Origin of the sequence: Flavobacterium sp. GSP6, assembly GCF_003984855.1 — a bacterium.
Classification (GTDB): domain Bacteria; phylum Bacteroidota; class Bacteroidia; order Flavobacteriales; family Flavobacteriaceae; genus Flavobacterium.
In genome coordinates this window covers 115,343-346,028 of record NZ_RYDO01000002.1, presented here as the reverse complement: position 1 = coordinate 346,028, position 230,686 = coordinate 115,343, and the positions used below count along the sequence as shown (strand labels likewise).

Sequence of the window (230,686 nt, the reverse complement as noted above, 5' to 3'; positions counted from 1 at the left end):
TATTAAACAATATTTTGGTTATTTTAAAAGTAACTGTTGTTATTGTATTCATAGGTATCGGATGGGGTTTTATTGACGGAGCGAATCATACTCCATTTATCCCTGTAAATGAAGGCGAAGCCCTTTTAAGCTCAGGAAAGATGACATTTTTAAATTTCTTTAGTAGCGATTACTTTGGTCATTACGGTTGGAGTGGTATTCTAAGAGGCGCAGGAGTTGTGTTTTTTGCATTTATAGGATTTGACGCTGTTTCTACAGCTGCACAAGAGGCAAAAGATCCACAGAAAGGTATGCCAATTGGTATATTAGGGTCGCTCATAATTTGTACCGTTTTATATGTTCTATTTGCTTTTGTTTTAACTGGTTTAGAAAACTACCTTAACTTTAAAGGTGACGCAAGCCCTGTCACTACAGCGTTTGCTAAGACAGGTTATACATTCTTAAATTCAGCATTAACAATTGCGATTATTGCAGGATATACCTCTGTAATGTTAGTGATGTTGATGGGGCAAAGTAGGGTTTTCTACAGTATGAGTATTGACGGATTATTACCTAAATTTTTTAGTACATTACATGCAACAAATAGAACACCATACAAAACAAACCTACTTTTCATGGTTTTTGTTAGCATGTTTGCAGGATTTGTTCCTGTGTCAGACTTAGGTCATATGGTAAGTATAGGAACATTATTTGCGTTTGCTCTTGTATGTATTGGAGTTGTTGTAATGAGAAAAACTAATCCCGATGCAGTAAGAGGTTTTAGAGTGCCATTTGTACCAGTATTTCCAATTCTAGGAGTTATCATCTGTCTAATCTTGATGGCTGGATTACCTATTGAAAGTTGGGAAAGACTTGCCATTTGGATGATTATTGGAGTTGCTATCTATTTTGCCTACGGTAAGAAAAAAAGTAAACTAAACAATCCGGATAAATAAATTTACAGCATACAAAAAAGGGATTCTAAAATAGTTTAACTATTTTAGAATCCCTTTTTTTATTTAACTCTTTTTACAAATCAAAAACCGAAGTGCGTTTTGCACGAATTAAATCTTTCAACCGCATCCAAAAAGCCAAAGTTAAATACACGGCAAACCACAAGCCAGCTGTAACAAATGACAAGTAAATAAAAAATAGTCGGACGCTACTGGCACGCATTCCTAAGGTATCTGCTAAGCGGGAGGAAACATGAAAACCGTGTTTCTCAAAAAAGAACTTAAGCTTAATTACTGCTGACATTTTTCAGTTAGTGTATTAAATTCGTCAATCGCATATTTAAAAAACAAATTTACAACATTCTCCAGTAAACAAATCCAAAAATAATTGAATTAATTTTTTTTCAACAATTCCATTCCCACGGCACATTCTAAGCATTTACCTGCGTTGCAATACTCCATTTTTAATTGCAGTAATGATTGGGTATCAAAAGCACTTGCAGCGAGAACCCCAAAAGACTTGAATTTATCTATAATGGCATTTTTCTCCGGAGAAACTTCTTCTAACAGACGAATTAAATCCTCTGAAATTTCTTTTCCCTGACTTTTAGCAAAAGCAAATTGTAGCGGAATTATGGTATTTATGACGATCAAGTCAATGAAAGATTTTGAAAGCGATTTCCTTTTCTTTGGACTTTCTTTATCAAATTGGTAATGATTCAACCAATATTCAGAAGTCGAAACCTGAAACAGGTCGTAACTACTTTTTAATGAATTCAAAACACTTATTTTTGAAAATAAATGTACCTGACTGTGGTATAAATTTGCCAATTGAGAAAGACGTATCGTAGGAAAATTATCCGGGCGATGCTTAAAAAACTGGACTGATGCCTGGCCACCTTGCTCCAATTGGTATTTATGTATCAAGTAAAAATACCTAAACTTTAAATCTTTGAAATAAATATCCTCCTTATCAGAATCCAATAACCCTGCGGTTCCAAAAATTAATGCTTCCAGATTCTCAATTTCAAAACTTTCTTTTCTAAGCACCGAAAAAGGAATGTTTTGTGCCATTTTAAAAAAGAGTTCTCCATTGGTATTTAATCCAAAATTTTTAGCCAAAAGGCAAAACAACACTGCTTCCCAATCGTGATTGGTTTGTTCTAACAAATCAAATATAGATTTTGCTTTTCTTTCCAGACGTTCAAAAAACAGACGTTCCTGCCAATTTTTAAAGACAAATCCATCAATTTTATTAATTTGCTTTTCGCAAAAAATCCATGATTTGGGAGCCATTAAAGATTGGTAATTTTCAAGGGTGGCCTTATCCACATATTTTTTAAGTTCCAAAACCGGAATTTCGCTGTTATTGCTTCTAAACACTTCCGTATCATGCTCCCAAACCACATGTAAAATAACGTTTTCATATCCTGAATCCTGTTCATGATGATGCACATACCAGTCTGACGATTTAAGATGAATTTCGACATTTCCTGCCCATTTTTGATTTGCAATCGTTATTTGTGCATTAAAAAAATCAGGACCGGCCAGTTCAAGATATTGGCCCACAGTAACAATTGTGATTTCCTCTCCATTGAAAGTTTTCAAATTCAAAGTATCAAATTTCTTGAATTTCCACAGGTAATGGAGGAAATCTTCTTTCATATTGAAAATATTAGATTGAAGACTAATGTAGTAAAAAAAGAAATAGCAAATTATCTAAAACAAAAAAAATCAGAAATTTCCCTAAAATACCGAATGCTATTTTAGTAAAATAGGATGTTTTTATTTCAACAAATACAATTTGGCACAAGCCCGAGCATCAGATAACGCTTCGTGATGATTCAAAGCGATATTCATTTCCCGGCAACAATCGCTCAATTTAGTTGGTTTCAATCCTTTGGCTTTGTATATTTTTACGGTACATTCCCAACGAGCGGCAATATTCAAATCCGCATACTCTAAATTATAAAGCGCCATTGATTTTGCCAAAACATTCCGGTCAAAACTTTCATTGTGAGCTACAACCATCCTGTTTTGCAACCGTTTTTTAATTTCAGGATATACCTGAGCAAATGACTTAGCATTCATGGTATCCCGCGGATAAATCCCATGCACTTGAATGGTAAAAGGAGAATATAAATTATTTGGTGGTTTGATTAAACTAACAAACTCATCTGTAATTATTCCATTTTCTACGGTTATAATTCCTACAGAACACGGATGGTATGCGGTTGCTGTTTCAAAGTCTATAGCGGTGAAGGTCAATTTGATTTCAGATTTAGGGTTAACGATATTTGATTTCAGATTTACAAAAATACTGTCAATTATAGAAGTTCAATGTATTTGTTACCTTTTTTTTAGATGTTCTTGCAAACTTTTAGATTCCAAAAATTTTACAGCAACAAAGTAATTAAACCAAAAAACCTTGCAGGTTTTTTGATTCTTGTTGGAGTATAATTAGGAAATAAAATCCAGTTTTAATCTTATTTTATCGACCCAATAATATCATATTTAGTTATAATATGGTGATTTCCATTCTCTAATTCAATCAAAACGGCTTCATTCTCTCTCGTGAATAATCGAGAAACTTCTTCAATAGGAGTTCCGTGTTTCACTATTGGAAAAGGTTTTCCCATTACATCTTTAATCGGTTTATCAGCTACATTTTTGTCGGCTACGTAACTTTGAAACAAATCACTTTCATCAACAGAGCCTACAAATCCGGTGATATCAATGACAGGAATTTGAGATATCTTGTATTTACGCATTCTTTCTATGGCGTGCGAAACTAATTCTTCGGTACGCACCACAATCAATGGTTTGTCGATATGATCTTTGATTACATCCTCCGCCTTAGTGATTTCTTCTTCTAGAAAACCGCGTTCCCGCATCCAGTCGTCATTGAACATTTTACCTACATAACGGCTTCCTGAATCATGAAAAAGAACCACAACTACATCTTCCGGTTTAAAATGTTCTTTGAGTTGCAACAATCCTTTGATCGCCGCACCAGCAGAATTCCCTACAAATATTCCTTCTTCAACTGCAATTTTACGGGTATAAACCGCCGCATCTTTATCCGTTACTTTTGTAAATCCGTCAATCAAAGAAAAGTCTACATTCATGGGCAATATGTCCTCACCAATCCCTTCTGTGATATACGAATAGATTTCATTTTCATCAAAAATTCCTGTTTCATGGTATTTTTTAAATACAGAACCATAGGTATCGATTCCCCAAATTTTAATGTTTGGATTTTTCTCTTTCAAATATTTCCCAACTCCGGAAATAGTTCCTCCAGTTCCTACCCCCGATACAAAATGAGTAATTTTACCACTTGTTTGCTCCCAAATTTCCGGTCCCGTTTGCTCGTAATGCGCGATAGCGTTTGAAGGGTTGTCGTATTGATTCACATACCAGGAATTAGGCGTTTCTTTGGCCAATCGTTTAGAAACCGAATAATACGACCTTGGATCCGTAGGTTCTACATCCGTAGGACACACCACAACTTTAGCGCCTACGGCACGAAGAATATCCATTTTTTCTTTGGACTGTTTGTCTGAAATTACACAAATTAGTTTGTATCCTTTTATAATGGCGACTAATGCCAATCCCATTCCTGTATTCCCGGAAGTTCCTTCAATAATAGTTCCGCCTGGCTGTAAACGGCCATCAGCCTCCGCATCTGCAATCATTTTTACAGCCATTCTGTCTTTTACGGAATTTCCTGGATTGAACGTTTCCACCTTAGCAAGTACTAAGGCCTCTACTTCGGCAGTTACTTTATTGAGTTTCACTAATGGGGTGTTGCCTATGGTACCTAATATATTTTCTGCGTAGCGCATTGTATAATAAATTTAAGATTGTAATTTGTTGTAAATACTGCTACAAAGATAGTATTTTGTTATAAATTAATCTTGTTTACGGAATTTTGCGTTCGTGATAATAGCGACATCCTTTCCTTGCTTGCCGCCAAGCAAGGAAAGATATAGCGGATAGCGCGATAAAACGCCCAAAAAAAATGACTTAAAAAATTGAAATTTTAAAGAGCTATTAATTAAAGAAGTTCCAAATTAAACCAAATCGGATCGTAAAATCACGCGATGGATTATTGGGGGAGGCATAAAAATCATTGCCGGTGAGTGCCGAATTAAAATGTTCCGCTTTCAAATAGATCCTTGTTCTTTGAATTTTTGCATTGATAAAAAAATCAAGGTTAGGATGATTGCCAATTTGTTTGTCTTTTTGCACAAAAAACTCTCCTATGACCGGATTGTATTCATTGGCATAATAACTGGAAAAGTAATTGAGAGAAATCCCTGTTTGCAGAAATAAGGCTTTTTTAAACAAAAAATTCGAGTAGTAAAACGTATTTCGCGTTACAATTTCAGGCACGTTCAAGATGGCATCTTGTTGTTCTGTTTTTTGATATAAAACTGTATTATCTAACGCAAATTTTCCAAGTTTTAATTCTCTGCTGATTTTGATCGATACATAATTTATTGTGCTATTGTATTGTGCCGGCGCAACAATTTGTGTGTTAACTGTTTTTTGCTGCGCAGTTGATGCTTCGGTAAAATACAAATGATCATTCAACACTGAAAACTGCAATTCTGCATCTAGCCAAGGAGAAATGGCATTAGCTTTTATTGTGTTTATTTTTTCATTCTTAAAATCATTAGACCAGTTGTACTGCACGTAACTGCTCTGGTGCAGATTGTAATTGTTATTGGGTAGTTTGTTTATGTTTTGATACTGAAATGCAAATTGAATTTCATCAGTGAGCTCATACTTCAATTTAGCATCTAAATTTGAAAGCGACTGGTTGGTAATGGATCTGGAATAAGAAAAAATACCGTTCCAATTGTTTTTTCGGTATTCATATTGACCTCCGGCACTATTAATGTTCTGGCTCAAGAAACTTGGGACTGTTTTCGCATCAAATATTAGGATCTGATTGTAATAATAATTAGATCTGAAATCGTCAGCAAAAAATTGAAATTTACCCAATGTTGTATTTTCATAAATCAAACCAATTCTATTGTACATCTTGTTGTAACGCGTTTGATCATTGATCCCGCTGTTTGCAAAAGAGTCCCCAAACCGGTCAACTATTGCCCCTCCTACGGCAGATGCTACTGTGGCCTGATTGTATTCAAAGAACTTATTTTCGTAATTAAACTGATGCGCGAGATACGCGTTATTGTCTCCTTTTTTTGTGTTAATTCTAAAATTGTGATCCACAAAAATTCTTTTTCCTTTCAGAAATGATTTGGCGTCATTAAGATACACTTCAAATCTTTGTCTGTTATCGTAGTTTGGATCACCACTTTCAAAATCATTAATAGTCGTAATTCCACCGTTTTCTTCATTTAAAATATCTTGATAGGTATAATGTGCATTAGCAAAATACCGTTTATTTTTAGTGTTGTAACTGGTGGTAAACCTGAAATTTCCTGTACTTGAGAGCTGATTGATGTATTCTCCTTCTGAACGTAGTCCTCTGTAGGCGATCGAAAAATTTAAATTTTTTGAGGTGTTCAGGGTAATAAAGGCATCTACTGACTGCCCCTTTTGTACGGTTGTTTTAAAATATAATTCGGTAACAGGAGTTGCTACAGAGCTGTAACGGATTTGGTTTGCCTCCAAAAAATTAAAATGCTTTGCTTTAAAACCAAATTCCGGAAATACAACTACATCCGTCAAACCGTATTGTAAGGTATTGTATGTTTGTCCATCATTTGCAAAAGGTAAAAGTCCAAAAATGTCTTTTCGCAAATAGTTGTGGCTGTATTCTTTTTGAATATTGAGAGACGTGTCAATGTAAGTGGTATCCCGTTCTAAAGTGATGAACCGATACATATCAACAGTAGCCACTTTTTGTTCTTTTTGTTTATTGACCGTATCTGACGCACTTTGGTATTTACTGGCAGTATCTGTATTAGTAATATTTTTTTGAGAAAACAGCAGCATGGGCACTGCTAAAAAACAAAATAAAAATAATATTCTCATTTGACAGGATCTAATTAGTCGGTTACGTATACAGTTTTAACTCGGCAAAGATAAATGATAAAAACCTATAAATAAAAAAACATCTGACGGAAGTATGTGTTATACAAGAAAATTACTCGCTGTCAATTTACTCTTTCGGGACAGTTTTAAAGGGACCTGCAAGCAACAAATTTTCAGGAAACACTCCTTTTTCGTAGCATTTTGCACTACAAAACGATACATTAAACAACTGTCTAATAATAATAATAATAGCTACTGTCCTCTATAAAACAACACCGTAGTGATGGTCTTGAAAGCAATGTTCAAATCTAGGTAAATGCTGCGGTGCTTGATATAATACAAGTCATACTGCAGCTTGATCAGACTATCATCAATGGTTTCCCCATACGTATAATTGACCTGTGCCCAGCCAGTAAGCCCCGGCTTGATGATGTGTCTGGTTTCATAAAAAGGCATTATTTCTGCAATTTCTTTTACAAAAATAGGACGCTCGGGACGCGGACCTATAACAGCCATATCTCCTTTTAGTATATTGATAACCTGAGGAAACTCATCGATTCTGGTTTTACGCAGAAATTTCCCAAAAAGCGTCACTCGGGAGTCATTCGTAGCGGTAAAAACGGCACCGTTCGATTCGGCATTTTTAACCATTGTCCGGAACTTTAAAATTTTAAATACCGCCCCATCTTTGCCTATCCGTTCTTGTGAATAAAACAACGACCCTTTATTTCCTATTGCATTTCCAAACAAAATAAGCGGACACAAGAACACGCCTACAACAAGTCCAGACAAGGAAACGGTTATTTCAAATATTCGCATAACAATCAAATACAATTTATTCTGATTGCTTCGGCTAAAAGGAAAAAAACGATAAAAATCCCGTGACATGTACTGCACTGGTATGCGCTGGGTTTTACTTTCATATACCTGTGTATATTCCCGTATAATATTCCCAGCCTCTAATAAATGAAGCAATTGTTGGTACAAATCTGCTGTAATACCTCCCGTTTTTTGGGAAGCAATCACAATTTCAGAAACTCCGTTTTCATTCACAAAAGAGAACAAATCCTCTCTTTTGATGTGCTGCACATAATGGTATTCTTCCATTTGTTGTTCACTGGAATCTAGATTAACAAACCCAATTATTTTATAATGCGGATCAATATTTTCAAGTCCTAAAATCAACTCCTGTACCTGCTCCTGATCACAAATCAAGATTGCTTTCTGAAAAAATCGATTAGAGGCCAAAAAGGTTACATACAACATCCTCCAGAAAAACAACGATAAGAATACGACCAGAAAAAACAATAGAATTTGAAGGCGGTTTGAGGGCAGTTCCGGAGAAAAAAACGGCGTCAGTAAATAGACTAAAACAGTTGTTGAAACGGTAATAAGAGTACTTTTTAACACCTGAAACTCGTTGCTAGCCACCTGAAGATTATACATTTCAAAAATAGCTCCAAATACATTTAGGTAAACTGCCAAAACGATTGTCCAGTAATAATTAGTAGCTGAAACTTCAAAATAATCAAAAGCAAATACCTTTCCAGTTGCATATAAAGCCGTCAAAACAAAGAGAACATCAAAAAGTCGAAGAATCATCTTTCGTTCTGATATTTCAAAATGCATTTTGTCAACTGAAAACATGATAGGTATTTATGGTACGGGTGCAAATTTAATTTTTTTGTTCCAAATTAAACTTATAGTAGCACCTCTTTTTTTTAAGAACATCCACTTTTAACAAAGTGATTTTTTTAAGAGCTGCGAATTCCCTAAAAAAACCATGAAAAATATTGAAACGAATACGCACCACTTTCTTTATGGTTCTTCTCTACTCTTCTTTTACAACACTCGTTCTTCTGGGCGATCCCAACTGCACATTGAGTAAGGACAACGAGTATACAAAGGCCGGTGCGGCGGTACGCATGGCGGCATGATTAATGGTTAAAAACCAGAAGGCAACAAAACACAATAAAAACATATTGAACTTGTTTTCCAAGTACAAAACCAAGGGTGTAAAAAACAAAATCAGCAATGCTATTATCCCTAAAGACCCATGCTCGGCCAGCATCCGGGTAATTTCGTCGTGGGACAACACTTTGATCCCCGTTTCATCCTCCCGGACTTCCACCCCTTTCCCAACCCCTACTCCAAAAATAGGGTTCTTCAAAAACGTATTGATCTCATTTAGTGCCACATCCTCCCTGCCGGTAAACTGGCTCTCTTTAGCCCTTCCTGCGGCATCTTGATTGGCATAGCGCTTGTCAATAAGGCCGCCCGTCTGAAAGGAGGTGAAGGTCCAAGTGACAAACATTGCAAACACTAAGAATACGATAATATAATTCAATTTTGCCCTTCCGCCAAAATTAGATTTAAAATACAAGAACGCCAGCAACAAAACAATCATCAAGAATCCGGTAATCATTCCTCCTCGGGAGAAAGTAATGATTCCTCGATAAGTGATATTTAACGCAAGGATCAGGTTGATTATAATTTGGAATTTTGTTTTAGAATCCAATATTACTCTGGAAAAAAAAATAAACATCCCCAGTCCTAAAACCGTAGCCACCTGATTGGGGCCATACCCTCCAGAAGTTTGAAAATTAGATTCGGTTCCCGTTATGACTTCCTGTAAATCTGGTGTATAAAAAATCAGATATGCCACACAACTAATAATAGGAAGACCCATGCTCAGCAAGATTGTATTCATCTGATCCAATCCAATCTTTCGCCGAAAGGTGTACAAAGAAGCCAGTCCCAAACAAACGGGACCAGAAAGATTAAAGGCAATCGCTTTGCGAATATTCGTGTCAAAATTCAATACAAAAGTCGAAATAATAACACCGGGGATTAGTAACAATAGAAAGATCCAATACGGAATGGCTCCTTTAGAAAAACCGCTGTAATACATCCCGATAAGAACAAAGAGTACAACCCCGTATTTGGAAATTTCATAGAGTGGATTTCCACCGGTCATTCGCAAAAAGACTTCGCTCCCTACCACATAAGCCGCAGCAATCAGTGCTTCGTTATTTCTGTTTTGTTTTTTTACGATATAATAAATTCCAAAAATAAAAATAGAATAGCCGTATATTTTTGCTGTAAAAGGCAACAAATACCCCAATGCACCCACCACCACATGGAAAAGAATTAAATAGAGATAGGATCGATCTTCGTTTTTCATTTGTAACTATTTAGAATCGGATAGTTTTTCATAGTTCTTAATTAAAATATCGATCACTTTTTCTTTTGAATAATTATCTACAACTAATTGATGCAAATGTAGTGCAAAACTAATTCTTAAAGATTCCTTAGAAATCATTTTGTCTAATTGAACTTGAAGCTGAAAACTATCTAGTGGAGTAAACAACAAACCGCTAAAATTATCTTGGATAATCATTGGACAATGCCCGGTATTTGTTGATATTACTGATAATTTTGCCAAACCATATTCTAATAATGTTACAGGAAACCCCTCTGCTGTAGAGGCTAAAACACCAATTGTTGCTTGAGATAGTATGTATTTGATGTCAGTCTTAGAACCATAAATAAAAACATAATTTTCTAAATTATTTTTACTTATAAATTCCTTTAAAATAGCTGAATAGTCGTCCTTGTAATCTTTTCCGATTAAATGCAAACTCCAACCCAATTCCATTAAATTCATTTCCGCAAAAGCACGCAATATTGTTATGTGATTTTTAGGTTGTTTTAGATTTGCGATACATACTATTCGCTTCCCTTCTTCACTTTTCAGAATAGTTTCTTTTAAAACGTTGTCATCAAACGTAGCGAAATTTGGTAAAAAATAATTTTTTTTAGTTAATAGATTTTTATTAGCCCAAACTTCTAATTGATGATTTACTACAAATGTGCAAGAGAAAAAACAGGAACAAAAAGATAATATCAAATTATTCCATATTGATTCATTTGCCCTTGCTCCATAATGATCGTGCCAAATTAACTTAATCTTAGGATACGTCAATTTAAGTAATACCGCAGTAAAAAATGATGTCCCGTGTGCATGTGCGATTGTAATTTTATTCTGTTTTACAAATGATTTCAACTTTAAAACTGACCTTAAGTCGAAAGTGTGTTTTTTATTTAAATACAAATAAGAAACATCCGCATCAATTTGATGGAGCAGTGACCCTTCATTTCGGGTGACGATCAAACCTGCAAATTCAATTTTTTTCGCTAGCGCATTGGCATAACTGATCGCCATACGCTCCGCTCCACCTGCCTCGAGTGAATCTATAATTTGAATGATTCTCATGTTGTTGTTATCACTTATGTTACATATTAATCTACGCCCAATAGTAGCAAACCCACTCAAAGAGACGAGTTAAACTCAGCATCAACGTGCCAGTAATTTTTTGATTTCCGCTTCGAAAAAATCCATCGTATAGCCCCTGGACCATTCTGCTCCTCTGGTTTGTTTGTAATCAAAAAGGCTTTGATTACTCAAAACCGATTCGATTTGCAAAATATCTTTTTCAAGATCCATTTCCAGCAAAATCCCTCTGTCCCCATAATCCAGCATAAAAGGCACACATGAAACAGCTGTTGCCAGAGGAACACAACCCCAAAACAGACCCTCGGCAATCACTTTTGGCCACCCTTCACTCTCTGAAGGCAACACTATAAAATGACTGTCCTGATAGGCTTTTTGCAGGGTTTCTTTGGATTGATTTCCTTTCAAAAAAACAATGGACTCGAGCTGATGCGCTACAACATACTCCTCTAAGACTTTACGTTGTACTCCTTCTCCATACAGCCGCAAACGCACTAAATACCCTTTTTGATGCAAATTTTCGATCAATTGAACAGCATACAGCGGATGCTTCCCATGGACTAATGTACCTGCAAAAACAAAATCGACCACACCCTGTAACACTTTTGGAACCACTGCCAATTTATCTTTTTCAGAATAGGTAGCCGTAAAAAAAGGTTTAATATTTCCAGAACTGCCCTTCCACTCGCCATACACTAAAACCTGCATGTTTCGGGTCAAAAAAGTGTTGCTTAAAATCCATCGTTGCAGTTCGTAGGTCCAAGGGTGCTTGGATTCAGGATCCCAATTTCCGGCATATTTAGCTGTTTTTGGAGTATTCGGAAATAAAATTTGAACAAAACAACCCAATAATCCAATATTTCCGGGACACCGTAAATGAATGTGATCAGCAGATTTCATGGCTTTAAATAAAACCCAAAGCAATCCGGGAAGTTTAAATAAAGTAAATAAAATAGCTTGTATCGATAATAAATCAAAACTTGGAACAGGAATAAAGTGTATGTTTTGATGCTGGTAAGAACTGTCAATGGCTGTCGCCTTACCTAAAAAAAAAGGAGCCACAATCACTACTTGTGTTACATGGTTGCCCCAAACATTCATTTCTCTTACGTAGGGAGCGTACGCATAATATAAATTATTCACTTTCGAATGCGGCACGTGGGTAATGATTACGAACTTCATATTTAAAATACTGTTTATATCTTATTTTGGTTTTCTTATCCACAAACTCCACCAACCGACGGTTCTGCCTACTGCCTCTGTAAAAGCTTCTTTTTTACTACTGCTGGTAAAGGTATTGCTAAACCGAATACCTGTCAAAAGTAATGTAATTGTGTGCCATTTTAATTGATGTTCTAATGTTGGCTTAGGATTTTTCGTTCTCCAGACATACCAACCATTTCGCACGACCATTTTACCATATTGATATTGATTGGGTCTTCCTGCGGTATCGTGATAATGATACAATCTTGCAGCAGTGCTCAAGTACAATGCCCCTATTTTAGACACTCGTAAAGAAAAGTCGGCATCCTCATACAATCCATAACCTTCAAAATAAGTAGAAAAATGCAACGTATCAAACACCTTTTTTCTGAAAGAGGAAACACCTCCCATCAACATTTCAACTTCATACGTTTTACCACTCGGAGGCAAAAATCCCACACTACGACCGTGTGAATATAAGGAAGAATAACCCGGTGGACAATCACTGTCTAATCCTAATTTTTTTCTTAACACGAATCGGCTGCCATCTTTTCTTTTCCATCCATCAAAATAAAATTCATCACTTTTGGAGTGATACTTTTCACCAACAAATTCCGTTTTAGTTTCATCAATAATGTACCCGCCAACACCTAAAGCCTGCGGATAAACCTTATACGTTTGTAACAGTTCTTCAAAATAAGTAGCCGTCAAAACAATGTCATCGTCTAAAAAACAGATTATTTCTATATCAACTGCTACTCTTTCAATTCCGTAGTTGCGTTGCTTAGTCAGACCACGATGTTGTGGTGGAACGGCGAAATATTTTAAATGATCAAATCGATTATTCTTTATCATTACCGATGTATCTTGATTAGTTGACCCATCGATGATCATAATTTCATCAGGATACTTTGTTTGCTCTTTCACAGACTCTAATAGCTGTAATAAAGCTTCGGCACGCATGTAGGTACAAATTAGTAATGAAAATTTCATTGTTATTGGTGTCTAATTCCTAAATTCTGCAATTTTTGTGCATAAAAAACCGACTTCTTAAATTGAATATTCTTGTAAGGAAATCGAAATAAACGATACAAAAAAGCAACTTTAGAACCCGTAAATAGATAATAGGTAAAATGTTTATACTTATACTCTCTCAATTGTTTAGGACTGTAATGCTTCATTATCCCATACATAATTGTTGGACTAGGAACCGGTTTTATGTTTTTCACAGGAGCATCCAGTTCCCAGGGCTGTGCTTTCCTTTTTTTTCCAACAATCTTAGCTTGAGTTCCCCAAAAACGATAGCCTCCGCTGGGTGGTTTTAAATGTAAATTAGCAGCAAATGGATTAGCTAAAACAGTTACTCCGATTTTACTTAACGACATTCCAAAATCACTGTCTTCGCCATAACCGCCATCAAAATTGACATCATTACCGACCAACTGATTTACAAACTCCCGTTTGACAGAAGAATTCGCATTGCTAAACATTTGAGTACAGCCCGCAATAAATGGGGGTCGACTCAATTGTTCCAACTTAAGAGCCAAATCCTCTAAATTCTGTTGGTGGTGATCCGCACGGATATCCAGTCCGTTGCAGGCTCCAACCGAATAGGTTTGTAAGAACCGAATGTGGTTTTCGATGAAATCCGCAGGGATCCGAATATCATCATCCCCAAAAACAATATAATCCCCCGTGCATAGAGCAATCCCCTCATTTCTGGCCCTACAACTACCCTTTGTCTGTTGCCAAATCACTTTTAATTCAAAGGGATACTGCTTTTGTTCGTAGGCCGTTTCATCTCTGTCGCTCAAGGGAGTGGCATCTACAACAATAACCTGGGTCGGTTTATAGTTTTGATTAGACAAATCATCTAACAGTTGTAAAGTGTATTCTTGACGGAACATCGTAGGTATAATATAACTTACTGTAGGATTACCTTGAATAGCAAGAAGCACCCGAGAAGGAATTCTAGCCGTTATGTCCCTTTTTTTATAGGCATTCTTGACTCTGAACAAGGTAATCCATTCTGAAATTTTCAAGAAACCTAATCTGTAAATCATAAAAATGGCATGGCTTATTTTATAATTTTTTCTAAAAAAAAGATGACGATCTCTTCTTGAAACTATCACCTTTTCTATAGCCGCATTTGTAAATAAATTTTTTACATATAATGGAACTCCTCCCAAAAAACGGTTGCATCGAAATCCAAAATCTAAAGCCTGCATTTGAATATTTTCAAAATCGGTATCAAAACCTTTTGTGAGGTCCCAAACTGATTTACGAACTGCAAAAGCATTGGGATTGATCCTCCAACTGACACATTGATCTAATCCATCAAAATCATTCAAATACCAAAAGAATACAGCAGTCTGATAGACCAATTCAGGGAAAGCATTTTTATAGCCCTGCTCAAAAGAACTATGCCAAATATCGCCTGCTCCAGTAGACAATAGCTCCAATTGTGAAAAATCAGGAGTACCGGCATACAATAGTACTTCACCTGACGTCGTTGTATATTCTTTTAATTGTATTCTTCCCATTTATCGTTTAAACTTAAATCTACCCGTTGGGTGTAATTAATAAAAATTTCAATTAATCTTAAATAAAAAAATTGAACCACACTTCGACCCGTTAATCTCTGTTAGCATCCTACGTTTTAATAATCCTTTCTATCAGGTCGGAAGTACATATTGAGCGTAGACGAATTGTAGTCGAAGTCATGCTTTTTTAACTTAGCTGTCTGATTCTAACCTAACACAAACTTTTTTATAAAACACTACACTCTGTTGCGCCACTTTCTCCTTACTAAATTTTTCTTTCACTTTCTTTTCTGCCGCTAAACCAAACGCTTTTTGCAAAACAGCATCATCTAACAGTTGAATAATTTTTGTTGCGTATTCCAAATGATTTTTAGGATGTACTAAAAACCCATTGATACCGGCATCAATCACTTCTTGTGCCCAGCCAATATTTGAGGCTACAATAGGTTTTTGCAGCGCCATGGCCTCAATCCAAGACACGGGCAAAGCCTCGGCAAAAGTAGGAAACACGCAAATTGTTACCGTACTAATATGCTTTTTGATGTCCTGATATGGTACAGCCCCTAAATAAGTCACATTGAGCAGCGCAGCTGGAGAAAATATTCCTTGCATCATCTGCCAAGTGGAAGAATTCCCTGATATGATATCGGGAACATCTTTCCCTAACAAAATCAATTTAGCATTTGGATTTTTAGCGACCACTGCATTAAAAATAAACGGCAACTCTAACAATCCTTTTTTACGAATTAAACTCCCAAAATATAGAATCGTGTTCTTGTTTTCTTTGTTTTTATCATCCGGACTAAACGCATCAAGATCAATACCATTCGGAATAATCGTAAATTGCTTGTTTAAACCAAAGACCGCATTCGTAGTATCGGCCGTAAACTGACTTACTGAAAGCAAGCCATCTGCCTTTTTCAATGCTCTTTTTTCATGAAATTTATTAATCCACTTTACAGGCCGCCGATCCAAGTGACAAAAATAAGTATCCGAGCCATGCAACCGAATCACAACCTTACATTTTTTAGGAGAGATAAAAGAGGTGATTCCCGTCCAATCCGGAGCTTCTACCACATCAATTTTTTTATCCTCGTATAAAGTATCAATAATATTCTGCAGTTTTTTCCGGGTCAAATACCACGACAATCCCTTAAATTTGACATTCCTGATCTGCTGAATACAAATACCATTGTCATAAAAAACAGCTTCTTCTTTTTGGGCATACACTAAAACGCGTACCGAACAGCCTTCTGCCAAAAGTCCCATTGCCAGATTTTTAATACTGGTACCTATTCCGCCGGAGCTTCCTGTTTTTGGGTGTGGATATTCCGGGCTTAAAAAAGCTATTTTCCTCACCTCAACCTTCTCCAAAATAAAGGGAGCCACTGCTGAATATTCGTTTCCCATCTTATCTATTAAAAAAATCTTTTATAATTACACTGGTAAACCGTCGTGCTCCAGTATCATTCAGATGCCCGCAGGACGAAAAATACTGATCTCCTTCTACCGTATTTTCATAATTGTAAATTTCAGGATAGCATTGTTGCACTTTTTCAAAATAATTTAATCCTTTAGTATTGGTGCACATCGGGGTCATGACAGCTATCAAATTGATGTTGTTGTCCTTGCAAAGCTGTTTAATTTCTTCATAATATTTGTTCCGTAACGGTTTTAAATTAGTCAGATTGTTTTTCATGTTACCCTTTTTTTTGACTAACGGATAATATCCTAAATGAGCCAAATTTGTAGTAGGCTCTTTCGATACCGTTTTATAGAGTTCTCTAAACCCAATCTTGGAATCAAATGCAACATACCTGTAAAAAGGAATGTAATACAATTCTTTAAAATCGGCCTCTTTTAAAAAATGATTTCTGATTGTTTTAGAATCATGGATAAAGGGAAGAAAACGAGAAGAAACACCCTCATCTCGCTTTTCATTTGATAAATTCAAATCGGCCTCGAGTATCACATTTTTTATAGTATACTTTCGTTCCACCATTAATTTTAACAGTAGGGATGCTTCAAACAAATGTCCTCCGCTCATCCCAAAATTAAATGTTTTCAATCCTTTTTCTTCAAACATTGGAGCCACAAAATGATTGTTGGCTCTGGAAGATCCTAAAATTACCACATCATACTTGCGCGCTGCTGAATTGTAAACATAATCAATTTTCCCTCTATTCGACGACTGTACATAAACTGTTGTGTATAGAAAATCCAATACTACTAACAGTAAAAATAGTAGCACGAGGGTTTTGACTGTAAAAATTAAAAACTGCTTCATTGTTGTTTTGTATTGTATAGTATTATTCTAGTATTCAAATGTATAATATTTGACAGCTCGATATTTTGTAATGTCATAAGTTTAAAACTGAGCTTAGACGGATACTCGATTTGACAATTAAACTACTCTCTTTGTCACGTCGAGCGCAGTCGAGACGCTTTTATGTCTTAATGAATCTCGACTGCGCTCGATTTGACAATTAAACTACTCTCTTTGTCACGTCGAAAGTTTATACTGAGCGGAGTCGAAGTACAGTCGAGACGCTTAGTCAAACTATTCTTCTATATCTTCAACATCCGATTTGTATTTATGATGCGTTGCATTTCTACATTCTGATAAATCTTGTAATTTTTCGAAATTCCCATCAATTAGCGCTTGTTTTTTTATCCTACTCCATTTTTTTATTTTTTTTTCAAATTCGATAGCCTGATTAGGATCTGTAAAATCTTGATAAAAAACTAACAAAACCGGTCTTCTACTGTGCGTGTAGGCTTCCGAATATTTACCCATATTATGTTCCATAACTCTTCTCTCAATATCAGAAGTCACACCTACGTATAGTGAATCGTCAATACAACGAAGAATATACACATAGTAGAATTTCATATACTGTTTTATTTTAAATTAAACGAATCTCGACTATAGCTTGTCCTGAGCGTAGACGAAGGACTCGATTTGACAATTAAACTACTCTTTTTATCACCTCAAACGTTTATACTAAGCAGAAAAAAATTACAATCAATTTCCTTATTTATATCAAAACTGAAAATAAATAAATTCTTTATAATCGGAATACGTTCCTAATGCCACAATTGCTGCAAGGCATAATCCCAACTTTAAATAACTGTAGCGCCCAGAAATAGGTTCCACTTGCGTTCGGCTATTCCATTCCACAACAATAAAAGCAAGTATTAAAATGATGATTTCATAATTGTATCGCTCGTTATCCAAATACTGTGATGCAAAATTTCCATTGGTAAAAATACGCCCAATATATTCAAAAGCATCTCCTATCGATTTTACCCGGAAGAAAATCCATGCCAGGCAAGTTAATGCGAATGTACTGATAATGCTAAAGAAAACTGTGACGGAGGCAAAATCCCAATGCAAGGACACTGTTTCCATATTAGATCGATTCCGCTTCAAGAGCAACAATGGCAAAAAATACAGGGCATTAATAAAACCCCAGGCAATAAAAGTCCAATTGGCACCATGCCAAAAACCACTGATTAAAAAAATAATAAAGGTATTGCGGATTTTCATTCCCATACCTCCACTGCTGCCTCCCAAAGGAATATATACGTAATCCCGAAACCACGACGAAAGAGAAATGTGCCAGCGCCGCCAGAACTCGGCGATATCACGAGAAAAATAGGGGTAGTTAAAATTGCGCAGCAAATCGATTCCAAACAATTTTGACATTCCCAAAGCCATGTCAGAATAACCCGAAAAATCCCCATAAATCTGGAAAGCAAAATAAACGGCCCCAAGAACCAACGACAAAGAATTCATGGATTCATAATTATCAAAAATCGCATTGGCGTATGTAGCGCAGGTATCCGCAATTACCACTTTTTTGACCAATCCCCAGGCAAACTGAAAGATTCCTTCTCTGGCTTTTTGATAGTCAAAACTGCGTTTCACTTTCACTTGTGGTAATAAATGTGTGGCTCTTTCAATGGGTCCCGCCACAAGCAGTGGAAAATAACTGACAAACAACGAGTAATCCACAAAATTATATTCTGCCTTTATTCTTTTTAAATAAATATCAATGACGTATGATAATCCGTGAAACGTATAGAAGGAAATACCCACCGGCAAGATCACGTTGAGCAGTAAAGGACTCGTTTGTAACCCAAACCCATTCAACAACTCCGAGAAAGAATCTGCAAAAAAATTATAGTATTTAAAAATCCCCAGGAAGCCCAGATTCACATTGATACTCAGCCAAAACCAAAATTTTCGACTCCGTACCGTCTTGGCCTTTTCTATCCGAATACCGGTATAATAATCTAAAAACGTCGAGAACACCAACAGGAACAGAAAACGCCAATCCCAACAGGAGTAAAAATAATAGCTGGCTATAATGAGCACTGCATTTTGAGCACTTTTGGTTTTATTACAAACAAACCAATACAACACAAATACAATAGGTAGGAAAACGGCAAAGGATAAGGAATTAAAAAACATACGTACGGGAACGGATTTGACGGTGTAAAATTAAGATTTATTCTCTAATACCAATGCTAAATGGTACTCGACCATTCTTGCCAGTGAAAAACGGTTTTCAATGAGGGTTCTGGTATTCGTTTCAATTCTTTTATGACCCAAATAAACGGCTTCAAGAATATTCTTTAGAGCCATAACATCTTTTGCTTTATAAATAAACCCATTTTCCCCGGAAACAATAACCTCCTCATTACCACCAACATTTGTTGTGATTACAGGAACATTGGCAGCTAAACTCTCTAATATCGATAAACTGAAACACTCCATGTGGGTAGGTTGCAGCATATAATCATATTCCGAAAATAACGCTTTCAGGTTAGAAATGCTGCCCATAAAAGCAAAACAATGGGTTACATCATAGTATTTCATCTTTTCAACCAAAATACTTTTATAAGGCCCATCTCCGTAAAGATCAATTTTAATTTCCTTCTGTATCGATGTAGGAAGCAGTGCGACAGCAGCAATTAAATCCTGAATCCCTTTAGATTCACGTAGGTGAGATGCTGTCAAAAAGATGGGATGCAATGTGTTTCGATTCATTCGTTGTAAAATATTTTCTAGCACAACCCCGTTATAAATAGTCAATGTCTTCTTTTTCAAATGAGAACCAAAATCATGAATAATTTCATTGACGGTATAATCAGAAACCCCTATAAAAACAGCAATATATCTGGAAAATAAAATTCCTTTGATTCTTTTCTCGATTCTCTTTTTTAAAGGATAGCCGGAAAGAGGTCTTGGATTATGATCCACGGCAATTATTTTAGCGCCGCTGAACTGCTTTATTTTATAAAAAAAAGGAGTACATAATTCGACAAAATGGGTAATGATATGCGTGTACGCTGTTGCATTGGTGGTACAAAAACTAAGAAAATGATTTTCTACGGATTGATATCCACTCTCAAAAATCGTTAAAGTAACATATTCGCCATGATCGGACTGATTCGGAAAAAACCAATCCACCTGAATATTATTTTCTGCACATTTCTTGTCAAACGCCCAAAAAAAGTAATCCATTCCGCCTACTCTTTCGGGTAATAGTTCATAATTACAAAGCACTGCTATTTTTTTATTTTCGGTCATTCCATTGTGATAAAGTTGTAGCAATACGCTGACTGGTTCTGTTTAATTTTTTGCTTATTTGTAAGTCAATCATAGCCTTTCTTTCTTTAGTTCGTGCCAAAGGATTGATTAAAGCCTCCTTGATTTGGTCAATTAATTCGGTTGGATTTTTGGCGATGGTCACGGATTGGCTCTCGACTACTTTTTTGAAATGATCATATCCTAAAAAACGTTGGTCATCATACAAACCATTTTCAGGATTTCCAAAAACAGTATTAATTACCGGTTTGTCAAATAACATAAAATCTAAACTCATTGTAGAGCACATGTTAATATTCAAATCAACATATTCCAACAAAGAACGTAAATCCATGATATCCTCCTCACTAGGAATGCGTTGCGACCAGCTTTCAGCATGATTCTCCCGAGTCAAAATCCATTTGGGCGTATTCCAGATAATTTCAGGAAACTCTTTTTGTATCGCAGCAAAACGCTCTGGTTCTTCTGCTGGAGAAGTCCGTACAACAAGTTGACATGGAATTCCTATTTTATTTTCTCGCATGGCATTGGCAATAGTCCGAATCACAACAGGGTCATTCGCTCCGATACTGGCATCAGCACAACTGAAACAAATTATTTTTTGACTCTCCTTTAAATTAAATTTAGCATAAAAATCTTGTTTTTCTGTTTTGTATTTGTCCATCATATAAGGCTCAAATTGAGGTGTTCCCACCACTCTTACCTGTTCCTCTTTTACATTCGGATAAAAATACAACAGCTCCTTTTTCATTAAATCACTCCAAACCAAAAAATAATCAAAAGTCCCTAACATCCTTCCTTTGGAGGCTAAATTATCCCAACTGAAAATAAAACTGCTGACTGGTATTTGAGATTGGATAGCTGCATATAAAAAAGGGGCTAAATACGAGGGTCTTTGATGGGTGAAAAAAATATGAGTCGGTTGGTCTTCTTGCAATAATCGAAGATACTCTTTTGCTATTCTATGTTTAGAAAAAGACAAAAACTGTAATTTTTCTACAAACAGAATACTGGCAGAAGAGTGCACTCTCTGCGTAAAAAAATAAATAATTTTGACTAAAAGAGATCGGGCAGAGATTGTTTTGGGATACCCAGATTTCAGGTTGTCTTTCATACCATAAAAAGACTTGTAGTGTTGTAGATGAGCTAGCTCTTTCCATTTCCTGAAAAACCAGGTCCATTTGCCTTCTACAAAAACATCCAATTCTTTTATAGTACTTGTAGACTGTAAATCCGCAGGATAAGCACTGATAGGCAACCCCGAATAAATGATAATAGTATCAAATTGGAGTCTGGCTTCTGTTAAAAAGTCACTCATTACAAAATTCCGGAATCCAACGCCATCAGTGATTACTATACCTAGTTTTTTCATTGCTTTTAAACTTACAATTTTTGATTATTTTAAAATAATTCTTACATCCAAAAACTATTAAATTTTTTTTGATTTAATTCCCTAATATCGTTTTTTATTATAACTAAAAAAAGAAATTGGAATTACTCCTTAGTTGTGCGAACCATTTCAAACAGACTAATGCACTGCCAAATATGAAAACTAGATTGGATATTACCTTCAATGTAGTGCTCTAATTCTTTCTTTAATTCTTTTATATCAAACCATTTTGAATATTCTGAATTTTCGATTGACGCAAAACATTCGGTTACCCAATTCTTCAAATCATAAGCCAACCATTCCCTTTGTGGCGTTTGCAAAGGTCTTTTAGGTGCAAAAACCAAATCATTCACCAAATATTCTGAGGCGATTTCTCGTAACATAAATTTAGTTATTCCGTTCTTTATTTTAAAATCCAATGGTAATGAAAAAGCAAATTCTACTAATCTATAATCCAAAAAAGGTTCTCTTAATTCCGTGGAAAATAGCATCGAAATTCGATCATTAAATCGTAGCGCTCTTGGGATTTTCGTATAAAACAAATCGCGATATTGCTTATTTAACAATTCATTATCAAAAGGTTTGGGGTAGTTTGGTTTTTCGGATTTTGCCAAAAAAGTATCCGAAAGCATATACCTTTTGAATGGTGAATCCGTAACTCCTTGAATGGTTGTGTCGTTTTCTTGGACGTAATAATCATAGCCCGCCCATTGTTCATCCATCCCTTGACCATCGAGTAATACCAATACGTTATCTTTTCGAGCTTGTTCGAAGATTTTGGCGTAAGCCAAGGTTGGAACTCCACCAAAAGGCTCGTCTTGTTGAAATGCTACTTTTTTCGTAAAATCGGGAACTTCATCTGCTTGAAACAGAATTTTAGTTAACGGGTTACGGGTTTGGGCTACCATTTGTTCTACCCAAGGCAATTCATCATAGTCAGGATTATTCGTGTAAAAAGTATAACCATTGATTTTAGAATTATCCTTTTGAAGATTGACTAAAGCCAATAATACGGAACTATCCAATCCACCACTTATATTAAATCCAACAAGAACATCGGATCTAAAACGCAAATTAATACTATCTTTTAAAAGAGTAACATAATGTTCTTTGGCCTGCTCAAAAGTTAAATTCTTAGGTTGCTTGGCTACTTCTTCTTCAAAAAAGTACCATTTTTTTAGGATCAATTGCTGGTTTTGAAATTCTAAAAAATGGCCGCCGGGCAATTGCAAGATCTCCTCCCAAAAAGTTTCGTCGGGATTTCCATAAGAACCATAAGCAAAATAAGAAGCCCAGACTTTTTCGTTTGGAATTCTTGAAATACCCGCAGCGTGAAGCGCTTTTATTTCTGATGAAAAATAAAACGAGTTCTTTTCTTTACAGAAAAAAAAAGGTTTGACACCAAATCGGTCTCTTGCAGCAAATAATTTTTTGTCTTGATTATCCCAAATAGCAAAAGAAAACATACCGTTCAATTTTTGCAGGCAGTGATGCCCGTAAACAAGAAACGAAGCTAGTAAAACTTCGGTATCGGAGTCCGTTGTGAAAGTATAGTGTCCTTTCAATTCGGCTTTGAGCTCAATATAATTATAGATTTCACCATTAAAAATAAGAACATACCGACCAGAAGGATCCAAAAAAGGTTGATTGGATTCTGGGGATAAATCAATAATCGCCAATCGATTATGTCCTAAAGCAGCAAAATTCTTATCACTATATTTTCCTGTGGAGTCAGGACCTCGATGGTGTTGACTCATCAGCATGGCATCCAACTGATAGGCTTCGAAATTCCCAATTATTCCCGCAATACCGCACATATTATTTTTGATTGTTTTTTATCATTTGCTCCGCCCTATCCCAATCGGTTAACGTATCAATATTTACATAAAATTCAGGAGTAGATTCGATGAATGAAATACTTTTTCCGTACAAAGAATGTTGTTGCAACAGCACTTCTGTTTTCATTATGTAAATACTTCCGTCTCTATGATAGGCATTGGGGAGTTCTTGTCTTCTGCTGATTATTTGACCTTCTCCGGTAGAGATTTTTAAATTCCCTTCGGAATTAAGTTCAAACGTCCAATGCGGATTATATTCATGTGGCACTTTTTGAACAGAAACTAGAGAATCACAATCGCTTGTAATGAATTTTTGAATAGCATCATCTAAGAATTCAACAGTTCTAATAGGACTTGTCACTTGAAGTACACAAACAGCATCAAAGGAGATGTCTTGTTTATCATACCATTCTAAAGCATGAATAATAACATCTATAGTAGGTGTTGCGTCTTGGGCTAATTCCTCTGGTCGTATAAATGGCACTTGAATTCCCAAGCTTTTAGCCACCGTAATTATTTGTTGATCATCACTGGACAAAATCACAGCAGTTAACAGCTTTGAATCCAAAGCAATTTCAGCAGTATATTGCAATAACGGTTTCCCGTTGAGCAATTTAATGTTTTTTCCTGGGACTCCTTTAGAACCTCCTCGTGCTGGGATAATACCTAAAATTCGCATTTTAATACATTATTGTTTTATGAAACTGCAAAGGTAATTTTTGTAATAATTCCGCTATTTGAACACCCGCATTCCCATCTCCATAAATAGCAGACGAGACTGATTTGCCTTTTTTTATAGCATCTAAAATAGCTACTTCTATTCGTTCTTGTGAATGTATAACATCAATACTGTTTCCGCCTCGTTCCCTTTTATTTTGACGAGACCCTATATTAACCACAGGCACCCCTAAAAAAGCACATTCCCGAATACCTGCGCTTGAATTACCAATCAAACACTCGCTGTGTCTCAGCAATTGCAAAAAATCTTTGCCTTCCATATTTTTAAAGAAATGCACATTTGGCAATTGATGCTGCTCTCTAAAAGCACGAATGCCTGTTGAAGTTCCGTCCGCTCCTGCATCCACATTGGGCCAAAACCAAAGGGTTGGTTTATTCAATTTATAAATCGCTTCGAGTGTTACTTCAATATGTTTCCGTGAATCTTGATATTCTGTCGTTACCGGATGTTGCATAACTATTAAATAACCACTCGATAAATCCGGTTTGGCACCTACGCCTCCATATTTCTCATACGGATCAAAAGGAAGTACTTTGCTCTGCAAGACCTCTTCTGCCAAATCGATTGAGGGACACCCTGTATTAAAAACCATCTCAGGATTTTCCCCTAATTTGATGACCCTTTCTTTCGCATTTTCGGATGCCACAAAATGATAATCGGCCAATTTAGTAATGGCGTGACGGACCTTTTCATCAATATTACCGGTAACTTCACCGCCCTGAATGTGCGCTAAAGGAATATTCATATAAGAAGCCGCAATGGCAGTAGCCATCGTTTCAAATCGATCGGCAACTGTTACAACAATATCCGGTTTTAAATTATCAAAAACAGTCGACAATTCCAATATTCCAATTCCGGTAGTCTTTGCAGCGGCAGTCAAATTTTCTCCTTCTAAAACATTAAATACTTTAGCGGCAATGACAAACCCATCTTTTTCAATATAATTGACAGCTGATCCGTAGCGATCCAACAGAGCGGAGGCAGCCACTATCAATTGTAATTCTAAGTCCGGATGTTGCTGAATAGCGGTCAAAACTGTTTTTACACGGCTGTAAGAGGGTCGCGCAGTAACAACTACGGCTATTTTTCGTTTTGGCATTTTAAGTATATTATTCTTCGGTTTAAAAATAAACAAAAAACAGTAAAGGTAAAAAAGTTATGGCTTTAACCTCACATCAGTTCGAGCATTTTAAAGGTAGACAAATATTTATTTTAAAAGTAAAAGATTTGTTTTAAAATAGTATATAGAACCCTTACATAAACAAATCTGTCTCATTCAAAAAATCCCATTGATTCAAATCCCGATTCAAAACCTTCCCTATTATTTCTTGAAATCGCATAGCGTCGATTCCAAACCCTTTTGGTTTTTTAGCTTCTAAGTCATCAAAAGTAACAACATGATGTTTGGGCAATTTTTTATTGACTGCCAATGATTTTTCGAAAATTTGTTTGAGTTCCGAAAAATTAGTATTGTTATTTTTATCAATAGGATGCGACAAAGCGACACTTATGTTTCGAACAGCCAAGACTAAATTCTTTGTTTCCAGAATCGTTAACGAGGCTTTGGCATCCGGACCAAAAAGTTGTCGGTCAAAAACAACATGAAACTCCAGAATACTCGCTCCCAGCGCTGTTGCGGCAATACTCGTTTCTATTTTAGCAGAATGATCTGAAAAACCAACCGGAACATCGTATCTATTTTTTAATTCCTGAATCACATTCAGCCCATATTCCTCCGGCTGTGTAGGATACGCACTAGTACATTGCAATATAGAGAAATTGACTTTTCGGTCTTTTAAAAATTGTACTGTTTGGTCTAACTCAGTATAAGAACTCATCCCGGAAGACAAAATTACTGATTTCCCTGTAAGTGCAATTTTCTCTAAGATCAAGAAATTGTTTACTTCTCCGGAACCGATTTTATAACTGTCAACTCCAATTTCTTCCAGCCAATCCACTGCTAAATTGCTAAAAGGGGAACATATAAAATCAAGCCCTGCACGGTCACAATGTTGCTTGATACCTTTCCATTGTTCCAATGAAAAACCCATTCGTTTCCAATAATCAAAACGGGTACTGTCCTCCAAAGCAAACGGCACTCGGAAAGGTTCATATACACTGCTTTCCGCTTCAGCAATGTGCATTTGAAATTTTACGGCATCAACTCCTGTTTGGGCAATTGCATCAATATAGGAATATAAAATACCCAAACTTCCCTCATGAGCTTGACCTATTTCGGCTATGATATACAATTTTGAAGACATAATTTTAATTTTTAGCTTTCTTTTTTGAATCGATTTAATGATATAAATTTCAAGAAAAAAAGAAGTTTTATTATTGAATGAGGGATTTATTTAAATAATTTATTGCTTTAAACATCCCAATATTTTTTATTCTATTAAGTTTACACCTATAAACTATAGAAAACACTTTAAAAAGTAATCTTTCTTTAAATGTAATATAATTGTACTTTACAAAGAAATTTAGCATTTCTCTCTTTTGTTGATTCACCTTCTCACTTTGTAAAATAATTTTATAAATAATTTTAACAAAACGAGAGAAATTATCTTTTAATTTCTTGTCTTGAGCTATTCTACAGTTATAATTTTTTAACAAATAACTTACACTCTCAAACATCTTATCAATGCTTTCTGTTGTATTGTTTTTCCCCCAATTTGGAATTCTATAGAAATTATCTATTTCTTTAATTCTTTTAAATTTCACATCACTATTAAATAATATTTCAATATGAAAAATAATGTCTTCCAATAAGTGTAAATCATTTCTAAATTTATTATTTTCTACATATTTTTTTTTCCAAATTGGACTCATTGTCTGCCATGGAAATTGATGCTTTAAGAATAATGACAAATAATTCTCTCTGTTTTCAATTATAGGATCTATATTGAAAACATCTTTCTTATTGAATATATTATTATCAAAAAACTGGGTAGAAAACACTAAAAAATCATTATCTGGATATTGTTTAAAATATTTGATTCGATTTTTCAAAGCATTACTTGCTAAAATATCATCTGAATCCAGAAAAATGATAAATTCTCCTTTTGAGATATCTACTCCGTAGTTTCTACAAGAACTAACACCTTTTATTAAATCAATAGGTCTTTTAACATATTTAAAACGATTATTTTTTGTTATATATTTTTCGATTAATTCATCTGTTTTGTCATCCCCACCATCATCAACAACAATGCATTCCCAATTTGAGTATGTTTGATTTAAAACACTGTCAAGTGTTTCCCCAATAACATACTCTCTATTGTAAGTTGGAATTATGACAGAAACAATTGGATTACAATCCATTTAGTGTTAAATAATTAAATTAATATTTTTAAATAAAACCTAAAAAACAAATATTTTATGTCTAAGGCATTAATATTTGAGAGCTAATAAATATTGTATTTTATTTATTATAGTCTCACTTATTGGTTTTCTATATTTTAAAATTTTACGAATATTTAATAAAACTTCAAAAATTACATTAAAAAATATTTTAAAACATTTAATATCGATTAATGCATATTTTATAAAGTTATGCCAATATAGTTTTAAAATTTTAACTACGGGAAATGGATAATAGACTAAATAATAATAAGTAGTGTTTTTTAGTTGCTTTCCAAATCTAAAGTAATTTTGTCCCATAAGTTTTCGTTCTTCTCTATCAACTCGATGATTCACTTTAATTTTATTTGAATACATAATATCAAAACCTTTAGATAAAACTTCTATAGCAACGCACGATTCCTCTCCATAAATATCAATCCAGACCGGAAAACCATTGGTAGCTTTATAAACATCTTTACGGATAGCAAACCCACAGCCTATAAATTCATTGGTTAAATATTCTTCCGTTATCGAGTTAACCTGACTCAAAGCTTCTTGATCAGATCCAAAAACACCTTTTATTTCCTGAAAAGCAACAATGCCAACAGTAGGATATCTTTTAAAAACAGTAAGAGTTCTTGCAATAAAATCGGACTGTAAAGGATGGGCATCATCATCAAAACCCATTAAAAATTGTCCTTTGGCTTTTGGATATAGTTGATGCCTGGCAGCAGAAGCTCCTATGCTTTTTTCAGAAGAAAACCATCCAACCCAACAGAATTTTTCTTTTAATATCTTAGAATTATCAATGCAACCATCAAGAAATACCAAAACTTCATTCTCAGAAAAATCAATTATCTGAGCTAAAATATTTAACGTATATTCCAATTCAGATTTTCTATTTTTAGATACAATTAATATAGATGTTTGCATAAAGTGTTTATCGGATTAGGCATTTTATTAATTTTATTTTACTCATGAACTTCACCTCTTTTATTATTACAAACCAGATTAAAGGATTAAATCTATATACTGATGATCGTTTCCAATAACTTAAAATCCTTCTGGCTAATAAATACCTGAATTTCTTTCTGTCATCAGGCTCCATCTGTAACTCTTTTAAATACAGAGTATTAAATTGAATTATCAAGAATTTAATTTTCTTAATAAAATCTGCTGAAGACAATAATTTATTTCCGTAATAATATTCATACACTTCGTCAACCGAAAGTATAATATTAAAATCAGCCCAATATCTAGAAATGATTTTTGATCGTTCTTTCAAATGCGTTGTTGCTTTATGGAAAGAACGATGGTTACTGTCTTCTAAAACACGATACTTAATTAAAAAATCAGGTAAATTAGCTACTTTACACTTTTTTACTGCCCGACTCCATAAGTCCCAATCTTCACAAGTTTCAATAGTTTCATCATATCTTATATTCTGTTGCTGTAAAACAGCACTTCTAAAAACAATAGATGAATGACCAAAGGAAGCTGTAAAAAGCAAATAAACCTTAATATACTCATTGTTTAAAGGATATTCCCATTCTGTTGCAGGATTTTTAGTAATGTCTTTCAGCCAATACCCTTGTGTTCCACACAGAAGAATTTCTTGATTTCCTTCCAAAAAATTAATTTGTTTTTGAAATCTTTCAGGAAATGCCCAATCATCAGCATCCATTCTAGCTATATATTCGTAATGTGGAAGCAATTCATCCAACCCTTTATTCAATGTTTTAGCAATACCTATATTTTTCACATTTTTTTTATAAAAAACTCTACTATCATTATATCCTAAAACAATTTTCGTGGTATTATCTGTTGAGCAATCGTCATAGATATATAAATCAAAATTTGAAAAAGTTTGATCCAAAATAGAATCAATACTCGATTTGATATAAAGTTCAGTATTATATGTAGGCAATAAAACAGCTAATTTTTTCATCTTTTAAACAATATTATTATTTTCCAAATTATTAATAATTTGTTTTAAATAATTAACCGATAGATAATCCTGTAAATCAACTCTATTTAAGAGAAGCTTATCTGGATCTTCTTTCCATAAATAATATAACTGTTCTATAAGTTCCGAAATTTTAAGACAATCATCTACTTCGGACCAATATTCATAATCAACACCTAATAGTCTTTTAACTTCGCTAAGATAAGGTGACAACGAAAGAATCGTTTTATTAGCTTCAACACAATGTGGAAACTTTGCGGGTAGAAATGGGCTAATTTCTGATTTCGCTTCAATAATTATATTCACGGAAGTATTTTTTTGAATATTATAAACGTCATCAAAAAGAAAACTTTTATTATGAACTATCAGTTCAGGAATGATTTTTTCATAGTTATCAAGCATTGCCGAATAGTTTGAAGAAGGCCCTAGTAAAAGAAGTCTAACCTCATCCCTAGCATCTTTGTTTTTATCAAAAAACAACAGTAACCCTTCAATCAAGCCTTCAGGAGATCGCGGTTTCATTAAATTTCCTGCATGAAGCAGATTGAGTTTTAACGGATCAAAATAGGATGGAAAATCTTGATTTTGAATTTCATATCTAGCATTTTGGTGCGGAATCACAACTCCCGTTTTTAAAAAATTAGGATAAAAACTCCCCATCCACTCCAACAATAATTGACTAGGAAAAGCACTATATTTTGCTTTTTCGGAAACTTTTGCAAAGAATATCTCTTTTTGTTTGTAGCTAGATTCAACCCAGGTATAAGGTCTTGGATAAAAGTGAAACGGATAAGGATCGTGTATGTAAGCCATCCAATTACGATGTAATTCAGGACATTTTAAAACTGCATAATGTGGTCTAAAACTTCCCCCTTTGCTTAATGTAAGTACTAAATCCGGTTCAAAAGTCATTTTTTTTAAACATTTAATGATACTGTTCGTATCATTAAAGAAGGTAAAGGAAAAACCAAATATCTTCTCTAATAATGGCGCAACACTAATATTAAAACTTCTGCTCAAAATCCTTTGCAGTCGACTCAAAAAATACAGAGTACTGTACTTTATCTCTGTAATTGCAATACACTGTATTCCTTCTAATTGAATATTTTTCAAAGTATAATGAAACACGAAAACCTCGAAACCCGCCTCGGCTAAGTTATTAATCAAAGCGACATTGGCTTTTGAACCACTGCTGTCTTCTATGTTGATGGAATCAACAACTATCAGTATTTTCATTTTAATAGTGTTTTTAATAAATATGCTGCTGTTTTTTGGCAGGCATCACCGACTCCGTAAGGATTGATGGAATGCCCAAATCCCGTGAATCCGTCTAAAAAAGAACAAATAGTAGTGCTGATTTTTTGTTGATCGGTACCTACTAAAATAGAAAATCCGGCAGTAACCCCTTCGGGTCTTTCTGAAACATCACGAGTAACCAAAACAGGTTTCCCTAAGGATGGGGCTTCTTCCTGAATACCACCGGAATCTGTGACAATCAAAAAAGATTGTTGCATCAACCACACAAAAACGGGATAGGAAACCGGTGGTATCAAATAAATATTTTTAGTGTTGGACAATTTCTCATATACAACACCTTTCACTTTCGGATTTAAATGGACAGGATAAACTAACACTACATCGTCTCGTTTCGAAACAGATAAAAGCGCATCACACAGGTTCTCAAAACCTGCTCCAAAATTTTCTCTGCGATGCCCTGTGACCAGAACCATTTTTTTATCGGTAGGAAGCAAACGTTTCAATCGTTCAATTTCAGGATTGATATAATCTTCTGCTCCAATTTTTTCAACGGTCCACAATAGCACATCAATAACGGTATTTCCAGTTTCGACGATAGCAGTTGGCAGAATGCCTTCATTCAGTAAATTCTGTGTGGCTGCAGCGGTAGGGGTAAAATGAATCTCGGCTATTCTGCTGGTCAACTGCCGGTTCACTTCCTCCGGAAAGGGCGCCTTTTTATTATCCGTACGTAAACCAGCTTCTATATGTCCTACGGTTATGCCATTATGAAAGGCGGCCAACGCCACCATCGATGAAGTTGTTGTGTCTCCATGGACCAAAACCAAATCTGGTTTTGCATCAGCAAATACGCCATCCATCTTTAACAAAATACTAGCACTTAATCCGTTCAAGCTTTGATTGGGTTGCATCAAATCTAAATCATAATCGGGAGCAATAACAAAAAATTCCAACACTTGATCCAGCATCTCTCGATGTTGTGCCGTGACACAGACTTTTACATCAAAATTATTTTTTTTTAATTCGTGATACAGCGGTGCCATTTTTATCGCTTCCGGACGTGTGCCAAAACAAAGTAGAATTTGCATGGATTATTTTTTTATAATTCTTTTTTTTAATTTGTAAACTGTCAAACGTAACGGTAATAAAACATAAAAAAGTTGCCATTTTAATTTTTTATATTGCGATAGATCTAAAATAATTATAATTTTAGAGAATAAATTATATTCCTTAAAACCCAATGACATTATTATAAAATGACGGATTAAAGAATAAGAAAGTAGTTTTTTCTCTTTTAGATTACCTAGTACTAATAAAATTGCCTTATAGTACGATGTTTTTCTATTTAAATTATTCCTGATAAACTCTCCTGTTATCGAGTCAGTATGTTTCCTCCCATAAAACAAACATTTTTCAATAGAAATCCCTTTAATTCCTTGTGATAAAATTCTTGTATAAAGCTCCCATTCGTCAGCATATGAAATATCCTCATTGAATCGAGAATTTTTAAAACATTTTTTCTTCCACATTACGGCACAAGAATTAAATGGAAGTTCATATTTCAAAACTTTTTCGATATCATTTACATCGATATAGAATGAAACATATTCTTTAGAATAATCAAAACTATAATCAAAATCACCAAAAAAAGACGTTCTAATATATCGACAAAATGAAATCTCATCTTTAGACAACTCAATAACACATAATTCTAAGTTTTGTGGATGAGCAACATCATCGTCATCAAAGAAAATAATATAATCCCCTTTGGCGATATCTAATCCATAATTGCGACATCCTGAAGTCCCTTTTGTATAAGATTTGATACGTGAATAATAATGAAACCTTTCTTCTTGTTGTAATATTGGAGATATAACCTCGAGCGTGTTATCAGTACAACCATCATCAATAATCAAAGCTTCCCAGTCTAGAAAAGTTTGTTTATGTATAGATTGTAACATTTCTAAAATAAAAGGAGCTCTATTATAGGTCGCTATGATAATGGTTACTTTGGGGATACTGCTCATCTTAATAAACGTTTAATCCTTCTTAAAGGACTTAAAATTGCTTTTCCAATCTGAAATTCCAAACGCTTTGTATTTTTAATTTTCTCGATTTCTTCTCTTTCTATCTTAAACAATAACTGTGACACAAAAACATCAAAATCAGAAACATATGACTCTTTATGTTTAATATAAATATATCTTAACAAATCATACTTTATTTTTTTTGATTTTGAACTTGTTGTATTGTCTCTCTTTCTATAATTGTATAAAGGTTCTTGAATCACTTCAACTTCACCTCCAGTTTTTAAAAGTCGAATAAAAAATTCCCAATCTTCATAACCTAATCTCATATTTTCATCATAACAACCACAGGATAACCAATCTTCTTTTTTGAACATTGATGTTCCTAATGCGTCATTTATGTATAAAAAATTAGCAATACTCCCGCCTTTTGGTATAAAAACGTAAGACGATCCATCATCAAAAAACAAATTAGCTTGACAAGTAACTAGTTTAATCTCCTTATTTTTTAAAATAATTTCTATAGCCTTTTCACAAAAAGTGGGTTCAAAATAATCATCGCTGTCTAAAACCAATATATACTCCCCTTTTGCTTCTTTAATTCCAACATTACGCGCCGTACTTTGTCCTTGATTCTCTTGGGTAATTAATTTTGTGATTTTTGGCGCTAACTTTTTTAATACCGCTTTAGTTTCAGCATTAGAACCATCATCTACAACAATTACTTCTTTATTTGGGTAGGTTTGATTTAATGCCGAATTTACCGATTGCAGAATGTATTGTGCATCGTTGTAGCAAGGAATTATAATAGAAACTAGAGTATCAGAATGCATTTATTTAAAAAATTGGTTGAATTTGCGGCCTTTGGTTGAATTACTTAATTTAGAAACATAAAATTTCCTAAACTTGTTTAAAATAGTATTTTTTTCAAAAGTAGTCAAATTCAAAAAAGCTAAGGCAGAATCGCACAAGGATTTGTAATTTTGATTTACTACGTTAGGGAATTGCCCAAAACGATCTTGCATGGCGCCAATTTTATATCCCATTACATAACATCCTGCAGCTGCCGCCTCCAGAGATGTCATTGGACCACCTTCGATTTTTGAAGTAACTAGAAAAACATCAATATATTGATAAAAAGTATGAGTTTGTAGCGGACTAATAAATTCTTTTTTAAAAGTCACGAAATTGAATAGGTTACATTTTACAACCAATAATTCAAGCTCCTGTAGATATAGTAAATCTCCTTTTCCTTGAATGACTAATTTACATTTTTTTTGATTTTTGTTATTTAAAAAATCGAGTAAAAGTATCATGTCTTCGAGATTTTTTTCTCTTGATATTCTTCCCAAATAGCCAAAAACAAGAACATCCTGTTCATAAGTTCTTTGTGACAAACTAAGAAGATTAGTCTCGTTTAAGATTGCAATATCTAAAGCTACTGTATTTTTTAAAAAATTATTTCGTTCCCAAAACATTTTTTGTTCTTCATTAAAAACTATAATATTAGTAAACTTATTGTAAACAATTTGATGAAGCTTTGATAACAAATTAAAATGCCACATGGTAATCTTGGCAATATATTTTTTGTTTTGAAATTGAAATTGAAATACTGAAAAAAAATAAGTACATCCTGGATAAGTTAATATAAAAAAACTAGTGTATTGTAAAGAAATTAAAAACCAATATGCAGATTCTAATATTGGTTTTTCTAAACCAAACTTCTTAAGTATTTTATTAAGAAAAAGGATAGTCTTGAAATCAAAAAAAGTAGGATAATGTACAAAGCTGATATTTCGTTCTTCAATTATTTCTTTAAAAAAACTGGAACTACTTTTTCTAGGAGAAAAAATCGCAACTCTTTTATATTGATTCGAATCATAAAAATGTATTGCCGTTAAAACAGCTTCAATTTCTGTCCCTCCAATATTATCTAAAAACGGGGTACATACAATAATATTCTTACTTTTCTTAATCAATTGATTGTCCTAAAATTATCTTGATAAACTTCTTATTTATCTTCATAAAAAAATTAAAATCTAAAAACAATACACTCTTCAAATACAAATTTAAAAACAGAAACACATTTTGCTTTTTATGTTGGTAGGTATAACTTAAGAACCTCTCAACAATAATTTTTCTTGTATAAACATCAAATAAATAATACTTTATTTTTATTAAATATTCGAAAAATTCAAACCGTGCTAAAAACAAATCATTTTTATGTATCTCAGCTTTACCGGATAAACTTTCAGATGAAATTCTAACAAATACAACAGCGGAATTTGTACTGAAAATATTTTTCACTTTTGTTAAGTCTAAAACTATTTTATCATCACTATAAAAAGCGGATGGATAATTTGTAAATTTATGTTTTAAAAATTCATTTTTGTTAAAAACAAATTCTGACAAAGAGCCTCTTGCTTTACCTTTAATTTTTCTTGAAATGTATTGAATTCCTGTTTCAAATAATAGATTTGTACATAACTTAGACTCTTCACCATTAATCTGATCAATTACCCTAGTAGAATACCTCAGAACATTACAGTTTTCGTGAAATAAATTATAGTTCTCATAAAATTCAAATACAACATTTTTACTCAAATAATCATCGTCCCCCAATATCATAATCCATTCCTCTTTATTAGACAAAGCAATGCAGCGTTCCCATTGAAGAACCAATGATGTTCCTCCAAGATTACGTTCAAATCGATGATAAACAAATTCAAATTTACCTTTGTACTTTTCTAATAAATCACCTGGATTTTCAGTACTGGCATCATCACCAATATAAACTTTGAATCGTTTGTCTGTTTGATCGGCTAAAGACTCAATGGTTGCCTCAAAAAAAGTAATTTTATAATATGGAATGACTATTGCTAGCATTTATTTTAGCATTTGTTTCAAAAATTTAAAATGGTATCCTGTAATAGGCTTTAAAATAATTAATTGTATCCAAAGTAAGAAGGCTTGTTTTTTTAACCTGTAGTAAAGCAAACCTTTTATGAAATTTGTTCCGTTTTTAAACTCAAAATCCTTGCAGACTATTCCTTCTTCAACTTTTAAAGGGAGCAAATTCGAGTATATTTTGTGCATTATTATAGAGGTCAAATACCAATTTTTATCTAACTTTCCCAAAGAAAAATGTTCCACTACTATTGAATTAACAACTATAATACTATAACCCAGCTTGATGTACTCGAATGATATGTTCAAATCATAACAATGAAAACCCTTGGTAGATTCCTGAAAACGAAACTGTTTATCTCTTCGAGCAATCATAAAAAATCCATCTATTGCAACCACTTTTTCTATATTTTTATTCTTAAAACCTTGGTCCCAATCTTCAACATTGCCATTTCTTAAATGTTGTTTTAAATAAAGAAATTTATCCTCTTCTGGACAATCCCACCAAGCCGATGGCATCTTTGTTTTGGATTTAGCACCGGCAACCCCCAGCAACCCAAATTCTTCATTTTGGTCGAATAAATTCTTCACTAGTAGACCCCAATTTTGAGTATGCAATAAGACATCATCATGCATAAAACACAAATAATCATTCCTACTTTTTTCTATCCCTAAATTATAGGCCTCAAAAATAGAATATTTATTGTTTGAATTATCAATGACAATTAATTCATAATCACAACCAATCGTGTTTTTTATATTCTCAGATAAATTAAAAGAAATGTTTTGGGTTCGAGAACAAATAATTATTGAAATCATCGCTTAATACCTAAAATTATTTGATGATAAGGTTTTACAAAAGTCAAATTAACTACCTTAATATCAAAATACTTATAGACATTTTGCAGTAATTTGAAGTCAAAAACATGATGGTGCAAGCATCTATTTTCGTGATTAGCAAAAGACCTTTTTTTAAATTGTTCTTTAGTTCCGGCAGCTAAATCCATATTCAAATCATGTAACTCTAAAATTTCGGTTAGGTGTGTCAAATCGGTTTCATTAATCCCATTATTTAAATCATTTTCAAAATGACCAAAAGTAGAGATAGGACGATTATGATCAAATGTATATCTTTTATCCGGTAAAATAAGTAAAATAGCACCGCCTTTTTTAATAACTCTCACCCATTCTTTAACTGTTTTTAACGTGTTGGCACAATGTTCTAAACAATGGCTTGCAATAAGGAAATCATATTTGTTATCAGGTATTTCTTTAAGGTTACTCGCTTCACAAATGTATTGGTATCCTTTTTTACTTCCTAAATAATTAAAATTTTGGCCTTCAACAATAGTACCTTCCCAAATGGTTTGAGAACTGAAATTACATCCGTCTAAACTATCTATAACCTGATAAATTGGAATTTCTTTTGAAAAAATAGCACTAGGCCCTCCTATTTCTATCCCTATTTTTCCATTAAAATATTTTAAAAAAAGATCCATTCTTTTAATAGTCCTCCCTTTGTATGGAAAAAATTTATCTTTAACAAGACACTTTATACCATAATACCCAGTTGTTACATATGTTTTCAGTAATGTTTGAATTTTTGACATTATAATAGTATACATTGAATTGCAATTATTTTGTTTTGTAGCAAAAAACATTTAGCTGTAAATCCATTCCGAAGTTTAAATTTCTTTCTATAAATGGGTATTTTGCAGTATAAGCTTCTTTAATATGATAACTAAAACCTGCTTTTTGTACAATTTTCAAAATTTTATGCAAATTTTGCTCTCGATCTGGCATGCTGTGGTATTCAATAAAGAGATAATCAATATTTTTCAATTCATCCTCACAGTCTTTTATCACTTCGAATTCCGCTCCTTCTATGTCAATTTTTAAAAAATCAACCTTTCGTCCTTTCAAATATTTTTTTAAACTGGTACAAACTACTTTTTTGTATTTCCCTTTTGAAGTTTCTTCTTCTATTCTTCCTCCTGCACCTCCTTCAACAATAAATGACAAGGTGTCATCGCAATTCCAAACTGCCTTATTGATTAACTCTACATCATTATATCCAAATGATTCAACGTTTTTTTCCAAAAAACCAAAAATATGCTCATCTGCTTCAAAAGCAATTATAGAAGCATTGGGATATAATTGCTTAAAATAAATGATACTCATCCCTAAATTTGCCCCACAATCTATTATACAAGGATTAGGACGACTAGCCTTAAACTTATACATTTCAAGTTGAAACAATTCCTCGTTACACAAATTAAATGATGCGATATCATGGATATGTAATTTTTTTCCTAAAAATTCTTTTTCAGTAGGCACAAATCGCGCTATTGCATTTGTACCCTGTTTTTTTCCAATTAAGAAATAATAAGGTGGTTTAAAATATTTTTTTAAAATTTTAATCATTTATCTAATATTACTAAATGTTTATTACAAAAAATACAATTACAATTTATAAAAATTTTTCATCTAAAAAATAGCATCCCATTTCCCTTTTCCAAATACTTGTCCGTAATTGTATAATCCATGAATGCTCAAACTAGATTTTTCATCTAAAATCTCAAACAGACAAACTTCATTTACTTCATCAATTCTTAATTGTTGAGGGACATGTATAAACGCATTTAAAAAATACTCGCCTCTTACCAAAAATTCTGCTTCAATAGTTAATCGTATTTTTTCAGATTTAATCAGATTGGTTTCATATGAACATACTCTTTGACCATTCTTGCTGACAATTGTACAAAACATTTTGTAACGATTATTATCTTTTATTTTGAATTTTGAATTCAATTTAAAATCAATTACAATATTTTGATCATAATAAAAACGGCTTTCTAAGTTTCCTCCCTCATTATTGATATTTATTTCATCTATTACAATTTCGCTAAAGTCTTTCGAAATATCTCTTTTATAAAAAGATTCAAAATTTGAAGAAACATTATGATATAAATCAACACTCTCCTCAATCCCCCCATCAAACACTACCTTCCCATTCTCTAACACAATTCCCCTTGTACACAAACTCCGCACCGCCGCCATATTATGACTCACAAACAAAACCGTTCTACCTCCTTTTCTGGAAATATCCTGCATCTTGCCAATCGCTTTCTTTTGGAACTCGGCATCTCCCACGGCCAAAACCTCATCTACAATCAAAATTTCAGGCTCCAGAAATGCGGCTACTGCAAAAGCCAGTCGAACATACATTCCGCTGCTATAGCGTTTTACGGGGGTATCAATGTAGCGTTCGCAACCGGAGAAATCAATAATGGCATCAATCTTGGAGGTTATTTCTTTTTTGGTCATCCCTAAAATAGCCCCATTGAGATAAATGTTTTCTCTGCCGGTCATTTCGCCATTAAATCCGGTTCCTACTTCGAGCAAGGAAGCCACACGGCCTCCAAACTTAATGCTTCCTGTTGTAGGCGCTGTAACGCGGGATAATATTTTGAGCAAAGTAGACTTTCCTGCGCCATTCTTGCCAATAATCCCAAGAATCTCACCGCGTTCTACTTCAAAATTAATATCCTGCAATGCCCAGACATAATCACTCGTACCTTTGGTACTGCGGTCATTGGTGTCGCCAATTTTGAGATACGGATTTTCTTTGCCACGCACTTGATGCCACCAGCGGTTCAAATCATGCGCCATAGTACCCGTTCCTACCTGGCCCAGTCGGTATTGCTTGGAGATGTTTTCGGCTTTTAATATAATGTCTTTCATTTTTTGGAATCTTTTTTTTAAATGGGCCTTTTAATGAGCATTAGGTTGTACTATAAACGAACTTCACTACTCACTAATTGCCACAATTAATTACTATAAAGATTCGTCAGTTCGAGTGGAGCAGCAATTTGCGATAGAAAATTGCGGCGAAGTATCGAGAACCCTTGTGTTATGAAGGCTTCTCGATACAATTTAGAATAGTAAAGCATTCGCATTACTCTTCTAAATTACTCGAAGTGACGGTTGAAACAGCTTATTCTTTTCTCTATTTTCTTCTCCTCACTTCGCACACTAAAAACTCATCGTTTCATTTTCAACACACATCCTAAAGATTCCAAAACCAGCACATAATGGGTATTGGTCATTTCCTGAACTGTGGCTTTTTGGTCGGCAAAAGGTCCCGATTCTAATTGTATCGTTTCCCCAATTTGATATGAGGCCACAGTGAGATCAACACAATCCGAAGTGTTGAGCCATTTCTTGATGACTTCAATTTCTTCATCACGCACAATTGCTGGTTTTCCTAACCAATACAAATAGCGGACTGCACCAACGGATTGAAACACCAAATTCCGTTTCGAATCTTCTAATTGTACAAAAACATAGGAATTAAAAAGAGGTACTTCCACTTTTTTCTTGCGGTCAGACCATTGTCGCATTTGGGTTACCAAAGGACAGTAGCATTCCACACCTATCTTTTGTAATTGTTCTGCCACTTTTTTTTCCCATTTGGGTTTTGTATACACTACATACCAATTCATCTTTTATCTTGTATTGCCATAAAATTAATTCTCCCTATCCGAATTCAGAATACACTTTTTGAATTATTTATTTAAAAACGGTTCTCAATACACGACACTTCGAGTGCGAAGCGTAGCGAGACGTTTTGTTCTATTTCATTACTTGAAAACTACTAGCAATCCGCTGAGCACAATCAGCTTTTAAATGTTTAATCGTTTAATCGTTTAACCGCTTAACCCCTCACGAACCTATCGCCTGATACACAAAACCAATCGCTTTTAATTCCGGGCCGTTCAGCAAATTTCTACCATCAAAAATAAAAGCGGGTTTTTGCATCGAATCATATATTTTTTGCCAGTCGTAGTGGATAAATTCATCCCACTCTGTCAGTATCGCAATAGCGTGTGCCTGCTGACAGGCTTCGTACGGGTCCAAAAAGGAACGCACACTGTTCGCATTCGCCTCTGCATTTCTGGTTTCCAAATAATTTAAATCCCCCAAGATCTTCTTGTTAGAAACTTTAGGATCATACACCGCAATTTTTGCGTGTTCATTGATCAAATCATCAGCTACATAAATTGCTGCTGATTCTCTGGTATCATTCGTATCTTTCTTGAATGCCCAACCCAAAAAAGTAATTTTCTTATCGGAAACCGTATTGTAAAGCGTTTGAACTATAGAATTGGAGAAACGTCTTTTTTGATGGTCATTCATGATAATAACTTGCTCCCAATAATCTGCAACGGCATTCAAACCATAGGATTTTGCAATGTACACTAAATTTAAAATGTCCTTTTGAAAGCAAGAACCTCCAAAACCAACGGAGGCTTTTAGAAATTTAGATCCAATCCTGCTGTCCATTCCAATCGCTTTAGCGACTTCATTGACATCGGCTCCCGTTTTCTCACACAGTTCTGACATGGCATTGATGGAAGAAATACGTTGTGCCAAAAAAGCATTGGCGGTAAGCTTAGACAATTCAGAAGACCAAACATTAGTGGTCAATATTTTAGCGGCAGGCACCCAATTCGAATAGACATCGACTAAGGCCTGAATCGCTTTTTTACCTTCCTCCGAAGGATCGCCTCCAATAAGAATCCGATCCGGATGCAACAAATCAGTAACAGCTGTTCCCTCTGCTAAAAACTCAGGATTTGACAGGATTTGAAACTGTACTCCATTCCCGGTATTATCAAGTATACTCTTAATTGCTTCTGCAGTTCGCACCGGTAGTGTCGATTTCTCCACTACTATTTTATTATCTTTGGCTACACGTGCAATTTGTCTGGCACAAAGCTCTATGTATTTTAAATCAGCCGCCATACCTTTTCCCTTACCATACGTTTTAGTGGGGGTATTCACGGAGATAAATATAATCTGGGCTTCGTCTATGGCTTTATCAACATTCGTAGAAAAAAACAAATTCCTTCCCCGAGCCTCGGCAACAATAACGTCCAATCCGGGTTCATATATAGGAATATTGGCCGTGTCGGTATCATTCCAAGCCGCAATGCGCTCTTCGTTCAAATCGACTACTGTAACTTGTATCTCCGGACATTTTTGAGCAATAACCGCCATCGTCGGACCACCAACATACCCAGCTCCAATGCAACAAATTTTTGTGATTTTCATCTATATATTTTTTTATTTTTTTTAATCCCAGTACAGACGCGATTTATCGCATCTCTACATTTCGCAATGCATCAAATCCGCAATGTAGATCCGATTTATCGCGTCTCTACGGTATACGGTATTACGATAAATTATCCCAATACCAGTGCACCGCCTCTTTCAATCCTTCTTGCATACCAAATTTTGGATTGTATCCCAGTAGGGCTTTTGCTTTATCAATACTAGCCAGGGAATGTGGAATATCACCCGCTCTGTTAGGACCATACACTACAGTAACGTTTGCAATTTCAGAATCGTATTTTGTTAAAAAATCTTTCAAATAGCCCACTAAATCATTCAACGTATTCCTATCGCCACACGCCGTGTTATACACCGTATTGATCGCTTCTGGATTTTGAGTTAACATCGCCAACTCATTCATTTGAATAACATTGTCAATATAAGTAAAATCGCGGGAATAATTCCCGTCACCATTTATTTTTGGGCTTTCGTGTTGCATGAATTGCATCACAAATTTCGGGATAACGGCTGCATAAGCGCCATTGGGATCTTGCTTCCGTCCAAAAACATTGAAATAACGCAGTCCTATGGTCTCTAAACCATAGGTTGTGCTAAAAATTTCGGCATACAATTCATTTACATATTTTGTTATTGCATACGGAGAAAGCGGCTTCCCAATAGTATTTTCTACTTTGGGCAACGCTTCTGAATCGCCGTAGGTAGAGGAACTTGCCGCATACACAAATCGCTTCACTTTTTCGTCTCTTGCTGCCACCAGCATGTTCAAAAATCCGGATACATTCACGTCATTCGTGGTCACCGGATCATTGATAGAACGGGGAACAGATCCCAAAGCCGCCTGGTGCAGCACATAATCTGCGCCTTTGACTGCTTTTTGACACTCTTCCGGATTCCGAATATCGCCTTCTATCAAACGAAAATCAGGATGGTTTATGCAGTCTTTTAAATTATGCAGGTGCCCGGTGGCAAAATTATCCAGGCAAACCACCTTATAGCCTTTAGACAAAAAATGGGCACACAGATTAGAGCCTATAAATCCCGCTCCTCCAGTGATTAACACTGTTTTTTTTATATCTTCTTTCATTTGATTTTTCTGTATTAAAAAAAATAAACCACTATAAACTAAAAGTTCATAGTTTTTGTTGGCAGACTTAAAGTCTACACGGTGGTATCCCTTATTTATTTGCCACGAATTTCACAAATTATCACGAATTAATTTGTGAAAATTTGTGAAATTCGTGGTAAAAGTTTTTGAATCTAAAAAGTAAATGCCCTAAAATGCATCGTTTTAACTATATCTGTAATCAATAAATTACTTTCTGGGTCTATTAAGTATTTTCTGAGCCACTCTTTCATACATACTTTTGGGTTTGTCTTCTTCGTAATAGTCATTGGTATAGGTACCGTATCCGTAGCCATACCCATACCCCGTTCCGTATTTAGCTTTATTCTCCAGACCATTCAAAATTATACTGGCATTATTTAATTCCCCTCGTTTTATACGATTATTCAACAAGGTAATCATGTCTTTTTTAGTGAAATTCTGCCTCACAATATAAAGGGTAACATCACAATATTGTGCTAATTCTAGTGCATCTGACACTAACCCTACCGGAGGTGTATCTAATATTATATAATCGTATTTTTTCTTTAATTCTTCAATCAGCTCTCCCATTCCGTCACTCATGATCATCTCCGATGGATTGGGAGGAACCGGTCCGGAGAGAATCACATCCAGAAAAGGAATGTGGGTGTGATTTATAATTTCGTCAACCGTATTTTGCTTGATCAGGTAATTTACAATCCCGGCTTCATTAGATAAATTAAATTCAGTAGCCAGTTTTGGTTTTCTTAAATCAAGGCCAATAACAACTGTTTTTTTCTCGCTCAGGGCAAATACGGTAGCGATATTTATGGAACAAAATGTTTTTCCCTCACCACTAACTGAGGAGGTTATCATCAGTGTTTTGGCACCATCTACATTTTGTTGTTTGTACAAAAACTGGAGCGAGGACCGAATAGCTCTAAAAGATTCCGACAACGATGATTTAGGCCTGTCAAACACTGCTAAATTTGTATTTTCTTTATTGACACCGACTACGCCTATCAAAGGAATTTTTGTCAACTTACTGATGTCCTCCGTATTTTGAATCGAATTATTGACAAAAAAAATGCCAAATACAAAAATCAACGGAACAAGTACTCCCAGAAATAAGGCCAATATATAATTGACGGATGTTTTAGGGCCTATTAATCCGCCGCCAATATCCTTTGCGGGATCTATAAACTGAACATCCGATAGATTCGCTGCTTTGACAATATCCGCTTCACTTCTTTTTTGAAGAAAGGTGCTGTAAATATTATCACTCAAATCATATTTTCTTTTGATTTTAACGAGCTCTTGCTGGTCTTCCGGGAGTTGTTTTATGGTACTTTCGGTTTCATTAATTTTACTGCTCACCATCGCTAAATCATATTGCAGCGAAGCTTTTGCAGTAGCTATATTTTCTAACAGTACATTTTTGACCGCCTCCATTTGATTGTCAAAATCCTTAAATATCTTCTCGCTTTTTACGGCATAGGCCATTTCGGATCTTTGGGTAGACAAGGCGATCAATTTTGAAACATTAACTACAATATTAGGATCTTCTATTCCCGCTACAGATGGCGCTGGAAGTTTTGCATAGTTGGTGCTGTTTTTCAAATAAGTCTTTAACGAATTGTAATAGGACAGTTTACGGGTCACTTCATCTTTGGCTACATCAAATTCCAGAATCTTATCCGAGAATTTAGCACCACCCGCTTCAATATCATAAATGTTTTTATCTTTTCTAAATGTTTTTAGCTCATTCCCGGTTTCTTTGAGCTGGGATTCCATGGCAATCAGTGTACTGTCTATAAAAGCAATCGTATTGGTAGCAAACTGGTTTTTACTATCTAACTGTCTTTTGATCAGCATTTCAACAGTCGAATTCAAATATTCGACCATTCTGGCTTTATTAGTACCCTGCATTCCCAGGGTAATTATAGAACCGCCTTTATCATCTGAGCGCAAACTGATCCCTTTATATCCGGCTACTGTTCCGTCAAAATCATTAAAACGCACAAAATATTCATTTCCTTTGTAAAAACCGGGATTGTCTTTTATTTGTAATTTCCAATTCAAAAAGGGTAATGAAACAGACTCTCCTACTTTGTATCTTTTTACAAAATCACCAATTTCGACTGCTGTATTGCCATAGGAATTATTGGAGTACGTGACAACCGAGACGTTTTGATTCCCAAATGGAATTCTGATTTCATATTCATTTTCGCTTAGAAACGTAATTCCAATTAAATTTCCTGCTAACTGCCCTTTCGATTTATCAATATTTACATAGAATGGAACTGCTCCGTAGGCATCTACCATATTGTATTCGCCCTGAACTAAGTAATCAATATAATACTGCAGTTTATCTACCACTAACTCATTGTGTGATCTGGATTGCAGTGTTGTAGAGATGGATTGAACCTGATCAGAGGTACCGCCCCAATTAAAAACCAAACTGGTATTAGAAGTAAAAAGAGGGTTACTTTCCTCCTTTATGGCAATGAGGGTCTCCATGCCATATATTTTTTCTTTACGGATGTTGACCTGATAGGCAATAGTAAAAGTGATTATTAAACTCAGTAAAAACCACTTCCAATAACTTCCGATTTTCATTAAAAACCCCTTAAAATCAAAACTGACTTGATTTTCAAAAATCGAAAAATCTTTTATATCTAACATTTTCTGAATGCTGTTTTAATTTCTTAATAGTAGAAAGGTCGTTGTGGCCAAAGACAGCAACGTAATAATAGTTCCTAAGGATTCAATTCCTGTTTTCCCGGTTCCCCAGGTTTTTTGCTTGAGCGGTTTGATATAAACATAATCATTAGGTTGTAAGTAATAATAAGGCGATTGCATCACATTGATGTCCGTCAAGTCCAGATCATGCATTTGAACTCCTGTTGGTGTTTTTCGCATGATGGTAACTGCTTTTCGGTCTCCTGTTATAGAGATATCTCCGGCATTTGCTATGGCTTCCATTATATTTACCTGCTCTTGAAATAATGTTTTTGTTCCCGTACTGCCAATTTCCCCGTTGATCGTATATCTAAACCCCGATAATTTTACGGTTACAAAAATATTAGCTTCGGCATTAAAATACTCCGCTAACAATTGTTTTTCGATTCTCACTCTGATTTCATCCAGCGTGTAACCAATAACATTTAATTCTCCTAAGACCGGAACCCTTATGTTTCCATGATCGTCTACTGTAAATCCATCAAAATACAATGCGGATTCTGATTTTCCTACAGAACCGACTTCGCTTATAGGACTAAAAATAGCAACTAATTTAGGATCTATCGCTTTTATAGTAATACTCAACACATCATTTGTTTGCAACCGATAAGGCTTAGATCCTACCACAGCAATAGTAGATTCTTGTGCTGAGGTATCCTTTTTCTGAAGATAAATTAAATCTTTAGTAGGGATGCAGGAAAAAAGCAACACACTTATAACTAACAACAAACAGAGTACCGACTTGCTCATTTACAATATTTTTAAGCGACAAATATAACTTTTCATTTACGATTTAAAAAGCAACATTATTCATTAAACAAATTAATTATTTTTAAAAGTCTTTTCAAAAGGAACTCTTTGCAAAATACTCCTGCCCAGGGTAACTTCATCCGCATATTCCAGCTCATCACCTACTGAAATTCCTCTGGCGATTGTTGATATAATAATCCCGCAATCCCCAATTTGTTTGTAAATATAAAAATTGGTTGTATCTCCCTCCATTGTGGAGCTTAACGCAAATATAATCTCATTGACACTACCGGATTTTACTTTTTCAACTACAGTATTGATGTTCAACTGACTGGGGCCCACGCCGTCAATAGGTGAAATTTTACCGCCCAAAACATGATAAATTCCTCTGAATTGTCCTGTATTCTCGATCGCCATAACATCCCGGATATCCTCCACAATACAAACAATTTGATGATTTCTGTTTTTGTTGGCACAAATTTCACACAACGCACTGTCCGATATATTATGGCAACTCGCACAATACTTTATATCCTCCCGCATTGCCACCAAGGCTTGCGCTAGAAATCCTGTTTGCTCTTTGGGCTGTTTTAATAAATGCAACACCAGTCGCAGTGCAGTTCGCTTACCAATTCCTGGCAACTGAGACATTTCATTGACTGCCCTTTCTATTAATTTTGAAGAAAATTCCATAACTGCAAATGTAGCAATTTGTTTATTTGTTTAATCGGTTATTTCTTGAATCGATTGTATACTTTAGTTATTCGATTTTAGTCCGCCGTTTTTTCTACTATTGGGTGCAATGTCATTAAGGCTGCGCTGTTTCCGCCCTCACTTCGAGTACTTTTGAATAGTAATGCGAAAGCGTTACTGATTAAAATTGTGTCGAGAAGCTATCAAAACGTTAGGATTCTTGATGCCCGGTAGAAATTTTTCCTGTCACAAATTTTTCTCACCTCGAACTGATGAAAAAAACTTAATGCCCTTTTTATCGAGTGCAGTCGATAGGCAACAAGGGTTCTCGGCTACACCCAAACTGACAAATGGAGTCGCTTGCAAAAGCCATTATATAAAAAAGAATCCTTTTTCAACAGAAGTGCTTTGGACGTAAAGCAATACTTTTAGTAGGCGATATTAAAATAAAATCGTTTATAATGTTGCATACAAACCAATTAAGCAGTAGCTATTCGTGATGTGCCAAAGGGAATCCGGATCCAGAAATGACTCATTAAACAAAAAATCGTATTTTGCTGCCTGTAAACTCAAAAAAATGACACCATTCACCATTCTATCGTTAATTGTAATCTACTTCGGGATTTTATTTTTGATTTCCCATTTTGTAAGTAGAAAAGACAGTGGCAATGAGGCTTTTTTCAAAGCCAATAAAAACTCAAAATGGTATTTAGTGGCTTTCGGGATGATTGGGACTGCGCTTTCCGGGGTAACTTTTATTTCGGTGCCGGGAGAAGTGGGTGCGCCAAACGGAGAACAATTCAAGTATTTTCAGTTTGTTCTGGGAAATGCCATTGGCTTTATAGTTATTGCAAAAGTGCTGTTGCCTCTGTACTACCGGATGAATCTGACTTCGATTTACGGCTATATCGAGCAGCGATTGGGGTTGTATTCCTATAAAACTGCCGCAACAATTTTCCTGATCAGCCGAACAATAGGCTCTGCGTTTCGATTGTATCTTGTGGTGATCGTTTTACAACGCTACGTTTTTGACTTTTACAACATTCCCTTTGCCTTTACCGTGCTGATTTCGCTGGCTTTAATTTTTGCATATACCTATCGTGGCGGACTCAAAACCATTATCATTACGGATACCTTACAAACTTTTTTCTTAGTGACCTCTGTTTTTATGACTCTTTTCTTTATTTGCAGAAGCTTGAATTTAAATGCTTTTGAAGCTTTTGAAACCGTAAAAAACAGTAACTATTCGAAAGTATTTTTCTTTGAGGATTTCGTGTCGAGTAAGTTCCATTTTATCAAACAAATTCTGGGAGGGATTTTTGTAACCATTGCCATGGTAGGTCTGGATCAGGATTTAATGCAAAAAAACCTGAGTTGTGCCACCATTGGTGAAGCTCAAAAAAACATGTTCACATTTACCGGAATATTTGTACTTATCAATATATTTTTCCTGAGCGTAGGTGCGCTACTGTATGTTTATGCCGCTAAAAACGGGGTTGAAATCCCCACCGATTTAAACACCGGAAAGCCCAGAACCGATTTGCTTTTCCCGGAAATTGCTTTTAATCACCTGGCTCTGATACCTTCAGTTATATTCTTATTGGGATTGACGGCCGCAACTTTTGCTACGACTGACTCTGCATTAACAGCGCTTACGACTTCGTTTTGTGTGGATTTTTTAGGAATGGACAAAGCGGAGAATCTGAACAAACCTAATGTAGTCCGAGACAGACATCTGGTTCATGTTGCGTTTTCCTTTTTGATGTTTCTGGTCATTATTTTCTTTAATTCCATAAATGACAGTACCGTAGTAGGAATGATTTTCAGGGTGGCCTCCTACACGTATGGACCACTTTTAGGATTGTATTGTTTCGGGCTGTTTGCACAGTCAAAAACGGTCAAAGACAAACTGGTCCCGATAATTTGTTTGTTGTCTCCTGCACTCACATACCTTATCAGCGAACATTCAAAAACATTGTTTTTTGGATACGTCTTTGACAATGAGCTGATCATTGTAAACGGGCTTATTACTTTTCTTGGATTGTGGTTGATTAGCAAAAAAGCGGCTTCAGAAACACGATTTTAGTTTTAGCCCAGATGGCAGCGGCATCCTTTTCTTGTCCCGTTTTAAAAACGGGACAAGAAAAGATATAGCGAACAGCTGGAGGTAGCTCCAAAAAAAATATTAATACTGGTTAGTAGTCAATAATACTAAGGTACAGGCTATTTCTACTTTGATATCATTCAGCTTCAGCAATTGGTACAATTCTGGATTTTCAGTTCCCGGATTAAAAATAACACGTTTAGGTTTAGCCTCGACGATATAATTGTAATAATCGCGCTGACGTGCAGGGTTCAAATAAAGGGTAACGGTATCTATATTTTTTATGGGAATGGCTTTGGTCTGGATTTTCACACCGGCCACTTCACCAGCATTTTGTCCTAAAGCAAGCACCGAATGTCCTTTGTCTACCAACATAGTGATCGCTTTGAAGGCGTATTTCTCTGGTTTAGTAGTTGCTCCCAGAACTAGTGTTTTTTTATTCTTTGTCATTTTCTATAAGTATATGCAGCAAAAGTAATCAAAAAGGTTTGTCCGTTTAGGAATTTTCAAGTTTAGTTATCACTGCAATAAAAACATTTCCCTAACATTAAAAAGTAAAAAAAGAGTATTTTTACACCCTTAAATATAAAATATGGATCTTTTTATTTATCTGTTTGTCGCACTTTTCTCCGTGTTGAACCCTATTGGTACTGTTCCTATTTTTGTAGGACTTACACAACATGACACAAAAAAAGAACGTTCCAGGATTTCATTGTGGACAGCGATAAATGTGTTTATCATCTTAATTGTCTCTTTTTTTATTGGGCAATATATGCTGATTTTTTTTGGCATTAGCATCGATGCGCTTCGAATTGCCGGAGGACTTATCATAGTAAACTCGGGATTTTCATTGCTCTCGGGACAATTTAACAAAAAGAGGGGGATCACCAAAAAAGCAGAAAACGATGCTCAAAAAAGAAATGACATCGCTCTGACTCCACTAGCTATCCCTATGCTAGCCGGACCTGGATCTATTTCGCTGCTGATTGCTTTTTATCAGGAACACAATACAACTAGCGAAATTATCATTTCATCCTTTGCCATTCTTGCTATCGCAGTTGCTATTTTCATCATCTTGAAAAGTGCTCATTATTTAGCAAAAATACTTGGAGAATCCGGAATTGTAGCGATCTCCAGAATCATTGGTTTTATTGTAATTGCTATAGGAATCCAATATATTGTAAGTGCGATTATCAATATTATTAAAGGCAATTTGATCTAAGATTAAATTCAGGCAAAACGCAGTGTATTTGCCTGAATTGTACAATTATTTTCTTGGCAAAAAGATCTCAGCCATCATACATCTGGCACTGCCACCCCCAAATGCTTCAATAGTATCCAGGCTCGAACTCAAAATTTCAGCATGTCGCTCCAGTTGTTCAATTTGTTTTGAAGTCAAACTCTGATGTGCAGCAGCACTCATCACTAAATATCGTTTGTCCTTTGCCCCACGAATTTCAAGCATGTTTCCTGCAAAAGTATTCATTTGGGCTTCCGTAATTAAAATGATTTCTTTCCCGTTTTCTTTTAGGCTATCCAGGACCATTTTACGTTCTTTTTTATCATCAATACACTCCGAACAAATCACAGCAAAAGTATCCCCCAGACACATCATCACATTGGTATGGTAGATCAATTTTCGTTCCGAACCGACGGTTTGAAATGCTTCAAAAATAACTGGAGCATAGTCAAAATCCTCACAGAATTCGATAAACAACTCTTCATCAGCCCTTGGTGACAAAGCGCAATATGCTTTAGCATTAGTTCTATCCAAAAGCAAACTTCCTGTTCCTTCCAAATAGAATCCATCTTCCTCTGCCGATGTATAATCAACAATATTATGAATCACAAATCCTTTGTCTTCCAGAACATCTAAAATATCTTCGCGGCGCTCGTGACGGCGATTTTCAGCAAACATAGGATATAAAGCCACATCTCCATTCTCGTGAAAAGAAATCCAGTTGTTTGGAAAAACACTATCTGGTGTATCTGGATTCAGGGTATCATCAACAACCGTAACATCAACCCCGACTGCTGTTAGTTTTTCGACAAAAGCATCAAATTCTTGTTGTGCTTTAGCGTTTACCGTTGCAGGCAAAAGACCGTCTACTACTTTTTGGTAATAATTATTTACTGCCGTTTGTTCGTTCATTCTAAACGCTACTGGGCGAATCATCAATATCGAATTTGTTGTTTGTTTCATGGGTTTTTGTGTTTTATTTTTGTGGTAGAGACGCACTGCAGTGCGTCTCTATCGTGCGTCTCTACCACAATACGTTTTTAAAATTGAATTAATCTCGAATCAAAGGCAAGGTCGAACAGCGCAATAGCCCTTCTTGTTTTGCAATTTCGGCATAAGGAATTTCTTCTACCAGAAAACCGTTTGCTCTCAACCAATTGTTCAGTCGGGTGAAATTTCTTTCGGAAACCACAACAGTGGTATCGATAGAAAAAATATTAGAATTCATGTGATACATTTCGTCTCTAGTGACGTGAAATAAATTTTCTTTCCCAAAAAGATTAACCAGGAATAAATAATCGGCTTCTTCTCGAAATCCATTTTTGTATATAATCCCTTTATTAATTCCAACAGGCTGAAAACAACAGTCTAAATGCAAGGCATTATCCCTTGCTTCAATTTTAGACTTTACTAGGTCAAATCCCTTTACAATTTTAGTAGGAAACAGGTCTTTGATGTACTGCACACCCTGAAGATTCGTCCGTGCTGTAATATAATCCTGGTAATCACTTCCTTTATATGTACCAACGAAGATATAGTCATTCCACAACATCACATCCCCTCCTTCTATGTGTACTTCTTCTGGGGGGCGCACTACTTTTTGAGGATCAATTTGGTCTATTACGTACTGAATCGCGTCTAATTCCCGCTCGCGATCCGGCAATATATTCGATTTTACAAAAACATCTCCAATTACAAAGCCAATATCTCTGGTAAATATTTGATTGTAATTTTCAATCATTTCAGGACGAAACACCGTTACATCATATTTTTCAAAAACCCGATTGAAGGCTTCCATTTCTCGAACCATATCTGTCTCGATCGGATAAGTCCCTGCCAATATATGCTCTAACGATTTTGGATCATAGGCCTCTTCTCGTTTTGGCGTTGGCCCGTTATGTACTGCAGAACCCAAAACAACTGCCCTTAGTCTTGAAGTTTCATTATTTACATTTAATTCTAACATGTATCTTTAACTTTTAGCAAATATAAAAAAAGCTTCACAAATTTGTGAAGCTTTTTATCTTTTATCTTTTATCAGAGGTCTTGAATTCTCGCAAAGGATGTCCTGTGTAAATTTGTCTTGGTCTTCCGATAGGCTCTTTATTTTCTCGCATTTCTTTCCATTGTGCAATCCAACCCGGCAAACGCCCTATGGCAAACATAACCGTAAACATATCGGTAGGAATTCCTAGCGCTCTGTAAATAATTCCAGAGTAGAAGTCTACATTAGGATATAAATTTCTTGATTTGAAATACTCATCTTCCAAAGCCGCTGCTTCTAACTTTTTAGCAATAGCAAGAATTGGGTCTTCAACTCCTAAAGTTGCTAAAACTTCATTTGCTGCTTTTTTGATGATTTTTGCTCTTGGATCAAAGTTTTTATAGACTCTATGTCCAAAACCCATCAATCTAAAAGGATCATTTTTATCTTTGGCTTTAGCCATATATTTATCTGCATCACCGCCATTTCTATGGATTTCTTCCAGCATTTCAAGAACTGCCTGATTGGCACCTCCGTGCAAAGGACCCCAAAGAGCTGAAACTCCGGCAGATATTGATGCAAACAATCCCGCATGTGAGGAACCCACCATTCTAACGGTAGAAGTGGAACAGTTTTGCTCATGATCGCCATGAAGTATAAACAACTTGTCTAATGCATCTACTACCACAGGGTTTGGCGTATACGGCTCTGTAGGCAATTCAAACATCAAATGCATGAAATTCTCCACATACCCTTTAGTGTTATCATAATAATTCAAAGGATAACCCATACTTTTTCTGTAGGTCCAAGTGGCAATAACCAGGAATTTCCCCATGGTTTTACAAACTGCTTCATACATTTCTTTTTCATTCTCTACATTAACCGATTTAGGGTTGAACGCAGTCAATGCACTCGTCAAAGCAGCTAAAACACCCATTGGATGGGCTGTTTTTGGAAAACCATCAATGATGTTTTTCATTTCTTCATTGACCAGCGTGTATTTTCTGATATCCGTTTCAAATTGCGCCAACTGTTTAGTAGTAGGCAATTCTCCAAAAATTAAAAGATAAGACACTTCAAGAAAATCAGCTTTTTCTGCTAAATCTTCAATAGCGTATCCTCTGTAGCGAAGAATTCCTAATTCTCCGTCCAGAAAAGTAATATCACTCTTACAAGAACCTGAATTTTTATAGCCCGGATCAAGAGTAATTATACCGGATAAATCACGTAATTTGTTAATATCGATGGCAACTTCATTTTCGCTACCTACTACTATAGGCAGTTCAATTTTTTTTCCGTCGATTTCTAATGTTGCTGTTTTTGACATAATATATTTGAAAATAAACTTTTAAAATAATAATTTATCAAATCTAGGGAATTAAACACTAATTAAAAAGAGAATAATACAATGAAAATGTTAAATATTACCAAAAAAAAGCCATTCACACGAAGTGAATGGCTAAAAAAGATAGTATTAGAACTTATTTTATTTTAAAAGCGTTTTTTCCCGGAAAATAAGCGGTATCGCCTAATTCTTCTTCAATTCGCAATAATTGATTGTATTTAGCCATACGGTCTGAACGAGAAGCAGAACCGGTCTTGATTTGTCCACAATTCAATGCTACTGCTAGATCTGCAATAGTATTGTCCTCCGTCTCTCCGGAACGGTGCGACATTACCGAGGTAAAGCCTGCGTTTTTAGCCATATTGACCGCTGCAATAGTTTCAGTCAAAGTACCTATTTGGTTTACTTTAACCAAAATTGAATTTGCAATTCCTTTTTCGATTCCTGTTGACAATCGTTCCACATTAGTAACAAATAAATCATCCCCTACTAATTGTACTTTATTACCAATTTTATCCGTCAGGTATTTCCAACCATCCCAGTCATTTTCATCCATTCCGTCTTCGATAGAGATAATAGGGTAATTAGCTGCTAATTCAGCTAAATAATCAGCTTGCTCCTCTGAAGTTCTAATTTTACCCGTTTCGCCTTCAAATTTCGTATAATCGTATTTTCCGTTTACAAAAAATTCAGAAGCCGCACAGTCTAAAGCCACCATGATTTCGTCTCCAAAAGTATAACCAGCAGCCTCAACTGCTTTTTTGATCGTGTCCAATGCATCCTCTGTACCACCGGCAAGGTTTGGTGCAAAACCACCTTCATCACCTACAGCGGTACTTAAACCTCTATCATGTAATACTTTTTTAAGGCTATGAAAAATCTCAGTCCCCATTTGCATTGCATGCGTAAAAGAAGTTGCTTTAACTGGTATGATCATGAATTCCTGAAACGAAATTGGCGCATCAGAATGTGAACCTCCATTGATGATATTCATCATAGGAACGGGCAATGTATTCGCAGAAACGCCGCCTACATATCGATACAAAGGCAATCCTAATTCATTTGCTGCCGCTTTGGCAACAGCCAAAGACACACCCAAAATTGCATTTGCTCCCAAGTTTGATTTATTAGGCGTGCCATCTAAATCAATCATCATTTGATCAATAACATTTTGTTCAAAAACGGAAACTCCAAGAAGTTCTTCCGAAATAAGGGTATTCACATTTTTCACCGCATTCAAAACTCCTTTACCAAGAAAAGCTTTTCCTCCGTCACGTAACTCCACTGCTTCATGTTTACCGGTAGAAGCTCCAGATGGAACTGCTGCTCTTCCTAAAACACCATTGTCTGTAATTACATCTACTTCAATTGTAGGATTTCCTCTTGAATCAAAAATTTGTCTTGCGTGAATTTTGATAATTATACTCATATTTTCTAATTTTTATTTAGTAATACAAATATATTCTATCTTTTGTAATGACATTATGAAAATAATGAATGTTATTAACGAAAACGTTATAATTATTTTAGAAATAACACTTTTCTACTTTATTAAAATTTTATTTTGCAGTATCAAATTAATTTTACTTTTTTCATTATATATTCGTGAAATTATATTCACTTTTGAAAGTGCTTTTTTTCTTTAAAATTTACAGTCAAGATGCGTATTGCATCGAGACAGCGCAAAATAGGACTAAAATATCATAGATAGTAGTATAAAAATTATTTTTCGCATAAAAAAAGGCCTGACTTTATGATTAAAGTCAAACCCTTCTGTTTTAAAATTTTCACAATTAAATAACTGTCTTTATCCTTTAATATTTTCAATAAACTGATCAAATAAATACGACGAATCATGGGGCCCAGGACTTGCTTCAGGGTGGTATTGAACAGAAAAACAATTTTTGTTTTTCATGCGCATCCCTGCAACAGTTCCATCATTAAGATGAAGATGCGTAATTTCAAGATTTGGATGATTGTCCAATTCCTCTTTATTAACCGCAAAACCATGATTTTGAGAAGTTATTTCCCCTTTTCCAGTGATGATATTTTTTACAGGATGATTTATTCCTCTGTGCCCATTAAACATTTTATAAGTAGAAATTCCATTAGCAAGACCAATTATTTGGTGTCCAAGACAGATTCCAAATAAAGGTTTATCATTGTCAAGAATTTCTTTAGCCACTTGAATCGCACCCGAAAGAGGCTCAGGATCCCCGGGACCATTAGATAAGAAGTATCCATCTGGATTAAATGCAGCTAAATCCTGATACGAAGAATCAAAAGGAAATACTTTGATATAACAATCTCTTTTAGCCAGATTACGAAGGATATTCATTTTAATTCCTAAATCAAGTGCTGCGATTTTATACGTTGCCTTCTCCTCACCAAAAAAATAAGGCTCCGTAGTAGAAACTTTAGATGCTAATTCTAAACCCTTCATATCAGGGACTTTTGACAAAGCCATTTTTAGTTCTTCTACTGAGGTATCATCTGTACAAATTACAGCATTCATAGCACCGTTCTCCCGAATATAACTAACCAGGGCACGCGTATCTACATCAGATATACAGATCAAGTTTTGTTTAATAAAATAATCTTCTAGACTCCCTGAAGCATCGGTACGAGAATAATTAAAACTAAAATTTTTACAAACCAACCCGGCAATTTTAACACTATCTGATTCTATTTCTGAATCGTTTACTCCATAATTTCCAATATGAGCGTTCGTGGCAACCATTAATTGTCCAAAATAAGAAGGGTCAGTGAATATTTCCTGATAACCTGTCATTCCGGTGTTAAAACAAACTTCCCCAAAGGTAGTTCCGCTGATTCCAATAGATTTACCATGGAATATGGTTCCGTCACTCAATAAAAGAATGGCGCTTTGTCTTGTTGTATATTTCATTCGTTGCTATCTAATGTTATTTTTAATAGTCTCATGGAACTCGCAAAGCGGGTTTCATATATAGTTAAATATTGTGCAAATTTAATTGTTTAAAGCAATGGATGCAAGTTTTTGAAATTTATTGTATAATAAAAATTCTACCCTAGAGCCCTGATGACCTTGGAGCGTCTGGAGGCATCTTTTTGATTTTTTTTTAAAAGCAAAAGATACAGTGAACAGCAAGACAATTCACTATTAAATAATACGTTTTTTGTTCCGAAAAAATCAAAAAAAAAGGATAAACTATAAATAGCTTATCCTTAATTTTTATTGAATGATTATTTTCATAATTACTCAGCTGTCTCTGCAGTTGGTTCAGTTTCAGCAGCTGGAGCTTCAGTAGCCTCATCTGCTTTTTTAGCTTTCCCACCACGACGGCTTTTTGCTTTTTTAACTTCTTTTTTACCACCATTGTAAAGTTCATTGAAATCTACTAACTCGATCATTGCCATATCAGCATTATCTCCTAAACGATTCCCAACTTTAATGATACGCGTGTATCCACCTGGACGGTCTCCTACTTTAGCAGCTACGTCTCTGAACAAGTCAGTTACCGCATATTTGCTACGTAAGTAAGCAAAAACGATACGACGATTGTGAGTCGTATCTTGTTTTGATTTTGTTATTAAAGGCTCAACGAATTGTTTAAGCGCTTTTGCTTTAGCAACAGTAGTGTTAATACGTTTGTGCTCTATAAGAGAACAAGCCATATTAGCTAACATAGATTTTCTATGTGCAGTCTGTCTGCTTAAGTGATTGAATTTTTTTCCGTGTCTCATGACGTGTTTTTTTATACTTTCATCTTGATGCTATCCATTTTGGAGATCAAAATATGAAGTAATTTATTCTTTATCTAGTTTGTATTTTGCTAAATCCATACCAAAGTTCAAATTTTTAACTGCAACAAGTTCATCAAGTTCAGTTAAAGATTTTTTACCAAAATTACGGAATTTCATTAGGTCATTTTTGTTGAACGATACTAAATCACCAAGTGTATCAACTTCAGCCGCTTTCAAACAATTTAATGCTCTTACAGAAAGATCCATATCAACAAGCTTAGTTTTAAGCAATTGTCTCATGTGTAATGACTCTTCATCATACGATTCTGTTTGTGCAATTTCGTCAGCCTCGAGTGTAATTCTTTCGTCAGAGAACAACATGAAATGGTGAATCAAAACTTTAGCAGCTTCAGTAAGGGCATCTTTTGGATTGATAGAACCATCAGTTTTAATTTCAAAAACTAATTTTTCATAATCTGTTTTTTGCTCTACACGGAAGTTTTCAATTGCATACTTTACATTTTTTACCGGAGTAAAAATTGAATCTGTAAAAATAGTTCCAATTGCAGCATTCTGTTTTTTGTTCTCTTCAGCAGGAACATATCCTCTACCTTTTTCGATCGTTAAATCGAAATTAAGTTTAATTTTAGGATCTAAATTACAGATAACTAGTTCTGGATTCAAAACTTGGAAACCTGAAATAAATTTTTGAAAATCACCAGCTGTTAATTGATCTTTACCGGAAACAGAAATAGTAACTGATTCATTATCAATATCTTCAATTTGTCGTTTGAAACGTACTTGTTTAAGATTAAGGATAATTTCGGTAACGTCCTCAACAACTCCTGAAATAGTAGAAAACTCATGATCTACACCTTCAATACGAACAGATGTAATAGCATAACCTTCTAATGCTGAAAGCAAAACTCTTCTAAGTGCATTACCAACGGTCAATCCGTAACCCGGTTCTAAAGGTCTAAATTCAAATTTACCTTCAAAATCGGTTGAATCGATCATGATAACTTTATCGGGCTTCTGAAAATTAAATATTGCCATAAATTTCGACTAAGTCAATTATTATTTGTTGTACAACTCTACGATTAATTGTTCTTTAATGTTTTCTGGGATTTGAAGTCTAGCTGGTACAGAAACGAAAGTACCTTCTTTGATATCATTATTCCAAGTAATCCATTCATAAACATGACTTGAATTAGACAAAGAACGTTCGATTGCTTCTAAAGATTTAGATTTTTCACGAACTGCAACTTTATCACCAGGTTTAAGGTGGTAAGAAGCTATATTTACAACGTCACCATTAACAGTGACATGTCTATGAGAAACAAGTTGTCTAGCTCCTCTTCTTGAAGGGGCAATACCCATTCTAAAAACAACGTTATCTAATCGTGCTTCACATAATTGTAAAAGAACTTCACCAGTAACACCTTTAGTTGCTGATGCTTTTTTGAATAAACCTCTGAATTGTTTTTCTAAAATTCCGTAAGAATATTTAGCTTTTTGTTTTTCCATTAACTGGATAGCAAATTCAGATTTTTTCCCTCTTTTTTTAGCCATCCCGTGTTGTCCGGGTGGATAATTTCTTTTTTCGAACGCTTTATCGTCTCCGAAAATTGCTTCGCCGAATTTACGGGCGATTCTTGTACTTGGACCAGTATATCTTGCCATTTTAAATTGTTTAAGATAGAGATTATGAATTCAGGTCTTATCCTTCGATAATCGGTATTCTATCTAGGTTATACTAAAAAAATATTATTAAACTCTACGTCTTTTTGGAGGACGACATCCGTTGTGAGGCATTGGAGTAACATCGATAATCTCAGTCACTTCAATTCCACCGTTATGCAAAGAACGGATCGCAGACTCACGTCCGTTTCCTGGTCCTTTAACATACACCTTAACTTTTTTAAGTCCTGCTTCAAGAGCTACTTTACTACAATCTTCTGCTGCCATTTGGGCTGCGTATGGAGTATTCTTTTTAGAACCTCTAAAACCCATTTTACCAGCTGAAGACCAAGAAATAACTTCACCTTTTTTGTTTGTCAAAGAAATGATGATATTATTGAAGGTAGCAGAAATATGAGCTTCTCCCGTTGATTCAACGATAACTTTACGTTTTTTTGCAGTTGCTTTAGCCATATTACTTATTATTTAGTTGCTTTTTTCTTGTTGGCAACAGTTTTTCTTTTACCTTTTCTTGTTCTGGAGTTATTCTTAGTTCTTTGTCCTCTTAATGGAAGACCAGTTCTGTGACGAATACCTCTGTAACACCCAATATCCATTAGACGTTTGATGTTTAAAGAAACTTCTGAACGCAATTCTCCTTCAATTTTGAAAGTGGACACTGCTTCACGAATCGCTCCGATCTCATCATCATTCCAGTCTTGAACCTTTTTATCTTGGCTTACTTGAGCTTTTTCTAAAATCTCAATAGCTCTACTATTTCCTAATCCGAAGATGTAGGTAAGTGCTATAACACCTCTCTTATTTTTTGGGATATCTACCCCTGCTATTCTTGCCATAATTATCCTTGTCTTTGTTTAAATCTAGGATTCTTTTTGTTTATTACGTACAATCTCCCTTTTCTTCGCACAATTTTGCACTCGGGACTTCTCTTTTTTACTGAAGCTCTAACTTTCATTTTGAATATCCTTTAATATCTATAAGTAATTCTTGCTTTTGACAAATCGTAAGGGCTCATTTCTAGTTTCACTTTATCACCAGGTAATAATTTGATATAATGCATACGCATTTTTCCAGATATATGTGCAATTACTATATGTCCATTCTCTAACTCTACACGAAACATTGCATTTGATAATGCTTCAATGATCGATCCGTCTTGTTCTATTGCTGATTGTTTTGCCATAAAGTTAAGCTACTGCTTTTCTATTTTTACCACTTTTCATTAAACCATCATAATGCTTATTTAGCAAATATGAATTGATTTGCTGCATTGTGTCAATGGCAACACCTACCATAATTATCAATGAAGTACCTCCGAAAAACATTGCCCAGGATTGTTGAACATCCATAACACTTACAATTATCGCCGGGAACACGGCAATCAAAGCAAGAAATAAAGATCCTGGAAAAGTTATTAAAGACATCACCTTATCAAGATAATCAGAAGTTTCAACTCCTGGTCTGATACCCGGTATAAAACCACCGCTTCTCTTTAAATCATCAGACATCTTGTTAGTAGGAACTGTGATTGCAGTATAAAAGAAAGTAAATACAATTATTAACGTTGCAAAAACTAAATTATACCAGAAACCAAACATATTACTAAAAGCGCCAACGATTGACTGCGAAGCATCTGATTTAGACAGCCCTGCCAAAGCAGCTGGAATGAACATAATTGCTTGAGCAAAAATAATTGGCATCACCCCAGAAGCATTAAGCTTTAAAGGGATCCACTGTCTATTTCCACCTAACATGTCTTGTTCAAAATCCCCTGAAGTAGTACGTCTGGCATATTGAACAGGAATTCTCCTAATCGCCATAACCAACAATACACAACAAACAATAACCAATAACCAAATGATAATTTCGATAACTAACAACATCGGACCACCGTTATTATTAGTCACTCTCGTGGTAAATTCTTGGATGAATGCCTGAGGCAATCTTGCCAAAATACCCACCATAATCAACAAAGATATACCATTTCCTATTCCCTTATCTGTAATTTTTTCTCCTAACCACATCGCAAAAATTGTACCTGTGACTAAAATAATTACTGACGAAAATAAGAATTCAAATGAATTGAATCCCAATAAAAATGCATTACTAGGTAACGTTCTATATAAATTGTAGATGTAAGTAGGACCTTGAACCAAGGTGATACCAATAGTCAACCAACGTGTAATTTGATTAATTTTTTTTCTACCGCTTTCTCCATCGCTTTGAAGTTTTTGCAAGTATGGAACCGCAATTCCCATCAACTGAACAACAATTGAAGCAGAAATGTAAGGCATTATTCCTAAGGCAAAAACAGAAGCCTGTGAAAAAGCTCCTCCAGTAAACATATCAAGAATTGAACCAATTCCTTCTTTAGTTTGCCCGGCTAAATTACCCAACTGTGTAGCATCAATACCTGGTAAGGTTACTTGAGCCCCAAAACGATACACTAAAAGCAAACCCAATGTAATTAGGATTCTATTTTTCAGTTCTTCGATTTTCCAAACATTACTAATTGACTCAATAAATTTCTTCATATTAATTGAAAAATTACATTGTTACAGCTTCTCCACCAGCAGCTTCAATAGCAGCTTTTGCAGTAGCAGTAAATTTGTGAGCGGTTACTTTTAATTTTGCTGTCAATTCACCTCTACCTAAAATCTTAACGATTTCATTTTTAGTAGCTAAACGATTAGCAACATAAACTGTCATATCAACAGTATCTTTAATAACACCATTATCAACTAATAGTTGAAGTGTATCAAGATTTACACCTTCGTAATCTTTACGATTGATGTTTGTAAAACCAAACTTAGGTACACGTCTTTGAAGCGGCATTTGTCCCCCTTCAAAACCAATCTTTTTAGAATAACCAGAACGAGATTTGGCTCCTTTGTGACCTCTTGCAGAAGTACCACCTTTTCCAGAACCTTCTCCTCTACCTAACCTTTTATTTTGATTGTGTGTAGCACCTTCAGCAGGTTGTAAGTTACTTAAATTCATAACAGTATTTGTTATTTAGCTTCTTCAACAGAAACTAAGTGTTTAACTTTATTTATCATCCCAAGGATTGTAGGGTTTGAATCATGCTCTACAACTTGTCCCATTTTACGTAGACCTAAAGCTTCCAAACCTCTCTTTTGAGTAAGAGGACAGTTGATTTTGCTTCTAACTTGTTTTACTAATAATTTAGCCATAATTTCCTTGAATTAACCTTTAAAAACTTTTTCTAAAGAAACGCCTCTTTGTTTTGCAACAGTATAAGCACTTCTCATTTGTAATAAAGCATCAAAAGTTGCTTTTACCACGTTGTGAGGATTTGAAGATCCTTGAGATTTAGATAATACATCATGAATTCCTACTGATTCAAGAACTGAACGAACAGCTCCACCAGCAATAACTCCTGTACCATGAGAGGCAGGAATTAAGAATACACGTGCACCACCAAATTTACCTTTTTGTTCGTGAGGAACTGACTGACCATTCAAAGGAATTTTTACTAAATTTTTCTTAGCATCTTCTACTGCTTTCGCAATTGCTTCAGAAACATCTTTAGATTTTCCTAATCCGTGTCCAACCACTCCGTTTTCATCACCTACAACTACAATAGCAGAAAAACCAAAAGCTCTACCACCCTTTGTAACCTTAGTAACACGATTTACACTTACCAAACGATCTTTTAATTCAAGACCACTTGGTTTTACTAACTCTACATTCTTGTATTTACTATTAGACATACTATATTAGAATTTAAGTCCAGCCGCTCTTGCGCCTTCCGCTAATGATTTAATACGTCCGTGATATAAATAACCTCCTCTATCGAAAGTTACTACGTCTATCCCAGCTTTTAAAGCTTTTTCAGCAACTAGTTTTCCAACTGCTGTAGCAACTTCAATGTTCGTACCGTTACCTATTTCTTTTTCTCTTGAAGAAGCCGCCAATATAGTAACTCCGTTTACGTCATCAATAAGTTGCGCGTAAATTTCTTTGTTACTTCTAAATACAGATAGTCTTGGATTAGTAGCAGTACCACTAATTGTTTTTCTAATTCTGAATCTAATTCGTTGTCTTCTTTCAGGTTTTGTTAATGACATAATCTTATTTTTTAAGCTGATTTACCTGCTTTTCTTCTTAATACTTCCCCTACAAACTTAACACCTTTTCCTTTATACGGCTCAGGCTTACGGAAACCTCTGATTTTCGCAGCTACTTGCCCTAAAAGTTGTTTGTCAAATGATGTTAATTTCACGATAGGGTTTTTACCTTTTTCAGATATTGTTTCTAAAGTCACTTCTGGAGCAATTTCTAAAACAATATTGTGAGAATAACCAAGTGCTAAATCTAATTTTTGTCCTTGATTTGAAGCTCTGTAACCAACTCCTACCAATTCTAATGACTTAGTAAAACCATCTGTTACACCGATAATCATGTTATTGATCAAAGATCTATACAAACCGTGTTTTGCTCTTTGGTCTTTGTGATCAGAAGATCTTTCTACTTGAACTAGATCCCCTTCAACTGTAACAGTAACGTCCGAAAACTCCTGAGTTAGTTGACCATTTTTTCCTTTTACTGTAATAATACCATTTGCAACTTCAACAGTTACACCAGCAGGGATTACAACCGGACTTTTACCTATTCTTGACATCTTATTATAGTCTTTAAATTAGTATACGTAACAAATTACTTCACCACCTACATTCAATTGCTTCGCTTTTTTTCCTGTCATCAACCCTTTAGAAGTAGATACAATAGCGATGCCTAATCCATTAAGGATTCTAGGAATGGTAGAAGAACTTGAATATTTACGTAAACCTGGTTTACTAATTCTTTGGATATCTTTAATTACGGACTCTTTAGTATCTTTATCATACTTCAAAGCAATTTTGATTGAACCCTGAACAGCGTTGTCTTCAAATTTGTAACTCAAGATATAACCTTGATCAAATAAGATCTTAGTTATTTCTTTTTTTAGATTAGATGCAGGAATTTCAACGACTTTGTGGTTTGCAGCCACAGCGTTTCTAACTCTCGTCAAATAATCTGCAATAGGATCTGTATACATGTGTATTGATTTGCGGCAACGGTTTTCGACAAAGTATTTGTCGAACCTGAAACCAATTTATAAATTTCTATAATCACAAATTTCAAATTACGAATTACTTTTTAAAAGGTAATTCATAATTTGAAATTCATAATTGAATTTTACCAAGATGCTTTTTTAACACCTGGTATCAATCCGTTATTTGCCATTTCACGAAATGTAACACGTGAAAGACCGAATTGACGCATATACCCTCTTGGTCTACCTGTTAATTTACAACGATTGTGCAAACGAACTGGTGAAGCATTTTTTGGCAACTTTTGCAAACCTACGAAATCTCCAGCTTCTAACAAAGCTTTTCTTTTCTCAGCATACTTAGCAACTGTTTTTTCTCTCTTAACCTCGCGGGCTTTCATTGATTCTTTAGCCATGTCTTAATTCTTTTTAAAAGGTAAACCTAGTTCAGCCAATAATGATTTTGCTTCCTTGTCTGTTTTTGCAGTAGTTACAAAAGAAATATCCATACCTGAAATTTTGTTAACTTTATCAATATCAATTTCCGGGAAAATGATTTGCTCCAAAACTCCAAGGTTATAATTTCCTCTTCCATCAAAACCAGTAGCTTTAATACCACTGAAATCCCTTACACGTGGTAAAGCTGAAGTAATAAGTCTATCTAAAAACTCATACATTCTTTCTCCACGCAAAGTAACTTTTGCTCCAATAGGCATCCCTTTTCTCAATTTGAATGACGCAACGTCTTTCTTTGAAATAGTAGATATTGCTTTCTGTCCAGTAATCTTTGTCAACTCATCAACCGCGTAGTCGATTAGTTTTTTATCAGATACAGCTGCACCAACTCCTTTACTTAAAACGATTTTTTCCAATTTTGGAACTTGCATTACGTTTACGTATCCGAATTCCTCTTTAAGAGCAGCAATTACTCTGCTCTTATATTCTTCTTTTAGTCTAGGTATATACTCCATTACTATAGTACTTGATTAGATTTTTTTGAAAATCTTACTTTCTTATCTCCTTCTACTCTAATACCAACTCTTGTTGTTTCCTTAGTTTTAGGATCAATTAAAGAAATATTAGATATTTGTATAGAAGCTTCCTTCTTTACGATACCACCTTGAGGGCTTTTTGCACTTGGTTTCGTATGTTTCGATACCATGTTAACACCTTCAACAATCGCTTTGTTTTTCTCACGGTAAACACGTAATACTTTACCTTCAGCACCTTTATGGTCTCCAGCAATTACTCTTACTATATCACCTGATTTTATTTTTAGCTTTATCATCTTAAAACGAATTAAAGCACTTCTGGTGCTAATGATACAATTTTCATGAATTGTTTTTCACGAAGTTCTCTTGCTACCGGACCAAAAACACGAGTTCCTCTCATTTCACCAGCAGCATTCAATAACACACATGCGTTGTCATCAAACCTAATGTATGAACCATCGGCTCTTCTTACTTCTTTTTTGGTACGTACAACAACTGCAGTTGAAACAGCTCCTTTTTTAACGCTTCCGTTGGGAGCAGTATCTTTGATAGAAACTACAATCTTGTCACCAACAGAGGCATACCTTCTTTTGGTACCTCCTAAAACACGGATAGTTAAAACTTCCTTTGCTCCAGTATTATCTGCTACTTTTAGTCTTGATTCTTGTTGTACCATAATTATTTAGCTCTTTCTAAGATTTCAACTAACCTCCAACATTTGGTTTTACTTAAAGGACGCGTTTCGCTAATCCTTACCGTATCTCCAATGTTACAGTCGTTCATTTCGTCGTGTGCGTGATACTTTTTAGTTTTCAACACGAACTTACCGTATAATGGGTGTTTTACTTTACGCACTTCTGCAACAACAATAGATTTATCCATTTTGTCCGAAGTTACAACACCAACTCTTTCTTTTCTTAAATTTCTTTTTTCTTCCATCTTTCAGCAGACTACAGTTATTGTCTTTTAGTAAGTTCAGTAGCTAATCTTGCAACTGTTCTTCTTACACTTCTAATTTGAAGTGGGTTCTCAATTGGTGAAATAGCGTGAGCCATTTTTAGATCAGCGTATGTTTTCTTAGTTTGGCTAAGCTTTTCTTGCAACTCTGCTGCAGAAAGATCTTTTATTTCTGATTGTTTCATAATATAATATAGATTATGCTTCGAAATCTCTAGCAACGACGAATTTAGTTTTTACTGGAAGCTTTTGAGCTGCAAGACGTAACGCCTCTTTAGCAACTGACAAAGGAACTCCTCCAACTTCAAACATAATCCTTCCGGGTTTAACAACGGCAGCCCAATACTCAACTGCTCCTTTACCTTTACCCATACGTACCTCAAGAGGCTTCTTAGTAATTGGTTTGTCTGGAAATATTTTGATCCATAACTGCCCTTCTCTTTTCATAAAACGAGTTGCAGCGATACGTGCAGCTTCTATTTGACGAGAAGTTAAGAACATTCCATCTTCATGTACAGATTTAATACCAAACATTCCATTAGAAAGTTCATGTCCTCTTTGAGAATTCCCTTTCATTTTACCTTTTTGTACCTTACGGTATTTTGTTCTTTTAGGCTGTAACATTTTTCTTTAATTTAAAAATTTACTTTCGTTTACGAGCGTCTGGTTTACCACCTTTATTAAAAGGCTTTCTGTCTCCTCTAGGAGAATCGCCACCTTTACCACCAGCACCAGATTGTTTTTTGTCCATTCCGGCAAGTGGAGAAAGATCTCTCTTTCCATAAACTTCACCTTTCATGATCCACACTTTGATCCCCATTCTACCATAAGTAGTATGAGCTTCTGCCAAAGCATAATCAATATCAGCTCTGAAAGTTGATAGAGGAATTCTACCTTCTTTGAAACCTTCTGAACGAGCCATCTCAGCACCATTCAAACGACCAGAAATCAAAACTTTGATACCTTCTGCGTTCATACGCATAGAGGCGGCAATTGCCATTTTGATTGCACGTCTGTAAGAAATTCTGCTTTCGATTTGACGACAGATGCTGGTAGCAACTAGATACGCGTCAAGCTCAGGTCTTTTGATTTCAAAGATGTTGATTTGAACCTCTTTGTCAGTAACTTTCTTAAGTTCTTCTTTCAACTTGTCTACCTCTTGTCCACCTTTCCCGATAATAATACCCGGTCTGGCTGTAGTGATAGTAACGGTTACAAGTTTCAAAGTTCTCTCGATGATTACTTTTGATACACTAGCTTTTGATAAACGAGCATGGATGTACTTTCTGATTTTATAATCTTCGGCAAGTTTATCACCGTAATCATTTCCACCATACCAGTTTGAGTCCCATCCTCTGATGATACCAAGTCTATTTCCAATTGGATTTGTCTTTTGTCCCATCTTTATTAAATTGCTTGTGTGTTATTAATAGATCCAAGCACGATTGTAACGTGATTAGAACGTTTTCTTATTCTGTGTGCACGACCTTGTGGAGCTGGACGAAGTCTTTTCAACATCATTCCACCATCTACTGTAATCGTTTTTACAAATAAACCTGCTTCTTCCATATTAGCGTCAGGGTTTTTTGCTTGCCAGTTGGCAATTACAGACAAAACCAATTTTTCTAATTTTCTTGAAGCTTCTTTAGAACTAAATCTTAAGATGTTCAATGCTCTTTCTACCTTCTGACCTCTTACCAAGTCCGCTACTAAGCGCATTTTTCTAGGTGAAGTGGGGCAGTTATTCAATTTTGCGAAAGCAATAGACTTATTAGCCTCTTTTCTCGCATCTGCTGTTTCTCTTTTACGAACTCCCATTGCTTCTTATTTTTTACCTTTATTTTTTGCTCCAGCATGACCTCTAAAAGATCTAGTTGGTGAAAATTCTCCTAATTTGTGACCTACCATGTTTTCTGTTACGTAAACTGGTACAAATTGACGACCGTTATGAACTGCGATAGTTTGCCCAACAAAGTCTGGAGTAATCATAGAAGCTCTAGACCATGTCTTAACAACTCCTTTGTTTCCACCTGCAATGTTTTCTTGAACTTTCTTGTCTAACTTATAATGAACGAAAGGTCCTTTTTTTAATGAACGTGCCATATCTTATTATTTCTTTCTACGTTCTACGATATACTTGTTACTCGGGTTTTTCTTAGAACGAGTTCTATAACCTTTTGCTGGTATTCCATTTCTTGAACGTGGATGTCCACCAGAAGAACGACCTTCACCACCACCCATTGGGTGATCGACAGGGTTCATCGCTACAGGTCTTGTTCTAGGTCTTCTACCTAACCATCTTGTTCTACCAGCTTTTCCTGATACAACTAATTGATGGTCTGAATTAGAAACCGCTCCAATTGTAGCCGAACAAGTCAACAAGATCAATCTTGTTTCACCAGAAGGCATTTTGATTGTTGCGTATTTTCCATCTCTTGCCATTAATTGAGCAAATGTTCCAGCAGAACGAGCTATTACAGCTCCTTGACCTGGTCTCAATTCGATACAAGAAATAACAGTTCCTAATGGAATTCTACTTAAAGGTAAAGTATTACCAATTTCAGGTTGAGATTCTGGACCAGAAACTAATTTCTGACCAACTTTCAATCCGTTTTGAGCAATAACATACGTTTTCTCTCCATCAGCATACGCTAACAAAGCGATAAATGCAGTACGATTCGGATCATACTCAATTGATTTTACCGTAGCAGGAATTCCTTCTTTAGTACGTTTAAAATCAATGATACGATATCTCTGCTTGTGACCACCACCCGTATAACGCATGGTCATCTTTCCTTGACTATTTCTACCACCAGAGTTTTTTATCGGCGCTATCAAAGAGCGTTCCGGCTTATCAGTTGTAATGGCGTCATAACCATTCACAACTCTAAATCGCTGACCTGGGGTAATAGGTTTTAATTTTCTTACTGACATTTTTCTATCTTAGATATTGTTGTAAAAATCAATTGTTTCTCCTTTTTGTACTTGAACAATTGCTTTTTTAGTTGCATTCGTCTTTCCACTTATTAAACCACTTTTAGTGTATTTAGTAGTTCTATCTGGCCTTACATTCATCGTATTGACACTTAAAACAGTTACTCCATAAGCAGCCTCAACAGCTTTCTTAATTTGCACTTTGTTTGCTTTTTTATCAACAACGAATCCGAAGCGGTTTAAAACTTCACTTTCTTTGGTTACTTTTTCCGTTACTATAGGCTTAATTATGATGCTCATATCCTATTATTTACTTAAATTTTCTTCAATTATCTCCAAAGAACTCTCTAAAAGCACTAAATTATTAGCGTTTAATATAGCGTAAGTGCTTAATTCTAAGCTACTTACTACGCTAGAGCCTTTTAAATTGCGTGACGACAAATATACATTTTTATTTACATCACCCAACACAAACAGGGATTTTTTATTTTCTAACTCTAAAGCTTTCAAAACGTTGATGAAATTTTTAGTGTTTGGTGTTTCAAAATTAAAGTCTTCAAGAACGATAATATTCGATTCTTTAGCTTTAATAGAGAAAGCAGATTTTCTAGCCAAACGTTTCAAGCTTTTATTCAATTTAAATGAATAGCTTCTTGGTCTTGGTCCAAAAACTGTTCCACCACCTTTAAACAATGGATTCTTTGCACTACCCGCACGAGCAGTACCAGTTCCTTTTTGTTTTTTAATCTTACGCGTACTTCCCGCTACTTCAGCTCTTTCTTTAGCTTTGTGCGTTCCCTGTCTTTGATTAGCAAGATATTGCTTAACATCAAGGTATACTGCGTGATTGTTTGGTTCTATACCAAATACTGAATCAGAAAGTTGCACTTTTCTTCCAGTATCTTTTCCGTTGAAATCTAATACTTTTGCTTCCATTACTTCTGAATGATTACATAAGAGTTGTTACATCCAGGAATACATCCTTTAATAACAAGTAGGTTCTTTTCAGCCACTACTTTTAAAACTCTAAGGTTTTGAACTTTTACATTGTCTCCTCCCATACGTCCAGCCATACGCATTCCTTTGAATACTCTGGATGGATAAGAAGACGCTCCTACAGAACCCGGCGCTCTTAAACGGTTGTGTTGACCGTGAGTTGCTTGACCAACACCACCAAAACCGTGACGTTTAACAACCCCTTGAAAACCTTTACCTTTAGATACACCTTGCACATCTACAAATTCTCCTTCAGCAAAAATAGAAACATCAATAAGATCCCCTAATTTTTGTTCTGTTGCGAAATCTTGGAATTCAACGACTTTTTTCTTAGCTACAGTTCCCGCTTTTGCAAAGTGACCTAAAGCCGCTTTTGTGGAATGTTTCTCGTTTTTGTCATCGAAACCAAGTTGCAACGCTTCATACCCGTCAACACCTTTGGTTCTGACTTGGGTAACAACACATGGTCCAGCTTCGATTACTGTACAAGGAATATTCTTCCCGTTTTCGTCGAAAATGCTAGTCATGCCGATTTTTCTACCAATTAACCCAGACATAATTATTAATTATTAATTATTAAATATAAATATAGAACGCAGCTTTTAACCAAATCCTATTTTTTAAGTGGGTGCAAATGTATAACTTATTTACACACAAACCAAAAAAATAATTTTCGATTAAAAACAGCGTCCTTTTCTTACTAGTAAGCTACTTAAACTTTGATCTCTACTTCAACACCGCTAGGCAATTCCAGTTTCATCAAGGCATCAATAGTTTTTGATGAAGAGGAATAAATATCAATCAATCTCTTGTATGACATTACTTCAAATTGCTCTCTTGCTTTTTTGTTAACGTGTGGAGAACGTAATACTGTGAAAAGTTTTTTGTGAGTTGGTAATGGTATTGGACCTGTAACAACTGCTCCTGTACTTTTAACTGTTTTTACAATCTTTTCAGCAGACTTGTCTACTAACATGTGATCGTAAGATTTTAGTTTTATTCTGATTTTTTGACTCATTTTCTTAAAGATTAAGCGTTTCCTTTTGCTTTTTTGATAACTGCTTCCGAAATATTCGAAGGAGTTTCAGCGTAATGTGAAAATTCCATTGTTGATGTTGCACGACCTGAAGATAAAGTTCTTAAAGTAGTAACATAACCAAACATTTCTGATAATGGCACATCGGCTTTAATGGTTTTAGCACCCGCTCTATCACCCATATCATTTACCTGACCTCTACGACGGTTGATATCACCTACGATATCTCCCATGTTTTCTTCAGGTGTAATCACTTCCATTTTCATGATTGGCTCTAATATAACAGCACCAGCTGCTTTAGCTACCTCTCTATACCCCATTCTTGCTGCAAGCTCAAAAGAAAGTGCATCAGAATCCACAGGATGGAAAGACCCATCCAATAAAGTTACTTTCAAACTATCTACTTGATATCCTGCTAAAGGACCAGTTTTCATAGCTTCTCTAAAACCTTTTTCTACAGATGGTATATATTCTTTAGGAACGTTACCACCTTTGACAGCATTAACGAACTGCAATCCAACAGGAGCTTTACCATCAACTTCATCAGCTGGCTCTAATCTAAATACGATATCACCGAATTTACCACGACCACCAGATTGTTTCTTGTACGTTTCTCTGTGTTGAGCAGACTTTGTAAATGCTTCTTTGTATTCAACTTGAGGCTCACCTTGGTTTACTTCAACTTTGAATTCACGTCTCATTCTATCAACTAAGATGTCCAAGTGAAGCTCACCCATACCTGAGATAATAGTTTGCCCAGAAGCTTCATCTGTTCTAACCGTAAATGTAGGATCCTCTTCAGCTAATTTAGCCAAAGCCATACCCATTTTATCTACGTCAGCCTTAGTTTTAGGTTCAATTGCAATACCAATAACCGGTGCTGGAAATTTCATAGACTCAAGAATAATTGGGTGTTTTTCATCACACAACGTATCTCCAGTTTTGATATCTTTAAATCCAACTGCCGCTCCAATATCACCCGCTTCGATATAATCGATTGGGTTTTGTTTGTTTGCATGCATTTGGTAAATACGAGAAATTCTTTCTTTATTTCCTGAACGTGTGTTCAAAACGTAAGAACCCGCATCTAAACGTCCTGAGTAAGCACGGAAGAAAGCTAAACGACCTACGAATGGGTCAGTAGCAATTTTGAAAGCTAAAGCAGCAAATGGCTCTTTAACATCGGGCTTACGCAATATTTTAGTTTGATCTTCTTCTAACAATTCAGCATCATCAGGATGAATTCCTTCAATACCATCTTTATCCATTGGAGATGGCAAATATTTACATACTGCATCTAACATGAATTGAACTCCTTTATTTTTAAAAGAAGAGCCAGCAATCATAGGAATGATAGCCATATCCATTACAGCAGCTCTCAATGCAATATTGATTTCTTCCTCTGTAATAGAGTTTTCATCTTCCATGAATTTTTCAAGTAAAGTCTCATCATAATCAGCTACTGCCTCAATAAGAATCGATCTGTACTCCTTCACTTCTTCAAGCATATCCTCTGGAATAGGCACAATATCATACGTTGCTCCTAAACCTTCTTCATGCCATACTATAGCTTGATTTTTAACTAAATCCACAACACCTCTGAAATCATTTTCTTCACCAATAGGCAAAGTGATTGCAACTGCGTTTGATTTCAACATATCTCTTACTTGTTGACAAACCATCAAAAAGTTAGATCCTTGTCTATCCATTTTATTAACGAATCCAATACGTGGCACCCTGTATTGATCTGCCAATCTCCAGTTCGTTTCTGATTGTGGCTCAACACCATCAACAGCACTAAATAAGAAAACCAAACCATCAAGAACACGCAAAGAACGGTTTACTTCAACTGTAAAGTCAACGTGTCCCGGTGTATCGATAATATTGAAGTGATAAGGAGCTGTTTCAGATAAAACTTTACCTTGTTCAGTTGGAAAATTCCATTCACAAGTTGTAGCTGCAGAAGTAATTGTAATACCTCTTTCTTGCTCTTGTGCCATCCAGTCCATTGTTGCAGCACCATCGTGTACTTCACCAATTTTGTGTGATTTTCCAGTGTAGAATAATATACGCTCTGTTGTTGTTGTTTTACCAGCATCAATGTGAGCAGCAATTCCTATGTTTCTTGTATATTTTAGATCTCTAGCCATTTCTTAAGAATTAAAATCTAAAGTGAGAGAATGCTTTATTAGCTTCTGCCATTTTGTGAGTATCCATTCTTTTCTTAACAGCAGCTCCTTCTTCTTTAGCCGCAGCTAAACATTCTGAAGCTAACCTCTGAGCCATCGATTTTTCGTTTCTTCTTCTAGAATAAAGAATTAACCATTTCATCGCCATAGAAATTTTTCTGTCTGGACGAATTTGCATCGGAATTTGGAATGTAGCTCCACCTACTCTACGACTACGTACTTCTACGTGAGGCATAACATTGGTTAAGGCATCTTTCCAAATTTCTAATGATGGTTTCTCCGCATCTTGTTTTTTAGACTCAATGATGTCAATTGCATCATAAAATACTTTAAACGCTGTCGATTTTTTTCCATCCCACATTAAGTTGTTCACAAAACGTGTTACCAGTTGGTCATTAAACCTAGGATCTGGTAAAAGTGGTCTCTTCTTTGCCGCTCTTTTTCTCATGTCTTTTTTTTAATAAAATGTCATACTAATATAGTCGCGACGAATCGCGGCTTTACAAGAATAACTTTTTAAATTACTTTTTTGCTTCTTTTGGGCGTTTTGCTCCGTACTTAGATCTTCTTTGCGTTCTTCCTGCTACTCCTGACGTATCAAGGGCACCACGAACGATGTGATATCTAACTCCTGGTAAATCTTTTACCCTTCCACCCCTAACTAATACTATCGAGTGCTCTTGTAGATTGTGTCCTTCACCAGGGATGTAGGCATTTACTTCATTACCATTTGTCAAACGTACACGCGCTACTTTACGCATTGCAGAGTTTGGTTTTTTTGGTGTTGTAGTGTAAACACGCGTACAAACCCCTCTTCTTTGAGGACAAGAATCTAAAGCAACCGATTTACTCTTCTTAGTTATCTGAGTTCTTCCTGTTCTTACTAATTGTTGAATTGTTGGCATAATTAATACTAAAAATTTCTTATTATATTAAATTCCCGCTTTTTACGGGGTTGCAAATGTAGAAAATATTTTTTATTCTACAAACGTTAATCCACTAATTTTCAATAAGATTATTTTATCATTCGATTTTAATCGCAAAAAGCAGATATTTACATTCTATTTAATAAAACAAAATTCACTTGAAGCACTTCCTTATTTATATTCTCCTTTTTAATTTGGGCTTACACTGCTCTGCTCAAAGCTTTCGGGTACTCATTACAGGAAAATCAATATTGGAAACAAAGACAATCGACTCTTTAAAATATAACCCAAAACACACAAACACAAAATCAATTGAGATTGAATTAAACAGGCTGTCCGAAGATCTTTCAAGAATTGGATACATTGACAACATTACCGGACCACCAATCCAAATAAATGACTCCAGTTATCGTGCTAAAATACATTTAGGAGAAAAAATAAAAGCGATACATATATATATAGGTAGCAACAAAAAACCAAACCTTCCTATACTTTTAAAAGAAGAAGAAGAAGAAGAAGATACTATTATACTACCTTACCCAGAAATAGATTTTTACTTGCGTAAAAAAATACAAGAATTAGAACAAAATGGGTTTGCATTAGCTAAACTAAAGCTGACAAACATCAAAAGAATAAATGCCGTTTTGTACGCCAATTTAAAAATAGAAACCGACAAGAAAAGAATCTTAAATGCGATAACCATAAATTACGAAGACACAAATTCAACTACAAAATTCCCATCCGGACATTTTGCTCAACTAAACAGAAAATACAAAACAAGCATTTTTAACCAAAAAGTACTCGATCAGATTTACACTGATTTTGAAAATTTTGGATTCATCAGTCAAATAAAATATCCGGAAATTCTATTTACAAAAGATACCACAAAAGTATACGTATATCTTCAAAAAAGAAAATCAAACACATTTGACGGTTTCATTGGATTTTCTAACAATGAAAATCAAAAAATCACATTAAATGGGTATTTAGATGTACAACTCCAAAATATTTTAGGCACCGGCGAACAACTTTCAGTCTATTGGAAAAGCGATGGTAATAACCAAAAAACATTTAAAGCGAGTGTTGAATTGCCCTATTTGCTAAAAACTCCAATAGGCCTAAAAGCACAAATTCAGCTATTCCGACAAGACACGACCTTTCAAAACACTAAAACCGCAATAGACCTGAGCTACTTCATCAATTACAACACTCGGTTTTATTTAGGATACCAAAAAACAGAATCCAGCGCTATCCAAAATTTAAACAATAATCCAATTAGCGATTTCAATAATTCGTTCCTAACGTCAAGTTTTAATTATATCAAATTAAACGCAGCCAATTCTATTTTTTCAATAAAATCAAGTCTCACACTACAATCCGGAATAGGAAGCAGAGTTCTTTATACCCTATCCGAAAATACAACAAAAAGCAACCAGTTTTTTATAAACATTCAAGGTGTACACAACTTTAACCTGAATAAAAAAAATTCCATCTATGTAAATAGTCTAAATTATTATCTACAAAGCAATAATTATGTCACAAACGAATTATATCGTTTTGGGGGATTCAACAGCGTAAGAGGTTTTGCTGAAAATAGCCTGCAAGCCTACCTCATGACTTCACTACTCACGGAGTATCGCTATATTGTATCTCCCAATCTTTACGTTCATTCAATTTTAGATTACAGTATTTACAAAGATAAATCCGCAATAGACCAACAAGACAAAAAAGAAAACTTAATAGGCATTGGAATGGGATTGGGATTACTAACAAAAAATGGATTATTCAAATTAGGACTTGCCAGTGGGAGCACCACAAATCAACCAATAGAAATCAACAATACAATTGTACACATCAGCTATAATGTCACTTTTTAAAACATTAGAAACCGATTACACGACTTTTGTTCTATTAAAAATAGTCAAAATTTAAAAATCAAAAAACATTGCGAATAGCATATTAAAATTAATTTCTAATTTACTTCAAAACTTAAATAAAAGAATTAGAAAACATTTTTTGACATGGCAAACAGTTTTCGTCTCTATTTCTTTGCATCCAGTAAGGCACAATGTCCAGCCCATACTTTTTTTAACAGAACATTTACACTACAGACAAACATAGCAGTAAAAAAAATCTAGATATCCGCAAACAATTATCATCCTATTTAAACAATATTATGTTTTCATGAGATATCTCCTGATTTTTGTTTAAAAAAAACAAAAATATTGACTAATTAATAGTAATTATTGAAAATATTAAATTATTGTTAAATTTTAACGATAAATAATTAGGAATATTAACAAATTATTAAGAGATTTGCTAAACTAATTCAAAATATTTATAAAATGAAACTAAAGTTCAATGGATTCTTTGTACTATTTGTAGTACTTATGGCGCAGCTTACTTTTGCGCAAGAAAGATCTGTTTCAGGTGTTGTTTCTGATAATGCAGGATTGCCAATACCAGGCGTGAGTGTATTAGTGAAAGGAACAAATACTGGAACACAAACTGATTTTGATGGGAAATTTTCTATCAGAGCAACACCAAGCCAAGTCTTGGTATTTAGCTACATTGGGATGAAAACCAAAGAAGTAGCAGCTAGTTCTACAAACCTAAAGGTTAAATTAGCTAGTGAAGCCATGGAGCTTGAAGGTGTTGTTGTAACAGCTTTGGGGATTAAAAGAGAGAAAAAATCTCTAGGTTATGCTACTCAGGAAGTTAAAGGTGACGCTGTAGCCCTAGTAAAAAGTTCAAACTTTGTAAACTCGCTATCTGGTAAAGTTGCAGGTTTAGAAATTAAAACTTCAGGAAACTTAGGTGGGTCCACACAAGTAGTTATCAGAGGAAATAACTCAATACAAGGAAATAATCAAGCATTATTTGTAGTTGATGGTGTTCCAATAGATAACAGCAACTCAAACACAAGGGATCAACAAGCTGGTAGAGGTGGATATGACTACGGTAATGCTGCATCCGATATCAACCCTGATGATATTGAATCTATTAATGTTTTAAAAGGAGCTGCTGCAACTGCACTTTATGGTTCTCGTGCCTCTAATGGTGTTGTAATGATCACTACTAAAAAAGGGAAGAGTCAAAACGGTATTGGAATCACTATTAGTTCGAGTTTAACTTTAGGGAGAGCAGACAAAGAAACTTTGCCTAGATATCAAAATAAATACGGAGCTGGATATGGTCCTTATTATGACTCCGCTGATGGATATTTTGGATTGGCTGACGTTAACGGAGACGGTGTTGATGATTTAACAACTCCTTTTACTGAAGATGCTTCTTATGGAGCAGCATTTAACCCATCGTTATTAATTTACCAATGGAATTCTATTTATCCTCAATTAACTGAAACTTTCGGAAAAGCGACTCCTTGGGTTGCTGGTAAAGCAACTCCAAATTCTGTATGGGGTACTGGAAGTACTGCTGTAAACTCTGTTTCATTAGATGGCGGGGATGATAAAAGTTCTTTTAGATTAGGTTTTACCAACTTATTACAAGAAGGCAACTTACCAAACAGTGGTATTAAAAGAAATACAATCTCTTTCTCAGGAACTCATAATTTAACTGAAAAATTAAAAGCTTCTGCAAGTTTTAATTTTATCAAAACTGATGGAAAAGGGAGAAATGGTACAGGTTATTCTTCTACAAACGTAATGCAACAGTTTAGACAATGGAATCAAATGAACGTTGATTTCGACGAACAAAAAGCTGCTTATTTACTTACAAGAGAGAACATCACTTGGAATCCAAACTCTTCTACTAATTTAAAACCCATTTATTCAGATAATCCATATTGGACATTCTATGAAAATTATCAAACAGATACAAGATCAAGATACTTTGGTAATATAGCATTAGATGATAAATTAACTAATTGGTTGAGCATAATGGGTAGATTCTCTTTTGACACCTACAGTGAATTACAAGAGGAAAGAACAAATGTTGGAAGTGCAGACGTATCTAAATATTCAAGAAACAATAATAATGTATCAGAATACAACTACGATTTAATGTTAAACTTCAATAAAGATTTAACTGAAAAATTAAATTTAGAAGGCAACATAGGTTATAATGTTAGAAACAACATTAGAAACAGTATTTTTGCAACTACTAACGGAGGTTTAAACAAATCGCGTCTTTATTCACTTTCAAACAGTGTTAGTCCAATTCTTGCACCGCAAGAATATGAAGCAAGTAGTATGGTTGACGGTGCTTACATAAGAGCTAGTTTAGGTTATGATAATTTTGCTTACTTAGAAGGAAGTTACAGAAGTGACCGTTCATCAAATTTACCAAAACAAGATAACAGATACGGCTATTACTCCGTTTCTGGAAGTTTAGTTTTCTCTAAATATATTAATGTAGACTGGTTATCCTTTGGTAAATTAAGAGCTAATTACGCTGAAGTAGGTAACGACACGACACCATACAGTGTGTTCAACACATTCGATATTGGAACTCCATTTAACGGAACTGGTATTGCTTCAAATCCTGGTGCTCAAAATAATTTGGACCTTTTACCAGAGAGACAAAAAAGTTATGAATTTGGTTTAGAAATGACTTTCTTTAAAAGACGTCTTGGATTTGATGTGTCTTATTACAATGACTTAAATATCAATCAAATTACAAGTATTCCATTATCAACGGCTACAGGATATAATTCAGCAGTTTTAAATGCTGGAACAATCGAAAACAAAGGACTTGAGGTCCAGATTAATGGAACACCACTAAAAACAAATGATTTCAGATGGGATTTAAATTTGAACTGGTCTCAAAATAAGAGTTTAGTTGTTGAATTATTGAACGGTATTGAAAATTTACAATTAGCTTCATTACAAGGTGGCGTTTCTATTAATGCTACCCCTGGACAACCTTACGGAACCATCAGAGGTAGTGATTTTATTTATGCTGATAATGGCCAACCAATCGTTAACCAGACAGGAAGCGGATCTAGAATTGGTACGTATCAAAGAACAGGTGCAAATAACATAGTTATTGGAGATATCAATGCTGATTGGAAAGCAGGCCTTAACAACAGTTTCACATACAAAAATTTCAATTTAAGCTTCTTAATTGACATGCAAAAAGGTGGAGATGTTTTCTCCCTTGACACATGGTATGGTTATGCGACAGGAATGTATGATTTCTCAGCTGCCAATAATGAATTAGGCAACCCTGTTAGAGATCCAATTGTTGGAACACCAGGAAACTATGGAGCTAATAGTGGTGGATTTATTTTACCAGGTGCGGCTCCTGATGGAACACCAAATGCAGTTAGAGCTAATGGAAGTGTATATACAACAGCTTGGGGCTACGCTAGAGCCCCTAATAAACTTCATGTTTATGATGCGGGTTACGTGAAGTTACGTGAGGCAAGTTTAAGTTATAACTTTAGTACTAAAACATTAAAAAATTCTCCTTTCACTAATATTGTTGTATCGTTAATTGGAAGAAATCTATGGATTATTGATAAAAATACTCCATATTCAGATCCTGAAGCTGGTCTAAGTTCTGGAAATGTTCAAGGATACCAATCGGGAGCTTATCCATCAATAAGAGAAGTCGGAGCAAGTCTTAAACTACAGTTTTAAAAAATTAAATTATGAAAAAAATAATATTAACAACATTAACTATTATTACTTTAATGGTATCATGTCAATCTGACGACCAATATGAAGATAAAAATAGAGATCCAAAGAACCCTACTCAGGTTAGTTCAGATTTTTTATTCAATGCTGCGACCAAGAGTTTGTTCGATCAGATGACCAGCACCAATGTAAATACAAATATCTTTAGGATGTTAGGTCAACATTGGACTGAAACAACGTATGTAGATGAAGCCAATTATGATTTCAATACTCGTAATATCCCACAAAACCACTGGTCTGAAATGTACCGAGATGTTTTATTGGATTTAGCAACTGCAAAAACAAATAATGATGCAGATACTGCAATATCAGAGGCTACCAGAAAAACAAGAAATGCTCAAATTGAGATTTTGGCAATTTATACTTGGGCGCAAATGGTTGAAACTTTTGGAAACATTCCATATACTCAAGCGTTGAATGCAGGTAAATACGTATTACCCAAATATGATGACGCAGCGACAATTTACAGCGATTTGCTTACTCGTTTAACTGCTACAATTCCAAACTTATCTAACACCGGTTTTGGAGCAGCAGATAATATTTACGGAGGAAATACAGCTAAATGGAAAAAATTCGGTAATTCATTGTTATTAAGAATGGGAGTAAGAGTTGCGGATGTTTCGGCAATGACTGCTCAATCAACTGCTGCAATTAAATCGGCTGTTAGTGGTGGAGTATTCACATCAAACGCCGATAATGCTGCTTTAGCTTATTCCAGTGCTACTCCCAATACTAATCCAGTTTGGGTTGATTTAGTACAATCAGGAAGATCGGATTTTGTTATTGCTAATACATTAGTGGATAAAATGAATGATCTTAATGACCCTAGAAGACCTTTTTACTTCGATCAAAATAAAGGGGCAGGTGTTTACGAAGGCGGACCTTATGGTGATAATAATGCTTTTTCATCTTACACTCATGTAAGCGCAAGAGTAATAGACCCAACTAATCCAGCATCGTTAATAGATTATTCAGAAGTTTGCTTTTACTTAGCGGACGCAGCGGAGCGCTCTATATCAGGAACACCTGCTACAGCTGCTGATTTTTACAATAAAGGTATTACTGCATCATTTGACTATTGGGGAGCTCCAAATGCAGCTAATTATTTATTAAGTACTAAAGTAAATTATGCCACAGCACAAGGAACTTGGAGAGTAAAAATTGGTACCCAACTTTGGTTAGCTATGTATAACAGAGGTTACGAAGCATGGACTGCTTGGAGAAGTTATGATTTCCCTGGCTTTAACTTACCAGCAGTATCTGAAGATCCAGTTCCAACGAGATACACCTACCCTATTAATGAACAAAATTTAAATAACGCCAACTATACTGCTGCATCTGCCGCAATTGGAGGTGATAAACAAACAACAAAACTTTTCTGGGATAAATTCTAGTTATCACTTAATTCAATTATTAAAACCACCCCATTTTTTGGGGTGGTTTTTTTTTATATCTTTTGCATGATAGAAAAAGAACATAAAATATTTGAGATTAGAGCGATAATTGAAGCTATATAAGCGGGTGCAACAGTAGACAACGTTTATATTCAAAAGGAAGCAAGAAGCAAACTAATGTAAAACTTAATGAAAGTGATGAAGCGCAGAAACATCAGCTTTTCGTGTGTTCAAGTTGAAAAACTAAACAGATTGACTCCTAACAATCATCAAGATGCGGTGGCAACTATCCCGACAATTTCCTTTTTTGAATTAGAATCTTTGATTGAATCCGTAATAGAGAATGGAAAGAAACCTTTGTTATTAATTTTGGTAAATATCGGATGCCCATAATTTTGGTGCTATCAAAAGAACGGCCGAATGTACAGGAGTAAATGAAATCATCGTTCAAAAAGCAGGTTCAGCACCAATAAAAGATGATAAGGTAAAACATCTGCAGGCGCCGTTTTTAATATTCTTATTTGTACCGTAGGACGCATCAAAGACACTATTTTTTTGTTGCAGGCTACTGGCATAAAGAACGTTGTGGCCATTGAGAAAACAGATCAATATATATGACATTTTACTTAATGAACCCGTAGCGATTATTATAGGATCTGAAGATCGTGGTGTAAATCCTTCGTTTCTTGAAATTGTTGATAAAAAAGCAAAACTTCCAATGGTTTGGAAGCATTAGATCATTAAACATTTCGGTAGCCTGTGGTGCTTTCTTATGTGAAGCGACAAGACAACGATCTTAGAATTTTTATTGTAACACCCTCTTCTAAAATGAGTTATAACTTCGGTAAATTCATTTTTTTTACTTGTAAAAAGTCCAGACCTTTATTAATAAATTAAAAAAACACAACAATTAATTATTCCTTATTTTCTTAGTTATTCTCCAGCAATTTACTGTCATTATGGATGGATTTTATATAATCTCTGGGCGTCAGATTACTATATAACTTAAAACTAGTGGTAAAATATGAAAATGAATTAAATCCTGTTTCATGAACCAAGAACTGTATGTTTCTTTCTCCAAGATGGATCAGCTTAATGGCGTAATCCAATCGAAACTCTCTCATATATTGGCTGATGTTCTTATTTGTCAGTTTTCTGATTCTTTTATCTAAAGTTGATTTACTAATAAAAAGCTGTTTGGACAATTCATCTATATCAACATTCAATTTCAAATTATTCAACAAATGTTCATTTACACTCGTAAGAAAATCTTTTTCAGATAATTTTATAGTAACTTTTGAAAACGGATCTGGCTTGAATTTTTTTTCTATATTATTTTTGAATTCAAGTAAATTATTGACTTTAAAAATTAACTCTCTAACCTTAAAAGGCTTTACTATAAAATCATTGACTCCGTTTTCAAGTAGCTTATACTGAACGCTATCGTCTATATTAGCAGTGATTATTACAAATGGAACTGCGTTTAGTTTACCATTTTTTTTTATATTAAAATACAAATCTTCTCCATTCATATTAGGCATCATCAAGTCACTAATAATAATATCGGGTATGTGTTTGTTTAAGTATAACAGTGCATCAATACCGTCTTTGAACCAGTTCACATTAAAACCACTCAGGCTCAATAACTCCGAGATTGAGTTGCCAAGCGCTACATCATCTTCAATCAATACTATTCCGCTTTTTTGATTTATCATGCACCTAAATTAACTATTTTTATTTTAAATTATTGTTATTATTTTTTAAATCATTAGGACTAGTATTCATATAAATTAAAATTAAAATATCTTTATTTATGATTAAAGAACTACACCTCGCAAATGAAGCAATTACACCTAAAAAATCTAACAAAAGAGACCGATTGAATTACAATTATTTTTTTATCTGATAAAATAATTTTGCGCATACAACAGAAAGGCGTATGCTTTATTAGAAATAAATTAGTCTTAATAAAATTGATTTATTATATTGAAAAAATCAAATAAATAAAACCGTCTTAGATTGATGAAAAATCTCTTAATAAACATTTCTAAAGTCACTAATACTGTATTAAAAAAACACTCCATAAATGACGCCTTAGACTTATACTTAAGCGACATTGCCAAAGAACAACAAATCGACAGCTATACTATTTATAAGAACAAAACAAAAAACGGCATAATAACCTTTCATTCTGTCAATAAAAGACCAGATAATGAAATTAACAATCCTAATCAAAACGACCATAATTACGATAATTTTTCAGAACTTTATGAAATATTATCAAAAAACAAGTCTTTGCATGGTCTTGTCAGAGACAATAAAAATGTGATTTCTAAAAAATATATGGAAACAAAAGGAATAAAATCCTATCTATTTACCCCTATATTTTCGGAAACTACATTCTGGGGCTGGATCAACTACACCATATGCAAAGAGGAAAGAAAATGGCAAGAGGAACAAATTAAAACCTTACACACAGTTGCTAAAAATATTGGAGACAGGCTTTACAAAGATAAAATTAATATAAAATTAAAAAAAACTTTGGAAAGATTTGATTTTTACATGGCCGGTTCAAATCAAGCAATGTGGGAATGGAATATTAAAACTAAGAAAACAACCTACTCTCATAATTGGGAAGGAATGTTAGGATATACTGAAGAAGAAATCACACAAGATAAAGAATTATGGCAAAAAAGCATTCACTCAGAGGACATGATTCAAATTGCAATCGATTTAGAATATTTTGTTACGCAAAAATTAAATCGGTATGAAGGAACTTCAAGAATGATTCATAAAGACGGACATATAATATGGATAAAATATTCCGGAATACTTAAAAAAAATAAAAAAGGAAAGCCGACAAAAGTCATTGGAACACATACTGATATTAGTGAGATTAAAGAAAAAGAAAACCAATTAGAGTTGTCCGAAGCTAAATTTAGATTCATTGCAGAAAACACAACCGATATAATTTGTCAACAAAAAATGGACGGAAGTTATTACTATATTTCAAATTCTTCAAAAGAAATAATAGGATATACACCTGATGAATTAATAAACAAAAAAATATTTGATTACATCCATCCTGACGATTATACAGACATGTTGAATTATTATAAAGCGTTTCTTAATTGCAGTAAAAACAAAACGGTAACGTATCGTTTTAGAAAAAAAGACAATGCCTATATATGGCTGGAAACCACTTTAAAAACAATATTAAATCATGAAAACATAATCATTGGTATACAAACTTCCAGCAGAGATGTCAGCGATAGAATTAAAGCCACCGAAGAAATCAAGATAGCATTTGAAAAAGAGAAAGAACTTAACGAAATGAAATCTAGGTTTATTACAATGGCGTCTCATCAATTTAGAACCCCTTTGACGGTTATTTATTCCAGTGCGGAACTCATTGAGCTTAAATTAGATCATTTTGACAAACACACACACCAATCCTTAGAAAAAATAACGTTACGAATAAAAAATGAAGTAGATCGAATGATCGAGTTAATGAACAACATATTAATTTTTGGAAAATACGAATCGGAAAAAATTCAAAAAACAATAAAAGTTCTAGATTTTAATACATTCATTAACTCCTTATTAAATCTTTATTTTAATAATCAACATCACAAACGCAAAATTCAAGTAAAAATAAAAGGTGAAAAACATTTTTTTATTACTGATGAAATCTTAATGACTCACATTCTAACGAATCTAATTAATAATGCCTTTAAATATTCCAAAGGAAAACCAGACCCTTTACTCCTTATAACCTATTTAGAAAAAGAACTAGAAATAGAGGTGATTGATTTTGGAATTGGAATTCCCGAAAATGATATTCAATATGTATTTACATCCTTTTTTAGAGCTTCAAATACAACGGCAATAACTGGTTCCGGATTAGGATTAGCAGTTGTAAAACAATTTACAGATTTTTTAAACGGTAAAATAGAACTAAAAACTCAAGAAAACATTGGAACTCGAATAAAATTAATTTTCCCTTATGAAAAAAAATAATATCCTTTTAGTTGATGATGACCCAAATATTAGAGAGACCATTGCTGAACTTCTAAGGTATGAAAATTACGAGGTAAAAGTTGCCTCTAATGGCCAAAACGCTTTAGATCTACTAGAATACTGGATTCCTGACTTAATTATATGCGATATAATGATGCCCGTAATGGACGGACATGTATTCCATAAAACAATCTCAGAAAACCAATCTTTGAGCCCCATTCCTTTTATTTTTCTGACAGCAAAAAAAGAAAATAATTTGATGAGAAAATGCCTGTTAGAAGGCGTTGATGATTTTTTATCAAAACCATTTAAAATCAAAGAGTTAATAAAAACAATAGATGTAAAAATAGAACGATTTGAAAAAATAAAGAATGCCAATAATAATTTATATATTGGCAAAAAAAATCATTTTGCACATGAAATAAACACCCCTCTTTCCGGGATTTTAGGTTCAATAGAATTGCTCATGGATGCTACAGAAAACTATAAAAAAAATGAAATCGCTACATTTTATGATTCAATAAGGGTCTCTGGAGAACGATTAAACAGAACAATGCAAAACTTAATACTCTATCAAAATCTTAAAAACAATACAATCGAGTTTGATCACCAGTCAAAAACTGAAATAGCGACGACATTTGTAAATACTACAAGCAAAATTTTTGAGATTTATGATAAAAAAAACAATACAATTAATTTCAAAATAGATGAAGCTACTATAAAAATTAGTCAAAGACACTTAAAATTCATCCTATTTGAATTAATTGATAATGCATTGAAATTTTCTAAAAAGGATCCTACAATTATTGTTTCCGGCCAAAAATATAATGAGGAATACTATGAACTGGTTATTAAAGATTTTGGCATAGGGTTTAGTTCTGCTGAATTAAATAAAATTGGTGCTGCGCAACAATTCAAAAGAGAAGAGAGAGAACAACAGGGATTAGGCATGGGCCTTTATCTAAGCAAAACAATTATAAAAAAAATAAATGGTGTTTTCAGTATTGTTTCAAAAGAGAATGAAGGCACTACCATTAAAATATTCCTTCCATTAGACTCTAATTGCTGATACACATAACAAGCATCCTGCAGTTTCTCAACTAATAAAAGACCATTAGTATCCGCTAAATCTGTTTAAACTACCTAACCTCTTTCGTATTTTTGTTTGATTTAATACTGTATTTTTTTAGGATAAATAAAACAAGACAAAGACATCTTTAGTACTTAAAACTTCGATATTATTAAAAAAAAAAGCGCAATAAGTATCGTTACTTGCAATCTCCAAGGCAGTATGAAAATAAAGCCCTAATTATTAATTCATTAGGTATCTTCATACAAATCAGTTTTTCAATCCTAGTAATATAACTGTGCCAAATACCGTTCTTTTTCGAAGCAAAAAAACTAATAATATTTAACTACTCCTTCCATTTCCATATATAATATCTAGATTAAGCATCCGCAAAAAATTATCATAATATTGAGATCAATAGGTGCTTTTTTATGATAAAAAACACAATTATACTTAATTTATTTTGAATAAAAAAATTGAATAATTAATAGTATTTGTTCAATATATTGAATTATCGTTAATATTTAATATGTTTTAATTAGGAATGTTAAGAATTTATTAAGAATTTTGAAAATCTAATTCAAAAATATTTTAATATGAAATTAATGTTTAATAGCTTTTTGGTGCTGGCAATAGCACTGATTTCGCAAGTTACATTTGCTCAGGAAAGAATGGTTTCCGGGTTGGTTTCCGACGAAAGCGGATTACCAATTCCAGGAGTTAACATTCTGGTTAAAGGAACCACAAACGGAATTCAGACTGATTTTGACGGTAAATTTCAAATCATGGTAGCACCAGAACAAATGCTGGTTTTTTCCTACATTGGAATGATCGGTAAAGAAGTCTTAGCTTCATCAACTAATTTGACAATCAAACTGAAAGATGATGCTGTACAATTAGAAGGTGTTGTAGTTACAGCCCTTGGAATCAAAAGAGAAAAAAAATCACTAGGATATGCAACTCAGGAAGTAGGCGGTGATTTACTGTCTCAAGGTGGTCAAAACAATGCAGTATCAGCTCTTTCTGGAAATGTGGCAGGGGTTCAAGTAGTTGCACCATCAACAATGGGAGGCTCTTCACGAATTATCATGAGAGGTATTGGATCCGTAACCGGAGAAAACAAACCTTTGATTGTGATAGATGGTATTCCTTTAGACAATGGTAATTATAACGACTCCAATACCGAAAGAGGAGCCGGAGGTAGGGATTATGGAGACGCTTCTGCGGATATTAATCCAGACGATATCGAATCCGTTACGGTATTAAAAGGAGGTCCTGCTGCCGCACTTTACGGGAATAGAGCCGGTAACGGTGCCATTTTGTACACTACAAAATCAGCTAAAAAAGGAAAAGGTGTAATCGAATTCAACAGTGGAATCACTCTCGAATCGATCAACATCATGCCAAACCTTCAAAACTCTTATGGTGGTGGTAATTCAACTACTTTTGGAACAGCTAACATAAACGGAACCACATACAACGTTCCTGATTATGGAACAGATGAAAGCTGGGGACCTAAATACGATCCCAATTTAAAATACCTTCCCTGGAATGCTTTTGATCCTGAATTTTCTAATGATTTTCTAAAAGAAAGGTCATGGGTTGCACCTGCTAACGATGTTCGTTCTTTTTTTAGAACTGGTGTAACACGCAACAACTCGATCTCTTTCATGAAAGCAACCGAAGATTCTAATATCAGAGTTGCCTATGCGAACCAAAGTACAGACGGAATCGTTCCAAATAGCAGACTGTCCAAAAACACCTTCTCTTTTAATGCGAGTACTAAAATATCGGATAAATTAAAAGTAGAAGCTATGGCTACCTATACTTTGACCAAAGGTTTTAACAGACCCGAACAAGGATATGGAGACAATAGTTTAGGACAAAAATTCTTTCAATGGGGACAAAGACAATTGGACTACAATGAATTAAAGGATTACAAACTGGCCAATGGCGACCAAAGAACTTGGAACAGAAAAGGTTTTGACGATGCTACACCTAATTATTCTGACAACGCCTATTGGACCATCAATGAAAATACATCCGAAGACAAAAGAAACCGTCTTTTTGGAAACGCTAAATTGACATATAACATCACTGATGAATTATATGTAGTAGGAAATGTGTATGCTGACACTTATACTTTTAGAGTAAGTGAAAGAGTCGCTATAGGCTCACAGGCTCAATCGAGTTATACGGATCAAACCAGAACTTTAAGTGATTTCAATTATGAAGGAAGAGTCCATTTTGACAAAAAAATAGGAAAATTTAGTGTTAATTCGTTTTTAGGTGCAAACAGAAGAAATTATTCCTTCAACTCCATTCGCGGAGAGTCTGTAGGAGGATTAGTATTGCCAGGATTGTATAACTTATCCAACAGTTCTGAACAAGCTCTAGCTACTAATGAGCAACAATTCATGACCACTAATAGTCTTTATGGTTTTGCTTCGGTGGGATATGACAACATGTTATTTCTTGAAGTTACGGATAGAAATGACTGGTTTAGTACCACTAGCAAATCCGTAAACTACGCCTCGGTAACGGGTAGTTTTATTTTTTCTGAACTGACTGATATTGATTGGTTGGATTTTGGTAAACTAAGAGCAGGTTGGGCACAAGCCGGAAACAGCACATCACCTTACCGTCTTCAAAATTATATTGACGTTTATTCTCCTTTTCAAGGTGATCCACGATATAGTACGGCTTTAAGCTCTAATAACGCTGATCTTGTACCTGAATTGAAAACTACTAAAGAAATTGGTCTGGAATTCAGTTTATTCAAAAAAAGAGTAAATTTAGACGTATCCTATTATGACGTAATTACAACTGATTTAATTACACCGATACAATTAGAAACGAGCACAGGATTTAGCTCTAAACTGATTAACGCAGGTAAATTACAAAACAGAGGTATCGAAACTACCTTGAACATTAACCCGATACGAACTGAAGATTTCAACTGGGACATCACTTGGAACTTTGCTAAAAATGACAACAAATTAGTCGAATTATTCGAAGATGTAACGAGTTTACAATTAGCACAAGGGCCTTTTAGAGCACGTTTATTAGCTGTTGTAGGTCAAAAATACGGTCAACTCTACGGAACTGACTTTGTATATGACAACAATGGGAACAAGCTAGTGGGAGCAGATGGAAATTACGTAGCCTCTGAACAAAAATCACTCGGATCTATTATACCGGATTACAACATGGGAATAAGAAATGCTTTCCGGTATAAAAACTTTAGCTTGAGTGCTTTAATTGACATTCAAAAAGGTGGTAGTTATTTCTCTACTACTCACATGTGGGGAACTTATTCTGGAATGCTTGAAAATTCTGCAGCAAACGGAATAAGAGAAAATGGAATTGTTGTAGATGGTGTTTTGGCTGACGGAACACAAAATACACAAAATATTCCTGCAAGAACATGGGCACAAGCACATTACAACACTGTAGATGCTCAAAATGTTTTTGATGCTGATTACATCAAATTAAGAGAAGTATCTTTTGGATACAACTTGCCAATCAAAAAAGAAAGTCCTTTTAGCAGTATTAAACTATCTGTTTATGGAAGAAACTTATTTGCTTGGGGATTGGCCTGGAAAGGAATGGATCCAGAAATGGCTTCATACGGAAGTGGCAATACACAAGGTATCGAAGGAGGTTCATTGCCTTCTACCAGAACCTACGGAATGAACCTGGAATTTAAATTCTAATAAAAAAATCATGAAAAAAAGAATCATATCTGCCTTAGCATTTATTGCTATACTTGTAACCACAAGCTGCACCGCTGATTTAGAAGAAATCAACAATGACCCAAACAGACCGGTATCCGTACCTAGCTATGGAGTATTCAACTTTGCCAATAAAGCCATTATGGACGGAACCAGAGGCCCATTCTCTTCTGCTAGAATGACTTTACCATGGGTTCAATATTCGGCACAGACAAATTACACAGAAGAGGATCGCTTCCAATTCAGACAGGAAACCAATACTGCTTTATACAACTCCTATTATTTAGCTGCCAATAATTATAAGTTAGTCATAGATTTGAATGTAGATCCTGCAACAAGAGCTGAAATGTCATCTTATGGAAATAATGACAATCAAATAGCTGCGGCAAGAATAATGCTGGCGTATACTTTTTCTCAATTAGTAGACACCTATGGTGATGTCCCTTATTACTCTTACGGAAATAGTGATGCCGATTTTCAAGCTTTGCAATTAGAAAAAGGCATTCTGAAACCCAAATATGCCAGTCAGCAAAAAATATATGCTGATATTCTAAAAGAATTACAAGAAGCCTCTGAAATGATTGTAGCTACTGAAGTAGTTTTTACCCGAGGGGATCAACTTTTTCAGGGAAATGCTCAAAAACTAAAAAGATTCTCTAACTCCCTGCGCTTACGAATAGCAAACAGAGTAAAAGGAGTTGTTTCTGGTGCCGAAGGTCACATTACTGATGCAATCGCTTCGGGCGTTATGCTTTCAAATTCAGATAATGTTGGCTTGACTTATCAAAATGATGCCATCAATCCTAGCCCACTCTATATTGCTTTTTTTATAAACAACAGAGATGATTTTACGATTTCTAATACTTTTGTAGACTTATTAAAAGGAACTTTAGGAAACAATAGTGCGGATCCAAGGTTGCAAAAATATGCAGCTCCAATAACTGCATCCTTAGAAGATGTGGGTAACAACTTGTATACAGAAACTGATGATTTAGCCCAATATATCGGAATGCCATATGGAATTCCTAGTGCATCAGCACCATCACAGTTACCTAATACATCGCGATTTAGTTCTAATATTCTTAAAACTAATTATACTGAATACTTTATGGAATATGCGGAAGTTGAATTTTTATTGGCCGAAAATAACAATTGGAACAATACAAATTACACCAATGGCGTAAGAGCTTCCATGGAACGTTGGGGAGTCACAGCAGCTAAAATTAGTACCTACTTAACGAACCTGGCCCCACCATCAAAAGAAAATGTACTGACTCAAAAATACATAGCGCTTTACATGCAGCCTACAGAGGCCTGGTCAGAACACAGACGAACTGGATTCCCTAATACAATCTTGAAACCAGGCGGTACTTATGCCTTGAATAATCCTTTTGAAGGCGCAACAACCTATACCTTTAAAGCTTTAAACAATTTGACAGAAATGCCAAGTCGCCTTAATTATCCCGTGAACTCCCCTCAGTTAAACGGCGAAAATTATCAACAAGCATCCTCTAATATAGGTGGTGATTTACTAACCACTAAATTGATTTGGGACAAAAATTAATTATCCTTTAATTAGTTTTTAAAAAGAAGAATACTAAAAAATTACAATTTTTAAACAGTAGTAAACAAATGTTCGCTACTGTTTTTTTTTGTTTAAAAAGTTCCTTTGACACAGATTAAGCTTCTTATTTGAATTACGCTCCGTACTATCAAATTCGGCTCATGCCGTGCTTATGTCCTCCAATCCACTGCGTAAGTTATAAAAAAAGACAAAGTAAGACTGTCATTTAAAAACTAAACCCTTTGCAAGTTTGAAACGCAGCAAGAGTTCTTAAAAAGAAAAACACTGCCAAAATTTTAGGTTTAAAAAAATTAATAAAATGGATAGTTAACGAGAGAAAATAATTTTAAAAAAAGTTATTTTTTTCTTTCAATGACATAATTTACCATTAAAATAAGTGCCTCTTTAAATTCAGAATTGGGATAGTTATCCAAAATCAAAAGGGCTTCTTGCTGAAATTCGACCATTTTTTGTTCCGCATAAAGCAATCCGTTATTGTTTTTCACAAAAGCAATCACTTCTTTGACGCGTTTTTTATCTTTATTATGGTTTTTTATGGAGTTGATCAACCACGTTTTTTCTTTTGAAGTACACGTATTCAGAACATGAATAAGTGGCAATGTCATCTTTTGTTCTTTGATGTCAATTCCGGTTGGTTTACCAATAGCTTCCTCCGTATAATCAAATAAATCATCTTTTATTTGAAAAGCCATGCCTATGAGTTCTCCAAACTTGCGCATGTTTTCAACCTGAACTTCCTCTTCAATTACTGATCTTGCTCCCAGAGCACAACAGGCAGCAATAAGTGTAGCTGTCTTTTTCCGAATGATTTCATAATAGATATCTTCTGTAATGTCAAGTCTTCGGGCTTTTTCAATTTGGAGTAATTCCCCTTCACTCATTTCACGTACTGCTACGGAAATAATTCGGAGTAAATCGAAATCACCATTGTCTATAGAAAGCAACAATCCTTTGGACAACAAATAATCACCAACAAGTACGGCAATTTTATTTTTCCAAAGCGCATTTAGCGAGAAAAAACCTCTTCTGCGGTTGCTGTCATCTACTACATCATCATGAACTAATGTAGCGGTATGAATAAGTTCAATAACACAAGCGCCGCGATATGTACGCTCGTTTACAACTCCTGCCGAAACCATTTTGGCCGTCAAAAAAACAAACATGGGACGCATTTGTTTTCCTTTTCTATTGACAATATAATACGTGATTCTATTCAACAAAGCCACTTGAGACGTCATCGATTCGTAGAACTTTTTTTCAAAAAGTTCCATTTCATCAAAAATGGGCTGTTTAATTTTAGAGGTCACATTCATTAGAATTCAAAGGTACATTATTAACCTGCCATTATTTTGATATTTCCATAAAAACCGAATCCTTTTACGCTTCCTTGTTTGCTAATTGTCCGCAGGCAGCATCTATATCTTTACCGCGACTTCTTCGCACTTTTACAACAATTCCGGCAGCCTCAAGCGCTTTTATGTACGCCTCTATTGATTCATCAGAGGCTTGTTGAAACTCCCCATCATCAATGGGATTATATTCAATAAGATTCACTTTGCAAGGAACATATTTACAAAACTTTACTAAGGCCTCTATCGAAGCTTTATTGTCATTTATATCTTTCCAAACAACATATTCGTAGGAAATTTTGCTTTTTGTTTTTCGGTACCAATACTCTAATGATTCCCGCAACTCTGCCAATGGAAAGTTTGCGCTAAACGGCATGATTCTGGAACGAATTTCATCGATTGCTGAATGTAGCGAAACCGCCAACTTAAACTTCACCTCATCATCCGCTAATTTCTTAATCATTTTAGGCACTCCTGAAGTAGAAACCATAATGCGTTTAGGCGACATTCCTAACCCTTCTGGAGAAACAATCATTTCAATAGCTTTCAAGACATTGTTATAGTTCATAAGAGGTTCTCCCATTCCCATGAAAACGATATTTGATAACGGATGATTGTAATACAAACGGCTTTCTTTATCAATGGCTATTACCTGATCATAAATTTCCGCTGGCTCCAGATTTCGCATTCTTTTTAATCGCGCTGTAGCGCAAAAATTACAATCCAAACTACACCCCACCTGACTGGAAACACAAGCTGTAGTCCTGGTATTAGTAGGAATCAAGACTGATTCCACCACCAACCCATCATGCAAACGTACAGCATTTTTTACCGTTCCGTCTTCACTGCGTTGCATTGTATCTACTTTGATATGGTTGATCACGAAGTGTGTTTCAAGCATAGCACGCGTTTCTTTAGACACATTAGTCATATCCTCAAAACTATGCGCACCTTTGCTCCACAACCATTCGTAGACCTGATTTCCGCGAAAGGCTTTGTCTCCGTTAGTGATAAAAAATTCGCGTAATTGTTCTTTGGATACCGCTCGTATGTCTTTTTTCTCGATTTGCATGGTGCAAAGTTAATGACAATTTGTTGATTTGTTGATTTGATAATTTGATAACTTTGTCACAAATTGAAAAAACTCAACTAATGCATTTCATTTCCCAAGAATTAGAAGATTATATCGAGCAACATTCCGAAAAAGAGCCTGCTTTATTAGCGGCACTAAATAAAGAAACCTACCAGAAAATTTTATTGCCACGCATGTTAAGTGGTCATTTTCAAGGTCGGGTGTTGAGTATGCTATCAAAATTGATTCGACCTATGAACATTCTGGAAATTGGGACTTATACCGGGTATTCCGCTTTATGTTTGTGCGAAGGCATGCGGGAAAATGGTCAATTGCATACGATTGACATCAAAGAAGAATTAGTTGATTTCCAGCGCAAACATTTTGACAAGTCATCTTGGGGAAAGCAAATTGTACAACATTTAGGTGAAGCAACAGCCATAATCCCAACTTTAGAACTGCAATTTGATTTGGTCTTCATCGATGCTGATAAAGAAAATTATCTGAATTATTTTGAAATGATTGTTCCTAAAATGAATAAAGGCGGCGTTATCCTATCCGATAATGTTTTGTGGAGCGGAAAAGTTCTGGAACCCTTACAAACCAATGATGTGAGTACAAAAGTATTACAAGCCTACAATCAATTATTAAAAAATGACCCCCGTATAGAAACTGTTTTATTGCCTATTCGTGATGGATTGACAGTGAGCAGAGTGCTTTAGTTAGCAATCTTTTTTTGAAACCAAATACCTTAGCCCCGGCAGGAACGACATCTCCCGATGTAGAAAAACAAGATCTTTAATCGTAGTTTTATATCGGAAATACAGTCTAGAGCAGGAAACGACTCCTGCTACTTGATAGGATTAACTGGGAAATATTTTTTCTGTGCTATTGTATATCCTTTAAACATAAGTGTTCCAAAAATAACGCCACATAAATAGCCGGATAAAATATCCAATGGATAATGCAATCCTAAATAGATTCTACTGTAGGCAAAAACTAAAGGCCATAAGAACAGAAAGGCCATATATTTAGTCGTTTTTTTGAGAACAAAGTATAAAAAAACGCAAACAGCCATTGTGTTTGAGGAGTGACCCGAGAAAAAACTAAAGGAATTGCGGACTTGCACAATACGAATAAAGGAATTGATTTCCGGATTATTACAGGGACGCAATCGTTGAAATCCGTTCTTGAATAAGTTCGTTGTCTGATCTGTAATTGTCACTAAAAGAGCTGCAAACAACAATACATATAAGGTTTGCTGTAGGCCTAATTTTTTATAAATGAAATACAACAAAAGCAAAAAAAGCGGAATCCAATTGAATTGACTGGTGATAAACAGCCAAAACCCATCATAAGTGGTCGAACCTAAACCATTCAAATAAACAAATAACTGGGTATCAAGGGATACTATTTTTTCTATCATTATACCTGACGTTTTATGGGACCTGCGGCATCTTCAATAATTTCTTTTGTTGTGTTGATCTGCGAAGTTGTTTCTTCCCGTAAACTCTCAGTAGTTTTATTAATTTCGGTCGATACGCCTTCTGTAATGTTTTTAAATTGCGAGGTATCCCCCATCAAATTGTCCTTTGCCTTATTGATTTCAGTCGTAATATTACCTCGAAAATCGCTCAAAGATTTGGTGTCAAACCCATTCGCCTCTGCTCCTTTTTGAATTTCGCTTTTTATATCGTTAGTTGCATTTTTCAATTGCGCCATTGCTTTACCCATCGTACGTGCCATTTCAGGTACTTTATCTGACCCAAAAAGCATGAGCACTATAAACATAATAAATATTAATTCTCCTCCTCCTATGCCAAACATATTTTTTGTTTTAGTTGCTACAAAGATACCTAATTTTGAAACTTTGCGTTTTAATTTTTTCATAAAAAAAGACTCTTTTTAGAGTCTTTTTTTAGCAGTACCGTTTATTTAATCAAATTTAGACTTCACTTCTTCTTTTGGCCACGTGTTATTGGTTACATCAATATCAGCTGTTTCTAATTTTGGATCTATCTGGATTTTTTTGATTGCTTTTTCAGTTGCATACACTTTCTTAGCCGTATCATTGTTTTTTCTCCAGATTTGCGCAGGATATTTGAAGGTTTCTTTTGTATCATCTTCATAGGTTAGCTCAACAATGATTGGCATTAACATACCGCCTGGCTTGTTGAAATCTACTTCATAGAAATACTTTGGCGATTTAAGTTTAGCTTTTTCATCTGCAGTAAAATTTTGATTTACATACTCCGAAAGTAAATTTACATCTGCAATTGCCAATGCTTTTTTATCTTTAGCGGACAATTCTTCACTTGTTTCTGGGACTAAATAAAGGAAGGGTCCTTTTTCTTGTCCAAAACGACCTCTTCGTACTGTGGCGTCTTTTAAATCTTTCGTGGGAGTCAGTGAAACATAATATTGTTTAACTTCCTTGATGCCTATATCTACAAAATCCGTGGAGTAGAACCAACCTCTGAAAAACCAATCTAAATCTACTGCAGAAGCATCTTCCATAGTTCTAAAAAAATCTTCTGGTGTTGGGTGCTTGAATTTCCATCGGTTTGCATATACTTTAAAAGCATGATCAAACAACTCTCTTCCCATGATAGTTTCTCTAAGGATATTTAAGCCTGTTGCTGGCTTTCCGTAGGCGTTTGCCCCAAATTGAACTATTGTCTCCGAATTAGACATAATAGGCTCCAAGAATTTTTGATCCCCGCTCATGTACGGAACGATCTTACTTGCTGGACCACGACTGGAAGGAAAATTAGTTCCCATTTCTTGCTCTGCCATATACTGCATAAAGGTATTCAATCCTTCATCCATCCAGGACCATTGACGTTCATCAGAATTTACAATCATAGGAAAGAAATTGTGTCCTACTTCATGAATTGTTACACCTATCATTCCATTTTTTATGCGATCACTAGTAACACCTTTTTCATCTGGACGCCCGTAATTCCAACAAATCATTGGATACTCCATTCCTTGATCTTCAGCAGATACTGAAACTGCTTTAGGATAAGGATAGTCAAAAGTATGCGCTGAATAACTTTTCAGCGTGTGTGCTACGGTTCTTGTTGCCGTTTCTCCCCAAAGTGGATTGGATTCTTTTGGATAAACTGAAATTGCCATTACCGTTTTATCATTCAATTTAACGGCCATTGCATCGTATATAAACTTTCTAGAAGTAGCAATACCAAAATCCCTCACGTTTTTAGCGCTAAATTTCCATGTTTTTTTCTTATCTGAAAATCCTTTTTCGCTAGCTTCCGCCTCTGCTTGCGTAACAACAACTACAGGTTTGTCGTACGTTTTTTGTGCTAACTCATATCTTTTTAGTTGCGCCGCCGTAAACACTTCACTCCTATTCATAAGATCACCCGTAGCTTCCATAATATGATCTGCAGGTACCGTGATGTTCACATCAAAATCACCAAAAGGCAACGTAAACTCTCCCGTTCCCCAAAATTGCATATTCTGCCATCCTTCAACATCATTGTATACTGCCATTCTAGGATAAAACTGCGCAATTACATATAATTTATTTCCTGATTTTTCAAATAATTCATACCCGGATCGGCCGCCTTCAGCTCTGTAATTATTGATATTATACCACCAATTGATTGCAAAAGAGAATTTCTCTCCTGGTTTCATCGGTGTCTCTAAATTAATACGCATCATGGTTTGGTTGATCGTAAAAGATAACGGATTTCCTTTCGCGTCTTTTACAAAGTCAATATTAAAACCACGCTCTAATTCTTGTTTTAAAAACTTATTTGTGAAGTTTCCCGCCGGAAAAACCTGTTCCATTCTTTGGCTTTCTGCTAAAGGGGTTTGCGAATTTTTAGCGGATTGATTTTGGTCTAGTTGTACCCACAAATATTCTAAGGTATCAGGTGAATTATTATAATACGTAATAGTTTCAGAGCCTGTTAGCTTAGAATTTTTGTCGTCTAAATCAATATTGATTTTATAATCAGCTTGTTGCTGGTAATAAGCAGGACCCGGAGCTCCTGAAGCCGTACGAAATAGGTTAGGCGTAGCTAACAAATCATACATTTGACTAAACTTATTGGTATCGTACCTTCCAATTTGTTTTGGCGTTACCGAAGTCGATTTTTCTTGCGCAACTAACAACGCAGGAAGAAATAAAAATAAAAATATTTTTTTCATAGTAAATTTATGGTTCTTTAATTGTGTGAAATTAGCATTTTAAATAGCCGTTTCAAAATTTATTCATACTTTAAAACTCCAGTTGATACAGAATCTGTAAACAGCATCGTGTTTTTAATCCCAAAAACCTTAAAATGCATGATGTTTTGCTGCTCGTTATTTACTTCAATAATGACTGTATTATACACTTCAAGAGTCGTTATTTTTGGAATATCTTTTATGCTCAAATAACAAATAAGCACATCGCCTTCCATTTCTTTACTCAAAAGATACATCGTGGTGGGATGTCCATTAATTTTTATGGAAAACTTTTCAGTGAAATACTTTTTCAATAAAACCAAATCCGCAGCGGTTTCTTTCTCAGAACCCAAGTTGATTTTTTTACTGTACTTTTTTCCGATAGCACTATTCAAATCATCTACAAAAATACGCGAGGTGATTTGGAGCATTTTCTTTTCGGGAGCGTAATTCACCTGATACAATGCCACGTAAAACTTGTGCATACTGAACGAAGTTAACGTCAAAAATAGCAGTCCAAAAAAGGAAATTAAAATTATTTTTTTCATTCGAAGATTCTATTTGTTTTTTATCGGAAAATGGTATCGCCATTCTTCAATCTTATTTGTATTCTGGAATCATGGCGATTTCATTTTTCAAAAGTAGTAATTCTTTTAAACTCTTCGTTCTTGGTAATTAAGAAATCAATCAGCAAAAACTCATCTTCTTGTTTCAAAAGGGTTTTTGCTTTTGGATCACCCTCACAATAATCCAGAAAAAGACCTATCTCATCCTTTTTCAACCTCAATGTATTGGTAAAAAAATAAGCATCCATTCCTTTCGAGACTACATCCGAAAAATCTACATTTGGATTTAAACCTGCTTTATCTTCGGAATCTTTCTTAAATAATTTCGAAACCATTTTGAACACTCTGACAAAATCCATTCCGTTTTCTATAGTCCCGTCTGACGGCATTGTTCTATTGATAGGAGATGATTTTTGGTCATCTACAAATTGCATATCTACAATGCGCTGCGAACCCCCTACTATGGGTTTAATTTCGGCTTTGCGTTTCACAATAACTTCATTGAGCAGCGTAGTTTGCGTCTCTAAATTAATTACAAACAATGATTTTTCAAAATCTTTTTCCGCAACAATTATCTTTTTAGACTTGAATAAACTACTTGAAACAAGCAACGTATCTTTCGCTTTCGCCAAAACATCAAAAAAGCCCTGATTACTTATAAAAGTTCTGGTTTTTGAATTTAAATTAAAAACATACCCGTGATCCACTAAAGCAGATTCGTTAATAAACTGACCATGTAAAGACTTCCTACTTTCATTTTGACCAAAAGAAAATTGGCAAAAGAAAATTAAACAAATGATTTTTATTCTTGTTTTCATTGTAATTTTTTTAGTATTATTTTTTTAAAGACTGTTGTCTATTTTCTTTGGCAAGTATAGCTTTATATTCTTCGGCCAAAGCTACCATAAAAAAAGTAGTCTTTTGTTTATTTTTGGAGACTAAAACTTCCAAAAAAATTCATTATCTACTATAAAATATTTAAAATCATTTACGTAATCACTTGCAAACACCAATTGAACCGTAAAATATTCTGGAATGTACAATTCAGAAATTAATTTGATATCGTTTTCTTTTTTCTCTAGAACAACTAATTTCTTAAGCCGTTTCGTTCTTCCAATAATCTTGTTTAGCAGCTTTTCATGGTGCGTTTGTCTAAAAGAAATTTGGTTTAGTAAAATAACATCCCCGATAAACACTATTGATTTTCAAGGGCTATTATTTCGTTATAATTTCCAGCAAGGCTTACAATTAAATACATAACCAATGTTTTATTTTTAGCACGCAAAGCATTTGCAAAAGCTACATTATCTACACAATAATATTGAAATCCTTTGATATAATCCGAGGGTATTTTTAATGTTTGCGTATAGTACTTATCCTCAAAAAGCACCTCAATTCTCGCTAACAACTGTTCTTTCTTCTCAATTATAATTTCTTTTTTCAACATGGCTTTTCGTCCAGAAATAGTATTGAGCAATCCATCAATTCCTCCACCGGAAGTTGCGGTGTATAATTTCCTCTCAGCAGGCGTATATTTCTTTTGACCGTAGGGAATAATCCCTAAACTCTCTGCTGAAATCGAAGATTCACCGACTACAACCTCATTCAGAACAATGCTTTTTGGGATCATTATCACCGAAAAAACCGTTTCTAATACATCTTGTTTATTAATTTTTCGGCGTAATGTTTCCAGATTAACGGCAGTAAAGACTAAAACGTCGCCTTCTTTTGCAGGTATAACAAAAAAGCCATTACCCTGTGACACTGTTGCTTTTCCTGTTGATATATTTACAATATTAATGCGATCCACGGCAACAGAATCCGAAGTGATTTTTCCTCGAATTTCCTTGACCGTTTCTACCTGTCCAAAAGTGGCTTGAACTACGAGAAAGAATAACAACTGTAAGGTATTTTTAATTTTCACTGGCAATTATTTCTTTATATTTTATAGCTAATTCCCCCATCAAAAAAGTGGTCATCATCACATTTTTAGATTTCAAAACAGCCACAAATCGTTCGTTTTCAAGGCTGTAATGTTTAAATCCTTTGACATACTCAACCGGTATTTTAAACTTACTCACAAAATAATCAACGGCAAACAGGTTCTCTAATTGCCTCAAATAGGATTCTTTCTGCTCCACTTCAAGTTCTTTTTTTAGCATTTTTGTTCTTCCTGAAATCCAGTTCAATAACGGATCTGCTGACACGGACCCTCCCATCATGCTACCCACATTAGCACTGGCATTAAGATTGCTGGCAGTATATAATTTGCGTTCTGCAGGGGTGTAAATTTTTTGCTCTCTAGGAATTATCCCCATTGATACTGCATTGATCCCATTTCGAACAATAACTTCCCGTAATTGATTCGCGATGGGCGTTACTTTTGCAAAAAGAATCCCTTGATCAAAATGGACTTGGGTCAAAAGTATTTTGGTATCTTTGAACTGCACTGCTGAAAACAACAACGTATCACCAACGGCAGCCATAATAGAAAAGTTACCATCCTGACCCGTAATAGAAGTCTTCTCTGTTTTTTTATTTATGACATAAACCCCTTCCGGAACAGAAACATCAGCTGTCACTTTTCCGTTCAGTTGTATTCGGCTTCCTTCTTGTGACATCGCCGCTGTTGTTGCAAAAGCCAAAAACAAATACATAATTCTAATCATCGTTCTTAAAGTCCTTACTGACTTATCGTAAAAGTATCTTAATGCACTCCAAATTAATTACTAATGCCCTGGTAAAAAAATGTTAATTAAAAATTTGAAATAAAAAAGCCTGATTTAATACCTTTAGCGCAAATTATGTGTCAAAAAAAATGAAAAACATCCTAATTGCAAGCACATCTACTCTTGCAAACGAGAACTATCTGGACTATTTATTACCAGAATTACAAGTGCATTTTCAAAACTGTAATACAATTCTCTTTATTCCTTACGCCAAACCTGGTGGGATCTCTCATAAAGAGTATACTGCAATGGTACGCTTGGCTTTCGCCAAAATAAATAAAGAAATAATTGGAATTCATGAGTTTGAAAACACCACATTAGCTGTAAAAAAAGCAGAAGGAATTTTCACAGGAGGTGGAAATACATTTGTTTTAGTATCACAATTATACAAAAACAACCTTATGGAAACCCTCACTGATGTGGTAAAAAACGGAACTCCGTATTTTGGAACAAGCGCAGGAAGTAACATTTGCGGATTAACGATGCAAACAACAAATGACATGCCAATAGTTTATCCCCCAAGTTTTCAAACGCTGGGATTGGTTCCTTTCAATTTGAATCCGCATTATTTAGATCCGGATACTACTTCAACACACATGGGCGAAACTCGCGAAACCCGAATTAAAGAATACCATGCATTTAATACTGTTCCGGTTTTAGGATTGAGAGAAGGAAGCTGGCTGGATATAAAAGGAGATTCAATCACCCTGAAAGGCAATCTGACCGCACGATTGTTTCGACAAAATCAAAGTCCTGAAGAACTAGAAAGCGGAACTGATTTGAGTTTTGTAAAGTAATCCTAAAATAAATGACACAAAAAAAAGCCAAAACAATTATGTTTTGGCTTGAAAGAGCGAAAGACGAGGCTCGAACTCGCGACAACCAGCTTGGAAGGCTGGAGCTCTACCAACTGAGCTACTTTCGCATGATAACAGTAAAATAAAATTTCAAACTAAAATTTGAAATTCAGAGCGAAAGACGAGGCTCGAACTCGCGACAACCAGCTTGGAAGGCTGGAGCTCTACCAACTGAGCTACTTTCGCATTAACAACGGTGCAAATATAATTAATAAGTTTGCTTCAATGCAAGTTTTTTTCTTAAAAAGTCTCAAACTTACTCCGACAGTCTTTTTTTAAAAGAGGATTCAAATCATAAAGAATTTAATATGAAAATATTATATCCTTATAGCACTCAAAAAATACTTAAAAAAAATAAAGCAAAATATCAAAAAAAGGGCTGTTTGGAGACTTTTTCAGTACAATATCCTAAATTTAGGGAGGAGAACTCGCTAGAAAACGGTCGTTTTGACGAAGATACTTGAGCAACAACTTGCCGTTTTGAATAGTATGTTGCTATAATCTCTTAAAAATAGCCCTCGTATTCAAGGCTAAAAATGATTTATTTACCAAAATAAGCAATTTCAAATATGGGTAATGACCATTCTAAAACAGTATCAAACAAACTGGTTTAGGCAAAAAACGAATTGTTACCGGAGAAAAACGGCATCTCAAACAGAAACCAAATGTAATTTAGTTCAACGACCCAAAAGAAGTCCTTGGCTTTTACAAAAAAACAGAATATTTTACAAAGGAGTTAATAGTAACGGAATATTTACTGAACGACGGATTCAATTGGAATCTGGAATAAATCAAAGAAACGTTACAGAACGAAAGAACAAAATTTGTCAAAATCAAAAAAAAAGTCGCCTTTCATCTCTTATATTGGACTGCTTGGAGCGAGAACAATAAATTGATTTTTAAAGATGATAGCGATACTTTTGATGCTGCTTTATACGGCAAATTACAAAACTGATTTGGATCCAAATTTTGACACTCTTGAAGAATGATAAATAAAGAAACAGGATTTATCTTTGATAACACTGATAATTGCTTTAGACAAGGTTACAGGAACAGCAGGACAACCCAAACTTCTTCCTAATCTTTGATTATTTTTTATAAATGAATTAGAAACATACTCTGCTGCATGCATCACCACGCCTCTTGCTCTGGCATTATCATTTACTCCTTTTTCCAGACCATCTAATCGAAGTGACATCCCATGTTTACCAGCGTAAATTTCACCTGTCGAATAAAAGCCTAAACTACTCTTAAAGGATTCCGCAGTATTTGAAAAATTAGAAGCAAATTCATCGCCCGTATTTCTACCATGTGCAACCAAAGAATTAAATAAGACCTCACCGGTACCCAGATTAATCACCCAGAGTCTTTTAATATTAGAAGACAAACTAAAATCAATTAAGGTCAAAATTTCCTTCTTGACTAATCCTTTTTCTTTCAACAAATAGTATCCTTTTAGCGCTTCGGAGAAACTTTCTAATTTAGGCAGTGCAAATTTATTGGAATGCAAATTATTATATGCCACTGTAATATTATCGTCTAAACTCGGTTTCACAGCTTCAGCGTAAATCACTGGCGTGTGTGTCTTTGGTTCAGGAAAGTTGTTTTTGATTGGCACAAACGAAACTAGCAGCAAAAAAATAGTAAGAAATATGTTATAAATCATTGATTGTCTTTAAGTTATGGACTAATTGAGGATTGCAAACGTACGTTAAAAATCAAGCCAGAAACCACTTTTTAACAAAGTTTATTCTAACTCTAACGAAAAAAGTGACAAAATATTGAGTAATAAACTTAAAAAAAATACCATTTATATGTTAATTTTACTATTTTTGTTCAATTATCCTTCAGATTTATGTTCAAATTACTACCTATCACTTTATTATATTTCATATTCTCTAGTTTGAATGCACAAAGTCAAAAAAAAACGCTTCAGGCAAAACCCACCACAGAAAACATTATAATTGACGGAAGATTTAATGAGGAAATATGGAAAACCGCCGCAGTAGCTTCGGATTTTATCATGTTTGAGCCTGATAATGGCAAACCAATCAGTGCGGATAAAAAAACAGAGGTGAAAATATTGTATGACAATAATGCCATTTACATCTCAGCACTGCTATATGATGACGAACCTGATAAAATTCAGAAAGAAATTACGAATAGAGATATTTTTGGCGTTTCCGATCATTTTTCCGTCTATATCAACGGATTCAATGATGGCCAGCAAGATTTTCGTTTTTTTGTAAGTGCGGCAGGCGTACAAATGGACTGTATAGCAACGGAAGATTTTGAAGATTTTAGTTGGGATGCCATTTGGGACAGCCAAGTAACGCTCACTGAATTTGGCTGGACTGTAGAAATGAAGATTCCCTACGCCGCTTTACGATTTTCCAAAGCGGACAAACAAATCTGGGGGTTAAACTTTATGCGGGAAATCAAGCGCGACGTACAAAAATATACATGGAATAGGATTGATACTAAAATTGGAGCCGTAATTCCGCAAGCGGGAATCCTGCAGGGAATTGAAAATATAAAGACACCGACACGACTTTTTTTGATTCCGTATTCATCGGCGTATTACCAACAAAGTGCGATAGGCTCCGGCATTACTTTAAAAGCGGGCTTGGATATCAAATACGGCATCAATGATTCCTTTACATTAGATGCTATTTTGGTACCTGACTTTGGTCAGACAAAATTTGATAATGCAATATTATATTTAGAACCATTTGAGCAACAATTAGAAGAAAACCGGCCTTTTTTTACAGAGGGAACCGATCTTTTTAACAAAGGTGGTTTGTTTTATTCCAGACGAATTGGCGGAGGATCCACTACAGAATTACTCCTTGATAATCAAGAAGAAATAACAAATTATCCCAGTACCGTAAACTTACTGAATGCCGTAAAAATATCCGGCCGAACCGAGAAAGGATTGGGAATTGGATTCCTGAATGCCGTTACGGAAAAGACTAAAGCTACTATTTTAAACAACGACACCGGCCAAACTAGAAAAGAAGTAATTGAACCTTTGACTAATTATAATCTGTTTGTAGTAGATCAACGTTTTAACCAAAACTCATCTGTTTCTTTTATAAATGCAAACACCACCAGAAATGGCGATTTCAGAGATGCAAATACCTCTGCATTGTTATTTGATTTGAATACAAAAGCCAATACCTATAGTTTGTATGGCGATTTCAAATACAGTTCCATCAAAACGACTGAAGATTACGACGGATTTAAAACAGAAATAGGTTTTGCCAAAACGAGTGGGAAATATCGGTATGGATTTTCTGGAAAATACGTCTCCGAAAACTATGACATCAATGATTTAGGAATCAATTTTTATTCTAATTACCACAATGCCTATGCAAATGGAAGCTACAGAATTGTAAATCCGACAAAACTATTTAATACCTTCAGAATCAATCAATATGTCAATTTTGAAATGGACAACACCTCCGGTAAGTTACAGACTGGTGCTTTTGGAACAGAAACTAAGGCCACAACATTAAATAACGACGCTTTAGAATTTGTAGTAGAGTTTTCTCCATTGAAAACCTATGATTTTTATGAACCACGAGAATATGGCAAATATGTATTTCTCCCGGAAAAAGTTTTTGCAGCAGTAAATTTCACGTCTAACGACAACAATCCTTTTACATTAGTACTCCAGCCTTCCTTCACAAAATACAATGAAAAGAACCGAAACGTTTATGGGTTGTATATAAGTCCAAAATACCGATTTAACGACAGACTTTCCATTACTTACATATTGGATTATTTTAACAAAACCAATGATCGTGGCTGGGTAGATTCGGATCCTACGGGGATAATTTTTGCAGAACGCAGCAGAGAAACTGCCCAAAATGATTTTACCGGAAAATATGCGATCAACAATAGAATGACTGTAAACCTAACCGCACGCTATTATTGGTCCTATTCAAAAAATCATAAATTCCTTACCTTACAAAACTCCGGTTATTTGACTCCAAACAATACCTACGCACAAAATAAAGACAGGAATTTTAATTCTTGGAACTTCGATTTATCCTATTCCTGGTGGTTTGCTCCAGGAAGTGAAATCTCTGTTTTGTACCGGAATTTTGGTATAGAAAGAACAGATATGGTGGAAAAAGATTTGTCTGCAAATCTTAAAAACATTTTCAACAGTGACCTGACCAATGTGCTTTCTATTAGCATCCGCTATTTTATAGACTACAATGTGATCAAAAATAAATTTTAATTTTTTTGAATCAAACTGTAACATTCCATTGAAAAGAAAGTCTAGTAGAATAAACTATTGTGTGAATTGGTACATTTTCACTTTGAAACTATTTTAGTTTTTCTAATTTTGTTCCAACCATTGAACTATTTCATGAAGAATTCTTTCTTATTTTGTTTTTTAGCACTCTCTTTTATTGGCTACAGCCAAAAAAAAGTATTACACACTAAATTTATTTCGGATAAAATTACTATCGATGGAAACCTAGATGAAGCGACATGGCAATCCGCAGCAATAGCGACTGATTTTATCATGTTTGAACCTGATAACGGCAAAAAAATTCCTGACAATAAAAGAACAGAGGTTCGCATAGTCTACGATAATGATGCCCTATATATTGGCGCAACTATGTATGATGAAAATCCTGATAAAATCCTGAGAGAAATTACCCAAAGAGATAATTTTGGCACTACTGATCTTTTTGGCGTTTTTATAAATGGTTTTAATGATGGGCAACAAGATTTTCAATTTTTTGTCAATGCAGCAGACGGTCAGGCTGATTGCATCACTACAGATACCAATGGCGAAGATTATTCCTGGGATGCCGTATGGAATAGCAAAGCAGTAATTACGAAAAAAGGCTGGATTGTAGAAATGCGAATTCCCTATGCAGCCTTGCGTTTTTCGGGAGAAAAGAAACAAACTTGGGGACTTAATTTCTTTAGGGAAATACGACGAGACCGTCATAAATACACTTGGAATTTCATCGATTCTAAATTAGGCACCTTTACCCAGCAAACCGGAATTCTGGAAGGAATTGAAAATATAAAACCACCTACCCGACTCTTTCTTTTGCCGTATTCTTCCTTTTATGTAAATGCAAACAGCCAAGAAAAAACTATCGGGACACTCAAAGGCGGATTGGATTTGAAGTACGGAATAAATGATGCTTTTACTCTGGACATGATCCTTGTGCCTGATTTTGGACAAACAAAATTTGATGATAAAATTCTAAATCTCGGTCCTTTTGAACAGCAATTCAACGAAAACAGACCTTTTTTTACAGAGGGAACGGATTTGTTCAGCAAAGGCAATCTACTATATTCCAGACGGATTGGGGGAACGCCCTCCTACAAACTAAATAAAAATGAATCGTTTGCGGAAGCCCCAAATATTAGTCTTATTAATGCCTTTAAAATTTCGGGACGAACTAAAGACGGATTAGGAATCGGAATTTTGAACGCTGTTACTAAAAATACCCCAACGACTATTTTCAACAATGAAAGCAGGGCATTAAGAACTGAACTTGAACCTCTGGCTAACTATAGTGTATTGGTTTTAGACCAGCGCTTTCGCAAAAACTCCTCAGTTGCATTTGTAAACACCAATGTAACTCGGAACGGACATTTTCGTGATGGGAATGTTACGGCATTAGTTTGGGATTTGAATACAAAAAAGAACACCTACAACATTTCAGGAGATTTTAAGTACAGTTACATAAATGATACCGAAGAGAAAACAGGGATTAACTCCCAATTGAATTTCTCTGAAACCAGCGGAAAATTTCGTTACGGGCTGGGCGCTGATATCACAACTAAAAATTTCGACAACAATGATTTAGGAATCAATTTCGAGACTAATTATTATAGCATTTATGGCAATTCCAGTTATCGAATATTGAATCCAACGAAGTATTTCAACACTTTTAATGCTCGAATAAATATGTATTCCCAATTTCAAAAAGAAACTGGCAAAGTGCAGTCCAGCAACATCAGCTTTCAGATTAACTCAAATAACAAAAAAAATCATTATTTTGGAATGGGAATTGATGCCAATCCATTAGAAACATTTGATTATTATGAACCCAGATCGGCAGATCGATTTGTAATAAAACCAACCAAAATTGGTGGCTTTGTTTATCTTTCTTCAAATTATAATAATCCATTTGCAATTAATTTTAACCCTTCATTTGCAATTTTTGATGAAACCGGAAGAAACTCTTATGGGTTTTCTTTAGGTCCGAGATACCGATTTAGCGATAAATTATCTTTGAATTACAATTTCAACTTTTTGAGACAAAACAATAACAAAGGGTATGTAGACAGTGTGAATGACGACATGAATGCAACCACACCAAACACAATTGTTTTTGCCAATAGAAATGTAATTACGTATTCTAATACTCTTTCAGGGAAATATTCATTAAACAGTCAGATGACTTTTAATCTCTCAATACGTCAATACTGGTCGTATGCTGAAAACAAAAACGCATTGTCATTGCAACAAAACGGCAGATTGGCTAATTTTATGGCCTACACTAGCAATAAAAATTCCAGTTTTTACTCCTGGAATACGGATTTATCCTATTCCTGGTGGTTTGCCCCCGGTAGCCAAGTGTCCGTTCTCTATCGAAATAATGCAGCTGCATTTGAAAGAAATATTAATAAAGAATTTAGTGAGAATGTCACTAATTTATTGAACAACGAAGCACTAAGTCATGTTTTTTCGATAAGCATTCGCTATTTTATCGATTACAATGAGGTTAAGAACAAATTCTAAAATACGTTTATTTCAAAAAAGTCCCTTTTCTATAGCAAAATAATCATTATTTGCAGGTGATCCCCTTAGAATGAATAATAGTGTTTTTGATTCATTCGAACCTTTTTAGAAATGTTTTATCTTTGTTTAAAATAAATTTCCATGAACAAAAAAGTAATTCTTATGATTCTGGATGGTTGGGGAAAATCTCCTGACCCAAAAGTTTCTGCAATCGACAATGCCAATATCCCTTTTATTAATAGCCTATATAAAAATTACCCCAGTGCTCAACTACGAACTGACGGTTTAAATGTTGGACTTCCTGAAGGCCAAATGGGAAACAGTGAAGTAGGACACATGAATCTTGGCGCAGGTAGAATTGTATATCAGGATTTAGCTAAGATTAACCTTGCTGTTGCAAATGAAACTTTAGCAAAGGAGCCCGTTTTAGTTGATGCTTTTACGTATGCCAGAACACACAATAAAAAAGTACATTTTTTAGGCCTGGTTTCTGATGGTGGTGTACACTCACACACCTCTCATTTGCGCGGTTTGATTGACGCTACACAACAACACGGATTACAAAAAGTTTTCGTTCATGCCTTTACGGACGGTCGCGATGTGGATCCAAAATCCGGTACACATTACATTCAGAATTTACAGGATTATATGGCGAATACTACTGTAAAACTGGCTTCGGTTGTGGGACGCTATTATGCAATGGATCGGGACAAACGCTGGGAAAGAGTAAAACTAGCTTACGATTTATTGGTAAACGGAATTGGAACACCTACCACAAATGCAGTAGCTTCTATCCAAGAAAGCTATGACGTCAATGTAACGGATGAATTTATTCACCCAACAGTTATGGTGGATGAACTAGGCAAACCTGTAGCAACCATAGAAGATGATGATGTGGTTATTTTCTTTAATTTCAGAACGGATAGAGGAAGAGAACTAACCGAAGTATTGACACAAATAGATTGTCATGAGCAAAACATGCACAAACTCAATTTGTATTATGTGACGCTAACCAATTATGATGAAACTTACAAAAACATAAAAGTCGTATATAACAAAGATAATATCACGGAAACCCTTGGGGAAGTTTTAGAAAAAGCCCATAAAAAGCAAATTCGTATTGCCGAAACGGAGAAATATCCACACGTGACTTTCTTCTTTTCTGGCGGGAGAGAACAGCCTTTTCTTGGCGAAAGCCGCATCCTGAAAAACTCTCCAAAGGTAGCCACGTATGATTTACAACCGGAAATGAGTGCCTTTGAATTAACAGAATCTTTAGTTTGTGAACTAGAGAAAGAAGAGGTAGATTTTGTTTGCCTAAATTTTGCCAATGGGGATATGGTAGGACACACCGGAATTATGAGTGCTGCCATACAAGCCTGTGAAGCCGTTGATAAATGCGTAGCAAAAGTAATCACAACTGCATTAGCGCATAATTACACTACCATTGTCATTGCAGATCACGGGAACTGTGAAACGATGATCAATCCTGATGGAAGTCCAAACACCGCACATACAACTAATCCCGTTCCCATTATTTTAGTAGACAACGACTTGAAAACCATTCATGATGGAGTTCTTGGCGACATTGCTCCAACAATCTTGGAATTAATGGGTGTGGAAAAACCTGCTGTTATGACCTGTCATTCCTTACTTTAAGGATACTAAGTAAGTCGAAAGTTTAAAAGTCGTAAAGTCAAAAGAATTAACTTTAAGCAAAACAGCTTTAAATCAGATTGTTACATAATTTTATCCTGATTTTAAAATACGCCATTATACCATGGTTATTACTTACATAAAAATGTCCCAATAAAAAACTACTTGATTCAAGTAGTTTTTTTTTACAAAAAAAAGTTAAATACTTTTATGTTTGATAGCGTTACTATTATATTTGCAAACAAGAAACAATCACTAACAAGAAAGCATGAATTCTACTGTACTTGTGTTCAATAGCAAATAAAAGACGGGTAATAACCCTACGAATCAAACTAAATTCAAACACAATGAAAATATTTTACACAATCACCCTTTTTTTAATGACCCAAATAAGTATTGGGCAAATCGTTGATTCGATTCAAATCAAAAAAGAGTTCACTAATATAGAACAGGCTTTAAAGGAGCCCGAGAAAGTGTTCCGCCTAAATTTGAGTAATCAAACCTTAAAATTGGACAGCCTTAACTGGTCAAAATTCATAAATCTTGAGTACTTAAGTTTGAAAAATGATCATTTAACGGTAATTCCAAAAGAAATAACACTACTAAAAAAACTTAAAGTACTAGAATTAAGCGGAAATGATTTTTCAGTATTGCCAGAAGATTTTTGGAAGTTAAAAAGCTTAGAAGAACTTTTTTTAAACGATGAAACAAATTTAAATTTAGAGGCGAATATAGAAATAATGAGCAAAATGAAATCTTTACGAATATTACATTTAGAAAATGACAATTTAAACAATATGCCATCATCCATCAGTAGTTTAAAAAATTTAGAATTTTTATATTTGAACAACAATCAATTTAAAGAAATTCCAAAAGAAATCAAACAATTAAAACACTTACAATTGCTAGAAATAAAAGATAATAAAATCATGGTTCCAGAGCGGTCTACAGAAAATTTAAATTTTGGTTTTAGAGTAAATCTATAAGACAGGCACAAAAAGATAGAGTAGCAACCATTCACTGACTGGACGTTTTAGCATGGTGGCCGTATTAAAACGAGTAGTTGCTACATTTTTATTTGTTTTTAACAAAAGTAAAGAACTTGGGCAGTACAAAAAACGACTAGATCTATTGCAATTTATTCAGTTCGTCTGAATGATCCTGCTAATTATGGTGCGCTAAGCATCCGCTTTAACCAAATATAGGATCTGAAATTAAAGAAATTATCCCTAGAAATTAGAGAATAAATGTATCTAAATTCAATGCTTACAATATATTTAGTAAAACACTTTTTTATAGCTGGTAATGCTACTATATTTATATAAAATTTCAATAAAATGAATACGGTTCTCTCCAATTTAAAAATACAAATCAACGAAAAAATCTATGTAAAGGATCCTGAGACATCAGCTTTAGGAAAAAAAATCATAGAGCAAAGTATCCTTTTAATCCATGAGATTGGCTTTGATAATTTTACTTTCAAGAAATTAGGAGAGAAAATCAAATCTAATGAAAGTTCCATCTATCGGTATTTTGAGAACAAACATAAATTACTGGTTTATTTATCGTCCTGGCATTGGAGTTGGATGGAATACAAGCTAGTTTTTGCAACCACAAATGTTTTGGATCCCAAAGAAAAACTCAGAAAAGCCATTACAATTGTTACTGAAAAAATAACGAATGACAATAGTGCCTTATACATTAACGAGGCCGTTCTAAATAAAATTATCATTTCAGAATTTACTAAAACGTTACATACCAAAGAAATCGATCAGGAAAACAAGGAAGGTTTTTTCTTGATTTACAAAAGAGTAATCAATAGAATTGTGGCTATTGTAAAAGAAGTAAATCCGGAATACCCCTTTTCAAAATCCCTAATTTCAACAATTGTTGAAGGAAGTTTGCACCAACATTTTTTAATGGATCATTTAAAAACCATCACAGATTGTACTGATTCTGAGAGCACCACTGATTTTTATCAAAATCTTGCAGAAAAAGTTTTAAGTTAAAAAAAAAAAAACACTCCCATTATGACTCCCTTAAAACGATTTTACAATCTACTTGAATTAGATAAAAAAGACGTCTATCAAATATTTTTTTACGCCATTTTTGCCGGACTACTCAGTTTGTCCCTTCCACTGGGAATACAGGCAATTACAAATTTTATCCAATCCGGAAGAGTTAGCGCATCATGGATTGTGCTAATCATTTTAGTCATTTTTGGTGTGGCATTAGTGGGTATTTTATCCATCATGCAATTGCGGATTACGGAAAACTTACAACAAAAAATATTTGTACGTTCCTCTTTTGAGTTTGCTGCACGACTGCCTAAAATAAAATCAAAAGAATTATACTACAGCTATCCGCCGGAGCTAGCCAATCGTTTCTTTGACACAATGATAATTCAAAAAGGGACTTCAAAGTTACTAACTGATTTCTCTGCAGCATTGTTACAAATTGTTTTCGGGATAATATTATTGTCCTTATACCATCCTTACTTTATCATATTTGGTGTTTTACTGCTTGCATTGCTGTATTTTATTTTCAAATTTTCTTTTAAATCCGGACTGGAAACGAGCTTAAAAGAATCTAAATTCAAATACAAGGTAGCGAGTTGGCTACAAGAAATAGCTCGCAATAATTTTAGTTTTAGAAACGAGCTAAATTATGATTTTGCTTTAAAAAAAACCAACATGATTGTAACCGATTACCTGGTGTATCGAGATAAACATTTTAATGTGATCAAAAAACAATTTACGCATTTGATTATTTTCAAAGTCATCATTACCGGAAGTTTACTATCCATCGGTGGATTCTTAGTTTTATCTCAACAAATGAATATTGGCCAATTTGTAGCTGCTGAAATTATTATTTTATTAGTTATCAATTCCGTCGAAAAAATAATTATTGGATTGGAAACTTTTTATGACGTACTCACATCTATTGAAAAAATTGGAGAGGTAACGGACTTAGAATTAGAAAATTCTTCCATTGTTAACAGTGACATCTGTTACAATAAAATCTCAATGGAAATAGAAAACCTTACATTCAAATTTCCAGATTCAGAAAAAGAAATTTTAAACTCTATTTCATTAAAAATAGAACAAGGAGACCGAATTGTAATAAATGGAGAAAATGGCTCTGGAAAAACAACTTTAATTAGGATATTATCCGGCTTATTGCAGCCTACCAGCGGTTCCTTTTATGTAAATGACGATACTTTTCGTAAAATAAACATAAAACAATACCTCTCGCAAATAGGAAGTGTCATTTATGGAGAGAAACCTTTTGAGGGAACCTTGCAAGAAAATATTACTTTTAACGATCCTTCCGTCAGTTCCGAAGATATAAAATGGGCGGTAGACGGAGTACAACTCACCTCTTTTATCAAATTGTTCCCTAAAGGATTAGATACCCGAATTTACCCAGAAGGACGACAATTATCCTCGTCTAACGCGCAAAAAGTACTATTAGCCAGAAGCATCATTCACAAACCCAAAATACTTTTTTACGAAGACCCAACTGACACCATGGATGAAAAAGTAGCTAATGAAATTATAGATTTTATTACATCCGATAAAAATAAATGGACGATTATCGTATCCTCAAAAAACCCGTATTGGGAAACCAAATGCAATCGAAAAATCACGATGAAAAATGGGCATATTCAACTTGATTTAAAAAAATAATTAGTCATGCTAAACATTTCAGACAACAAAATAAAACTGCAACAGCTAGACCAATACGAAGCGGTCAAAAATCTAACAAATAGGCCGCATTATAAAATTTTAAATAAAATTATAGCGGGTGTTTCCATAATTGGTATAATTGCACTTTTCTTGCCATGGACTCAAAATATTTCTGGTACTGGAGCTGTTACCACCTTAAAACCAAGTCAAAGACCACAATCTATCCAAAGTATAATCTCCGGTCGAATTGAAAAATGGTACGTTCAGGAAGGCGATTTTGTCAAGAAAGGCGACACCATACTCTTTATCTCAGAGATCAAAGAAGATTATATGGATCCAAATTTAGTGCAAAATACCAAAAGTCAGATCGATGCCAAAAAACAATCTTTGCAATCTTATGGGTCTAAAGTAAGCACGCTTTTAGAACAAATTCAAGCCATTGAAAGGGAGAAAGTCTTAAAACTAGAACAAGCACAAAACAAAATCAAACAATCGGTTTTAAAAATAGAAAGTGACAGTATGGATCTTGTGGCGGTAAAAACCCAACTAAAAATTGCAACCACACAATACAATCGATCCGTACAATTGAACAAAGAAGGCTTGAAACCGCTAACTGATATTGAAGAAAAAAGATTAAAACTGCAGGAAGTTGAAGCTAAAATCATCACTCAAGAAAACAAGTACTTAATCAGTAAAAACGAGTTGATCAATGCAAAAGTAGAAATAAACCGAATAAGTGCGGAGTATACGGAGAAAGTTTCTAAAGCAAATAGTGAAAAATTCACAGCGCTCAGCAGCCAGTTTGAAACAGATGTTCAAGTCTCTAAACTGGAGAATCTATACGCAAACTACAGCATCCGTAATGGAATGTATTACATCAAAGCATCCCAAAACGGCTATATCAACAGGGCCTTGCAATCCGGCCTTGGGGAAACAGTGAAAGAAGGCACTCCAATAGCCACTATCATGCCCTCAGATTATGATATCGCTGTGGAAACATTTGTAAATCCAATCGATTTGCCATTATTAGCGAAAGGTGAAAAAGTACGCGTTTGGTTTGATGGATGGCCTACTATTGTTTTTTCAGGATGGCCTAATATGTCTTACGGAACTTTTGGAGGTGAAATTGTAGCTATTGAAAATTTCATTAGCGTCAATGGAAAATACCGAGTTTTGATTGCTCCAGATAAAAACGAAGATAAATGGCCTGTTCAATTAAGTATTGGTGCTGGTGCGCAAACAATCGCTTTATTGGACAATGTTCCTGTATGGTTCGAGCTGTGGAGAACCTTAAACGGATTTCCGCCTAATTATTACAAACCTTCGCCTACAATAACAACAGAAAAAAAATAATGAAACAGATATTTTTAGCATTTTTATTCTTCGGGCTTTCTGCGGGTGCTCAAGAAAAAATATCCAACGAACTGACCTTTACTGAATTTCTGGGGTATGTAAAAAAGTACCATCCCTTAGTGAAAAATGCCAATTTAGAGATCAGTAAATCGCAAGCTAATTTGATGATGGCCCGTGGTGGTTTTGACCCAAAAATTGAAGTTGATTTCAGTGAAAAACAATTCAAAGGCAGCGAATATTATTCCATTTTAAACAGCAGTTTCAAAATACCCACATGGTATGGCATCGAGATTAAAGCGGGCTTCGATAATAGTGAAGGTGTGTACTTGAATCCCCAAAACACGCTTCCCAATCAAGGATTAACTTCGCTAGGAGTGACCATTCCGCTTGGGCAAGGTTTGTTTATAAATCAAAGGATGGCTGATGTTCGAAAAGCCAAAATGCAAATGCAACTGAGTCTGGCAGAACGAAAACTGCAGGCCATTGTGGTTTTATATGATGCTTCCCTGGCGTATTTCAATTGGAAGAAAAACTTCAACGAAGTTGCTTTGTACCAGGAATACAACCAGAATGCACAAATTCGTTTCAAAGGAATTCAATCGTTAATCATTCAAGGGGACAAACCCGCCATTGATAGTGTTGAAGCAGGAATTATTGTGAAAAACAGAAAGCTGAGCCTGGAGGATTCGAACCTAAAATTGGCTAAAGCCAAATTAGAACTAGCAACTTTTCTTTGGCTAGAAAACAACATTCCGCTGGAATTATCCGATGCCTTAATTCCTGAAATACAATTAGAATTTACCATTCAGGAAAGTTTAAAAACCAATGACTTATTGAATTCAGATTTCTCCATCACCAATCACCCCAAAATAAATGCATTGCAAAGCAAAATTGATATGCTGAATGTGGAACGAAAACTAAAAGCCAACATGCTTTTGCCTAAAATTGATGTGGGGTACTCTTATATTTCAGAACCCAGTTATATTGACAACTATCAATTTGAGGATTATAAAATTGGATTGGATTTCTATTTTCCTTTATTTCTTAGAAAAGAACGCGGTAGTTTGAAACTGGCAAAATACAAAGTACAGGAATCTGAATTTGTATTGGATTTGGAAAAAGTGCAATTGACTAATAAAATCAATGCCCAAAAACTAGAAATCAAATCACTCTTAAAACAACAGGAGTTAATCAAAGATTTAGTGCAAGACAATCTCATCATGCTAAATTCAGAGGAACGTTTGTTCTCTTTTGGTGAAAGCTCGTTGTTTTTAATCAATATCCGGGAAAATAATTTAGTTACGGCACAACTTTCGAAAATAGCATTAGAAAACCGTTTTTACATCTCTAATTCGGACCTTTTTAAAATCATGGCCAATCCGGATTAAATACTTATAAAATTGTATTTTTGCAACTTGAAAAAATGAAATTATGATTATTATAAAATCCCGTGAAGAAATAGAATTAATGCGCGAAAGTGCGCTGATCGTATCAAAAACATTAGGAATGATTGCTTCTGAAATCAAAGAAGGAGTGACCACATTATACCTGGATAAATTAGCCGAAACCTTCATTCGCGACCATGGAGCTGAACCAAGTTTTCTTGGCTTATATGGTTTTCCAAACTCCCTTTGCATGAGTCCAAACGCACAAGTAGTCCATGGAATTCCAAATAACAAACCATTAGAAAGCGGGGATGTAATCTCGGTAGATTGTGGAGCTTACAAAAATGGATACCATGGCGATCATGCGTACTCTTTTGAAATTGGCGAAGTGGCTCCGGAAACTAAAAAACTATTACAGATAACCAAAGAATCTTTATATGTAGGAATCCGAGAATTTAAAATAGGAAACCGCGTGGAAGATGTGGGCAATGCCATTCAAAAATATACCGAATCATATGGATACGGTGTCGTACGGGAATTAGTGGGTCATGGCGTAGGACAAAAAATGCATGAAGATCCTGAGATGCCTAATTATGGCAAAAAAGGAAGAGGCAAACTTTTTGTAGAAGGGATGGTTGTTGCCATTGAGCCGATGATTAACATGGGTACTAGAAACATCAAGCAACACAAAGACGGCTGGACAATCACGACAGCTGACGGAAAACCAAGTGCCCATTTTGAACACGACGTAGCCATTATCGATGGGAAACCAGAAATTTTATCCACTTTTGCTTATGTTTATAAATCGTTAGGAATTGTAAGTACAGAAGAAAATGAGTTTAGACGAGAGCCTTTAGTATTGTAAAGCATTTCACAAAGATTCACAAAGTAAACTCAAAGATTCACAAAAATTTAAGTCCTAAATTATTTATAAATGACAAACGAAGAATTTATAGAGATCTCTGAAGATTTACAAGCAATTTCTTATAAAGTAATTGGTCTAGCTATTGAAGTTCATCGTCAGCTTGGTCCGGGACTTTTGGAATCAACCTATCAAGAATGTCTTTTTTATGAAATCAAAAAAGCAGGTTTGCAGGTAGAAAAGGAGATAACGCTTCCTATAATATACAAGGAAATAAAACTTAATCAAGGATATAGAATTGACCTACTAGTAGAGAACAAGTTAGTTATTGAATTGAAAACAGTTGAAAATTATACTTCCGTACATTTTGCACAAATACTTACCTATTTAAAGCTTGGAAATTATCCGTTGGGATTACTAATAAATTACAATAGTAAAATTTTAAAAAACAATATAAAACGATTTATAAATACAACTTCAGATTCTTAAAAAAAACTTAGTGAATCTTTGAGTTTACTTTGCGAATCTTTGTGAAACAACAATGAAAAAACTCTTTAAACTTATACTCAATACCATTCCCCGTCCATTACTTATTCGTTTAAGCTATGTTGCTAGGCCAGTTTTGGCATTGGCTTTGAAAGGGAATTCCTTTACAGATCCAATTGACGGAAGAAGCTTTAAAACTTTTTTACCTTACGGTTACGGAACACAAAGAAACAATGTGCTTTCACCAAGTACCCTTTCATTAGAGAGACACCGTTTATTATGGTTGTACTTAAATGAAAAAACTGATTTTTTTACGTCTCCAAAAAAAGTTTTACATTTTGCACCGGAACAAGCTTTTTATAAACTGTTTCGAAACCAGAAAAATCTAGATTACACGACAACCGATTTGTTTTCACCGTTAGCAGATGTGAAAGCAGATATTTGTAATTTACCTTTTGAGGACAATCAATACGATGTTATTCTGTGCAATCATGTTTTAGAACACATTCCGGATGATACCAAAGCAATGCAGGAACTGTATCGGGTTTTGAAACCGGGCGGAATGGCAATTTTACAAATTCCACAGGATTTATCCAGAGCCACCACTTTTGCAGATGATTCTATTACGGATCAAAAAGAACGTGCTAAAATATTTGGTCAATACGATCATGTCCGTATTTATGGCCGCGATTATTTTGATAAATTACGAAGTATCGGCTTCAAAGTAATCGAAGAAGAGTATACTAATAAAATTGCACCTGAATTAGTAGAAAAATATTGTTTGGCCAAAGGGGAAATTATCCCGGTTTGTTTCAAATAATTCAAAGTATAAATTTACACCATAAAAAAACCTGCTAAAGTTACTTTTTAGCAGGTTTTTAGTTTATTAGTGCGTCAGTTTATTTTTTTCATAAGCCGTTTATTTGTAATAAAAATAATCAGTTAGTCTTTAAGACCGGAACGAATTAAAACGATTTTGACAGCTATTACTTTCGAAATAATTAATGTAAAAACTAGATGAACCAAAGACAAAAGGTAATTGCTATATTTACACAATCTTACGTTTTATAAAATGGAAAACCCTTTGCTCAAAATAGCCGCTTTTATGCTTACTGCATTTTATTCCTGCGTTTCTTTGGCACAAATAGAAAAAGAAGTTGCTCCGCCATACCACATTAAAACCATTTCATTTGTTCAAAATGACCAAACTATAATTCCAATTTTAAAACTAGGCGAAGGATTTCAATTGCAATTTGATGATCTTTTTGGCAATGAAGCCAATTATTATTACGAAATAATTCATTGCGATTACAACTGGAATCCAACGGCAATACCTAAAAACGAATATTTAGAGGGTTTTGACAACCAAAGAATTCAGGAGTACACCAACTCTTTTAATACTTTACAAATCTATTCGCATTACAAATTAGCCATTCCAAATCAATTTACGCTCCAATTAAAAATCAGCGGAAATTACATGATAAAGGTTTTAGATGAAAATAAAGACATCCTGTTTTCGAGAAAATTTATTTTATACGAAGATCTGGTCACGGTTCCCATTCAAGTCAAACGAGCACGAACAATCAGCACTATCGAATTGAAACACAATTTAGATTTTGCGATTAAATCCAATTCTATTGTTTTCCAAACTCCGTTGCGGAATGTCAAACTGTTATTACTTCAAAACGGACAACTAAATAGCGGTATAAAAAATATAATTCCGCAGTATACGATAGGAAATGATTTGATCTACAAATACGATACTGAAACGCAGTTTTGGGCGGGAAATGAGTTTTTGTTTTTCGAAAATAAAGACATCAGAGCCGCAAACAACAACATTGGTCGGGTAGACTTTGACACCCCTATTTATGGTTCTTTTTTATACACTAATGCTGCTAGAGCCAATTTTCCGTATTCTTTTACCCAAGATGTTAATGGGGCTTTTGTAGTCAAGAATATAAGCGCTGCTGACAGCGAATTCGAAGCGGATTATGCCTGGGTCTATTTCAGTCTTTCGGCCCCCACTTTCAGAATGAATAAAAATATTTATGTTGCCGGTATGTTCAATAACTACGCATTAATCCCTGAATATAAAATGGACTATAATCCTAAAAAAGGGCTTTATGAAAAGGCTATTTTAATAAAACAAGGGTTTACAAACTTTCAATACCTTGTTGCGGATGACAAAGGAGTTCTTGATCCGGAAAATGCGGTAGACGGCAATTTTTATCAAACAGAAAATGAATATACAATAGTAGTCTATTACAGAGAAAACATAGGTCGTTATGACAGGGCTGTGGGCAAAGGAATGGCAAATTCAATAAACACCATCAATTAAAAAAACTTTCATAAAATTCAACAAAACGATACCCTTTTTTTGTAAATTTGTTAGTATTAAACTCCTACACACCCATTTAATATGGTTTCTCAAATAACAAGAGGTATAAAAATTTCAGTATTGACTAGTTTTGAAGGTACGTACGTTAAGAACTACAAGCTTCATTTTGCATTTAGTTATGAAATTACTATTGAAAACCACAGTAAAGATTCCGTTCAATTGATCTCGCGTCATTGGGAAATTTATGATTCCTTAAATGATATCGAAATTGTTGATGGCGAAGGGGTAATTGGGAAAAAGCCTGTTTTAAAACCTGGCGAATTTCACACCTATAGTTCCGGTTGTCTATTATCATCCCCTTATGGTGCGATGAAAGGGTATTTTAACATGATTAATTTTACCTCAACAAAAAACTTCAAAGTCATTGTACCTACCTTCCGATTGTGTGCTCCCTTTGCTTTAAATTAATTTTTTTCGCTTAAAATATTCCTTTTTCTTATTCCTATTTTATCAATTTTAAAATTATCCTTTGTACTTTTGCAGTACAGTAATTTTTTGATAAAATATCGAGTAATTTATTTTTTAATTTTCTAATCTTAATCTCTTCAAACAGATTATCAAATTACAATATCATGCTAAAAGGATTTTTTCATGCGCCAAAAGCAGTAAACGAACCAGTAAAAGGGTATGCGCCAAATTCACCTGAAAAAGCCGCCGTACAAGCCGCTTATACTAAAATGTGGAATTCTAAAATTGACGTACCATTATATATAGGAAGCGAAGAAATTAGAACAGGGAATACCAAAACAATGTCAGCGCCTCATGACCACAAACATAGTGTAGGAACGTATCATCTTGCCGAAAAATCACATATCGAGAAAGCTATTGCAAATGCATTAGAGTCAAGAACAGCTTGGGCTAACATGGCTTGGGAACAGCGCGCAGCCATTTTCCTTAAAGCCGCTGAATTAATTGCTGGCCCTTACAGAGCCAGAATTAATGCCGCAACCATGATTGCTCAGTCTAAAAATGTTCATCAGGCCGAAATTGATGCGTCATGTGAGCTAATTGACTTTTTGCGTTTCAACGTAGAATTCATGACTCAAATATATGGAGACCAGCCGGCATCCACCTCAGATATGTGGAACCGTCTAGAGTACAGACCTCTTGAAGGATTTGTATATGCGATCACGCCTTTTAACTTTACTGCAATTGCCGCAAATCTTCCAGCAAGCGCCGCAATGATGGGGAACGTTGTAATCTGGAAACCAAGTGATAGTCAAGTTTTTTCTGCGCAAATTATAATCGAAGTGTTCAAAGAAGCTGGTGTTCCTGATGGAGTTATCAATGTAGTTTTTGGAGACCCTTTAATGATTACCGATACCATTCTGGCAAGTCGGGATTTTGCTGGAATTCACTTTACAGGTTCCACTCACGTATTCAAAGATATCTGGGCAAAAATTGGAACAAACATTCACCATTACAAAACGTACCCAAGAATCGTGGGGGAAACAGGCGGAAAAGATTTCATCATAGCGCATTCAAGCGCTAACCCTAAACAAGTTTCTACGGGAATTGTTCGAGGCGCATTTGAATTCCAAGGGCAAAAATGCTCTGCAGCCTCTAGATCTTATGTCCCACAAAGCTTATGGCCCGCTGTAAAAGAGCAAATTATTGCGGATGTAAAATCAATGAAAATGGGATCTCCAGAAGATTTTAGTAATTTTATTACTGCCGTTATTCATGAAGGCTCCTTTGATAAATTGGTCAGTTTTATAGACCAAGCCAAAAAAGATACTGATGCGGAGATTATCGTTGGTGGGAACTATGACAAATCAGTTGGATACTTTATTGAGCCAACGGTAATTGTAACGACTAATCCTCATTATACCACCATGGCAACTGAATTATTTGGACCAGTTATGACTATTTTTGTGTATGAAGATGCAAAATGGGAAGAAACACTAGAATTGGTAGATACAACGTCTGAATACGCATTAACAGGAGCCGTTTTCAGTCAGGACCGTTACGCCATTGAAGTGGCGACAGTGAAATTACAAAATGCTGCCGGTAACTTCTATATTAATGACAAACCAACGGGTGCCGTTGTAGGGCAACAACCTTTTGGCGGAGCAAGAGCTTCAGGAACCAATGACAAAGCAGGTTCTCCATTGAACTTATTGCGCTGGGCTTCTCCAAGAACAATCAAAGAAACTTTCGTTACTCCGGTAGATTACAGATACCCTTTCTTAGGAGAATAGCTATAATGAGGAATTCACCTCACCAAACAATGTATTTCATAAAAAATCCCAAGATTCAAAACAATTGAATCTTGGGATTTTTTTTAGGACTAGACGTTAACACCAAAAAAACGCTGTTATCCAATAAATACTTTTCCAAACTGATTGCCCCTTTGAAAACTATTTATAAACCACCCCAATTACATCCTTTGGATTGTTTTTGTTACTTTATTAAAAAGCGCAATGAAACTTTAGCGATTTTTGACTTCCCTTTTATTTTTCAGACAAATCGAATTCTATCTTTTCAAGAAAACAGACTGGCCTTTATCGAAAATAATTTCAATTAATTGATTCGTCTTTGGAAAGAATTAATTAGCCCAATAAAATAAAAAACAATACTAAAATTATAATTAGTTCAATTTTTTGGCTTTAAAAAGAAACAAAAAACATTTTTTAAGGTTAATTACTATTATATAAAATAAAAAATTAAGATAAGATTAGGATTTTTAACTTAAAATTTAGATTTTTGAAGAATATAACCAAAAATCATAACTATGAAACTAAAGTTTAATGGATTCTTAGTACTACTACTAGTACTTGTGACGCAATTGACCTTTGCACAAGAACGATCTGTTTCAGGGATCGTTTCTGATAATGCAGGAATGCCTATCACGGGAGTCAGTGTATTAGTAAAAGGGACTAAATCAGGGACACAAACTGATTTTGACGGAAAATTTTCAATCAAAGCTACATCAAGCCAAATCTTGATTTTTAGCTATATTGGAATGAAAACTCAGGAAAGAGTAGCAAATTTCGAGAACTTGAAGGTTAAACTTATGGAAGACTCACAAGCTCTAGAAGAAGTCGTAATTACATCTCAAGGTATAAAAAGAGAGAAACAAGCAATTGGTTACGCAGTTAGCCAAGTTAAAGCAAAAGATCTAGAACAAAGGTCAGAAGGTGATATAGCTAGGGTTTTAAGCGGAAAGGCTTCAGGAGTGCAAATCATTAATGGTAGTGGTATTTCTGGTTCCGCAACAAACATCAACATTAGAGGTAACTACTCTGTTAGTGGATCGTCTCAACCATTATTCATCGTTGATGGAGTTCCTTTTAGCTCAGACACGAATGCTAATGGTTCATTCATTAATGGTAACTCTGGTTCAAGTAGATTCTTGGATTTAGATCCGAACAACATTGAAAACGTAAGTATCCTAAAAGGATTTGCAGCTGCAACACTTTACGGAACTGAAGGTAGAAATGGTGTAATTTTAATTACTACAAAAAGTGGAAGTTTAAAAAAAGGACCTAAAAAAACAGAGATTTCTGTAAGTCAATCCCTTTTTGCTAACGAAATAGCATCTTTACCAGATTACCAAAATAAATTTGGTAACGGATTTGACCAAGCTTTTGGTAACTTCTACAGTAACTGGGGTCCTGGATTTTATCCAAATGGTATTGGTGGTTACACAAATCCAAATTCTGGAATTGCTGCTGATGGCACAATCAAACACCCATACGACAGAGCAAACTTAAATTCTGCTTTTCCAGAATATATTGGTAAAAGAGTACCTTATTCTGCAAAACCAAACAACGTTAAAGATTTTTTTAGAACAGGTATAGTTGCTAGTACTTCTGTTAATATTGCTGGAGCTTCAGCTGACGGAAAAACTAGTTTCAACTTTAACTTTGGTCATTTAGAAGATGAAGGATTTACACCTGGTAACAAATTAGGTAGAAATTCAATCTCTATTGGTGGTAAGTCTGCTTTAAGTAATAAATTTACAATTAGCGGAACTTTAAACTATTCAAATACTAATTTTAAAAGCCCACCAGTTGCTTTAAGTACAGGCTCAGGAGCTTCAGGAACAGGTTTATCTGTGTTTTCAGATGTGTTTTACACACCTCGTAACGTAGACCTGATGGGATTACCTTTCCAAGATCCTATTACAGGAGGAAGTGTTTATTACAGAAATGATGGTGGAATTGTAAATCCAAATTGGACAGTAAACAATGCTTTCACATCACAATTAACAAATAGAGTTTTTGGTAATTCAGCTTTGAAATACGACATTAACGACAATTTGAACATAACGTATAGAGTAGGTATTGATAATTATACTGAAAGAAACGTTTCAGGAACTAATAAAGGTTCTGGAGGAGCATCTACCTCTGGACCGGTTTTAGGAGACTACAGAACATTTGATAACCTTAATACAATATGGGATCATAACATATTAGTAACCGGGCAGTACTCGCTTACTGATAATTTAGGACTGAATTTCAGTGTAGGGGCAACTTCCAGATCTACTAAATATGACCGTCAGGGAGTTAATAGTGTAGAGCAATTAGGATTTGGAGTATTTAGACACTTCAACTTCAAAACACAAACGCCAATTCAGTACTCAGAAAGCCGAAATATTGCAGGTATCTATGGTCAAGTTGAACTTGATTATAATAAATGGGCTTATTTGACACTTTCTGAAAGAAAGGACTGGGTATCTAATACAAATATTAATACTTTGGATTACCCAAGTGCGAGTTTAGCGCTTATTCCAACAAAAATATTCTCTGAAATAGCATCAGATAAGGGTTTAAATTATTTGAAATTAAGAATGGGTTATGGTACCTCTGCTGGATTTGCAACAGGATATCCAGTTTCAAACAACGTAACATTAGCTCCAAGAGGAAACATAAACGATGCAGGAACTACATTTCCTATTGTATCAGCTTCAAATAACTTAGGAAATCCTAATTTGAGACCCGAACTATTGACTGAGATTGAACTTGGTTTTGATTCCAAATTTCTGAGTAATAGAGTAAGTTTAGATTTTTCTTATTTCAAAAGAAAAACAAAAGATTTAATTACCGACAGACCATTACCTCCAAGTTCTGGATTTGGATCAACAAAAACAAATATCGGTCAAATTGACGGAGAAGGTTTTGAAGTTGATTTAGGTGTAAGCGTTATAAATCACGCAAACGATGGATTTAACTGGGATGTTAGTGCTAACGTAACTAAATCTAAATCTATCGTTACTTCTTTAGGCCCTGACACAGAACAAATTGTTTATGATGGATATTCTAACTTAGGTAACGCTGCAATTCCTGGGCAACAATTTGGGATAATTGTAGGTAGTAGAATTCAAAGAGATGCTAATGGAAATAAAGTTGTAGAAAGTACTGGTTTGTATAAAATCGAACAAGGTATCTTTAACATTGGTAATCCAAACCCTGATTATATATTAAACGTTTCTAATAGTTTTTCATACAAAAATTTTAATTTTGGATTTTTAATTAATTATACAGCAGGTGGAGATATGTTTTCACAAACAATCGCAACTTTGTTAGGTAGAGGTCTTACAACTGATACAGTAGATAGATTAAATACATATATTCTTCCTGGTGTAAAAGCTGATGGATCTGTAAATGATATTCAAATCAACAATTCAGATAATTATTTCAGTAATATTATAGCTGGTGCTGACGAAATGAAAATTTATGACGCAACTGTAATTAGACTTTCTGAAATATCTTTTGGATATAACATACCACGTAAATTATTAGATAAAACTCCATTTGGAGCTCTATCTATATCTGTATCAGGTAACAACTTGTATTACAATGCTATAAATACTCCTAAAGGAATCAATTTCGACCCTAACGTAGCTGGTCTTGGAGTAGGTAATGGTAAAGGATTTGACCACTTGAATGGCCCAACGGCTAAAAGATATGGTTTTAGTATTAAAGCAAGTTTCTAAATTTAAAAATAACAATTATGAACAATACGAAAAAAATAGCAAGTGTAATAATTTTGTTCTTAGGGGCATTATTATACTCTTCTTGCGAGACAATAGACATGGATATGAAAGAGGATCCAAATGCATTATCTGTTGACAAGGCAGATGTGGATTTCTATTTAAATGGTGTTCAACGTTCTTTTGCACTTAACATGCAAGCTTATGGTAGAACAAGTATGGAAGTAACAAGGATGACTAATATGTTTGGTAGAAGTTATGAAAATGCTTATAGCCCTGCTACATTAGACTCAAAATGGGCAGTTTCTTATCAAACAGTTTTAAAGAACATCCAATTAATGAATGTTAAAGCTGCAGAAAAAGGATTGAAACGCCATATTGGTATGGGACAGGTATTAGAAGCATACACTATTGTTAACTTAGTTGACTTTTTTGGTGATGTCCCCTATACTGAAGCTTTATTAGGAGCTACTAATCTAAATGCAAAGGCAGATACTGGAGCATCAATTTACAATGCTGCTTTAGTTTTACTAGATAAAGCAATTGTAAATTTTTCAGAAACTAGTCCAACAACAACAACTTTCAATGATTTTTATTACAATAAAGATTGGACTAAGTGGATTAAGTTAGCTAATTCTATTAAGATGAAAATCTACATTCAAAGAAGATTAGTTGACCCTTCAGCTATCGCTAGTTTTAATACTATTGTAGCAACAGGAAACTTTATGCAAACTGCTTCAGATGATTTCCAATTTGACTGGAATTCAAATGTTAACAACCCTGATGGAAGAAGTCCTTTATACAGAGACAACTATTTAACTACAGGTACTTCTGAATACCAATCAAACTGGTTTATGGATTTAATGCTAAGTGACAAGTCTATAGCTGACCCTAGAATGAAATTCTACTTCTACAGACAGTTAAACGGACAATCACCAATTGACCCTACTACATTAAAATGTTCTATTGAACCAGCTCCAGCTCACTACGTAGCCGGAGGTTATACTTACTGTACTGTAGCTAATGGATACTGGGGCAGAGATCATGGAGACAATTTTGGTATTCCACCAGATGCTGACAAGAAAACTGCTTATGGAGTTTATCCTGCAGGAGGTCGTTTTGATGATAACACATTTAAAACTGTAAATAACTTAAGTGGAGCTAAAGGAGATGGAATTACACCAATATTACTAAGTTCTACTATGGATTTCTACAGAGCTGAAGCTGCGTTATACGGAGGTATAGGAAGTGCAAAAGCATTTATTTTATCTGGAGTTCAAAAATCATTCACTAAAGTGAGAGCTTTTATATCTAGAGATGCTGGTGCTATAGTATCAACTGTACCTGCTACAACAAGAGATGTAACTTATATGAACGAAGTTGGAAATAAATTTGATGCTGCTACTTTAACAGGTCAAAGAGAAATTCTTGCGAAAGAATTGTTCATCTCGGTTTTCGGAAACGGAACAGATGCATACAACTTTTATAGAAGAACTGGATTCCCTCAAAGAATTCAACCAAATCTAGAACCAAATCCTGGGCAATTTATAAGATCATTTTTATATCCAGCAAATGAATCTTCTTCTAATTCAAATATGAAGCAAAAAACTAGCGTTTCAGCAAGAGTATTCTGGGATAACAATGCTACAACTGGATTTCCAATTGGTAACTAATAAATATTAAACATGAAAAAATATATAAAAAACTTAACGTATTGCTTACTTGCAATGGGCATGGTACTATTACAATCTTGTAGTGGTGATGAAAGTACTGCAGACAATGTACTTGCCAACACTACAAGAGGCGCAATTTTAAGAACTTTAAAAGTAAACCAATCTACTTTTAATTTCTTTGATACAACTTCTAAATGGTCAGTAAATATTGAAGAACAAGATAGTAAAAATGGAGATCTTCTATCAGAAGTTAGATTGTATGTAAAACACACTAAAAATGGAGTAACAAGTGCCGAAAAATTAGTAAAATCATATTCCGCAACAGCCTTTCCAAAAGGATCTAATAATTTACCTACAGGTGAAGTAAGTGCTACACTTGCTGAGACTCTGGCTAAATTAGGGCTTACAACCGGAGGTTACACTACATCCGATAAATTTACAATGAGATTAGAATTAGTGTTAACGGATGGTAGAACATTTACTAATACTAACTCTTCTAGTACAGTTGTAGGTGGAGTTTACTTCTCATCAGGATTTGTATATTCAGTTCAATTCTTTTGTCCATTAGCTAGTGCAGCTGCTTTCAATGGTAACTACAAAGTAACCGCTGATGCTTGGGCTGACTACGCAGTTGGAGATATAGTGCCTGTTCAATACGTATCCACTGATGGATTGTATACATTTAGAATTAGAAATACAAACAATCCATACTTAAACAATCCTTCGACATCCTATATGATAGTAACAATCAACCCTTCAAATGCAGTGGCAACTGTTACTGCTAATGAGCAGTTCGACTACACAGGCTGGATGAAGGTAACAGTGACTGGATCAGGATCTGTAGGTTCTTGTACTGGGGACATTAACTTAAGATTAAACTTCAGTGGATCGTCACAAAATCAAACTTTTACCTTAGTTAAAATTTAGATTAAATAAATTTCCATATATCTAAAACCACCATCATTACGATGGTGGTTTTTTTTTATATATTTGCACCATGGAAAAAGAACATCAAATATTTGGGATTAGAGCTATAATCGAAGCCATACAAGCAGGCGCAACAGTAGACAAAGTCTACATTCAGAAGGAAGCGAGCAGCGAACTGATGAAAGACTTAATGAAAGTGATGAAGCGCGGTAATATTAACTTTTCTTATGTTCCGGTTGAAAAACTAAATAGACTAACGCCCAATAACCATCAAGGTGCAGTGGCAACCATATCCCCTATCTCCTTTTTTGATTTAGAAACGTTGATTGAATCTGTAATTGAAAACGGGAAAAAACCATTGTTCTTAATATTAGATCAAATCTCTGATGCGCGTAATTTTGGCGCTATCATCAGAACTGCTGAATGCACCGGCGTAAACGGTATTATTGTCCAAAAAGCAGGCTCAGCTCCTGTGAATGGTGATACGGTAAAAACCTCTGCAGGAGCTGTATTCAATATTCCAATTTGCAAAGTAGAACACATCAAAGATGCTATTTTCTTATTGCAAGCAAGCGGTATCAAAACAGTTGCTGCAACTGAAAAAACAGATCAAAACATCTATGATATCTCTTTGAACGAGCCTGTTGCTATAATTATGGGATCTGAGGATCGTGGTGTAAACCCATCTGTATTGAAGATTGTTGACGAAAAAGCTAAACTTCCCATGTTTGGAACTATTGGTTCTTTAAATGTATCCGTAGCTTGTGGTGCTTTTTTATACGAAGCGGTAAGACAGAGAAGTTAATTTCCAAACCCTTCCCAAAGAATAGGGAACCAAAACAAATTCACTAAAAATGAATCAAGACTCCCGTTTTGATTCATTTTTTTTATGCGCTACAACAGTGTAACAAATCGGGAGACTACACCAATAAAAAGAAGCAAATTCCTCAGGCTCGTCTCTCGGAAGATTTACAAAATTACCGTTGGCATCAAAACGCTGCATGAATTTATCTGCCACGGGATCATAATCCGGATGTTCCCAATCATACTTAAGGACTTTTTTATATTCTGGAGTTTTGTATACTAACGTAAGAAGGAATCCAGAGAGCAACCCTCCCAGGTGACCTTCCCAAGAAATAGACTTATTACCTGGAATCTCAGGACTTGGAAAAACATACCAAACTAAACCTCCATAAACAACAATCACGGCAAGAGACAAGGCTATTAATCGATTGTACTTTGTTTGAATTCCCTTAAAAAAAATAAAACTAAACAACACATAAATCAAACCACTGGCTCCAATATGGTAATTCTCCCGACCAATAATCCACGTGATAAATCCAGACAATAGAATTCCATACCCAACAACCGCCAACGATTGTTTCGCATAGAAAAATTGTAAAGCGACCAATAATACCAATACAGGTATCGAGTTGTTGTACAAATGCTCTATATCACTATGAATAAAAGGACTGAACAAGATTCCTTGCAGACCTGAAAATGTTCGAGGGTAAATACCGTTTTGGACAAAGTCAAAATCAAATCGAATTTCGAGCCAATAGACAAACCACAATACTACCACAAAAAAAAGAGGCAGTCCAATAACTAAATTCGTGAATTTAAAATGTTTGTCCATGAATCCTACTTGTTTATACTATTATCTTAATTCAAAAACTTCTCCAAAAGCAATTTAATGCAATTTTGTCATAGTACAACCCAAGAGTAAAATTAAACACAAGAATTCCTAGCCCAGATGGAAACGGCATCCCACGCTTTTTTGCGTGGATATAGTGTACAGCTGGAAATAGCTCCGAAAAATAAATTTGACAATCATAAATGGGCTTAGATTAAAAAAAATATTAATTTTGCACAATGGAAGCACCACTTGCAGAGCGCATACGACCACAAAAATTAGAAGAGTACATTAGTCAATCCCATTTGGTCGGACCAAATGGTTCCTTGACACAACAAATTACAAAAGGAATTATCCCTTCCTTAATTTTTTGGGGACCACCGGGCACTGGTAAAACTACTTTAGCGCAAATTATTGCACAGGAATCAAAACGACCCTTTTATATTTTGAGTGCCATCAATTCCGGTGTGAAAGACATTCGCGAGGTGATTGAAAAAGCAAAGCAAAGTGGGGGTTTGTTTACGGCTAAAAACCCTATATTATTCATTGATGAGATTCATCGTTTTAGCAAATCCCAACAAGATTCGTTATTGGCTGCGGTAGAAAAAGGGTGGATCACCCTAATTGGTGCCACAACAGAAAACCCTAGTTTTGAAGTTATTCCAGCACTACTGTCCCGATGTCAGGTGTATGTTTTGAACGCTTTTAGCAAAAAAGACTTAGAAACACTTCTGGAACGCGCCATAAAAACAGACGCTTATTTGCAGACCAAAAACATTAAACTAAGAGAAACAGAAGCCTTATTGCGCCTTTCCGGTGGCGATGGACGTAAGCTGTTGAATATTTTTGAACTTGTTGTACATGCATCCGAAGAAGACGATGTTATAATCACTAACGAACGTGTTTTTGCTTTAGTACAACAAAATACCGTTTTGTATGACAAAACTGGCGAACAACATTATGACATTGTTTCAGCTTTTATAAAATCCATTCGGGGAAGTGATCCAAATGGTGCTGTGTATTGGCTTGCCCGCATGATTGAAGGCGGTGAAGATGTTAAATTTATCGCTCGTCGAATGCTTATCCTGAGTAGTGAAGATATAGGAAATGCCAATCCAACTGCTTTTATTATGGCCAATAATACCTTTCAGGCGGTTGCCACAATTGGATATCCGGAAAGCAGGATTATATTAAGCCAATGTGCCGTTTATTTAGCCACTTCCCCTAAAAGTAACGCTTCGTATCTGGCCATTGGAACTGCGCAACAACTTGTAAAACAAACTGGCGATTTACCGGTACCAATTCACTTGCGCAACGCGCCCACTAAATTAATGAAAGAATTAGGGTATGGCGAAGAATATAAATATGCACACGATTACACAAATAATTTTGCAGAACAAGAATTCCTTCCTAATGAACTGTCCAACAATCCCATTTATATTCCCGGAAATAACTCCCGAGAAAACATCACAAGAGAATTCTTAAAAAACCGCTGGAAAAATAAATATGGCTATTAAAACACAAAAAGGGATACACCGCAGTACATCCCTTTTAGAAAAATAATTAATTTATAATTGCACTAAAACTTTACCGCTATTTTTTCAGAATATAATTTGTTGTTTTCATAATACTCAAAAAACCATTGGTTGTTCTTAGCAATTAAAACACCTTTAATATCTCCTTTGAAAGCGATAAAAGATTCGGCACTAGAGGTTTTAAAAACTTTCATAACAACTTTTGGAGAACTATCAATCAACTGGAAACCGGTTGTCGTAGGCTGAGCATAAAGCAAATCCATTTCTTTTTCATCAGATACTGAGTCGCTGACTACTTTTTGAGCCAACACCACCGGAGCGGCCAAGGGCTTGGTAACTTCTGGCTCCATAGTTGTATTTATAGTACCGTTATATTTATATTGCAACTCATTAACGGATTCAAAAGCTTTGTTAAGCGCTTCGCCATACGCAGTTTCATATTGTTTCTCCTTGCTTTTCCCCACTGCAGATTGGAAAATTATTTTCCCGTAACAATCCTTAAGTGTCACAAATAACTTAGTCATCAAAAAAGCATTTTCTTTAACAACATCCATATACAACAAACTGCAACGGTCACTGTAGTCACTTGGAATGGCTTCTTTGCTGTAAAAAGCTTCAAAACCGGCTTTGTTTAGATTGAATTTAGACATTGTTGTCAGTCGATACTGATTCTCTGTTTTGAGGAAATCGTACTTAACGGGAATAATCACAGCTTTATAATCGTTTACCGATTGAGAATAGGAATAACTAACAACTAATATCAGCAGGAATACTAATGATTTTTTCATCTTTATAAATATTTTTTAAGTTCTAATAAATGGTTAATTTGTATGATGTGCTGTTCTACCTGAACTTTACTTTCATTAAAAAAAATAGCTTGCAGTCCCGCATCCAGTGCTCCTTGAACATCCGCTTCTAAACTATCACCAATCATGATACTTTTTTCTTTTTTGGCTTTGGCCAAATCTAAAGCGTAATCAAAGATAATGGGATTTGGTTTTTTTACCCCAGCCATTTCTGAATTAGTTATGGTCTGAAAATAGCTTCCAATTTTTGAATTGTTCAATTTTTTAAATTGCACTTCCGCAAAACCATTGGTTATAATATGCAAATTGTATTTAGGTTTTAAATACTCCAAAAGTTCCACTGTCCCATCAAAAAGATGATTGTTATCCGGCAAAAACCGAATATAATCCTCCGCTATAGTCTCTATTTCTTCATCTGAAATAGTATAACTCAACGCATCAAACGAGTGTTTCAATCGATTGTACCGCAATTCCTGATGGGTAATCTTATCGTATTGATAAAGTGCCCAACACGCTTGGTTAATTGGAACATATTTTTCAATAAACTCCTTGGTTGCTATCGTTGGATGATTTCTGTTAAAAATAGTCTCAAAAGTGAGCTCTGAATTTTTATCAAAATCCCAAAGGGTATGATCTAAATCAAAAAAAACGTCCTTTATATGTGTTTGTTTCATTTTGTAATTTTAAAATATCCCTTCATCTGCAAAGCTGAAATAACTGGTTTCAGTTATAATAAGATGATCTAATACTTTTATTTCTAAACTATCACCTGCCAATTTCAATTTTCTTGTAATTTGTTTGTCAGCATCACTAGGAATCAAGGTTCCGGAAGGATGATTGTGACACAAGATCAATGCTGTAGCTCCGATTTCGAGTGCCGTTTTGAAAACGATTCGCACATCGACCAATGTTCCGGTGATTCCGCCTTTACTCAATTGGGATTTCGACAGTACCTTATTGGAGTTATTCATATAAATAATCCAAAATTCTTCGTGTGGTAATTCCCCAATAATAGGCTGCATGATTTCGAAAATGATTTTGCTGGAAGTAATTTTTGTCAATTCCACAACCTCTTCGCCTCTTCTGCGTCTTCCTAATTCTAAAGCAGCAATAATAGAAATGGCCTTTGCCTCTCCTATTCCTTTAAATTGCATGAGCTGAGACAGTGATAATTTTCCTAAGGCATTCAAATTAGTATCTACGCTTGCCAAAATCCGTTTACTCAAATCCACCGCTGACTCATTCCTGCTGCCGGAACCTATCAAAATAGCTATCAGTTCCGCATCACTCAAAACACTTTTACCTTTCAGCATTAGTTTTTCACGTGGTTTATCGTCTTCGGACCAATTGGTAATAGGAAAAAAGGAATTTTCAGCCATTCGCTTGTTGTTTAAATTTGTTTGCGCATGCAAATACTATTTTCTAAACCCACATAAGGCTCATAATTATCAACAATAACATATCCTACTTTTTGATACAAAGCAATGGCTTCCTTTTGCTTGTATAATGTTTCCAAAACAGAAAATGATGATCCAGAATACTGCGCCCAAAGTTCCAATTCTCGTAAAATAGTTTGAGCCAATCCCATTCCTCGCACCTCAGGAGAAACAAACATACGTTTTATTTCAATTGTATTTTTATCATATTTTTTAAAACAACCGCAAGCAACAGCTTCGTTTTTTAGATATACAACAATAACATTTGGGTTTAATTCCAAAATATTATTACCCCAATAGTCGGTTTTTAATTCGGGATAACGCTCCCATAAACTTTTATCTAAAGCGCTAATAAGAGCCATAAAATCAGGATTTTCGCTTGTAGTCTTAGCAATTCTTATAGAATCTTTCATAGCATTATTTACTTTACCAATTCCTTTACTTCATCAAAATTCAATCCGCCGTAATTACCGGAACTCATCAACAACAAAGCCGAATTTTCAAGGTTTAAATTAAACAAATAATCCGCGAAATCTTTTGGATTGGTATAAATAATTAAATCTTTTCTGTTAAAAGCAGTAGCAATTTGCTCGTGTGTTACTTCCTCCAATTGTTTGATTTTTACGGCATCGGGCGAATAGAAAACTACTGCTGTATCAGCATATTCAAGTGCGCCTTCGTATTCTTTTAAGAATTCTGCATTCAAGCTACTATAAGTGTGAAGTTCTAAACAACCCACTAAAGTACGATTTGGATATTGTTCTTTTACCGCTTTGGTAGTTGCCGCCACTTTACTTGGGGAATGTGCAAAATCTTTATAGGCCACTTTTGTTTTACTCTCCGCAATTTTTTCTAATCGTTTTGATGCACCTTTGAAACTGGCAATGGCTTCATAAAAATCAGCTTCATCAACACCCATATTCTGGCAAATCCATTTGGCACCAGCCAAATTATTAAGATTATGTGCTCCAAAAACTTCAATTGGCATGTCGCCTTCCGGAGTTTCCAGCAGTGTCACACCCTCATTAACAGTATATTTTGGGGTATGATAGGCTAATTTTCGGATTGGATTTGTAGCCGCTTCTGCAACACGTTTTACTTCAGCATCATCTTCATTGTATACTAGAATACCACCATTGGTAATTTTGCCAATAAAAATTCCGAACTGCTCCACGTAATTTTCGTAAGTTGGAAAAACATTAATATGATCCCAAGCAATCCCTGAAATTAGAGCAATATTAGGCTGATACAAATGGAACTTTGGTCTTCTGTCTATCGGCGAGGACAAATATTCATCTCCTTCTAAAACGATAAAGTCATTCTCTTCCGTAAGATGCACCATTGTATCAAATCCTTCCAGTTGAGCGCCAACCATGTAATCTACAGCAATGTCATGGTAATGCATCACATGCAAAATCATCGAAGTTATAGTTGTTTTTCCATGAGAACCACCAATAACCACACGTGTTTTATTTTTAGATTGTTCGTATAAAAACTCCGGATACGAATATATTTTGAGTCCTAATTCCTGGGCTTTCAATAATTCAGGATTATCTGCTTTGGCATGCATCCCAAGAATTACAGCTTCAATAGCTGATGTTATTTTTTCAGGAAACCAGCCTAATGCTGGCGGTAAAATCCCTTTTTTGTCTAATCTAGATTTTGACGGTTCAAAAATGGCGTCGTCACTTCCCGTAACTTGATATCCTTTGTTGTGTAATGCTAAAGCCAGATTGTGCATGGCGCTACCTCCGACAGCTATAAAATGTGTACGCATTAATTGTTTTAATTTAGAGTTTTACAGTCCAAGTGAATTAAAAACTACTTTGAACCTTTTTGTTATTATAGGATTCTAAAAGAGATTTTGCCTTTTCAGTTTCATTCATTTTATCATTATATAAGCTAACCAGCTTTTGGTAACTTATTTTTGAACCACCAGCCAGAATTGCTTTTTTATACTGCTGTTCCGCACCTTTATATCGTTCGAAATATTCCTCAATATGACCTCTTGACAAATATCCATCAACAGGCGACAACCGCAATAATTCATTAGAATATTTTACTGCCTTAGTTTCACTCCCACCAATAATACCTGGCAATTGAATATACAATTCTATTAAAGCCCAACGCGCCTCTATATGTTTTGGATTCAGATTGATGGCTTTTTCAAAGGAGGCTTTAACTTCAGCAATCATCCCAAGCGCTTTAAATTTACTGCTCTCTTTAGCTCTCATTCCCATCGCACCACCATATTTATAATAATAATTGGCTTCTGATGGTTTTACTGTTTTTAGCTTTTTATAATAGGTAATTGCTTTTTCCCATGAATTATAATAACCGGCAATATCGCCCAAATACTCTATCGTCTTCAAATCTGAAGGATTCGTTTTTAGTATTGATTCAAATATTGTTTGTGCCTGCTCATACTTTTCCTCTTTGAAGAGTTTTTGCGCTTTTTCAAAATTGGATTGTGACCAAATCATAATAGGAAACAATAAAAAAACTAGTATACTATGTTTCATGCTTCAAAAATAAGGAAAATTTAAAGTATTAAACAGCTTTTTTAATCTTAAAAAAGTTAACAAATCAATATGTGTAGCGTGTAATAATAATATATACGAAACATTATCATAACACAGAGTAATTAATTTCGTCAAAACAAATTATGAAAAGAAAGAGAAAAATTCCTTTAGTCGTATTGAGCGATGTACACTTAGGAACATATGGTTGTCAGGCCAATGAATTACTACAATATTTAAAATCGATTCAGCCAAAAATGTTGGTTTTAAATGGAGACATTATTGATATGTGGAGTTTTAGCAAAAGATATTTTCCTGCCTCACACATGAATGTATTGCGACAAATCATAAAAATGTCGAATCAAGGAACTCGAGTTATTTATATTACGGGAAATCATGATGAAGCTTTAAGGAAATATTCCGATTTTATTTTAGGGAATTTTGAATTGGCAGATAAATTGATCCTGGACTTAGATGGAAAAAAAACCTGGATTTTTCACGGGGATGTTTTCGATTCTTCTACGAAAGGTTATGCTAAAATTTTAGCTAAACTTGGCGGAAAAGGCTATGATTTATTGATTTTGATAAATAGTTTTATCAATTGGGTTTTAGTGCTTTTGGGAAAAGAAAAAAGAAGCTATTCTAAAATGATTAAGGACAGTGTAAAAAAAGCCGTCTCTTTTGTGTCAAATTTTGAAACTACAGCCGCCGAAATTGCTATTCAAAAAAAATACAGTTATGTAGTTTGCGGACACATTCACAAACCCCAAATGAGGGAAGTACAAAATGAACATGGAAAGGTTATGTATTTAAACAGCGGTGATTGGGTCGAAAACCTTACCGCATTGGAATACAAAAAAGAAAAATGGAGTATTTACCAGTATAAAAAAACGGACTATATAGACCATGAGAACAAAGAAGATGCAATTATAAATGACATTGTAACCAAAATTTTATCTTAATAACCCTGAGGAAAAATCATCTTATCCTAATAAATCCATATTTAAAAGAAATCAGTTATAATCCAATCTAAATAACAAACATGAAAATATTTTATGCTATTCAAGCCACTGGCAACGGTCATATCAGTAGAGCCATGCAACTTTATCCTTATTTACAAAAATTTGGACCTGTAGACTTCTTCATGAGTGGAAATAATGCTAGCCTAAAAATTGATTTACCAGTAAAATACAAAAGCGACGGTTGCAGCTTACACTACAGTAAATGTGGTGGCTTGAACTACTGGAATATTGCAAAAAACATTAGGCCAATACAGATGTTCAAAGATGCAAGCTCTCTACCTTTAAAAAATTATGATGTTGTAATAAATGATTTTGATTCAATTACTTCTCTTGCTTGTAAATTACAGAAAGTACATTCGGTACAATTTGGACATCAAGCTAGTTTTGCGTCAAAATTGACACCAAGACCAGAAAAAAAAAGCCTTATGGGAGAAATAATTCTAAAACATTATGCTCCTTCTCCACAGTATATTGGACTGCATTTTGAGAAATACGATTCTTTCATTCTCCCTCCAATTATTAAAGATGAAATCATACAAGCCGAACCAAAAGACTTAAAACACATAACGGTTTATTTACCGTCTTTCCAAAAAGATTGTTTAGAAAAAGCGTTTAATAAACGCTCCGAAATTAATTTTCACTGGTTTTTGAATGATGTAAAACTCAAACATACCATTGGCAACATCACGTATTATCCTGTAAATCAAAAACAGTTCAATCAAAGCTTAATCAACTGTCATGGTGTCATAACCGGTGGTGGATTTGAAACACCCGCAGAAGCATTGTATCTTAGAAAAAAAATACTCAGCATTCCTATACGAAATCATTATGAGCAGGAGTGTAATGCTGCAGCACTAAAAAAAATGGGGGTTCCAGTAGTTTATGAAGTAGGTGATAATTTTGATTTAATCATAGAAAACTGGCTTAATAAGGATACTCCTACGCCTAATATACTAGCTAATACAGTCCCTGACACATTACAGTTCTTATTTGACACCTACAACAGTAACTAATTCTTAAATTATGGCAACAAAAAAGGTGTTCTAAAAGAACACCTTTTTTGTGAAATTTATGAAAATTAGTCGTTCAACATTTTCCACAACTTGTCTTTTAATTCTGTCAAACCTTGTTGAGCCACAGAAGAAATAAACATATAAGGAACATCTTTGAAAGCAACGTCTAACTCTACTTTTAGCTCTGCCTTTAACTCATCATCAAGCATATCGCATTTAGAAATCACCAGCAAACGCTCTTTGTCAAGCATTTCGGGATTGTATTTTGTCAATTCATTTACCAAAATATCATATTCCGCTTTGATATCCGGAGTATCCACTGGAACTAAGAACAATAAAGTTGAATTCCGTTCAATATGGCGCAAGAAATAATGTCCAAGACCTTTTCCTTCGGCTGCTCCTTCAATAATTCCGGGAATATCTGCAATTACAAAAGATTGAAAATCTCTGTAGGCTACAATACCAAGATTTGGTTTCAAGGTAGTAAACGGATAATCGGCAATTTTTGGTTTTGCAGAAGTCAAAACTGACAATAATGTTGATTTTCCTGCATTAGGAAAACCTACCAAACCTACATCAGCCAGCACTTTTAATTCTAAAATAACATCCATCTCTGCTCCAGGCAATCCCGGTTGAGAATATCTGGGGGTTTGATTTGTCGAGCTTCTAAAATGCCAGTTACCTAAACCACCTTTCCCACCGCGAGAAAGAATTTGTTTTTCACCCTCATCAGTAATTTCAAATAATATTTCTCCCGTTTCTTTATCCTTTACAACAGTACCCAGCGGCACTTCGATAAATTTATCGTCACCATCTGCACCGGTACTCCTGTCTCCACTTCCATCTCCACCATTACCGGCTTTGATATGTCTGGCAAACTTTAGGTGAAACAATGTCCAAAGTGCTTTATTTCCTACCAAATATACATGGCCACCACGACCACCATCACCACCGTCAGGGCCTCCTTTTTCAATAAATTTTTCTCTGTGCAAGTGCGTAGATCCTTTTCCTCCTTTTCCGGATGAAACATATATTTTAACATAATCTACAAAATTCCCTTCAGTCATTTTTTTTTGTTTAAAAGTTTATAGTTTAAAGATTAAAGATTAGCGGCACACTAACTTTACACATTAAACTTTAAACCAAATTTTAACCCTTTAAGGCTTTCACCATCACTTTATCAATCTTGACGCCATCCATATCGATAACTTCTAACTCAAATTTTTGCCAGATTAATTTCTCTCCTTGTTTGGGTATATGAGATAGTTCCGTCATTATTAATCCACTCACCGTAGTAACTTCATAATCATTGATTAGTTCATCTAACTCAAAGTACGTCAAGAAATCGTGCAACGAATAATGTCCGTCAACCAGCCATGTTCCATCTTCTCTTTCAATTAACTGAAAATCATCTTTATAAAAATCCGAAGCATCACCAACCAGCGCTTCCAGAATATCATTCAGTGTAATAACACCCTGAAAAACACCATATTCATCAGATACAAATGCGTAATGTATTCCGGTTTTTTTAAAATTCTCTAACGCTACATACGCCGTGGTTTGCTCCATCATAAAGGGAGCTTCGGTCATAATATCAGCCAAATTGAAATTTTGGTTCTCAAAATGGGCAAAAATATTTTTTAGGTTAACAACCCCTACAATATCATCATAATTCTCACCGTAAACAGGATAAATAGAATGCAACTCTTTAAGCATAAACTCTCTAACCTGTTCTTTATCTGCATGAAAAGGTAGAAAAACTACTGATTTTCTATGTGTCATCAAAGAATTTATTTTCCGATCACCAATATGAAAAACGCGTTCCACAATATCTTGCTCTATTTCCTGAACTTCGCCTCCTTCAGTTCCTTCTTTGATAATCGCTCTAATTTCTTCTTCTGTAACTTTGCCGTCAGCTGTTGGTTTTATTTGTAAAATACTCAACAAAAATTCCGTTGAATGCGTCAACATCCAAATGAATGGAGCCATAATTACCGAAATAATTTTCATGGGTAATGCCACTGTTTTTGCAATGCTTTCCGGATGATTTAAACCAATTCTTTTTGGCAGTAATTCTCCTAAAACCATAGAAAAAAAAGTTAAAACCACTACAACAATCCCAACAGAAACAGAATGGGCATACGGTTTGAGTATCTCAAAATTATTGATGTAAGTTTCGACGTCAAATGTGATTTTATCCCCACTATAAATACCGGTTAGAATCCCTATCAAGGTAATTCCTATTTGTACGGTTGATAAAAATTTGTTTGGAGAATTGGCTAATTCCAATGCAATTTGAGCATTTTTATTCCCTTTTTTTGCAGAAGTTTCTAATCTATTTTTACGTGCCGAAATCAATGCGATTTCTGACATGGAAAAAATTCCATTAAGCAGTATTAGAAAAAATATTATTAGTATTTCCAATTTCTTAGTTGATTCGTTTGTGTATTAAAATGTGATTCCTCCATTTTTTGTTTTGAAATCGGTTGTTTGTAACCTCAATTTTATGGCCCAGATAACAGTGAAAATCCCGCAAAAAAAACCTTTTTCTTGTCAAAAAAGAGCGACCTAAGGAAGCTCCTTTTTAGGACTTAGAAAAAAAAATTTCGAGGACTTACAACGTACCACTGGAACTGCTCCTATAAATGATCAATAACGTTACTTACTCTTTGGGTAATTTCTGCAATGGTACCAATTCCGTTTACTGCGTGAAATTTCCCTTGTCCCTGATAATAATCCATTAATGGCACTGTTTTTTCGTTGTATTCCTGGTAGCGATTTCTGATCTTTTCTTCGTCTTGATCGTCAATTCTGCCACTTGTTTTTCCTCTTTCTAACAATCGTTGTACCAGGATTTCGTCATCAGCTTCGAGTGCAATTGTTGCGGCAACAGTCGAACTAATTGAAACAAGAAATGCATCTAAATCTTTGGCTTGTGATAGTGTTCTTGGATATCCGTCAAATAAAATTCCGTTTGTGTCTGGATGTTTATTTACCTCATCAATCAACATTTTTGTCGTCAATTCATCCGGTACTAAATCCCCTGCATCCATATAAACTCTTGCTTGTTTGCCTAATTCTGTGTCGTTTTTTAAATTAAAACGAAATACGTCGCCCGTGGAAATATGCGTTAATTTGTACTTGTCTTTCAAAAATTCTGCTTGAGTTCCTTTTCCTGCTCCTGGTTTTCCAAATAAAACAATGTTAGTCATAATGTGTTGGTAATTATTCTTTTAGTTTATATACTTCGGATAAATTTCTTCCTAAACCATCATAATCCAAACCAAAACCTACAATAAATTTATTTGGGATTCGAATCCCAATATAATCTATTTTGATATCTTTTGTGTATGCCTCTGGTTTGAAGAAAAGTGTCGCTATTTTGAAATGCTTTACATTTTGTTTTTTGAATAATTCTTTGAGTTCCACTAAAGTATTTCCGGTATCTACAATATCCTCTAGTATGATAACGCTACGTCCAGTCAAATCCTGATTTAATCCGATTAATTGTTTTACCTCATTTGTGGTAGAAGTTCCTTCATAAGAAGCCATTTTTATAAAAGATACTTCACATGGTTTTTTATACTGTTTCATAAAATCAGAAACGACCATAAAAGCTCCGTTTAATACACCTACAAAAACTGGTATTTCATCAGCGAAATCATCTTCTATTTGCGCCACCATTTTAGCAATGGCAAAATCAATTTCTTTAGCAGAAATAAACGGAACAAATTGTTTGTCGTGAAGTTGTATCATTATTTTCGTTTTTAAAATAATGTGCAAAGATACAGAATTCGGATTTGTGAATTGATAAATGAGAATTAATTTGTAATTTTAAGTAAATTTCACATAAAAGGACCTCAAAATGTATTGAAAGCAACAAAAGTTATAATAAAAATTCCGAAGAAAATAAAATTGTGTTTTCGGATTCCATCATTATAAAGTATCTTTGCTCAAACATACAATTACACCATGAATTATTTTTCTTCTGATTTCAAATTAGGAATTCTCGGTGGCGGACAACTGGGCAAAATGCTATTGTTTGACACCCGAAAGTTCGACATACAAACCTATGTTTTGGATCCAAGTGATGAAGCACCTTGCAAAATAGCTTGTGACCAATTCTTCAAAGGGGATTTAATGGATTTTGAAACCGTATATAACTTTGGTAAAAAAGTAAGTGTTTTGACTTTTGAAATCGAATTAGTCAATCTGGAAGCTTTGGTAAAACTAGAAGAAGAAGGGTTAAAGGTATTTCCTTCGCCAAAAACGTTGAAACTCATTCAAAACAAAGGAATTCAGAAAGATTTTTACATTCAACATGCCATCCCAACCGCAAATTACAAACGATTTCACAATTTAAAAAGTCTCGTTGTTGATATTCTGGATTCGAAAACAAAACTACCGTTTGTATGGAAATGTACGGAATTTGGTTATGATGGAAATGGCGTAAAAGTGATTCGACACATTTCGGATTTGGATAATTTAGCCAATGTAGAATGCATTGCCGAAGAAATGATTCCGTTCAAAAAAGAATTAGCTGTCATCGTTTGTCGCAATCCTTCCGGTGAAATAAAAACGTATCCTGTGGTAGAAATGGAATTTCATCCCCAAGCCAACCAAGTAGAATATGTGATTTGCCCAGCTCGAATTGATGATACAGTAGCCGAAAAAGCAAGAGCTATCGCATTGAATGTTTCTAAAAAATTCAATCATGTGGGATTATTAGCCGTAGAAATGTTTCAAACCGAAGACGATCAAATCCTTGTGAACGAAGTGGCTCCACGCCCGCACAATTCAGGTCATTACTCGATTGAAGCCAGTTATACCTCGCAATTTGAAAATCATTTGCGTGCCATTCTAGATTTGCCTTTAGGGAATACAGACAGTAAAGTAGCCGGAATCATGGTAAATCTAGTGGGCGAAGAAGGTTTTTCAGGAGATGTAGTCTACGAAAACATCGAAAAAATACTGGGATGGAATGGTGTTACGCCACATATTTACGGAAAAAAACAAACACGTCCCTTTAGAAAAATGGGACACGTAACCATCGTAAATGAAGACATCAACGAAGCCCGAAGAATTGCTGAGGATGTAAAGAATACGATTAGAGTGATAAGTTAATTAAAAGATTGAAAAAATTAAAGATTGAAAAATTAAAAAAATTAATTAAATTGAATTTCTCAAAAATCTTTAAATGCTTAAATCTTTAAATCTTTAAATAAGAAACAATGAAAGTAGCCGTAATAATGGGAAGCATCTCAGATATGCCGATCATGCAAGAAGCCATAGATATCCTAAAAGCATTTGAAATCGAAATTGAAGTCGATATCGTTTCGGCACACCGAACGCCTGAAAAATTATTTGATTTTAGCATGAACGCACATACTCGCGGTATTTCTGTGGTTATTGCCGGTGCTGGTGGCGCGGCACATTTACCCGGAATGGTCGCTTCAATGTCGCCACTTCCCGTAATTGGCGTTCCTATAAAATCCAGTAATTCAATCGATGGCTGGGACAGCGTTTTATCCATTCTGCAAATGCCAGGTGGCGTTCCCGTAGCAACCGTAGCCTTAAATGGCGCCAAGAACGCAGGTATTCTTGCCGCTCAAATCATAGGAAGTCACAACAAAAGTGTCCTAGAGAAAGTAATTAAGTACAAAACCGGATTGAAAGAAGCCGTCAATATCGCTTCCCAAAGCCTCCAAAAATAAAAAAAGCTCCATTACGGAGCTTTTTTTATGAATTCAAATAGTGAAATAATTTATTCTGCATCAACAACAATTTCAAGAACTCCTTCAAATTCTGATGCAATAATGTCCTCTCTGCTTAACCAGTATTCAGAAGTTGTAATCGTATAATTCACATTATCCGTGGTCTTAACATCCCATAAAATATCTTCCGCTTCCGAAAAAGGGACGTTTTCAGTCATTGGCAGATCGAACAATCTTTTGATCAAATTACTGCCCGATAAACCGTTGTTTAATAATTTCAGAATATTTTCTTTAGTCAATTCGCTTTCATTTTCACCTTCGACCGGGACCAAACTGCATTCAACAATCGTCGCTTTTGCATTAGGAAAAGTACCGTTGTAAGCTTTGAAAAGCAATTGATTGATATGAAACAATGTTGAATGCAATCCAATTTCAGGATATTCTTCACATACTTTATCTAAAAGCATATCGTTTGAAATTTGCTGAATTTGACCTTCATTCAAATCTTCTGATAATTTGTATTCCAATAGTATTGCAGCGGCATCTTTTGGTTCGAAATCACTTATTGCCATAAACAATAATTCCCTTAAACTGGCAGCATCCCCATCAGCAGCATCCGGATAATCAAACTTTCCCAAGAGTTTTATATAATCCTCATTTGTCCAATATTCTTCAACCTCATCAACAGTATTCGCTCTATTTATTGTAATTTGATAATTCATCTTTTCTTTTAGTTTATTATATTTTTTTCGGTTCATTTTTTACAAAACCAATCATTTTTTACAATTTAAGGCTTTATTACTGCCAAATGAAATAAATAACATTTAAATAACACTTTTGAATCCGCTATTTTGGCCCAAATCAATTCCTTGGACAAACACATTTTTTTTATTAAATCCGTACCTTTGATTTCTTTAAACATCAAATTATTTTTATTACAAAATACAAATGAGCATCCTAACACACCCTTTCAATACAAAGTACAATACTGCACCTTTTTCGAAAATTAAAAATGAAGATTTCCTTCCTGCTTTTCAAAAAGGAATCGAATTGGCAAAAGCCGAAATCGATGCGATTGTACAAAATCCGATAAAACCCACTTTCGAAAACACGATTGAAGCATTAGCGTTCAGCGGCGATGTTTTGGACCGAATCTCAAGCATCTTTTTCAACTTGAATTCAGCCGAAACCAATGACGAAATTCAAAAAATCGCTCAGGAAGTTTCGCCTCTGCTCTCTGAGTTTGGCAACGATGTGCGTCTTAATCCGGATTTATTCGCACGAGTAAAAACAGTGTATGAGCAACGAGAAAAACTGAATCTCAATCCGGAGCAAACCACGCTTTTAGACAAAAAATACAAAAGCTTTTCCAGAAATGGAGCGAATTTACCGGAAGATAAAAAGAATCAATTGCGAGAAATTGATAAAGAATTATCAAAATTGAGCTTGCAGTTTGGCGAAAATGTTTTGACCGAAACACAGGCCTATCAACTGCATATTACTAACAAAACAGATTTAGCCGGTTTGCCAGAGGGAACTATCGAAGCCGCTCGTTCATTGGCTAAAAGCCAAGAAAAAGAAGGATGGATTTTCACATTGGACTATCCTAGTTATGTTCCGTTTGTGACCTATGCTGACAATCGGGAATTACGCATGGAAATGGCAATCGCTTTTGGTGCCAAAGGTTTTCAAAATAACGAATTTGACAATCAGGAAATTGTACTAAAAATTGCCAAATTGCGTTTTGACAGAGCGCAAGTTTTAGGTTATGCTACGCACGCTCATTTTGTACTTGAAGAAAGAATGGCCGAAAGTCCGGAGAAAGTAAAAACCTTCTCGAATGATTTATTAGAAAAAGCCAAACCGGCAGCTTTGAAAGAATTTGCACAATTGACCGCTTTTGCAAAAGAGCTTCACGGAATCGAGCAACTTCAAAAATGGGATGGTGCGTATTATTCGGAGAAATTGAAGCAGCAATTATTCAATTTGGATGATGAAATTTTAAAACCGTATTTTCAATTAGAAAAAGTTTTGAACGGTGCTTTTGCAGTAGCGCAAAAATTATACGGAATTACTTTTGAAGAAGTTTACGAAGTAGATAAATACCATGAAGAAGTAACAACATACGCAGTAAAAGATGAAGACGATCAATTAGTTGCGGTGTTTTATGCTGATTTCTTTCCAAGAAAAGGCAAACGAAACGGAGCTTGGATGACTTCTTTTAAATCGCAATATGTTAAAAAAGAAATTAACGAAAGACCTCATATTTCTATTGTTTGTAATTTCACGAAACCTACCGAAACAAAACCATCCTTATTAACTTTTAACGAGGTAACAACTTTATTTCATGAATTTGGTCACGCGTTGCACGGAATGTTAGCCAACACGACATATCCAAGTTTGTCCGGTACTTCAGTATATTGGGATTTTGTGGAATTACCAAGTCAGATTCTGGAAAACTGGTGTTACGAACCGGAGGCCTTGGCGTTGTTTGCCTATCATTATGAAACCGGCGAAATGATTCCGATGGAATTAGTCCATAAAATTAAGGAAAGTGCCAGTTTCCAGGAAGGAATGGCAACGATGCGCCAATTGAGTTTTGGGTTATTAGATATGGGCTGGCATGCACAAGATCCATCTAACATCAAAGACATCAAATCTTTTGAAACCGAACAATTTGCAGCCACACAATTGTATCCTGAAGTAAAAGAAAATGCGATGAGCACTTCTTTTTCACACATATTTCAAGGCGGGTATTCCTCGGGTTATTACAGTTATAAATGGGCCGAAGTGCTGGATGCTGATGCTTTTGAATATTTCCAAGAAAAAGGTATTTTTAATAAAGAAGTGGCCACCAAATTCAAAGAAAACATACTTTCAAAAGGCGGAACAGAACACCCTATGATTTTGTACAAACGCTTCAGAGGACAGGAACCAAAACCGGAAGCTTTGTTACGAAGAGCAGGATTGGTTTAGAAAAAACTTATTGAAAACCTGAAGTAACAGGCTTCGGGTTTTTTCAATAGTATTTCACATACCTACAAAAAATTAAAACCAACAAAAAAATGAGTTTCTTATAAGCCGAGTGGAATAATTTAGCCCTGAATTAATTATATGGTCAATCCGGAAATTCTAGAGAAATATGTCCCAAAAGGAACAGAAATCGATTGATGGAACGGCAAATGTTATGTTAGTTTTATTGGTTTCTTGTTCGAAAACGTGCGCGTTTTAGGAATGAAGATCCCGTTTCTTTCTGATTTTGAAGAGGTCAATCTTCGTTTTTACGTTAAGCGTTTTGAAAATGGTGTATGGAAAAGAGGTGCCGTTTTTATCAGCAAAATTGTCCCAAAACATACTATTACACTTGTTGCAAATACGTTTTACAATGAGCATTATAGAACGCTACCGATGAAACACGTTTTGAAAGTCAATGGAAACTCCCGAGAATTTATATACCAATGGAAAGTAAAAAACAAATGGAATACGATTCAGGTAACAACCCAAAAAAAACCCATTGCAATTGCACCGGATTCCGAAGCTGAGTTCATTACGGAGCATTATTTTGGGTATACCAAAATCAACGAAAATGCAACTTTTGAATACCAAGTCACGCATCCCCGATGGCAACAATTTGAAGTAACGAAAAACGAGTCAGTAATTGATTTCGAAGGCGTTTACGAAAAAGAATTACTTACGGATTAATTAACTACAACGAAACGGTTACCTGGCGCGGTAAATATTTTGGTTTCTAAAAACCCCTTATTCCTTTTATCCTCGAAAGAAACAAAGTATTAAAAGCTTTGTCTGAAAATAAACAGTAAAAACCAACACACTACGTACACAAAGACCAAACTACTTCAAAAATTCTCGAAAATTATCTTTAATCAACACTAGAAAAATATCCTATTCACCAAATTAATACTATTATTAGTGAACGTACTCACCAATTAAGTGCTTTTTAAAATAATAAAAGTAACAACCACCAAACTATCGGAATGCTTTCAACACAAAAAGAAGTATAATATTTTGATCGTTTTTCATTGGCAAAAATCAAAAATAATGAAATCATCAGTACTAAAATGAAGTTTACAATCAATTGATCTTTATCTAAATTACTTTTAAAAAACTCCAATAAATAAAATGGAATCAAAAGTAACAGTCCCAATATTTTGGTACGGTTTGCTCCTATTTGTTGGGGTACGGTTTTAAGATGCGGATCGTCATGTGCCATATCAATGATTTCAAAAACAAGCACCAATACAAAAATCAAGATAAAGCGTTGCATGCATTTTAGATAGAAATCTATGGTTATTGGGATGCCCGCATCTAAAATTGGGAGTCCTAGCGTGACACCCACCCAGCACAATGCTACGATATAAATTTTGACACCAGCCCAATTTCTTGCGTTTTTTTTATTTGGAAAAAAAGGAAGCGTATACAACAAGGTAATACTCAAAAAAACAATAGCGGTAATTTGCGTCACTCGTTCCAGCATAAAGAAATAATAGCCTACAAATAGAAGGGAGCAAAAACTAAACAAAGCAATCCCTTTTAGTTCCTTGCGCATTTTTATCTTTTTGGATCGAGCCAAAGCATCGTATTTCACAAAATTATACCCCACAATAGTTCCAAAAAAAACAAAATTAGCAACTGGTTCACCTACTGGAATGTGGAACATATAGTGCGTCATTCGGACCAAAGCATAACACGATAAACCCACGTGAATACTACTATTAATATAAAAATCGAATATTTGTTTAAAAAACCTCATTAGACAAAATTAATCAAAGTGTTAATAAGAACGGCTTTTAGTTGAAAAATTCACAGAAAATCCGATTAAAAAAGGCAATTAATAGCATATTAATATTTAATTTTACAGCCTTTTAAAACAAGAAACACACAACCTATTTTATATACAATGAAAACAGACGCTTTTGCATTAAGACACATTGGCCCTAGAGAAAATGATTTAGAACACATGTTAAAGACAATTGGGGCAGCAACGCTGGAACAATTGATTCAGGAAACGATTCCAAGTGACATTCGTTTAAAATCTGATTTAGATTTAGAACCTGCAATGACCGAATATGAGTTTGCAAATCACATTCAGAAATTAGGGAATAAAAATAAAGTTTTTCAATCCTACATTGGTTTAGGATACAATGCCGCAATTATTCCTGCAGTGATACAAAGAAATGTATTTGAAAATCCAGGATGGTATACTGCCTATACGCCGTATCAAGCCGAAATTGCGCAAGGCCGTTTAGAAGCCATTTTGAATTTCCAAACGATGGTTATCGAATTAACCGGAATGGAAATTGCGAATGCCTCTTTATTAGATGAAGGAACTGCAGCCGCAGAAGCAATGGCACTGCTTTTTGACGTTCGCTCTCGGGATCAAAAGAAAAACAACACCAATAAATTCTTCGTTTCTGAAGAAATATTACCCCAAACTTTATCCGTTTTACAAACACGTTCCACGCCAATTGGTGTCGAATTAGTACTAGGAAACCATGAAACATTCGATTTTTCATCGGACTATTTTGGAGCAATCCTTCAATATCCGGGAAAATTTGGGCAAGTACATGATTATACTGCCTTTATCGCTAAAGCAGCTGCAAACGAAATAAAAGTAGCTGTTGCCGCTGATATTTTGAGTTTGGCTAAACTGACACCTCCCGGAGAAATAGGCGCTGCTGTTGTTCTTGGAACAACACAACGTTTTGGAATCCCGCTAGGATACGGTGGTCCGCACGCAGCTTATTTTGCAACAAAAGACGAATATAAAAGAAGTATGCCAGGAAGAATCATCGGCGTGACAGTTGATACGGATGGAAACCGCGCCTTGCGTATGGCGTTGCAAACCCGTGAGCAACACATCAAACGGGATAAAGCGACTTCTAACATTTGTACCGCTCAAGTATTATTATCCGTTATGGCCGGAATGTATACCGTGTATCACGGACCAAAAGGATTGCAATATATTGCAAATAAAGTACATGCTTCAGCAGCGACATTGGCTAATGCATTAGAAAAATCTGGTTTCCAGCAAATGAACACTGCTTTCTTTGACACCATTGTCATCAAGGCTGACGCTAAAAAAGTAAAAACAATTGCAGAAGAAAACGAAATTAATTTCTATTACATTGATGATAATACGATTTCAATTTCCTTAAACGAGACGACAAGCATTGCTGATTTGAATAAAATTATTGCTGTTTTCGCTTCTGCAAATGGGACTCCGCTTACACTGATTGAAACGTTATCAAAAACCAATCATTTTCCTGAAAACGTAAACAGAACATCAACGTTTTTACAACACGATGTTTTCAATAAACATCACTCAGAAACAGCTTTGATGCGTTACATCAAAATGTTAGAACGAAAAGATTTAGCGTTGAATCACTCGATGATTTCATTAGGGTCTTGTACCATGAAACTGAATGCCGCTTCAGAGATGTTGCCGTTAAGCATGCCACAATGGAACAATATTCACCCGTTTGCACCACTTGATCAAGCGCAAGGATATCAGGAGATGTTGGCTAAATTAGAAAACCAATTAAACGTCATTACTGGTTTTGCAGGAACAACATTACAACCTAATTCAGGTGCTCAAGGCGAATATGCCGGATTAATGGTGATTCGTGCGTACCACCAGTCAAGAGGAGATCACCACAGAAACATTGCTTTAATTCCATCATCCGCGCACGGAACAAATCCTGCATCAGCAGCGATGGCAGGAATGAAAGTAGTGGTAACTAAAACATTGGAAAACGGAAATATTGACGTAGAAGATTTACGCGAAAAGGCAGTTTTACACAAAGACAATCTTGCCTGTCTGATGGTAACCTATCCATCGACTCATGGAGTTTTTGAAAGTGCCATTAGAGAAATCACACAGTTAATACACAATAACGGAGGCCAAGTATACATGGATGGTGCGAATATGAATGCGCAAGTTGGATTGACAAATCCTGCAACTATTGGCGCTGATGTATGTCACTTGAACCTACATAAAACATTCGCGATTCCTCACGGCGGCGGCGGACCAGGAGTAGGACCTATATGCGTTGCACCACAATTAGTGCCGTTTTTACCTACTAATCCTGTAATTCCAACTGGTGGAGAAAACGCGATAACAGCAATTTCTGCCGCACCTTGGGGTTCCGCATTAGTGTGCTTGATCTCTTACGGCTATATCTGTATGCTAGGAGCCGAAGGGTTGAAACAATCTACTCAATATGCCATTTTAAACGCCAACTATATTAAAGAGAAACTAAACGGTCATTATGATACGTTGTATTCTGGAGAAATGGGTCGTGCCGCACACGAGATGATTTTAGAATGCCGCCCTTTCAAACAAAAAGGAATTGAAGTTACTGATATTGCAAAACGCTTGATGGATTACGGTTTCCATGCACCTACAGTTTCTTTCCCAGTGGCAGGAACATTAATGATTGAACCTACAGAAAGTGAAAACATGGAAGAGTTAGATCGTTTTTGTGATGCCATGATTGCAATCCGTAAAGAAATTGAAAACGCAACATTAGAAGACAAAAACAATGTTTTGAAAAATTCGCCCCACACATTAGCCATGCTAACTACTGATATCTGGAATTTTCCTTACACTCGGGAACAAGCCGCTTTCCCATTAGATTATATTGCCGAGAATAAATTCTGGCCAACCGTACGAAGAGCAGATGATGCCTATGGAGACCGAAACTTAGTTTGTTCCTGCGCACCAATTGAAGCCTATATGGAAAGTTAAACCACCACAAAATGTCTCGAGAAATCGAGACATTTTTTTTGCGCAAAAAAATTATCTGACCAGAAGCAATCTTTTGATAAAAAAATGAAAAAGAGTTTTTTTAACTTAAAAGAAGTAAGAAATAAAAATCGCATCAAAACATTCCTTTTACAATAAAAAATTCAATATTTTAGCCAATAAATTATTATTTCACAATTATATGCATGCATAGTAAATATTGTGACTGTACTAATTTTTTAATGATTAATTTAGCATAAATTTTGGAAAATTAACGCAATGAAAATAAAAATAGCTGGAATAGGAAGTTATATTCCTGAGAAAAAAATAAGCAATACAGATTTTGGCGAACATGTTTTTTTAAACGAGGATGGAACCGCTTTTGGTTATCCAAACGAAGTAGTCATTAATAAATTTAAGGGCATTACCGGAATTGAACACCGGCGCTATGCAGAGGATCATTTAAACTCCTCCGATCTCGCTTTTTTTGCCGCTCAAAAAGCAATAAAAAATGCTGGAATTGATCCTGAAACAATAGATTACATCATCTTTGCTCATAACTTTGGCGATGTAAAATACGGCACAAGCCAGTCCGATATGCTTCCAAGTTTAGCCACACGTGTCAAACACAAGCTACAAATAAAAAACCCAAAATGTGTTGCATACGACATCCTTTTTGGCTGTCCCGGATGGATCGAAGGCGTACTTCAAGCCAATGCTTATATCAAATCCGGCATGGCAAAACGTTGCTTGGTTATAGGTTCAGAAACGCTTTCCAGAGTAGTCGATGCGCATGACAGGGATTCCATGATCTACTCAGATGGTGCTGGCGCTTCTATCATTGAAGCTTCAGATGATGACACCGGTTTGTTAGCGTATGAAAGTGCCACCTATGCAAATGACGAAGCCAACTATTTATTCTTTGGAAAATCCTACAATCCTGATTTAGATCCGGACATTCGCTACATAAAAATGTACGGACGTAAAATCTATGAATTTGCATTAAATCATGTCCCTGCAGCCATGAAAAGTTGTTTAGACAAAAGCGGACTAGGTATTGATGATGTCAAAAAAATTCTTATCCATCAGGCTAACGAAAAAATGGACGAAGCAATCATACAGCGTTTTTACAAATTATACGACAGAACAGTTCCTAAAGACATCATGCCCATGAGTATCCATGAACTGGGAAACAGCAGTGTTGCTACCGTTCCAACTCTTTTTGACCTGCTCATCCGAGGCAAAATAGAAAATCAGGAAATACACAAAGGAGATGTTATGATTTTTGCCTCGGTTGGAGCAGGAATGAACATCAACGCCTTTATTTACCGATATTAATTCTTTTTAGGAAATTGTAATCAGGAGCTAATCCGGCTGTCCATTACAATTCCTCACTACAAAACTTGTTTTTCTAAGGTGCAATAAAGCTTCTTTTAGTCGCTTTTTGCACCTTGAAAAACTACATTTTGAAGCTCCGGGATTTTCATTACCATCCGGGCTAAAAAACAATCTTCAAAAACACATTTATTACTATATTTGTGCCTTCGTTCCCGAGCGGACAAATCAAAAAAACATGTACGAAAAAACGTTTCCCAATAAAAGATTCAAACATACTTTAGAATTTCTAAAAAAACATGTCTCCTCCTCAGAGACCATCTTAGACTTAGGCGTTGAAAACCCTTTCTCTAAAATCATGAAATCCGAAGGATTTACAGTTACAAACACAACCGGAGAAGACTTAGACAAAGACCAATCCGTATTTTTAAGAGAACAAAAAGAGGTTGTAACCGCTTTCGAAATTTTTGAACATTTACTAAATCCTTTCACTATTTTAAACGAAATAAAATCGGATAAACTTTTTATTTCTATACCATTGCGACTGTGGTTTTCTCCAGCTTACCGCAGTAAAACAGACCCCTGGGATAGGCATTACCATGAATTTGAAGACTGGCAACTCGATTGGCTATTAGAAAAAACAGGCTGGAAAATAATAGACCGGCAAAAATGGACCAATCCCGTTAAAAAATTTGGAATTCGTCCCTTATTAAGAAAGTTTACCAACCGATATTATATTGTTTACGCTGAAAAAATCAAATAGATTTAAGATTGTAGATTAACGATTTCTGATTTCTGATTTCTGATTAACGACTTGCAACAAATCGTTAATCTGAAATTTAAAATCTAAAATCTAAAAATTTTTAAATGAATTATTACATTGTTATTCCGGCCCATAACGAGGAAGCATTTATTGCTTTAACGCTAAATTCTTTGATTTCGCAAACCATTTTGCCCAAAAAAGTAGTCGTAGTCAATGACAATTCTACTGATAAAACGGCCGAAATAGTTATGGCTTTCGCCAAAGAAAATCCGTTTATCACATTGGTCACAAAAACCTCCCAAGCAATTCATTTGCCGGGAAGTAAAGTTATTCAGGCTTTTCACAAAGGTTATGAAACATTAGATGAAAATTATGACGTAATCGTGAAACTGGATGCCGATTTAATTCTGCCCAACAACTATTTTGAAACTATTTTAAACATTTTCGAAAAAGATACAACAATAGGAATGGCAGGCGGATTTGCTTATATCGAAAAAAATGGCACATGGATTCTGGAAAATCTTACTGACAAAGACCATATTCGTGGCGCATTCAAAGCCTATAGAAAAGCATGCTTCGAGCAAATAGGTAATTTAAAACCGGCAATGGGTTGGGACACCGTAGATGAATTACTATGTAAATTTTACGGATGGAAAGTCATTACGGACACTTCATTACTGGTAAAACACCTAAAACCAACTGGCGCTAATTACAATAAAACTGCACGTTACAAACAAGGCGAAGCATTTTATACTTTAGGCTACGGCTTTTTAATCACTTCCATCGCTTCGGCAAAGCTGGCAATAATGAAGAAAAAACCGCTACTATTTGTAGATTACATCAGCGGTTATTGGAAAGCTAAAGCAGCTAAAACTCCATTATTAGTTACAGAAGAACAAGCAAAATTCATTAGAAAATATCGTTTAAAAAAAATGAAGGAAAAGCTTTTTTAGCTTCCAAAATCAAAAACTGCTAAATTGAAAGATATAACTCCTTACAATTTTTGTAATTTAGCCCATATTCGCAAAACTTATGATGCTCATTCGATATATAACACAGATAGGAAGATACTTCCTAATGCTGAGAGAAATTTTTAATAAACAGACCAAATGGTCTGTGATGAGAAATTTAATTTTCAAGGAAATTGATGATCTAATCATTGACTCTCTTGGTATTGTTGCCTTTATCTCTTTTTTTGTTGGAGGTGTAGTTGCTATACAAACTGCTTTAAATCTAACTAACCCATTAATTCCAAAATATCTTATCGGTTTTGCGACACGACAATCCGTAATATTAGAATTCGCACCCACTTTTATCTCCGTGATTATGGCCGGAAAAATGGGTTCGTTTATTACCTCCAGTATAGGAACCATGAGGGTTACCGAACAAATTGATGCCTTAGAGGTGATGGGTGTAAACTCCTTAAATTACTTGGTTTTTCCTAAAATAATCGCCTTATTATTATACCCATTCTTAATAGGAATTGCTATGTTTCTGGGAGTTTTGGGAGGCTGGATGGCAGGCGTTTATGGTGGTTTTATCTCTAGTACTGAGTTTATAAATGGCACACAGATGGATTTCATCCCGTACCACATTGTTTATGCATTCATAAAGACACTGATATTTGCCATGTTACTGGCCACAATCCCCTCTTTTCATGGCTATTATATGAAGGGCGGTGCGCTTGAAGTAGGTAAAGCCAGTACCGTTTCTTTTGTTTGGACATCAGTTTCCATAATACTATTCAATTATATACTAACACAGTTGTTACTAGGATCATGATAGAAGTACAAAACATAGAAAAATCATTTGGTGGAAATAAAATTCTTAAAGGTATTTCTACGGTTTTTGAAACCGGAAAAACCAATTTAATTATTGGACAAAGTGGATCCGGAAAAACAGTTTTGCTCAAAAGTCTTTTAGGCATTCATACTCCAGAATCTGGAACAATTTCATTTGATGGTCGAATTTACTCGGAATTAACGTCTGACGAAAAACGAGAACTTCGCACTGAAATTGGAATGGTTTTTCAAGGAAGTGCTTTATTTGATTCCATGACTGTAGCTGAAAATGTTGGCTTCCCATTAAAAATGTTCACTAGAGACAATAAAGCAAAAATTCAGCAGCGCGTAGATTTTGTATTAAAAAGAGTCGATCTTACTGACGCCCATAAAAAACTCCCTTCGCAAATTTCAGGAGGAATGCAAAAACGCGTTGCTATTGCCCGCGCCATTGTAAACAACCCCAAATACTTATTTTGTGATGAACCTAACTCTGGTTTAGACCCAAATACAGCTATTTTGATTGATAATCTTATCAAAGAAATCACTGAAGAATACAACATGACAACGGTTATCAATACACATGATATGAACTCCGTAATGGAAATTGGGGAGAAAATTCTATTCCTGAAAGATGGTTTAAAAGCCTGGGAAGGAAACAAAGAAGAAATTTTCAGAACCGATAATGAGGCTGTTGTCGCCTTTGTTTATTCTTCAAATTTATTCAAAAAAGTACGTGAAGCGTATTTGAAAGCGTAAAAAGCTAGCTTGACCTCAACAACTCCACCTCAGCATTAGGATTGAATAAATAGGTTTTTCCAGAACTCATTTCCAGACACTCAAAGCGCTTAGTTCTTACGGCAATTTTCTTGAATATCTTTCCGTTTTGGATTCGAAAAACACTACCGTATGGGATTTCGAATACATAGTTTTTGTCATTTTGCTGGTCAAATTGTTTCAGGGCTAATGCCAAAGTAGCATCAGTATCGCTGCTGGCTGTAGGATTTTTGAAATGTCGAGCTAACAAAGGCAACAAATGATTCGGAAAAATTTCTGGTCGAATATAAGGAATCATCAACCGTTGAAAAGAATATTTCCATTCGTCCCCATGCGGCTTAATATTTCTGCCGAACTTTTCAAACGCAACCAAATGCGATATTTCATGAATCAACGTAATCAAAAACTTGTATTTATTGAGATTTGAATTTACCGTGATTTCATGCTTCCCGTTTAAGCCTTTTCGATAATCACCATGACGTGTCTGACGCTCGTTGACAATCTTAAGATGCACTTGATTAGCAACAATAAGTTCAAAAACGGGTTTTACCGCATGCTCTGGAATAAATCTGGCTAAGGTTTCGCTCAAAATAGACGTGAGTTATAAATTAAGGATTCGTAGAAGAAACTTGCAACACTTTACCATTGAAATATTTATTTCCAGTTAAAGTAAAATCATAAATATAATTAGCCATTTCACCCGCTGATATTGGCGCTTGATATCCCGGAAAAGCTTCTGCCAACATTTCTGTTTGCACGGAACCCAAAGCCAAAACATTGAAAGAAATCCCGCGTTCTTTATATTCTTCAGCTAATAACTCTGATAACGTAATCACGGCTCCTTTACTTGAACTATACGCTGCTAATCCAGCAAACTTTAAACTTCCCTGAATCCCACCCATAGAACTTATGGTTACTACATGGCTTCCTTTTTGCAGATAAGGCAGGCAAATTCGAGTCAAATTAGCCACTCCAAAAACATTGACCTTATAGATGTTTTCGAAATCTTCCTGAGTCGTTTCTGAGAAAGGTTTCAACAATAAACTTCCGGCGTTATGAATGACTGCATCTATTTGTTTCCAAGACTTAGAAAGGAAATCACTTACTTTCACTAATTCAGATTCATTGGACAAATCAACTGAAAGACAGATAATATTCTCGTTGCCCAATAAAGCTTGAGGAATCTTTCTGGATATGGCTAGTACTTGGTGTCCCGCATTGGCAAATTGCAATGCCAATTCAAATCCTATTCCTCTACTCGTTCCTGTGATGATAATATTTTTCATGTAGCAAAAATAAACAAAAACGACAAAAAAGTAAGGCTTTAGGCAAAGGATTGTTGTTACAATAAAAATTAAAAATTTCAGGAATTTTACTTATTTTTGACAAACCAAATTAACATCAGATTTCAAGAAAAATGACCGAAAGCATACAATTCGAAACTGCAAAAATGAGTGACATTGATGGAGTATTGGTATTACAAGAATTGTATCTTGTAGTAAATTTATCCGAAGAAGAAAAAATTTCTGGATTTGTTACTACGCCATTTTCAATACTACAACTAACCGAAGTTATTCAAAAATCAGAATTATTTATTGCCAAGAAAAACAACAAAATCATTGCTTACATTTTTGCAGGAAGTTGGGAGTTTTTCCAACAATGGCCCATTTTCAATTACATGAGCTCCTTGTTTCCTGAATTACACTTTTTAGATTTTAAAATCACCACAACAAATAGTTTTCAATACGGACCCATTTGCATTCACAAGGAATACCGTGGCAGGGGATTGATCAAACCATTGTTTGAATTCATGAGAATACACATGGCACAAAAATATGCGTTGGGTTTGACATTTATCAATAAAATAAATATCCCGTCTATGAAAGCGCATACCGAAAAACTGAAATGGACCATTATTGGGGATTTTCAGTTCAATAATAATGACTATTCTATATTAGCGTATAATATGAATCAGCCGGTTTCTAAAACTATTTAAGCAATACGATTTCTTGTGTTGGCGTATTTGCCATTTGCGTTACAGCGGGTAATAATTCTTGAATAAAAGAAGTCATGTGAGGAATATCCATCGCTTTGAAATCATCCGAAACATGATGATAAAAGTCAAAATTTTCAAAATCGAATGTACTCACTGATTGGCAAGGCACCTTAAAAACATCATAAAAAGAGAAGTTATCGGATCTGTAAAATAATTTATATTCGGCTTCTTTTGGAAGAAAACCTATCGTATTTTTTCCAGTATATTCATTGATTTTTCCTGCCATATTGGATTTATCAAAACCAGTAATATAAGCTAGATACGCTCTTTTCATTGGCACACCAATCATTTCAATATTGAATTGAGAATACAATTTAAAATCTTGCGCTTTCAGTTTTTTGGCTAAATGCTTAGAACCTAATAACCCTTTTTCTTCTCCTGCAAAAAATACAAAAAGAATACTTCGCTTATTGTTTTTGGTTATGCTAAAATATTTTGCCATTTCAGCAACTGCAGTTGTTCCTGAAGCGTCATCATTGGCACCATTGTTTATAAAATCTCCCTTCACTCCTTTTTTATCCAAGCCAATATGATCGTAATGTGCGCTTAGCATTATAAATTCATTTTTAAGAACCGGATCGTTCCCTTCAACAAAACCGACGATATTAAAAGCGGTTCCCTTAAAAGTGGATAATGTATCGCGATACGATTTGAAATAAGGTTTTACATTGTTGTCTTTAAAAAACTGCTCTAAATAATCCGCCGCTTTTACCATTCCTTCTTTTCCGGTTTCCCTTCCTTCCAGTTCATCCGAAGCTAAATATTTTAATGTTTTAGCAACGTCATTTTCTGATATTTTATAGTCAATATCAACTGGTTTTTTTTGCGTCTTACTAGCTGTTTGGGCAATAATAACTTGAGTTGACAGACAACCTAAGAAAATTAAAAAAAGAGATAGGAATGCTTTTTTCATGATATTGAGATTTCTATTTTATAAAAGGGTTTTATTTAGATAATATTTCTTGTAGACTTTACCCATTTGAACAAGAGCCAAAACCACAAAAAATGACGGAATTACTACTGGCATTACATATTGATAAAAACTGGTTGTGTTTTTAGATAAGGTATTTAATATCAAAACTAAACTTAACATCCCAAAAAATGTGCCTACCAAAGTTCCTGCAATATAATACAGTTTGAGCTTATTTACAATGGAAATATAATCCCCATTTATCAAATAGAGATTCCAGCCGGTCCAAAACGGCACTTGAAGAAAATTGATACAATTCAACAATACACCAATAAGGAAAGGAGAACACATAGCATAACTCTCTAAAATCCCTTGTTCTTCCATTATTTGACTGGAATTAGCATAAAAAGAATACCCTAAAATCAACAGAAAGAGAACGGCAAAAAAATCAATAATTTTCATTAATTTTTTATTGTTTACTAATTGCTTTGCGAAAATTAAAGTGAGATAAATTACAACCATCTCTACGAAAATCACTCCTAATAAAAAGAAAACCAAGCTATTCATTCCTAGCTTTGAATAGATTTCGAAACCAATAACATTCAAATAACCCAAGGGTATCGAGCCGATAAAACTCACTAAAAAACCAACAAAAATGTTCTTTAATGCCTTCATTATTTTAGAAATTTACAATTTTATAGCTTTGTTTCAGATGCATTCTGTATTCTTTCATCCCCTCTTTATGCCCTAAATATGGAGTGCCATTTTTATGGTTTGCCACACTTATTTCGTACATGTAGGTAATGTGACGCGCAAGTTCTTTCCAGGCAAAAAACAAAGAATTTTTTGGATCATAAATGTGGGTGGGCTCACTTGCAGCTCCATTCAGCTCCACAACTGAAAAGTTCAATCCTTGTTCTAATTCTTCAATAGTATTGTACATCACATCCATTCTCCCAAAGTAGAAACCAGGAATTTGCAAACACATTTCGTTAATAGTCTGTGTCAATTTTGGTGTGACCCAATGGCTTCCATCAATGAATTTTGCGCCTCGTGCATGATTCCCATACGGCACCAGATTCAATTTTTCTCCTTTTGGAAGAATCTCGAGTAGTTTTTTTCCGTATTCTTGTTTCAAAACCTTTAATTGCAGTTCGTATCGCGGATTTTCTTTGATTAATTCTTCTACGGTAGAGAATCCGGTTCCGGTAATAATCAGAAATTCTTTAGAAACAATTCCAGTAATTCTACCGGTTTTTTCATGAGGATAACGCACATAAAAAATCCCGACTTCATTGTCAAACGGAATTAAATCCTGCACTACATAATCAAAATTTGCTTTTTCAGCATATTCTTTTAAATCTTGAACATTGTTAATTTTTTTGACTCCGGAGCCTCGCAGTCCAATATCTGGTTTTGCAATCAAAGGATATTTTATTTTTGATACTTGAATCGTCTTTAAAATTTCTTCAAGAGTAGTTCCTTCTTTTATTAATTCCGTTTTTGGGTAATAGTGTTGTGGAATCAAATTGTAGATTTGTTTTTTGGACTCCATCATAAAACCGCCATTTTTTATGGTTGGATTAGACGCATTAAAGAAAAAAATAGATTTTGCCTTGATGGAATAATAGGACCAAAGAAAATAAATTGGAATATACACAATCTGGAAAGGCCAGTATTCCCAATGCGTAACTTTATAAAAAAATAGTTTGATTCGCCTGTTCGTCATAACTCGGGTCAATGTGTACGTATTAAACGGTGATAAATGAGGTCGAAAAATCCTGTTGCGCAATCAAATCGTAATGCAATATAGCAACTTTATTTTTTTCAATAACTGCTTGTGTAATGCTCAACGTTTTCATTTCGTCATTTCTATTGATAACCAAACCATTTTCATCATTTCCTTCTTCGGTGTAGCGATGAAAATCGTGCATTTTTGATTCGGAAATTTCAGGATTCTCCTTCATAAAAGTGTGAAACCACTGCAAACGCTGTTCACGCATGGCTAATGGATATAACGTTGATGAAGACCAAATATGGTTTTTACGTATGTCTAAAGATATTGTTTCTTTCTTTTTTCCGTTCCAGCGCAATTGAAAAAGAGCATTGTTTTGAAATAAAACTAATGTAAAAGGTTCAATGTTTTCCAAATCAATTTCGCTCCAGAAATCCTTTGGAGATAAGCTACTGATCATCTCTAAAACAATCAAGCCACGGCTTTTTCGATATGGGAGCTGTACTTCATGCTTTTCATCCGCACCGTTTAAAAGCACCAAAATTACTCCGTCAGCATTAGCCACAAACCACGTTCCTCCTGCTTTTGGATCCTTTGGGAAAATAATATTTTTCCCGTTTACGGTATAACTTTTTGGAGGTATTGCACTGGGTCTTACTGTTTTTTCATCCCGATTGGAGGTAATGATAATTGTATCATTCGTTGCTACAAAACTTACTGTGCACATTGATTTCTGTATTCGATGGTAGATCGGGCAACTCCAAAATTAGGGTCAATAATTACTGTTTCACATTGTAAAATAGCTACTTTTATAAGTGCTTGATGGTGAATGCAATGTTCTAGATTATACAGTAATTCTCTGAAATAATTACTCTCAATTCGGATTTCCTCTCCATCAATAATTTGCAACAACTCGATATTTTTATTTTTCTTGTTTAAATTTTGTTGAATCAAGACGATGTTTTCAATAGCAAAAGTCGTATCCGTTTGAATACGGGCATTTCGTTCTCTTTTGTCATAATTCACAATGCCTGAATCATATTGATTTTCTAAGCACTGAAACATTTCAAGAATATGTCTGGTATGCTCCCCAATAGTTGCATTACTTAATTCCGCACAAGAATTTGAATATTCTTTTTGCGACAATTGATTCAGCAAATCAATCAGCTCGTTTAAACTATTATTAATAGAAGGTAGTAGCATATTTACGTTTTAATTCAACAAATTCATCACTTTAGTTCTGTCATTAATAATTAAAGTAGCGCAACAAAGAAAGGCAATTAGAGCCAAAATAAAAAGTGTCCCACCATCATTTTTAACTTCAAGCCTAAGCACAAACAGATGGGCAAAAACCGCACCAACCATAATTCCGCAACCCAATACAGCGTCAAACAAGAAAGTTCTTGGTATTAAGATCAAAATTACCACAATCAACTCGGCAATTCCAGTGCCAATTCGTCCATAAGCTTCTACTCCATAGTAGAAAAAACAGAAACCGATTCTTCACTCCCCGTAAATTTGAAGTACAGCGTTTGGACTAAAATTACTGCTGTCGTAAATCTCAGCAATCAGAAAAACAGAGATAAGTAATAACCATGGTATAATGTCGTATTTTAAAATCAGGATAAAATTATGTAACAATCTGATTTAAAGTTGTTTTACTTAAAGTTAATTCTTTTGACTTTACGACTTTTAAACTTTCGACTTACTTAGTTTCATGATTTCTATTTTTTTAATTCACTATTTTATTCCAATTTACATCGGCCTTCATCATCAATCCAGATTCATTCTGGTTCCAGCTTTTCAATGTATTATTAAAAAAAGCATTGTAAAACAAATACAACTTCCCATTCTTTATTTTGAAAGTCTCCGGATTTATAGACACTTTTTCATTAGAATCTCCCATCGCAAAAGCACACCAACCTCCGTACTGCGGTTCAAATTTTGAAGGATTCTTTAAGAAATAGTCTTTATTTACTGGCATCGAAAAATAATAAACCACGCCTTCATGCAATGCTGTTATTTCTTTTTTGCCTTTCACTGCTTTTCCTTGTTTGAAATAAGCCACAGGATCATATCCTTGAATAGCCACATTTTTTTCAAGATTAAAATGATCCATTCGTTTGCTGTCGTTTTGTGCAAAGCCAGAAAAAGCAAACAAAACGGTTAGAACAAACAGTACCTTTTTCATGATTATTTACTTAACGATTTTGCAACGGCTATCAACAAATCATTTGAAATTCTGTTTTTGAAATTTGGAGTGATGTACTCAAATTCAATTTCCGCATTTACATTTAAAATAAACACCGCCGGAACAGGCAAAAAAGAACTATTTACTCCTTCAGAATCTTTATTGAGAATGGCTTTATAATTTTCTGGTGCTTGAAAAGCAATCCCAACCGCCTTCGACAATTCACCTGCACTGTCTGACAATAACAAATAATTTAACTTTTCTTTATCATCTGTACCTTTCAAGCTTTTTGGAGCATCGGGACTTATTGCGATAATTTGATATCCTAAATCCAACAATTCTTTTTCGGCTTCGGCCAAAGCGGCTAAATGAGCATTACAATACGGGCACCAACCACCACGGTAAAAAACTAAAACCGTTCTTTTCTTACTGATTAATTCCGTTACATTAACATCCTTATTTTCTACAGATTTCAAAGTAAAAGTAGGAATTTTTTCTCCAATAAGCAATGGAGCGATTTCTGTGGCTAATTTTGGTAAATTATTTTGAGCGTAAGCGGATAATCCAATTGTAAATAAGGCCAGACAAATTATTTTTTTCATAGTGTTACATTTTTAAGTTGTAAAACTACTGTACTATTTCGAACTGATTTGTCGGCTATGTTACAGTTCCACTAAATTAATTATAATGCACTGATGTCCGTTATAATAATTTCTCTCCTGCTGTAAACAATAGTACCATTCGTTTCCATTTCATTCAGTAATTGTGTAGTTGTCTGCCTCGAAGTGCATATAATTTGGGCAATATCATTTTGGGTCAGGTAATTTTCAATAACTACTTTATCACCTATTTTTTTTCCTTCTTTCTCAGCCCAATCTTTCAGGAACTGAAACAATCTGGTTCTGGCGTCTTTAGAAATCAAATTAGAATAACTGTTCTTAATGCGTTTCATCTTTAATCCTACAAACTTGGTATAAGACAACGCCAGACTTGGATTTTGCAATAATAAATTTTCAAAATCCGACATTAGAAAACTACAGATAGCCACATCATCCGAAAGTACTTTAGCATATTCATTAGAGTGGCTGTCGGCTTCCAAAGCCAGTTCCCCAAATAAATCTCCTTTTTGAATAATATCTTTAATTGTTTCATTGCCGTCTTCATCAACTGCCACAATTTTTATATTCCCTTTTTTTAGAAGAAAAATTCTTGGCAAATCCGAAGAAGAAAAATAAATAATTTCGCCTTTCTGTGCTTTTTTAAAACCGGTGATGATACACAATTCCCTGATTTGTCCAAAACTCAACGTCCGGAATAATTTATGATCGCGCAAATACCAATATTTTAAATCTTCGTACATAAAAAAAAATTTCCGTAAATGTATTGAAAAAATGATTTGAAAAATAAAACCCTTTCAAATCATAACTTGAAAGGGTTTGTAAAATAGTATGCAATATAATTATGAAACTAATGTTCTTGAAATTACAATTCGTTGTATTTCAGAAGTTCCTTCGTAAATTTGAGTAATTTTAGCATCCCGCATCATTCGCTCCACATGATATTCAGCTACATATCCATTTCCGCCGTGAATTTGAATAGCTTCAATTGTAGTATCCATTGCCGTTTGAGAAGCAAATAACTTAGCCATAGCACCCGATTGCGTAATATCTTTCCCTTCGTCTTTTTCAGAAGCTGCTTTTAGAACTAGCATTTTTGCCGCCATAATTTGAGTAGCCATATCCGCTAATTTGAAAGCGATCGCTTGATGTTTGAAAATTTCCTTTCCAAAAGATTTTCTCACTTGAGAATATTTCAATGCTAATTCGTACGCTCCGGTTGCAATCCCTAATGCTTGGGAAGCAATCCCTATTCGTCCTCCGTTTAAAACTGCCATAGCAAAATTAAACCCAAAACCATCTTCTCCAATTCGGTTTTCTTTCGGAACTTTCACATCAGAGAACATCAAAGAATGCGTATCTGAACCACGAATTCCCATTTTCTTTTCTTTAGGTCCAATATCAAAACCCGCCCAACCTTTCTCTACGATAAAAGCATTGATTCCTTTATGTCCTTTTTCAATATCTGTTTGAGCAATTACAATATAGGTTGACGCTGAAGAACCATTGGTTATCCAGTTTTTAGTCCCATTCAACAAATAATGATCCCCTTTATCAAGAGCTGTTGTTTTTTGAGATGTGGCATCTGAACCCGCTTCTGGTTCTGACAAACAAAATGCTCCAATTACTTCCCCTTTTGCAAGCGGAACCAAATATTTCATTTTTTGTTCTTCATTGCAATATTTTTCAAGACCAGCACAAACTAATGAATTATTCACAGACATAATTACTGCCGCAGAAGCGTCAACTTTTGAAATTTCGGTCATAGCCAAAACATACGAAATACTATCTAAACCGGATCCACCATATTTAGGATCCACCATCATTCCCATGAAACCCAAATCAGCCATCATTTTCACCTGTTCAGTAGGAAACTTTGAATGTTCGTCTCTTTCTATAACTCCGGCTAACAGTTCTGCATTTGCAAAATCGCGTGCCGCTTGCTGAATCATTAAATGCTCTTCGGTTAGATTAAAATCCATATTTTTATTGTAAATTAAATGTTCTTAAATTTGTCGTCAAAAGTAATTATTAAATATTAGATTTCAAACGATTTCGTAAATTTAGCCAATGTTTAAAGAAAAGTATACAATTATAGGAGTCATGTCCGGAACTTCACTGGATGGTGTAGATTTGGCATATATTGTCTTTACTGTCAAAAATAATGAATGGGACTTTCAAATCCTGGAATCCGAGACGGTTCCGTATAGCATTGATTGGTTAAACAAATTGAAAATAGCTGTCGGTTTTTCTGAAACTGCTCTCGAAAAATTAAACCAAGATTACACGCAACTTCTGGCTGCTATCATTTCTGATTTCATCGAAAAACATGAAATAAAAAATCTCGATGCCGTTTGTTCCCACGGCCATACTATTTTGCACCAACCCCAAAACGGATTCACACTTCAAATTGGAAATTTGCCGGAAATTGCCCCTTTAATTAGCCAAACGGTTGTTTGTGATTTCAGAATTCAGGATGTGCAATTGGGAGGTCAAGGTGCCCCTTTGGTTCCTATTGGCGACCGCATTTTATTTTCTGAATACGAGTATTGCATGAATTTAGGCGGTTTTTCGAATGTGTCGTTTGAACAAAACAACAAAAGAATTGCCTTTGATATTTCACCGGTAAACACTGTTTTGAATTTTTATGCCAATCAACTGGGATTAGATTATGATGACAAAGGCCGTATTTCGAAAACAGGAATTTGCAACAAAGATTTAGTACAGGAATTAAATGCGTTGGATTTTTACCAAAAGAAACATCCTAAATCGTTGGGTTTTGAATTTGTAAAAGAAACCGTTTTACCTCTTATAGAAAGCTATTCCATTCCCATAAAAGACAAATTACACACGTTCACGGAACACGTGGCGGTGCAAATTGCGGTGGCTTTACCCAATAAAAAAGGAAGCCTTTTCATAACTGGCGGTGGCGCTTACAATGATTTTCTGATGGAGCGCATTCAATGTCATTTACCGGAAATGAAAATTATTATTCCATCAACTAAAATTCTGGAATTTAAAGAAGCGTTGATTTTTGCATTACTCGGCGTTTTAAAATTACGAGGCGAAATAAATGTATTGAGCAGCGTTACAGGTGCAAAATCAGATCACAGTTCGGGAATTATTTATTCTCCAAAATAAAACTAAAAATACAGATTTCACATTATTCTATTTTTTATATTTGCCAAAATTAAATATATCGCAACAAATGAAAGATTTATTAAAGAAATTCGAAAATAAAGAACCTGAAATAGTTTTCCATTGGAAAGATGCTGAAACTGAAGCTGAAGGATGGACAGTCATCAATTCGCTACGTGGTGGCGCTGCCGGTGGCGGTACTCGTATGAGAAAAGGGCTGGATATGAATGAAGTGTTATCTCTGGCAAAAACCATGGAAGTGAAATTTTCGGTTTCCGGGCCAGCTATTGGCGGCGCTAAATCTGGAATTAATTTTGACCCGAATGATCCAAGAAAAAAAGGCGTTTTACAACGCTGGTATAAAGCCGTTTCTCCATTATTGAAAAGCTATTACGGAACCGGTGGCGATTTGAATGTGGATGAAATTCATGAAGTAATTCCCATGACGGAAGAATGTGGCGTTTGGCATCCTCAAGAAGGCGTTTTCAACGGTCACTTCAAACCGACAGAAGCAGATAAAATCAACAGAATTGGACAATTGCGTCAGGGTGTGGTGAAAGTGATTGAAAATCCAAAATTCTCACCAGATGTTTCCAGAAAATATACTATTGCTGATATGATTACAGGTTATGGCGTTGCCGAAGCCGTTCGTAATTATTACACGATTTATGGTGGCGATGTAAAAGGAAAGAAAGCTATCGTACAAGGTTTTGGAAATGTCGGTTCAGCTGCCGCATTTTACTTAGCCGAAATGGGTGCTAAAGTAATTGGTATTATCGACAGAGATGGTGGATTAATAAAGGAAGAAGGATTCACTTTTGAAGAAATTAGAGCTTTATTTTTGGCCAAAGACGGAAACAAACTGGTGGCCGAAAACATGATTCCTTTTGAAGAAATCAATCAAAAAATATGGACAATCGGTGCTGAAATATTCACTCCATGTGCCGCCTCGCGATTAGTCACTCAATCTCAAATTGACAGCTTAATTGCAAATGGGCTTGAAGTAATTTCATGTGGTGCAAATGTTCCCTTTGCTGACACAGCAATATTTTTCGGTCCAATTATGGAAGATGTAGATCATAAAGTGAGTTTGATTCCTGATTTTATTTCTAATTGTGGTATGGCTCGTGTTTTTGCTTATTTCATGGAAAAGAAAGTACAAATGACGGATGAAGCTATTTTTCAAGACACTTCAGAAATTATTAAAAAAGCGATTGAAAAAGCGCATAATTTGAATCCAAGTAGAACAAATATTAGCGCCACTGCTTTTGAAATAGCATTGAAGCAGCTTACTTAAAATACAATCGTATTCTTTAACCCGTTGGGTGTAATTCAATTTGTTTAATTTTTTAACCACATAGAAACATAGATTTTTACTTTATGGAAGGCGTTTCACTTTTTAGTAAAAACCATGGCTAGGTGAACTCAAGAATTGGGCTATATGACTCTTTTTTTCTATGTTTCTATGTGGTTCGATTTTTTTAAAATTAATTTGAATTTTTATTAATATTACCCAACTCATTATTCTTTAATCTCGGAACTGATATTAAGAAGATTTTATAATATATTTAATCCCTTTTCTTATTTTTAGTTTTAAGCGAAGCAATCCTAATTTATATTCCGGCAGTAGCTTTTTACTCTTAACAATTTTTAGTACTTTTCAACGTTTTTTAGTAATACACTTTTTTAAATTTAAAACACAAATGAGTTTCACCATTTTATCAGATCAAAAGAAATCGTTAGCACTATCCATTCTTTTGTATGCGACAATGTTGTTAATTTTATTTTTTATCCGTTTCTGGCCTCCTGCAAACATGGATGAACTTGCTGGTGGCGGTGGTGGCGGTGGCGTTACAGTAAATTTTGGCGACAGCGATTTAGGTTCGGGTGCGAATTATAAAAGCGAAGTTTTGGAGGTAAAAAACCAAACCAGACAAACGCCTGCTAAATCAACTCCAGAGGAAGCTATTTTATCTCAGGAAAACAGTACTGAAGAAAGTGTTGTGATTCCGACAAAAGAAAAAACTAAAAAACCAACAGTAGTTATAAAAGAAGCAGCAAAACCAGTAGTTGTAAAACCTAAAGTTTCTAACAATACCAATAATGCTTTATCCAGTTTCATGAAAGGCTCCAATAAAGGCGGAGATGGCGATGACAAAGTAGCCGGAAACAAAGGAAAAGCAAACGGAAGCCTGAGTTCAAACGGTTATTATGGAACGGGTGGTTCTGGAGGAGGAACAGGCGGCGGAAACGGTACTGGAAGCGGAATAGGAACTGGCAGTGGCTATGGTTCCGGAAGCGGGGGTGGAACCGGAAGTGGCTCTGGCGGCGGAGTGGGATATTCGTTAGGAAACAGAAAAGCTGTTTCTAAACCCGCACCAAAATACACGTGTAATGAACAAGGCAAAGTTGTAGTTGAAGTATCTGTAGACAGATCCGGACGGACAGTAAATGCCGTTGCTGGTGTTAGAGGAACCACGAATACCGCAAAATGTTTATTAGACCAAGCCCGAATTGCAGCAATGAGCACGAGATGGGATGCCAGCAGCGATGCCCCGGAAAAACAAGTCGGTAAAATTGTTTACAATTTCAATTTGAATTAGAGCAATTAGGAAGCGTATCTTTTTATCATTGCGAGGAATAAAGTAATGACAACTGCGTAACATCAGATACAACTTTGCGTAAGGGATAGTAGCAAGTACCGAAGTACTGCGGATAGCCCGACCGTAATAGAAAAAGGGGGCTAATCAACACTATGCTGATTAGCCCCTTTTTCTATTACGGTCACGCCCAAATAAACCTGTAAATAAAATGACAGTATTACTTTGGACTGGTAGCAATCACAAACTTCAAATTGTTTTTGACTCCTATTTGCAGTACATCAACTAAGTCTTGTACTTGCAAATTGAACGGAATGCGAACAATAACCGTTTGATCCTTCTCTAAATTCATCTTAGACATCAAGGTTGTTTCGAGTTCTTCAAAGGAAACCGCTTGCTTGTCTATGTAGAATTTTTTATCCTCAGTGACAGATAAACTAATGTATTGCTTATTTGTTTTCTCGTTCGCCTGAGCTTTTGGCAAGGTCATCTTGATCACATTAGGATTTGCCAACGTTGATATAATCAAGAAAAACAACAACAGGAAAAACATAATATCACTTAATGACGATGTGGCTACCTCTGCATGAAATCTTCTTTTTCGTTTTATAGACATGTTACGATCTTTGAATAATATTTACAAACTCCAGGATTTGTTTTTGAATTTTTAAAGCAAAATTATCAATCTTGCCGTTTAATATATGATATCCGCTGTAGGCAATGATACCAACGATTAAGCCCGCACCACTACTGATCATTTTTTCATACAATCCCCCGGAAATATTACCGATACTAATATTTTCAGTAACTGAAATACTATAAAATATTTTAATTACTCCAGAAATAGTTCCAACAAACCCTAACGTAGGTGCGATTCCGGCTATAAGGCCTAAGTGACCTAACTGCTTTTCCATTTCTCCTATTTCGATATCTGCAGCACGATCCATATTAGATTCAATTTCAATAATTGGTCGCCCAATAACCAGAATTCCTTCTTTTATGATATTTCCTGAAGCCGTATTATTTCGTTCTGCAATAGATCGAGCTAAATCAAGATTCCCTGAATTAAGATTATCACGTACATCGCGCATCAAAAGAGTATCAATTTTTGATGCTTTATTGATATACAAATAGCGTTCTATAATAAGATAAAAAGTGTAAAATAATAGAATCCCGATTGGGATAAGCCACACGCCCCCTTTTAAAAGGAATCCTAAAGTGGATATTTCGGCATTTGGAGCAATTTTTTCAATTACTACGTTTGAAGCAGCGTTGGTAATCGTGTCGGCCTGTAATTGTATAAAACTAAACATATAATATTATTGTATTTTAATCATTAATTCTAAAAATTATTTCAATTTTGCACTAAAGATACTTTTCGATGTACTATTAAACTAAAAAAAACGAAAAATATTTCAAACAATTACTATTTTATTACAAAAATGAACTACCAGGAAACCACCAATTGGATGTTTAACCAGCTCCCGATGTACCAACTTCAGGGCGCTTCGGCGTACAAGAAAGATTTAACCAATGCGCATTTACTCACAGCACATCTTGACAATCCTCAAGAAAAAATAAAATGCATTCATGTTGCGGGAACTAATGGAAAAGGCTCTACTTCGCACATGTTGGCATCCATACTTCAAGAAGCTGGGTATAAAGTTGGCTTGTACACTTCCCCACATTTAAAGGATTTTAGGGAACGTATAAAAATTAGTGGAAAGGATATTTCCGAGGAATTTGTTACTAATTTCATCCATGAACACAAACATTTTTTTGAATCCAATGACATGAGTTTTTTTGAAATGACCGTTGGTTTAGCCTTCGATTATTTTGCCAAAGAAAAAGTAGACATCGCTGTTATAGAAGTGGGAATGGGCGGACGATTAGACGCTACCAATATTATCACTCCATTAGTTTCGGTGATTACCAATATAGGATTGGACCACACGCAATTTTTGGGCAACACACTTGGAGCTATTGCATTTGAAAAAGCGGGAATTATCAAACCCAACCTTCCCGTGATAATAGGAGAATACACTCCTGAAACCCGATCTGTTTTTTTGGCTAAAGCCAAAGAATGCAATTCGGAAATCTATTTTGCTGCTGATTTAATTTCAGAAACCTATCCCTCTGATTTAATTGGCGATTATCAAAGGCACAATAAAAAAACAGTATTAGAAACCATCACCGTTTTAAACAATCAGAACGAATTTAAAATCACTTCTGAAAATGTAAAATCCGGCTTATTGAATGTGGTGAAAAATACCGGACTGCAGGGAAGATGGCAACAATTAAGAGAATTCCCCAAAGTTATTTGCGATACTGCACATAACAAAAATGGACTGGAAATTGTGTTGAATCAAATCCAAAAACAAACTTTTGAAGCATTACATATTGTTTTGGGAGTTGTAAATGACAAAGATTTGAACGAAATCCTGCCTTTATTTCCTAAAAAAGCAATTTATTATTTCTGCAAACCCAATATTCCTCGTGGGCTGGATGTTCTAATTCTAAAACAAAAATCGGCTAGCTTTGACCTAAAAGGGGAAATATACAATTCTGTTTCAGAAGCTTATCATGCCGCACTGAAAAATTCCGGAGCAACTGATTTTATATACATTGGTGGAAGCACCTTTGTAGTAGCAGAAATTTTATAATTTTTTTGGTTTTTACTTGCAAATCTAGAAAAGTGGCGTATATTTGCACACGCAATAACGGAAACGAAAGTAACCAAATTGTTTAGGGCGATTAGCTCAGCTGGTTCAGAGCACCTCGTTTACACCGAGGGGGTCGGGGGTTCGAACCCCTCATCGCCCACAAAAACTCCATTATTTCTAATGGAGTTTTTTTATGTTTAATACTTAACGGAACACTTCGTTTATGATCAATATTAAAATTGTTGCGGATCAAATATCTTCTTTCTTTAGACTCCGTCCTCTGGGCGCATTACCCTCTTGAAGCACGATATCAGAATGTAAGAACTCTGCAGCTGTAGCTGAATCGTGCACTTTGATCCCACTGCGTTCTAACATTTCCGCTTCAAACTTCGTTAACACACTTTCCCTTATTCCAACTTTTCTCCATTGAGATAAAGGACCACATCCCTTTGAGATTCCGCGAGCCAGCGAAAGTGCATCTAGCAAGGCTTGATTTGCCCCTTGTCCTTTGAAGGGGCTCATCGGGTGAGCCGCATCACCAATCAAAGTCACTGCCCCCCATTTCTCCATCATTTCTGACTGGAGCAATTCTCGATCATACACAGGATATCCAGAAATCTGTGCTTTCAGGGTCGCCGCTAAAATCTGAGGAATGGGATCGTGCCACTGCGTTCTACGACACGCTTCTTCCTTGAGTGCTTGAGGTCCTTGAGCGCTTAATGTCTTAGCCTCTTGTTCTGGCATTGGGAAGCTAAGTTGCCACATCACTGAGTCTGACGTATAAGGCATGATGTAGATCCGCTCATTGCCATTGGCGGTTTGAAATACAGTTGCAGAGTCTAGTAAATGGCTTGTACGATCTTCGAGAGCACTTAAAGGACAAATTCCCAATATCACAATACAACCTAGGTATCGTAATGGAGTAATATCCTCCCCAATCAGTAGCGTCCGTACCGAACTACGAATGCCATCGGCTCCAACCACAAGATCTGCTTTGTAGTTCTTTATTTTCCCGTCTATTTGAAAGCTTAAATCAACACCATCCTTACATGCCACAAACGCTACCAACTGATGCCCCCATTGTACTGCATCCTGTCCGCCGAGTTGCTCTAGTAAGGCTAAACGCATCGATTGTCGTGCAATATGTACATTGGAACGCTTGGGAGATGTTTTCGTATCTGACTGTATCCATTTTCTGACTCCCCATTCCCCAATCACTTTTCCTTCTGCAGTATGAACCAGATGTCTTGTTGAAATCACTCCTTCTTTTAAAGAAAAAATACCTAATCCCTCGATCGCTTTACTCCCTTGTTGCAAAGTAAGTCCGTAGCCCTGAGAGCGAGCATCGAAGTTGCTGTCGCGTTCAAATAGCGTAAAAGGAATCCCGCGGTGCAAACAAGCCACCGCTAGAGCTACTCCTCCTATACCACCACCGATAATAGCAACGTGTGGGAAGTTTTTTTTATCCGCAACCGGGTGACTATCCGAATGAACCAAACCGGATCCGTAACAGTTCAAACAGGAGTATAAGTGACCCTTGGGATACACTGGAGCCACTCCTTCGTCTTTTGTTTTTTCAAATAGATCAAATGCTAGTTGATAGCGGAGTCGCGCTTTCTTGCTGATCCCACGACTTTTTTTGCCACGTCCCTGACATTCCGGACAAATAGTCCAGCATGCTACTTCACCTTCCTCTTTTTTCACTTCTTTTTTATTTCACTTGATGTTGACTCTTCGCTACACGAACACGAAGCTAATACTATTGCTGTTGGGCTTTTAAATACAGTCCAGATCCTGACTTTCATATAATTTAACATGAGAAATTTATATTTTTAGTTCTTACCGCTTGTGGCAGTTTTGCAACTTTAATACAAAAAGATAGCAATACAAAACTACTTTTTCCAAATTAAACCAGAAAGGATTCCTCAGAGTCATTTTATTCAAATCCTAGATGAAATGATTCGCAAACAGTTCCGCAAGAACCCCAAAAATCAAAACCTTCAAGATCAAATGATTTTGAAGGTTTTTGATTTTTGGCATGAAGCGGGTGTGATTTTTTCACCTCCTAATCTTCTGTTCCCATTTCCAGGCACTTGCCATAGCTTGTTCCAGCGTGGATTGTGCTTTCCATCCCAAAATAGTATTGGCTTTATCTGTATTGGCGTAAGCTGAGGTAATGTCTCCTTCTCTGCGACCTACAATTTTATAAGGCAATTTTTTACCACTTACTTTTTCAAAAGTATGAATAACCTCTAATACTGAGCTGCCGGTTCCGGTTCCCAGATTAAAGGTTTCTACTTTAGCCGTATTTTTTTTGTTCAATAAGCGCTGTAGAGCAATTACGTGGGCTTTCGCCAAATCAACTACGTGAATGTAATCGCGTACTGCCGTTCCATCTGGAGTAGGGTAATCATCACCATAAACCGAAAGTTCTTTTCGCAATCCAAAACCGGTTTGCGTAATAAACGGCACTAAATTCTGAGGAACTCCAATAGGCAATTCTCCAATTTCAGTAGAAGGATGCGCCCCAATTGGATTAAAATAGCGTAATAATATAGCATTGATATTAGTAACTTTGGCAGTATCAGTAATGATTTCTTCTCCTATTTGTTTCGTGTTCCCATAAGGAGACATGGCGGTTTGAATAGATGCATTTTCCGTAATTGGCATGGTTTCGGCCTGACCATAAACCGTACAAGAAGAACTAAAAATGAAATTTGCTTCCGGTTTTAGCTGTAATTCCTGCAAAACATATACCAGTGTATTGATGTTATTTTCATAATACAACAACGGATTCTCAACACTTTCGCCCACTGCTTTTGAAGCTGCAAAATGAATGACCCCTGAAATATCAGGGTGCCTTTTAAAAAAATTCTGCACTTTTTCTTTTTCGCGCAAATCTAATTTTTCAAAAGCCGGAACTTTTCCCGTAATATTCTGAATTCCGTCCAAAACACTCAAGGAAGTATTCGATAAATTATCTACAACGACAACTTCAAACCCTTCGTTTTGCAATTCCACTACGGTGTGAGACCCTATGAACCCTAACCCACCTGTGACTACTATTTTCATGATTTCTAATTTTGTACAGACGCAATAAACTGCATCTAATCGTTTATAAAAAAGATGCGATGAATCGCGTCTCTACAACAATATTATTTTAAATATTGTAAAACCGAATCCGTGATGAATTTAATTTGCTCGTCATCTAATTCGGTATGCATTGGCAACGAAAGCACTTCCCTGACTAGCTGATTGGTTACCGGAAAATCTTCTTCATTGTAACGGGAATCAGCGTAGGCTTTTTGTAAATGCAACGGAATTGGGTAATAAATAGCACAAGGAATTCCTTTTTCCAATAAGTGCTGCATCAAGCCATTTCTGTCAGCATCAATGATTCGTAACGTGTACTGATGAAAAACGTGACAGTCACAAATTGAACAAATAGTTGGTGCAACGATATTTTTATGCCCTTCAAAAGCCGCAGAATATTTCCTGGCTGCATCTTGTCTGGCTCTTCCATACTCATCTAACAAAGGCAACTTTGCGTTCAAAACGGCCGCCTGAATACTGTCTAATCGGGAATTTACGCCTACTACATCATGGTGGTATCGCTCATACATTCCGTGATTTACAATTCCGCGAAGTTTGTGCGCCAAAGCATCATCATTGGTAAAAACAGCTCCGCCGTCTCCGTAACACCCAAGGTTTTTTGAAGGAAAAAACGAAGTTGCTCCTACGTGGCCAATCGTTCCCGCTTTCTTTTTAGTGCCATCCGAAAATTTACAATTGGCACCAATCGCTTGCGCATTATCTTCGATAACGTATAAGTTATATTCTTTTGCAATCGCCATAATCGCTTCCATATTGGCGGCACGACCAAACAAATGTACCGGTACAATCGCTTTTGTTTTTGGCGTAATCGCTTTTTTGATTCCTTCGATAGAAATATTCATATTATATAGATCCACATCGACTAAAACCGGTATCAATTGCAACAAAGCAATTACTTCCACTGTGGCTGCAAAGGTAAAATCGGCAGTGATTACCTCATCGCCAGGTTTTAAATCCAGTCCCATCATGGCAATTTGCAACGCATCAGTTCCATTTGCACACGGAATTACGTGTTTTACATCCAGATATTCTTCTAATGATTTTTGAAATTGATGAACTTGAGGTCCATTAATATAAGTATTAGTATCTAAAACTTCCTGAATAGAAATGTTAACGGTATCTTTTATTTTTTCATATTGACTCTTTAAGTCAACCATTTGGATTTTTTTCATTACAATTTTTGTTTAATGTTCGAAAGAATACCATTTCTTAATACAGTAAATACTTTCTTAAAACGAAGAACAAAAATAGCTATTTATGAGTTGAAACCAATACAACCTACATTAAAAAAAGATATTATTCAAATGAACTAAAAATGACATTCCTAACAACCAAAATTTAAATATTGCTGTGGAAGAAATTAAAATAAAGAAACCGTATTTTAGCCCAAAAATTTTAATCATGCTTTTTCTCTATACTTTAGTGGTTCAATTTGCTGGTTTTTTATTAAAAATCACAGCACTTTTCAGTCCAAAAATGAAACTTTTCATGGATGGCAGGAAAGTAGTTTTCCCTATTTTGGAACAAAAAATAAAACGTACTGACAAAACAATTTGGTTTCATGCCGCTTCTTTGGGTGAATACGAGCAAGGTTTACCCGTGCTCGAAAAGATAAAAAAGCAGTTTCCTTTGCACAAAATCGTGCTTACTTTTTTCTCTCCTTCGGGTTATGAAGTCCGTAAAAACAATACAGTTGCTGATGTTACAGTTTATTTGCCTTTGGATACCAAGAAAAATGCACAACAATTTTTGAATCTCGTTCATCCGGATTTAGTGTTTTTCATCAAATACGAATATTGGCCCAATTATTTATTTGAACTCAAAAAATCAAATACTAAAACCTACCTGATTTCTGGAATTCTTAGAAAAAATCAACTGTTTTTCAAGTGGTACGGCGGCTTTTACAGAGAAGCGCTGGATGCCTTTACCTACTTTTTTGTTCAAAATGAAACTTCCAAAAAATTACTGCAGCAGTTAGGCAAAACAGACGTTGCTGTTTCTGGCGACACCCGATTTGATCGAGTGGCTACAATTTTAGAAAAAGACAATTCGTTGGATTTTATCTCTGATTTTAAAAACAACACACTCACTATTGTCGTGGGAAGTTCGTGGCCAAAAGATGAAGATTTAATAGTGAATTTTATAAATTCGAATACTTTCAATGTCAAATTTATTATTGCGCCACATAATATAAAGGAGGAACAAATTCAGAATTTAAAAAACAGCATTACCAAAAAAACTGTTTTATTCTCTGAAATGGAGACTGTAGGGACAAGTCGCGACTTGTCCCTACAGGATTTCGATGTTTTTATCATTGACATCATTGGTCTTTTGACAAAAATATACAGTTATGCGGATATTGCCTATGTGGGTGGCGGTTTTGGGAATCCCGGCGTTCATAATGTCTTAGAACCGGCAACTTTTGGTGTTCCAATCCTTATTGGCCCCAACTATTCGCATTTTGCAGAAGCAATTGCTTTGGTCAATATGGAAGCCTGTGTTGCCGTCAACAACCAAAAAGAATTGGACGAAGCCCTTGAAAACCTGATTCATAATGATGATATCCGACAGGAGAAAGGTCATATATCCAGCACTTTTGTACAAATGAATAAAGGCGCCACCACCATTATTTTAAACCATATTTTGAATGATTGAATTTAAACCTCTGGTTGCTACTGATATTGAAACCATTGTCTCGCTGATGCAGGAATTTTATGCCATAGATAATTATCCCATTTCTGTTGATGTGTCCAAAACTTTATTTCAAGAATTTATTTCCAATGAAAATTTAGGAAAAGCATGGCTCATTATATCCGTCAACGAAATTGTGGGCTATCTTATTCTAACCTTTGTTTTTAGTTTTGAACACCAAGGAAGAATTGCTTTTTTAGACGAATTGTATGTCACCGAAAAAGCACGTGGAAAAGGGATTGGTAACGAAGCCATTGCATTTATTACAACTGAAAGTCGTAAACTATCGTTACAGTTGCTTTATCTGGAAGTGGAACCGCACAATGAAAAAGCACAAAAAATGTATCTCGCCAGCGGTTTTGAATCGCACAACAGACAATTAATGAAGTACAAAATCATATAAAATTACACTCTAAATTTAATACTATGAAATTTTTAAAATTATTCTTAGTCCTATTTGTCATTCAGATGCAAGCCCAGCAAGGCGGCATGTGGATTCCTTCGTTGCTAAAAGGAATGAATGAAACTGAAATGAAAAATCTTGGCATGAAAATGTCCGTCAAAGACATTTATGATGTGAATCAATCCAGCATCAAGGATGCTGTACCTCATTTTAACGGTGGCTGTACCGCTGAAGTTATTTCTCCAAAAGGACTAATCCTGACCAATCATCATTGTGGATTTTCTCAAATTCAATCGCATTCTACCGTTGACCATGATTATCTGACAGATGGTTTTTGGGCATACAAAATGGAAGATGAATTACCAAATGAAGGTTTGACAGTTACTTTTATGGTAAAAATTGAGGATGTAACCACATCGATTCTGGAAGGCACTGCTTCCCTTAGTAGTGAAGCCGAAAAACAAAAGAAAATTCAAGAGAACATTACGGCATTGTCTAATTTGTTGCCAAAGGAAAATTGGCAGGAAAATAAAATTCGTACGTTTTACGAAGGCAATCAATACATGCTTTTTGTCACGGAAACCTTTACGGATGTGCGCTTGGTTGGCGCTCCACCTACTGCCATCGGAAAATTTGGTTCTGACACTGACAACTGGGTTTGGCCACGTCACACTGGCGATTTTTCTTTGTTTAGAATTTATGCCGATAAAAACAATCGTCCGGCTGCATATTCAAAAGACAACGTGCCTTACACCCCCAAACACTTCTTGCCTATTTCACTGGATGGCGTAGCCGAGGATGATTTTACATTGGTTTTTGGATACCCGGGCAAAACAAACGAATATTTACCCGCTGTTGCAATTGAGCAAATTATAACCGAACTGAATCCTGCAAAAATCGAAATCAGAGACAAAGCCCTGAAAATAGCTGATAGTTTTATGCGAAAAGACAACGCCATCAAAATTCAGTACGCCTCAAAATATGCAAGTACTGCTAATTATTGGAAAAAATGGATTGGCGAGACACAAGGATTAAAAAAATCAAATGCAGTTACTGTAAAAAGAGAATCTGAGAAAACGTTTCAACAAAAAATAACAAAAGCAGGCAAAGAAAAAGAATATGAAACAGTATTGGCTGATTTTGACAAAAACTACACAGAAATAGCTCCTTATGCGCTAGCAAGAGACTATTTTACGGAAGTAGTTCTGCGCAATACGGAATTGCTCAGTACTGGATACAAGTTATACCAATTAGAACAAGTGTATAAAGCCAAAGGAGAACAATCTTTTACAGACCGAAAAAATAATTTAATACCCGGATTGGCTAATTTTTATAAAAACTTCAATTCAACTGTAGATGAAAAAGTTTTTGAACAATTGATCGAATTGTATGCGACAAAATCTCCAAAACAATTTTTACCGCAAAGTTTGGTCAACGTTAATGCAGGGAATTTGGCCTCGGAAATATATACTAAATCCAAACTTCAAAATTATGCCGGCCTAATAGAATTGCTGTCAGGTGACGCCGGAACTGTTTTAACAAATTTAAATAACGACCCCGGATTCCTGTTAGTTAAAGAAATAGCCGATAAATACGGTAAAGAAGTAGCTCCAAAATATGACGAAATCAACGTGAAGATTACAGCACTGCAACGTACTTACATGAAAGCGCTGTTAGAATTAAACACGGATAGCAGGATTTTTCCAGATGCCAACAGTACTTTGAGAATAACCTATGGAAAAGTAAAAGGATATGAGCCTAAAGATGCTACTGTATACACTCCAATAACCTATTTAGATGGTGTTATGGAAAAATACATTCCGGGAGATTATGAATTTGATGTTCCTGAAAAACTAGTGAACCTCTACAACACAAAAGATTATGGCCCGTACAGCGAAAATGGTAAAATGCCAGTTTGCTTTATTGGCACCAATCATACTACCGGGGGCAATTCAGGAAGCCCTGCGATTGATGCTTCCGGAAACTTAGTAGGACTTAATTTTGACCGGGTCTGGGAAGGAACAATGAGCGACCTCTATTACGACCCCAGTATCTGCAGAAATATCATGGTGGACATCCGCTATGTTTTGTTCATTATCGATAAATACGCAGGTGCAAAAAATTTAATCACCGAATTAAAATTAGTTCACCCCAAGAAAACCAACTCCTTGAAAAAGAAAAACTTAAAATAAAAATAGCAAAAAAAACGAGAGTATAGCACCAATATTAAACGTTTCTTAAATATTTACTTTGACTGGCACACTATTTGCTTTTTATCCTAGCGTGCATAAAAAATAATATTTTTTAAAAAAAAAATAAAAAAATATTTTACATATTAAAAAATTTATATCTTTGCCAAGAATTAATAATTAACCTTTTATATTAAATTAAGATGAAAAAAGTATTTTTAAGTTTAGCTGCTGTTGCTGTTTTGACTGTTGTATCATGTAAAAAAGCTGACGCTCCTGCTGAAGACGCTGCTGCTGTTGTTGATTCTGCTGCTATGGTAGTTGATTCTGCTGCTGTTGTTGTTGACTCTGCTGCTGTTGTTGTTGATTCTGCTGCAACTGCTACTGAAGCTGCAAAAAAATAATTAGAACTCAAATTCTAAAAATTTTAAAGCCATCCGCTATGCGAGATGGCTTTTTTAATTTGCAAAACCTCCTCTTTCGAGAAACAGATTTTCAAAAGCAAAAAAGAGAGTCTCAGCAACTAGCCGAGATTCTCTTTTTTTATGTCTTTATTTAAAGATTCATTCGATAAAAACAAAATCATTTGCTGAAAAGTCTAGTATTTCCGAAATTGAGCCATACCGAATAATTTCGTCAATTCCTTTTTGCAAACGCAACGATGTGGTATATTTTCTACTTGTTGCGAAATGATTACCACTTACTATCAATTTGAAATAGAACTTCCCACCGGAAGACTTAAATTTTAAAAAGTCAGCAGTTTCAATTGCTGCTTTAAATTTTTCAATATCTTCTTCACACTCAAATTTCAGTTCATAACTCAAACTTGTAAAAACTATTTTCCCCTTTCTGGAAGTAAAAACAAATTTATATTCGTCATTATATCGTTTACTTATTACGAAAGCTCCCATAGTTTATTAAAATAACAAAAATTCAAATTATGAATCACGAAAAAGCAAGGAGTTGATATTGGCTCCAACAGATTTAGTTTTATTAAAAACCATAAAACAAAAAAAACCGCTTCAGTTGAAGCGGTTTAGTACTCAGAGCGGGACTTGAACCCGCACGAACATTGCTGTTCACTGGATTTTAAGTCCAGCGTGTCTACCAATTTCACCATCCGAGCATTATGTGGTGTCGAGCGAAAAACGGGGCTCGAACCCGCGACCTCGACCTTGGCAAGGTCGCGCTCTACCAACTGAGCTATTTTCGCATTTTCAATTCTTAGAAAGAACCGCGATACTTGTTCTGTATTGCGGATGCAAATTTAAGACATTTATTGAATTACACAAGCCTTTTTTATGAAAAATTCACAGATTAAAGTTAACGTTCTGATAACCTAAACTTTAAAACAAATAAAATCATTTTCTAGTCAGCATTCTTTTAATTTCATTGAGTTTCATCAGCGCTTCCATAGGCGTAATGGTATTGATATCGAGATTTAGGATCTCTTCTTTAATTTCTTCCAATAAAGGATCATCCAGATTAAAGAAACTCATTTGCATTTGCTCCGCCTGTTCGCCTTTCAGGCTCGAGCCATCTTTTGCTGCCTTAATCCCGTTCAGCGCATCGCTGGAATGATTCTTTTCTAATTTTTTTAAAAGCTTCTGTGCTTTCAAAATAACGATTTGAGGCATTCCGGCCATTTTTGCCACATGTATTCCAAAACTATGGGCACTTCCTCCTTTTACCAATTTTCGAATAAAAAGCACGGTATCTTTCAATTCTTTGACAGCAACATTATAATTCTGAATTCTTGGCAGTGATTCACTCATTTCATTCAACTCGTGATAATGCGTTGCAAATAATGTTTTGGGTTTTGAAGGATGTTCGTGTAAGAACTCCGCAATTGCCCATGCGATTGAAATACCGTCATACGTACTCGTTCCTCTCCCAATTTCGTCCAAAAGGACTAAACTCCTATCCGAAATGTTATTCAAAATGGAAGCTGTTTCATTCATTTCGACCATAAAAGTAGATTCTCCCATCGAAATATTATCACTTGCTCCTACTCTAGTGAATATCTTATCGACAATTCCCATTCTCACGCTGTCTGCAGGGACAAAACTCCCCATTTGACATAAGAGTACAATCAAAGCGGTTTGACGTAAAATGGCTGACTTTCCAGACATATTTGGACCCGTAATCATAATCAGTTGCTGCGTTTCTCTATCCAAGAAAACATCATTAGCAATATAAGGCATGCCAAGTGGTAATTGTTTTTCGATAACAGGATGTCTTCCGTTTTTGATTTCCAGTTCGAATGTTTCGTCCAGTTCCGGACAAATATATTTATTTTCGATGGCCAATTGGGTAAAAGAACACAAACAATCCAGTTGCGCTACTAAATTAGCATTCATTTGAACGGGTTTTATATACGTGGCAATCCAACTCACCAATTGTTCAAATAACTCTACTTCTATCTTATGGATTTTCTCTTCGGCACCGAGTATTTTAGTTTCGTATTCTTTTAATTCTTCCGTAATATAACGCTCTGCATTAACCAAAGTTTGTTTCCGAATCCATTCCGCAGGAACTTTATCCTTATGCAGGTTTCGTACTTCAATATAATAACCAAAAACGTTGTTAAAAGATATTTTCAACGAGGAAATTCCTGTCAACTGCGATTCTCGTTTTTCGATTCCGTCCAAAAATTCCTTTCCGGAAGTTGATATTGCCCGCAAATCATCTAACTCTGCATTGACCCCTTTGGCAATCGCATTCCCTTTGGCAATAGCCACAGGAGCATCTTGATTGAGAATCGTTTTTATCTTTTCACGCAACAATTCACAGTTGTGCAAACTATCACCAATTACTTTTACAGCTTCCTGCGGGCTTTCCAGCGCCAAGGTTTTTATTGGAATAATCGCATCTAATGATTCTTTTAGATACACAACCTCGCGAGGCGAGACTTTTCCGGCGGCAATTTTCGAAATCAAACGTTCCAAATCAGAAATTTGCTTGATTTGATTTTGGATGTTTTTCAGGACGTCCTGATTATCTTTTAGATACGAAACTACTTCATGTCTACTTTTTATTTTAGCACTGTCTTTCAATGGCAATGCCAACCAACGTTTCAACAAACGTCCCCCCATTGGTGAAAGCGTTTTATCAATAACATCTAGCAATGTCACCGCATTGGGATTGTAACTATGGTATAATTCCAGATTGCGAATCGTAAAACGATCCATCCAGACATAAGCATCTTCGGCAATGCGTTGAATCGAGGTGATATGCTGCACCCGATTGTGCTGCGTCTCGGATAAATAATATAAAATCGCTCCTGAAGCAATAATTCCTTCTTTCAGGTCTTCGATTCCAAATCCTTTCAAAGACACCGTTTGAAAATGCTTGGTTAAGGTCTCGAATGCATAGTCTTCTTTGTAAATCCAATCCTCCAGATAAAAACTATGATAGTCGTCTCCGAAAATCTCTCGAAAATCATTTTTATTATTTTTTGGAATCAGAACCTCGCTGGGATTAAAATTCTGTAAGAGTTTGTCAATATATTCCGCATTGCCTTGTGCCGTCAAAAATTCACCGGTAGACACATCCAGAAATGAAATCCCTATGGATTTATTGGCAAAAAAAACAGCTGCTAAAAAATTATTCGTTTTAGACTGTAAAACCTCATCATTCATGGAAACACCGGGAGTTACAAGTTCAGTCACGCCGCGTTTCACGATGGTTTTAGTCAGTTTTGGATCTTCGAGCTGATCACATATCGCTACACGAAGTCCTGCTTTTACTAATTTTGGCAAATAGGTATTCAAGGAATGGTGCGGAAAACCGGCAAGAGCCGTCTCGGTTTCAGAGCCCGCTCCACGCTTGGTCAATACAATTCCTAATATTTTAGAGGCACGAACAGCATCCTCCCCAAATGTCTCATAAAAATCCCCAACACGAAACAACAAGCACGCATCCGGATACTTCCTTTTGATCTCGTTGTACTGTTTCATTAACGGAGTTTCTTTAACTTCTTTATCTTTAGATGCCAATTGTATTTGTGTTTAAAAATGAAAAAATATCAGCGAATTTATAGATTTTAAAGCAAATAAATAACCTCCTTAAAAAATTAACCTTTTTTTTAAGAAATATTTAAGGCCTAATTTATTTATTTTTTTTAGATTTGTGACTCTATTAAATTGAAACACACATGAAAAAAATAATTGCCTTCGCTTTACTAGTGGTTTTAGGAGTAACGACTTCTAATGCACAAGAAACATCAAAAAAGATAAAAGCGACTAGCGCCACACTTGCCAAAGTAAATGGAGCAGGAATGGTTTTTGTAACTGAAACCATTGATTATGGTACTATAGCACACAACGCTGAGGGCCGCCGTGAATTTGTATTCACTAACAACGGTAACAAACCCTTAATCATAACTAATGCTCAAGGTTCTTGTGGTTGCACCGTGCCAACGTATCCAAAAGAGCCAATCGCCCCGGGTGCAAAAGGAGTTATTGGAGTAAAATATGATACTTCAAGAGCAGGTCAGGCATTTACAAAAACCGTTACGTTGACAACAAATGCTACTGTTCCTAATAAAACATTGACGATAAAAGGAAACGTTTTAGCAGCACAACCTGCAAAAAGCTAAAATTTTAACGAATACATAAAAAAGCTTCCATTCATTTCGGAAGCTTTTTTTTTGAATACTTTACACACATGAGAAAACTCGAAAATAGTGAACTGGATCGAAAATCCGTTGAGGGTTTTAAACAATCTGAAAAAACACCCCTTATTTTGGTATTAGATGACATTCGAAGCCTGCATAATATTGGCTCTGTTTTTAGAACTGCCGATGCCTTTTTAGTCGAGAAAATATTTTTATGTGGCATCACCGCCACACCGCCACACAAGGAAATTCATAAAACAGCCCTTGGTGCTACTGAAACAGTAACTTGGCAACATCAGGATAATGTTCTTGAAGTTATCGAAAAATTAAAAACAGAAGGCGTTATCACGCTAGCTATAGAACAAGTACAAAGTGCCGTTTTTCTTCAAAATTTTAAAGTTAAAAAAGGAGTGAAATATGCTTTGGTTTTTGGGAACGAAGTCTACGGAGTTTCACAGGAAGCGGTTGCATTATGCGATGGCTCCATCGAAATCCCACAATTAGGCACCAAACATTCTTTGAATATTTCCGTAAGTGCCGGCATTGTGGTTTGGGATTTATTTCAAAAAATGAATTGGCCAAAATAGAAAATTAGTACTTTTATAGAATGAAAACAACTGTTTTTTTTAAAATAATTCTAGCACTTTCACTTTTCATAACAAAGACAGCTTATGCAATTGATCCCCCTGTAATTAAAGCAACAGGAAATCAAATTTATTGTCCAGGAACCTCATTAAATATTGTAAAAACAATAAATATTAGTTTTGACCCCGATGAACCAACTACTGATGCTGTTACAATTCAAATTTCTTCTGGGTATACTGCTGGAGATTTATTAACGCTAACAGGTTCTCACCCATCTGTTTCATACAATTGGATTGTATCAGAAGGAATGCTGAAATTGTCAAGCACAACTGGAGGCAAAATTCCTTATGCTGATTTTGAAGCTGCAATCAAAGATATTAAATTCTACAATAACAATACTTCTCCATCAGGAAATAGGACTTTTTCAATCAGCTTAGGAACAGGACAACTTAGTTACTTGCCCAGCAATGGTCATTATTATGAATATGTTGCTTCTTCTGGCATTAATTGGACAAGAGCCCGAAATGAAGCCGCAGTCAAAAGATATTATGGCCTACAAGGTTATTTAGCCACTTTAACAGTCGCTGATGAAGCACAATTAGCCGGAGCTCAAGCACCAGGAACAGGATGGATTGGCGGAAGTGATGCCGAAACTGAAGGAACATGGAAATGGGTTACTGGACCAGAAGCAGGAACTACTTTCTGGATGGGAAAAAATAACGGAACAACAACAGCTCCTTTTTATTATGCCAATTGGAACTCACCTAACGAACCAAATGACTCCAGAAATAATGAAGATTACGCTCACATAACTTCTTCGGCAGTAGGAAACCCAGGGACTTGGAACGATCTTCCGGAACAAGGAGATCCACCAGGGAACTACTACCCTAATGGTTACATAGTTGAATACGGCGGTATGCCCGAAGATCCTGTACTTCAAATTTCAACAAGTACTACAATTACAATCGCAAAAATTACAACGACAACACCAAGCCCTATTTGTGCTTCAGCGACATGTACACTTCAAGCAAGTTCTACAACTGGAACAATAAACTGGTATGATGCTGAAACAAATGGAGTTTCTCTTGGGACTGGTAATAGTTTTACAACTCCTCCACTTTATACCACCACAACCTATTATATTGATAACGGCTGTACTCCGAGAACTCCAATTATAGTAACTGTAAATCCATTGCCGATTGCAAATCCGGTAATAATTCCTAGACAATGTGATGACAATCAAGATGGAATAATCACTTTTAATACTGCTGTTCTTGAGACAACTTTATTAGGAAATCAAACAAACATAACCGTCACTTATTTTGACCAAAATAATAATCCGCTAAAAGATTCAAACGGAAATTTGGTAACTAGTCCCTTTCCTGCTAGTTTCACAACAACATCACAAACCATAAAAGCTGTTTTGACAAACAATTATTCTTTACACTGTTCTAAAGAAACAACTATTAAATTTATCGCAGACGATTTACCCGAAGCTTTTGCCGTTCCTGCATCCTTAACCACAACTTGTGATGACGAACCAAATCCATTAAATCAAGATGGTAAATTTGCTTTTGACACTGCTACATTTGAAGCTTTCATTCTAAAAGGACAAACCGGAATGATGGTTAACTATTTTGATAAAAATGGATATCCATTATCAAGTCCACTCCCAAATCCATTTGTAACTGCAACTCAAAATATTTTAGTAACAGTAACAAATACAGCAAACACAAACTGCACCGCAACTACAACTTTGAATTTTGTTGTTAATCCTTTGCCAATTGTCAACGATGTTACAATTATTCAATGCGATACTGACTTGATTTCTGACGGAAAGACTCTTTTTAATTTGACAGTAAATAACAAACTAATTTCCGCAAATTATACCAATGAACTTTTTACTTATTATACTTCACAATCAGGAGCTAGTAGTGGTTTTTCAACCGATTTAATTTCAAATGATTTGGCTTTCGAAAACACAACAGCATCGACAATGAATGTTTGGGCGAGAGTTGCCAATAAAATTAGCGGTTGTTATAGCGTTGCCAAATTAACATTAAAAGTCCCAGCTACCAATCTTCTTTCTTCCTATAAAATCACAGTTCCTCCTGTTTGTGATGATTTTTTAGACGTTATTAACAATAATAGAGACGGAATTGCAACTTTTGATTTCTCTTGGACAAAAGCCACTATACAAACTCAATTACCAACAAACCAAGCTTATACTATAAACTATTTTAGAAACCAAGCTGATGCCTTAGCCGAACTCAATGTGATTGCGGATATTTCAAATTACAGAAATATTGGTTATCGCGATTCTCAAGATATCTGGGTCCGGGTTGAAAGTAGTTTAGATAACGCTTGCGTTGGTTTAGGGCCTTATATTACTCTAAAAGTCGAGGCTTTACCTATTGCTAATTCTGTTGCAATTCCAAGACAATGTGATGATAACAACGATGGAATATTTTTATTCAACACTTCCTCACTTGAATCTGATTTATTAAAAGGCCAAAACAACGTAACGGTTACTTATTTCGATCAAACCAATAATCCTTTGAAAGATGCCAACGGTGATTTGATCATGAGTCCATTTCCGGTAAATTTTCTTTCCACTTCGCAATCCATTAAAGCTGTGATAACTAATAACACGCCGCAACAATGTTTTGAGAAAACTATAATAAATTTTGTCGTAGATGTTTCTCCAAAAGCATTTTCTATTTCTCCATCTTTGATAACAGCTTGCGATGACGAAGCGAACCCAATAAATCAAGATGGGAAGTTTGCCTTTGACTCCTCAACATTCGAATCCACCATTTTAGGCGGACAAACAGGAATGATTATCAAATATTATGACCAAAATAATGTCCTTTTACCAAGTCCATTGCCTAATCCTTTTATAACAGGGACTCAAAATATTACAGCAACAGTAATAAATCCACTAAACACTTCTTGTACTACCACCACAACTTTAAATTTTGTTGTTAATCCAATACCGAAAATTAACTTGAATGCCAATGGTAGTGAAAATGAATTGGTTTGTTCTAATCTTCCCAGTTTTTTTGTAACTCTGGATGCTGGGATTCAGGATGGGTCTCCCACAAGCAATTACACCTACATTTGGTCAAAAGACGAAACTATCTTGATTGGTGAAATAGCCCCAATTCTTTCAGTAAACGCCGAAGGAAATTATGCTGCCCAAGTAACAAATAGGTCAGGTTGCAGTAGAATTCGAGCCATAAAAGTTACCGCTTCTGATTTGGCACATATCAAAAGTATTGATATTGTAGATTTAACCGATATAAATACAGTAACCATAGAAGTAACAGGCAAAGGAAGTTATGAATACAGCATTGATGAACCCAATGGATTTTGGCAAGACTCCAACTTCTTTACCAATGTTCCAGCTGGAGTTCATATTGTTTATATTAATGACAAGAATGGATGCGGTCCTGTTTTTCAAGAAATTGTAATTGTAGGTGTGCCGAATTTTTTTACACCAAACGGTGATAGCTATAATGATTATTGGAATATAAAAGGAGTGAATGAAACTTTTAATTCAAAATCCATCATCTACATTTATGACAGATACGGAAAACTTATAAAACAATGGATTCCTTCAGTAAATTTGGGTTGGGATGGCACCTTTAACGGAATCCCTTTACCTGCAGATGATTATTGGTTCACCTTAAAACTGGAAGATGGCAGAGAAAAAAAAGGTCACTTTTCGCTAAAAAGATAATTTTCAAATTTTAAACCTTAATTTTCTTTTGGATTTCTTCTAAAATATACAAATAATCTGCTTGATTTTTTACGAAATCCCGATCAGAAACATCAATAATCAGCACATTCAAATCGGTTTGGGATTTAATGTAATCCAGATAACCACTGTTGATTTTATCCAAATATTCAGCCGGGATTTTTTGTTCGTAGCTTCTGCCACGTTTCTTAATATTTTGTAGCAGTCTTTCGGAATTTTGATACAAATAAATATACAAGTCCGGTTTTGGCATTTCTCTGTAAATGATATCAAAAAGATTGCGATACAGGCGGTATTCGTCCTCGGCCAATGTTATTTTGGCAAAAATCAACGATTTAAAGATATGATAATCGGCAACCAGAAAGTCTTTAAACAAATCAAATTGTGCTAAATCATCTGATAATTGCTGGTATCTATCTGCAAGAAATGACATTTCAAGTGGAAACGCATACCGGTTTTGGTCTTTGTAAAATTTAGGTAAGAAAGGATTATCTGCAAAACGTTCCAATACTGTTTTTGCATTAAAATCCTCAGAAATTTTAGTAGCCAAAGTTGTTTTTCCTGCTCCGATATTCCCTTCAAAAGCAACATAATTAAATTGCTCCAACGGAACATTCTGCAAAGGATTCACTAAATTCTGAACTACTGTACAAACACTTTCATCTGGAGACAAAGCCAATAATTCCGAAATATTTTTTTGAAGAATGGGATGCTTCCAATCTAAATTTAAGTCCTGCACGGGTAACAACACAAAATTCCTGTTCTGCATTAAGGGATGTGGAATTTGGAGTTTTTCAGTAGTAATAACTTCCGAGTCGAAAGCAATCATATCTACATCAATTGTTCGTGATTGATACCCCTGCGCCTTTGTTCGCAAACGTCCCAATCGTTTTTCCACTTTTAAAATCTGTGTTAGCACTTTATGAGCCGAATTAAAAGTATGCAAAACCAATGCACAATTATAAAAAGCATCACTTTCAAAACCCCAAGCAGGAGTTTCATATAATTTAGAAACTTTGATTACCGTCCCTATTTCCTTATGTATTACTTGTAAACAATGTTCGATATTTTCCAATCGATTCCCCTGATTACTTCCTATCGATAAAATGACCTGATGCTGTGATTTCATAATTAGATGCAAATTAACTAAAGAATTTTAGAATTAGCAATATATTTGTATCCGGTGTTGCTAATCAAACTTGGAATTTTCCCCCACGGCTTGTAACATTTCAATGTTTTGTACGACTTATAAAAAAAATATAATTATGAAATTTTTAGGAAATGTATTAGCGACTATTATAGGTATTTTTGTTTTCTTCATGTTATTCTTTTTTGGAATAATCCTTGTTGGAGCCATTTTTGGCGGTGAATCTGAAGGCGTTACGATAAAAGACAATACTGTTATTGAACTGAATTTAGAAGACATACAGAATGATTATGCCGGAAAATACAAAGATCCGTGGATGACTATTTTTTCAGAAAACAAAAAAGTAGGTTTATCTGATATTATCAATGCCGTTGAAGCGGCTGAAACGGATGATGATATCAAAGGAATTTCTATATTGAACAATGTTTCATCGCTAGGAATGGCTCAGAGTAAGGCCTTGAGAGATGCTTTGGAACACTTTAAAAAATCAGGAAAATTCGTCATGGCTTACGCCAACTCCTATTCGCAAAAAGAATATTACTTAAATTCTGTGGCTAGTCCCATTTATATAAATCCTGTGGGAGATATGGATTTCAAAGGACTTTCTGCTGAACTTATGTTTTTTAAAGACTTTCAGGAAAAATCAGGTCTAAAAATGGAAGTAATCCGCCATGGAAAATACAAAAGTGCTGTGGAGCCGTTTTTAGAAAATAAAATGAGTGATGCCAATAGAGAACAAACGACAGCTTTACTGAATTCTGTTTGGAACTCCATCACCACTGACATTGCTAAAAGCAGAAACATCTCTGTGGCTAAATTAAATGAAATTGCCAACGGACTTCTTGCAAGAACTCCGGAAATGGCAAAAAACCAAAAATTAGTAGATATCATTGCTTATGAAGATGTGTACCATAATGCCATACGAAAAGTGCTTAATGTAACTACAGATAAGGAATACAACAAAGTATCTGTAATTGATTATGCACAGAAAATCGCTACCACTTCCCAAAGTTCTGACAGCACGGATGAAATTGCCATTATTTATGCCCAAGGAGAAATTATGGGCGGAGAAGGAGATGTCAATGTGATTGGTGAAGGTTCAATGCGTCGCTCGTTACAAGAAGCTCGAAAAAACAAAAATGTAAAGGCAATTGTACTTCGCATTGACAGTCCGGGCGGAAGTGCTTTGACCTCAGATTTGATCTGGAGAGAGATTGAACTGACTAAAAAAGTAAAACCCGTAGTCGTTTCTATGGGTAATTATGCGGCTTCAGGCGGGTATTATATTGCGTGTAATGCCAACACTATATTTGCTGAAGCAAACACAATCACTGGTTCCATTGGTGTTTTTGGAATATTGCCAAACTTTACGCCATTAGCCACTAAAATAGGAATATATACGGAACAGGTTAAAACACATGAAAATTCCGCCAATTACAGTCCTTTTGTTCCCATTGATGAAAACTTCAAAGCAGTTACGCTGGAAGGTGTGGAACACATTTACAAAACTTTTGTAACCCATGTGGCTGAAGGACGCAAGATGACATTTGCACAAGTAGATGCTATTGCGCAAGGTAGAGTTTGGACAGGTTCAGAAGCCTTGAAAATTGGACTCGTAGATAAAATTGGAGGATTAGATGATGCTATTGCGAAAGCGGCTTCCTTGGGGAAAACAAAAAATTACAGCACTCAAAATTATCCGGAATACGAGAAAAACTTTGATGATCTTTTAGCAAATCTTCCTTTTGCAAAATCGAAAGCAGATTTTATAAAAGAAGAAATAGGGGAAGAAAATTATCGTATTATGCAGGAAATTAAAAAAATACAAATGCAAAAAGGCGTTCAAGCCTTAATGCCGTTTGAAATTAACATGCATTAAAGAAAAAGATAAAGCTGCTATTAAATCCGTTTTTGCATTTGCTTAAACGGATTTTTTCATACAATATAGTTAAAGTATTGTTTATAAAAACACCATAAAAGTTACACTGTCCTAAAAATACTATTTTTGTAAAGGAATACAAGGCACCATTTTTGCCAAAGATATAAATCTAAAGACATTCAAATCATGCTAAAGAAAGTTTTAAAAATCATCGGAATACTCGTTATCCTGCTCGTCTTGACTTTATTTGCAGCTCCTTTTCTGTTTAAAGACCAAATAAAAGCCAAAATTTCTCAAGTCATCAATGAAAAGGTAGATGCCAAAGTCACTTTTGCAGAAGCGGATTTAAGCTTATTCAAAAATTTTCCTAATGCAAATGTAACACTGGAAAAACTAGTCATCATAAACAAAGCTCCTTTTGAAGGCGACACATTGCTATCACTGGGCGAATTGAATTTAAAAATGTCTATTAAGGAACTTTTTAAAGCCAAAAATGAAGCGATAGTTATTGACGGAATCACTTCGAAAAACGGATTAATAAATATCATTTTCAATAAAGACGGACTAGGGAATTATGACATTGCATTGAAAGAGAAAAAAACGGCAGCCGATGGAACAAGCAGTCCGTTATCCTTAAAAATCCAAGAGTATAAAATCGAAAATTTCAAGTTTCGTTATTTTGACGAAAGTTCAAAAATAAAAATGATTGTCGACAGTTTGAACCACGAAGGAACTGGAGATTTTGCAGCCCAAAAATTAGATTTGGTAACCAAATCTACTGCAAAAATATCGCTGGATATGGAACAAGTCAATTACATGAAAAATGTTGCCTTGACTCTGGACGCAGTTTTGGGAATCGATTTAGAAAAAAGTAAATACACCTTCAAAGAAAATAAAGCGTTAATCAACCAATTGCCGCTGGAATTTGATGGATTTATTCAAATGGTGGAAACCGGTCAACAGTATGATTTGAAATTTAAAACACCTACTTCCTCCTTCAAAAATTTCTTGGGAATAATTCCTGCAGCCTATGCCTCACGCTTAGACAACGTAAAAACAACCGGTGATTTTACGGTGGCAGGTTTTGCAAAAGGTTTGTATTCTGACACAACAGTGCCAAAATTTAATATAGAAATCGCTTCCCATAATGCTTCCTTTAAATACCCTGACTTACCAAAAACGGTTCAAAACATCATTATTGACACAAAAATCACCAATGAAACCGGAATTTTAAATGACACGTATGTCAATATTGACCAACTTTCTTTCAAGATAGATCAAGATGTTTTTAATGCCAAAGCCAACATCAAAAACATTACTCAAAACGCACTAGTTGATGCCATGTTAAAAGGAACTATCAATTTGTCCAATCTTTCTAAAGCGTATCCTATAAAACTCGATAAGCCATTATCCGGGATTTTAAAGGCTGATGTGACTACAAAATTTGATATGCAATCAGTAGAGAAAAGTCAATATGAAAACATTAAAAATGCGGGAACCATGAGTGTGTCGGGTTTTAATTATGCGGATGAAAACGGCAAAACCATTAACATCAGCAATGCCTTGATCCAATTTAATCCTAGTCAAGTCAATTTGAAAGAACTGAATGCGACTACCGGAAAAAGCGACATTAGTGTAACAGGGGTATTAGAAAACTTTTACGGATTTATATTTAGAAATCAAGAATTGAAAGGAAACTTTTATATGAATTCTAAACAATTGGCCATTGACGATTTTATGACAACTGGTGAAACGACTAAAACGGCAACTAAAAAAGCAGATGCCATGAAGATTCCTGCTTTCTTAAATTGTACGCTTACCGCAAAAGCGACTACGGTGCTATATGATAATCTGACTCTGAAAGATGTTTCGGGAAAACTGATTGTGAAAGATGAAAAAGTGACTTTAGAAAATATAAAAACATCTATTTTTGGGGGAACTATTGCGGTGAATGGAGCTGTTTCCACAAAAGGAAAAACACCGGTTTTTAATATGGATTTAAAATTAAATCAAGTCGATATTGCGCAATCCTTCAACCAACTGGATCTGTTGAAAAAAATTGCTCCAATTTCCGGAATCATCAACGGGAAATTAAATTCAAGCATCAAATTGAACGGGAATCTTGATGCAACAGCACTGACTCCTGACTTGAAAACCCTTACTGGAGATTTACTAGGACAACTGCTTTCCACGACTGTAAACTCAACTAATTCGACTTTGCTGACCGCTTTAGGTGCTAACTTGAAATTCATTGACGTCAGTAAAATCAATTTAAATGATTTGAAAGCGGCAGTTACGTTCAAAGATGGAAAAGTAAATGTAAAACCTTTTGATATCAAGTACAAAGACATCAAGGCAACCATTGGAGGAACGCACGGTTTTGACCAAAGCATGAATTATAATTTAAAATTTGATGTTCCCGCTAAATATTTAGGTTCAGAGGCCAATGCTTTAATAGCAAAATTATCTGCTGCAGATGCGGCAAAATTAGAAAGCTTTCCGATAAATGCTGTATTGGTGGGTAATTTTACAAATCCAAAAATCACAACGGACATCAACAGTGCGGTAGCTAAATTGACCACTCAACTCGTAAACCAACAAAAAGACAGACTGGTAAAACAAGGAACGTCCGCTTTGACGGATTACATCAATAAAAACAAAAAGCCAGGAGACACGACAAAAACGGCCACTCCTAAAATTCCGGTAACTAAGGAAGAAGTAAAATCTAAGGCCGCAGCATTATTAAACGGATTTTTTAATAAGAAAAGTAAAGCAGTAGATACGACAAAAGTAAACTAAAGTAACTTTACAAAATATAATAAAGAGGATTTTAGGTGATGAAATTCCTCTTTTCTTGGCTAGCAATATTGGGTTTGTGATTTGTCTGCATGGTGTTTTCGTGTAGCTGTACGTGCGTAAAGGATGGTAGCGGCATCCTTTTATGAAGCGCAGCGGAGTAAAAGATACAGCGGACAGCCTGACCTTTTTTTAAAATTTTTATTTTAAAAAAAGGATACGCCCAAAATTATATTACTTAAACCGCAATTGTAACCATATACCCTTCGGAACCACGGACATTAAAAACGGTTCCGTCTTCAAAAAGTAAATATTGCCCTTTTATTCCGGTAAGCTTCCCCTGAAACTGTGGTGTTTTATCTAAGCTCAAACTGTTTACCTTGTTTGGATACTGCAAAACGGGGAAGTGCATCTCATACAAATCGTTTTTTTGCGAATAAAAATATTCCTGAACTTCGGTTGGAATAAGATTCTCAACCTTCAATCGTTCTGCGATTAAGTCAATTTGCTCCACATTGTTAGTCAGCATTTTTCTCCAATTGGTTTTATCGGCATAATGTTTTTTCAATGCTACCTCGGTAATTCCTGCTAAGTATCTATTAGGGACTTCTACAATAGAAATGGCTTGGGTTGCGCCCTGATCAATCCATCGGGTTGGCACTTGCGACTTGCGGGTAACACCTACTTTGACTTCGCTGGACAAAGCCAGATACACAATATGCGGTTGCAATTGTACTTTTTCTTCATACGCTAAATCCCGATCCTGAATTCCAAGATGGGCGGTGCTCAACTCCGGTTTCATAATCCAATCGCCAACAGCTGCACTGGAATAGAAACAATCATAACAAAATCCCTGACGGAATATTTTTTTCTTCTTGCCACAATTCAAACATTGATATCCCACAAAATTGATTTCCAGTTCTTTATTCAACAACTGATTCACGTTTAAAAAACTATTCTCAAAAACCAAGTAATATTGAATTGGATTTCCAAATTCAGTTTGCATTTTTGTAAGTACACCTTCGTATGTCATTGTGATTAAAGTTTCCCGTTTAACACATCTAGTTAAACAAATTTTGTTATTTTTGGTAAAGTTATAACTCATAATTCATAATTCATAATTTAAAAATGCCACTAACCATAATCAATTCGTTTGCCTCTTGGGTTCTCAAACAAAGAATCCATCAGATCGAACTTTTCCTGAAATATCCAAACGAGGTTCAGGAAGAATTGCTCATGAATTTAATTCAGTCATCTAAAAATACTGTTTTAGGCAAACAATATGATTATGCTTCGATTCATTCCTATGCCACTTTTGCCGATAGAATTCCGATCTCTACTTACGAAGAATTACAACCATTGATTGAAAGAACCCGTAAATGTGAGCAGAATGTTTTTTGGGAAACTCCCATAAAATGGTTTGCCAAATCCAGTGGAACCACAAATGCCAAAAGCAAATTCATACCCGTAAGCAACGAGGCCCTGGAAGGATGTCATTATAAAGGCACTAAGGATTTGTTGTGCTTGTATTTGAATAATAATGAAGATTCAGAACTGTTTCTTGGAAAAAGCCTGCGTCTTGGCGGAAGCTCTCAAATCTATGAAGACAACAATACGTTCTTTGGAGATTTATCCGCCATATTAATCGAAAACATGCCTATTTGGGCTGAATATAGCAGTACCCCAAGCAACAAAATTTCCTTGATGAGCGAATGGGAAACTAAAATTGCTGCCATTATAAACGAAACTAAAAACGAAAATGTAACCAGTTTTGCCGGAGTTCCTTCCTGGATGCTGGTTTTAATGAATAAAATGCTCGAAGAAACCGGAAAAGGAAATCTATTCGAAATTTGGCCAAATTTGGAAGTTTACTTTCACGGCGGCGTCAATTTTGAACCATACCGGGAACAGTACCAAAAAATACTCCCAAAAAAAGAATTTAAATATTACGAAATATACAATGCTTCCGAAGGTTTTTTTGCCATTCAGGATTTAAATAATTCCAGTGATTTATTATTGATGTTGGATTACGGAATTTTCTATGAATTCATCCCAATGGATACTTTTGGGACTCCGGATCAAAAAACGATTCGATTGGCAGATGTGGAATTGTTCAAGAATTATGCTTTGGTCATTACCACCAATTCTGGTTTGTGGCGCTATTTGATTGGTGATACTGTTCGTTTCACCTCATTGAATCCATACCGAATTCGGGTGACGGGAAGAACCAAGCATCACATTAATGTTTTTGGTGAAGAATTGATGGTTGAAAATACCGATCAGGCTATAGCCAAGGCGTGTAAACTAACCCAAACGGAAGTAGTCGATTACACCGTTGCTCCTATATTTATGGAAGGCAAAGAAAAAGGTGCCCATGAATGGATGATTGAATTTAAAAACCCTCCAGCTGATGTATCACAATTCCAGAAAGCATTAGACGAATCCATACAATCTTTAAACTCCGATTACGAAGCCAAACGCTATAACAATATGACTTTGAATCCGCTTGTGATCAATGTAGCACGAAAAAATTTATTTTACGACTGGCTAAAAGATCGTGACAAACTAGGCGGGCAACATAAAATTCCGAGATTATCAAACCAAAGGGATTATTTGGAACAACTGAAAAGTATGCAGTTTCAAAGCGTATAAAAATGATGAGATGAAAAAAATTCTTTATATCCTGTTGACAGGAATTTTCTTGAGTTCCTGCGGACCACATAGAATGCGTTGTGGCGCCAGAGGAATTTGTAAATCTCCCGAAAAACAAACAACAGAAAAACCTGAAAAAGTGTTTGCCGTTAAAGCATAAAAAAAGCTATCCAAAAATCACTTTATAGATAGCCTTTTTTTATAATTACTGCAGTATTTTACTCCTCCATCATATCAATATGCCTGTCGTGATAGCCTAACAGGTACAAAACACCGTCGAGACCCAAGCTGGAAATAGAACTTTCTGCTTTTTCTTTTACCGTAGGTTTAGCATGAAAAGCAATTCCTAAACCTGCCAAATTCAACATAGGCAAATCATTGGCACCATCACCAACTGCAATAGTTTGGTTGATATGAATGCCTTCCTTATCAGCAATCGCCTGAAGGTATTCCGCTTTCTTTTTACCATCCACAATTTCACCTAAATAGTTACCTGTCAATTTTCCGTCTTTAATTTCCAATTCATTCGCATGAACATAATCAATACCTAATTCTTTTTGCAGGTACTTCCCAAAAAACGTAAAACCTCCGGACAATATAGCGGTTTTATAACCGTAATATTTCAAGGCCTTCATCAAGCGATGTGCTCCTTTAGTAATAGGCAGATTCTCAGCAACTGTTTGCAGTACCTCTTCACTCAAGCCTTCAAGCAAGGCCATGCGTTGCTTGAAGCTTTCGCTAAAATCGATTTCACCATTCATGGCTGCTTCTGTGATTGCTCTAACTTGCTCTCCCACACCCGCTAACTCTGCCAGTTCATCAATTACTTCGGTTTGAATTAGCGTCGAATCCATATCAAAACACACCAAACGGCGGTTTCTTCGGTACATATTATCTTCTTGAAAAGAAATATCCACATCTAACGTTCTGGAAATTTCCATAAAACTGGCGGTCATAAACGTTTTGTCGACAATCGTTCCTGTAACCGACAATTGTATGCACGAACGAGGGAATTCTTCTTTATCAATAATAGATACCCTGCCGGTTAATCTTTTAATTGCATCAATATTCAAATTTTGGTTGGATAGTATTTTGGTTACTGCCGCCAATTGTACAGCCGTTAAGGTTTCTCCTAAAACATTGATGGTGTAGCGTTGTTTGCGCTGCGCTTTGACCCAAATTTCGTAATCTGCAATGGATATAGGAATAAACTTGACTTTGACACCCAATTCGTATGCTTTAAATAACAAGTCTTTTAAAACTGGACCAGAAGAAGAACCCGCTTTTATTTCAAATAAAATACCTAAAGAAAGCGTATCATGAATATCCGCTTGTCCAATATCTAAAATAATAGCATCATAAGTAGCCAAGATGGATGTTAAACCAGCAGTGACTCCCGGTTTATCTTGTCCAGAAACTTTTAATAAAATTACCTCTATCTCGTCTTTTTGCATCTTATATATAATTGATTTAGAATGTACAAAAATCGACAATCTGACGTTGATAAAAAATAATAATGTTCCTTTTTTTGAACAATAACAAATAGTGTAATTTCCCCATAAAAAAACCTGTTCAAATGAATGAACAGGTTTATATTTTTAAGAAAAATGCATTTTTTACGATGCAATCTCCAAACGCTTCAATAAATTTTTATTCAACGTTTCTTTAGCATAAGTTACGTCAATTTCTAATACTTTATCATCAGAACTAGGCAATTCATACATCGCATCGGTCAAGATAGCTTCACATAACGAACGCAATCCACGAGCGCCTAATTTATATTCTAATGCTTTATCAACAATAAAATCCAGTGCTTCATTGGTAATCGTGAATTCAACATCATCCATCAAAAACAACTTCTCGTATTGTTTGATTAACGCATTTTTAGGTTGTGTCAAAATTGCACGCAAGGTTTCTCTATCTAAAGGATCCATGTGTGTCAAAACTGGCAAACGACCAATAATCTCTGGAATCAAACCAAAATCTTTGATATCCTTTGGAATAATGTATTGCAACAAATTGTCTTTGTCAATATTGTCCACATTTTTTGAAGTAGAATAACCCACCGCTTGACGGTTCAATCGTTTCGAAATTATTCTTTCGATTCCATCAAAAGCACCACCGGCAATAAACAAAATGTTTTGTGTATTTACCTCCACAAATTTTTGGTCCGGGTGCTTACGTCCTCCTTTTGGTGGTACATTCACAACCGTTCCTTCCAACAATTTCAATAATGCTTGTTGCACCCCTTCACCGGAAACATCTCGCGTAATAGAAGGATTGTCACTTTTACGTGCAATTTTATCTATTTCGTCAATGAATACAATGCCGCGTTCTGCTTTGGCCACATCATAATCAGCAGCTTGCAAAAGACGTGTCAAGATACTTTCAACATCTTCCCCAACATAACCTGCTTCAGTAAGAACTGTCGCATCAACAATCGCTAAAGGCACATCCAACATTTTTGCAATGGTTTTAGCCACCAATGTTTTTCCTGTTCCTGTTTGTCCCACCATGATGATGTTACTTTTTTCAATCTCAACCTCATCGTCTAATTGCTGTTGCATCAAACGTTTGTAGTGATTGTAAACCGCAACCGACATCACCTTTTTAGTTTGATCTTGTCCAATCACATATTGATCCAAGAACGCTCTGATTTCTTTTGGTTTCTTTAAAATCAAATCTCCAACCAGCTTTGAACTTCCACTAGATTTTATTTCTTCAAGAACAATCCCGTGCGCTTGTTCAATACATTTATCACAGATATGTGCATTGATCCCAGCAATCAATAATTGGGTTTCTGGCTTCTTTCTTCCACAAAACGAACACTCTAATACTACTTTTGCCATTCTTTTAAGTCTAAAGTCAAAAGTCGTAAAGTCGAAAGTTCCTAGCATTGCTTTAGACTTTCGACCTTAGACTTTCGACTATATTTTTATCCTCTTATTAAAACTTCATCAATCATTCCGTATGCTTTTGCTTCTTCGGCGATCATCCAATAATCACGTTCGCTATCCGTATGAACCTTATCGAAAGTTTGTCCGGAGTGGTGAGAGATAATTTTATACAACTCATCTTTAAGTTTCAACATTTCACGTAAGTTGATTTCCATATCCGTTGCTACTCCTTGCGCTCCACCTGATGGTTGGTGAATCATTACTCTTGAATGTGGCAATGCCGAACGTTTTCCTGCTGCACCGGCGCATAAAAGCACTGCTCCCATGGAAGCTGCCATTCCGGTACATATGGTTGCTACATCTGGTTTAATGTATTGCATCGTGTCATAAATTCCTAATCCTGCGTAAACGCTTCCTCCTGGAGAGTTCAAATAAATTTGAATATCTTTAGAAGCATCGGCACTTTCAAGGAATAACAATTGTGCTTGAACGATGTTTGCAATTTGGTCGTCTATTCCTGTTCCAAGGAATATAATTCTGTCCATCATCAATCTGGAGAAAACGTCTAATTGTGAAATATTCAACTGACGTTCTTCAATGATATAGGGAGTCATGTTTTTAGGAGTCATTGCGCCTACAATTTTATCGTAATACATAGAGTTTACGCCGTGGTCCTTTGTAGCAAATTTTTTAAATTCTTTACCGTAGTTCATATTTTTTTGTTCTAAGTTTTACGTTATATCTTGTCTATTTCTTTTAATGCAAAGGTCATACCTATTTACAAATGATGTCAATATGTCTTATTTGTAGCCCAGATGGGAGTAAAAAGCTTTTTGAATTCCGTTTTTAAGTTTTTTTATTCTTGCAAAGCGACTGAAAGAAGCTCTTGCAGGAATTTAAAAAACTAAAACGGAAGAAAAAACTTGTAACGTACAGCTGGATTGGCTCCCGCAACTAATTGAAACAAAAGAGCGTCAAAAAATATTTTTTCTGACGCTCAAATATAACTATTTTTTATTGTTTTATATTTGTAATAGAATCTTAAAATTTGAAACAACTAACGAAATTGTTTCCGTCTTTTCAACTTTTGACTTTATGACATTTGACTTTACGACTAAAATTTATTCTCCGTAAGACGCTGCAATAAATTCGTCATACGTTACTTCTTTAGTGGTAGGATTTGCTTTTTCTTTGAATAATTCCAATAATTTATCAGCAACAACTTGGTCCGAAAGTCTTTTCACTTCGTCTTGGTTTGACAAAACTCTTGCTACAATTCCTTGAACTTCTTCGTCAGTAGGATTTGTTTGTCCGAATTGTGCCATTTGCTGACGGATGTTTTTTGTAGTGAATGTTTTCAAGTCTTCAAAAGTGATTTTGATGTCAGATTGAGCCATAGCTCTACCTTCGATCAATTGAAAACGCAATCCTTTTTCAGAACGTGCATATTCAACTTCAGCCTCCTCAGGAGATAATTTTTTCTCCCCTACAGTTTGCAACCATTTTTTAAGGAATTCAGAAGGTAAATCAAATTTGGTGCTTTCGATCAAAAACTCCGTAACATCCCCTAATAATTTTTGATCCGCTTGTTGTGCAAATTGAGTTTCGGCATCTTCTTTGATTTTCGCTTTCAATTCTTCAAGTGAAGAAACAGTTCCAGCACCAAACAATTTGTCGAACAATTCTTGGTTCAATTCTGCTAATTCAGCCGTGTTGATCGCTTCGATTGTGAAGTTCACTTCAACCTCTAATCCGTGAACGTCATCATGACTTACTTTCATCACGTCCATCAATTGGTGGTCGTCTTCAAATAAACCTTTAGTATTTACAGTCACAACATCTCCTGCTTTTTTACCGATGAATAAATCAAAAGTCGCTTTGTCTTTAAAAAGATCAGCAGCAATAGTGGTCGCGTTATTAATTCCTTTTTCTTCGTTAGTGAATGTTCCAGTTACATCTGAATCTGCAGCAACAACTTCTTGAGGAATTGCAGTTCCAAATTGTTTTTGGATTCTTTCCAACTGGCCTTCAATCATTTTATCATCCGCTGAAACCACATATTTAACGATGTCATTTTTAGCTTCAAGATCCAATTCGAAATTAGGAACCAATCCTATTTCATATTCAAAAACCAATTCTTCAGCACTCCAGTCAAAGTCTTCGTTTACTTTAGCAAGTGGCGTTCCAAGAAGGTTTAATCTTTCTGATTGTACGAAACGCTCCAAAGCTAAATCTACCACTTTCTGAACTTCTTCTTGTTTGATTGCTTTACCGTATTGTTTTTCAACAAGATCTTTAGGCACAGCTCCTTTTCTAAATCCTTTAACCGTTGCCAAAGGCATTTTTTCGTTTATTCTTTTTGCAACTTGTCCTTTGTAATCCATGTGAACAACAGTCATTACAATTGTTTCCGTCACAGCGTCTATTGCTACTCTTTTGATATCCATCTTCTTCTTTAATTTACATAATAAAATTGGACTGCAAAATTATAAAATTTTTGCAACCCAAACAAGTTTTTAGTCCCGAACCTTCGGGATTGAATTTTAGGCAGTTATTTGACAAAATCACAGGTTGGAAAAGGAAACTAATTTGGGCGTGTCCCTCCAGATTGCTTCGTCGTCCCTCCTCGCAACTACGGGTCAGGCTGTACGTTCCCGCTTTTTATCGCCTGCCAAAAAAAGGCAGCCCATAAAAGAGCTCCACTGCCATCCTTCACGCGGGTCGTAGGATTCAAAATTATGACGTGGGTTTGATAGTTTGTAAGAAAAAATTTTAATATATTTGAAAACAGATAAAACGAAATAAAATAGCGTAAAGCCAACCCAAATTGAATGTATAAGCGCTACTTTGTATCGGGTATATACAAGTTGGGCAATATTTACTCACAGAAAATCAGATTAACCATTTAAATTAATACAAGAAGAATCAACTAATATCTAAAAATGAAAATAAATAAAAGGAATCTATCAATCTTAATTATTACAAATATATTATTTAGTTGTTCGACACCGTCAGCTTCAATGAAAAGTGAAATGAATACTTTCTCCAAAGAAGGTATGATTACAGGAAGTTTTTCTCTTGAAAACAGAAAAACTATTTCACCAGTTTATAAAATAAACTATGTGCAAATAGAAAGCGAAACATCAACTAATATGTTTGCAGATAAATTGAATGAAAAAAAAACAAACTTTCTTTACAATCCTGGTCAAATTACTTTTGGAAGTACAAATGGCGATTTTACAGAAGATGATAAAAATGTTTACCTTTTCAACATTGTTAAAACTGCAGGAAAATATAGAATCTATGAAATCGAAGCTTTTTTAAATACTGGTTATATGCAATCAACAAAAAAAATACCTGTTGATATTAAATTTGAGATTATGGCAGGAAAAATAAAATATTTAGGAGAAATAAACTATAACGTAAAAGAGAATATCATTAAAATAATAGACAATATTGAAAGAGATCGACTAAAATTTCAGGAAATAAATCCTAATATTAAATTTTAAAACATCGCCCAACAGCTAGGGTTCGTTGCGTGCGCAGCACAAACAATGAATTATAATCACCGAATACCAACAAAAATAAATTCAATGAGGTAAACCCGGGTTGAACGGAACCGATTCCACGTCCGTCAACCTATGCACTTATCGTAAAGATTTTAGAGAGAATTACAAGAGGCAAGCGAGCCTCTTTTTTTTTGGAGTGTTTTCTGCTTGGTTTTTTTCGTGTGTTCCTTCACTTGTGAACATAAGTTCCCTTACCCGTAATTTAGTTTTTACAAGGAATGGTGTTTTGGCTACCGCCAAGATACCAAGCCGGTGGACCACGCTGGTCAAAGACTGCTATTCGGTGTAAATTCCCTGTTTTACAACACGGACACTTAGGCATAAAGGGCTTCTTTTCTACTTTTTCTAAAACTTTTACCTTAAGTTTTTCCTGTAAAAGTTTCAGCTTTTGTCGCTTCCAAGTGCTGCTCAAAAAACCGTAATGCCGGATCTTAACACCCGAGCCCAAAGGGCGAACTGACGAAGTAAAACGTTTGGGCAAAATATGCAACGCAAAACGCCTGATAAATTCATGATGCGTGAGTGTCATTTGTTTTTTCACACCCGCTACTCGGTAATCCTTATAAGTAAAAGTCACGTTTTCATTGTCAATGTTCTTGATTCGATGGTTGCTAATGGCGATTTTATGGGTGTATCTCCCCAAATATTCCACCACTGACTTTGGACTTCCAAAAGGCGTCTTAGCAAATACAACCCAAGGCTTGCGCCACAATTCTTTCCGGATTTGTTCGTATTCTGTGCAAATGGATTTATATTTTGGGATACTAAGAGCAATATTTAACCCTTTTTACGGACTGTTTTATTTTAATAATCATAAAGCGAGTTTTGCCAGAACGAGTTTTAATTGTAGTTTAAATAACATATATTTACTCACTGTTTAACCAAATACAGTTCGTTTAGAGGGTTTTAGACGAACTGACGTTAGTGGCAATCTGGCAGAATCACACACAAATTTTTAAAAATAAAATTAAATATGAAAAAACATTTTCTAACAATTTTGACATTATTAACTTTTTCAGTTCATGCGCAAAAAGCGAAGTATTACGCAAATCCAAAAGTTATTCTGAACGAAAAGGAATATTTAGCAAATAGAAATACGGTTTTAGAGCAAATGAAATCGTTTGCTAAAGACATGAAGGTTTTTGAAGAAATAGACCTAAAATATCAAAATAAAGATTCTATTGTTTATAATTATATGTGGCATTTTACGCAAGACGTTAAAGCAACAGAGAAAGAAATAAATATAAAAAAGGCATTAATAGGTAAAGTTTATCCATTTAAAAATGAAATAACAATTGATGGAAAATCAATAACTTTAAATTCCTTAAAAGGTAAACCTACATTAATTAATTTATGGTTTACGAATTGCGCACCGTGTATTGAAGAAATACCTGTGCTGAATAAAATAATGAACGACAATAAAGACAGGTTTAATTTTGTAGCAATAACCTTCGATAACAAGGAAAAAGTTAGCAAATTATTACTCAAAAGAAAATTTAATTTTACACATATTGTAAACTCACTAAAACTCACTAAAAAATTGGGCTTTGAAGGTTACCCTGTTAATATATTTTTAGACGAAAATGGAATTATTAAAGAAATTACAGGAAATGCACCAGTGATAGAAAATGAAAAAGGAGAGCAAACTATGTCTGAAGGAAAGGAGTTTATTGCAATTTTAGAAAAGTATATAGAAAAGAAATAAAGCCAGCCCCCGCTCGTGCCCGCAAACAAAAGCACGAAAAACAAAAGGACAATTTTCATAAGTGACACGAGCGGGGATTTTCACTGCCATCCTTCACGCAGGCTATGGCACACGACAATATGCGGTTGTTTTGATAGTTTGTAAGAAAAATTTTTAATGTATTTGAAAAACATATAGGCACTGGTACTTGTCAGACAAAGCGACCCAATTTAGGTTAGATTGAGATGAATTTATTAGTGCTATATACTAATTTAAGGACAGTCGAAACAAAAATCACTCAGAAAACAAATAAAAAACTGAAGATTTTACCCAAAATTTTAAAATTAGAATAAAAACCTGAAATGAATAACTTAAATTTTAATACGGAAAGATTGAATTTGCGAACAATCGCGGAAAGTGACATTGATAACATTCACAAATTACATAGTTTGGCTGAAACTGATGAATTTAATACATTAGGAATTCCAAATAATATTAACGAAACCAAAATTATTGTCGAAAATTGGATTTTTAACAATAATTTGGAGAATAACAAGCATTTCTCTTTTGCGGTCGAATTAAATGGAGAAAAAGAATTTATCGGATTAATTGGAATAAATTTAGGAAAAGAAAAGTATAGAAATGCTGAAGTTTGGTTTAAATTTGATTCCAATTATTGGAATAAAGGTTATGCTACAGAAAGTTTAAAAAAGATAATAGCTTTTGGTTTTGAAACATTAAAACTTCACAGAATTGAGGCAGGTTGCGCGATCGGAAATATTGGCTCAATAAGTGTTTTAGAAAAAGTTGGAATGTCAAGGGAAGCGCATACAAGAAAATTGCTACCTCTAAAATCAGGTTGGTCTGATAATTATGGATATGCCATTTTATGTACTGATTAAAAATAAAAATCCCCGCTAGCGCAAGCGCAATGTCATTAAGTTAAGATTTTATACCAGCACCAGATGGCTCTGAAATACACTCAGTTTTCTCTTTAACAGATAGCGCGGTTTTGCAAACCGTGCCCATTCCAATTGGTAATTATAACACTTAGTCGGTAGGGAGCCGAAGAAGTAACGCTAACAAAACCATAAAAAAAACTGACATTAAAACGTAAAAAAGCTATTCCGTTTTAAGGATATAGCTTTTCTGACTTGTTTTATCTACATGCGCCGGTGGGCACGGTTTACAAAACCGCGCTAACCTTAGTGACGACATATCTGATTTTGTATTTGGAAGATTTGGCAAATCCGAATAATGGGCTTAATTTAGTCCCAAACGAACAACAGAGAAATATCAATGAAAATGACATATACAATAATCGGACTTGTTTTAGCAGGCGGACTTGTTTTTTACTTGACAAGTTTTAGAAATAAATCTACTACTACAAATCAACATACAAAAAGCGAAACCGCAACAACGGAAAAAGTTCATCAGACAGAAGAAAATACTTTTGAAGAACTTAGAAATATGGCGTTTACAGTGACGCCTGAACAACTTGCCCTTTCATTGCCGACTGACAAAACTATCGTTTACGGAGTTGTTATGGATTGGGAAATGGGTGGCGCAACAGCCACAACAGCTGCTTATCAAACAGGTGACGCAAGTTTGTATTTAAGTTCGGGCGGTGGCGTTATTGGTGGCGGACAGCATCAGAACGTAAATAGCGCATCAAAACAATTTATTAGTTTAGCACAAACCTTTCTTGACAAAACAGTTAAAGCCGAAAAAACATCTTTACCGACAACAAACGAAATAAAATTTTACTTTTTGACTAACAAAGGTGTTTATGTTGGACAAGAACAAATGAAAAACTTTGAAAACAATTCTTCTCTTTGGTTAAAACTATTTGAAGAAGGGAATAATGTATTGTCGGAATTAAGAAAAACAAGCGAAAAGTAATCAACAATCAGCTGAGAAACGCCAGCTTGTAACAGCTACAACGGATTTGGGCAATTGGCTTAATGGAAAGTTGGTTTTGTATTTGGGATGAACCAGATGGCTCGGAAATACACTCAGTTTTCCCCTTAACAAATAGCGCGGTTTTGCAAACCGTGCCCATTCCAATTGGTAATTATAACACTTAGTCGGTAGGTAGCCGAAGAAATAAAGCTAACAAAACCCAAAAAAAAACTGACGTTAAAATGTAAAAGCTATGCCGCTTTAAGGATATCGCTTTTCTGACTTGTTTTATCTGCATGCGCCGGTGGACACGGTTTACAAAACCGCGCTAACCTTAGTGACGACATATCTGATAGACCTGGGAATTTTAAAAGCCAAATTACTAGTTGGACAAAAGAATGACCTCAACGCTACATCGTGTTTATTCAAAAATAAATCTGTCGTTTAATCCTAATAAAAAATCCTTCTTTTTCACTTCAAAAGGTTTTCATAGCAATTACAAACACCGTTATTTAAGAAAAAGTAATGGTGTTTTTTTATTGCTACAATTTTGTATTTTGCAACAGCATTTAATTCTAAAATAAAAACATGAATACTAATCATATCGATATTATTATAATAGGAGCGGGTTTATCCGGTATAGGCGCTGCGTGTCATTTGTCACGTAAAAATCCAGACAAAAACTATGTTGTTTTAGAGGCAAGAGCGGAACTTGGAGGTACCTGGAGTTTGTTTCAATACCCTGGAATCCGTTCCGATTCGGATATGTATACTTTTGGGTATTCCTTCAAAACATGGGAGGATCAAAAGTCTTTCGCCGACGGACCTTCTATATTAAAATACCTCAATGAAGCCGCAGACGAATATAAAGTACGCGATCATATCATCTACAATCAACGCGCTCTTTCTTATAACTTCGATACAGAAAAAAAATCATGGACGGTCACTACCGTAAATACTGCCACGGAAGAAGAAACAGTTTATAGGTGCCAGTTTATCTTTAGCTGTAGCGGCTATTATAATTATAACAAAGGGTACACTCCTGAATTTAAGGACCAATCCCGTTTTGAAGGTAAAATTGTCCATCCTCAAAAATGGCCTGAAAAATTAGATGTTGCCAATAAAAAAGTGGTTATAATTGGCAGCGGAGCCACTGCTGTGACCATCCTTCCGGAGCTTGCCGCCGAAGGGGCACAAGTTATTATGCTGCAACGATCGCCAACCTATATTGCTGCTTTACCCAATAAAGACAAAATTGCTGCTCGCCTCAAAAGGCTGTTTCCAAAAAAAGTAGCTTATAGACTGATTCGTTATAAAAATATTTTCTACGCTATTGTCTTTTTTAATCTGTGCAAGTTCTTTCCAGAGGCAATGAAAAAATTCATTATAAAAGGGGCTGAAAAAGCTTTGGGTAACTTTCCCGTGGACCCTCATTTTATACCTAACTACAATCCTTGGGAACAACGTTTTTGCATTGCGCCAAACGGAGATTTTTTTAGAGCCATTAGAAAAGGGAACGCAGCGGTAGTTACGGATCATATCGATTGTTTTTTAACAAATGGGATTTTACTAAAATCGGGGAAGACACTGGCCGCCGACATTATAATCACCGCAACTGGACTTGATTTAGTGGCGTTTGGAGGCGTAAAAATTCAACTGGATTCGCAACCTTTTGATGTTTCTAAATCTTTTGTCTATAAAGGCCTCATGTTAAGCGACCTGCCCAATTTCTTTATTTTTGTTGGCTATACCAATGCTTCGTGGACGTTGAAAAGTGACCTTACCAGCGAATATATATCTCGGGTCTTAAATTATTTGGACAAACACCATTATAAAGCGGTGCAGGCAAAAGTAGTCGAGACAAATTTAAAACCGGTTCCACTACTCAACCTGAATAGCGGCTACATTAACAGAGCAGCGAATACGCTTCCTAGTCAGGGAAACAAAGCACCTTGGCGTATTTACCAAAATTATGTGCTGGATTATAAAATGCTTCGCTTGGATGCCGTTAAAGACAAACGACTTACGTTTTTCAAATAAAGGAGGTTCAAGAGTACAGTAAAGAATTGGGTACTAATAATCCGGAAGTAAATGGTATTTTAGCTCCAAGATCCTAACAAAACATAGGAACGTTCAACAACATATCAATAATGCAAATTAAATAGATTGTCAAAGTATTTAAAGCACGTTTGGAGCAATCTAAACGCCCTGTTCTTTGGCTAAAAGAAAAATCATGCTATTATTACTGCATTGATGATTGAAAGGTAAAACGGAATGAACGTGGAAGATCATATGATTAACGGAAACCAAAATCACACGGAACAAAAACATAAAAAAGATTGATTTGATTGCTTGTACATACGTTGTAACACACAAGACATGAACAAAAATAGTATTAGCGGGTTGCTCTGCAGCGTCTCCCGACTATTAATACTATTTCAGTAAGCAATAAATTTGAGTAAGAAATCTGGAAACTTAGTCAACGGATTACCTCATATTCACGAAAAGAAAAGGCCATTTAAATAGAAATCAAAATGGTAATAGCATCACCAACAGTAACAAGACCAGTTCCAGAACCGATCAAGTTTTGCCCAAACAACACATTATTTCCCGATGTCCTGTATTTTGCCAAAGTCCGCAAAGGATCTTTTCCTGATGTCACTCCTTTTTCTTGGTCTACAGTTGTCATTACGCATCTCCCGCAAGGTTTCACTCCAAAAAAAGTCAGCTCACCTATTGTGAATTCTTTCCAAGAATCCTCTTCATAAGCATCACCACCTGTAACAACAAAATTAGGTCGAAACCGATTCATCGGCAGTGCTTTTTTTAAACGGAAATTCAAATCATCCAATGACGATTGACTAATCAACAAAAAAGGATAGCCATCCGAAAAAGAATTAATATCAGCTTGCGTAACGGCATATTTAGCCTCTACTTTTCGGTGACTTTCCTCAGGCATGTATACCAAACGAGCCGAAAATCCCAATATTCGAGAAAACCAATCTGAAACAACCGAATCTACTTCATACGCCTGAATGGAGTCCTCCCAGACCATCACATCAATTTTAGTTTCGGCTTCCGAAAAAGATTGCTGCAGCGGAAGTTGTATTGTTTCTAATTGCACGCGATGTGTAATCTTCAGGAAATCCCCTATAATTTCAGGTAGAAAAAGAGCTAATTCCGGATGTTCCCTTTGCGACAGAAACATTCCGTTTTCATCAATCAACAACCAACGGCGGTCGTGTTCCAAACCACGATCGGTCACTTGAGCTTTTTGCAATTTAATTCCACCTAATGATTTTACAGGATAAATCCAGATTTCTGAAAGTTGTACCATAGCACTCTATTTTTCCCAAAATTACAAAAACAAAGTATTCCGTTTTTAATAATTCAAACTCAATCCAAAACCCATTCCCATATCGCTGTCATAATGCGTGGTAATTCCAAAATTTCTCTTGACTATATACCGCAATCCCGCCATGTATTCTTTGTCCGTATTCCACATTAAATTCATGCGCAATCTTTTAGAAACCGGAATATCCATGCGTTCAAATTGCAACCTGAAATTCCCGTCGGTATACACTTCGGCTTGTGCTTTAATCAGCATTGGCATGGTATATTCGACTCCGGCACTAAAAACGGCGCGATTGTCTTTGGTATTGGTTTGCCCAAAAAGATTCTCTTCCATTGCTCCCATTTCCATTTTTCGATACCGCCAGTCAAAACCAATAAATGGCATTAGCCACTGCATTTTCCCTAAATATCGTCCAATATGCGTTTCCGTTTCATACCCGTGATGATCGGTATAACCCAAACGCCATTCGGTACCAATACTCCAACGCGTGTTTTGAATCATCAGCATTCCATCGTTCCCATTGGTGGCAAAATCATTTTCAGCCATCACATGGAAGGCTCTGTCATCGGCAAATAATTTGCGTTGCGCTAATTTTGGATTTGGAATCAAAGGATTGGGCTCTTGATTTTCATAACTAAAAACGCGACCCATTCCCGCCATCATGTGATAGAGAATGTGACAATGAAAAAACCAATCGCCTTTGACATTCGCATTAAACTCAATCGTATCGGTTTCCATCGGCATAATATCGATGATATTTTTCATGGGAGCGAACTCTTTCTGACCATTCAGGACTCTAAAATCATGTCCGTGTAAATGCATCGGGTGGCGCATCATGGAACCATTGAAGAGTACAATTCGAACATTCTCTCCTTTTTTAATTAAAATTTTATCGGCTTCAGAAACCACTTTATTGTCCAGACTCCACACGTAGCGATTCATATTTCCTGATAATTCAAACCGCAGTTCTTTTGTCCCCCCAGCCCCCGAAGGGGGAGTTGGAAGCGTTGTTTTAGTAGGTGATTTCAGCATGGCATAATTTAAGGTAGTAATATCAGATAATGCATTACTATTATAATCTTCCTCCGTCATTTTCATACCATCCATCTTCGGAGCGGTTGCCTCCATTTTCATTTTTCCCATATCATGAGACGAATGATCCATCTCCACTTCTTGTTGTGTTCCTTCTTTAGAATCTATAGGCCCCGTGATTTCAGGATACATTACTACATTCATATCCATTTGGTTCAGTGACATTTTCATTCCCATATCATCTAAATCGCCATTCATTTTCATCATGCCGTTCATCATTTTCATTCCTTCAAAATATTTTAATTTTGGCAAAGGCGACATCAGTTGCTTGATTCCATCTCCTAAATACAACGAAGCTGATTTAGTTCTATCCTCCGAAGTAACTAAAAATTCATACGCCGTTTTATCTGCTGGAATCGTTACAACAACATCATACGTTTCAGAAACAGCTACGATTAATCGGTCGACTTCAACTGGTTCCACATCGTTTCCATCACTGGCCACCACGGTAATTTTTCCACCGGCATACGTCAGCCAAAAATAAGTAGAAGCGCCACCATTGGCAATCCGCAACCTCACTTTATCTCCCGCTTTGAACTTCCTCACCCCAGACCCCTCTTCAAAGGAAAGGGGAGAAGAAACGCCATCTATTTTACTTTCATTTTTGCCGTTGATCAAAAACTTATTGTAATACACATCGCTAACATCCATCGCATTCATTCGTTTCCATTCGTTGGTAATTTTTGTCTTAAAATGTCCTGCTTTTATGGCTTCGGCATAGCTCTGGGTAGTTCCTTTTTGAATTGCAAACCAATCGGTTGCATTGTGCAGCATCCGATGGACATTTTTTGGATTTAAATCCGTCCATTCACTCAAAATGATTGGAACGGTTGGTAAATCATCAATTCCTGCTCTAAAAGTTGGATCCTCATTTCGTTTGTTCATAACAAAGGAACCGTACATCCCAATTTGTTCCTGCAACCCCGTATGACTGTGGTACCAATGTGTTCCGTGTTGAATAATTGGAAACGTATATTTATGGGTGGTATGCGGTTTTATTGGCATTTGAGTCAAATAAGGCACGCCGTCTTCTTTATTGGGTAAAAACAATCCGTGCCAATGCAGTGAAGTATCTTCATTTAATTCATTGTGTACATAAATTTCGGCAATATCGCCTTCGGTAAACGTGAGTGTCGGCATGGGAATCTGTCCGTTTACGGCAATCGCTCTTTTGGGTGTATCGCCAAAAGTGACAATCGTATCCCGAACATATAAATCATACCGAACTACTTTTTGCGCTTCAGCATTCCAAGCAAAAAGCAAGAGTATAATTATTATGGAGTATTTTTTCATAATTAAAATTTTAAATTACGCAATCGCAACGCATTTGCAATTACTGAAACAGAGCTGAAACTCATGGCCAAAGCCGCAATCATTGGCGAAAGCAACACGCCAAAAAACGGATACAAAACACCCGCTGCAATTGGAATTCCAAGCACATTGTAGAAAAAGGCAAAGAATAAATTTTGCTTAATATTTCGCATCACCGCATGACTTAAGTTTTTGGCTTTGACTATTCCTTGCAAATCGCCTTTCACTAACGTTATTTTGGCACTTTCGATAGCCACATCTGTTCCTGTTCCCATAGCAATTCCTATGTCGGCTTGTGCCAAAGCCGGCGCATCGTTGATTCCATCACCTGCCATGGCTACAATTTTCCCTTCGGCTTGCAATCGTTTAATTTCTTTGAGCTTGTCTTCAGGCAAACAACCCGCTTTATACGAACTCAAATGCAACTCCTGAGCCACTGCTTTTGCCGTATTTTCATTATCACCGGTAAGCATGATTACCTCAACTCCCTGACGCATCAGTTCTTTTATAGCTGTGACGCTTGTGGCTTTGATGGCATCTGTAATCGAGACAAATCCCACCGCAATTCCGTCAATTGAAATATAAGAAACCGTTTTTCCGAGTTTCTGTTCGGCGATAATTTTATTTTCTAATTCTTCAGAAATCGTGGCATTTACCTGCTCCATCAATTTTTTATTTCCGAGTGCCACTTTTTTATCGACTACGGTTCCAATAACTCCTTTGCCGGAAATCGCTTCAAAATCCTTGACTTCGATTAATGAAACTGCTTTCGCTTTCGCAAAATTGACTACGGCTTGCGCCAAAGGATGTTCGCTATACTGATTTAAAGAAGCAATACTTTGCAACAAAGAATCTTCTTCATTATTTAAAGAGAATACTTTTTCAACAGAAGGCTTTCCTTCCGTAATGGTTCCTGTTTTATCGGTAATCAGCACATTTACTTTATTCATATTCTCTAACGCTTCGGCATTTTTTATCAAAACTCCAGATTGCGCTCCTTTACCAACACCAACCATTACGGACATGGGCGTGGCCAATCCCAAGGCACACGGACAAGCAATAATTAATACTGCAATCGCATTGATAAATCCATACACCATTGCGGGTTCAGGACCAAATTGTGCCCAAACAAAAAAAGTGATTATGGAAACCCCAACTACAATTGGTACAAAATATTTAGCGATTCTGTCCGCTAGTTTCTGGATTGGTGCTTTAGACCTACTGGCAGTGTTGACCATTTGTATAATTTGCGAAAGCACCGTTTCCGAACCTACCTTTTCAGCAATCATCACAAAGGATTTATTGCCGTTAATGGTTCCGGAGCTAATACTATCGCCTGTTTTTTTATCTACAGGAATGGGTTCACCTGTTATCATCGATTCATCAACAGTACTTTCTCCATCGGTAATTTTTCCATCCACCGGAATTTTATCTCCCGGTTTTACCCGCAATAAATCTCCTTTTTTGATATCATGAATCGAAATCACTTTATCCCCTTCATTGCTAACCAAAACAGCTTCGGTTGGCGCTAACTTCAATAATTCTTTTATCGCTCCACTGGTTTTACTGTGCGCTCTAGCTTCGAGTAATTGCCCCAATAAAACCAAAGTTAATATCACCGTTGTAGCCTCAAAATAAAGATGAACCGCTCCGTTATCCGTTTTAAATTCATCCGGGAAAATAGCGGGAAAAAACAATCCAACCAAACTAAACAGAAAAGCGACTCCAGAACCAATTCCAATCAACGTAAACATATTGAGATTCCAAGTAACTATAGATTTCCATGCACGCTCAAAAAACATCCAACACGCATAAAAAACGACAGGAAGTGAAAATAATAATTGTACCCAATTCCACTTTTCTAAATCCATAATTTTCATTATTGGATTATTCGGAATCATATCTGACATGGCAATAATAAAAATGGGAACTGTAAAAACTACCGCTATTTTCATTTTGCGGACTAAGTCATTGTACACTTTGTTTTCTTCAGAAGCGGTGGGTTCCATTGGTACTAAATCCATTCCGCAAATGGGACAGGAACCGGGACCGTCTTTGATTACTTCGGGATGCATCGGACACGTGTACCTTGTTTTTGCAACACTCAATTCGGGAACTTTTTCCAGATTCATTCCGCACACAGGGCAACTTCCCGGTTTATCATAGACTTTTTCCCCCTCACAATGCATCGGACAATAGTATTTGCCTTGCGCAGTAGCGGGTAAAATTACGGTTGATTTCTCTTGTGGTTTATTCGAACTGCAACATGACTTCTCAATTGGTTTTTCAGTAATTCCATGAGAATCAACACTAGTATTCATTTCTATGGTGTAGTTTCCAGCGCCAGTTAAAACCTCTTGTAATTGAACTGTGGAAATGTGTTGATCCATTGTTATAGTCGCTATTGGCGGATTCAAAGTAACTGTCGCTTGAATTCCATCAATAACATTCAATGTTTTTTCTACTTTGGAACGGCAACCGTCGCAAGACATTCCAGTGACTGTATAAGTATGTTTCATAATGTTGAATTTAAAAAAAATCGGTTCTATAAAAGTATAGAACCGATTTAAAAAAACTTTAATGTTGATGATTCTCTTCTTTTGTATCACTTGCTTTTGGAGTCATCTGCATCCCACATTTTGGATATTTTACAGATTTATCACTCATTTCTTTCGGGTGCATTGAACAAGAATACATTGCTTTATGGGTTTCCTTTTGGGAAGATTTCACCACTTCTTGAGCTGATGCTATGGAATTCACTGCTAAGAATACGCTTGGTACGATAATTAATGTTTTCATTTTTTCTATTATTAAAATATTTAGCTAAACATTCATTGCTACTAAACAAAGGTACATAACCTTCTATTTTAACTTGTTGTAGAATTTTGGAAATGATTTGTAAGTTTTACAACCTATCAATTTGCAATCTGTTATTTTCTACTAATTCGACTTCTCCTAACTTCACCGAAACAGGAAAAATTCCAAGTTTTTCGAGCTCGGATTTCACAACCATTATACAGCGACCACAAACCATATTTTTGACATAGAATTTCATCGCTATTGAACGGTTCCTATTCTCCTGCCACAATTTAGCATCTCCGCACCAAAATAGGGATTAATCACGTCTTGGGTTTCACTGATCCAATACCCGTTTTTTCCTGCTCCATACATGGGACAGTAATCCTGATATACGGTTTGTTTGGTTCCAAAGGCTTTTATCAAATCAAAAACATCTTTGCTCAATAACGAAAAATACGTTCTTTGATGCTCCATTTTACCGGCATTATCCCCAATATGTTTGACATTTACTTTGGCATCCGCCACAAAAGCATTGTATTTATTTTTTAATTTGGTGTCTAATGAAGTTGCGCTGGAACTATTCAATATAGTATGCAAATCTTTTGCCGCGATGGCTGCTCCTTTTGAATCGTCTTTGGTTAATGCATTTTTAATTTTGAGATAATTAGATACAATAGCATCGGTTGGAAAAGTCATTTTATCAGCACTCTCCGTTTTGAGCACCGCACCGGATTTTGCCCTGTTTTCAACAGGAGTTAGCTCTTTTTCAGTAGGGATTGTTTGCACCACTTTCTCGGTTAATTCCATCCCGCATTCTGAACATTCTCCACCGGATGCACCAGTAACTTCCGGATGCATCGGACAGGCATATAATTCCGTAGCTTTTTCTGTTTTTTCAGAACTTGTAGCTGCTGCTTCTTTGTTTTTCTGGTCACAAGAAACCGTCATAAATACCGTTATTAAGGACAAAAGCATTATTTTTTTCATTGTGTTTTTTTTATAATTACAAATTTACTTTTATTTAAAATCAATTATTCATTGTTATAAATCTAAGCTTTATCTATTTATTTTATGATATTAAAAAAATTATATTCTAAATTTAAATAAATTCCATTGGGTGCTGTACGCATCATAGAACTCATAATTTCCCTCCGGTAAGCCAAATCCAAACGGGCTTGACTATTGAAAATAAATTGTATTGCCGGAACCACATCAAGATACGATTTTCCATTTTCATTGATCGTTTGCCCAACAAATTCAACCATCAGGTTAATATTTGTTTGTTTAAAACTGGTGTATTTTTTGGGATACATCAGTTTGCCAAAAGACAAGGTATAATTCGTGGCGTTATTGCCTAATTCACTTGGAAAAGGATAATTTGGTTTATTATCAAATGCCTTTTCAAAACTTACCGACGAACTAATTGCTACTTTTTTTATCAGTTTCGTGGCTACTAATCCGGTCTCAAAACCCGTATTGTGCCCCATTATTTCAATTTGATCCTGATGAATATCTGCGTTATTAAAACTATACCTTCCAAAAGCAGCCAAACGAAAATGACTGTTTAAATCATCTGTCGAGAAAAACCGGTATTTAGCATAAAAACCGCCTCCTTCTGTAACCAATTGACTGTTTCTATTACTGACAAATGCGGTAGCCCTAACCATCAAATTTTTATTCAAACCATAGGTTACTTCCGGCATCAAATGATAGTTGTACTCTTCACTAAATTGCTCCTCAAAAAGGGATTGTGACAGTCTTACACTCAATGAATTTGCAGGGATATTACTGGCTGGGTCCGTAACAACAAATAATTCCTGGGCTTGCATTTGAGCCGATATCAGGAATAGGACAGCAAAGCGTAAATAACTCATATTAAATTGTTTTAAGGTGAAAATTATTTTCATTTTCGACCAGATAACTAGGGTATTTCGACAATGTTTTAAATGTTTTTTTATACTCTTTTTGAGTAACAAAACCTTTATCAACCACTTTTAACTTTGTTTCCCCGTTCATTGTCTTTGCTTTCACATCAACAAATATAAAGGTGTGTTCACCCTTTTTCAATGCTAGGTTGTCTTCTATTTTCAAATTATCGAAAGCCATTGTCAACACCATGGAGCCCACAAAAAAACCAGCTTTTTCGACACTCGTTTTTAAAGTTTTTGGACTTATTGAATTATTTTCCTTCAAATAAACGGTAAACGTATTCGTATTTAGATCTGTACTGACGCTGTCTACTTCAGTCATGGCCTTTAGCTGTTTGTTAATTGCATTCGAACACATGGAACACGTTAAACCCGTTGCAATTATGTCTGCTTTTGAAATTTGAGAATAGGACTTCATGCTTGCCATCAAAACCAAACAAGCAATACCAATGAATTTTATATTTATATTTTTCATCTTATTTTATTTTTTTATTTGCATTAAAATTTGTTCTTCTGTTGGATTTACAGCAACCAGTTTCCCTGTTGCATCAAAAAGATAGGCACTAGGCAACTGCTCTACGCCAAAGACTATAGCCGATGGCGCATCAAACCCTTTGGGATCAATCAACTGCTCATATTCTAATTTGTCTTTTTGAATGGCACTTATCCATTTCGCTTGATCCGTATCCAGGGATATCCCTATAATTTCGAAATTTTCTGTTTTATACTGATTGTAAAAAGGCACCAGCTTTTTATTGGCCATTCTACACGGTGCGCACCAAGAAGCCCAAAAGTCAATTAAGACGGTTTTCCCTTTTACAGAAGCCAAACTTACAGTGGCCTCTTTATTATTTTTAAGTTCAAAATCAGGTAAATTATCTCCAATTTTCATCTGGGCATTAGCCGTTGAAAAACTGATTATTACACTTACTACCAGAATTATTTTTTTCATTTTATTTTCCTTTAAATAATTATTGAAGCGTCTCTACCGTTTTTCCACAAGTCATCATTTGCGAACCGTAATACGGATTCTTAACGGCATTTTCTTTGCTCAACCAGTTGGCTCCTTTACCGCCATTTGCCATAGGACAAAACTGAAGATAAACCGGAGTCTCGTATTTAGCCACTTTTATCAATTCATACATCGATTTTGATAAATCCATGAAATGATCTCTCTGATGAGAAATATCTTTTGTATCACCAATATGCTCTGAATGTTCTTTTAAGTCATTCAAAACTTTCATCCAAACAATATGTTCTTCCGATTTTAGTGTTTCCATCTTCACGGAATTGATTGCCGTTAATAAATCCTTCGCTTTCAAGGAAGTACTGTTTCCGTCTGTTTTCACTAAAGCATCTTTTAAAAGAAAATAGCTATCAAAAACAGCTTTTAATGTAGTATCTACTTGTTGTTTTGGAACTGCATTATCTGAGTGATTGGCGTGGCCTGCATGATTTTCTGTAGTGACGATTTCCATTTTCGTTGCTGGAGAAACGGCTACTTTTGCTTCTCTTTCATATTGGCAACAGCCATGTAGTTTGTCATAAACAGCATCTGGAGCAAGAAACTTATCACTGTCATACCCTGCTAAAGCAATGCGTTTCAGGATTTCGTCTTGACTTGTTTTAGTCGAGTCATACGTGAGTGTTGCCATTTTGGTGTCTTTATTCCACTCGACTTTCGCTGCTTTTTTCAGGTTACCTGTAGTTTCTATGGTGCTTTTACACATCTCACAGTTGCCATATATTTTTACCGTTTCTGTTGTAGCATTTTTAATTTGCGCATGGCTGATTGTGATTGAAAGCAACAGAGTAGTTGCCATCAATATTTTTTTTATTGAATTCATTTTGATATTATTTTGAAGTGAATTAGTCACAAAACATTGAAAACAACAGCTTATTTTGCTCTGTTTTTTGAATTGTAATTGACTACGTTTATTGGTTTTTAAAGCATATACTGCTTTGAACAAGACAGTTTTTTGGCTGTCAAAAAAGAAATTTAGCTTATTTTAGGTGGAAGCCAAATAGAACGGAAATGGGATGAGATAAAGATTTCCGAGTAATAATAATTTTGTTTTTCAGTAGAAAAACTAAAAATTTGCTTGTTTAATTCCGTGTTAAATATGGATGTTAAACCCAAATGAATTGCTGTACTGCCACAAGAAATACTCTTGCAAGCACCGTTACAACCATCATGCAACCCTTTATTTGATTTTTTTTCTTTATTACAACAGTCTTTTTGCTCCGTTTTTGAAGAGAATTCTTTTTTGCAACACGATTTCTCTGCTTTTATTCCACACGCAATAGCTACGCTTGGAGTCATAAAGAACCCAAGCGTAACTAGTAACAATATGTAAAAATTTTTAGACATAGTATCGTTTAAATAAAGTACAAAGATATTGATTGATTCTTAATTTCAAATGCATTACGTCATAAATACGTGTTAAAAATAGCCTATTATTTTCCCTCGCCTAGAATTCCATTCATTATAGACTGCGATACGGATAATATAATACTAAAAAACAAGGCAGTCCAAAACGTATCTACGCGAAAACCGTCCACAATTTTTGTACACAACAAAATCATCAGTGCATTAATAACCAATAAAAACAAACCTAAAGTTAGTATCGTTACCGGCAAAGTTAGTATCACTAATATTGGCTTGATAAATATATTAAGTAATCCAAGAACAATTGCCACAATCAAAGCCGTGGCGAATCCATCTACACGCACACCCGGCATAAAGTTCGCAATAAGCAATACTAAACCAGAGGTAATAAGAATTTTGATGAGTAAATTCATAAGTTTATCTTTTTAAATTTTAATAAATGTAGTGAAAATTAGAAACCATCTCCTTTATTTTAAAAAAGAAGTGACTTTTTGATAGAACTCAGCTGGATTTTCGGCATGAAGCCAATGCCCTACATTAGGAATCGTTTCAATATTTGAATCCGGGAAATGCTGTTTTATAATTTCAAAATCGCTGTCTAAAATATAATTTGATTTTCCGCCTCGAATGAACAAGGCTGGTTTCTCGAAAACGGAATTCTTAGGCAACGGAATTCCTATTTCATCCATTTTTGTATTGAAAACTGCCAAATTAAATCGAAAGGCAAGTTGCCCGGGCTCTTGCCAAAACAAATTCTTCATCAAGAATTGTCTGGTTCCAAAATCAGGAACAAACTTCTCCATGATTTCTTCGACATCACTTCGACTTGGTTTTTTTGAAAAATCAACCGCATTCAATCCCGCCAAAATATCCTGATGATGCTGCGGATAAAATTTTGGTCCTATGTCCGCAACAATTAACTTATTAACTAATTCAGGATGCAATGTTGCCAGAAGCATGGCTATTTTCCCGCCCATCGAGTGTCCTAAAATATTGATATTTTCTAATTTATGAGCTTGACAGTACTCGTAAACATCCTGCGCCATAATTTCGTAGGTAAAATTCTCTGAGTGCAGGCTTCGTCCGTGGTTGCGTAAATCGAGAATATGAACCTGAAAATCAGTTGCGAATTGCGTTCCGAGTGTTTTCCAGTTATCAGACATCCCCAGAAATCCGTGAAGAATTAAAAGTGGCTGTCCTGATCCTTCTATTTTTGAAAAAAGCATATAATTTTAGATTTTAACGTTATGATTTAAATTAAAAACCATTAAGAAAGTAAAGTTATTAAGCTTAAAACTTAATCCATCATAATTTCTTAATGGTTAAAAAAAACTATTTTAATTTTTGCAAATACATATTCACCACATTGTCTAATCCCAGATAAATAGCTTCGGAAATCAGCGCATGACCAATAGAAACTTCGAGTAATCCCGGGATATTTTGTTTAAAAAATTGAATATTATCCAAACTCAAATCATGACCTGCATTGATCCCTAATCCAAGCGCATTGGCTAGGATGGCAGCGTGTGTGTATGGCACAATTCCGTTTTGATTTCCTAAACTGTATTGGTGTGCGAATGCTTCGGTATACAATTCAATTCTTTCGGTTCCAATTTTTTTTGCTCCTTCAATCATTTCGAGAACAGGATCTACAAAAATGGACGTTCTAATTCCGTTCCGTTGAAACTCCTGAACAATTTCAGTCAAATAAGAAGCGTGCTTTATGGTATCCCAACCAGCATTAGATGTTATGGCATCTACAGCATCCGGAACTAGAGTTACCTGAGTCGGTTTTATTTCCAGAACAAGGTCGATAAAGGTTTTTTCTGGATTTCCTTCTATATTATATTCCGTATAAACAGTCGTTTTTAAATCCCGTGCATCCTGATAGCGAATGTGGCGCTCATCCGGACGGGGATGTATGGTAATTCCTTGCGCTCCGAACTTTTGAATGTCGGCAGCTACTTTTAATAAATCAGGAACATTTCCTCCACGAGCATTACGTAAAGTAGCTATTTTATTGATATTTACACTTAATTTTGTCATTGGAACCCTTTTTGATTAAACCAGTACTATTTCTTGAAGCAAAAATACAAAGTAAAACTTAGGAGTTTTTGCTTATTTTTGATTATTTTGCATGAAATATTTTTGCCTTATTTATGATCGGAATTACAGACTATATAACCAATGATTTTAAAGCGATTAACAACCAAGATACTATTGCGGTTGTTCAAGAATTCTTCAATGACGTCCACTTTTCACATTTCCCAATAATCGAAGAAGGGGTGTATCTGGGCAGTATTGCCCGCGAAGATCTAGAAACTTTTGACAGCACTAAAAAAGTATCTGATTTTCGCTATTCACTGGAAGGGTTTTTCACAAGAACTAATACAATATGGCTTGATGTGCTGGAAGTTTTTGCAAAAAATCAGACTAATTTAGTTCCGGTTTTAGACGAAAACAACACCTACGTGGGTTATTATCAAATAGAAGACATCATGAAGTTTTTTCATGAAACTCCTTTTTTAAAGGAACCCGGCGGCGTTATCGTTGTCAAGAAAGCCGCTTTAGATTATTCTATGAGTCAAATTACCCAAATAGTCGAAAGCAACAATGGTAAACTTTTAGGTGTATTCGTCTCCGAATTAGATGTTGAGAGTGTTGAAGTTACCTTAAAAATAACGTTAGGTGCTATCAATGAAATAATACAGACTTTCAGAAGATATGATTATGAAATTATATCCGAGCATCAAGAAGACAATTACATCAATAATTTGAAGGAACGCTCTGATTATTTAGACAAGTACCTTAATATATAGTGCTCGTTTAACCGATTATTTGTTTAATCGATTAAATACTAAAACAAACATATCAACATTAAACGATTACACAAAAAGATGAAAGTAGCGATCTACGGCCAATATTATCAAAACAGTACCGAACCTATTATAAACGACATCTTTGTTTTTTTTAACAAAAATAATGTAGAGATGATTATTGAGTCTCATTTTTTGCTGATGCTCAACGAAAGGAAAATTGTAGAAAAAAAATACAAAACCTTCACATCCCACACTGAACTTGATTCTAGTTTTGATATGCTCATCAGCATTGGAGGAGACGGAACTATTTTAAGAGCGGCCACTTTAGTGCGGGATTCCGGAGTTCCTATTTTAGGAATAAATGCGGGAAGACTAGGTTTCCTTGCAACCGTCCAAAAAGAGAATATCGCAACATTCATGCAATTTGTCATTGACAAAAAATACACCATCTCAAAAAGAACATTACTGAGCGTAACCTGCACGCCACCAAATGAATCCATCCAAAAAATGGATTTTGCCATGAATGAAATTACGGTCAGTAGAAAAGACACTACATCGATGATTACGATAGACACGTACTTGAATAACGAATTTTTAAATTCATATTGGGCCGATGGGTTAATTATATCAACACCAACAGGATCTACGGGGTATTCTTTGAGTTGCGGCGGTCCAATCTTGACACCTGATGTAAAAAGCATCGTCATCACCCCAATTGCTCCCCACAACCTAACGGCCAGGCCTCTTGTTGTTCCGGATGAAACAGAAATTAGACTAAAAGTTTCCGGAAGAGAGGAAAATTATTTAGTGTCCTTAGACTCCAGAGTTACCTCGGTAAAGAACGAATCCATACTAACCTTAAAAAAAAACCCCTTTCAAATCAATATGGTAGAAATACCCGAAGAAACTTTTTTGAAAACCCTTCGAAGCAAATTACTTTGGGGACAAGATAAGCGGAACTAAATCATTTTAATAAATAATATACGATTCTATGTTTTTTTTTCGTTTGAATAAATAAAATACTCACTTTGCGCAATTTACTTGTCAATTAATCAAAAAAACACACATTTAACTGAATGGGTATTGAATCGTATTGATTATTATTATATTTGCACGCAATTTTTGATTGAATGAACAAGATTTTCTATTTATTGTTTTGCTTACTCCCATTTACGAACACCCAGGCTCAGATCCACGAAATTGGTGTTTTTGCAGGTGGAAGTAACTTTGTAGGCGATGTTGGTCCTACGACTTACCTTGCGCCAAACGAACCTGCTTTTGGGGTTTTATACAAATGGAATAAAAGTCCAAGACATGCTTACCGATTTTCATACATGCAGTCAAACATAAATTCAGATGATTCAGATTCAAAAGAAGCAGCAAGAAACCAAAGAGGATATCGTTTTGAAAACAATCTAAAAGAAGTCTCTTTAGGACTTGAATTCAACTTTTTTGATTTTAATCTTCACGACTCTCGAACTAAAATTACACCTTATGTGTTTTCAGGAATCAGTTATTTCCTGAGCAGGTACAAATTGACAGACACGCAAGCAGGTACAACAGCAGAAGGCAGATCAGAAAGAAGAAAATCAATAGCGATCCCGATGATTTTAGGAATCAAGTCAACGCTATCTCCCAGTTTAATATTGGGATTAGAAACCGGAGCACGGTATACGCTGACCGATGATATAGAAGGAAGTTATAATGGGAATTTTGGAAATATAAATAATAATGATTGGTATGTCTTCACAGGCGTTACGCTAACGTATACCTTTGGAAACAAACCCTGTTATTGTGCAGAATAAAAAAATGAATTTACTAGACACTATAGATGCAACGAACCTACCAAACCATTTGGCTATCATAATGGATGGTAATGGCCGTTGGGCAAAACAAAAAGGACTCTTACGAGCTTTAGGTCATGAAAGCGGAACAAAATCAGTAAAAAAAATAATTGAAGCCAGTGCTAAACTAGGGATTGATTTTCTAACACTCTATGCTTTTTCTACCGAAAACTGGAACAGGCCCAAACTGGAAGTAGAAACCTTAATGAAGGTACTCATCAACTCCTTAAAAAAGGAATTAAAAACCTTACAGGAAAACAATATAAAACTGAATGCTATTGGTAATTTAGAAAAATTACCAAAATCTGCACAAAAAGAGCTCCTCGACGTTATTAGTAAGACAAAAGACAACACGCAAATGACACTAACCCTAGCGTTAAGCTACGGTTCCAGGGAGGAAATTGTCACTGCTGTAAAAAACATTTGCAGTAAAGTTAAAAATAATATAATTTCAATAGACACTATTGACGATTCCATTATTAATGAGCATCTTTACACGCAAAATTTACCTGATGTAGATTTATTAATACGAACTAGTGGAGAGCATAGAATAAGTAACTTTTTGTTATGGCAAATTGCCTATGCAGAATTATATTTTACTGATGTATTATGGCCAGACTTTAAAGAACAAGATTTATATGAGGCTATCATTAGTTATCAAAAAAGAGAACGTAGATTTGGAAAAACAAGTGAACAAATTAAATAATTATTTAGTGTTAAATAAAAGCATCAGAATAGCCCTCACCGTTTTAATTTTAGGAAGTTTTACACAAGTTAAAGCACAAGAAAGAGTTCCTTTTGATCAAGGAAAAAAATACATCTTAGGAGATGTAACAGTTGTTGGCGATATCACTTTCAACACTCAAACTGTAGTTACTTTTGCTGGTCTGCAAAAAGGACAATCGATAACTATTCCTGGTGAACAAATAAGCAGCGCCATAAAAAAACTAGGAAAACTGGGCTTGTTCGATGAAATTTCATTTTATATCAATAGAATAGAAAATGACAGCATCTATCTTGATTTGAATATCGTGGAATTACCTAAATTGAGTGGTGTAAAATTTGTAGGTGTAAAAAAATCAAAAACGGAAGCTTTAATTAAAGACAACAGCCTTAACAAAGGGAAAGTAGTCAATGAAAATTTAATTACCACTACAAAAAACTACATCGAGAACAAGTATAAAAAAGATGGGTATTACAACACCAAAGTAAACATAAATACTGCCAAAGACACAGCTACGGTAAACCAAGTCAACATGGTTGTCAATGTAGACAAAGGAAATAAAGTAAAAATACAAAAAATTGATTTTGTAGGAAACACAAAAATATCCGATAAAGTATTGCGTAAAGCAATGAAGGATACCAAACAAAAAAACTTCCTGCGTGTTTTAAAAGGCTCTAAATTTATAAAAGAAAAATACAAATCGGATTTAGAAAACGTAATCGCTTCTTACAAAGAGAAAGGCTATAGAGATGCCAGAATACTTTCGGATTCTGTTACCTATGACAAAGACAAAAAAGCCTTAATGATTAAAATAAATGTCGAGGAAGGAAATAAATACTTTTTTGGAAACATTAAATTTTTAGGAAATACCGTTTATCCGGATCAATATCTAAACAGAATTTTAGGTGTCAAAAAAGGGGAAACCTACAACGGAGTACTTCTGGAGAAAAGAATTGCAGACAAATCAAAACCTGACGGAGAGGACATCACGAATTTATACCAAAACAGCGGTTATTTATTTTCTAATATCAATGCTGTAGAGGTAAGAACCGCAAATGATACCATTGACTTTGAAATCAGAGTTACTGAAGGACCAATTGCATACTTCAATAAAATTACAGTAGTAGGAAATGACAAGACCAATGACCGTGTAATTTACCGGGAATTAAGAACCAAACCAGGAGAGAAATATAGCAAAGAAGAGTTAGTACGAACCATTAGAGAGATTGGCCAATTAGGATTTTTTGATCCGGAAGCCATCGATCCAAAATTCAAGAATGTAGATTCAGGAGCAGGAACTGTAGACATTGAATACAATCTGGTGGAGAAAGGATCCAGCCAAATCGAACTTCAAGGTGGTTACGGTGGTGGTGGTTTCATTGGAACATTAGGACTTTCTTTTAATAACTTTTCAGCCAGAAACTTACTCAATAAAGAAGCCTACAAACCGCTTCCTATGGGAGATGGTCAAAAAGTATCGTTACGTTTACAGGCCAGCACCTTTTTTCAAACGTATAGCGTCTCGTTTTCCGAGCCTTGGTTTGGAGGTAAAAAACCCGTATCTTTTAGTACCTCATTGTCATACAGCAAACAATTTTTGAATAATTTTATAACACAAAGAGCCGATAAAAGTAAGAGTTTTAATATCATTACATTGTCCGTTGGCTTGTCAAAAAGATTAACGGTGCCGGATGACAACACGTATTTATCTCAATCCGTAAGTTACCAACATTATGATTTAAATAATTACAACACTGGATTATTTACTTTTGGAAACGGGTCTTCCAGAAATTTAGCGTATACTATAGGACTAACGCATACTAATAAAGGATTCAATCCTATATTTCCAACGTACGGTTCTGAATTTAGTTTAACCGCTAAATTTACACCACCCTATTCATTGTTGAATGGAATAGATTATGCCACACTAGGCGATAAAGAAGAATACAAATTAAAAAACACTGTAGACCGACAAAATGTGCCTGATGGAAATGGGAATATTGTTCAAATTGGAGATTATATTGACACCAACGGAAACAAAGTGACCGATTTTAACCTGGCGGCAACAAACATTAGTAAAGTAGATCAAGAGCGATTTAAATGGTTGGAATATTATAAAATAAAGTTTAAAGCGGACTGGTATACTAAGATTTACGGAAAATTAGTCCTTAGAACGTTGACTGAATTTGGATTTCTTGGAGCATACAATCAAGACAGAGGTTCAGTTCCGTTTGAACGATTTTATCTTGGGGGTGACGGACTGGCTAACTTTTCTATGGATGGTAGAGAAACCATTCAGTTAAGAGGGTATCCTAATAATTCATTGACACCCGTAAATAGCACAGGAGATCAAATTGGAGCTACGGTTTTTAACAAATTTTCAATGGAGTTACGCTATCCAATAACATTAAAATCATCCGCATCAATTTATGCTTTGGCATTCATGGAAGCAGGTTCGTCATTTAGTGATTTCAAGAG

General features: G+C 35.3%; 209 protein-coding genes, 5 tRNA genes and 2 pseudogenes (2 of these 216 cut by a window edge). 71 read left to right on the top strand and 145 right to left on the bottom strand.

Annotated features, from left to right (window positions below; translation table 11 throughout):
- A protein-coding gene (locus EKM03_RS03485; protein WP_126554471.1) for an amino acid permease crosses the window boundary here: on the top strand, window positions 1-935 show its 3' portion. 544 nt of this gene lie to the left of the window's left edge; the window shows 935 of its 1,479 coding nt (coding positions 545-1,479); its start codon lies off the left edge, out of view; it ends in the stop codon at window positions 933-935.
- A 73-nt stretch (window positions 936-1,008) separates the two neighbouring features.
- On the opposite strand, the gene EKM03_RS03480 is transcribed toward EKM03_RS03485, so the two are convergent.
- From EKM03_RS03480 to recR, 40 genes are all read right to left on the bottom strand, one after another.
- Window positions 1,009-1,236, bottom strand: a complete 228-nt coding sequence (locus EKM03_RS03480; protein WP_126451893.1) for a PspC domain-containing protein — start codon at window positions 1,234-1,236, stop codon at window positions 1,009-1,011.
- A gap of 89 nt (window positions 1,237-1,325) precedes the next feature.
- Window positions 1,326-2,597 (bottom strand): DUF2851 family protein, encoded by a 1,272-nt coding sequence (locus tag EKM03_RS03475; protein ID WP_126739884.1) that lies wholly within the window; start codon window positions 2,595-2,597, stop codon window positions 1,326-1,328.
- A gap of 120 nt (window positions 2,598-2,717) precedes the next feature.
- Entirely contained in the window at window positions 2,718-3,200 is a 483-nt protein-coding gene (locus tag EKM03_RS03470) for a 3'-5' exonuclease (protein ID WP_126739883.1), read from the bottom strand.
- A gap of 218 nt (window positions 3,201-3,418) precedes the next feature.
- Window positions 3,419-4,780: a pyridoxal-phosphate dependent enzyme gene (locus EKM03_RS03465; RefSeq protein ID WP_126739882.1), complete on the bottom strand. Its 1,362-nt coding sequence runs from the start codon at window positions 4,778-4,780 to the stop codon at window positions 3,419-3,421.
- Between the two features lie 208 nt (window positions 4,781-4,988).
- Window positions 4,989-6,947, bottom strand: coding sequence for a putative porin (locus tag EKM03_RS03460; RefSeq protein ID WP_126739881.1), 1,959 nt, complete (start codon window positions 6,945-6,947; stop codon window positions 4,989-4,991).
- Between the two features lie 252 nt (window positions 6,948-7,199).
- Window positions 7,200-8,594, bottom strand: coding sequence for an exopolysaccharide biosynthesis polyprenyl glycosylphosphotransferase (locus EKM03_RS03455; protein ID WP_126561653.1), 1,395 nt, complete (start codon window positions 8,592-8,594; stop codon window positions 7,200-7,202).
- 184 nt (window positions 8,595-8,778) lie between these two features.
- Window positions 8,779-10,131 (bottom strand): O-antigen ligase, encoded by a 1,353-nt coding sequence (locus tag EKM03_RS03450; RefSeq protein WP_126463112.1) that lies wholly within the window; start codon window positions 10,129-10,131, stop codon window positions 8,779-8,781.
- A gap of 6 nt (window positions 10,132-10,137) precedes the next feature.
- Window positions 10,138-11,223: a glycosyltransferase gene (locus EKM03_RS03445; protein ID WP_126554477.1), complete on the bottom strand. Its 1,086-nt coding sequence runs from the start codon at window positions 11,221-11,223 to the stop codon at window positions 10,138-10,140.
- Window positions 11,224-11,304: 81 nt separating this feature from the next.
- Window positions 11,305-12,423, bottom strand: coding sequence for a glycosyltransferase (locus EKM03_RS03440; protein ID WP_126563324.1), 1,119 nt, complete (start codon window positions 12,421-12,423; stop codon window positions 11,305-11,307).
- A gap of 21 nt (window positions 12,424-12,444) precedes the next feature.
- Entirely contained in the window at window positions 12,445-13,437 is a 993-nt protein-coding gene (locus EKM03_RS03435; RefSeq protein WP_126568614.1) for a glycosyltransferase family 2 protein, read from the bottom strand.
- 2 nt (window positions 13,438-13,439) lie between these two features.
- Window positions 13,440-14,987, bottom strand: coding sequence for a glycosyltransferase family 2 protein (locus tag EKM03_RS03430; protein ID WP_199741549.1), 1,548 nt, complete (start codon window positions 14,985-14,987; stop codon window positions 13,440-13,442).
- 192 nt (window positions 14,988-15,179) lie between these two features.
- Window positions 15,180-16,397 carry a glycosyltransferase family 4 protein gene (locus tag EKM03_RS03425; RefSeq protein WP_126739880.1) on the bottom strand — a complete coding sequence of 406 codons (1,218 nt, stop codon included), beginning with the start codon at window positions 16,395-16,397 and terminating at the stop codon, window positions 15,180-15,182.
- 1 nt (window position 16,398) lies between these two features.
- Entirely contained in the window at window positions 16,399-17,238 is an 840-nt protein-coding gene (locus tag EKM03_RS03420; RefSeq protein WP_370272945.1) for a hypothetical protein, read from the bottom strand.
- A gap of 309 nt (window positions 17,239-17,547) precedes the next feature.
- Window positions 17,548-17,880, bottom strand: coding sequence for a GIY-YIG nuclease family protein (locus EKM03_RS03415; RefSeq protein ID WP_126463101.1), 333 nt, complete (start codon window positions 17,878-17,880; stop codon window positions 17,548-17,550).
- A gap of 150 nt (window positions 17,881-18,030) precedes the next feature.
- Window positions 18,031-19,464: an MBOAT family protein gene (locus EKM03_RS03410; protein WP_126739879.1), complete on the bottom strand. Its 1,434-nt coding sequence runs from the start codon at window positions 19,462-19,464 to the stop codon at window positions 18,031-18,033.
- A 30-nt stretch (window positions 19,465-19,494) separates the two neighbouring features.
- Entirely contained in the window at window positions 19,495-20,586 is a 1,092-nt protein-coding gene (locus EKM03_RS03405; protein ID WP_233584052.1) for a glycosyltransferase family 4 protein, read from the bottom strand.
- Window positions 20,573-21,976 carry a hypothetical protein gene (locus EKM03_RS03400; RefSeq protein WP_126739878.1) on the bottom strand — a complete coding sequence of 468 codons (1,404 nt, stop codon included), beginning with the start codon at window positions 21,974-21,976 and terminating at the stop codon, window positions 20,573-20,575. The genes EKM03_RS03405 and EKM03_RS03400 overlap by 14 nt, the downstream gene beginning before the upstream one ends.
- A 122-nt stretch (window positions 21,977-22,098) precedes the next feature.
- Window positions 22,099-23,811, bottom strand: coding sequence for an asparagine synthase (glutamine-hydrolyzing) (gene asnB / locus EKM03_RS03395; protein WP_126739877.1), 1,713 nt, complete (start codon window positions 23,809-23,811; stop codon window positions 22,099-22,101).
- A gap of 1 nt (window position 23,812) precedes the next feature.
- Window positions 23,813-24,511, bottom strand: a complete 699-nt coding sequence (locus tag EKM03_RS03390; RefSeq protein ID WP_126739876.1) for a cytidylyltransferase domain-containing protein — start codon at window positions 24,509-24,511, stop codon at window positions 23,813-23,815.
- 1 nt (window position 24,512) lies between these two features.
- Window positions 24,513-25,670 (bottom strand): UDP-N-acetylglucosamine 2-epimerase, encoded by a 1,158-nt coding sequence (gene neuC / locus EKM03_RS03385; RefSeq protein ID WP_126739875.1) that lies wholly within the window; start codon window positions 25,668-25,670, stop codon window positions 24,513-24,515.
- Window positions 25,671-25,824: 154 nt separating this feature from the next.
- Window positions 25,825-26,835, bottom strand: a complete 1,011-nt coding sequence (locus EKM03_RS03380) for an N-acetylneuraminate synthase family protein (protein WP_126739874.1) — start codon at window positions 26,833-26,835, stop codon at window positions 25,825-25,827.
- A gap of 70 nt (window positions 26,836-26,905) precedes the next feature.
- Window positions 26,906-27,895 (bottom strand): glycosyltransferase family 2 protein, encoded by a 990-nt coding sequence (locus EKM03_RS03375; protein WP_126516598.1) that lies wholly within the window; start codon window positions 27,893-27,895, stop codon window positions 26,906-26,908.
- Between the two features lie 69 nt (window positions 27,896-27,964).
- A complete protein-coding gene (locus EKM03_RS03370) occupies window positions 27,965-28,849 on the bottom strand; it encodes a glycosyltransferase family 2 protein (protein WP_126739873.1) in 885 nt (294 codons plus the stop codon).
- Window positions 28,850-28,856: 7 nt separating this feature from the next.
- The gene (locus tag EKM03_RS03365) at window positions 28,857-29,864 is read right to left on the bottom strand and encodes a glycosyltransferase family 2 protein (protein ID WP_126739872.1); all 1,008 of its coding nucleotides are present in this window, start codon (window positions 29,862-29,864) and stop codon (window positions 28,857-28,859) included.
- Window positions 29,865-29,867: 3 nt separating this feature from the next.
- Window positions 29,868-31,118, bottom strand: coding sequence for a UDP-glycosyltransferase (locus EKM03_RS03360; RefSeq protein WP_126739871.1), 1,251 nt, complete (start codon window positions 31,116-31,118; stop codon window positions 29,868-29,870).
- The gene (gene wecB, locus EKM03_RS03355; RefSeq protein ID WP_126739870.1) at window positions 31,115-32,227 is read right to left on the bottom strand and encodes a non-hydrolyzing UDP-N-acetylglucosamine 2-epimerase; all 1,113 of its coding nucleotides are present in this window, start codon (window positions 32,225-32,227) and stop codon (window positions 31,115-31,117) included. Before wecB ends, EKM03_RS03360 begins: the two co-directional genes overlap by 4 nt.
- Before the next feature lie 3 nt (window positions 32,228-32,230).
- Window positions 32,231-33,166, bottom strand: a complete 936-nt coding sequence (locus EKM03_RS03350; RefSeq protein WP_126739869.1) for a glycosyltransferase family 2 protein — start codon at window positions 33,164-33,166, stop codon at window positions 32,231-32,233.
- Window positions 33,163-33,999 carry a glycosyltransferase family A protein gene (locus EKM03_RS03345; protein WP_126739868.1) on the bottom strand — a complete coding sequence of 279 codons (837 nt, stop codon included), beginning with the start codon at window positions 33,997-33,999 and terminating at the stop codon, window positions 33,163-33,165. The genes EKM03_RS03350 and EKM03_RS03345 overlap by 4 nt, the downstream gene beginning before the upstream one ends.
- The gene (locus EKM03_RS03340) at window positions 34,000-35,145 is read right to left on the bottom strand and encodes a glycosyltransferase (protein ID WP_126516605.1); all 1,146 of its coding nucleotides are present in this window, start codon (window positions 35,143-35,145) and stop codon (window positions 34,000-34,002) included.
- Window positions 35,138-36,052, bottom strand: coding sequence for a glycosyltransferase family 2 protein (locus EKM03_RS03335; protein WP_126554507.1), 915 nt, complete (start codon window positions 36,050-36,052; stop codon window positions 35,138-35,140). The genes EKM03_RS03340 and EKM03_RS03335 overlap by 8 nt, the downstream gene beginning before the upstream one ends.
- Window positions 36,053-36,892 carry a glycosyltransferase gene (locus EKM03_RS03330; RefSeq protein WP_126516607.1) on the bottom strand — a complete coding sequence of 280 codons (840 nt, stop codon included), beginning with the start codon at window positions 36,890-36,892 and terminating at the stop codon, window positions 36,053-36,055.
- Window positions 36,889-37,683, bottom strand: a complete 795-nt coding sequence (locus EKM03_RS03325) for a methyltransferase domain-containing protein (RefSeq protein WP_158616364.1) — start codon at window positions 37,681-37,683, stop codon at window positions 36,889-36,891. The genes EKM03_RS03330 and EKM03_RS03325 overlap by 4 nt, the downstream gene beginning before the upstream one ends.
- Before the next feature lie 25 nt (window positions 37,684-37,708).
- Window positions 37,709-38,497, bottom strand: coding sequence for an FkbM family methyltransferase (locus EKM03_RS03320; RefSeq protein WP_126739866.1), 789 nt, complete (start codon window positions 38,495-38,497; stop codon window positions 37,709-37,711).
- 63 nt (window positions 38,498-38,560) lie between these two features.
- Window positions 38,561-39,817, bottom strand: coding sequence for an ABC transporter ATP-binding protein (locus tag EKM03_RS03315; RefSeq protein WP_126563335.1), 1,257 nt, complete (start codon window positions 39,815-39,817; stop codon window positions 38,561-38,563).
- Between the two features lie 299 nt (window positions 39,818-40,116).
- Entirely contained in the window at window positions 40,117-40,578 is a 462-nt protein-coding gene (locus tag EKM03_RS03310; RefSeq protein WP_126458948.1) for a UpxY family transcription antiterminator, read from the bottom strand.
- 220 nt (window positions 40,579-40,798) lie between these two features.
- The gene (locus EKM03_RS03305) at window positions 40,799-42,190 is read right to left on the bottom strand and encodes a nucleotide sugar dehydrogenase (RefSeq protein WP_126458943.1); all 1,392 of its coding nucleotides are present in this window, start codon (window positions 42,188-42,190) and stop codon (window positions 40,799-40,801) included.
- Window positions 42,191-42,311: 121 nt separating this feature from the next.
- Window positions 42,312-43,295 carry an SDR family oxidoreductase gene (locus EKM03_RS03300; protein WP_126458940.1) on the bottom strand — a complete coding sequence of 328 codons (984 nt, stop codon included), beginning with the start codon at window positions 43,293-43,295 and terminating at the stop codon, window positions 42,312-42,314.
- A gap of 228 nt (window positions 43,296-43,523) precedes the next feature.
- Window positions 43,524-45,980 (bottom strand): polysaccharide biosynthesis tyrosine autokinase, encoded by a 2,457-nt coding sequence (locus EKM03_RS03295; protein ID WP_126739865.1) that lies wholly within the window; start codon window positions 45,978-45,980, stop codon window positions 43,524-43,526.
- A gap of 15 nt (window positions 45,981-45,995) precedes the next feature.
- Window positions 45,996-46,787: a polysaccharide biosynthesis/export family protein gene (locus EKM03_RS03290; RefSeq protein WP_126563337.1), complete on the bottom strand. Its 792-nt coding sequence runs from the start codon at window positions 46,785-46,787 to the stop codon at window positions 45,996-45,998.
- 72 nt (window positions 46,788-46,859) lie between these two features.
- The gene (gene recR / locus EKM03_RS03285) at window positions 46,860-47,480 is read right to left on the bottom strand and encodes a recombination mediator RecR (RefSeq protein ID WP_126451855.1); all 621 of its coding nucleotides are present in this window, start codon (window positions 47,478-47,480) and stop codon (window positions 46,860-46,862) included.
- Window positions 47,481-48,057: 577 nt separating this feature from the next.
- On the opposite strand from recR, the gene EKM03_RS03280 reads away from it, so the two are divergent.
- Window positions 48,058-49,566, top strand: coding sequence for a sodium:solute symporter (locus tag EKM03_RS03280; protein ID WP_126739864.1), 1,509 nt, complete (start codon window positions 48,058-48,060; stop codon window positions 49,564-49,566).
- Between the two features lie 99 nt (window positions 49,567-49,665).
- On the opposite strand, the gene EKM03_RS03275 is transcribed toward EKM03_RS03280, so the two are convergent.
- Window positions 49,666-50,034, bottom strand: a complete 369-nt coding sequence (locus EKM03_RS03275) for a CoA-binding protein (protein ID WP_126458928.1) — start codon at window positions 50,032-50,034, stop codon at window positions 49,666-49,668.
- A 142-nt stretch (window positions 50,035-50,176) separates the two neighbouring features.
- Here EKM03_RS03275 and EKM03_RS03270 point away from each other — a divergent pair, with 142 nt between their 5' ends.
- Window positions 50,177-50,806 (top strand): MarC family NAAT transporter, encoded by a 630-nt coding sequence (locus tag EKM03_RS03270; RefSeq protein ID WP_126451852.1) that lies wholly within the window; start codon window positions 50,177-50,179, stop codon window positions 50,804-50,806.
- A gap of 45 nt (window positions 50,807-50,851) precedes the next feature.
- On the opposite strand, the gene ctlX is transcribed toward EKM03_RS03270, so the two are convergent.
- The 37 genes from ctlX to rpsL form a co-directional block, all read right to left on the bottom strand.
- Window positions 50,852-51,787, bottom strand: a complete 936-nt coding sequence (gene ctlX / locus EKM03_RS03265) for a citrulline utilization hydrolase CtlX (RefSeq protein ID WP_126739863.1) — start codon at window positions 51,785-51,787, stop codon at window positions 50,852-50,854.
- Window positions 51,788-51,875: 88 nt separating this feature from the next.
- Window positions 51,876-52,790 (bottom strand): dimethylarginine dimethylaminohydrolase family protein, encoded by a 915-nt coding sequence (locus EKM03_RS03260; protein ID WP_126563339.1) that lies wholly within the window; start codon window positions 52,788-52,790, stop codon window positions 51,876-51,878.
- 61 nt (window positions 52,791-52,851) lie between these two features.
- Window positions 52,852-54,135: a citrate synthase gene (locus tag EKM03_RS03255; RefSeq protein ID WP_126458918.1), complete on the bottom strand. Its 1,284-nt coding sequence runs from the start codon at window positions 54,133-54,135 to the stop codon at window positions 52,852-52,854.
- Window positions 54,136-54,289: 154 nt separating this feature from the next.
- Window positions 54,290-55,582 (bottom strand): phosphopyruvate hydratase, encoded by a 1,293-nt coding sequence (gene eno / locus EKM03_RS03250; RefSeq protein WP_126458915.1) that lies wholly within the window; start codon window positions 55,580-55,582, stop codon window positions 54,290-54,292.
- A 378-nt stretch (window positions 55,583-55,960) separates the two neighbouring features.
- Window positions 55,961-57,061, bottom strand: a complete 1,101-nt coding sequence (gene carA, locus EKM03_RS03245) for a glutamine-hydrolyzing carbamoyl-phosphate synthase small subunit (protein WP_126739862.1) — start codon at window positions 57,059-57,061, stop codon at window positions 55,961-55,963.
- Window positions 57,062-57,390: 329 nt separating this feature from the next.
- A complete protein-coding gene (gene rplQ, locus EKM03_RS03240) occupies window positions 57,391-57,879 on the bottom strand; it encodes a 50S ribosomal protein L17 (RefSeq protein ID WP_126739861.1) in 489 nt (162 codons plus the stop codon).
- 63 nt (window positions 57,880-57,942) lie between these two features.
- On the bottom strand, window positions 57,943-58,935 hold the full coding sequence (locus tag EKM03_RS03235) for a DNA-directed RNA polymerase subunit alpha (RefSeq protein WP_126451845.1): 993 nt from the start codon (window positions 58,933-58,935) through the stop codon (window positions 57,943-57,945).
- A gap of 21 nt (window positions 58,936-58,956) precedes the next feature.
- Window positions 58,957-59,562, bottom strand: a complete 606-nt coding sequence (gene rpsD, locus EKM03_RS03230) for a 30S ribosomal protein S4 (protein WP_073210389.1) — start codon at window positions 59,560-59,562, stop codon at window positions 58,957-58,959.
- Between the two features lie 87 nt (window positions 59,563-59,649).
- Window positions 59,650-60,033, bottom strand: coding sequence for a 30S ribosomal protein S11 (gene rpsK, locus EKM03_RS03225; RefSeq protein WP_024981527.1), 384 nt, complete (start codon window positions 60,031-60,033; stop codon window positions 59,650-59,652).
- 8 nt (window positions 60,034-60,041) lie between these two features.
- Entirely contained in the window at window positions 60,042-60,416 is a 375-nt protein-coding gene (gene rpsM / locus EKM03_RS03220; protein ID WP_091173715.1) for a 30S ribosomal protein S13, read from the bottom strand.
- Window positions 60,417-60,418: 2 nt separating this feature from the next.
- Window positions 60,419-60,535 (bottom strand): type B 50S ribosomal protein L36, encoded by a 117-nt coding sequence (gene ykgO / locus EKM03_RS03215; protein WP_008992256.1) that lies wholly within the window; start codon window positions 60,533-60,535, stop codon window positions 60,419-60,421.
- A gap of 12 nt (window positions 60,536-60,547) precedes the next feature.
- Window positions 60,548-60,763, bottom strand: coding sequence for a translation initiation factor IF-1 (infA, locus tag EKM03_RS03210; protein ID WP_007136545.1), 216 nt, complete (start codon window positions 60,761-60,763; stop codon window positions 60,548-60,550).
- A 4-nt stretch (window positions 60,764-60,767) separates the two neighbouring features.
- Entirely contained in the window at window positions 60,768-62,114 is a 1,347-nt protein-coding gene (gene secY / locus EKM03_RS03205; protein ID WP_126451844.1) for a preprotein translocase subunit SecY, read from the bottom strand.
- A 13-nt stretch (window positions 62,115-62,127) separates the two neighbouring features.
- The gene (gene rplO / locus EKM03_RS03200) at window positions 62,128-62,580 is read right to left on the bottom strand and encodes a 50S ribosomal protein L15 (RefSeq protein WP_126451843.1); all 453 of its coding nucleotides are present in this window, start codon (window positions 62,578-62,580) and stop codon (window positions 62,128-62,130) included.
- Between the two features lie 11 nt (window positions 62,581-62,591).
- A complete protein-coding gene (gene rpmD, locus EKM03_RS03195; protein WP_027310825.1) occupies window positions 62,592-62,774 on the bottom strand; it encodes a 50S ribosomal protein L30 in 183 nt (60 codons plus the stop codon).
- 12 nt (window positions 62,775-62,786) lie between these two features.
- Window positions 62,787-63,314, bottom strand: coding sequence for a 30S ribosomal protein S5 (gene rpsE / locus EKM03_RS03190; protein WP_035668102.1), 528 nt, complete (start codon window positions 63,312-63,314; stop codon window positions 62,787-62,789).
- Between the two features lie 6 nt (window positions 63,315-63,320).
- Window positions 63,321-63,671, bottom strand: a complete 351-nt coding sequence (gene rplR, locus EKM03_RS03185) for a 50S ribosomal protein L18 (protein ID WP_113636694.1) — start codon at window positions 63,669-63,671, stop codon at window positions 63,321-63,323.
- Between the two features lie 11 nt (window positions 63,672-63,682).
- Window positions 63,683-64,225 (bottom strand): 50S ribosomal protein L6, encoded by a 543-nt coding sequence (rplF, locus tag EKM03_RS03180; RefSeq protein WP_126451841.1) that lies wholly within the window; start codon window positions 64,223-64,225, stop codon window positions 63,683-63,685.
- Between the two features lie 18 nt (window positions 64,226-64,243).
- Window positions 64,244-64,642 carry a 30S ribosomal protein S8 gene (gene rpsH, locus EKM03_RS03175; protein ID WP_066081018.1) on the bottom strand — a complete coding sequence of 133 codons (399 nt, stop codon included), beginning with the start codon at window positions 64,640-64,642 and terminating at the stop codon, window positions 64,244-64,246.
- A gap of 140 nt (window positions 64,643-64,782) precedes the next feature.
- Window positions 64,783-65,052 (bottom strand): 30S ribosomal protein S14, encoded by a 270-nt coding sequence (gene rpsN / locus EKM03_RS03170; protein ID WP_007136553.1) that lies wholly within the window; start codon window positions 65,050-65,052, stop codon window positions 64,783-64,785.
- Window positions 65,053-65,055: 3 nt separating this feature from the next.
- Window positions 65,056-65,607 (bottom strand): 50S ribosomal protein L5, encoded by a 552-nt coding sequence (rplE, locus tag EKM03_RS03165; protein WP_126451840.1) that lies wholly within the window; start codon window positions 65,605-65,607, stop codon window positions 65,056-65,058.
- 2 nt (window positions 65,608-65,609) lie between these two features.
- A complete protein-coding gene (gene rplX, locus EKM03_RS03160; protein ID WP_035668111.1) occupies window positions 65,610-65,924 on the bottom strand; it encodes a 50S ribosomal protein L24 in 315 nt (104 codons plus the stop codon).
- Between the two features lie 11 nt (window positions 65,925-65,935).
- Complete coding sequence (gene rplN / locus EKM03_RS03155; RefSeq protein ID WP_026717863.1) at window positions 65,936-66,304, bottom strand: 50S ribosomal protein L14; 369 nt, start codon at window positions 66,302-66,304, stop codon at window positions 65,936-65,938.
- Window positions 66,305-66,306: 2 nt separating this feature from the next.
- A complete protein-coding gene (gene rpsQ, locus EKM03_RS03150; protein WP_066081027.1) occupies window positions 66,307-66,567 on the bottom strand; it encodes a 30S ribosomal protein S17 in 261 nt (86 codons plus the stop codon).
- Between the two features lie 17 nt (window positions 66,568-66,584).
- Complete coding sequence (gene rpmC, locus EKM03_RS03145) at window positions 66,585-66,770, bottom strand: 50S ribosomal protein L29 (protein ID WP_091203666.1); 186 nt, start codon at window positions 66,768-66,770, stop codon at window positions 66,585-66,587.
- Window positions 66,771-66,783: 13 nt separating this feature from the next.
- Window positions 66,784-67,209, bottom strand: coding sequence for a 50S ribosomal protein L16 (rplP, locus tag EKM03_RS03140; protein ID WP_007803637.1), 426 nt, complete (start codon window positions 67,207-67,209; stop codon window positions 66,784-66,786).
- A gap of 19 nt (window positions 67,210-67,228) precedes the next feature.
- Window positions 67,229-67,987, bottom strand: a complete 759-nt coding sequence (rpsC, locus tag EKM03_RS03135; RefSeq protein ID WP_126451838.1) for a 30S ribosomal protein S3 — start codon at window positions 67,985-67,987, stop codon at window positions 67,229-67,231.
- Between the two features lie 5 nt (window positions 67,988-67,992).
- Window positions 67,993-68,403 carry a 50S ribosomal protein L22 gene (gene rplV, locus EKM03_RS03130; protein WP_007136561.1) on the bottom strand — a complete coding sequence of 137 codons (411 nt, stop codon included), beginning with the start codon at window positions 68,401-68,403 and terminating at the stop codon, window positions 67,993-67,995.
- Window positions 68,404-68,409: 6 nt separating this feature from the next.
- Entirely contained in the window at window positions 68,410-68,688 is a 279-nt protein-coding gene (gene rpsS / locus EKM03_RS03125; RefSeq protein WP_007136562.1) for a 30S ribosomal protein S19, read from the bottom strand.
- A gap of 6 nt (window positions 68,689-68,694) precedes the next feature.
- Window positions 68,695-69,519 carry a 50S ribosomal protein L2 gene (gene rplB, locus EKM03_RS03120; protein WP_059114053.1) on the bottom strand — a complete coding sequence of 275 codons (825 nt, stop codon included), beginning with the start codon at window positions 69,517-69,519 and terminating at the stop codon, window positions 68,695-68,697.
- Between the two features lie 9 nt (window positions 69,520-69,528).
- Window positions 69,529-69,819, bottom strand: coding sequence for a 50S ribosomal protein L23 (gene rplW, locus EKM03_RS03115; protein ID WP_126451837.1), 291 nt, complete (start codon window positions 69,817-69,819; stop codon window positions 69,529-69,531).
- A 6-nt stretch (window positions 69,820-69,825) separates the two neighbouring features.
- The gene (gene rplD, locus EKM03_RS03110) at window positions 69,826-70,455 is read right to left on the bottom strand and encodes a 50S ribosomal protein L4 (RefSeq protein WP_091173690.1); all 630 of its coding nucleotides are present in this window, start codon (window positions 70,453-70,455) and stop codon (window positions 69,826-69,828) included.
- Window positions 70,455-71,072, bottom strand: coding sequence for a 50S ribosomal protein L3 (rplC, locus tag EKM03_RS03105; RefSeq protein WP_126451836.1), 618 nt, complete (start codon window positions 71,070-71,072; stop codon window positions 70,455-70,457). Before rplC ends, rplD begins: the two co-directional genes overlap by 1 nt.
- A 155-nt stretch (window positions 71,073-71,227) precedes the next feature.
- The gene (gene rpsJ / locus EKM03_RS03100; protein ID WP_011963470.1) at window positions 71,228-71,533 is read right to left on the bottom strand and encodes a 30S ribosomal protein S10; all 306 of its coding nucleotides are present in this window, start codon (window positions 71,531-71,533) and stop codon (window positions 71,228-71,230) included.
- Window positions 71,534-71,544: 11 nt separating this feature from the next.
- Entirely contained in the window at window positions 71,545-73,701 is a 2,157-nt protein-coding gene (gene fusA / locus EKM03_RS03095; protein WP_126451835.1) for an elongation factor G, read from the bottom strand.
- Between the two features lie 10 nt (window positions 73,702-73,711).
- On the bottom strand, window positions 73,712-74,188 hold the full coding sequence (gene rpsG, locus EKM03_RS03090) for a 30S ribosomal protein S7 (RefSeq protein ID WP_035668130.1): 477 nt from the start codon (window positions 74,186-74,188) through the stop codon (window positions 73,712-73,714).
- 73 nt (window positions 74,189-74,261) lie between these two features.
- Complete coding sequence (gene rpsL / locus EKM03_RS03085; RefSeq protein ID WP_007136570.1) at window positions 74,262-74,645, bottom strand: 30S ribosomal protein S12; 384 nt, start codon at window positions 74,643-74,645, stop codon at window positions 74,262-74,264.
- 272 nt (window positions 74,646-74,917) lie between these two features.
- Between rpsL and EKM03_RS03080 the strand changes: the two genes are divergently transcribed.
- From EKM03_RS03080 to rlmB (EKM03_RS03065), 4 genes and pseudogenes are all read left to right on the top strand, one after another.
- Window positions 74,918-76,543 carry a hypothetical protein gene (locus EKM03_RS03080; protein ID WP_233584051.1) on the top strand — a complete coding sequence of 542 codons (1,626 nt, stop codon included), beginning with the start codon at window positions 74,918-74,920 and terminating at the stop codon, window positions 76,541-76,543.
- 468 nt (window positions 76,544-77,011) lie between these two features.
- Window positions 77,012-80,269 carry a SusC/RagA family TonB-linked outer membrane protein gene (locus EKM03_RS03075; protein ID WP_126739859.1) on the top strand — a complete coding sequence of 1,086 codons (3,258 nt, stop codon included), beginning with the start codon at window positions 77,012-77,014 and terminating at the stop codon, window positions 80,267-80,269.
- Window positions 80,270-80,280: 11 nt separating this feature from the next.
- A complete protein-coding gene (locus EKM03_RS03070; RefSeq protein WP_126458899.1) occupies window positions 80,281-81,720 on the top strand; it encodes a SusD/RagB family nutrient-binding outer membrane lipoprotein in 1,440 nt (479 codons plus the stop codon).
- Between the two features lie 69 nt (window positions 81,721-81,789).
- Window positions 81,790-82,520, top strand: a pseudogene (rlmB, locus tag EKM03_RS03065) (23S rRNA (guanosine(2251)-2'-O)-methyltransferase RlmB).
- Between the two features lie 129 nt (window positions 82,521-82,649).
- Here the strand turns inward: rlmB (EKM03_RS03065) and EKM03_RS03060 are convergent.
- Complete coding sequence (locus EKM03_RS03060; protein WP_126458896.1) at window positions 82,650-83,435, bottom strand: response regulator; 786 nt, start codon at window positions 83,433-83,435, stop codon at window positions 82,650-82,652.
- 307 nt (window positions 83,436-83,742) lie between these two features.
- Here EKM03_RS03060 and EKM03_RS03055 point away from each other — a divergent pair, with 307 nt between their 5' ends.
- The 4 genes from EKM03_RS03055 to EKM03_RS03040 all read left to right on the top strand — a co-directional run bounded on the left by EKM03_RS03055 (window position 83,743) and on the right by EKM03_RS03040 (window position 92,107).
- Complete coding sequence (locus EKM03_RS03055; RefSeq protein WP_126739858.1) at window positions 83,743-85,740, top strand: PAS domain-containing sensor histidine kinase; 1,998 nt, start codon at window positions 83,743-83,745, stop codon at window positions 85,738-85,740.
- Complete coding sequence (locus tag EKM03_RS03050; protein WP_126554533.1) at window positions 85,727-86,809, top strand: response regulator; 1,083 nt, start codon at window positions 85,727-85,729, stop codon at window positions 86,807-86,809. Before EKM03_RS03055 ends, EKM03_RS03050 begins: the two co-directional genes overlap by 14 nt.
- A gap of 596 nt (window positions 86,810-87,405) precedes the next feature.
- Window positions 87,406-90,525: a SusC/RagA family TonB-linked outer membrane protein gene (locus tag EKM03_RS03045; RefSeq protein ID WP_126458887.1), complete on the top strand. Its 3,120-nt coding sequence runs from the start codon at window positions 87,406-87,408 to the stop codon at window positions 90,523-90,525.
- Between the two features lie 10 nt (window positions 90,526-90,535).
- The gene (locus EKM03_RS03040; protein ID WP_126458884.1) at window positions 90,536-92,107 is read left to right on the top strand and encodes a SusD/RagB family nutrient-binding outer membrane lipoprotein; all 1,572 of its coding nucleotides are present in this window, start codon (window positions 90,536-90,538) and stop codon (window positions 92,105-92,107) included.
- 356 nt (window positions 92,108-92,463) lie between these two features.
- Here EKM03_RS03040 and EKM03_RS03035 read toward each other — a convergent pair whose 3' ends face one another.
- Window positions 92,464-93,441: a polyprenyl synthetase family protein gene (locus tag EKM03_RS03035; protein ID WP_126458881.1), complete on the bottom strand. Its 978-nt coding sequence runs from the start codon at window positions 93,439-93,441 to the stop codon at window positions 92,464-92,466.
- Between the two features lie 64 nt (window positions 93,442-93,505).
- Window positions 93,506-94,549, bottom strand: coding sequence for a 23S rRNA (adenine(2503)-C(2))-methyltransferase RlmN (gene rlmN / locus EKM03_RS03030; RefSeq protein WP_126554535.1), 1,044 nt, complete (start codon window positions 94,547-94,549; stop codon window positions 93,506-93,508).
- An 80-nt stretch (window positions 94,550-94,629) separates the two neighbouring features.
- On the opposite strand from rlmN, the gene EKM03_RS03025 reads away from it, so the two are divergent.
- Complete coding sequence (locus EKM03_RS03025) at window positions 94,630-95,271, top strand: O-methyltransferase (protein WP_126458875.1); 642 nt, start codon at window positions 94,630-94,632, stop codon at window positions 95,269-95,271.
- 128 nt (window positions 95,272-95,399) lie between these two features.
- On the opposite strand, the gene EKM03_RS03020 is transcribed toward EKM03_RS03025, so the two are convergent.
- The 7 genes from EKM03_RS03020 to EKM03_RS02990 form a co-directional block, all read right to left on the bottom strand.
- Window positions 95,400-95,975, bottom strand: coding sequence for a phosphatase PAP2 family protein (locus EKM03_RS03020; RefSeq protein ID WP_126554537.1), 576 nt, complete (start codon window positions 95,973-95,975; stop codon window positions 95,400-95,402).
- Window positions 95,975-96,376 (bottom strand): twin-arginine translocase TatA/TatE family subunit, encoded by a 402-nt coding sequence (locus tag EKM03_RS03015; protein WP_126451902.1) that lies wholly within the window; start codon window positions 96,374-96,376, stop codon window positions 95,975-95,977. The genes EKM03_RS03020 and EKM03_RS03015 overlap by 1 nt, the downstream gene beginning before the upstream one ends.
- 108 nt (window positions 96,377-96,484) lie before the next feature.
- Window positions 96,485-98,728 carry a M1 family metallopeptidase gene (locus EKM03_RS03010; protein WP_126739857.1) on the bottom strand — a complete coding sequence of 748 codons (2,244 nt, stop codon included), beginning with the start codon at window positions 98,726-98,728 and terminating at the stop codon, window positions 96,485-96,487.
- Between the two features lie 59 nt (window positions 98,729-98,787).
- Entirely contained in the window at window positions 98,788-99,294 is a 507-nt protein-coding gene (locus EKM03_RS03005) for a DUF6702 family protein (protein WP_126739856.1), read from the bottom strand.
- 80 nt (window positions 99,295-99,374) lie between these two features.
- Window positions 99,375-100,130, bottom strand: coding sequence for a hypothetical protein (locus EKM03_RS03000; protein ID WP_126739855.1), 756 nt, complete (start codon window positions 100,128-100,130; stop codon window positions 99,375-99,377).
- A 377-nt stretch (window positions 100,131-100,507) separates the two neighbouring features.
- Window positions 100,508-101,236 carry a carboxypeptidase-like regulatory domain-containing protein gene (locus EKM03_RS02995; RefSeq protein ID WP_233584050.1) on the bottom strand — a complete coding sequence of 243 codons (729 nt, stop codon included), beginning with the start codon at window positions 101,234-101,236 and terminating at the stop codon, window positions 100,508-100,510.
- Window positions 101,226-101,981, bottom strand: a complete 756-nt coding sequence (locus tag EKM03_RS02990) for a hypothetical protein (protein WP_126515866.1) — start codon at window positions 101,979-101,981, stop codon at window positions 101,226-101,228. The genes EKM03_RS02995 and EKM03_RS02990 overlap by 11 nt, the downstream gene beginning before the upstream one ends.
- Before the next feature lie 149 nt (window positions 101,982-102,130).
- Here EKM03_RS02990 and pepE point away from each other — a divergent pair, with 149 nt between their 5' ends.
- Window positions 102,131-102,838 carry a dipeptidase PepE gene (gene pepE / locus EKM03_RS02985; RefSeq protein ID WP_126458855.1) on the top strand — a complete coding sequence of 236 codons (708 nt, stop codon included), beginning with the start codon at window positions 102,131-102,133 and terminating at the stop codon, window positions 102,836-102,838.
- A 55-nt stretch (window positions 102,839-102,893) separates the two neighbouring features.
- Here pepE and EKM03_RS02980 read toward each other — a convergent pair.
- The 3 genes from EKM03_RS02980 to EKM03_RS02970 form a co-directional block, all read right to left on the bottom strand.
- A tRNA-Gly gene (locus EKM03_RS02980) sits at window positions 102,894-102,966 on the bottom strand.
- A gap of 45 nt (window positions 102,967-103,011) precedes the next feature.
- Window positions 103,012-103,084, bottom strand: a tRNA-Gly gene (locus tag EKM03_RS02975).
- Between the two features lie 757 nt (window positions 103,085-103,841).
- The gene (locus EKM03_RS02970; protein WP_126739853.1) at window positions 103,842-104,564 is read right to left on the bottom strand and encodes a murein L,D-transpeptidase catalytic domain family protein; all 723 of its coding nucleotides are present in this window, start codon (window positions 104,562-104,564) and stop codon (window positions 103,842-103,844) included.
- 189 nt (window positions 104,565-104,753) lie between these two features.
- On the opposite strand from EKM03_RS02970, the gene EKM03_RS02965 reads away from it, so the two are divergent.
- The 18 genes from EKM03_RS02965 to rlmB (EKM03_RS02880) all read left to right on the top strand — a co-directional run bounded on the left by EKM03_RS02965 (window position 104,754) and on the right by rlmB (EKM03_RS02880) (window position 130,857).
- A complete protein-coding gene (locus EKM03_RS02965) occupies window positions 104,754-107,147 on the top strand; it encodes a DUF5916 domain-containing protein (RefSeq protein ID WP_126739852.1) in 2,394 nt (797 codons plus the stop codon).
- A 132-nt stretch (window positions 107,148-107,279) separates the two neighbouring features.
- Window positions 107,280-109,685 carry a DUF5916 domain-containing protein gene (locus tag EKM03_RS02960; RefSeq protein WP_126739851.1) on the top strand — a complete coding sequence of 802 codons (2,406 nt, stop codon included), beginning with the start codon at window positions 107,280-107,282 and terminating at the stop codon, window positions 109,683-109,685.
- Window positions 109,686-109,826: 141 nt separating this feature from the next.
- Window positions 109,827-111,344: a 2,3-bisphosphoglycerate-independent phosphoglycerate mutase gene (gene gpmI, locus EKM03_RS02955; RefSeq protein ID WP_126739850.1), complete on the top strand. Its 1,518-nt coding sequence runs from the start codon at window positions 109,827-109,829 to the stop codon at window positions 111,342-111,344.
- A 344-nt stretch (window positions 111,345-111,688) separates the two neighbouring features.
- Window positions 111,689-112,327 carry a leucine-rich repeat domain-containing protein gene (locus tag EKM03_RS02950; RefSeq protein ID WP_126458839.1) on the top strand — a complete coding sequence of 213 codons (639 nt, stop codon included), beginning with the start codon at window positions 111,689-111,691 and terminating at the stop codon, window positions 112,325-112,327.
- 351 nt (window positions 112,328-112,678) lie between these two features.
- Complete coding sequence (locus tag EKM03_RS02945) at window positions 112,679-113,350, top strand: TetR/AcrR family transcriptional regulator (protein WP_126458836.1); 672 nt, start codon at window positions 112,679-112,681, stop codon at window positions 113,348-113,350.
- A gap of 21 nt (window positions 113,351-113,371) precedes the next feature.
- Window positions 113,372-115,030: a peptidase domain-containing ABC transporter gene (locus tag EKM03_RS02940; protein ID WP_126458833.1), complete on the top strand. Its 1,659-nt coding sequence runs from the start codon at window positions 113,372-113,374 to the stop codon at window positions 115,028-115,030.
- Window positions 115,031-115,036: 6 nt separating this feature from the next.
- Window positions 115,037-116,383, top strand: coding sequence for an HlyD family secretion protein (locus EKM03_RS02935; RefSeq protein WP_126458830.1), 1,347 nt, complete (start codon window positions 115,037-115,039; stop codon window positions 116,381-116,383).
- Window positions 116,383-117,771, top strand: a complete 1,389-nt coding sequence (locus EKM03_RS02930; RefSeq protein WP_126739849.1) for a TolC family protein — start codon at window positions 116,383-116,385, stop codon at window positions 117,769-117,771. Before EKM03_RS02935 ends, EKM03_RS02930 begins: the two co-directional genes overlap by 1 nt.
- Before the next feature lie 43 nt (window positions 117,772-117,814).
- The gene (gene map / locus EKM03_RS02925) at window positions 117,815-118,633 is read left to right on the top strand and encodes a type I methionyl aminopeptidase (protein WP_126563352.1); all 819 of its coding nucleotides are present in this window, start codon (window positions 117,815-117,817) and stop codon (window positions 118,631-118,633) included.
- A gap of 69 nt (window positions 118,634-118,702) precedes the next feature.
- Window positions 118,703-119,119 (top strand): GxxExxY protein, encoded by a 417-nt coding sequence (locus tag EKM03_RS02920; RefSeq protein WP_126554561.1) that lies wholly within the window; start codon window positions 118,703-118,705, stop codon window positions 119,117-119,119.
- Between the two features lie 52 nt (window positions 119,120-119,171).
- Entirely contained in the window at window positions 119,172-119,936 is a 765-nt protein-coding gene (locus EKM03_RS02915; protein WP_126563353.1) for a class I SAM-dependent methyltransferase, read from the top strand.
- 252 nt (window positions 119,937-120,188) lie between these two features.
- Window positions 120,189-121,454 (top strand): DUF5103 domain-containing protein, encoded by a 1,266-nt coding sequence (locus EKM03_RS02910; protein ID WP_370272934.1) that lies wholly within the window; start codon window positions 120,189-120,191, stop codon window positions 121,452-121,454.
- A gap of 81 nt (window positions 121,455-121,535) precedes the next feature.
- Window positions 121,536-121,922 carry a Co2+/Mg2+ efflux protein ApaG gene (gene apaG / locus EKM03_RS02905; RefSeq protein ID WP_126451805.1) on the top strand — a complete coding sequence of 129 codons (387 nt, stop codon included), beginning with the start codon at window positions 121,536-121,538 and terminating at the stop codon, window positions 121,920-121,922.
- A gap of 164 nt (window positions 121,923-122,086) precedes the next feature.
- A complete protein-coding gene (pruA, locus tag EKM03_RS02900; RefSeq protein WP_126458822.1) occupies window positions 122,087-123,715 on the top strand; it encodes an L-glutamate gamma-semialdehyde dehydrogenase in 1,629 nt (542 codons plus the stop codon).
- 533 nt (window positions 123,716-124,248) lie between these two features.
- Window positions 124,249-127,455, top strand: coding sequence for a SusC/RagA family TonB-linked outer membrane protein (locus tag EKM03_RS02895; protein ID WP_126562912.1), 3,207 nt, complete (start codon window positions 124,249-124,251; stop codon window positions 127,453-127,455).
- Window positions 127,456-127,472: 17 nt separating this feature from the next.
- Window positions 127,473-129,125: a SusD/RagB family nutrient-binding outer membrane lipoprotein gene (locus tag EKM03_RS02890; RefSeq protein ID WP_126458816.1), complete on the top strand. Its 1,653-nt coding sequence runs from the start codon at window positions 127,473-127,475 to the stop codon at window positions 129,123-129,125.
- A gap of 60 nt (window positions 129,126-129,185) precedes the next feature.
- Window positions 129,186-130,052 carry a hypothetical protein gene (locus EKM03_RS02885; protein WP_126739848.1) on the top strand — a complete coding sequence of 289 codons (867 nt, stop codon included), beginning with the start codon at window positions 129,186-129,188 and terminating at the stop codon, window positions 130,050-130,052.
- A 70-nt stretch (window positions 130,053-130,122) separates the two neighbouring features.
- Window positions 130,123-130,857: a 23S rRNA (guanosine(2251)-2'-O)-methyltransferase RlmB gene (gene rlmB, locus EKM03_RS02880; RefSeq protein ID WP_126458809.1), complete on the top strand. Its 735-nt coding sequence runs from the start codon at window positions 130,123-130,125 to the stop codon at window positions 130,855-130,857.
- 54 nt (window positions 130,858-130,911) lie between these two features.
- On the opposite strand, the gene EKM03_RS02875 is transcribed toward rlmB (EKM03_RS02880), so the two are convergent.
- Window positions 130,912-131,688, bottom strand: a complete 777-nt coding sequence (locus tag EKM03_RS02875; RefSeq protein WP_126739847.1) for a rhomboid family intramembrane serine protease — start codon at window positions 131,686-131,688, stop codon at window positions 130,912-130,914.
- Between the two features lie 236 nt (window positions 131,689-131,924).
- Here EKM03_RS02875 and EKM03_RS02870 point away from each other — a divergent pair, with 236 nt between their 5' ends.
- Window positions 131,925-133,202 carry a replication-associated recombination protein A gene (locus EKM03_RS02870; RefSeq protein ID WP_126451798.1) on the top strand — a complete coding sequence of 426 codons (1,278 nt, stop codon included), beginning with the start codon at window positions 131,925-131,927 and terminating at the stop codon, window positions 133,200-133,202.
- A 62-nt stretch (window positions 133,203-133,264) separates the two neighbouring features.
- Here EKM03_RS02870 and EKM03_RS02865 read toward each other — a convergent pair whose 3' ends face one another.
- From EKM03_RS02865 to EKM03_RS02840, 6 genes are read right to left on the bottom strand one after another with little or no spacing between them, the layout of a single operon-like run.
- Window positions 133,265-134,008, bottom strand: a complete 744-nt coding sequence (locus EKM03_RS02865) for a hypothetical protein (protein ID WP_126739846.1) — start codon at window positions 134,006-134,008, stop codon at window positions 133,265-133,267.
- A 2-nt stretch (window positions 134,009-134,010) separates the two neighbouring features.
- Window positions 134,011-134,700, bottom strand: coding sequence for a YjjG family noncanonical pyrimidine nucleotidase (locus EKM03_RS02860; RefSeq protein ID WP_126451796.1), 690 nt, complete (start codon window positions 134,698-134,700; stop codon window positions 134,011-134,013).
- Window positions 134,701-134,709: 9 nt separating this feature from the next.
- Complete coding sequence (gene radC / locus EKM03_RS02855; protein WP_126451795.1) at window positions 134,710-135,405, bottom strand: DNA repair protein RadC; 696 nt, start codon at window positions 135,403-135,405, stop codon at window positions 134,710-134,712.
- 11 nt (window positions 135,406-135,416) lie between these two features.
- Window positions 135,417-135,875, bottom strand: coding sequence for a GNAT family N-acetyltransferase (locus EKM03_RS02850; protein ID WP_126739845.1), 459 nt, complete (start codon window positions 135,873-135,875; stop codon window positions 135,417-135,419).
- 8 nt (window positions 135,876-135,883) lie between these two features.
- Entirely contained in the window at window positions 135,884-137,239 is a 1,356-nt protein-coding gene (murC, locus tag EKM03_RS02845) for a UDP-N-acetylmuramate--L-alanine ligase (protein ID WP_126739844.1), read from the bottom strand.
- 37 nt (window positions 137,240-137,276) lie between these two features.
- The gene (locus tag EKM03_RS02840) at window positions 137,277-137,984 is read right to left on the bottom strand and encodes a lipopolysaccharide assembly protein LapB (RefSeq protein WP_126576596.1); all 708 of its coding nucleotides are present in this window, start codon (window positions 137,982-137,984) and stop codon (window positions 137,277-137,279) included.
- A gap of 143 nt (window positions 137,985-138,127) precedes the next feature.
- Here EKM03_RS02840 and EKM03_RS02835 point away from each other — a divergent pair, with 143 nt between their 5' ends.
- Both EKM03_RS02835 and EKM03_RS02830 read left to right on the top strand, forming a co-directional pair.
- Window positions 138,128-138,943 (top strand): UDP-2,3-diacylglucosamine diphosphatase, encoded by an 816-nt coding sequence (locus EKM03_RS02835; protein WP_126458781.1) that lies wholly within the window; start codon window positions 138,128-138,130, stop codon window positions 138,941-138,943.
- Window positions 138,944-139,023: 80 nt separating this feature from the next.
- Window positions 139,024-140,016 (top strand): glycosyltransferase family protein, encoded by a 993-nt coding sequence (locus EKM03_RS02830; protein ID WP_126739843.1) that lies wholly within the window; start codon window positions 139,024-139,026, stop codon window positions 140,014-140,016.
- 65 nt (window positions 140,017-140,081) lie between these two features.
- Here the strand turns inward: EKM03_RS02830 and obgE are convergent, their stop codons facing one another.
- The 4 genes from obgE to hpt all read right to left on the bottom strand — a co-directional run bounded on the left by obgE (window position 140,082) and on the right by hpt (window position 143,772).
- Window positions 140,082-141,083, bottom strand: a complete 1,002-nt coding sequence (obgE, locus tag EKM03_RS02825) for a GTPase ObgE (protein ID WP_126451789.1) — start codon at window positions 141,081-141,083, stop codon at window positions 140,082-140,084.
- Between the two features lie 82 nt (window positions 141,084-141,165).
- The gene (locus EKM03_RS02820) at window positions 141,166-142,440 is read right to left on the bottom strand and encodes a hemolysin family protein (protein ID WP_126554578.1); all 1,275 of its coding nucleotides are present in this window, start codon (window positions 142,438-142,440) and stop codon (window positions 141,166-141,168) included.
- Between the two features lie 215 nt (window positions 142,441-142,655).
- On the bottom strand, window positions 142,656-143,228 hold the full coding sequence (locus EKM03_RS02815) for an adenylate kinase (RefSeq protein WP_126458770.1): 573 nt from the start codon (window positions 143,226-143,228) through the stop codon (window positions 142,656-142,658).
- 13 nt (window positions 143,229-143,241) lie between these two features.
- Window positions 143,242-143,772, bottom strand: a complete 531-nt coding sequence (hpt, locus tag EKM03_RS02810; protein ID WP_126458767.1) for a hypoxanthine phosphoribosyltransferase — start codon at window positions 143,770-143,772, stop codon at window positions 143,242-143,244.
- Between the two features lie 216 nt (window positions 143,773-143,988).
- Here hpt and EKM03_RS02805 point away from each other — a divergent pair, with 216 nt between their 5' ends.
- Together EKM03_RS02805 and purE are read left to right on the top strand one after the other, a co-directional pair.
- Window positions 143,989-145,140, top strand: coding sequence for a 5-(carboxyamino)imidazole ribonucleotide synthase (locus tag EKM03_RS02805; protein ID WP_126739842.1), 1,152 nt, complete (start codon window positions 143,989-143,991; stop codon window positions 145,138-145,140).
- A gap of 107 nt (window positions 145,141-145,247) precedes the next feature.
- The gene (gene purE, locus EKM03_RS02800; RefSeq protein ID WP_126458759.1) at window positions 145,248-145,730 is read left to right on the top strand and encodes a 5-(carboxyamino)imidazole ribonucleotide mutase; all 483 of its coding nucleotides are present in this window, start codon (window positions 145,248-145,250) and stop codon (window positions 145,728-145,730) included.
- 50 nt (window positions 145,731-145,780) lie between these two features.
- Here the strand turns inward: purE and EKM03_RS02795 are convergent, their stop codons facing one another.
- The gene (locus EKM03_RS02795) at window positions 145,781-146,488 is read right to left on the bottom strand and encodes a hypothetical protein (protein ID WP_231507387.1); all 708 of its coding nucleotides are present in this window, start codon (window positions 146,486-146,488) and stop codon (window positions 145,781-145,783) included.
- 190 nt (window positions 146,489-146,678) lie between these two features.
- On the opposite strand from EKM03_RS02795, the gene EKM03_RS02790 reads away from it, so the two are divergent.
- The gene (locus tag EKM03_RS02790; RefSeq protein ID WP_126739841.1) at window positions 146,679-148,706 is read left to right on the top strand and encodes a M3 family metallopeptidase; all 2,028 of its coding nucleotides are present in this window, start codon (window positions 146,679-146,681) and stop codon (window positions 148,704-148,706) included.
- 243 nt (window positions 148,707-148,949) lie between these two features.
- Window positions 148,950-149,432: a DUF2071 domain-containing protein gene (locus EKM03_RS02785; RefSeq protein WP_304984496.1), complete on the top strand. Its 483-nt coding sequence runs from the start codon at window positions 148,950-148,952 to the stop codon at window positions 149,430-149,432.
- Window positions 149,433-149,688: 256 nt separating this feature from the next.
- Here the strand turns inward: EKM03_RS02785 and EKM03_RS02780 are convergent, their stop codons facing one another.
- Entirely contained in the window at window positions 149,689-150,408 is a 720-nt protein-coding gene (locus EKM03_RS02780) for a hypothetical protein (RefSeq protein WP_370272930.1), read from the bottom strand.
- Between the two features lie 240 nt (window positions 150,409-150,648).
- On the opposite strand from EKM03_RS02780, the gene gcvP reads away from it, so the two are divergent.
- The 6 genes from gcvP to EKM03_RS02750 all read left to right on the top strand — a co-directional run bounded on the left by gcvP (window position 150,649) and on the right by EKM03_RS02750 (window position 158,133).
- On the top strand, window positions 150,649-153,498 hold the full coding sequence (gcvP, locus tag EKM03_RS02775; protein ID WP_126739839.1) for an aminomethyl-transferring glycine dehydrogenase: 2,850 nt from the start codon (window positions 150,649-150,651) through the stop codon (window positions 153,496-153,498).
- 276 nt (window positions 153,499-153,774) lie between these two features.
- The gene (locus EKM03_RS02770; RefSeq protein WP_126451777.1) at window positions 153,775-154,833 is read left to right on the top strand and encodes a 3-oxoacyl-ACP synthase III family protein; all 1,059 of its coding nucleotides are present in this window, start codon (window positions 153,775-153,777) and stop codon (window positions 154,831-154,833) included.
- A 235-nt stretch (window positions 154,834-155,068) separates the two neighbouring features.
- The gene (locus EKM03_RS02765) at window positions 155,069-155,593 is read left to right on the top strand and encodes a methyltransferase (RefSeq protein WP_126739838.1); all 525 of its coding nucleotides are present in this window, start codon (window positions 155,069-155,071) and stop codon (window positions 155,591-155,593) included.
- 104 nt (window positions 155,594-155,697) lie between these two features.
- Entirely contained in the window at window positions 155,698-156,546 is an 849-nt protein-coding gene (locus EKM03_RS02760; RefSeq protein WP_126563364.1) for a glycosyltransferase family 2 protein, read from the top strand.
- 79 nt (window positions 156,547-156,625) lie between these two features.
- Window positions 156,626-157,375: an ABC transporter permease gene (locus EKM03_RS02755; protein WP_126451774.1), complete on the top strand. Its 750-nt coding sequence runs from the start codon at window positions 156,626-156,628 to the stop codon at window positions 157,373-157,375.
- Complete coding sequence (locus EKM03_RS02750; RefSeq protein ID WP_126458733.1) at window positions 157,372-158,133, top strand: ABC transporter ATP-binding protein; 762 nt, start codon at window positions 157,372-157,374, stop codon at window positions 158,131-158,133. Before EKM03_RS02755 ends, EKM03_RS02750 begins: the two co-directional genes overlap by 4 nt.
- Before the next feature lie 4 nt (window positions 158,134-158,137).
- Here EKM03_RS02750 and EKM03_RS02745 read toward each other — a convergent pair whose 3' ends face one another.
- Together EKM03_RS02745 and EKM03_RS02740 are read right to left on the bottom strand one after the other, a co-directional pair.
- Complete coding sequence (locus EKM03_RS02745; RefSeq protein ID WP_126458730.1) at window positions 158,138-158,740, bottom strand: SprT-like domain-containing protein; 603 nt, start codon at window positions 158,738-158,740, stop codon at window positions 158,138-158,140.
- A gap of 19 nt (window positions 158,741-158,759) precedes the next feature.
- Window positions 158,760-159,437, bottom strand: a complete 678-nt coding sequence (locus EKM03_RS02740) for an SDR family oxidoreductase (protein WP_126451771.1) — start codon at window positions 159,435-159,437, stop codon at window positions 158,760-158,762.
- 131 nt (window positions 159,438-159,568) lie between these two features.
- On the opposite strand from EKM03_RS02740, the gene EKM03_RS02735 reads away from it, so the two are divergent.
- Entirely contained in the window at window positions 159,569-160,147 is a 579-nt protein-coding gene (locus tag EKM03_RS02735) for a GNAT family acetyltransferase (RefSeq protein WP_126563366.1), read from the top strand.
- On the opposite strand, the gene EKM03_RS02730 is transcribed toward EKM03_RS02735, so the two are convergent.
- The 10 genes from EKM03_RS02730 to EKM03_RS02685 form a co-directional block, all read right to left on the bottom strand.
- Window positions 160,140-161,120 (bottom strand): M28 family peptidase, encoded by a 981-nt coding sequence (locus tag EKM03_RS02730; protein ID WP_126563367.1) that lies wholly within the window; start codon window positions 161,118-161,120, stop codon window positions 160,140-160,142. The genes EKM03_RS02735 and EKM03_RS02730 overlap by 8 nt on opposite strands.
- 18 nt (window positions 161,121-161,138) lie before the next feature.
- Window positions 161,139-161,792, bottom strand: a complete 654-nt coding sequence (locus tag EKM03_RS02725) for a hypothetical protein (protein ID WP_126563368.1) — start codon at window positions 161,790-161,792, stop codon at window positions 161,139-161,141.
- 4 nt (window positions 161,793-161,796) lie between these two features.
- Window positions 161,797-162,846: an ATP-grasp domain-containing protein gene (locus tag EKM03_RS02720; protein WP_126458720.1), complete on the bottom strand. Its 1,050-nt coding sequence runs from the start codon at window positions 162,844-162,846 to the stop codon at window positions 161,797-161,799.
- A 22-nt stretch (window positions 162,847-162,868) separates the two neighbouring features.
- Complete coding sequence (locus tag EKM03_RS02715; RefSeq protein WP_126576582.1) at window positions 162,869-163,579, bottom strand: NRDE family protein; 711 nt, start codon at window positions 163,577-163,579, stop codon at window positions 162,869-162,871.
- On the bottom strand, window positions 163,567-164,055 hold the full coding sequence (locus EKM03_RS02710) for a DinB family protein (protein WP_126739837.1): 489 nt from the start codon (window positions 164,053-164,055) through the stop codon (window positions 163,567-163,569). Before EKM03_RS02710 ends, EKM03_RS02715 begins: the two co-directional genes overlap by 13 nt.
- A 9-nt stretch (window positions 164,056-164,064) precedes the next feature.
- Window positions 164,065-164,271 (bottom strand): hypothetical protein, encoded by a 207-nt coding sequence (locus tag EKM03_RS15170; protein ID WP_231507385.1) that lies wholly within the window; start codon window positions 164,269-164,271, stop codon window positions 164,065-164,067.
- A 313-nt stretch (window positions 164,272-164,584) separates the two neighbouring features.
- Window positions 164,585-165,043 (bottom strand): YHS domain-containing (seleno)protein, encoded by a 459-nt coding sequence (locus EKM03_RS02700; RefSeq protein ID WP_126576581.1) that lies wholly within the window; start codon window positions 165,041-165,043, stop codon window positions 164,585-164,587.
- A 2-nt stretch (window positions 165,044-165,045) separates the two neighbouring features.
- Entirely contained in the window at window positions 165,046-165,645 is a 600-nt protein-coding gene (locus EKM03_RS02695) for a peroxiredoxin-like family protein (RefSeq protein ID WP_126458708.1), read from the bottom strand.
- A gap of 80 nt (window positions 165,646-165,725) precedes the next feature.
- Window positions 165,726-166,403, bottom strand: coding sequence for a Crp/Fnr family transcriptional regulator (locus tag EKM03_RS02690; protein ID WP_126458705.1), 678 nt, complete (start codon window positions 166,401-166,403; stop codon window positions 165,726-165,728).
- Between the two features lie 99 nt (window positions 166,404-166,502).
- Window positions 166,503-167,642, bottom strand: a complete 1,140-nt coding sequence (locus tag EKM03_RS02685; protein WP_126458702.1) for an acyl-CoA dehydrogenase family protein — start codon at window positions 167,640-167,642, stop codon at window positions 166,503-166,505.
- Window positions 167,643-167,730: 88 nt separating this feature from the next.
- On the opposite strand from EKM03_RS02685, the gene EKM03_RS02680 reads away from it, so the two are divergent.
- From EKM03_RS02680 to EKM03_RS02670, 3 genes are all read left to right on the top strand, one after another.
- Complete coding sequence (locus tag EKM03_RS02680) at window positions 167,731-168,801, top strand: anhydro-N-acetylmuramic acid kinase (protein ID WP_126739836.1); 1,071 nt, start codon at window positions 167,731-167,733, stop codon at window positions 168,799-168,801.
- 67 nt (window positions 168,802-168,868) lie between these two features.
- Window positions 168,869-170,095 (top strand): Glu/Leu/Phe/Val dehydrogenase dimerization domain-containing protein, encoded by a 1,227-nt coding sequence (locus tag EKM03_RS02675; RefSeq protein ID WP_126451759.1) that lies wholly within the window; start codon window positions 168,869-168,871, stop codon window positions 170,093-170,095.
- A 406-nt stretch (window positions 170,096-170,501) separates the two neighbouring features.
- Window positions 170,502-171,401, top strand: coding sequence for an energy transducer TonB (locus tag EKM03_RS02670; protein ID WP_126458693.1), 900 nt, complete (start codon window positions 170,502-170,504; stop codon window positions 171,399-171,401).
- Window positions 171,402-171,618: 217 nt separating this feature from the next.
- Here the strand turns inward: EKM03_RS02670 and EKM03_RS02665 are convergent, their stop codons facing one another.
- Together EKM03_RS02665 and EKM03_RS02660 are read right to left on the bottom strand one after the other, a co-directional pair.
- Window positions 171,619-172,014, bottom strand: coding sequence for a biopolymer transporter ExbD (locus EKM03_RS02665; RefSeq protein ID WP_126458690.1), 396 nt, complete (start codon window positions 172,012-172,014; stop codon window positions 171,619-171,621).
- A 1-nt stretch (window position 172,015) separates the two neighbouring features.
- Entirely contained in the window at window positions 172,016-172,711 is a 696-nt protein-coding gene (locus EKM03_RS02660) for a MotA/TolQ/ExbB proton channel family protein (RefSeq protein ID WP_126576579.1), read from the bottom strand.
- 129 nt (window positions 172,712-172,840) lie between these two features.
- Here EKM03_RS02660 and EKM03_RS02655 point away from each other — a divergent pair, with 129 nt between their 5' ends.
- Window positions 172,841-174,061 carry a folylpolyglutamate synthase/dihydrofolate synthase family protein gene (locus EKM03_RS02655; RefSeq protein ID WP_126739835.1) on the top strand — a complete coding sequence of 407 codons (1,221 nt, stop codon included), beginning with the start codon at window positions 172,841-172,843 and terminating at the stop codon, window positions 174,059-174,061.
- Between the two features lie 85 nt (window positions 174,062-174,146).
- Window positions 174,147-174,221: transfer RNA gene (locus EKM03_RS02650), tRNA-Val, on the top strand.
- A gap of 89 nt (window positions 174,222-174,310) precedes the next feature.
- On the opposite strand, the gene EKM03_RS02645 is transcribed toward EKM03_RS02650, so the two are convergent.
- The 4 genes from EKM03_RS02645 to EKM03_RS02635 form a co-directional block, all read right to left on the bottom strand.
- Window positions 174,311-175,765: an NAD(P)/FAD-dependent oxidoreductase gene (locus EKM03_RS02645; protein ID WP_126568068.1), complete on the bottom strand. Its 1,455-nt coding sequence runs from the start codon at window positions 175,763-175,765 to the stop codon at window positions 174,311-174,313.
- A gap of 232 nt (window positions 175,766-175,997) precedes the next feature.
- Complete coding sequence (locus EKM03_RS15365; RefSeq protein ID WP_255416324.1) at window positions 175,998-176,123, bottom strand: hypothetical protein; 126 nt, start codon at window positions 176,121-176,123, stop codon at window positions 175,998-176,000.
- Entirely contained in the window at window positions 176,120-177,133 is a 1,014-nt protein-coding gene (gene galE, locus EKM03_RS02640; protein ID WP_126458678.1) for a UDP-glucose 4-epimerase GalE, read from the bottom strand. Before galE ends, EKM03_RS15365 begins: the two co-directional genes overlap by 4 nt.
- Window positions 177,134-177,216: 83 nt before the next feature.
- Window positions 177,217-178,347, bottom strand: coding sequence for a DegT/DnrJ/EryC1/StrS aminotransferase family protein (locus tag EKM03_RS02635; protein WP_126451752.1), 1,131 nt, complete (start codon window positions 178,345-178,347; stop codon window positions 177,217-177,219).
- 229 nt (window positions 178,348-178,576) lie between these two features.
- On the opposite strand from EKM03_RS02635, the gene EKM03_RS02630 reads away from it, so the two are divergent.
- The 4 genes from EKM03_RS02630 (at window position 178,577) to EKM03_RS02615 (ending at window position 182,862) form a co-directional block, all read left to right on the top strand.
- Window positions 178,577-179,830 (top strand): 3-deoxy-D-manno-octulosonic acid transferase, encoded by a 1,254-nt coding sequence (locus EKM03_RS02630; protein ID WP_126576576.1) that lies wholly within the window; start codon window positions 178,577-178,579, stop codon window positions 179,828-179,830.
- Window positions 179,823-180,269 (top strand): GNAT family N-acetyltransferase, encoded by a 447-nt coding sequence (locus EKM03_RS02625; protein ID WP_126458669.1) that lies wholly within the window; start codon window positions 179,823-179,825, stop codon window positions 180,267-180,269. Before EKM03_RS02630 ends, EKM03_RS02625 begins: the two co-directional genes overlap by 8 nt.
- A gap of 23 nt (window positions 180,270-180,292) precedes the next feature.
- Window positions 180,293-182,461, top strand: coding sequence for a S46 family peptidase (locus EKM03_RS02620; protein ID WP_126568064.1), 2,169 nt, complete (start codon window positions 180,293-180,295; stop codon window positions 182,459-182,461).
- A gap of 200 nt (window positions 182,462-182,661) precedes the next feature.
- Complete coding sequence (locus EKM03_RS02615; protein ID WP_126576575.1) at window positions 182,662-182,862, top strand: hypothetical protein; 201 nt, start codon at window positions 182,662-182,664, stop codon at window positions 182,860-182,862.
- Between the two features lie 159 nt (window positions 182,863-183,021).
- Here EKM03_RS02615 and EKM03_RS02610 read toward each other — a convergent pair whose 3' ends face one another.
- The 4 genes from EKM03_RS02610 to mutS all read right to left on the bottom strand — a co-directional run bounded on the left by EKM03_RS02610 (window position 183,022) and on the right by mutS (window position 186,456).
- Window positions 183,022-183,369, bottom strand: a complete 348-nt coding sequence (locus EKM03_RS02610) for a DUF1508 domain-containing protein (protein ID WP_126568062.1) — start codon at window positions 183,367-183,369, stop codon at window positions 183,022-183,024.
- A gap of 129 nt (window positions 183,370-183,498) precedes the next feature.
- Window positions 183,499-183,584, bottom strand: a tRNA-Leu gene (locus EKM03_RS02605).
- A 14-nt stretch (window positions 183,585-183,598) separates the two neighbouring features.
- Window positions 183,599-183,671, bottom strand: a tRNA-Gly gene (locus EKM03_RS02600).
- Window positions 183,672-183,819: 148 nt separating this feature from the next.
- The gene (gene mutS / locus EKM03_RS02595; RefSeq protein WP_199741548.1) at window positions 183,820-186,456 is read right to left on the bottom strand and encodes a DNA mismatch repair protein MutS; all 2,637 of its coding nucleotides are present in this window, start codon (window positions 186,454-186,456) and stop codon (window positions 183,820-183,822) included.
- A 158-nt stretch (window positions 186,457-186,614) separates the two neighbouring features.
- Between mutS and EKM03_RS02590 the strand changes: the two genes are divergently transcribed.
- The 3 genes from EKM03_RS02590 (at window position 186,615) to EKM03_RS02580 (ending at window position 191,403) form a co-directional block, all read left to right on the top strand.
- Window positions 186,615-187,058 carry a DUF1573 domain-containing protein gene (locus tag EKM03_RS02590; protein ID WP_126458656.1) on the top strand — a complete coding sequence of 148 codons (444 nt, stop codon included), beginning with the start codon at window positions 186,615-186,617 and terminating at the stop codon, window positions 187,056-187,058.
- A 68-nt stretch (window positions 187,059-187,126) separates the two neighbouring features.
- Window positions 187,127-187,663, top strand: coding sequence for an RNA methyltransferase (locus tag EKM03_RS02585; protein WP_126451746.1), 537 nt, complete (start codon window positions 187,127-187,129; stop codon window positions 187,661-187,663).
- Window positions 187,664-187,683: 20 nt separating this feature from the next.
- Window positions 187,684-191,403, top strand: coding sequence for a T9SS type B sorting domain-containing protein (locus tag EKM03_RS02580; protein WP_126739834.1), 3,720 nt, complete (start codon window positions 187,684-187,686; stop codon window positions 191,401-191,403).
- Between the two features lie 10 nt (window positions 191,404-191,413).
- Here EKM03_RS02580 and folK read toward each other — a convergent pair whose 3' ends face one another.
- Entirely contained in the window at window positions 191,414-192,550 is a 1,137-nt protein-coding gene (gene folK / locus EKM03_RS02575) for a 2-amino-4-hydroxy-6-hydroxymethyldihydropteridine diphosphokinase (protein ID WP_126458650.1), read from the bottom strand.
- Window positions 192,551-192,686: 136 nt separating this feature from the next.
- Between folK and sppA the strand changes: the two genes are divergently transcribed.
- Both sppA and EKM03_RS02565 read left to right on the top strand, forming a co-directional pair.
- Window positions 192,687-194,447, top strand: coding sequence for a signal peptide peptidase SppA (gene sppA / locus EKM03_RS02570; protein ID WP_126562758.1), 1,761 nt, complete (start codon window positions 192,687-192,689; stop codon window positions 194,445-194,447).
- 186 nt (window positions 194,448-194,633) lie between these two features.
- On the top strand, window positions 194,634-197,246 hold the full coding sequence (locus EKM03_RS02565) for an AsmA-like C-terminal region-containing protein (RefSeq protein WP_126739833.1): 2,613 nt from the start codon (window positions 194,634-194,636) through the stop codon (window positions 197,244-197,246).
- Between the two features lie 235 nt (window positions 197,247-197,481).
- Here the strand turns inward: EKM03_RS02565 and EKM03_RS02560 are convergent, their stop codons facing one another.
- Window positions 197,482-198,276 (bottom strand): DUF2797 domain-containing protein, encoded by a 795-nt coding sequence (locus EKM03_RS02560; protein ID WP_126562754.1) that lies wholly within the window; start codon window positions 198,274-198,276, stop codon window positions 197,482-197,484.
- A 95-nt stretch (window positions 198,277-198,371) separates the two neighbouring features.
- Here EKM03_RS02560 and EKM03_RS02555 point away from each other — a divergent pair, with 95 nt between their 5' ends.
- Together EKM03_RS02555 and EKM03_RS14945 are read left to right on the top strand one after the other, a co-directional pair.
- Window positions 198,372-199,895: a GH3 auxin-responsive promoter family protein gene (locus tag EKM03_RS02555; protein ID WP_126739832.1), complete on the top strand. Its 1,524-nt coding sequence runs from the start codon at window positions 198,372-198,374 to the stop codon at window positions 199,893-199,895.
- A 10-nt stretch (window positions 199,896-199,905) separates the two neighbouring features.
- Window positions 199,906-200,055, top strand: coding sequence for a hypothetical protein (locus EKM03_RS14945; protein WP_158614910.1), 150 nt, complete (start codon window positions 199,906-199,908; stop codon window positions 200,053-200,055).
- Between the two features lie 58 nt (window positions 200,056-200,113).
- Here EKM03_RS14945 and serB read toward each other — a convergent pair whose 3' ends face one another.
- The 4 genes from serB to EKM03_RS02535 all read right to left on the bottom strand — a co-directional run bounded on the left by serB (window position 200,114) and on the right by EKM03_RS02535 (window position 205,239).
- Window positions 200,114-201,349 (bottom strand): phosphoserine phosphatase SerB, encoded by a 1,236-nt coding sequence (serB, locus tag EKM03_RS02550; RefSeq protein WP_126562749.1) that lies wholly within the window; start codon window positions 201,347-201,349, stop codon window positions 200,114-200,116.
- A gap of 162 nt (window positions 201,350-201,511) precedes the next feature.
- Complete coding sequence (gene clpX, locus EKM03_RS02545) at window positions 201,512-202,744, bottom strand: ATP-dependent Clp protease ATP-binding subunit ClpX (RefSeq protein ID WP_126515929.1); 1,233 nt, start codon at window positions 202,742-202,744, stop codon at window positions 201,512-201,514.
- 86 nt (window positions 202,745-202,830) lie between these two features.
- The gene (gene clpP / locus EKM03_RS02540) at window positions 202,831-203,505 is read right to left on the bottom strand and encodes an ATP-dependent Clp endopeptidase proteolytic subunit ClpP (RefSeq protein ID WP_073351820.1); all 675 of its coding nucleotides are present in this window, start codon (window positions 203,503-203,505) and stop codon (window positions 202,831-202,833) included.
- Window positions 203,506-203,913: 408 nt separating this feature from the next.
- On the bottom strand, window positions 203,914-205,239 hold the full coding sequence (locus EKM03_RS02535) for a trigger factor (RefSeq protein ID WP_126562747.1): 1,326 nt from the start codon (window positions 205,237-205,239) through the stop codon (window positions 203,914-203,916).
- A 495-nt stretch (window positions 205,240-205,734) separates the two neighbouring features.
- Here EKM03_RS02535 and EKM03_RS02530 point away from each other — a divergent pair, with 495 nt between their 5' ends.
- Window positions 205,735-206,301 carry a hypothetical protein gene (locus tag EKM03_RS02530; RefSeq protein ID WP_126568051.1) on the top strand — a complete coding sequence of 189 codons (567 nt, stop codon included), beginning with the start codon at window positions 205,735-205,737 and terminating at the stop codon, window positions 206,299-206,301.
- A gap of 262 nt (window positions 206,302-206,563) precedes the next feature.
- Here EKM03_RS02530 and EKM03_RS02525 read toward each other — a convergent pair.
- Window positions 206,564-207,097: pseudogene (locus EKM03_RS02525) on the bottom strand (transposase); the annotation flags it as partial.
- A gap of 237 nt (window positions 207,098-207,334) precedes the next feature.
- Between EKM03_RS02525 and EKM03_RS02520 the strand changes: the two are divergent.
- The 4 genes from EKM03_RS02520 (at window position 207,335) to EKM03_RS02505 (ending at window position 211,987) form a co-directional block, all read left to right on the top strand.
- On the top strand, window positions 207,335-208,066 hold the full coding sequence (locus EKM03_RS02520) for a TlpA disulfide reductase family protein (RefSeq protein WP_126576564.1): 732 nt from the start codon (window positions 207,335-207,337) through the stop codon (window positions 208,064-208,066).
- A gap of 341 nt (window positions 208,067-208,407) precedes the next feature.
- The gene (locus EKM03_RS02515) at window positions 208,408-208,947 is read left to right on the top strand and encodes a GNAT family N-acetyltransferase (protein WP_126458604.1); all 540 of its coding nucleotides are present in this window, start codon (window positions 208,408-208,410) and stop codon (window positions 208,945-208,947) included.
- Window positions 208,948-209,350: 403 nt separating this feature from the next.
- Entirely contained in the window at window positions 209,351-209,947 is a 597-nt protein-coding gene (locus tag EKM03_RS02510; protein ID WP_126739831.1) for a hypothetical protein, read from the top strand.
- Between the two features lie 588 nt (window positions 209,948-210,535).
- Window positions 210,536-211,987 carry an NAD(P)/FAD-dependent oxidoreductase gene (locus tag EKM03_RS02505; RefSeq protein WP_126739830.1) on the top strand — a complete coding sequence of 484 codons (1,452 nt, stop codon included), beginning with the start codon at window positions 210,536-210,538 and terminating at the stop codon, window positions 211,985-211,987.
- 478 nt (window positions 211,988-212,465) lie between these two features.
- Here the strand turns inward: EKM03_RS02505 and EKM03_RS02500 are convergent, their stop codons facing one another.
- From EKM03_RS02500 to EKM03_RS02435, 12 genes are all read right to left on the bottom strand, one after another.
- Entirely contained in the window at window positions 212,466-213,284 is an 819-nt protein-coding gene (locus EKM03_RS02500) for an MOSC domain-containing protein (RefSeq protein WP_126739829.1), read from the bottom strand.
- Window positions 213,285-213,329: 45 nt separating this feature from the next.
- Entirely contained in the window at window positions 213,330-215,687 is a 2,358-nt protein-coding gene (locus EKM03_RS02495) for a multicopper oxidase domain-containing protein (protein WP_126739828.1), read from the bottom strand.
- Window positions 215,688-215,689: 2 nt separating this feature from the next.
- On the bottom strand, window positions 215,690-218,224 hold the full coding sequence (locus tag EKM03_RS02490) for a heavy metal translocating P-type ATPase (protein WP_126568043.1): 2,535 nt from the start codon (window positions 218,222-218,224) through the stop codon (window positions 215,690-215,692).
- A gap of 58 nt (window positions 218,225-218,282) precedes the next feature.
- Window positions 218,283-218,504 carry a hypothetical protein gene (locus EKM03_RS02485; RefSeq protein ID WP_126568041.1) on the bottom strand — a complete coding sequence of 74 codons (222 nt, stop codon included), beginning with the start codon at window positions 218,502-218,504 and terminating at the stop codon, window positions 218,283-218,285.
- Between the two features lie 258 nt (window positions 218,505-218,762).
- Window positions 218,763-219,491 (bottom strand): DUF3347 domain-containing protein, encoded by a 729-nt coding sequence (locus EKM03_RS02475; RefSeq protein WP_126563391.1) that lies wholly within the window; start codon window positions 219,489-219,491, stop codon window positions 218,763-218,765.
- Window positions 219,492-219,568: 77 nt separating this feature from the next.
- Complete coding sequence (locus tag EKM03_RS02470) at window positions 219,569-220,411, bottom strand: hypothetical protein (protein ID WP_233579257.1); 843 nt, start codon at window positions 220,409-220,411, stop codon at window positions 219,569-219,571.
- A complete protein-coding gene (locus EKM03_RS02465) occupies window positions 220,380-220,907 on the bottom strand; it encodes a heavy-metal-associated domain-containing protein (protein WP_126563392.1) in 528 nt (175 codons plus the stop codon). Before EKM03_RS02465 ends, EKM03_RS02470 begins: the two co-directional genes overlap by 32 nt.
- Window positions 220,908-220,913: 6 nt before the next feature.
- Window positions 220,914-221,384, bottom strand: a complete 471-nt coding sequence (locus EKM03_RS02460; protein WP_126458574.1) for a TlpA disulfide reductase family protein — start codon at window positions 221,382-221,384, stop codon at window positions 220,914-220,916.
- 19 nt (window positions 221,385-221,403) lie between these two features.
- The gene (locus EKM03_RS02455) at window positions 221,404-222,279 is read right to left on the bottom strand and encodes a DUF3347 domain-containing protein (RefSeq protein WP_126739827.1); all 876 of its coding nucleotides are present in this window, start codon (window positions 222,277-222,279) and stop codon (window positions 221,404-221,406) included.
- Window positions 222,280-222,889: 610 nt separating this feature from the next.
- Complete coding sequence (locus EKM03_RS02445) at window positions 222,890-223,234, bottom strand: phage holin family protein (RefSeq protein ID WP_126458568.1); 345 nt, start codon at window positions 223,232-223,234, stop codon at window positions 222,890-222,892.
- 54 nt (window positions 223,235-223,288) lie between these two features.
- Complete coding sequence (locus tag EKM03_RS02440) at window positions 223,289-224,047, bottom strand: alpha/beta fold hydrolase (protein WP_126562594.1); 759 nt, start codon at window positions 224,045-224,047, stop codon at window positions 223,289-223,291.
- Window positions 224,048-224,153: 106 nt separating this feature from the next.
- Window positions 224,154-224,867 carry a pyridoxine 5'-phosphate synthase gene (locus EKM03_RS02435; protein ID WP_126458562.1) on the bottom strand — a complete coding sequence of 238 codons (714 nt, stop codon included), beginning with the start codon at window positions 224,865-224,867 and terminating at the stop codon, window positions 224,154-224,156.
- Window positions 224,868-224,980: 113 nt separating this feature from the next.
- On the opposite strand from EKM03_RS02435, the gene EKM03_RS02430 reads away from it, so the two are divergent.
- The 5 genes from EKM03_RS02430 to EKM03_RS02410 form a co-directional block, all read left to right on the top strand.
- A complete protein-coding gene (locus EKM03_RS02430; RefSeq protein WP_126454125.1) occupies window positions 224,981-225,640 on the top strand; it encodes a CBS domain-containing protein in 660 nt (219 codons plus the stop codon).
- 78 nt (window positions 225,641-225,718) lie between these two features.
- A complete protein-coding gene (locus tag EKM03_RS02425) occupies window positions 225,719-226,603 on the top strand; it encodes an NAD kinase (protein ID WP_126739826.1) in 885 nt (294 codons plus the stop codon).
- A 167-nt stretch (window positions 226,604-226,770) separates the two neighbouring features.
- Complete coding sequence (locus EKM03_RS02420; RefSeq protein WP_126554807.1) at window positions 226,771-227,445, top strand: DUF6089 family protein; 675 nt, start codon at window positions 226,771-226,773, stop codon at window positions 227,443-227,445.
- Window positions 227,446-227,449: 4 nt separating this feature from the next.
- Entirely contained in the window at window positions 227,450-228,190 is a 741-nt protein-coding gene (locus tag EKM03_RS02415; RefSeq protein WP_126458549.1) for an isoprenyl transferase, read from the top strand.
- A protein-coding gene (locus EKM03_RS02410) for an outer membrane protein assembly factor (protein ID WP_126739825.1) crosses the window boundary here: on the top strand, window positions 228,123-230,686 show its 5' portion. It continues 166 nt past the right edge of the window; the window shows 2,564 of its 2,730 coding nt (coding positions 1-2,564); the start codon lies at window positions 228,123-228,125; the stop codon falls past the right edge of the window. The genes EKM03_RS02415 and EKM03_RS02410 overlap by 68 nt, the downstream gene beginning before the upstream one ends.

Excerpts from the sequence above, each read along its gene's own strand:
- EKM03_RS03480 (WP_126451893.1), bottom strand. The coding sequence starts at position 1,236 with ATGTCAGCAGTAATTAAGCTTAAGTTCTTTTTTGAGAAACACGGTTTT.
- EKM03_RS03475 (WP_126739884.1), bottom strand. The coding sequence starts at position 2,597 with ATGAAAGAAGATTTCCTCCATTACCTGTGGAAATTCAAGAAATTTGAT.
- EKM03_RS03465 (WP_126739882.1), bottom strand. The coding sequence starts at position 4,780 with ATGCGCTACGCAGAAAATATATTAGGTACCATAGGCAACACCCCATTA.
- EKM03_RS03460 (WP_126739881.1), bottom strand. The coding sequence starts at position 6,947 with ATGAGAATATTATTTTTATTTTGTTTTTTAGCAGTGCCCATGCTGCTG.
- EKM03_RS03455 (WP_126561653.1), bottom strand. The coding sequence starts at position 8,594 with ATGTTTTCAGTTGACAAAATGCATTTTGAAATATCAGAACGAAAGATG.
- EKM03_RS03450 (WP_126463112.1), bottom strand. The coding sequence starts at position 10,131 with ATGAAAAACGAAGATCGATCCTATCTCTATTTAATTCTTTTCCATGTG.
- EKM03_RS03445 (WP_126554477.1), bottom strand. The coding sequence starts at position 11,223 with ATGAGAATCATTCAAATTATAGATTCACTCGAGGCAGGTGGAGCGGAG.
- EKM03_RS03440 (WP_126563324.1), bottom strand. The coding sequence starts at position 12,423 with ATGAAGTTCGTAATCATTACCCACGTGCCGCATTCGAAAGTGAATAAT.
- EKM03_RS03435 (WP_126568614.1), bottom strand. The coding sequence starts at position 13,437 with ATGAAATTTTCATTACTAATTTGTACCTACATGCGTGCCGAAGCTTTA.
- EKM03_RS03430 (WP_199741549.1), bottom strand. The coding sequence starts at position 14,987 with ATGGGAAGAATACAATTAAAAGAATATACAACGACGTCAGGTGAAGTA.
- EKM03_RS03425 (WP_126739880.1), bottom strand. The coding sequence starts at position 16,397 with ATGGGAAACGAATATTCAGCAGTGGCTCCCTTTATTTTGGAGAAGGTT.
- EKM03_RS03415 (WP_126463101.1), bottom strand. The coding sequence starts at position 17,880 with ATGAAATTCTACTATGTGTATATTCTTCGTTGTATTGACGATTCACTA.
- EKM03_RS03410 (WP_126739879.1), bottom strand. The coding sequence starts at position 19,464 with ATGTTTTTTAATTCCTTATCCTTTGCCGTTTTCCTACCTATTGTATTT.
- EKM03_RS03405 (WP_233584052.1), bottom strand. The coding sequence starts at position 20,586 with ATGACCGAAAATAAAAAAATAGCAGTGCTTTGTAATTATGAACTATTA.
- EKM03_RS03400 (WP_126739878.1), bottom strand. The coding sequence starts at position 21,976 with ATGAAAAAACTAGGTATAGTAATCACTGATGGCGTTGGATTCCGGAAT.
- asnB (WP_126739877.1), bottom strand. The coding sequence starts at position 23,811 with ATGTGCGGTATTGCGGGAATAATTGGGAATTTCGAAGCCTATCAGTTG.
- EKM03_RS03390 (WP_126739876.1), bottom strand. The coding sequence starts at position 24,511 with ATGCGAATTTTAGGTATTATCCCAGCACGAGGAGGTTCTAAAGGAGTC.
- neuC (WP_126739875.1), bottom strand. The coding sequence starts at position 25,670 with ATGCCAAAACGAAAAATAGCCGTAGTTGTTACTGCGCGACCCTCTTAC.
- EKM03_RS03380 (WP_126739874.1), bottom strand. The coding sequence starts at position 26,835 with ATGTCTTCAAAATTGTATATCATAGCCGAAATAGGTCAAGCTCATGAG.
- EKM03_RS03375 (WP_126516598.1), bottom strand. The coding sequence starts at position 27,895 with ATGGATTGTAATCCAATTGTTTCTGTCATAATTCCAACTTACAATAGA.
- EKM03_RS03370 (WP_126739873.1), bottom strand. The coding sequence starts at position 28,849 with ATGCAAACATCTATATTAATTGTATCTAAAAATAGAAAATCTGAATTG.
- EKM03_RS03365 (WP_126739872.1), bottom strand. The coding sequence starts at position 29,864 with ATGAAAAAATTAGCTGTTTTATTGCCTACATATAATACTGAACTTTAT.
- EKM03_RS03360 (WP_126739871.1), bottom strand. The coding sequence starts at position 31,118 with ATGAAAATACTGATAGTTGTTGATTCCATCAACATAGAAGACAGCAGT.
- wecB (WP_126739870.1), bottom strand. The coding sequence starts at position 32,227 with ATGCAAATTCTACTTTGTTTTGGCACACGTCCGGAAGCGATAAAAATG.
- EKM03_RS03350 (WP_126739869.1), bottom strand. The coding sequence starts at position 33,166 with ATGAGCAGTATCCCCAAAGTAACCATTATCATAGCGACCTATAATAGA.
- EKM03_RS03345 (WP_126739868.1), bottom strand. The coding sequence starts at position 33,999 with ATGCATTCTGATACTCTAGTTTCTATTATAATTCCTTGCTACAACGAT.
- EKM03_RS03335 (WP_126554507.1), bottom strand. The coding sequence starts at position 36,052 with ATGCTAGCAATAGTCATTCCATATTATAAAATTACTTTTTTTGAGGCA.
- EKM03_RS03330 (WP_126516607.1), bottom strand. The coding sequence starts at position 36,892 with ATGATTTCAATAATTATTTGTTCTCGAACCCAAAACATTTCTTTTAAT.
- EKM03_RS03325 (WP_158616364.1), bottom strand. The coding sequence starts at position 37,683 with ATGTCAAAAATTCAAACATTACTGAAAACATATGTAACAACTGGGTAT.
- EKM03_RS03320 (WP_126739866.1), bottom strand. The coding sequence starts at position 38,497 with ATGATTAAAATTTTAAAAAAATATTTTAAACCACCTTATTATTTCTTA.
- EKM03_RS03315 (WP_126563335.1), bottom strand. The coding sequence starts at position 39,817 with ATGAAAGACATTATATTAAAAGCCGAAAACATCTCCAAGCAATACCGA.
- EKM03_RS03310 (WP_126458948.1), bottom strand. The coding sequence starts at position 40,578 with ATGAATTGGTATGTAGTGTATACAAAACCCAAATGGGAAAAAAAAGTG.
- EKM03_RS03305 (WP_126458943.1), bottom strand. The coding sequence starts at position 42,190 with ATGAAAATCACAAAAATTTGTTGCATTGGAGCTGGGTATGTTGGTGGT.
- EKM03_RS03300 (WP_126458940.1), bottom strand. The coding sequence starts at position 43,295 with ATGAAAGAAGATATAAAAAAAACAGTGTTAATCACTGGAGGAGCGGGA.
- EKM03_RS03295 (WP_126739865.1), bottom strand. The coding sequence starts at position 45,980 with ATGTTAGATATAAAAGATTTTTCGATTTTTGAAAATCAAGTCAGTTTT.
- EKM03_RS03290 (WP_126563337.1), bottom strand. The coding sequence starts at position 46,787 with ATGAGCAAGTCGGTACTCTGTTTGTTGTTAGTTATAAGTGTGTTGCTT.
- recR (WP_126451855.1), bottom strand. The coding sequence starts at position 47,480 with ATGGAATTTTCTTCAAAATTAATAGAAAGGGCAGTCAATGAAATGTCT.
- EKM03_RS03280 (WP_126739864.1), top strand. The coding sequence starts at position 48,058 with ATGACACCATTCACCATTCTATCGTTAATTGTAATCTACTTCGGGATT.
- EKM03_RS03275 (WP_126458928.1), bottom strand. The coding sequence starts at position 50,034 with ATGACAAAGAATAAAAAAACACTAGTTCTGGGAGCAACTACTAAACCA.
- EKM03_RS03270 (WP_126451852.1), top strand. The coding sequence starts at position 50,177 with ATGGATCTTTTTATTTATCTGTTTGTCGCACTTTTCTCCGTGTTGAAC.
- ctlX (WP_126739863.1), bottom strand. The coding sequence starts at position 51,787 with ATGAAACAAACAACAAATTCGATATTGATGATTCGCCCAGTAGCGTTT.
- EKM03_RS03260 (WP_126563339.1), bottom strand. The coding sequence starts at position 52,790 with ATGTTAGAATTAAATGTAAATAATGAAACTTCAAGACTAAGGGCAGTT.
- EKM03_RS03255 (WP_126458918.1), bottom strand. The coding sequence starts at position 54,135 with ATGTCAAAAACAGCAACATTAGAAATCGACGGAAAAAAAATTGAACTG.
- eno (WP_126458915.1), bottom strand. The coding sequence starts at position 55,582 with ATGAGTATAATTATCAAAATTCACGCAAGACAAATTTTTGATTCAAGA.
- carA (WP_126739862.1), bottom strand. The coding sequence starts at position 57,061 with ATGAAATATACAACAAGACAAAGCGCCATTCTTTTATTGAGTGACGGA.
- rplQ (WP_126739861.1), bottom strand. The coding sequence starts at position 57,879 with ATGAGACACGGAAAAAAATTCAATCACTTAAGCAGACAGACTGCACAT.
- EKM03_RS03235 (WP_126451845.1), bottom strand. The coding sequence starts at position 58,935 with ATGGCAATATTTAATTTTCAGAAGCCCGATAAAGTTATCATGATCGAT.
- rpsD (WP_073210389.1), bottom strand. The coding sequence starts at position 59,562 with ATGGCAAGATATACTGGTCCAAGTACAAGAATCGCCCGTAAATTCGGC.
- rpsK (WP_024981527.1), bottom strand. The coding sequence starts at position 60,033 with ATGGCTAAAGCAACTGCAAAAAAACGTAAAGTTATCGTTGAATCAACG.
- rpsM (WP_091173715.1), bottom strand. The coding sequence starts at position 60,416 with ATGGCAAGAATAGCAGGGGTAGATATCCCAAAAAATAAGAGAGGTGTT.
- ykgO (WP_008992256.1), bottom strand. The coding sequence starts at position 60,535 with ATGAAAGTTAGAGCTTCAGTAAAAAAGAGAAGTCCCGAGTGCAAAATT.
- infA (WP_007136545.1), bottom strand. The coding sequence starts at position 60,763 with ATGGCAAAACAATCAGCAATAGAACAAGACGGATCGATCATTGAAGCA.
- secY (WP_126451844.1), bottom strand. The coding sequence starts at position 62,114 with ATGAAGAAATTTATTGAGTCAATTAGTAATGTTTGGAAAATCGAAGAA.
- rplO (WP_126451843.1), bottom strand. The coding sequence starts at position 62,580 with ATGAATTTAAGTAACTTACAACCTGCTGAAGGTGCTACACACAATCAA.
- rpmD (WP_027310825.1), bottom strand. The coding sequence starts at position 62,774 with ATGGCTAAATTATTAGTAAAACAAGTTAGAAGCAAAATCAACTGTCCT.
- rpsE (WP_035668102.1), bottom strand. The coding sequence starts at position 63,314 with ATGTCTAATAGTAAATACAAGAATGTAGAGTTAGTAAAACCAAGTGGT.
- rplR (WP_113636694.1), bottom strand. The coding sequence starts at position 63,671 with ATGTCATTAACAAAACCTGAAAGAAGACAACGAATTAGATTCAGAATT.
- rplF (WP_126451841.1), bottom strand. The coding sequence starts at position 64,225 with ATGTCAAGAATAGGTAAAAGTCCGGTTGTAATCCCTGCTGGTGTAACT.
- rpsH (WP_066081018.1), bottom strand. The coding sequence starts at position 64,642 with ATGTATACAGATCCTATTGCAGATTATTTGACGAGAGTTAGAAACGCT.
- rpsN (WP_007136553.1), bottom strand. The coding sequence starts at position 65,052 with ATGGCTAAAGAATCAATGAAAGCCCGCGAGGTTAAGAGAGAAAAAACA.
- rplE (WP_126451840.1), bottom strand. The coding sequence starts at position 65,607 with ATGGAGTATATACCTAGACTAAAAGAAGAATATAAGAGCAGAGTAATT.
- rplX (WP_035668111.1), bottom strand. The coding sequence starts at position 65,924 with ATGATAAAGCTAAAAATAAAATCAGGTGATATAGTAAGAGTAATTGCT.
- rplN (WP_026717863.1), bottom strand. The coding sequence starts at position 66,304 with ATGGTACAACAAGAATCAAGACTAAAAGTAGCAGATAATACTGGAGCA.
- rpsQ (WP_066081027.1), bottom strand. The coding sequence starts at position 66,567 with ATGGAAGAAAAAAGAAATTTAAGAAAAGAAAGAGTTGGTGTTGTAACT.
- rpmC (WP_091203666.1), bottom strand. The coding sequence starts at position 66,770 with ATGAAACAATCAGAAATAAAAGATCTTTCTGCAGCAGAGTTGCAAGAA.
- rplP (WP_007803637.1), bottom strand. The coding sequence starts at position 67,209 with ATGTTACAGCCTAAAAGAACAAAATACCGTAAGGTACAAAAAGGTAAA.
- rpsC (WP_126451838.1), bottom strand. The coding sequence starts at position 67,987 with ATGGGACAAAAGACAAATCCAATTGGAAATAGACTTGGTATCATCAGA.
- rplV (WP_007136561.1), bottom strand. The coding sequence starts at position 68,403 with ATGGGAGTTCGTAAAAGAGAAACAGCAGATGCGAGAAAAGAGGCTAAT.
- rpsS (WP_007136562.1), bottom strand. The coding sequence starts at position 68,688 with ATGGCACGTTCATTAAAAAAAGGACCTTTCGTTCATTATAAGTTAGAC.
- rplB (WP_059114053.1), bottom strand. The coding sequence starts at position 69,519 with ATGTCAGTAAGAAAATTAAAACCTATTACCCCAGGTCAGCGATTTAGA.
- rplW (WP_126451837.1), bottom strand. The coding sequence starts at position 69,819 with ATGAGCATCATAATTAAGCCTATAGTAACGGAAAAAGTAACCAAAGAA.
- rplD (WP_091173690.1), bottom strand. The coding sequence starts at position 70,455 with ATGGAAGCAAAAGTATTAGATTTCAACGGAAAAGATACTGGAAGAAAA.
- rplC (WP_126451836.1), bottom strand. The coding sequence starts at position 71,072 with ATGTCTGGGTTAATTGGTAGAAAAATCGGCATGACTAGCATTTTCGAC.
- rpsJ (WP_011963470.1), bottom strand. The coding sequence starts at position 71,533 with ATGAGTCAAAAAATCAGAATAAAACTAAAATCTTACGATCACATGTTA.
- fusA (WP_126451835.1), bottom strand. The coding sequence starts at position 73,701 with ATGGCTAGAGATCTAAAATATACAAGAAACATAGGAATTGCTGCTCAC.
- rpsG (WP_035668130.1), bottom strand. The coding sequence starts at position 74,188 with ATGAGAAAAAGAGCGGCAAAGAAGAGACCACTTTTACCAGATCCTAGG.
- rpsL (WP_007136570.1), bottom strand. The coding sequence starts at position 74,645 with ATGCCAACAATTCAACAATTAGTAAGAACAGGAAGAACTCAGATAACT.
- EKM03_RS03075 (WP_126739859.1), top strand. The coding sequence starts at position 77,012 with ATGAAACTAAAGTTCAATGGATTCTTTGTACTATTTGTAGTACTTATG.
- EKM03_RS03070 (WP_126458899.1), top strand. The coding sequence starts at position 80,281 with ATGAAAAAAATAATATTAACAACATTAACTATTATTACTTTAATGGTA.
- EKM03_RS03060 (WP_126458896.1), bottom strand. The coding sequence starts at position 83,435 with ATGATAAATCAAAAAAGCGGAATAGTATTGATTGAAGATGATGTAGCG.
- EKM03_RS03055 (WP_126739858.1), top strand. The coding sequence starts at position 83,743 with ATGAAAAATCTCTTAATAAACATTTCTAAAGTCACTAATACTGTATTA.
- EKM03_RS03050 (WP_126554533.1), top strand. The coding sequence starts at position 85,727 with ATGAAAAAAAATAATATCCTTTTAGTTGATGATGACCCAAATATTAGA.
- EKM03_RS03045 (WP_126458887.1), top strand. The coding sequence starts at position 87,406 with ATGAAATTAATGTTTAATAGCTTTTTGGTGCTGGCAATAGCACTGATT.
- EKM03_RS03040 (WP_126458884.1), top strand. The coding sequence starts at position 90,536 with ATGAAAAAAAGAATCATATCTGCCTTAGCATTTATTGCTATACTTGTA.
- EKM03_RS03035 (WP_126458881.1), bottom strand. The coding sequence starts at position 93,441 with ATGAATGTGACCTCTAAAATTAAACAGCCCATTTTTGATGAAATGGAA.
- rlmN (WP_126554535.1), bottom strand. The coding sequence starts at position 94,549 with ATGCAAATCGAGAAAAAAGACATACGAGCGGTATCCAAAGAACAATTA.
- EKM03_RS03025 (WP_126458875.1), top strand. The coding sequence starts at position 94,630 with ATGCATTTCATTTCCCAAGAATTAGAAGATTATATCGAGCAACATTCC.
- EKM03_RS03020 (WP_126554537.1), bottom strand. The coding sequence starts at position 95,975 with ATGATAGAAAAAATAGTATCCCTTGATACCCAGTTATTTGTTTATTTG.
- EKM03_RS03015 (WP_126451902.1), bottom strand. The coding sequence starts at position 96,376 with ATGTTTGGCATAGGAGGAGGAGAATTAATATTTATTATGTTTATAGTG.
- EKM03_RS03010 (WP_126739857.1), bottom strand. The coding sequence starts at position 98,728 with ATGAAAAAAATATTTTTATTTTTATTTCTTCCTGCGTTGTTAGTTGCG.
- EKM03_RS03005 (WP_126739856.1), bottom strand. The coding sequence starts at position 99,294 with ATGAAAAAAATAATTTTAATTTCCTTTTTTGGACTGCTATTTTTGACG.
- EKM03_RS03000 (WP_126739855.1), bottom strand. The coding sequence starts at position 100,130 with ATGAAAACAAGAATAAAAATCATTTGTTTAATTTTCTTTTGCCAATTT.
- EKM03_RS02990 (WP_126515866.1), bottom strand. The coding sequence starts at position 101,981 with ATGATTAGAATTATGTATTTGTTTTTGGCTTTTGCAACAACAGCGGCG.
- pepE (WP_126458855.1), top strand. The coding sequence starts at position 102,131 with ATGAAAAACATCCTAATTGCAAGCACATCTACTCTTGCAAACGAGAAC.
- EKM03_RS02970 (WP_126739853.1), bottom strand. The coding sequence starts at position 104,564 with ATGATTTATAACATATTTCTTACTATTTTTTTGCTGCTAGTTTCGTTT.
- EKM03_RS02965 (WP_126739852.1), top strand. The coding sequence starts at position 104,754 with ATGTTCAAATTACTACCTATCACTTTATTATATTTCATATTCTCTAGT.
- EKM03_RS02960 (WP_126739851.1), top strand. The coding sequence starts at position 107,280 with ATGAAGAATTCTTTCTTATTTTGTTTTTTAGCACTCTCTTTTATTGGC.
- gpmI (WP_126739850.1), top strand. The coding sequence starts at position 109,827 with ATGAACAAAAAAGTAATTCTTATGATTCTGGATGGTTGGGGAAAATCT.
- EKM03_RS02950 (WP_126458839.1), top strand. The coding sequence starts at position 111,689 with ATGAAAATATTTTACACAATCACCCTTTTTTTAATGACCCAAATAAGT.
- EKM03_RS02945 (WP_126458836.1), top strand. The coding sequence starts at position 112,679 with ATGAATACGGTTCTCTCCAATTTAAAAATACAAATCAACGAAAAAATC.
- EKM03_RS02940 (WP_126458833.1), top strand. The coding sequence starts at position 113,372 with ATGACTCCCTTAAAACGATTTTACAATCTACTTGAATTAGATAAAAAA.
- EKM03_RS02935 (WP_126458830.1), top strand. The coding sequence starts at position 115,037 with ATGCTAAACATTTCAGACAACAAAATAAAACTGCAACAGCTAGACCAA.
- EKM03_RS02930 (WP_126739849.1), top strand. The coding sequence starts at position 116,383 with ATGAAACAGATATTTTTAGCATTTTTATTCTTCGGGCTTTCTGCGGGT.
- map (WP_126563352.1), top strand. The coding sequence starts at position 117,815 with ATGATTATTATAAAATCCCGTGAAGAAATAGAATTAATGCGCGAAAGT.
- EKM03_RS02920 (WP_126554561.1), top strand. The coding sequence starts at position 118,703 with ATGACAAACGAAGAATTTATAGAGATCTCTGAAGATTTACAAGCAATT.
- EKM03_RS02915 (WP_126563353.1), top strand. The coding sequence starts at position 119,172 with ATGAAAAAACTCTTTAAACTTATACTCAATACCATTCCCCGTCCATTA.
- EKM03_RS02910 (WP_370272934.1), top strand. The coding sequence starts at position 120,189 with ATGGAAAACCCTTTGCTCAAAATAGCCGCTTTTATGCTTACTGCATTT.
- apaG (WP_126451805.1), top strand. The coding sequence starts at position 121,536 with ATGGTTTCTCAAATAACAAGAGGTATAAAAATTTCAGTATTGACTAGT.
- pruA (WP_126458822.1), top strand. The coding sequence starts at position 122,087 with ATGCTAAAAGGATTTTTTCATGCGCCAAAAGCAGTAAACGAACCAGTA.
- EKM03_RS02895 (WP_126562912.1), top strand. The coding sequence starts at position 124,249 with ATGAAACTAAAGTTTAATGGATTCTTAGTACTACTACTAGTACTTGTG.
- EKM03_RS02890 (WP_126458816.1), top strand. The coding sequence starts at position 127,473 with ATGAACAATACGAAAAAAATAGCAAGTGTAATAATTTTGTTCTTAGGG.
- EKM03_RS02885 (WP_126739848.1), top strand. The coding sequence starts at position 129,186 with ATGGTACTATTACAATCTTGTAGTGGTGATGAAAGTACTGCAGACAAT.
- rlmB (WP_126458809.1), top strand. The coding sequence starts at position 130,123 with ATGGAAAAAGAACATCAAATATTTGGGATTAGAGCTATAATCGAAGCC.
- EKM03_RS02875 (WP_126739847.1), bottom strand. The coding sequence starts at position 131,688 with ATGGACAAACATTTTAAATTCACGAATTTAGTTATTGGACTGCCTCTT.
- EKM03_RS02870 (WP_126451798.1), top strand. The coding sequence starts at position 131,925 with ATGGAAGCACCACTTGCAGAGCGCATACGACCACAAAAATTAGAAGAG.
- EKM03_RS02865 (WP_126739846.1), bottom strand. The coding sequence starts at position 134,008 with ATGAAAAAATCATTAGTATTCCTGCTGATATTAGTTGTTAGTTATTCC.
- EKM03_RS02860 (WP_126451796.1), bottom strand. The coding sequence starts at position 134,700 with ATGAAACAAACACATATAAAGGACGTTTTTTTTGATTTAGATCATACC.
- radC (WP_126451795.1), bottom strand. The coding sequence starts at position 135,405 with ATGGCTGAAAATTCCTTTTTTCCTATTACCAATTGGTCCGAAGACGAT.
- EKM03_RS02850 (WP_126739845.1), bottom strand. The coding sequence starts at position 135,875 with ATGAAAGATTCTATAAGAATTGCTAAGACTACAAGCGAAAATCCTGAT.
- murC (WP_126739844.1), bottom strand. The coding sequence starts at position 137,239 with ATGCGTACACATTTTATAGCTGTCGGAGGTAGCGCCATGCACAATCTG.
- EKM03_RS02840 (WP_126576596.1), bottom strand. The coding sequence starts at position 137,984 with ATGAAACATAGTATACTAGTTTTTTTATTGTTTCCTATTATGATTTGG.
- EKM03_RS02835 (WP_126458781.1), top strand. The coding sequence starts at position 138,128 with ATGAAAAGAAAGAGAAAAATTCCTTTAGTCGTATTGAGCGATGTACAC.
- EKM03_RS02830 (WP_126739843.1), top strand. The coding sequence starts at position 139,024 with ATGAAAATATTTTATGCTATTCAAGCCACTGGCAACGGTCATATCAGT.
- obgE (WP_126451789.1), bottom strand. The coding sequence starts at position 141,083 with ATGACTGAAGGGAATTTTGTAGATTATGTTAAAATATATGTTTCATCC.
- EKM03_RS02815 (WP_126458770.1), bottom strand. The coding sequence starts at position 143,228 with ATGACTAACATTGTTTTATTTGGAAAACCAGGAGCAGGAAAAGGAACT.
- hpt (WP_126458767.1), bottom strand. The coding sequence starts at position 143,772 with ATGATACAACTTCACGACAAACAATTTGTTCCGTTTATTTCTGCTAAA.
- EKM03_RS02805 (WP_126739842.1), top strand. The coding sequence starts at position 143,989 with ATGAATTATTTTTCTTCTGATTTCAAATTAGGAATTCTCGGTGGCGGA.
- purE (WP_126458759.1), top strand. The coding sequence starts at position 145,248 with ATGAAAGTAGCCGTAATAATGGGAAGCATCTCAGATATGCCGATCATG.
- EKM03_RS02795 (WP_231507387.1), bottom strand. The coding sequence starts at position 146,488 with ATGAACCGAAAAAAATATAATAAACTAAAAGAAAAGATGAATTATCAA.
- EKM03_RS02790 (WP_126739841.1), top strand. The coding sequence starts at position 146,679 with ATGAGCATCCTAACACACCCTTTCAATACAAAGTACAATACTGCACCT.
- EKM03_RS02780 (WP_370272930.1), bottom strand. The coding sequence starts at position 150,408 with ATGTTCCACATTCCAGTAGGTGAACCAGTTGCTAATTTTGTTTTTTTT.
- gcvP (WP_126739839.1), top strand. The coding sequence starts at position 150,649 with ATGAAAACAGACGCTTTTGCATTAAGACACATTGGCCCTAGAGAAAAT.
- EKM03_RS02770 (WP_126451777.1), top strand. The coding sequence starts at position 153,775 with ATGAAAATAAAAATAGCTGGAATAGGAAGTTATATTCCTGAGAAAAAA.
- EKM03_RS02765 (WP_126739838.1), top strand. The coding sequence starts at position 155,069 with ATGTACGAAAAAACGTTTCCCAATAAAAGATTCAAACATACTTTAGAA.
- EKM03_RS02760 (WP_126563364.1), top strand. The coding sequence starts at position 155,698 with ATGAATTATTACATTGTTATTCCGGCCCATAACGAGGAAGCATTTATT.
- EKM03_RS02755 (WP_126451774.1), top strand. The coding sequence starts at position 156,626 with ATGATGCTCATTCGATATATAACACAGATAGGAAGATACTTCCTAATG.
- EKM03_RS02750 (WP_126458733.1), top strand. The coding sequence starts at position 157,372 with ATGATAGAAGTACAAAACATAGAAAAATCATTTGGTGGAAATAAAATT.
- EKM03_RS02740 (WP_126451771.1), bottom strand. The coding sequence starts at position 159,437 with ATGAAAAATATTATCATCACAGGAACGAGTAGAGGAATAGGATTTGAA.
- EKM03_RS02735 (WP_126563366.1), top strand. The coding sequence starts at position 159,569 with ATGACCGAAAGCATACAATTCGAAACTGCAAAAATGAGTGACATTGAT.
- EKM03_RS02730 (WP_126563367.1), bottom strand. The coding sequence starts at position 161,120 with ATGAAAAAAGCATTCCTATCTCTTTTTTTAATTTTCTTAGGTTGTCTG.
- EKM03_RS02725 (WP_126563368.1), bottom strand. The coding sequence starts at position 161,792 with ATGAAGGCATTAAAGAACATTTTTGTTGGTTTTTTAGTGAGTTTTATC.
- EKM03_RS02720 (WP_126458720.1), bottom strand. The coding sequence starts at position 162,846 with ATGACGAACAGGCGAATCAAACTATTTTTTTATAAAGTTACGCATTGG.
- EKM03_RS02715 (WP_126576582.1), bottom strand. The coding sequence starts at position 163,579 with ATGTGCACAGTAAGTTTTGTAGCAACGAATGATACAATTATCATTACC.
- EKM03_RS02710 (WP_126739837.1), bottom strand. The coding sequence starts at position 164,055 with ATGCTACTACCTTCTATTAATAATAGTTTAAACGAGCTGATTGATTTG.
- EKM03_RS02700 (WP_126576581.1), bottom strand. The coding sequence starts at position 165,043 with ATGAAAAAGGTACTGTTTGTTCTAACCGTTTTGTTTGCTTTTTCTGGC.
- EKM03_RS02695 (WP_126458708.1), bottom strand. The coding sequence starts at position 165,645 with ATGAAAAAAATAATTTGTCTGGCCTTATTTACAATTGGATTATCCGCT.
- EKM03_RS02690 (WP_126458705.1), bottom strand. The coding sequence starts at position 166,403 with ATGTACGAAGATTTAAAATATTGGTATTTGCGCGATCATAAATTATTC.
- EKM03_RS02685 (WP_126458702.1), bottom strand. The coding sequence starts at position 167,642 with ATGGATTTTAATCTAACCGAAGAGCATTTAATGATTCAGCAAGCGGCA.
- EKM03_RS02680 (WP_126739836.1), top strand. The coding sequence starts at position 167,731 with ATGTTTAAAGAAAAGTATACAATTATAGGAGTCATGTCCGGAACTTCA.
- EKM03_RS02675 (WP_126451759.1), top strand. The coding sequence starts at position 168,869 with ATGAAAGATTTATTAAAGAAATTCGAAAATAAAGAACCTGAAATAGTT.
- EKM03_RS02670 (WP_126458693.1), top strand. The coding sequence starts at position 170,502 with ATGAGTTTCACCATTTTATCAGATCAAAAGAAATCGTTAGCACTATCC.
- EKM03_RS02665 (WP_126458690.1), bottom strand. The coding sequence starts at position 172,014 with ATGTCTATAAAACGAAAAAGAAGATTTCATGCAGAGGTAGCCACATCG.
- EKM03_RS02660 (WP_126576579.1), bottom strand. The coding sequence starts at position 172,711 with ATGTTTAGTTTTATACAATTACAGGCCGACACGATTACCAACGCTGCT.
- EKM03_RS02655 (WP_126739835.1), top strand. The coding sequence starts at position 172,841 with ATGAACTACCAGGAAACCACCAATTGGATGTTTAACCAGCTCCCGATG.
- galE (WP_126458678.1), bottom strand. The coding sequence starts at position 177,133 with ATGAAAATAGTAGTCACAGGTGGGTTAGGGTTCATAGGGTCTCACACC.
- EKM03_RS02635 (WP_126451752.1), bottom strand. The coding sequence starts at position 178,347 with ATGAAAAAAATCCAAATGGTTGACTTAAAGAGTCAATATGAAAAAATA.
- EKM03_RS02630 (WP_126576576.1), top strand. The coding sequence starts at position 178,577 with ATGCTTTTTCTCTATACTTTAGTGGTTCAATTTGCTGGTTTTTTATTA.
- EKM03_RS02625 (WP_126458669.1), top strand. The coding sequence starts at position 179,823 with ATGATTGAATTTAAACCTCTGGTTGCTACTGATATTGAAACCATTGTC.
- EKM03_RS02620 (WP_126568064.1), top strand. The coding sequence starts at position 180,293 with ATGAAATTTTTAAAATTATTCTTAGTCCTATTTGTCATTCAGATGCAA.
- EKM03_RS02615 (WP_126576575.1), top strand. The coding sequence starts at position 182,662 with ATGAAAAAAGTATTTTTAAGTTTAGCTGCTGTTGCTGTTTTGACTGTT.
- EKM03_RS02610 (WP_126568062.1), bottom strand. The coding sequence starts at position 183,369 with ATGGGAGCTTTCGTAATAAGTAAACGATATAATGACGAATATAAATTT.
- EKM03_RS02590 (WP_126458656.1), top strand. The coding sequence starts at position 186,615 with ATGAAAAAAATAATTGCCTTCGCTTTACTAGTGGTTTTAGGAGTAACG.
- EKM03_RS02585 (WP_126451746.1), top strand. The coding sequence starts at position 187,127 with ATGAGAAAACTCGAAAATAGTGAACTGGATCGAAAATCCGTTGAGGGT.
- EKM03_RS02580 (WP_126739834.1), top strand. The coding sequence starts at position 187,684 with ATGAAAACAACTGTTTTTTTTAAAATAATTCTAGCACTTTCACTTTTC.
- folK (WP_126458650.1), bottom strand. The coding sequence starts at position 192,550 with ATGAAATCACAGCATCAGGTCATTTTATCGATAGGAAGTAATCAGGGG.
- sppA (WP_126562758.1), top strand. The coding sequence starts at position 192,687 with ATGAAATTTTTAGGAAATGTATTAGCGACTATTATAGGTATTTTTGTT.
- EKM03_RS02565 (WP_126739833.1), top strand. The coding sequence starts at position 194,634 with ATGCTAAAGAAAGTTTTAAAAATCATCGGAATACTCGTTATCCTGCTC.
- EKM03_RS02560 (WP_126562754.1), bottom strand. The coding sequence starts at position 198,276 with ATGACATACGAAGGTGTACTTACAAAAATGCAAACTGAATTTGGAAAT.
- EKM03_RS02555 (WP_126739832.1), top strand. The coding sequence starts at position 198,372 with ATGCCACTAACCATAATCAATTCGTTTGCCTCTTGGGTTCTCAAACAA.
- EKM03_RS14945 (WP_158614910.1), top strand. The coding sequence starts at position 199,906 with ATGAAAAAAATTCTTTATATCCTGTTGACAGGAATTTTCTTGAGTTCC.
- serB (WP_126562749.1), bottom strand. The coding sequence starts at position 201,349 with ATGCAAAAAGACGAGATAGAGGTAATTTTATTAAAAGTTTCTGGACAA.
- clpX (WP_126515929.1), bottom strand. The coding sequence starts at position 202,744 with ATGGCAAAAGTAGTATTAGAGTGTTCGTTTTGTGGAAGAAAGAAGCCA.
- clpP (WP_073351820.1), bottom strand. The coding sequence starts at position 203,505 with ATGAACTACGGTAAAGAATTTAAAAAATTTGCTACAAAGGACCACGGC.
- EKM03_RS02535 (WP_126562747.1), bottom strand. The coding sequence starts at position 205,239 with ATGGATATCAAAAGAGTAGCAATAGACGCTGTGACGGAAACAATTGTA.
- EKM03_RS02530 (WP_126568051.1), top strand. The coding sequence starts at position 205,735 with ATGAAAATAAATAAAAGGAATCTATCAATCTTAATTATTACAAATATA.
- EKM03_RS02520 (WP_126576564.1), top strand. The coding sequence starts at position 207,335 with ATGAAAAAACATTTTCTAACAATTTTGACATTATTAACTTTTTCAGTT.
- EKM03_RS02515 (WP_126458604.1), top strand. The coding sequence starts at position 208,408 with ATGAATAACTTAAATTTTAATACGGAAAGATTGAATTTGCGAACAATC.
- EKM03_RS02510 (WP_126739831.1), top strand. The coding sequence starts at position 209,351 with ATGACATATACAATAATCGGACTTGTTTTAGCAGGCGGACTTGTTTTT.
- EKM03_RS02505 (WP_126739830.1), top strand. The coding sequence starts at position 210,536 with ATGAATACTAATCATATCGATATTATTATAATAGGAGCGGGTTTATCC.
- EKM03_RS02500 (WP_126739829.1), bottom strand. The coding sequence starts at position 213,284 with ATGGTACAACTTTCAGAAATCTGGATTTATCCTGTAAAATCATTAGGT.
- EKM03_RS02495 (WP_126739828.1), bottom strand. The coding sequence starts at position 215,687 with ATGAAAAAATACTCCATAATAATTATACTCTTGCTTTTTGCTTGGAAT.
- EKM03_RS02490 (WP_126568043.1), bottom strand. The coding sequence starts at position 218,224 with ATGAAACATACTTATACAGTCACTGGAATGTCTTGCGACGGTTGCCGT.
- EKM03_RS02485 (WP_126568041.1), bottom strand. The coding sequence starts at position 218,504 with ATGAAAACATTAATTATCGTACCAAGCGTATTCTTAGCAGTGAATTCC.
- EKM03_RS02475 (WP_126563391.1), bottom strand. The coding sequence starts at position 219,491 with ATGAAAAAAATAATGCTTTTGTCCTTAATAACGGTATTTATGACGGTT.
- EKM03_RS02470 (WP_233579257.1), bottom strand. The coding sequence starts at position 220,411 with ATGAAAATAATTTTCACCTTAAAACAATTTAATATGAGTTATTTACGC.
- EKM03_RS02465 (WP_126563392.1), bottom strand. The coding sequence starts at position 220,907 with ATGAAAAATATAAATATAAAATTCATTGGTATTGCTTGTTTGGTTTTG.
- EKM03_RS02460 (WP_126458574.1), bottom strand. The coding sequence starts at position 221,384 with ATGAAAAAAATAATTCTGGTAGTAAGTGTAATAATCAGTTTTTCAACG.
- EKM03_RS02455 (WP_126739827.1), bottom strand. The coding sequence starts at position 222,279 with ATGAATTCAATAAAAAAAATATTGATGGCAACTACTCTGTTGCTTTCA.
- EKM03_RS02445 (WP_126458568.1), bottom strand. The coding sequence starts at position 223,234 with ATGAATTTACTCATCAAAATTCTTATTACCTCTGGTTTAGTATTGCTT.
- EKM03_RS02440 (WP_126562594.1), bottom strand. The coding sequence starts at position 224,047 with ATGCTTTTTTCAAAAATAGAAGGATCAGGACAGCCACTTTTAATTCTT.
- EKM03_RS02435 (WP_126458562.1), bottom strand. The coding sequence starts at position 224,867 with ATGACAAAATTAAGTGTAAATATCAATAAAATAGCTACTTTACGTAAT.
- EKM03_RS02430 (WP_126454125.1), top strand. The coding sequence starts at position 224,981 with ATGATCGGAATTACAGACTATATAACCAATGATTTTAAAGCGATTAAC.
- EKM03_RS02425 (WP_126739826.1), top strand. The coding sequence starts at position 225,719 with ATGAAAGTAGCGATCTACGGCCAATATTATCAAAACAGTACCGAACCT.
- EKM03_RS02420 (WP_126554807.1), top strand. The coding sequence starts at position 226,771 with ATGAACAAGATTTTCTATTTATTGTTTTGCTTACTCCCATTTACGAAC.
- EKM03_RS02415 (WP_126458549.1), top strand. The coding sequence starts at position 227,450 with ATGAATTTACTAGACACTATAGATGCAACGAACCTACCAAACCATTTG.